Origin of the sequence: Paenibacillus sp. FSL R10-2796 (assembly GCF_037965315.1) — a bacterium.
GTDB classification, from domain to species: Bacteria; Bacillota; Bacilli; order Paenibacillales; family Paenibacillaceae; genus Paenibacillus_AQ; species Paenibacillus_AQ odorifer.
In genome coordinates this window covers 2,360,863-2,591,548 of the sequence record NZ_CP150178.1, presented here as the reverse complement: position 1 = coordinate 2,591,548, position 230,686 = coordinate 2,360,863, and the positions used below count along the sequence as shown (strand labels likewise).

The 230,686-nt window shown below is 43.9% G+C and carries 199 protein-coding genes, 1 tRNA gene, 1 other RNA gene and 1 riboswitch (2 of these 202 running past the window's edge); of the genes, 54 read left to right on the top strand and 147 right to left on the bottom strand.

What is annotated here, in order from left to right; all coding sequences use genetic code 11:
- Positions 1 to 861, bottom strand: the 5' portion of a protein-coding gene (locus NST58_RS11510) for a 2-dehydropantoate 2-reductase N-terminal domain-containing protein (RefSeq protein WP_076218086.1). Its footprint begins 78 nt before the window's first position; 861 of the gene's 939 nt are visible here — the first part of the coding sequence; it begins with the start codon at positions 859 to 861; its stop codon lies beyond the left edge, outside the window.
- Between the two features lie 98 nt (positions 862 to 959).
- Here NST58_RS11510 and NST58_RS11505 point away from each other — a divergent pair, with 98 nt between their 5' ends.
- Positions 960 to 1,595, top strand: a complete 636-nt coding sequence (locus NST58_RS11505; protein ID WP_339247818.1) for a TetR/AcrR family transcriptional regulator — start codon at positions 960 to 962, stop codon at positions 1,593 to 1,595.
- On the opposite strand, the gene NST58_RS11500 is transcribed toward NST58_RS11505, so the two are convergent.
- From NST58_RS11500 to NST58_RS11395, 22 genes are all read right to left on the bottom strand, one after another.
- Positions 1,586 to 2,584 (bottom strand): ATP-binding cassette domain-containing protein, encoded by a 999-nt coding sequence (locus tag NST58_RS11500; protein ID WP_248549246.1) that lies wholly within the window; start codon positions 2,582 to 2,584, stop codon positions 1,586 to 1,588. The genes NST58_RS11505 and NST58_RS11500 overlap by 10 nt on opposite strands.
- Positions 2,585 to 2,618: 34 nt before the next feature.
- Positions 2,619 to 3,401, bottom strand: coding sequence for an ABC-2 family transporter protein (locus NST58_RS11495; RefSeq protein WP_036689373.1), 783 nt, complete (start codon positions 3,399 to 3,401; stop codon positions 2,619 to 2,621).
- On the bottom strand, positions 3,398 to 4,219 hold the full coding sequence (locus tag NST58_RS11490) for an ABC-2 family transporter protein (protein WP_076186659.1): 822 nt from the start codon (positions 4,217 to 4,219) through the stop codon (positions 3,398 to 3,400). Before NST58_RS11490 ends, NST58_RS11495 begins: the two co-directional genes overlap by 4 nt.
- 49 nt (positions 4,220 to 4,268) lie before the next feature.
- A complete protein-coding gene (locus tag NST58_RS11485; protein ID WP_339247814.1) occupies positions 4,269 to 5,441 on the bottom strand; it encodes a serine hydrolase domain-containing protein in 1,173 nt (390 codons plus the stop codon).
- A gap of 143 nt (positions 5,442 to 5,584) precedes the next feature.
- Positions 5,585 to 5,983, bottom strand: coding sequence for a hypothetical protein (locus NST58_RS11480; RefSeq protein WP_339247811.1), 399 nt, complete (start codon positions 5,981 to 5,983; stop codon positions 5,585 to 5,587).
- A gap of 161 nt (positions 5,984 to 6,144) precedes the next feature.
- Complete coding sequence (locus NST58_RS11475; protein ID WP_339247808.1) at positions 6,145 to 7,701, bottom strand: extracellular solute-binding protein; 1,557 nt, start codon at positions 7,699 to 7,701, stop codon at positions 6,145 to 6,147.
- A 57-nt stretch (positions 7,702 to 7,758) separates the two neighbouring features.
- Positions 7,759 to 10,053, bottom strand: a complete 2,295-nt coding sequence (locus NST58_RS11470) for a DUF4962 domain-containing protein (RefSeq protein WP_339247805.1) — start codon at positions 10,051 to 10,053, stop codon at positions 7,759 to 7,761.
- Between the two features lie 2 nt (positions 10,054 to 10,055).
- Positions 10,056 to 12,134, bottom strand: coding sequence for a heparinase II/III family protein (locus NST58_RS11465; RefSeq protein WP_076218081.1), 2,079 nt, complete (start codon positions 12,132 to 12,134; stop codon positions 10,056 to 10,058).
- Positions 12,131 to 12,892, bottom strand: a complete 762-nt coding sequence (locus tag NST58_RS11460) for a glucose 1-dehydrogenase (RefSeq protein WP_076218080.1) — start codon at positions 12,890 to 12,892, stop codon at positions 12,131 to 12,133. Before NST58_RS11460 ends, NST58_RS11465 begins: the two co-directional genes overlap by 4 nt.
- A 47-nt stretch (positions 12,893 to 12,939) precedes the next feature.
- Positions 12,940 to 14,736 carry a histidine kinase gene (locus tag NST58_RS11455; protein WP_339247801.1) on the bottom strand — a complete coding sequence of 599 codons (1,797 nt, stop codon included), beginning with the start codon at positions 14,734 to 14,736 and terminating at the stop codon, positions 12,940 to 12,942.
- The gene (locus NST58_RS11450) at positions 14,736 to 15,767 is read right to left on the bottom strand and encodes a response regulator (protein ID WP_076186675.1); all 1,032 of its coding nucleotides are present in this window, start codon (positions 15,765 to 15,767) and stop codon (positions 14,736 to 14,738) included. Before NST58_RS11450 ends, NST58_RS11455 begins: the two co-directional genes overlap by 1 nt.
- A 64-nt stretch (positions 15,768 to 15,831) precedes the next feature.
- Positions 15,832 to 16,716 (bottom strand): carbohydrate ABC transporter permease, encoded by an 885-nt coding sequence (locus tag NST58_RS11445; protein WP_139329962.1) that lies wholly within the window; start codon positions 16,714 to 16,716, stop codon positions 15,832 to 15,834.
- A gap of 21 nt (positions 16,717 to 16,737) precedes the next feature.
- Entirely contained in the window at positions 16,738 to 17,694 is a 957-nt protein-coding gene (locus tag NST58_RS11440; protein ID WP_076277941.1) for an ABC transporter permease subunit, read from the bottom strand.
- Complete coding sequence (locus NST58_RS11435) at positions 17,684 to 17,890, bottom strand: tautomerase family protein (protein WP_339247798.1); 207 nt, start codon at positions 17,888 to 17,890, stop codon at positions 17,684 to 17,686. The genes NST58_RS11440 and NST58_RS11435 overlap by 11 nt, the downstream gene beginning before the upstream one ends.
- Before the next feature lie 103 nt (positions 17,891 to 17,993).
- Complete coding sequence (locus NST58_RS11430; protein WP_339247795.1) at positions 17,994 to 22,247, bottom strand: alpha/beta hydrolase fold domain-containing protein; 4,254 nt, start codon at positions 22,245 to 22,247, stop codon at positions 17,994 to 17,996.
- A 74-nt stretch (positions 22,248 to 22,321) separates the two neighbouring features.
- On the bottom strand, positions 22,322 to 23,875 hold the full coding sequence (locus NST58_RS11425) for an extracellular solute-binding protein (protein ID WP_076130127.1): 1,554 nt from the start codon (positions 23,873 to 23,875) through the stop codon (positions 22,322 to 22,324).
- Between the two features lie 16 nt (positions 23,876 to 23,891).
- On the bottom strand, positions 23,892 to 24,956 hold the full coding sequence (locus tag NST58_RS11420; RefSeq protein ID WP_076130126.1) for a GDSL-type esterase/lipase family protein: 1,065 nt from the start codon (positions 24,954 to 24,956) through the stop codon (positions 23,892 to 23,894).
- A 222-nt stretch (positions 24,957 to 25,178) separates the two neighbouring features.
- Positions 25,179 to 26,588, bottom strand: coding sequence for an extracellular solute-binding protein (locus NST58_RS11415; RefSeq protein ID WP_076130125.1), 1,410 nt, complete (start codon positions 26,586 to 26,588; stop codon positions 25,179 to 25,181).
- Positions 26,589 to 26,755: 167 nt separating this feature from the next.
- A complete protein-coding gene (locus tag NST58_RS11410) occupies positions 26,756 to 27,466 on the bottom strand; it encodes a Crp/Fnr family transcriptional regulator (protein WP_076130124.1) in 711 nt (236 codons plus the stop codon).
- Between the two features lie 47 nt (positions 27,467 to 27,513).
- The gene (gene rd / locus NST58_RS11405; RefSeq protein WP_076130123.1) at positions 27,514 to 27,696 is read right to left on the bottom strand and encodes a rubredoxin; all 183 of its coding nucleotides are present in this window, start codon (positions 27,694 to 27,696) and stop codon (positions 27,514 to 27,516) included.
- A gap of 28 nt (positions 27,697 to 27,724) precedes the next feature.
- Positions 27,725 to 28,939 carry an FAD-dependent oxidoreductase gene (locus NST58_RS11400; RefSeq protein WP_036689346.1) on the bottom strand — a complete coding sequence of 405 codons (1,215 nt, stop codon included), beginning with the start codon at positions 28,937 to 28,939 and terminating at the stop codon, positions 27,725 to 27,727.
- 16 nt (positions 28,940 to 28,955) lie between these two features.
- A complete protein-coding gene (locus NST58_RS11395; RefSeq protein ID WP_036689344.1) occupies positions 28,956 to 30,194 on the bottom strand; it encodes an FprA family A-type flavoprotein in 1,239 nt (412 codons plus the stop codon).
- A gap of 269 nt (positions 30,195 to 30,463) precedes the next feature.
- On the opposite strand from NST58_RS11395, the gene NST58_RS11390 reads away from it, so the two are divergent.
- Positions 30,464 to 31,480 (top strand): CapA family protein, encoded by a 1,017-nt coding sequence (locus tag NST58_RS11390; RefSeq protein WP_076130122.1) that lies wholly within the window; start codon positions 30,464 to 30,466, stop codon positions 31,478 to 31,480.
- Positions 31,481 to 31,558: 78 nt separating this feature from the next.
- Here the strand turns inward: NST58_RS11390 and NST58_RS11385 are convergent, their stop codons facing one another.
- Positions 31,559 to 32,662 carry an NADH-dependent flavin oxidoreductase gene (locus NST58_RS11385; protein ID WP_076130152.1) on the bottom strand — a complete coding sequence of 368 codons (1,104 nt, stop codon included), beginning with the start codon at positions 32,660 to 32,662 and terminating at the stop codon, positions 31,559 to 31,561.
- 172 nt (positions 32,663 to 32,834) lie between these two features.
- Positions 32,835 to 33,683 carry a DUF6612 family protein gene (locus tag NST58_RS11380; RefSeq protein WP_076130121.1) on the bottom strand — a complete coding sequence of 283 codons (849 nt, stop codon included), beginning with the start codon at positions 33,681 to 33,683 and terminating at the stop codon, positions 32,835 to 32,837.
- Between the two features lie 117 nt (positions 33,684 to 33,800).
- Positions 33,801 to 33,892, bottom strand: a riboswitch (cyclic di-GMP riboswitch).
- A gap of 203 nt (positions 33,893 to 34,095) precedes the next feature.
- Between NST58_RS11380 and NST58_RS11375 the strand changes: the two genes are divergently transcribed.
- Together NST58_RS11375 and NST58_RS11370 are read left to right on the top strand one after the other, a co-directional pair.
- A complete protein-coding gene (locus NST58_RS11375; RefSeq protein ID WP_076301217.1) occupies positions 34,096 to 34,614 on the top strand; it encodes an RNA polymerase sigma factor in 519 nt (172 codons plus the stop codon).
- Positions 34,598 to 36,211, top strand: coding sequence for a DUF4179 domain-containing protein (locus tag NST58_RS11370; RefSeq protein ID WP_339247786.1), 1,614 nt, complete (start codon positions 34,598 to 34,600; stop codon positions 36,209 to 36,211). Before NST58_RS11375 ends, NST58_RS11370 begins: the two co-directional genes overlap by 17 nt.
- 152 nt (positions 36,212 to 36,363) lie before the next feature.
- Here NST58_RS11370 and NST58_RS11365 read toward each other — a convergent pair whose 3' ends face one another.
- From NST58_RS11365 to NST58_RS11340, 6 genes are all read right to left on the bottom strand, one after another.
- The gene (locus NST58_RS11365; RefSeq protein WP_076280260.1) at positions 36,364 to 37,164 is read right to left on the bottom strand and encodes a Cof-type HAD-IIB family hydrolase; all 801 of its coding nucleotides are present in this window, start codon (positions 37,162 to 37,164) and stop codon (positions 36,364 to 36,366) included.
- A 261-nt stretch (positions 37,165 to 37,425) separates the two neighbouring features.
- On the bottom strand, positions 37,426 to 38,190 hold the full coding sequence (locus NST58_RS11360; RefSeq protein ID WP_076186699.1) for a pseudouridine synthase: 765 nt from the start codon (positions 38,188 to 38,190) through the stop codon (positions 37,426 to 37,428).
- Positions 38,191 to 38,192: 2 nt separating this feature from the next.
- Entirely contained in the window at positions 38,193 to 39,713 is a 1,521-nt protein-coding gene (locus NST58_RS11355; protein WP_076140926.1) for an RsmB/NOP family class I SAM-dependent RNA methyltransferase, read from the bottom strand.
- Positions 39,714 to 39,814: 101 nt separating this feature from the next.
- A complete protein-coding gene (locus NST58_RS11350; RefSeq protein WP_076130116.1) occupies positions 39,815 to 40,267 on the bottom strand; it encodes a DUF309 domain-containing protein in 453 nt (150 codons plus the stop codon).
- The gene (locus tag NST58_RS11345; RefSeq protein WP_036689325.1) at positions 40,257 to 41,069 is read right to left on the bottom strand and encodes a GTP pyrophosphokinase family protein; all 813 of its coding nucleotides are present in this window, start codon (positions 41,067 to 41,069) and stop codon (positions 40,257 to 40,259) included. The genes NST58_RS11350 and NST58_RS11345 overlap by 11 nt, the downstream gene beginning before the upstream one ends.
- Before the next feature lie 34 nt (positions 41,070 to 41,103).
- Positions 41,104 to 42,198 carry a quinone-dependent dihydroorotate dehydrogenase gene (locus NST58_RS11340; protein WP_339247781.1) on the bottom strand — a complete coding sequence of 365 codons (1,095 nt, stop codon included), beginning with the start codon at positions 42,196 to 42,198 and terminating at the stop codon, positions 41,104 to 41,106.
- A 209-nt stretch (positions 42,199 to 42,407) separates the two neighbouring features.
- Here NST58_RS11340 and NST58_RS11335 point away from each other — a divergent pair, with 209 nt between their 5' ends.
- A complete protein-coding gene (locus tag NST58_RS11335; protein WP_167348489.1) occupies positions 42,408 to 42,545 on the top strand; it encodes a hypothetical protein in 138 nt (45 codons plus the stop codon).
- Here NST58_RS11335 and NST58_RS11330 read toward each other — a convergent pair.
- The 3 genes from NST58_RS11330 to NST58_RS11320 all read right to left on the bottom strand — a co-directional run bounded on the left by NST58_RS11330 (position 42,542) and on the right by NST58_RS11320 (position 45,806).
- The gene (locus NST58_RS11330; RefSeq protein ID WP_339247778.1) at positions 42,542 to 43,975 is read right to left on the bottom strand and encodes a L,D-transpeptidase; all 1,434 of its coding nucleotides are present in this window, start codon (positions 43,973 to 43,975) and stop codon (positions 42,542 to 42,544) included. The two genes, NST58_RS11335 and NST58_RS11330, sit on opposite strands and share 4 nt — an antisense overlap.
- Before the next feature lie 134 nt (positions 43,976 to 44,109).
- Complete coding sequence (locus NST58_RS11325) at positions 44,110 to 44,352, bottom strand: ferredoxin (protein WP_036689316.1); 243 nt, start codon at positions 44,350 to 44,352, stop codon at positions 44,110 to 44,112.
- Between the two features lie 161 nt (positions 44,353 to 44,513).
- Positions 44,514 to 45,806: a DNA polymerase IV gene (locus tag NST58_RS11320; RefSeq protein WP_076130151.1), complete on the bottom strand. Its 1,293-nt coding sequence runs from the start codon at positions 45,804 to 45,806 to the stop codon at positions 44,514 to 44,516.
- A gap of 156 nt (positions 45,807 to 45,962) precedes the next feature.
- On the opposite strand from NST58_RS11320, the gene cimA reads away from it, so the two are divergent.
- Positions 45,963 to 47,582 (top strand): citramalate synthase, encoded by a 1,620-nt coding sequence (cimA, locus tag NST58_RS11315; protein WP_076191352.1) that lies wholly within the window; start codon positions 45,963 to 45,965, stop codon positions 47,580 to 47,582.
- Between the two features lie 582 nt (positions 47,583 to 48,164).
- Here the strand turns inward: cimA and NST58_RS11310 are convergent.
- Complete coding sequence (locus NST58_RS11310; protein ID WP_076191350.1) at positions 48,165 to 48,728, bottom strand: TlpA disulfide reductase family protein; 564 nt, start codon at positions 48,726 to 48,728, stop codon at positions 48,165 to 48,167.
- A 160-nt stretch (positions 48,729 to 48,888) separates the two neighbouring features.
- Here NST58_RS11310 and NST58_RS11305 point away from each other — a divergent pair, with 160 nt between their 5' ends.
- The gene (locus NST58_RS11305) at positions 48,889 to 49,368 is read left to right on the top strand and encodes a M67 family metallopeptidase (RefSeq protein WP_339190458.1); all 480 of its coding nucleotides are present in this window, start codon (positions 48,889 to 48,891) and stop codon (positions 49,366 to 49,368) included.
- Here the strand turns inward: NST58_RS11305 and NST58_RS11300 are convergent.
- Genes NST58_RS11300 through NST58_RS11290 form a run of 3 tightly spaced genes read right to left on the bottom strand, consistent with a single transcriptional unit; the run spans position 49,350 to position 52,603 of the window.
- A complete protein-coding gene (locus tag NST58_RS11300) occupies positions 49,350 to 50,099 on the bottom strand; it encodes an exonuclease domain-containing protein (RefSeq protein ID WP_038569828.1) in 750 nt (249 codons plus the stop codon). The two genes, NST58_RS11305 and NST58_RS11300, sit on opposite strands and share 19 nt — an antisense overlap.
- A complete protein-coding gene (locus NST58_RS11295; protein WP_076184365.1) occupies positions 50,096 to 51,169 on the bottom strand; it encodes a DUF294 nucleotidyltransferase-like domain-containing protein in 1,074 nt (357 codons plus the stop codon). Before NST58_RS11295 ends, NST58_RS11300 begins: the two co-directional genes overlap by 4 nt.
- Positions 51,170 to 51,208: 39 nt before the next feature.
- On the bottom strand, positions 51,209 to 52,603 hold the full coding sequence (locus NST58_RS11290; protein WP_036689307.1) for an ammonium transporter: 1,395 nt from the start codon (positions 52,601 to 52,603) through the stop codon (positions 51,209 to 51,211).
- A gap of 548 nt (positions 52,604 to 53,151) precedes the next feature.
- On the opposite strand from NST58_RS11290, the gene NST58_RS11285 reads away from it, so the two are divergent.
- Both NST58_RS11285 and NST58_RS11280 read left to right on the top strand, forming a co-directional pair.
- Positions 53,152 to 53,583 (top strand): MerR family transcriptional regulator, encoded by a 432-nt coding sequence (locus NST58_RS11285; protein WP_036689305.1) that lies wholly within the window; start codon positions 53,152 to 53,154, stop codon positions 53,581 to 53,583.
- Between the two features lie 35 nt (positions 53,584 to 53,618).
- Entirely contained in the window at positions 53,619 to 54,290 is a 672-nt protein-coding gene (locus NST58_RS11280; RefSeq protein ID WP_076125126.1) for a zinc metallopeptidase, read from the top strand.
- Positions 54,291 to 54,326: 36 nt separating this feature from the next.
- Here the strand turns inward: NST58_RS11280 and NST58_RS11275 are convergent, their stop codons facing one another.
- Both NST58_RS11275 and NST58_RS11270 read right to left on the bottom strand, forming a co-directional pair.
- Positions 54,327 to 55,241 (bottom strand): LysR family transcriptional regulator, encoded by a 915-nt coding sequence (locus tag NST58_RS11275; protein ID WP_076125124.1) that lies wholly within the window; start codon positions 55,239 to 55,241, stop codon positions 54,327 to 54,329.
- Positions 55,242 to 55,245: 4 nt separating this feature from the next.
- The gene (locus NST58_RS11270) at positions 55,246 to 55,881 is read right to left on the bottom strand and encodes a rhomboid family intramembrane serine protease (RefSeq protein ID WP_076125160.1); all 636 of its coding nucleotides are present in this window, start codon (positions 55,879 to 55,881) and stop codon (positions 55,246 to 55,248) included.
- A gap of 117 nt (positions 55,882 to 55,998) precedes the next feature.
- On the opposite strand from NST58_RS11270, the gene tpx reads away from it, so the two are divergent.
- Positions 55,999 to 56,517 carry a thiol peroxidase gene (gene tpx, locus NST58_RS11265; RefSeq protein WP_076125122.1) on the top strand — a complete coding sequence of 173 codons (519 nt, stop codon included), beginning with the start codon at positions 55,999 to 56,001 and terminating at the stop codon, positions 56,515 to 56,517.
- A gap of 189 nt (positions 56,518 to 56,706) precedes the next feature.
- Here tpx and NST58_RS11260 read toward each other — a convergent pair whose 3' ends face one another.
- The 3 genes from NST58_RS11260 to NST58_RS11250 all read right to left on the bottom strand — a co-directional run bounded on the left by NST58_RS11260 (position 56,707) and on the right by NST58_RS11250 (position 58,388).
- Positions 56,707 to 57,096: a DUF1499 domain-containing protein gene (locus NST58_RS11260; protein ID WP_036689295.1), complete on the bottom strand. Its 390-nt coding sequence runs from the start codon at positions 57,094 to 57,096 to the stop codon at positions 56,707 to 56,709.
- Positions 57,097 to 57,255: 159 nt separating this feature from the next.
- Positions 57,256 to 57,447: non-coding RNA, 6S RNA (ssrS, locus tag NST58_RS11255), on the bottom strand.
- Between the two features lie 104 nt (positions 57,448 to 57,551).
- The gene (locus NST58_RS11250) at positions 57,552 to 58,388 is read right to left on the bottom strand and encodes a DUF624 domain-containing protein (RefSeq protein WP_076125120.1); all 837 of its coding nucleotides are present in this window, start codon (positions 58,386 to 58,388) and stop codon (positions 57,552 to 57,554) included.
- A gap of 186 nt (positions 58,389 to 58,574) precedes the next feature.
- On the opposite strand from NST58_RS11250, the gene NST58_RS11245 reads away from it, so the two are divergent.
- Positions 58,575 to 58,673 carry a hypothetical protein gene (locus tag NST58_RS11245; RefSeq protein ID WP_036689290.1) on the top strand — a complete coding sequence of 33 codons (99 nt, stop codon included), beginning with the start codon at positions 58,575 to 58,577 and terminating at the stop codon, positions 58,671 to 58,673.
- A gap of 127 nt (positions 58,674 to 58,800) precedes the next feature.
- Here the strand turns inward: NST58_RS11245 and NST58_RS11240 are convergent, their stop codons facing one another.
- Entirely contained in the window at positions 58,801 to 60,459 is a 1,659-nt protein-coding gene (locus NST58_RS11240; protein WP_339247774.1) for a DEAD/DEAH box helicase, read from the bottom strand.
- A gap of 335 nt (positions 60,460 to 60,794) precedes the next feature.
- Here NST58_RS11240 and NST58_RS11235 point away from each other — a divergent pair, with 335 nt between their 5' ends.
- The 4 genes from NST58_RS11235 (at position 60,795) to NST58_RS11220 (ending at position 64,949) form a co-directional block, all read left to right on the top strand.
- Positions 60,795 to 61,628, top strand: a complete 834-nt coding sequence (locus NST58_RS11235; RefSeq protein ID WP_036689285.1) for a YitT family protein — start codon at positions 60,795 to 60,797, stop codon at positions 61,626 to 61,628.
- A 180-nt stretch (positions 61,629 to 61,808) separates the two neighbouring features.
- Complete coding sequence (locus tag NST58_RS11230; protein WP_036689649.1) at positions 61,809 to 61,997, top strand: hypothetical protein; 189 nt, start codon at positions 61,809 to 61,811, stop codon at positions 61,995 to 61,997.
- Between the two features lie 231 nt (positions 61,998 to 62,228).
- Positions 62,229 to 63,440, top strand: coding sequence for a putative glycoside hydrolase (locus tag NST58_RS11225; protein ID WP_076125118.1), 1,212 nt, complete (start codon positions 62,229 to 62,231; stop codon positions 63,438 to 63,440).
- Positions 63,441 to 63,575: 135 nt separating this feature from the next.
- Positions 63,576 to 64,949 carry an MATE family efflux transporter gene (locus tag NST58_RS11220; RefSeq protein ID WP_076125117.1) on the top strand — a complete coding sequence of 458 codons (1,374 nt, stop codon included), beginning with the start codon at positions 63,576 to 63,578 and terminating at the stop codon, positions 64,947 to 64,949.
- Between the two features lie 71 nt (positions 64,950 to 65,020).
- Here the strand turns inward: NST58_RS11220 and pfkA are convergent, their stop codons facing one another.
- Positions 65,021 to 65,992, bottom strand: coding sequence for a 6-phosphofructokinase (gene pfkA, locus NST58_RS11215; protein ID WP_036689277.1), 972 nt, complete (start codon positions 65,990 to 65,992; stop codon positions 65,021 to 65,023).
- 65 nt (positions 65,993 to 66,057) lie between these two features.
- Positions 66,058 to 67,140, bottom strand: coding sequence for a tetraprenyl-beta-curcumene synthase family protein (locus NST58_RS11210; protein WP_036689648.1), 1,083 nt, complete (start codon positions 67,138 to 67,140; stop codon positions 66,058 to 66,060).
- Between the two features lie 193 nt (positions 67,141 to 67,333).
- Between NST58_RS11210 and NST58_RS11205 the strand changes: the two genes are divergently transcribed.
- Entirely contained in the window at positions 67,334 to 68,584 is a 1,251-nt protein-coding gene (locus NST58_RS11205; protein ID WP_076125115.1) for an MFS transporter, read from the top strand.
- A 214-nt stretch (positions 68,585 to 68,798) separates the two neighbouring features.
- Here NST58_RS11205 and NST58_RS11200 read toward each other — a convergent pair whose 3' ends face one another.
- Positions 68,799 to 68,996, bottom strand: a complete 198-nt coding sequence (locus NST58_RS11200; protein ID WP_036689272.1) for a cold shock domain-containing protein — start codon at positions 68,994 to 68,996, stop codon at positions 68,799 to 68,801.
- Positions 68,997 to 69,169: 173 nt separating this feature from the next.
- On the opposite strand from NST58_RS11200, the gene NST58_RS11195 reads away from it, so the two are divergent.
- From NST58_RS11195 to NST58_RS11170, 6 genes are all read left to right on the top strand, one after another.
- Positions 69,170 to 69,403, top strand: coding sequence for a hypothetical protein (locus NST58_RS11195; RefSeq protein WP_036689271.1), 234 nt, complete (start codon positions 69,170 to 69,172; stop codon positions 69,401 to 69,403).
- Between the two features lie 6 nt (positions 69,404 to 69,409).
- On the top strand, positions 69,410 to 69,580 hold the full coding sequence (locus NST58_RS11190) for a hypothetical protein (RefSeq protein ID WP_036689267.1): 171 nt from the start codon (positions 69,410 to 69,412) through the stop codon (positions 69,578 to 69,580).
- A 212-nt stretch (positions 69,581 to 69,792) separates the two neighbouring features.
- Positions 69,793 to 71,583 carry an oligoendopeptidase F gene (pepF, locus tag NST58_RS11185; RefSeq protein WP_076125113.1) on the top strand — a complete coding sequence of 597 codons (1,791 nt, stop codon included), beginning with the start codon at positions 69,793 to 69,795 and terminating at the stop codon, positions 71,581 to 71,583.
- 88 nt (positions 71,584 to 71,671) lie between these two features.
- Positions 71,672 to 71,983 carry a lipopolysaccharide assembly protein LapA domain-containing protein gene (locus tag NST58_RS11180; RefSeq protein WP_042126298.1) on the top strand — a complete coding sequence of 104 codons (312 nt, stop codon included), beginning with the start codon at positions 71,672 to 71,674 and terminating at the stop codon, positions 71,981 to 71,983.
- 2 nt (positions 71,984 to 71,985) lie between these two features.
- Positions 71,986 to 73,026, top strand: a complete 1,041-nt coding sequence (locus NST58_RS11175) for a M42 family metallopeptidase (RefSeq protein WP_076184364.1) — start codon at positions 71,986 to 71,988, stop codon at positions 73,024 to 73,026.
- 76 nt (positions 73,027 to 73,102) lie between these two features.
- Positions 73,103 to 73,840 carry a hypothetical protein gene (locus tag NST58_RS11170; RefSeq protein ID WP_339247769.1) on the top strand — a complete coding sequence of 246 codons (738 nt, stop codon included), beginning with the start codon at positions 73,103 to 73,105 and terminating at the stop codon, positions 73,838 to 73,840.
- Between the two features lie 352 nt (positions 73,841 to 74,192).
- Here the strand turns inward: NST58_RS11170 and NST58_RS11165 are convergent, their stop codons facing one another.
- The 10 genes from NST58_RS11165 to hemE form a co-directional block, all read right to left on the bottom strand.
- A complete protein-coding gene (locus NST58_RS11165; protein ID WP_339247766.1) occupies positions 74,193 to 74,678 on the bottom strand; it encodes a tetratricopeptide repeat protein in 486 nt (161 codons plus the stop codon).
- Positions 74,679 to 74,720: 42 nt separating this feature from the next.
- The gene (locus NST58_RS11160) at positions 74,721 to 76,655 is read right to left on the bottom strand and encodes an ABC-F family ATP-binding cassette domain-containing protein (RefSeq protein ID WP_339247764.1); all 1,935 of its coding nucleotides are present in this window, start codon (positions 76,653 to 76,655) and stop codon (positions 74,721 to 74,723) included.
- Between the two features lie 87 nt (positions 76,656 to 76,742).
- The gene (locus NST58_RS11155) at positions 76,743 to 77,312 is read right to left on the bottom strand and encodes a TetR/AcrR family transcriptional regulator (RefSeq protein ID WP_036689257.1); all 570 of its coding nucleotides are present in this window, start codon (positions 77,310 to 77,312) and stop codon (positions 76,743 to 76,745) included.
- 44 nt (positions 77,313 to 77,356) lie between these two features.
- Positions 77,357 to 78,160, bottom strand: a complete 804-nt coding sequence (locus NST58_RS11150) for a DUF92 domain-containing protein (RefSeq protein WP_036689254.1) — start codon at positions 78,158 to 78,160, stop codon at positions 77,357 to 77,359.
- A gap of 22 nt (positions 78,161 to 78,182) precedes the next feature.
- A complete protein-coding gene (locus NST58_RS11145; protein ID WP_076301226.1) occupies positions 78,183 to 78,806 on the bottom strand; it encodes a fumarylacetoacetate hydrolase family protein in 624 nt (207 codons plus the stop codon).
- A 36-nt stretch (positions 78,807 to 78,842) separates the two neighbouring features.
- On the bottom strand, positions 78,843 to 79,577 hold the full coding sequence (locus NST58_RS11140; protein WP_235219576.1) for a glycerophosphodiester phosphodiesterase family protein: 735 nt from the start codon (positions 79,575 to 79,577) through the stop codon (positions 78,843 to 78,845).
- An 18-nt stretch (positions 79,578 to 79,595) separates the two neighbouring features.
- Entirely contained in the window at positions 79,596 to 80,993 is a 1,398-nt protein-coding gene (locus NST58_RS11135) for a CapA family protein (RefSeq protein ID WP_076125103.1), read from the bottom strand.
- Positions 80,994 to 81,155: 162 nt separating this feature from the next.
- A complete protein-coding gene (hemG, locus tag NST58_RS11130) occupies positions 81,156 to 82,580 on the bottom strand; it encodes a protoporphyrinogen oxidase (protein ID WP_339247759.1) in 1,425 nt (474 codons plus the stop codon).
- Positions 82,577 to 83,533, bottom strand: a complete 957-nt coding sequence (gene hemH / locus NST58_RS11125) for a ferrochelatase (RefSeq protein ID WP_339247758.1) — start codon at positions 83,531 to 83,533, stop codon at positions 82,577 to 82,579. The genes hemG and hemH overlap by 4 nt, the downstream gene beginning before the upstream one ends.
- A 54-nt stretch (positions 83,534 to 83,587) precedes the next feature.
- Complete coding sequence (hemE, locus tag NST58_RS11120; RefSeq protein ID WP_339247755.1) at positions 83,588 to 84,649, bottom strand: uroporphyrinogen decarboxylase; 1,062 nt, start codon at positions 84,647 to 84,649, stop codon at positions 83,588 to 83,590.
- 231 nt (positions 84,650 to 84,880) lie between these two features.
- Here hemE and NST58_RS11115 point away from each other — a divergent pair, with 231 nt between their 5' ends.
- Positions 84,881 to 86,101: an MFS transporter gene (locus NST58_RS11115; protein ID WP_038569803.1), complete on the top strand. Its 1,221-nt coding sequence runs from the start codon at positions 84,881 to 84,883 to the stop codon at positions 86,099 to 86,101.
- A 4-nt stretch (positions 86,102 to 86,105) separates the two neighbouring features.
- Here NST58_RS11115 and NST58_RS11110 read toward each other — a convergent pair whose 3' ends face one another.
- Complete coding sequence (locus NST58_RS11110; protein ID WP_076191324.1) at positions 86,106 to 86,735, bottom strand: O-methyltransferase; 630 nt, start codon at positions 86,733 to 86,735, stop codon at positions 86,106 to 86,108.
- A 202-nt stretch (positions 86,736 to 86,937) separates the two neighbouring features.
- Between NST58_RS11110 and NST58_RS11105 the strand changes: the two genes are divergently transcribed.
- The 3 genes from NST58_RS11105 (at position 86,938) to NST58_RS11095 (ending at position 90,869) form a co-directional block, all read left to right on the top strand.
- Complete coding sequence (locus NST58_RS11105) at positions 86,938 to 88,077, top strand: class I SAM-dependent RNA methyltransferase (protein ID WP_036689227.1); 1,140 nt, start codon at positions 86,938 to 86,940, stop codon at positions 88,075 to 88,077.
- A gap of 205 nt (positions 88,078 to 88,282) precedes the next feature.
- Positions 88,283 to 90,322, top strand: a complete 2,040-nt coding sequence (locus NST58_RS11100) for an LTA synthase family protein (protein WP_076191321.1) — start codon at positions 88,283 to 88,285, stop codon at positions 90,320 to 90,322.
- Between the two features lie 382 nt (positions 90,323 to 90,704).
- On the top strand, positions 90,705 to 90,869 hold the full coding sequence (locus NST58_RS11095) for a hypothetical protein (RefSeq protein ID WP_175617317.1): 165 nt from the start codon (positions 90,705 to 90,707) through the stop codon (positions 90,867 to 90,869).
- Between the two features lie 13 nt (positions 90,870 to 90,882).
- Here NST58_RS11095 and NST58_RS11090 read toward each other — a convergent pair whose 3' ends face one another.
- The 9 genes from NST58_RS11090 to NST58_RS11050 all read right to left on the bottom strand — a co-directional run bounded on the left by NST58_RS11090 (position 90,883) and on the right by NST58_RS11050 (position 96,769).
- Entirely contained in the window at positions 90,883 to 91,122 is a 240-nt protein-coding gene (locus tag NST58_RS11090) for a DUF1450 domain-containing protein (RefSeq protein WP_036689224.1), read from the bottom strand.
- Between the two features lie 41 nt (positions 91,123 to 91,163).
- Positions 91,164 to 91,466: a heme biosynthesis protein HemY gene (locus tag NST58_RS11085; protein WP_036689223.1), complete on the bottom strand. Its 303-nt coding sequence runs from the start codon at positions 91,464 to 91,466 to the stop codon at positions 91,164 to 91,166.
- 121 nt (positions 91,467 to 91,587) lie between these two features.
- Positions 91,588 to 91,842: a hypothetical protein gene (locus NST58_RS11080; RefSeq protein ID WP_076125091.1), complete on the bottom strand. Its 255-nt coding sequence runs from the start codon at positions 91,840 to 91,842 to the stop codon at positions 91,588 to 91,590.
- A 110-nt stretch (positions 91,843 to 91,952) separates the two neighbouring features.
- Entirely contained in the window at positions 91,953 to 93,161 is a 1,209-nt protein-coding gene (locus NST58_RS11075) for a M14 family metallopeptidase (RefSeq protein WP_339247751.1), read from the bottom strand.
- A gap of 306 nt (positions 93,162 to 93,467) precedes the next feature.
- Positions 93,468 to 94,274: a glutamate racemase gene (racE, locus tag NST58_RS11070; RefSeq protein ID WP_036689641.1), complete on the bottom strand. Its 807-nt coding sequence runs from the start codon at positions 94,272 to 94,274 to the stop codon at positions 93,468 to 93,470.
- A 255-nt stretch (positions 94,275 to 94,529) separates the two neighbouring features.
- A complete protein-coding gene (locus NST58_RS11065; RefSeq protein WP_076125087.1) occupies positions 94,530 to 95,009 on the bottom strand; it encodes a YtxH domain-containing protein in 480 nt (159 codons plus the stop codon).
- A gap of 100 nt (positions 95,010 to 95,109) precedes the next feature.
- The gene (locus NST58_RS11060; RefSeq protein ID WP_076184345.1) at positions 95,110 to 95,775 is read right to left on the bottom strand and encodes a metalloregulator ArsR/SmtB family transcription factor; all 666 of its coding nucleotides are present in this window, start codon (positions 95,773 to 95,775) and stop codon (positions 95,110 to 95,112) included.
- A 58-nt stretch (positions 95,776 to 95,833) separates the two neighbouring features.
- Positions 95,834 to 96,274 carry a HepT-like ribonuclease domain-containing protein gene (locus NST58_RS11055; RefSeq protein WP_076184344.1) on the bottom strand — a complete coding sequence of 147 codons (441 nt, stop codon included), beginning with the start codon at positions 96,272 to 96,274 and terminating at the stop codon, positions 95,834 to 95,836.
- A 207-nt stretch (positions 96,275 to 96,481) separates the two neighbouring features.
- A complete protein-coding gene (locus tag NST58_RS11050) occupies positions 96,482 to 96,769 on the bottom strand; it encodes a Dabb family protein (RefSeq protein WP_036689213.1) in 288 nt (95 codons plus the stop codon).
- A 164-nt stretch (positions 96,770 to 96,933) separates the two neighbouring features.
- On the opposite strand from NST58_RS11050, the gene NST58_RS11045 reads away from it, so the two are divergent.
- Together NST58_RS11045 and NST58_RS11040 are read left to right on the top strand one after the other, a co-directional pair.
- Positions 96,934 to 97,518 carry a helix-turn-helix transcriptional regulator gene (locus tag NST58_RS11045; protein ID WP_036679391.1) on the top strand — a complete coding sequence of 195 codons (585 nt, stop codon included), beginning with the start codon at positions 96,934 to 96,936 and terminating at the stop codon, positions 97,516 to 97,518.
- 151 nt (positions 97,519 to 97,669) lie between these two features.
- The gene (locus NST58_RS11040; protein WP_076184343.1) at positions 97,670 to 98,473 is read left to right on the top strand and encodes an MBL fold metallo-hydrolase; all 804 of its coding nucleotides are present in this window, start codon (positions 97,670 to 97,672) and stop codon (positions 98,471 to 98,473) included.
- Between the two features lie 112 nt (positions 98,474 to 98,585).
- On the opposite strand, the gene NST58_RS11035 is transcribed toward NST58_RS11040, so the two are convergent.
- The 10 genes from NST58_RS11035 to rpmG form a co-directional block, all read right to left on the bottom strand.
- Positions 98,586 to 99,221, bottom strand: coding sequence for a class I SAM-dependent methyltransferase (locus NST58_RS11035; RefSeq protein WP_076125081.1), 636 nt, complete (start codon positions 99,219 to 99,221; stop codon positions 98,586 to 98,588).
- A gap of 3 nt (positions 99,222 to 99,224) precedes the next feature.
- A complete protein-coding gene (locus tag NST58_RS11030) occupies positions 99,225 to 99,590 on the bottom strand; it encodes a hypothetical protein (protein ID WP_076125079.1) in 366 nt (121 codons plus the stop codon).
- Between the two features lie 16 nt (positions 99,591 to 99,606).
- Positions 99,607 to 100,377: a GNAT family N-acetyltransferase gene (locus NST58_RS11025; RefSeq protein WP_081390515.1), complete on the bottom strand. Its 771-nt coding sequence runs from the start codon at positions 100,375 to 100,377 to the stop codon at positions 99,607 to 99,609.
- Complete coding sequence (locus NST58_RS11020; protein ID WP_081383129.1) at positions 100,355 to 100,789, bottom strand: DUF6157 family protein; 435 nt, start codon at positions 100,787 to 100,789, stop codon at positions 100,355 to 100,357. Before NST58_RS11020 ends, NST58_RS11025 begins: the two co-directional genes overlap by 23 nt.
- Positions 100,790 to 100,938: 149 nt before the next feature.
- Complete coding sequence (gene rpsN / locus NST58_RS11015; RefSeq protein WP_038569786.1) at positions 100,939 to 101,208, bottom strand: 30S ribosomal protein S14; 270 nt, start codon at positions 101,206 to 101,208, stop codon at positions 100,939 to 100,941.
- Positions 101,209 to 101,234: 26 nt separating this feature from the next.
- Positions 101,235 to 102,314: a metal ABC transporter substrate-binding protein gene (locus NST58_RS11010; protein WP_339247745.1), complete on the bottom strand. Its 1,080-nt coding sequence runs from the start codon at positions 102,312 to 102,314 to the stop codon at positions 101,235 to 101,237.
- Positions 102,304 to 103,170 (bottom strand): metal ABC transporter permease, encoded by an 867-nt coding sequence (locus NST58_RS11005; RefSeq protein ID WP_339247743.1) that lies wholly within the window; start codon positions 103,168 to 103,170, stop codon positions 102,304 to 102,306. The genes NST58_RS11010 and NST58_RS11005 overlap by 11 nt, the downstream gene beginning before the upstream one ends.
- Positions 103,116 to 103,823, bottom strand: coding sequence for a metal ABC transporter ATP-binding protein (locus tag NST58_RS11000; protein ID WP_076184339.1), 708 nt, complete (start codon positions 103,821 to 103,823; stop codon positions 103,116 to 103,118). The genes NST58_RS11005 and NST58_RS11000 overlap by 55 nt, the downstream gene beginning before the upstream one ends.
- Before the next feature lie 218 nt (positions 103,824 to 104,041).
- Positions 104,042 to 105,250 (bottom strand): GTP-binding protein, encoded by a 1,209-nt coding sequence (locus NST58_RS10995; protein ID WP_076125069.1) that lies wholly within the window; start codon positions 105,248 to 105,250, stop codon positions 104,042 to 104,044.
- 48 nt (positions 105,251 to 105,298) lie between these two features.
- On the bottom strand, positions 105,299 to 105,448 hold the full coding sequence (gene rpmG / locus NST58_RS10990; protein WP_076098468.1) for a 50S ribosomal protein L33: 150 nt from the start codon (positions 105,446 to 105,448) through the stop codon (positions 105,299 to 105,301).
- A 203-nt stretch (positions 105,449 to 105,651) separates the two neighbouring features.
- On the opposite strand from rpmG, the gene NST58_RS10985 reads away from it, so the two are divergent.
- From NST58_RS10985 to NST58_RS10975, 3 genes are read left to right on the top strand one after another with little or no spacing between them, the layout of a single operon-like run.
- Complete coding sequence (locus NST58_RS10985) at positions 105,652 to 106,680, top strand: GTP-binding protein (RefSeq protein WP_036679372.1); 1,029 nt, start codon at positions 105,652 to 105,654, stop codon at positions 106,678 to 106,680.
- On the top strand, positions 106,656 to 107,666 hold the full coding sequence (locus NST58_RS10980; RefSeq protein ID WP_339247740.1) for a permease: 1,011 nt from the start codon (positions 106,656 to 106,658) through the stop codon (positions 107,664 to 107,666). The genes NST58_RS10985 and NST58_RS10980 overlap by 25 nt, the downstream gene beginning before the upstream one ends.
- 50 nt (positions 107,667 to 107,716) lie before the next feature.
- Positions 107,717 to 108,592 carry a TIGR03943 family protein gene (locus NST58_RS10975; RefSeq protein WP_339247738.1) on the top strand — a complete coding sequence of 292 codons (876 nt, stop codon included), beginning with the start codon at positions 107,717 to 107,719 and terminating at the stop codon, positions 108,590 to 108,592.
- On the opposite strand, the gene NST58_RS10970 is transcribed toward NST58_RS10975, so the two are convergent.
- The 8 genes from NST58_RS10970 to NST58_RS10935 form a co-directional block, all read right to left on the bottom strand.
- On the bottom strand, positions 108,585 to 108,980 hold the full coding sequence (locus tag NST58_RS10970) for a NusG domain II-containing protein (RefSeq protein WP_076219890.1): 396 nt from the start codon (positions 108,978 to 108,980) through the stop codon (positions 108,585 to 108,587). The two genes, NST58_RS10975 and NST58_RS10970, sit on opposite strands and share 8 nt — an antisense overlap.
- 86 nt (positions 108,981 to 109,066) lie before the next feature.
- Entirely contained in the window at positions 109,067 to 112,171 is a 3,105-nt protein-coding gene (locus NST58_RS10965; protein WP_339247737.1) for a PAS domain S-box protein, read from the bottom strand.
- A 205-nt stretch (positions 112,172 to 112,376) separates the two neighbouring features.
- Positions 112,377 to 112,934, bottom strand: coding sequence for a DUF2812 domain-containing protein (locus NST58_RS10960; RefSeq protein WP_076280981.1), 558 nt, complete (start codon positions 112,932 to 112,934; stop codon positions 112,377 to 112,379).
- On the bottom strand, positions 112,931 to 113,260 hold the full coding sequence (locus NST58_RS10955) for a helix-turn-helix transcriptional regulator (protein WP_076133666.1): 330 nt from the start codon (positions 113,258 to 113,260) through the stop codon (positions 112,931 to 112,933). Before NST58_RS10955 ends, NST58_RS10960 begins: the two co-directional genes overlap by 4 nt.
- 531 nt (positions 113,261 to 113,791) lie before the next feature.
- Positions 113,792 to 114,205 (bottom strand): MarR family transcriptional regulator, encoded by a 414-nt coding sequence (locus NST58_RS10950; protein ID WP_256716516.1) that lies wholly within the window; start codon positions 114,203 to 114,205, stop codon positions 113,792 to 113,794.
- Positions 114,206 to 114,391: 186 nt separating this feature from the next.
- Positions 114,392 to 116,080, bottom strand: coding sequence for a dihydrolipoyl dehydrogenase (gene lpdA / locus NST58_RS10945; RefSeq protein ID WP_339247733.1), 1,689 nt, complete (start codon positions 116,078 to 116,080; stop codon positions 114,392 to 114,394).
- A gap of 57 nt (positions 116,081 to 116,137) precedes the next feature.
- Complete coding sequence (locus NST58_RS10940; RefSeq protein WP_076125055.1) at positions 116,138 to 116,578, bottom strand: OsmC family protein; 441 nt, start codon at positions 116,576 to 116,578, stop codon at positions 116,138 to 116,140.
- Between the two features lie 172 nt (positions 116,579 to 116,750).
- Positions 116,751 to 116,834 (bottom strand) — tRNA-Leu (locus NST58_RS10935).
- Positions 116,835 to 117,071: 237 nt separating this feature from the next.
- On the opposite strand from NST58_RS10935, the gene NST58_RS10930 reads away from it, so the two are divergent.
- Positions 117,072 to 117,833 carry a methyltransferase domain-containing protein gene (locus NST58_RS10930; protein ID WP_076276366.1) on the top strand — a complete coding sequence of 254 codons (762 nt, stop codon included), beginning with the start codon at positions 117,072 to 117,074 and terminating at the stop codon, positions 117,831 to 117,833.
- Positions 117,834 to 117,924: 91 nt separating this feature from the next.
- On the opposite strand, the gene NST58_RS10925 is transcribed toward NST58_RS10930, so the two are convergent.
- Positions 117,925 to 119,103 (bottom strand): MFS transporter, encoded by a 1,179-nt coding sequence (locus NST58_RS10925; protein ID WP_248549329.1) that lies wholly within the window; start codon positions 119,101 to 119,103, stop codon positions 117,925 to 117,927.
- Positions 119,104 to 119,389: 286 nt separating this feature from the next.
- On the opposite strand from NST58_RS10925, the gene NST58_RS10920 reads away from it, so the two are divergent.
- Positions 119,390 to 121,105, top strand: coding sequence for an ABC transporter ATP-binding protein (locus NST58_RS10920; protein ID WP_076125049.1), 1,716 nt, complete (start codon positions 119,390 to 119,392; stop codon positions 121,103 to 121,105).
- Between the two features lie 338 nt (positions 121,106 to 121,443).
- Here NST58_RS10920 and NST58_RS10915 read toward each other — a convergent pair whose 3' ends face one another.
- On the bottom strand, positions 121,444 to 123,759 hold the full coding sequence (locus NST58_RS10915; protein WP_339247729.1) for an endo-1,4-beta-xylanase: 2,316 nt from the start codon (positions 123,757 to 123,759) through the stop codon (positions 121,444 to 121,446).
- 332 nt (positions 123,760 to 124,091) lie between these two features.
- Between NST58_RS10915 and NST58_RS10910 the strand changes: the two genes are divergently transcribed.
- A complete protein-coding gene (locus NST58_RS10910; protein ID WP_339247727.1) occupies positions 124,092 to 124,520 on the top strand; it encodes a hypothetical protein in 429 nt (142 codons plus the stop codon).
- Here NST58_RS10910 and NST58_RS10905 read toward each other — a convergent pair.
- The 3 genes from NST58_RS10905 to NST58_RS10895 all read right to left on the bottom strand — a co-directional run bounded on the left by NST58_RS10905 (position 124,506) and on the right by NST58_RS10895 (position 127,331).
- On the bottom strand, positions 124,506 to 124,964 hold the full coding sequence (locus tag NST58_RS10905; protein WP_339247724.1) for a hypothetical protein: 459 nt from the start codon (positions 124,962 to 124,964) through the stop codon (positions 124,506 to 124,508). The genes NST58_RS10910 and NST58_RS10905 overlap by 15 nt on opposite strands.
- 181 nt (positions 124,965 to 125,145) lie before the next feature.
- The gene (locus NST58_RS10900) at positions 125,146 to 126,591 is read right to left on the bottom strand and encodes a DEAD/DEAH box helicase (protein WP_339247721.1); all 1,446 of its coding nucleotides are present in this window, start codon (positions 126,589 to 126,591) and stop codon (positions 125,146 to 125,148) included.
- Between the two features lie 86 nt (positions 126,592 to 126,677).
- Positions 126,678 to 127,331 (bottom strand): HD domain-containing protein, encoded by a 654-nt coding sequence (locus tag NST58_RS10895; RefSeq protein WP_076184328.1) that lies wholly within the window; start codon positions 127,329 to 127,331, stop codon positions 126,678 to 126,680.
- 354 nt (positions 127,332 to 127,685) lie between these two features.
- Between NST58_RS10895 and NST58_RS10890 the strand changes: the two genes are divergently transcribed.
- Positions 127,686 to 128,963 (top strand): histidine--tRNA ligase, encoded by a 1,278-nt coding sequence (locus NST58_RS10890; protein ID WP_339247717.1) that lies wholly within the window; start codon positions 127,686 to 127,688, stop codon positions 128,961 to 128,963.
- A gap of 165 nt (positions 128,964 to 129,128) precedes the next feature.
- Here the strand turns inward: NST58_RS10890 and NST58_RS10885 are convergent, their stop codons facing one another.
- The 3 genes from NST58_RS10885 to NST58_RS10875 all read right to left on the bottom strand — a co-directional run bounded on the left by NST58_RS10885 (position 129,129) and on the right by NST58_RS10875 (position 133,480).
- The gene (locus NST58_RS10885; RefSeq protein WP_076219368.1) at positions 129,129 to 131,162 is read right to left on the bottom strand and encodes a methyl-accepting chemotaxis protein; all 2,034 of its coding nucleotides are present in this window, start codon (positions 131,160 to 131,162) and stop codon (positions 129,129 to 129,131) included.
- A gap of 196 nt (positions 131,163 to 131,358) precedes the next feature.
- Positions 131,359 to 132,405, bottom strand: coding sequence for a bile acid:sodium symporter family protein (locus tag NST58_RS10880; RefSeq protein ID WP_076276373.1), 1,047 nt, complete (start codon positions 132,403 to 132,405; stop codon positions 131,359 to 131,361).
- 121 nt (positions 132,406 to 132,526) lie between these two features.
- On the bottom strand, positions 132,527 to 133,480 hold the full coding sequence (locus NST58_RS10875) for a radical SAM protein (RefSeq protein WP_038569765.1): 954 nt from the start codon (positions 133,478 to 133,480) through the stop codon (positions 132,527 to 132,529).
- Positions 133,481 to 133,882: 402 nt separating this feature from the next.
- Here NST58_RS10875 and NST58_RS10870 point away from each other — a divergent pair, with 402 nt between their 5' ends.
- A complete protein-coding gene (locus NST58_RS10870; protein ID WP_339247713.1) occupies positions 133,883 to 134,875 on the top strand; it encodes a hypothetical protein in 993 nt (330 codons plus the stop codon).
- A gap of 82 nt (positions 134,876 to 134,957) precedes the next feature.
- Positions 134,958 to 135,512 (top strand): hypothetical protein, encoded by a 555-nt coding sequence (locus tag NST58_RS10865; protein WP_076276375.1) that lies wholly within the window; start codon positions 134,958 to 134,960, stop codon positions 135,510 to 135,512.
- Between the two features lie 581 nt (positions 135,513 to 136,093).
- Here NST58_RS10865 and NST58_RS10860 read toward each other — a convergent pair.
- The 12 genes from NST58_RS10860 to NST58_RS10805 form a co-directional block, all read right to left on the bottom strand.
- Positions 136,094 to 137,311, bottom strand: coding sequence for a stalk domain-containing protein (locus tag NST58_RS10860; protein WP_256718966.1), 1,218 nt, complete (start codon positions 137,309 to 137,311; stop codon positions 136,094 to 136,096).
- A gap of 189 nt (positions 137,312 to 137,500) precedes the next feature.
- Positions 137,501 to 138,451 carry a nucleoside hydrolase gene (locus NST58_RS10855; RefSeq protein ID WP_076276377.1) on the bottom strand — a complete coding sequence of 317 codons (951 nt, stop codon included), beginning with the start codon at positions 138,449 to 138,451 and terminating at the stop codon, positions 137,501 to 137,503.
- A 62-nt stretch (positions 138,452 to 138,513) separates the two neighbouring features.
- On the bottom strand, positions 138,514 to 138,804 hold the full coding sequence (locus NST58_RS10850) for a hypothetical protein (RefSeq protein ID WP_076276378.1): 291 nt from the start codon (positions 138,802 to 138,804) through the stop codon (positions 138,514 to 138,516).
- 117 nt (positions 138,805 to 138,921) lie between these two features.
- Positions 138,922 to 140,103 (bottom strand): MalY/PatB family protein, encoded by a 1,182-nt coding sequence (locus NST58_RS10845; RefSeq protein ID WP_076125027.1) that lies wholly within the window; start codon positions 140,101 to 140,103, stop codon positions 138,922 to 138,924.
- A 310-nt stretch (positions 140,104 to 140,413) separates the two neighbouring features.
- Positions 140,414 to 141,688, bottom strand: coding sequence for a collagen-like protein (locus NST58_RS10840; protein WP_339248762.1), 1,275 nt, complete (start codon positions 141,686 to 141,688; stop codon positions 140,414 to 140,416).
- Positions 141,689 to 141,970: 282 nt separating this feature from the next.
- On the bottom strand, positions 141,971 to 142,624 hold the full coding sequence (locus NST58_RS10835) for a deoxynucleoside kinase (protein WP_076125023.1): 654 nt from the start codon (positions 142,622 to 142,624) through the stop codon (positions 141,971 to 141,973).
- Complete coding sequence (locus NST58_RS10830; RefSeq protein WP_076191271.1) at positions 142,621 to 143,244, bottom strand: deoxynucleoside kinase; 624 nt, start codon at positions 143,242 to 143,244, stop codon at positions 142,621 to 142,623. The genes NST58_RS10835 and NST58_RS10830 overlap by 4 nt, the downstream gene beginning before the upstream one ends.
- A gap of 499 nt (positions 143,245 to 143,743) precedes the next feature.
- Complete coding sequence (nspC, locus tag NST58_RS10825) at positions 143,744 to 144,880, bottom strand: carboxynorspermidine decarboxylase (RefSeq protein WP_076125019.1); 1,137 nt, start codon at positions 144,878 to 144,880, stop codon at positions 143,744 to 143,746.
- A 10-nt stretch (positions 144,881 to 144,890) separates the two neighbouring features.
- A complete protein-coding gene (locus NST58_RS10820; RefSeq protein WP_076191269.1) occupies positions 144,891 to 146,090 on the bottom strand; it encodes a saccharopine dehydrogenase family protein in 1,200 nt (399 codons plus the stop codon).
- 659 nt (positions 146,091 to 146,749) lie between these two features.
- The gene (locus NST58_RS10815; RefSeq protein WP_339247705.1) at positions 146,750 to 147,127 is read right to left on the bottom strand and encodes a copper amine oxidase N-terminal domain-containing protein; all 378 of its coding nucleotides are present in this window, start codon (positions 147,125 to 147,127) and stop codon (positions 146,750 to 146,752) included.
- The gene (locus NST58_RS10810) at positions 147,124 to 148,239 is read right to left on the bottom strand and encodes a hypothetical protein (RefSeq protein ID WP_339247703.1); all 1,116 of its coding nucleotides are present in this window, start codon (positions 148,237 to 148,239) and stop codon (positions 147,124 to 147,126) included. The genes NST58_RS10815 and NST58_RS10810 overlap by 4 nt, the downstream gene beginning before the upstream one ends.
- Before the next feature lie 41 nt (positions 148,240 to 148,280).
- Positions 148,281 to 149,282, bottom strand: a complete 1,002-nt coding sequence (locus NST58_RS10805; protein WP_076191265.1) for a DUF4830 domain-containing protein — start codon at positions 149,280 to 149,282, stop codon at positions 148,281 to 148,283.
- A 304-nt stretch (positions 149,283 to 149,586) separates the two neighbouring features.
- On the opposite strand from NST58_RS10805, the gene NST58_RS10800 reads away from it, so the two are divergent.
- Positions 149,587 to 151,464 (top strand): LTA synthase family protein, encoded by a 1,878-nt coding sequence (locus NST58_RS10800; RefSeq protein ID WP_076191263.1) that lies wholly within the window; start codon positions 149,587 to 149,589, stop codon positions 151,462 to 151,464.
- Positions 151,465 to 151,531: 67 nt separating this feature from the next.
- Here NST58_RS10800 and NST58_RS10795 read toward each other — a convergent pair whose 3' ends face one another.
- Both NST58_RS10795 and NST58_RS10790 read right to left on the bottom strand, forming a co-directional pair.
- Positions 151,532 to 155,134, bottom strand: a complete 3,603-nt coding sequence (locus NST58_RS10795; protein WP_076191261.1) for an S-layer homology domain-containing protein — start codon at positions 155,132 to 155,134, stop codon at positions 151,532 to 151,534.
- A 239-nt stretch (positions 155,135 to 155,373) separates the two neighbouring features.
- A complete protein-coding gene (locus NST58_RS10790; protein ID WP_081387808.1) occupies positions 155,374 to 157,122 on the bottom strand; it encodes an alpha-glucosidase in 1,749 nt (582 codons plus the stop codon).
- A gap of 274 nt (positions 157,123 to 157,396) precedes the next feature.
- Between NST58_RS10790 and NST58_RS10785 the strand changes: the two genes are divergently transcribed.
- Positions 157,397 to 158,392: a LacI family DNA-binding transcriptional regulator gene (locus NST58_RS10785; protein WP_256717185.1), complete on the top strand. Its 996-nt coding sequence runs from the start codon at positions 157,397 to 157,399 to the stop codon at positions 158,390 to 158,392.
- Between the two features lie 48 nt (positions 158,393 to 158,440).
- On the opposite strand, the gene NST58_RS10780 is transcribed toward NST58_RS10785, so the two are convergent.
- Positions 158,441 to 158,647: a hypothetical protein gene (locus tag NST58_RS10780; protein ID WP_076125006.1), complete on the bottom strand. Its 207-nt coding sequence runs from the start codon at positions 158,645 to 158,647 to the stop codon at positions 158,441 to 158,443.
- 21 nt (positions 158,648 to 158,668) lie between these two features.
- Complete coding sequence (gene clpP / locus NST58_RS10775; RefSeq protein ID WP_036679301.1) at positions 158,669 to 159,250, bottom strand: ATP-dependent Clp endopeptidase proteolytic subunit ClpP; 582 nt, start codon at positions 159,248 to 159,250, stop codon at positions 158,669 to 158,671.
- Positions 159,251 to 159,433: 183 nt separating this feature from the next.
- On the opposite strand from clpP, the gene NST58_RS10770 reads away from it, so the two are divergent.
- A complete protein-coding gene (locus tag NST58_RS10770) occupies positions 159,434 to 160,450 on the top strand; it encodes an RNA polymerase sigma factor (RefSeq protein WP_339247697.1) in 1,017 nt (338 codons plus the stop codon).
- 472 nt (positions 160,451 to 160,922) lie between these two features.
- Positions 160,923 to 161,810, top strand: a complete 888-nt coding sequence (locus NST58_RS10765) for an NAD-dependent epimerase/dehydratase family protein (RefSeq protein ID WP_076191254.1) — start codon at positions 160,923 to 160,925, stop codon at positions 161,808 to 161,810.
- A gap of 558 nt (positions 161,811 to 162,368) precedes the next feature.
- Here NST58_RS10765 and NST58_RS10760 read toward each other — a convergent pair.
- On the bottom strand, positions 162,369 to 164,177 hold the full coding sequence (locus NST58_RS10760; RefSeq protein WP_179086276.1) for a methyl-accepting chemotaxis protein: 1,809 nt from the start codon (positions 164,175 to 164,177) through the stop codon (positions 162,369 to 162,371).
- Positions 164,178 to 164,522: 345 nt separating this feature from the next.
- On the opposite strand from NST58_RS10760, the gene NST58_RS10755 reads away from it, so the two are divergent.
- Positions 164,523 to 165,464, top strand: a complete 942-nt coding sequence (locus tag NST58_RS10755; protein ID WP_076191251.1) for a MerR family transcriptional regulator — start codon at positions 164,523 to 164,525, stop codon at positions 165,462 to 165,464.
- 114 nt (positions 165,465 to 165,578) lie between these two features.
- On the opposite strand, the gene NST58_RS10750 is transcribed toward NST58_RS10755, so the two are convergent.
- The gene (locus NST58_RS10750) at positions 165,579 to 166,040 is read right to left on the bottom strand and encodes a DUF2798 domain-containing protein (protein WP_076191248.1); all 462 of its coding nucleotides are present in this window, start codon (positions 166,038 to 166,040) and stop codon (positions 165,579 to 165,581) included.
- Between the two features lie 135 nt (positions 166,041 to 166,175).
- Here NST58_RS10750 and NST58_RS10745 point away from each other — a divergent pair, with 135 nt between their 5' ends.
- The gene (locus NST58_RS10745) at positions 166,176 to 166,592 is read left to right on the top strand and encodes a helix-turn-helix domain-containing protein (RefSeq protein ID WP_038569750.1); all 417 of its coding nucleotides are present in this window, start codon (positions 166,176 to 166,178) and stop codon (positions 166,590 to 166,592) included.
- Positions 166,593 to 166,669: 77 nt separating this feature from the next.
- On the opposite strand, the gene NST58_RS10740 is transcribed toward NST58_RS10745, so the two are convergent.
- From NST58_RS10740 to NST58_RS10720, 5 genes are all read right to left on the bottom strand, one after another.
- Complete coding sequence (locus NST58_RS10740) at positions 166,670 to 168,607, bottom strand: FAD-dependent oxidoreductase (protein WP_076191245.1); 1,938 nt, start codon at positions 168,605 to 168,607, stop codon at positions 166,670 to 166,672.
- A gap of 200 nt (positions 168,608 to 168,807) precedes the next feature.
- Positions 168,808 to 169,617 carry a MerR family transcriptional regulator gene (locus NST58_RS10735; RefSeq protein ID WP_076124994.1) on the bottom strand — a complete coding sequence of 270 codons (810 nt, stop codon included), beginning with the start codon at positions 169,615 to 169,617 and terminating at the stop codon, positions 168,808 to 168,810.
- A 110-nt stretch (positions 169,618 to 169,727) separates the two neighbouring features.
- Positions 169,728 to 170,771, bottom strand: a complete 1,044-nt coding sequence (locus NST58_RS10730; protein ID WP_076184311.1) for a YeiH family protein — start codon at positions 170,769 to 170,771, stop codon at positions 169,728 to 169,730.
- Positions 170,772 to 170,989: 218 nt separating this feature from the next.
- Positions 170,990 to 172,969, bottom strand: a complete 1,980-nt coding sequence (locus NST58_RS10725; RefSeq protein ID WP_076184363.1) for an ATP-dependent DNA helicase — start codon at positions 172,967 to 172,969, stop codon at positions 170,990 to 170,992.
- Positions 172,970 to 173,068: 99 nt separating this feature from the next.
- Positions 173,069 to 173,920 (bottom strand): SDR family NAD(P)-dependent oxidoreductase, encoded by an 852-nt coding sequence (locus tag NST58_RS10720; RefSeq protein WP_076124990.1) that lies wholly within the window; start codon positions 173,918 to 173,920, stop codon positions 173,069 to 173,071.
- Between the two features lie 176 nt (positions 173,921 to 174,096).
- On the opposite strand from NST58_RS10720, the gene NST58_RS10715 reads away from it, so the two are divergent.
- Positions 174,097 to 174,561, top strand: coding sequence for a MerR family transcriptional regulator (locus NST58_RS10715; protein WP_076124989.1), 465 nt, complete (start codon positions 174,097 to 174,099; stop codon positions 174,559 to 174,561).
- An 18-nt stretch (positions 174,562 to 174,579) separates the two neighbouring features.
- The gene (locus NST58_RS10710) at positions 174,580 to 175,578 is read left to right on the top strand and encodes an NADP-dependent oxidoreductase (protein WP_076124987.1); all 999 of its coding nucleotides are present in this window, start codon (positions 174,580 to 174,582) and stop codon (positions 175,576 to 175,578) included.
- 88 nt (positions 175,579 to 175,666) lie between these two features.
- Here the strand turns inward: NST58_RS10710 and NST58_RS10705 are convergent, their stop codons facing one another.
- The 8 genes from NST58_RS10705 to NST58_RS10670 form a co-directional block, all read right to left on the bottom strand.
- Positions 175,667 to 176,623, bottom strand: a complete 957-nt coding sequence (locus NST58_RS10705; RefSeq protein ID WP_339247692.1) for a pectinesterase family protein — start codon at positions 176,621 to 176,623, stop codon at positions 175,667 to 175,669.
- A 39-nt stretch (positions 176,624 to 176,662) separates the two neighbouring features.
- Entirely contained in the window at positions 176,663 to 178,024 is a 1,362-nt protein-coding gene (locus tag NST58_RS10700) for a glycoside hydrolase family 28 protein (protein WP_339247690.1), read from the bottom strand.
- A 22-nt stretch (positions 178,025 to 178,046) separates the two neighbouring features.
- Positions 178,047 to 179,168: a glycoside hydrolase family 88 protein gene (locus NST58_RS10695; RefSeq protein ID WP_339247689.1), complete on the bottom strand. Its 1,122-nt coding sequence runs from the start codon at positions 179,166 to 179,168 to the stop codon at positions 178,047 to 178,049.
- A 150-nt stretch (positions 179,169 to 179,318) separates the two neighbouring features.
- Positions 179,319 to 180,422 carry a glycoside hydrolase family 88 protein gene (locus NST58_RS10690; protein ID WP_076124980.1) on the bottom strand — a complete coding sequence of 368 codons (1,104 nt, stop codon included), beginning with the start codon at positions 180,420 to 180,422 and terminating at the stop codon, positions 179,319 to 179,321.
- A gap of 40 nt (positions 180,423 to 180,462) precedes the next feature.
- On the bottom strand, positions 180,463 to 181,338 hold the full coding sequence (locus NST58_RS10685; protein WP_036679255.1) for a carbohydrate ABC transporter permease: 876 nt from the start codon (positions 181,336 to 181,338) through the stop codon (positions 180,463 to 180,465).
- A gap of 21 nt (positions 181,339 to 181,359) precedes the next feature.
- Positions 181,360 to 182,334: a sugar ABC transporter permease gene (locus NST58_RS10680; RefSeq protein ID WP_036679252.1), complete on the bottom strand. Its 975-nt coding sequence runs from the start codon at positions 182,332 to 182,334 to the stop codon at positions 181,360 to 181,362.
- Between the two features lie 133 nt (positions 182,335 to 182,467).
- Positions 182,468 to 184,024, bottom strand: coding sequence for an extracellular solute-binding protein (locus NST58_RS10675; RefSeq protein WP_076191234.1), 1,557 nt, complete (start codon positions 184,022 to 184,024; stop codon positions 182,468 to 182,470).
- A 189-nt stretch (positions 184,025 to 184,213) separates the two neighbouring features.
- A complete protein-coding gene (locus NST58_RS10670; RefSeq protein WP_339247686.1) occupies positions 184,214 to 185,731 on the bottom strand; it encodes an extracellular solute-binding protein in 1,518 nt (505 codons plus the stop codon).
- 180 nt (positions 185,732 to 185,911) lie between these two features.
- Here NST58_RS10670 and NST58_RS10665 point away from each other — a divergent pair, with 180 nt between their 5' ends.
- The 5 genes from NST58_RS10665 (at position 185,912) to NST58_RS10645 (ending at position 193,111) form a co-directional block, all read left to right on the top strand.
- Positions 185,912 to 188,257 carry an AraC family transcriptional regulator gene (locus NST58_RS10665; protein ID WP_339247684.1) on the top strand — a complete coding sequence of 782 codons (2,346 nt, stop codon included), beginning with the start codon at positions 185,912 to 185,914 and terminating at the stop codon, positions 188,255 to 188,257.
- Positions 188,258 to 188,369: 112 nt separating this feature from the next.
- Positions 188,370 to 189,824 carry a GDSL-type esterase/lipase family protein gene (locus tag NST58_RS10660; RefSeq protein WP_339247682.1) on the top strand — a complete coding sequence of 485 codons (1,455 nt, stop codon included), beginning with the start codon at positions 188,370 to 188,372 and terminating at the stop codon, positions 189,822 to 189,824.
- A gap of 13 nt (positions 189,825 to 189,837) precedes the next feature.
- Positions 189,838 to 190,938 carry a mandelate racemase/muconate lactonizing enzyme family protein gene (locus NST58_RS10655; RefSeq protein ID WP_339247680.1) on the top strand — a complete coding sequence of 367 codons (1,101 nt, stop codon included), beginning with the start codon at positions 189,838 to 189,840 and terminating at the stop codon, positions 190,936 to 190,938.
- Positions 190,939 to 190,955: 17 nt separating this feature from the next.
- Positions 190,956 to 191,798: a sugar phosphate isomerase/epimerase gene (locus tag NST58_RS10650; RefSeq protein ID WP_339247677.1), complete on the top strand. Its 843-nt coding sequence runs from the start codon at positions 190,956 to 190,958 to the stop codon at positions 191,796 to 191,798.
- A 152-nt stretch (positions 191,799 to 191,950) separates the two neighbouring features.
- On the top strand, positions 191,951 to 193,111 hold the full coding sequence (locus NST58_RS10645) for a glycosyltransferase family 1 protein (protein ID WP_076304401.1): 1,161 nt from the start codon (positions 191,951 to 191,953) through the stop codon (positions 193,109 to 193,111).
- Here NST58_RS10645 and NST58_RS10640 read toward each other — a convergent pair.
- The 6 genes from NST58_RS10640 to NST58_RS10615 form a co-directional block, all read right to left on the bottom strand.
- A complete protein-coding gene (locus NST58_RS10640) occupies positions 193,083 to 193,547 on the bottom strand; it encodes a DUF2269 family protein (protein ID WP_232061246.1) in 465 nt (154 codons plus the stop codon). The two genes, NST58_RS10645 and NST58_RS10640, sit on opposite strands and share 29 nt — an antisense overlap.
- 149 nt (positions 193,548 to 193,696) lie before the next feature.
- Positions 193,697 to 199,885 carry an SGNH/GDSL hydrolase family protein gene (locus NST58_RS10635; RefSeq protein WP_339247675.1) on the bottom strand — a complete coding sequence of 2,063 codons (6,189 nt, stop codon included), beginning with the start codon at positions 199,883 to 199,885 and terminating at the stop codon, positions 193,697 to 193,699.
- 360 nt (positions 199,886 to 200,245) lie between these two features.
- Positions 200,246 to 200,794 (bottom strand): GNAT family protein, encoded by a 549-nt coding sequence (locus NST58_RS10630; protein WP_175618910.1) that lies wholly within the window; start codon positions 200,792 to 200,794, stop codon positions 200,246 to 200,248.
- Between the two features lie 148 nt (positions 200,795 to 200,942).
- Entirely contained in the window at positions 200,943 to 202,778 is a 1,836-nt protein-coding gene (locus NST58_RS10625; RefSeq protein WP_076191224.1) for a UbiD family decarboxylase, read from the bottom strand.
- Positions 202,779 to 202,893: 115 nt separating this feature from the next.
- A complete protein-coding gene (locus tag NST58_RS10620; protein WP_036679239.1) occupies positions 202,894 to 203,415 on the bottom strand; it encodes a serine acetyltransferase in 522 nt (173 codons plus the stop codon).
- A 260-nt stretch (positions 203,416 to 203,675) separates the two neighbouring features.
- Positions 203,676 to 207,434 (bottom strand): alpha-L-arabinofuranosidase C-terminal domain-containing protein, encoded by a 3,759-nt coding sequence (locus NST58_RS10615; protein ID WP_339247671.1) that lies wholly within the window; start codon positions 207,432 to 207,434, stop codon positions 203,676 to 203,678.
- Between the two features lie 224 nt (positions 207,435 to 207,658).
- Here NST58_RS10615 and NST58_RS10610 point away from each other — a divergent pair, with 224 nt between their 5' ends.
- On the top strand, positions 207,659 to 208,246 hold the full coding sequence (locus tag NST58_RS10610; protein ID WP_256716512.1) for a GNAT family N-acetyltransferase: 588 nt from the start codon (positions 207,659 to 207,661) through the stop codon (positions 208,244 to 208,246).
- A 100-nt stretch (positions 208,247 to 208,346) separates the two neighbouring features.
- On the opposite strand, the gene NST58_RS10605 is transcribed toward NST58_RS10610, so the two are convergent.
- Together NST58_RS10605 and NST58_RS10600 are read right to left on the bottom strand one after the other, a co-directional pair.
- Positions 208,347 to 208,784, bottom strand: a complete 438-nt coding sequence (locus NST58_RS10605; RefSeq protein ID WP_081386204.1) for a helix-turn-helix domain-containing protein — start codon at positions 208,782 to 208,784, stop codon at positions 208,347 to 208,349.
- A 209-nt stretch (positions 208,785 to 208,993) separates the two neighbouring features.
- Entirely contained in the window at positions 208,994 to 210,031 is a 1,038-nt protein-coding gene (locus NST58_RS10600) for an NADH:flavin oxidoreductase/NADH oxidase (protein ID WP_076124961.1), read from the bottom strand.
- Positions 210,032 to 210,278: 247 nt separating this feature from the next.
- Between NST58_RS10600 and NST58_RS10595 the strand changes: the two genes are divergently transcribed.
- Positions 210,279 to 210,659 carry a VOC family protein gene (locus NST58_RS10595; RefSeq protein WP_076191215.1) on the top strand — a complete coding sequence of 127 codons (381 nt, stop codon included), beginning with the start codon at positions 210,279 to 210,281 and terminating at the stop codon, positions 210,657 to 210,659.
- A 31-nt stretch (positions 210,660 to 210,690) separates the two neighbouring features.
- On the opposite strand, the gene NST58_RS10590 is transcribed toward NST58_RS10595, so the two are convergent.
- Both NST58_RS10590 and NST58_RS10585 read right to left on the bottom strand, forming a co-directional pair.
- Positions 210,691 to 211,341 carry a suppressor of fused domain protein gene (locus NST58_RS10590; RefSeq protein ID WP_076124958.1) on the bottom strand — a complete coding sequence of 217 codons (651 nt, stop codon included), beginning with the start codon at positions 211,339 to 211,341 and terminating at the stop codon, positions 210,691 to 210,693.
- A 60-nt stretch (positions 211,342 to 211,401) separates the two neighbouring features.
- Positions 211,402 to 212,493 carry a hypothetical protein gene (locus NST58_RS10585; protein ID WP_312148630.1) on the bottom strand — a complete coding sequence of 364 codons (1,092 nt, stop codon included), beginning with the start codon at positions 212,491 to 212,493 and terminating at the stop codon, positions 211,402 to 211,404.
- A 180-nt stretch (positions 212,494 to 212,673) separates the two neighbouring features.
- Between NST58_RS10585 and coaA the strand changes: the two genes are divergently transcribed.
- Together coaA and NST58_RS10575 are read left to right on the top strand one after the other, a co-directional pair.
- Positions 212,674 to 213,609, top strand: coding sequence for a type I pantothenate kinase (gene coaA / locus NST58_RS10580; protein ID WP_076124954.1), 936 nt, complete (start codon positions 212,674 to 212,676; stop codon positions 213,607 to 213,609).
- Between the two features lie 165 nt (positions 213,610 to 213,774).
- Positions 213,775 to 214,728, top strand: coding sequence for a glycosyltransferase family 8 protein (locus NST58_RS10575; RefSeq protein ID WP_076124952.1), 954 nt, complete (start codon positions 213,775 to 213,777; stop codon positions 214,726 to 214,728).
- A 17-nt stretch (positions 214,729 to 214,745) separates the two neighbouring features.
- Here NST58_RS10575 and NST58_RS10570 read toward each other — a convergent pair whose 3' ends face one another.
- From NST58_RS10570 to NST58_RS10510, 13 genes are all read right to left on the bottom strand, one after another.
- Positions 214,746 to 215,984 carry an RICIN domain-containing protein gene (locus NST58_RS10570; RefSeq protein ID WP_036679228.1) on the bottom strand — a complete coding sequence of 413 codons (1,239 nt, stop codon included), beginning with the start codon at positions 215,982 to 215,984 and terminating at the stop codon, positions 214,746 to 214,748.
- Positions 215,985 to 216,161: 177 nt separating this feature from the next.
- The gene (locus NST58_RS10565) at positions 216,162 to 216,860 is read right to left on the bottom strand and encodes a hypothetical protein (RefSeq protein WP_076124951.1); all 699 of its coding nucleotides are present in this window, start codon (positions 216,858 to 216,860) and stop codon (positions 216,162 to 216,164) included.
- 489 nt (positions 216,861 to 217,349) lie between these two features.
- Positions 217,350 to 217,994, bottom strand: coding sequence for a hypothetical protein (locus NST58_RS10560; protein ID WP_076107537.1), 645 nt, complete (start codon positions 217,992 to 217,994; stop codon positions 217,350 to 217,352).
- A gap of 144 nt (positions 217,995 to 218,138) precedes the next feature.
- A complete protein-coding gene (locus NST58_RS10555) occupies positions 218,139 to 218,660 on the bottom strand; it encodes a hypothetical protein (protein WP_339247665.1) in 522 nt (173 codons plus the stop codon).
- A 21-nt stretch (positions 218,661 to 218,681) separates the two neighbouring features.
- Positions 218,682 to 219,143 (bottom strand): FMN-binding protein, encoded by a 462-nt coding sequence (locus NST58_RS10550; RefSeq protein ID WP_076133981.1) that lies wholly within the window; start codon positions 219,141 to 219,143, stop codon positions 218,682 to 218,684.
- Between the two features lie 89 nt (positions 219,144 to 219,232).
- Positions 219,233 to 219,811, bottom strand: a complete 579-nt coding sequence (locus NST58_RS10545; RefSeq protein ID WP_076124944.1) for a TetR/AcrR family transcriptional regulator — start codon at positions 219,809 to 219,811, stop codon at positions 219,233 to 219,235.
- A gap of 66 nt (positions 219,812 to 219,877) precedes the next feature.
- Positions 219,878 to 221,959, bottom strand: a complete 2,082-nt coding sequence (locus NST58_RS10540; protein ID WP_339247661.1) for an alpha/beta hydrolase fold domain-containing protein — start codon at positions 221,957 to 221,959, stop codon at positions 219,878 to 219,880.
- Positions 221,960 to 222,166: 207 nt separating this feature from the next.
- Entirely contained in the window at positions 222,167 to 223,723 is a 1,557-nt protein-coding gene (locus NST58_RS10535) for a glycoside hydrolase family 32 protein (protein ID WP_339247658.1), read from the bottom strand.
- 87 nt (positions 223,724 to 223,810) lie between these two features.
- A complete protein-coding gene (locus NST58_RS10530) occupies positions 223,811 to 225,295 on the bottom strand; it encodes a glycoside hydrolase family 68 protein (protein WP_339248761.1) in 1,485 nt (494 codons plus the stop codon).
- 138 nt (positions 225,296 to 225,433) lie between these two features.
- Positions 225,434 to 226,711, bottom strand: coding sequence for an ABC transporter substrate-binding protein (locus tag NST58_RS10525; RefSeq protein WP_312148634.1), 1,278 nt, complete (start codon positions 226,709 to 226,711; stop codon positions 225,434 to 225,436).
- 29 nt (positions 226,712 to 226,740) lie between these two features.
- A complete protein-coding gene (locus NST58_RS10520) occupies positions 226,741 to 227,937 on the bottom strand; it encodes a helix-turn-helix domain-containing protein (RefSeq protein WP_339247652.1) in 1,197 nt (398 codons plus the stop codon).
- A 5-nt stretch (positions 227,938 to 227,942) separates the two neighbouring features.
- Positions 227,943 to 229,739, bottom strand: a complete 1,797-nt coding sequence (locus NST58_RS10515; RefSeq protein WP_339247650.1) for a histidine kinase — start codon at positions 229,737 to 229,739, stop codon at positions 227,943 to 227,945.
- Positions 229,740 to 229,846: 107 nt separating this feature from the next.
- Positions 229,847 to 230,686 carry the 3' portion of a transposase gene (locus NST58_RS10510; RefSeq protein ID WP_339244447.1) on the bottom strand. It continues 354 nt past the right edge of the window, so 840 of the gene's 1,194 nt are visible here — the last part of the coding sequence; the start codon falls outside the window, past its right edge; it ends in the stop codon at positions 229,847 to 229,849.

Genomic DNA, 230,686 nt, shown 5'->3' with positions numbered 1-230,686 from the left:
CTTCAAAATATCAAATGAATCAAACAAAGCTGCTATTTCGCTGAAAGAACCGTCCACTAATTTCATAAACGGTAATTTATGAATTATTGTCAGACCATAATATACAGCCTGCTTGTGCTTTCGAACAAAGTTAACTTGCCCTGCTGGAGTGACAGTATAACCTAATTGCTCCATGATTTGAAACCCCTCATCCATTACTGAAATGGCTTGTTTTAATAGCTTCTTATCTTTGGATACCTTTTTCAAATCCCCGTCATGCAGATAACTAAGGGAGTTCAAAGCCACTATAGGCACGATATGACTTTTGAGCCAAGCATCCATATCCTCATGATAAGTTAGCTTATACTTAACATTTTTAAACGCATCATCCAGTACAGGCTTTATTGGAATCTCACCGTCTAAACTGCCAAGTACCATTTGCCCTCCTGCGTGTATTTTGATAACGCGACCGCTCGTTTCCCGAATTCCTGCACTAAGCTGAAATCCGAAGAGTATATTTTTCCTCACATTGCTCATTTCCTGTAGATCCTTTTGCATGCCAGGAGCATCGCCATTGTTCCCCACAAGAATTATATTCTGACTCTGATTCTCAGCTAGAATAGGTAACACAGATGGAAAATCATTATATTTCATAACAACAAAAATAAGATCATAGAGATCATCGGATCGAAGCGTAGAGATGACCTTTACTGTATCCACAGTGTTTTTAATTTGAAAATAATGGCGAAGCACAAGTCCGTCTTTCGTCAATTGCTCTGCTCGCTTTCCTCTGGCAAGCATGGTGACATCATTTCCCCCACGCACTAGAACATGTGCAAGATAGCTGCCTAATACTCCCGCTCCAAAAACTAAAACTCTCATATTTAACTCCTCTATCCCTTTTTAGACATTTGTTGAATTTTGATCAACTGTTCGATAAAATCAGATTATCACATCTCCGGTAGGGTTCAATCGTTAGTTTGATCGATTTTGTTGATTTTTCAACAGAATACAATACATTGTTTAATAAAAAGGGAGTCTTACCATGGACAGAAGAATTAAAAAAAAACCAAACAGCCATCATGAATGCATTAATTCAACTGATGGCTGAAAAAGATTTTGAAAAAATAACGATCAACGAAATCGCAGAGCGCGCTGATGTAAACCGCGGAACGATTTATTCCCATTATGCGGATAAATACGATCTGATGGATAAATGTCTGGAGGCTCAGCTCCGGCAACTAATCGAAAGCTGCTCCGCAGTGGAGGATGAAACCGAACCTAATCCCTCGAAGGCGTCATTGCTCCGCACGCTGGAACAATTGGAGGAGAATGCTCTCTTTTATAAGACTTTATTAAGAAACAAAGCTTTACTCTCCTTTAGAAACCAATTACAAGAAATGATAAATGAGCAGATTAAGGTACAATTTTTAGAAAACAATTTTAACCTGGATGAGCTGAGTAAAGATATATCTGTGCAATTTTTGAGTTCGGCGACTGTCGGAGTAATTGAATGGTGGTTTACTCATAGTAATCCTTGCTCTGCAAAAGAGATCACTGAAAAGTTATGGTCCATGCTCGATCTAAATCTGCAGATGATCCGTTCTCAAGCTTGAATATGCTCTCCCGTATCCATCTCATAAATGGAGCTGATGATTTTTTCAATGGGAATCTCCTTAATAGATATATCAAGGATCTCTACCTTTTCGCTAAGAATATGCAGAAACTCGCCCATTTTACATTGCTCGGTATCGATCAGCAGCTCCACTTCGTAATCCGATATTCTTTCCGATATCAGAGTCCCAGGCAGATCAATATCTCCAATAGTTGTGGCGGCTGAAAGCCTAACTACTTTTTTGGCGCCCAGATGCAGTCGAAGTTCAGAAAACTTGTCGTCATATACTTTTTTCCCTTGATGAATTATAAGTACTCTTTGAACCAAACGCTCTACATCTTCCAAGTCATGTGTTGTCAGAATAAATGTGGTGCCTTCCTGATTCATTTGCTTAATGAATTCTCTGATTCTTTGTTTAGCTATCACATCCAGCCCGATCGTCGGCTCATCCAAAAAAACCACAGGTGGTGAATGAAGCATCGCCATAATAAACTCGCATTTCATTCGTTCTCCCAGGGAAAGGGTGCGTGTGGGTTTAGTGATAATATCGCCAATCTCAAACATGTTTACAAATCGGTCTAGTCTTGTACGAAAGTCGTTCGTAGGAATATCATAGATTTCCTTGTTCATATAAAAGCTATCCAAAGGGGGTATGTCCCATATTAACTGCGATTTCTGTCCGAACAATACCCCTATTTGTTTTACATATTGATTTTTCTGCTTATGAGGGTTGTACCCTAGAACATTTATTTCGCCCGAGGTAGGATAAAGGACGCCTGTCAGCATTTTAATAGTCGTAGATTTCCCCGCACCGTTTGGACCCAGAATGCCAATGATTTCTCCTTTTCCAACACTGAACGAAAGATCTTCTACAGAGGTAATGATCGATTTTTCACGGTGAAACAGACTTTTAAATACACTTTTTGCATCTTGTCCACGGTGATAGGTTTCATATTGCTTGGTTAAGTTCTTGACGGTAATAATGTCCAAGTGAAATTCTCCTTCTTAGAGCTAAACTAATCTTTTATCCTCCGGCGCTTTTGTAACTGCGAAGCATGTATGTATAGAGCCAAATTCCGAAGGCAGCAAATAACACACAAGGGATAATCGCTATAAAAAAATAGGGTTCCCATCGGCCAATCAGTGTAGATGCTGGAAAGTAAGCAATCATGGAAACCGGAAACAGAAAAGAACTCACGGCTACGACTGCTTTAGGAAAAATCGTCCCTGGATAACGTCCAAAAGACTTAATGCTCTCAAACATCTCCGGCAAGCGGGAATTCGCTACCCATTTGAAGGAAATCGCTGCCACAATAAGCGCCACGCCGAACATAACAAGCAGCCCTGCGCCAAACAACAACAGGAACAATAACCAAGAGCCGATGGTCATCCCATCGATTCCGCTAAGTGCGTATACGAACATGATTACTCCTCCGCCTAAAAGCCCGATACTTTCGAACTCAAAAGATCTGGCCAACAGCAGAAAAAGGCTCGAGGTCGGTTTAATTAATACCACTTCCAAAGTCCCTTCTACAACATGAGACATCGTATTCCACATAATTCCGTTAAAAAAAATCCCGGCACAAGCCGTAGACAGAATAAAAACGGATTGAATCAACAGCGCCTCTTTAAAGGTCCAACCTGCAAATGAAGCATTCGAATTATAAATGAATACCGTTACTAGAGGAAACAGCACATTCCCTATGAGCATGATAAGACTATTAAGAATAAAATTAACACGATAAGTGATAGCAGAAGCAATATTCGCCTTCATGCAGGTTTTATATATTTGATACATACGTTTCATGCGCCCACCCCCGTAAAATGCTTAAGCGACACCGCATACAGCACCCGGCAGATAACTCCGGCAATAATTACCGCTATGAGCTGCAGCAATAACACTTGAGGAATAGGTAAGGTTATATCCGCTAAAGTATAGCTACCTGTATAGACCATTGCGGGAAGAAAGGCCGTGTATTGAAAGGGTAAGAAAAAGGACGCCATTTGTAAGGATTTTGGGAAAAATACTAATGGAATCAGCGATCCTGAAAATATCCCTTCGCAAAGATTAAAAAAATTACGAATACTAGAGGATTGCACCATCCAAAAAGCGACCATTCCAATACTATAATGAATGAAAAAATTCATCATAAACGCCATAGCTATCGAAAGAATCGCGTATAGTAAATTTGCAGGTAAGACATCAATATGAAAAATAAAGAAAAAGATCATAAAGCAGGGTAAAAATTCAAATAAAAGCCCAAGTACCCTATGCCCTGCCTTCTGAGACAAAGCAAAGAACATATGATTTAGCGGTCTTAACGAAAACGTAATGAATTTCCCGGTACGAATAAGCATTTGTAAATTCCAATCGGCAAAATCCATCGTCAAATAGTTGATCAACATCGTAGCACAAAAATAGGAAAGCATTTGGGAGAGTGACATCCCGTTGATATAAGATTCCCCGCTATAAACAGCGCTCCATATATAATACTGCACTAAAAAGTACACTGGGCCTACAAAAATAGAAACCATCGAATGCGTCCTGTACGCACTCCATTCCTTATAAGTAACAAAAGCAACCGCCCTCATAATGCGAAAGCGGTGCTTTATCATCTCAAACATAAGTCACATCCTGCCTATCTATAGATATCACATAAAAAAAGTCTTTTTCTTATTCGAGTCCGGACCAGATCACATTGTGGGTGCCAAATACCGCTCTACCGTCCCATACCCCTTTGTGAAAAGGAAGATACCAAACGGCAATCAGCTTTTCAACCGGGTCAACGAATAAGGCACAGGCCCCAGCCCCTTCGTGAAAAAAAGTGCCTTCAGAGTAAGAAGTACTCACATTATAGCGAAGGTCTGGTCCCAGTCCGTATGGTCGATCCGCTCCTGCATCTCCCCATGCGTAGTTTGGAATTTTCTCAGAATTAAACCGCTTGGTCATTCTTTGTACAGCCATTCGGCTTAAGATATGACTCCCTTCGTATTGCCCTTGATTAAGCAGCATAATTCCGAACTTTTGCAGATCAGCAACTGTGGAATATAACCCACCACCAGTTTCCGGAACGTTGATTTCTTCCTCAGACCTTTGTCCCGCATCCGTAATTTCCCCGTTTTGCAGCTTCTGAAGATATTCCTTAGCCCTTTCCGAACGAATGGCGATCCTACCAGCTTTTTCTGCTGGTATATCAAAGAAGGTATCTTTCATGCCTAACGGTTTTACAATGTGGTCCATTATGTATTTTTCTGCAAAAGCACCTGTTATTTTCTCGATAATTGCGCCCAAAATCGCGTATCCAAACGATGAATACATCCATTGAGTCCCTACCGGAAAATGAATCCCTTTAGATAGACCGGCTTTAATCCAGTTTTCTTTTCCAAGCTCTGATTCAAAAATATACCACCATGCACTTTTATAGTAAGTATCACTTATAGTGCCAGGATCGGGAGCGATGCCAGAGGTATGAGTCAGTAAATGTGCAATGGTAATCGGCTTAAAAGGGTCGGCATCAAACTCTGGAAGAATAGAACTCACAGGCTGCCCCATAAAAATCTTACCATCATCCGCAAGCTGCCAAATCGCTGTCGCCGTAAATAGCTTCGTAATTGAAGCAACACGAAAAATTGTATCCGTTTTCATTTCCTGGGTGCTTTCTTCTTCGTAACTGAAACGACCTCCGGCAGCACTAGCAAAGATTTTCCCGTAACGACTAAGAGAATAAATATAACCATCGACTACTTTTTTATCACAGAGATCCTCATAAAAATGATTAACTACCTCTAAACGGTCCTCCCTGTAATTCACTTCGTTCAGCTTGCTAAGCTCTGTGGATGATAACATTATTCGCACTCCCCCTTATTATTCAATAAAATACATGATGCATAAATATCTTGCAATAAAACGCAAATAATTGAAAGGGTGATTTTACATATAACTATTTTATACTGCTCCAATAATTCTGTAACAGCAATGCTGTAATCTCGTTAACGGTTTGTCGTTAGAGATTTAACTAGTGCCATTCCACTAACCAGACCAAATACTATTCCATCATGTATGGTTGCGAATTTGAATATCTCCATATTCGAAATGTTAAAATACATTACTAAAGTTGGATACATAAGCAGAAGAAAACTTGGAAGAAACACAATAAACAACAGAAGCCAATTAACAACAAAAGCTTTAGGTAATCCTTCTAATAACGCCAGATAGATTCCATAGACAAACGGGACAATAGCCGTGATCCATACAGTATTTTCTAATTGATAGTTCTTTTGTGCCTCTTCAGTGTAATGGCTAATTAGCGAGTTTCCATAATGTAATAAGAGCGCCCCCACTATGATCCAGACAAGATAATATAAAAGTTTTGAATTCCGCATCTTCATGAAATCACTCCATTTCTTTTTATATAGTTCATTAGAATGTCTCCATTTAACTTACCATATAATCCATACTTTGGATATTACATTAAAGTAAACTGGCCCTAACTAAAAAGGCTACCTCTCGGCAGCCCTTAATTGAATTCCAACTCCCCTGGAGGATAAGTTTATCTGCGAGGCATGGTGACGCCAGCTTTGTTATTATATTTTTCCGTAGCTTCCTTAATGACGTCGTTGCCGCCCTTAGAAAGCCACTCTTCCACAACCTTCGGCCAGTCGCTGATAGGTTCCTTGCCATATACCATCTTTACCATGTGCGTCAGCAGTACCGGAGGAGCCGTGTCCGAGTTAGGTGCAATGTCTGGATTCTTCACCAAGGCATCTAGCCGAGGGTCGAACTGAATTCCGTCACGGCCTTCGTTAGCCAGAATAGTATCGTATACATTGATCAAGCCTCTACCTTCTTCTGTCATGTTAAGGACACCCTTATTATAAGTAGTATCCTGCACCATCCAGAGGAATGACTGGCGGTAGCGCTCCTCATCTATAGCGGCGGAATCCGCAGGAGGAGTGTATACGATTTTGCCGTTCTCTTCCTTATAGGTTTCGTCCTTAATCCCAAAGGTAAAGAAGGTTTCTGCCTCTTCGCTCAGCATCCAGTCAAAAAATTTCACGATATCCGCAGCATTCTTCGTACCTTCCTTAATAAAGTAGGTGCGCGTGGCGGAGCCGTACAAGTAGGAGCCTCCTTTTCCATCAGGTCCCACTGGCGAAGGAATAATCTCCAGCTTGGCGGATGGCGTCGTAGCCTTCAGTTGCTGCTCCCACTGCAGAAGCTCGTTGGCATTCATCGTCCACATGCCCGCTTTGCCTGAGAGAATCGCATTTTTGTAGTTGGTCGGGTTAATGGTGGCAAATTCCTTGTTGATCAAACCCTCTGTATACATGGTGTTGTAGGTTTGCAACGCCTTCATCATATTTTCGCTATCCATAAACTTCGGCTGAACCTGGCCGTTTACTTCCTCGAACATAGTCAGATACGGAAAAACATCATAAGCGCCAAAGAAAGCATCCGCATATTTGAAGTCTTGGCGGCCCATGTACGGGTTCTCTATCCCCAGCTTTTTGAAGGCACGCAACACAGTCAAGTACTCATCGACCGTTTTTGGAACCTGCAAGCCGGTTTGTTCCAGCAGGTCCTTGCGAATCCAAGTCGCCCGGCGGGAGGGATTGGACAGAAACTCCGGTATTGCATAAATTTTTCCTTGATAGGTGACGTTCTCCCAAGCTTCCTTCGGGATTACTTTCAAAAGGTTCTGGCCGTTTTGCTGCAGCAGATCATCCAAGGGCATGAACACACCAGCTTCAACAGAACCAGCCATCTCCTTGCCATTTACGCCGCCCGAACCTTGAACGACATCCGGTATATCATTAGTAGCGAACATCTGCACCATTTTCTGCTCGAACTCTTTATGAGGAACCAACACAATATCCAAGTCTGTGTTTGTCATCTCCTCCAGCTTTTTCACCCATTTGTCCTTATTCAAGTCGGGTGATTTCTCAACATAGTTAAAAGCCAGCGTCCGCATCGAGATCGAGAATTCAGTTTTCTGCGGCGTATTTGATGCGCCTCCGGCAGTCTCTTCTTTGTCCTTGCTCGAGCAACCTGCAATAACGGTAGCACCCATTACGATAGCCAGACAGATGCCAATCCATTTTTTCATAATATAACCCTCTCCTTGTACAATGGGGTGTATACGTAAAATGAAGATATCTTAAGACTAATAAGCTTTTGGGATCTCAACCCGGTGGGTAATTCCCTGATTCGTAAAGTAGACATGAACCCCATGGTCCTGATCGTCCATAAAGTACGATACGTAATCCCGGCTTCCTGCTTTTTGGGGAATCAGAAGAGTGACGATCCGATGGCTTACAGCCTCTTGAGTAGAGGCAGTCAAATGCCAATGCTCGGGCAGCCCTTCCCATTCTTTCGGATCTACATCTGTAAATTGATTGCTTTGGCTAAGTGTCATTTCTCCCGAGGAACTATAGACAAATCTGCCCTCCAACTGAGCTTTTTTACCATGTACTTTAAAAGATTGATCCTTCAGCTTCATGGGATACAGCGTATGAAACAGCCAATCCAATTTTCCCGGACGTTCCAGCTCGACACTGTCTGTGATAACGAAGTAAGCGCTATCAAAGAAAAATATTTCCCGCACATACCGCTTGATATAGGGTACATTCTCGCGGTAGGCTTCGGTGGCATCCATTTGCGTGTAGTTGATTCCGGGCGTACTATACGCCTTCAACACCTTGCCGTAGGCTGCCATGTTCTTCGACTTGTCCGTGCCAGCATATTGGCCTTTGCCGTCAATAAGAATTGCGTTCTTGGAGCGGGTCTGCCTGCGCCACTGCATATGCATCGTACTGTTGAATGCAACGTAATAGCCGCTTTCAATAGCCAAGGGCTCGCCGAAGGCATGCAGCAGGAAGGCGTTTTGATCCCCATGGCTATGGCTCACAGAGCCGTAACGGCTGCTCTTGGTCAACAGCATGATATGTTCCTGCGGATCCTCCATCCGATGATGCATGGCCACCCATCCCACATCCTGAAACCACTTCAAAGGTTCTGCAGCCACCGGTGGCTCTGAAGAAATCTGCGGATAATCTGTGCGATAAACCATCTCATCGAACCGGAAATCCCACCAGCCGTAGTTATAGAAGATCATCTGGGTGTCAGGGTTCAGTTCCTTAGTTTGCTCAAAATACCATTGGTACTGGCCATTCCCGGTTAAACCCGCGAATTGACGGATATTGAAGCCCGTTTTGAGATTGACCGGATCTCCCAGTGACGATTGATCGCCGAAGCTGGCCCTCATGGTATCCGGACTGAAGCAATAGAGCGGGAAGTCACCTGTTTTGCGAAAGAAAGGACGGTCATAGAAATTGATTGCCATGTATTTGCGAATTAGATTGAGCGCCTCCGTAACGAATGCCATCTGAGTGGTCCAATACATCGGACCTTCGGCCCACCCGCCGTCTTTGCCACCCCATGGGGTATACATGGCGGAGAAGTACTCCAGCGTATAATCAAGCCATTCCTGCGCCTTCTCCTCCTCACCCAACATGGAAATACAACAGGGTACGAGAACAGAGGATAAAGAGCGGATCGCATGGCTGTCATAAGGAACTTGATGGATGCGGGAGCGTTCGATGACATGGAATGCGATCTGCCCGGTTCTTAGCAGTAGCGCCTGCCTTACCTTAAGGCGTTCTTCTTCCGTCAGAGAGCCGTGAAGCCAATCATAGCCCCATGCCAACGCTCCGGCTATGCGAAAGGAGCATTCATCGTTGTAATCCCGGCTGGTGGTACCATCTGTGTTCCAGCTTGCAGCATGAAGCAGCCACTCTTTAGCTTTGGCGATAAGCGCCTCGTCCTCCAACACAACTCCAGCTATAGCAAGATGCCGGATAGCATAGAAGACTTCCTGGCAGTCCATATACATCTGCCGCCAAAGTGTGGCGACACGCTTATTATCTGGATACGGTGCAGGCTCGGGAATAAGCTCGCGCTTTGTCCAGGGTAGAACGGAATGCTTCAGGAAGTCTTCCCAGCCAGTTGAAATCGGGTCTTGGCGGACAACTTCCCGGTAAGACGGTAGCTGTTCCGCTTGAAGCCAAAGCCGCGGATGGTTGGCGGATGCAGCTGAATATCGTTCTGTACGGGAAGGCAGTGGCGTTAGCGGCAATTCATCCTCCACCACAAAAGCTCTTACTTTACTCCACTCGGAACGGATATCATTCTCCCCGATAAGACTGTATCGCCAATAATACGAGCCGGGCGCCAACGGCTTATCCGGGGTAAACAAATTATAGGGAATTCTACTGTAGGTCAACGTATCTTCAGACTCAAATTCAGCTTTTGAGGAGATCTGCAGCTCATACATGCTCTCTTCCAGACAAGCAGGCATCCAAGTAAACCGCGGAGGATTCTCTCCAACATCTATATGTTCATCTGGCCCATACGACAGGTCGAGTACGCCGCTGGTAGGTTGAAATAAAGGTTCTAACATCTCTACTCCTCCGTATTCCGGGACTTTTCCTGAATCAGTCCCGCTTTAGGGTCAAGGCAATACACCACTGCTTGCCCAGTTGTTGCTATTTGGATTTGGGGCGGTTCGCCCACCTGACTCACTAGCTTCAGTACAGCAGGTTCGTGACCGTCCCGATAAACCGTAATAAAATCAACCGACGGGCCTTTGTGCCGAAGCATAATGCCTCGTAGCAATCTACTCGGGTCTTCGGCATTACCCGGTGTGCGGATTTCATACATAGTGGAGCCGGGCGCCAGTAGAGTACTCGTGGATACTTCATACTCCCTGCAGGTGCTCACTCCATCATAACGGATATTCCACTCCGTATTTAACGGACAGTCCGTCTCATTTTTCATTGCGGACAGTACTTCTACTGAGCCATAACCCGCTTCCAGTCCAAGGACTGCCGGAGAATCCTTCTGGACACGGTGAGGGTCGAACGGTAACAGCAAATGTCCCGTCGGATGAAACCATAAGTCTACTTCCTGACTCCGCTCCGTTACTTGCTCAACATGAAACCAATCCAGCAGCCAACCGTCGGCCAATACAAGATGCCGCTCTAGAACAGCTCCTTCATAGGCGCCGTCTGAACGAATCCATAAGTACGTAGCGTTGCCTTCCTGGCGAAATTGACAGCAGCTTCCGGTATGTGGAGCTTGGGAACGACCTCCGATGGTGACCGTGTTATGGCTCGCAGTTTCGGAATACCATTCCTTGCGCAAAACAGATCCATAAGGAACCATACCCAGCTCGGGAGCAACCTCTCCCCATCGGTGCATAATCGTGATATGAAGCTTGTCGAAATGTCCATGTGATCCGCCATGCTCTCCGAAATCCGCCAGCACGGACAGCGGATTGCCCGGATGGCGGAGCACGGCGAATCCGGAATCCGGCAGTAGGACAGAGTCTCTCACCCTGTAACTGGTCTGAAGTTCCTTACTCTCACCTGCTCCATACAGCACTGCCTCCAGACCAGTCCTTAATTCCTGCCCGTATAGATATCTATAAGCATTCGCCAGTATTGGCTGGAGACTCGGGTCTTTGTAAACCGCAATACCTATTTCAAATACTTCAGCAATTTCTCGGGCGAAAGGAACGCGCGCATAAGGACCATCATGCACGGCTGGAAGCTCCCCGTTATCGCCGCTAAGCTCTGCCAGCAACTGAAACATGCCACGGATGGATTGTCCCTGTTCTCCTTTGGCATCATAGAGGTCAACCCCGAAGCGCCCGTACATCTCGGCTGCTATGAGATAAGCCCGCAATACAAAAATATGGTAGTACGTGCTGCCTTCAAATTCAAAACCATCTGGCTTCACGCCAATGGACAGATGATGATAGAATCCGCCTTCTCCCTCCAGCAAAGAAGCAAGCTTTTCTCTGGTACCTTTGGCGGCATATACACAAGCCAGGCTGGCATTCAGCCATGCGGTATAGTTGTTCTCTGCATTCTTCTTCTCGTAAATGAGGATGTGGCGGTATTGCTCCATACTCTCCTCCAGCATCGTGAAGAACACTTGCAGCTTTACCTCTTCCTCCCCAGTGAACGTTACTCCATGATCCACAAGCAGCAGATAGGCCCGAATAAGCGTAGTGGACCAGATAGCCTCTGTCAGCGCCTGATGAAAAGCACGGCCACTAAGCATCCAGGGTTGAGCATCGGGATGAACCGGATACAAAGGAAACTGCTCCGCATAACCGACAAGAATCTTCCGGGCTAAGCTGCTGTAGAATTCTTCTCCGTCTGCGGCGAATACCACGGCAGATTGCAGGGCGTATCGCGCCATTGCCTGATGCCGGTATACCAGCCATGCTCCCCGGTAGGGTTCACCTTCCAGCTTGCAGCCCTTCGGGCAAGAAAAGACAACCGCATCTTGCTCCATAACATCGAAGATTAGCTCAGTATGATGCTGGGGACATACATATTGGTGCCACCAGCCACCAGGTTCTGTCGGGAGCAGAATCTCTTCTCTCCGGAAGGGATCCAGCTCCATTTTCAATTTATCCACCTCAAGACCAACCCAGGAAAAAGTATCTGCTTTCTCCTTAAGGTTCATCATCGCATGAACAAGCCTCCGTTAATTTCAATAATTTCGCCTGTCAGATAATCCGACAGCTCTGAAGCAAGGAAGAGTGCCACATTGCTCACATCCTGTGGAGCACCTTCCCGGCCCAGCGGAATCTTCGCAATCGTTGCCTGTCTTGCCGCATCCGCAGTAAAGGTAGCATGGAAAGCGGTCTGACCGATAAATCCGGGAGAGATAGCGTTTACATTAATCCCGTAAGGACTCAGCTCTTTGGCAAGTCCCTTGGTATAAGACCATACCGCAGCTTTGCCCGCTGCATAAATGGAAGCCCCCGGTCCGCCGCCGTCATGGGCCGCAAGGGAAGATACATTGATGATTTTACCGCTTTTCTTGGCAATCATCCCTGCGGATACGGCTTTGCAGGCAAACACGCATGATTTAAAATTGACGTCCATCACCTTGTTGTAATGCTCTTCGTTCATTTCAGTATTGGGAACCCGATTGATCATGCCGCCTGCATTGTTGACGAGAATATCGATGGTTCCGCCGAAATGCTCCTCTATTTCCTTCACCATATTGTCCAGTTGACCAGGACTTGTTGCGTCTGCCTGAAAAGCATAAGCTTCTCCTCCGGCCTGACGGATCGCGTCCACCGTCTCCTCCGCAGAACCGAACAAATAGTTTACCGCCACTTTGGCGCCGGAAGCAGCCAAAGTCTCCAAGATTTGTCGGCCTATCCCTGCATTAGACCCTGTAACAAGCGCAATTTTACCAGTCAAATCAATTTTCATTGCCTATTTCCTCCTAATAGTAATTATTTCTGAAAACATCTTTTTCCTCACTCCGCAGGCATGGATAAGATCAACCGGGTTCCCTCATTCTCCACGCTTTCGACACTTAATCCGTATTGTTCACCGAACACCATTTGAATTCTCCGGTGCACGTTCATGAGCCCGATTCCACCTCTATGATAGAGGGAGTCTCCTTCCGTATCCGCCAGCTGATTCAGATTCAGCTTCTCACGAAGCTTATCAAGCCGTTCGCGGGACATCCCTGCGCCGTTATCCTCTACAAGAACTAGAAAACGATCTCCCTCTTTTCTGGCGTCGATTCTAATATAGTGCTTGTCTTCAATTCCCTCGGGAAACGCATGCTGAAAAATATTTTCGATCAAGGGCTGAAGTGTCAGCCTGACCATCTTAGCCAGTAGCAGCGTCGGCGGAATCACTACGTCAATTTCGAACTCTCTGCCGATCCGGTGCTTGAGAATCGTCATGTAGCTCAGTACATGATTAAGCTCATTGGCAATCGTAATTTCCTCCAGATTAGTTTGGATAGAGTAGCGAAGCATGAATGCCATGGCCTCCACTATTTCTGTGATTTCATCCGAATCCTGAACGACCGCATAACATTTGATAGTCTCTAATGTGTTATATAGATAGTGCGGATTAATCTGCAGCTGGAGTGCCTGGAATTCAGCTTGATGACGCTCCAGAGCCTCCTTCTGGGTGGTAAGCTCCGCTTCGTATACCCGCTCAATCATTTCGGACAGCCGGGTCACCATGAGATTGTAGCTGCGCATCAATCCCCCCAGTTCATCCTGACGGCCGTTCATCTCAAGCCTGCGCCACTTGCCTTTTTCCGTCTCCCTCATGCCCTCCTTAAGAGTCAGGATGGGCTTCGTGATGGATCGTCCGAACCAGGCTGCAAGGAGCAGTGTGCCGACAAGCGTGAGAACTCCCACCACCAGCGTGGTCGTACGAATGGTAGAAATAGGCTTGCGCAGCTCACCAACGGGTATGGATACTACAAGCTGCCATTTGGAATATTCGGATTTTCTCGACACGAACAAATACTCTTTCCCGTCTACTTTTTCCACCACAGAGTCATTTGGGTGTTGAAATACGTTCTGAATGTGCTCAGCAGATAAACCAGGGTGATTATTATTCCCTTCCGCCCGGTAAAGGAGCTTGCCGAATTCGTCCATGATAAAATAGGACCCGCCCTGTCCCAGATCAAGAGGTTCCCATATACGGGCCAGATCCTCAGCCTTAAATTCAATGGCGACTATACCTTTGGGACGATAGGAAGAGACCCCTCTGATTCGGCGGACCATCGTAATAATGTTCTTATCCCCTTCATTCATCACATTCGTGTTGAGAATGGTGATGCGGCCGCTCTCCGGCGTATGTTCGCTTAAGAAACGGTAGCGTTCCTGAGGATGAAACTGCAGGCTATGTGCCTGATAGGAGTTATCATCGCTAATGGCCTTGCCGTGTTCACCGATGACGTACATCAGATTAATCTGGGGATACAGAATAAACAAAGAACGAAACAAATACTTCTGAATGTCATTCGTATATTGATAGTAGGAGAAGCTATCCTCCGGGTCCATATCCAAGAACTCCTTGACTTGATTGTAGGACAGGATGGAATCGCTAGCCTTTTCATAATTTTGCAAATACAGATCCGTTTGATAAGACGCACTTCTGATGACTTGAGCAATGGACTTCTCAGAAGACTTATCCAGCTCAGCCGAAGCCTGAAAATAAGAGATAAATCCAACCATGGACAAGGATAGAAGAATGACGGTCAGAAAGGAGGCAAACAGCTTGTTCGACAGACTCTTTCTCATCAATCGATCCCCAGCTGGTTGCGGTACTCAGAAGGAGCCAGCCCGGTGAACTTTTTGAACGTCTTCGTAAAATGAGGATGGTCTGCATACCCGACTTCATAGGAAATATCGGTGATCCGATAGCTTGCATCGGCAAGTAATCTTTTGGCCTTCTCCATCCTGCGTTTTATGCGGTAATGTACAAAGGTCTCTCCTGTTGAGTGCTTAAACATCTGGCTGAAATAAGAGGCATTTAGCCCAAGCACTTCCGCCACTTCTTCCAGCGATACTTCCTGGGCGAGATGCTTTTCAATAAATGCTTTAGCTTCCTCTATCGGATCCTTCGCTTTACCCTTGCGCTTTCTACGAAGCTCTTCCAATATAGCTGCTGACGCTTCTGCGAAGCAGTGAAATAACTGCTCAGGTCCAGCTGCTGCGGACAAGTCTAACACGCTTTTACCGGGTGTAACTGAATTGACAAGCAGCTTCTTCACGAGTAAAGCATAGCCCTCTTCCAGAAGCTCTTTTTGCTGAATCCGGCTCATCTTACGCTGGAGGAAGTCAGTTTCCCATTCCTTCAGTACAAGGTACAGCCTTTCTTTATCCAAGGTCCAGATGGCATCATCCATACGCACGACCCATTCATCGAGCTTAGCGACAGAGACAAAACTCTCTAACTTCTCTCTATGCGCTTCCAGTTTGGCGATCACATTTTGAAGGTTCCCTTTGCTCACGGGTTTCAGGAGATATTCTTTCACTCCATAGGACACGCATTGGCGGGCGTATTCAAAATCCCCATAACCCGAGATGACAACAGTCTGAATATCCGTCTCCATCTCCGACAGCCGCCGGCACAGCTCCAGTCCGTCTACCTTGGGCATACGGATATCTGTAAAAAGAAAATCCGGCTGCTCCTCCATAATGAGCTGGATGGCCTCCTCGCCATTCTGGGCCAGCTTAATGTTATACGGATGCTCGCCGCATTGCTGGATCATGATAGAAAGTCCCTTTCGAATCATGGGCTCGTCGTCTACGATTAATACACATCTCATCCATGGATACCACCTTCCGATTCGTCTCGCTTAACGCGTTCCTATTCTACCACACTATGATAGATCAGGATTTGACGGATCCGACCATCATTCCTTTAACGAAATGGCGTTGAAGAAACGGATAAATCATGATAATCGGAATAGTAGCGACAATGATAACAGCCATTTTGATGCCCTCAGGTGAGGTGTGGGCCAAAGAGCTATAAACTGAGGAAGCCGGATCAATACTGATATCGTCCGTCTCGAAGAGCTTCTTCAACATCACCTGCAGAGGCCATAATGACGGCTTGTTGATATAATACAGAGCGCTCATGTACGTATTCCAGTGCCCGACGGCGTAAAAAATCCCCAATGAGGCCATTACCGGTTTGGACAACGGCAGTACCATATTGACTATGATCCGCAGCTCGCCACACCCATCGATTCTGGAGGAATCTATCAGCTCCTGAGGCAGCTGCATAAAGAAGCTTCTCATCACGAAAAAGTTAAATGCGCTGATAGCCCCCGGAATCATAAGTGCCCATAAGGAGTTCATAAGCCCCAAATTTTTGATCAGGATAAAGTTTGGAATAAGAGGGGCACTGAATACCATAGTGAACAATACCATCATCACGATGTATTTACGTCCTACGAATTCCGGCCGCGACACCGGATAAGCGAGAGAAGCTGTCGCAATCAGATTAATGGCGGTGCCCAGTACCGTAATATAGACGGAAACACCGAACGCCCGCCAAATGGAATGATCGCTGAAAACGTACTGATAATTGATCGCGGTAAATTCCTTTGGCAGCAAGCCTACCCTGCCATTAATAATTGCTTCAGAGCTGCTAAAGGACTGGGCAATCACATTCAGAAACGGCAGAAACATAGCCAAAGCGAGAGCGGTCAGAAACAAAAGATTGAACACATTAAATAGATTCTGGCCGCGAGTATAGCGTACTCTCATCATCCCTACCTCCATAAAGAGCGATTAATACAGCGATTCACCGGTTGTTTTTTTGCTCAAAATGTTGCCGATGAGCACCAGAATGAGTCCAACTACCGACTTGAATAGCCCCACTGCTGTTGTATAGCTGTATTGCTGAGACAGCAGCCCCGCCTTATAGATATAAGTGTCCAGAATCTCCCCGTTCCCGGTATTAAGCGCGTTCAGGAATACCCATACCCGCTCGAAGCCAAGATCAAGAAATCTCCCGATATGGAGAAGGAACAAAATCATAATCGTCGGTATAAGAGACGGCAGTGTAATGGCTAAGGTTTGTTTCCAGCGCCCGGCTCCGTCTACTTCAGCAGCCTCATAAAGATCTGGGTTTATTCCTGCCAACGCGGCCAGATAAATGATCGTACCGTACCCGGAATCCCTCCAGATACCGGAACTGATCAAAATCGTGCGAATGTATGAATTTTCACCAAGAAAATAAATCGGTTCAAAGCCGAAAGCTTGTAAAGCCTGATTCACAATCCCTGTTCCTGGGGAGAGGATACCCAAGGCGATACCGCTGACAATTACCCAAGATAGGAAATGGGGCATATAAACCACCGTTTGCAAAAACCGTTTGTAAAACACAAGCCGAATTTCATTCAGCAGAAGCGCAAGCAATATTGGAGCCGGAAAGGCGAATATAAGATCATACAAGCCTAGCAGAATTGTATTGCTCAAGATTCTTCCGAAATCCTGGTATTGGAACATCGTCCTAAAGTGCTCAAGTCCCACCCATTCACTGCCTGTAAAGCCTTTAAAAATATTGTAGTTCTGAAACGCAATAACTGAACCAGCCAACGGCAAGTACTTGAAAATAATAAAATACAAGATCCCGGGAATCGCAATCACATAGAGTGCTCTGAATTTCCACATGTTTAAAAGCAAGGACCTTTTCGTGTCGGCTTTGTAGTTAATAAGGTCAACCCCAGTTACCTTAGCTTTCATAACCGTTTCCTATAGGTCCTTTTTTCAGCAGGTTCGCCGGAGCATTCTCATCCAGGGGAATTTCTTGAAATTCGACGGTAATAAATCGTTCCTCCCGTTCAATAATTCGGGATAACTCCCGCGTGAATACGGTGACTATCTCCTCCTTCTGCTCACTCGTTCGGCCTTCGTACATCCTAATCTCAATATGTGGCATCGGCTTTCCTCCATTTCCTTAAATAGTGAATGAATCTAACCTCATTCTACCTACAATAAAGCGCTTGCAATATGGAGTTTCTATGAGTGAGCTTGTGTTTTCTTTAGGGTATAATCGGTGACGGCCAACCCTCTACTACTACATGATCATTTTTGAAATAATTGCAACTTATACTGTTAATAAGATTCCCCTGCAGGATGATCCCTTTTCCAGCAAGAAGTCGAATACCGTTCGTATTGCCAATCAGCGAATTTGCGATCAATTGAACGTCCTGCGGGTCGCCCGCTCCGATATCATTTGCTTTGCTGTCGCCGGGATCATGCTCAAGGGATACAGCCCAATAATTCGACGCGGTGTTGTTGCGAATGATATTCTCCTTAATGATAGTACCTGGCCCGTTCAAAATCTGAATGCCCTTGGCGTTCTCTATATGCGTTGTATTCTCAATCACATTTCGCTCAATGACTGTATCCGGGGTGCCCATAGTTACATTGATTCCTTCTCTTGTATTACGAATCGTATTGTCATGGATATAGTTACGCGGTCCTGACTTACTGTGATTGCTGGGTGCTGTACCCCCGGTGTTTCCCAGTCCGATCGCCGCGCCGTAGGGAATATCGCTAATCACATTGCCGTATATCTCGTTCAAATATTCGAGTTCTCCGTGCAGATCGATGGCATCCAGCTTTGTATTCATAAACTGATTGTTTCGCAGGACATTGTTATGGGCAACAAATTGGATCAGCGCCCCATGCCGCAAATAAGGGCCTTCGAAATGGGAGTCCTCCACAACATTCCAAACCGTGTCGTTCTCATACCCGTTGCGATCCTGCTTGGCCATGCCTTGAATCGACACACCATAGCCAGCACCGCCCGGACCTACATCTGTCGCATTTCGGAACGTGCTGCGGCGTACGACGATATCACGGCTGTTGTCGATACGCACACCCATACGTGAATACTTCTCTACAGTAACTCCATCAACCGTGACGTTGTATGACGGAACTTCACCAAAATTTGCGATGGTAATCATGCTGTCGGGACCACCGGCGTCCGGGTTGTTCACTTTGTGATCCGTCGTGTAGACACCGTTCCATGTAGAAGTCAATGTGAGATTAGTTATGGACAGATCATGCTGTCCGGATACTTTCATCAGGGCGCTGTTTTTTACCTTATTGAGAGATGTCTTGAGGATGGTTGTTGATTGATCCTCACCGCGAAGGTTTACTCCTGACTTGAGCTTCAAATTGACAAGAGTATCCAATGTTGAGTTCAAATTATAAACCCCAGACGGCAAATAGACCTCATCGCCGGACTCAGCACTGTTTATGGCAGCTTGAATAGCAATACCGTCATCTGTGTCGTTATCGGCGAGATCAGCATTATAGTCCACCACGTTTAAGATGCGCCCAGTGGTTGTAGGTGAGGAATGAACCGGATGCACCGTACCCTCAGGTTCGGTTAACCCGGGAGCTGTGAATGGGATCGGTTCCCGGGGGGGATTAGGTGTGTAGTTCGGGATGCTGGCTACAGGTGTATCGCCATTTGCGAACGGCGCATAGATGTTTACCTCCGATAAACTTGTAAACGCGCTGCCATCAGAATTTCCAAAACCCACGATCCGCACATATCTGGCTTCTGTGTCAGGAAAATCAAAAGGTTGCATCTCTATGGTCCTGAACATACTTGCACCAGTCCATATCGTAGTCCAAGCCAAACCGTCATTTGAAGTTTCGATACTCAATTGAGCCGTACGCGTGTCACCTTTATAAACGGCAATACCTAAATAACTGATCTGCTTCCGTTCGCCTAAATCGTATTGGACCCACGGGCTGTTACCTGCGGCGGACCAACGGGTGAACAAGTTATTATCGATGGTATTCGTTGCGATATTGCCATCGCTGTCGCTGGCTGTCACGTTTGCAATCGCGTAAGGAATGATGGGTTCTGTAAGCGTTGATCGGGTAAAAGAAAGCGGTACGGATGTATTGCCCGACTGATCCACCGCTTCAACCTTAAAGCTGTACGCCGTGCTAGGGCTAAGCCCAACGGCTGTATACGTTGCACCGGTAACATTGGATAACAGGGTGTTATCCCGGTATACGCGATAGGAGCCGATACCTTGATTATCGCTGGCGGCCGGCCATGAAAGTTGAATGAACTCTGTACCTATATTGACAGCTTTCAGAGAACTTCCATCCGGCCAGGAAGGTTTCTCATGGTCGCTTGAAGGTGCAACCGCTTCTTGAACAACAAGCTGTGGACGGGGGTTGCTGTTGCCATTAGCTTCTTTCGAATAGACATTGAGGGAAATTCCAGTGCTTGCCGCATCACCAAGCAGAAAAGCGATATTACCGCCCGATGCGGACAATCTTTCTCTGACAAACTCGGACACATCGATGCTGTAAACCTGTGGAGCTCTTGATTTGTCTGCCGTTACGGTAAATTTCCCACTTAACGAAGCAATGGTCAGATCCGTGACAGGCGCATTGCTCCAAGTCAGCTCCGATTCAGTCCAATTTGTATCCTTTAGGCCGAATAACGAAAGTTCGAGGTCCGCATTGGATGAACCCTTTTTGGCAGCAACATTAAAAATGTACCTGTTTGCAGGATTGCTATATGAAGAGACATCAAATTTAAAATACACATATTTCTTGTTCTCGGCGCCAGAAGAAATACTGAACAATCCATTGCTGCTGCTCGTCGCGCTATTGAAGTTTACAGTGGGCTTGCTGCTGTCGATGACTGCATCGTCGCTCGGTGCCAGACTGGCTAGATCGCGGTATACAACCTCATCATCAGGTGTTGTTGCCATTCGATTCTTTACATATTGATCCATAAAAGCCCAAGCCTCGGCGCTTGCTTGCTCAGCCGCTTCGCCTATAAAACCGTGACCTTGTTTAGGTACAATTTTGACATCGACCACTTTCACGCCTGCATCCTTCAATTGATTGGAGAACGTAATGCTGTCCGTGTATGGGATCGTTGCATCCACATCCCCATGGCGGATGAAAAAAGGCGGATCGTCCGGTGACGCATAAGTGCCAGGCATGGCCAACCTTGCCTGGTCTGGCACAGAGAACGCGTCGTTCCCGCCTAAAAGCGCTTTCACAGATTTATAGCTATTAGCGAAGTTTGTTGTAAAATCCGCTGGACCGTAGAGATCGACAACGGCTTGCACTTGATCAGAATATTGCTGCCAACCGCCATTCCCAGCCAAATCCGGAACATTTACGGTATGTCCTGTATCCAATGTGATTGTCTCGCCTGACTTAATGTTCCCAGTCGTACCGAGCAGTGAGACCAGATGCCCCCCTGACGACGAACCCCATACACCGATCCGACTCGGGTCCAGATGGTATTCTGCCGCATGCGCGCGCAAGTAACGAATAGCAAGCTTCACATCCTGAATTTGCGCCGGGAATGGCGCTTCCGGGGTTAAGCGGTAATCCAGCGATACTCCGATATATCCTCGCTTGGTTACATAGTTGCAGATACTGGCAAGGGCTTGCTTCCGGTCTCCGTGATTCCAACCTCCGCCATGAATGTATACCATCACTGGCACGGGTGCTTGAGGCAGGATCTTGGGTACGGCAATCGAAGTATAAATCGGCCGCGTTCCAGCATTCCCAATCCGCACATCTTCATACAGCTTAACGCCTTCAGGAACCACAAACGGCTTAGGTTCAGCCGGTGTAGGGATTGGCACCGGTGTCTCTGCGGGTGGTATTCCGGGAATCGTTTGAGCTTTGAGGGCGACACTATCGATGTACATATTCGCGTTCATAAGCTCCCCCACACGAACCCGGATTTTGACGTTCGGGTTGTTGTCAGCTCCGCTGCCCAAGTTTTGGACTTTGAGTTGGTTCGGCTCACTGTTCTTTTGTTCCAGCGTTCCTGGGGGCAGCTTAAATTCCTCCAACGTTGTCCAATTTATCCCTCCGTCACTTGACCATTCTACGATGACGCTTCCTCCGATGTAGGAGGATGCCCGTGTATAATAACTCAATTGAAGATTGCGGTACCCCGTCGAATTCACTGGCAGCGCCAATGCATCCTTGCCATCGATTTTCACCAGATTCGGTACGGACGGGGCCGTGGACGAAACCGAAGTTTTCGCCATACTGTTTCCTTCGCCTTCCTGCAGCCAAGGCCCCGGAATGGCAATACCACCGGTAGATCCAAAATTGTCAGGGTCATCGAAGTTTTCCTCGTAGAGCGTAACATAGTCATCGGTTATTCCGTCTGCATAAACTTCAGTAAGCGCTTGCATTTCCAAAGGCGAATATAACAAAGCCAAAGCCAACAGTACTCTAATGCCCACTCGAAAAGCTTTCCTATATAGTCCGTTTCTCAAATGAATTCCTCCCTGTCATGGTATAGGTAATCACAAGCATTATGGAGTTCAAACCTCTTTTGAGGTGCAGCTTATTAATGTCGGGACAAAATCACACCGTCGTTATTGTTATAACGTTCTGTTGCTTCCTTGACGACATCACTTCCCCCTTTCTGCAGCCATTCCTCCACCACCTTCGGATAGTCGGAGATCGGCTTTTTGCCGTATACCATATTGATCACATGCGTCAATATAACAGGCGGCAATTTATCTCCACCTGGAGTGATGTCCGGGTTTTTCTGATAGCCTTTTACTTGCGGTTCAAATTGAATCCCGTCGCGTCCCTCATTCGCAAGTACTGTGTCGTAGAGCTTCATCAAATCTTTTCCTTCGGGTGTGAGACTAAGCGCACCTTTATTGTAGGTAGTATCCTGTACGAACCACAGCAGGATTTGACGGAACGTTTCTTCATCAACTTCATCAGCTGTTTTCGGTCTGTTATAGTTAATATTTCCGTTCTCTACAGTGTAGTTTTCCCCTTCAATTCCGAAGGTAAAAAACTTCTCCGCTTCGTCACTAACCATCCAGTTGAAAAACTTGACGATCCCGGCAGGGTCTTTCGCATTCTTGTTAATTAAATACGCTCGCGGCACCGTACCGACAAGACGAAGTCCCCCCTTACCGTCTGGCCCTGTGGGCGAGGCGATCAGCTTCATTTTACCAGTAGGCACCTGTTCTCTTAGCTGCTGATCCCATTGGATCAACAGGTTCGCATTCATGTTCCAGATGCCCGCCTTACCTGCAAGAATATCGTTCTTAAATTTCGTGGGATTAATTGTGACGAATTCCTTGTTGATCAGTCCTTCGTCGAACATTGTCTTGTACGTTTGGATCGTCTTTTGCATATTTTCGATATTCATAAATTTCGGGACAATTTGATCCCCTTGTTTCATAAAGAAATTAGCAAAGGTATCGTAAGATCCGAAGAACATATCCGAATATACAAAGTCCTCCCGGCCCATATAAGGATTCTCCACACCCAGCTTCTTAAAAGCACGCATGACATTCAGGAAGTCATCTACTGTTTTAGGCTCTGGCAGCCCTGTTTGTTCCAAAAGATCCGCACGAATCCAAGTTGCCCGGCGTGACGGATTGGACAGCCATTCCGGAATCGCATAGATATTACCTTTCGCATCGGTCTCCTTCTCCCATGCCTCCTTCGGAACTTTCTTGAGAAGATCCTGCCCATACTGCTCAAGCAATTCATTTAGGGGCATGAATACTCCGGCTTCCACGGAACCTGCCAACTGAGGGTTCGTCAGCCCAGAGCTTGCTTGCACGACATCCGGAATGTCGTTGATCGCGAACATTTGAATCATTTGCGAATCAAAATTTTTCTGCTGCATCAAACGGATGTTAAGATCTGTATTTGTAAGTTCCTCCAGCTTTTTGACCCATTTGTCATCATTAATATTCGGATGATTGTCTGCATACGAAATGTTTCCGCTCCGGAACGATATGGAGAAAGCAGTGGTTTTTTCCGGACTCTCCCCTGCTTGTTCTTCTCCCCCCTTATTAGAAGAGGAACATCCATTCATAGAGACGGCTAATAATGAAACTCCCACCATGGTAAGCATCCAACGCTTCATTTCCATCAACTCCCTATTATAAAATTGGGGACACTTCAGTAGAATGACTAGAAGTTCGGAGGGGTTCGATCATGGGCCGCAACAGCTTGGCTAAATGCTCGCTCATTAGCGTGTGTCCATAATCGGAAGGATGAATCAGATCGGAGGTCAGCGAGGTAAGATCGCGCATGACTGATGCGCCATCCAGCAGATGTAGTTGTGGATGTTTATTGCTTTCACAGTAACGAAGCAGCACTTCGTTAAAAACCGCCTCTTGGACATGAAGAAGATGGCCTGTATCAAGAAAATACGTTGCACGATTCGGATAAATCGTAGTAACGAACACAGGTTTGTCAGGATGATTTTTGATAACCCGGTCCAGCATGTAAGACACTCTACGCTTGAATTCCTCGGGAGACACTACAGCACGCATATTGACACCAAGTTCCAGAAACAGAAAATTCCAATCCTCACGTTCAGCCAGATGATCGGCAACTACGTCCTCGCAATAACAAGATCCGCTAAGCGCAAGATTTAGCACATCCACACCAAGTCTGCGCGCTGTCTGCTGTAAGTAACCATTGAAATGATGCGTGGATCCCGCGCTCTGGCTGATGGAAGATCCATAGGCGAGCATCGTAAGCTTCGGTACCTCTTCCGGTCTAGGCGCACGTACTTCACAACCAAAAGCATCCACATCGTAGTAAACAGCTCCGAAACGATCAAAATGCAAACGCCATACGTTAGAGGAAAATCCAGACTGATTCAGCCGCTTACTTGATACCTCTGTAAAACGTTCCGGCTCCTCCAAGTGCAGAGTGGTTACCGTACCCGCCTGCAGAAAATGCTGAGAATGAAAAAAATCCCCTCTGCATACCACAACGCGGCCGTTACTATCATTCGATCCGACAGTGACCCTAACATGCTTGGATTCGGTGACAAACCGCAATTCACAGCCGTTCGATTGTATAGCTTTGGTTCTTCCTTTCTCTGACAAGCCATTGCGCACATGCTGCGGAAAACGCTGGAGATGCAATCCAGATTGATAGGGTTTATGAACCAGCTCCGAAACATTGTGAAAATAAACGCCTTCCTTTTCCATCTTTGCAGCTACACCACCTTAATAAAATCGAGTTCGTGTTAACTCATATCTGACTTCTATTGCATCATATAATAACAACAAAAGCATAGTCAACAAGTTTTTATGTTTATTATGAGTCATATATGAGTCAATTCTTGTGCAACAAACAAATACTTCAACATAACAAAAAGCACAGATTCAGAATTGAACCTGTGCCGGGATTTTCACATGAACTTTCAGTCCTCAAGAGTGCTGAGTCTCCTGATTTACCGCATTCAATATTTCCTCAAGTCTGCGGCATAACTCGTCGTTGTCCAGTAGACCTGAAACAAACATCATGATATCACGTTGAATCTCTTTCAACTGGAGGTTGCTTAAACCCAGCTCTGTAACCAGACGATAGGTAGGGAAGATCTCACGATAAAGCTGAAAACGGGCCGGACGATAACCCACTTCCTCACCTTCCCAATCCATCACCAAACGGTTGGCTGCAATATTCAGCGTCTTGCGCCTAATGATCAGTTGTGCCTCGTGTGAGGTGAGAAAATCGACGAGTAGCATGGATGCATCCTTGTTCTGTGATTTGCTGTTAACCGCCAGTCCATTTATAATCAGCAGCGTATCAGCATTTTGCAGCCGCGGCAATGGAGCAATATCGAATGCCAAATCGGATTGACGCAATTGATTCAAGAAGTAATAGGTCGTCATTATCATGGACACTTTGCCTTGCAAGAACAAGGCTTCCGCATCCGCATCGCTCTCGGACAATACGGCTGGAAATACATCTTTCATGCCTATCAGCTTTCGGATGGTTCCTAAACTGTCGAGTAGCTTTGAGCCGCTGAACCGGTATTTCCCTTCGTCATCCTGTTCTGCCGCAAACGTTGTGCCGCTTTGAAGCAGGAACAACGGCCACCGGTTACGAGAAGGCAAATAAAAATAAAAACCGTACCAGTCATGACCTTCTGCTACCTTTCGACCATTAGCGAACAAATCGTCCCAGGTCCAGCTACTGTCGGGTGGTGATACGCCGGCTTCCTTAAAATGCTGTTTATTATAACAAAGCACGACTGGAGAATAAATGAAGGGGCGAACGCGATTACGGTCACCATACCGGAACGGGTCGGAAAGAAAACGATACGTGTCCGGCTGTTCCTCCATCGGCTCCAGCAGCTCCGTACAGCCTTGCTCCAAAAAATCCTGATAATTGTTATTATTCATCAGTACGACATCCATGATTTCCGACTGCAAATATTCCTTCAAAGATGTCGAGTAGTTTCCTGAAGACAACTCGAGCGGCTGAACGTCGATATGCGGATAGCGTTTGCCGAACTCATTCAGTAGCTCTTGCATCTCTACAAGCTTGGGAATGTTGTTCACATATCCGAACTTGATCGTCGTTCTGCCTTCCTCTACCGGAGGAATTACCCGATTGCCAACACGCGGAATTTTCTCAATTAATCCTTCATCCACCAGCACCTTAAGCCCGTTGCGCACAGAAGCGTTACTAAGTCCGAAGCGCACCTCTAAGTCACTTTCTGAAGGAAGATAACTGCCGATCGCTATACTTCCCGAATGAATTTCATGTCGCAAGGTTTGAATCATTTCCTCTAGCCTGATACGGAAAAATTTTCTGCTATTCCTTTTCTGCATTGGGTTTCCTCGCCATCTTCCGATTAATCGAGCCCATAGGGACAAGTTTATATAGTATTCATCATACTGAAATCCTTTGGGAACGACAAGTATCGGAGTCTGGCCCCATATAGCGTATGTTCTGCACCCACGGTGTCATACAGAGCGGTCAATACACCGTAATCCTCTTAATACCCCATATAACTCTCCAAACCGGCTGGATCTATAATGAGCATTTGCTTGTTTCCGATTAGCTCAATAAGACCTGAATCTTCAAACCTTGAGAATTTTCTGCTAATAGTTTCGCGGGTGACCCCAACATAACTGGCCAGCTCTTCACGAGACAACGGAAGGTCAATATGAATATGAGCGCCACGCTGCTTACCATATTTGTCGCTGAGTTCCATGATCATATAAGCAATTCGTATTTCGGGATCTTTGGTCGCCAGGCTTTGCGCCAGATTTTCCGTATGGGCTAGTCTTTTGGTCACACTCTTCAGTAGTCTAAGCGAAATATCCGGATTATCCCTCATCAGCTGCTCCATATCCGTTCGAGTCAGCATGCAAATGTTAGTGTCTTTCAGAGCATAAGCACTGAAGTTACTCAGCTCATCGCTGTTAAAAATGCTCAGTTCCCCGAAAAAGTCTCCATTCGTCAAGATGTGCAAAATTTGTTCCTTGCCCTCAGGAGTTGTTTTGGATAATTTAACATGCCCTCGCTGAATAATGTACAGCGTATCTGACGGCGCCCCTTCCAGAATTAAAGGTTGACCTTTAGTAAACTTACGATGCTTGATCATAGCGCTGATCCGGGAGAGATCGTCATCGCTTAACGCAGCAAAAATAGGCACCTTGCGGGTACAAGGTTCAGCAGCGTATTGGCAAGAATACTCCTTCATAACTGTCCCCCCTGTTGTTCATTTTTTTGTACAACTCCTACTTTCCTTTAGGATACAGAAGTTTTTTTATCTTCAACCGGCGCAAAATGACTGGTATCTTCACCGCATACCGGACAGACCCAATCTTCAGGCAAATCTTCAAATGCAGTGCCTGCAACAACATCCTCATCGGGATCGCCTAATGCCGGATCATAGATATAACCACAGGGTAGACAAATGTATTTTTTCATCTTTATCATCTCCTAAAAAGTTAATAGTTTAGTTCAACCTGGTTTGTACTTCAGCCATAATCTCCTCGATGCTACTCCCGTTAACATCGATCCCCTCAAGGGAGATGCCATACTCTACAGCGGTTTTATACCCCAGAGAAGCAGCTGCACCTTGCCAGGATATCGCACCGATCATTGTGTTATCTTTCACATAGATACGCGTATACGCCCCATTGTCATCTCCGCTTACCGCCGTATCGCAACACTGTTCATCCACGTTGCCTATCGAAAATAAAGAGATACCAAAGGCGGTAAACAAGGTAACCGGAACAGCTCTACGATACGCCGTCAGATTGGCGACCATATTACTGCCGGCAATCCTGCCCTGCTCAATCGCTCCGCCCCACAGTCCTTCCACATGCCCGTTAATTTCAGCCACATCTCCGGCTGCATACACATGCGGATCATTTGTTTGCATTTGTTCATTTACGATAATGCCCTGCCGGACTTGAATATTCGAGCCACTTACCAGTTTCGTATTCGGTACAATACCAATAGAGTAGACTACATGGTCACAGGAAAAATGAGATTGGTCGTGCAGCGTAATTCCGGTAACATACTCAGTTCCTGTTATAGACGCTACATCAGCTCGAAGAATAACCTTCACACCTGCTTGTTCAAGGTTCTCTTTAAGAAGCTGTGAGGATTTCTCATCAAGCTGTCTGCCCATCAACCGGTGAAAAGCTTCGATCACCGTTACCTGATATCCAGCTTCATGCAGCGCCCAAGCGGTTTCGATTCCCTGCACTCCCCCACCGATTACGGCTACATGGCTGCCATCCTGCAGGTTTTCTTTCAATCTGTCCGCGTCGTTCATATCCCGGAGGGTATGAACATTGTTCAGGGCGAAGCCCTCAAGGGAGAGTGCACGATTCTTCGCTCCCATACACAATAAAAGCTTATGATAAGAAACACTCTGCCCATCTTCTGTCACAACTATTTGCCGGTCCGGGTGGACAGAACGGATTCGGGTCGAGGTTTTTACGGAGATACGGTTATCGCGGTACCATTTTTCCTTTTTAATCAGCACCTTCTCACTGTGCAGGTCGGTAAACAGCCCTTTGGTCAGCTTAATCCGGTTATAGGGCAGTAGACTTTCCTCCCCGAGGATCGAAATTTCCGATTCTGCGTCTTGATCACGGATGGCTTTGGCGGCATGGACGGCGGCTACTCCTCCGCCAACAATAACGTAATGTTTTGTCATCCTATGTTCCTCCTCCCTAAAATGAACTCAGCAGCAAATCCGAAACAAATTCAGCCGCATTTTTAATTTTTTGAACTTTCTCAGGCTCTTTCGGGGAAAATCTGATTCGTACAGGGAACTCTACATGTGTCATCCCCGTGGTTTTAATAACCTCAGATGTGCTTTGCACCGTCATGTTTGTTCCATTCAGATAATCCTGAATGACTTCAATGGCTTCACCACTCCAGCCGTAGGAGCCAAAGGCTGCAGCAAGTTTACCTTCCAGATTCATATTGTGCAATTCTTTCAGAATGTTCTCCAGGTTCCCAATCATGTCCGCGTATTTAGTGGAGCTGCCAATAAAGACCGCGTCCGCTGACGTTATGCTGTTCAGAATATCAGTGGCACTACTTTTATCTGCATCCCAGACCTCTGTCTCTATATTATTTTCCTGCAAGCAATCCTGTATGATTTTGGCCATCTTCTTGGTACTGTTTTTGATGGTGGTATATACGATGGTTGCCTTTTTTCCTTGCGTTGTTTCACGGCTCAATGTGGCGTACATCCCGATATATTTACGTATGTCCTTCCGGATCACAAATCCATGGGAAGGAGCGATCATCCGGATCTCAAGATCCTTAACAGCCTCTAACAGGGTTCTTACATATCTTCTGTGAGGATGAATAATTGCTGCGTAATAGCCCTCGAAATCTTCCGTAATATCAAACCCGGCTTCATCGCTGAATAGATTCTCCACCGCAACATGCGTGCTGAAAATATCACAAGGAAATAAGATTTGATCTTCGATACAATAGGTGATCATCGTTTCTGCGGTATGGAGATACGGTGTTTCTTTAAACAGCAGCGTTTTCCCGCCAATATCCAGCTTATCTCCGTCTTTAACCACCAGGAAGTTCCGGCTATGAAGCTTGTACATTTCCTGCAATTCGGGAACAGCAATCTCGGTGCATACGATCGTGGCATTTGCAGCCTTGGCAGCGAGAGCTGCCAGTCCACCAGAGTGATCAGGCTCTGTATGATTAATTACAATGTAATGGATATCTAGAAGATCAATCATTTCACCCAGACACTCGGCATATTCACGTCCGAATTCCATATCTACGGTATCAATGACAGTTGGCTTACCTGTTTTTAATAAATAAGAATTATAGGTAGTTCCTTTTGCCAGAATCAGGCGGTGAAATGGAACCTGGCGGTTATCGATTTTGCCTATCCAGTAAGTATCCTCGGCGATTTTTTTGAATTGTGTACTCATTTCTTTAACCTCCAATGTTTGATTGATAATGTTTATCAACAACCTTATTTTATTATGGCTGCCAAACAAAAAAGAGGATTTGAATCAAATTATAAAAGTTTGAAAAAAATGAATACCTTAAATTTAGACGATCTAAATAAAGTGATTATGCGTTGAGTCACATTTTAAATAAAAAGCCACACAAATGTTTGCACTTCGCCTTAAAGAAAGAATAACCCCTAACAACTTTATGCCATATCCTAATGAAAATAATAAAAAGGTGGATATCCATGACTGAAATACAAATAGCTGCTGTGGGAGATCTAATGGTCAAACGTTATATTATTTCGGATGCTAAACAGCCTGACGGAACCTATTCGTTCAGCCCCCTGTTTGCAAAAGTAGCTCCTTATCTGAAACAGGCTGATTTGACGATTGGCAATCTCGAAACCACCTTTGCTGGAAGCGGCCCCGAATGCCGGAAAAGCCCCCGATCAGGCGGTCCGATATTCAAATGTCCAGACGAACTGGCCCCTGCACTTAAGGAAGCCGGATTCGACGTATTAGTAACGGCCAACAATCATTGCATGGATTATGGTGCCCCGGGTCTGGTTCGGACGTTACGAGTTCTGGACCGTAATGGAATCGACCACACGGGAACAGCTAAATCATTAGAAGAATCCAAGAGAACGCTTATTAAAAACGTCAAAGGAATTACGATTGGCATCCTCTCCTACACAGCAGGAACCAACCGAATTCCTGTACCAGTGAGTAAGCCATGGCTGGTTAACCGGATATCTACGCCCAAGATCATTCGGGAGATTCGAGATTTAAAAAAGAAAGTCGATCTAGTCTTGCTTTATCTGCATTTCGGAAGCGAATATCGTTACACTCCAAACAAGAGGCAAAAAGAGCTGGTCAATCTCTTCTTTAAAAATGGCGCCGACATCATACTGGGGTCTCACCCACATGTTCTTCAACCGTTAGCGCTTCGTGGAAAAAAACAATTCGTTATTTACTCATTGGGGAATTTTGTTTCGACTAAACTAATGAATATTCCTTATACACAAAGCGGTATCATTCTTACGCTTAAAATAAAGAAGGATGAAAAAGGACACACGAGTATAACTAACGTAGGTTACATCCCGACTTGTGTAGATCGAAGAATAAAAAGCGGCAGGAAAATTACAGAGATCATCCCCATCCGCGACGCATTAAAGAGAAGCGACACCGACATAAAAACAGAACGGCGAAATCTCATGAATCGAATGTTGAAACATACGACAACAATCTTAAAGAGGGAATAGAGTCGTTACAGAAAAATAACGTTCCGCGGAATTTACCGCGGAACGTTATAGATTTAGACCTCAAAACTGTGTTTGGGTTTAGCGTAAACGATCAGGCATCATTAATTTAAGGAATTCTAGAATACCATTCTCTACTACGAGTTCTTCTCTATCTTGATCAGCAAGTACTCTTCTGATGATATCTTCTTTACCCTCCAGCACTTTACTTGTCCAATGAGGATCAATGATAAGAGATCGTCCTACTGCTACTAATTCAGCATTTGTCAACGTGTCCTCTGCGTCCTGTTTGGTACGGATATCTCCTACCCCAATTAAAGGTACACGGCCATTGATTTTCTCATGTACATATTGCAGGATTGATTTTTCTTTAAAATCTTCTGATGCAGATACTTTCTTAAAATCCCCTAATGAAATATGCAGATAATCCAGCTTTTTATCAGCTAATTTATCAATAAGATAAAAGGTATCGGTGATTTTAATTCCAGGCTCTTCATATTCTTCTGGAGAAAAACGATACCCGACAATAAAATCCTTAACCTTTGAATTGTCAACGACAGCAATAACTGCATCCACTAATTGGTTAATGAAATTAAATCTTTTCTCTAAGCTTCCGCCCCATTGATCTTCACGACGGTTGGAGTGTGGAGAGAAGAATTGTTGGATTAAATATGTGTTTGCTCCATGAATTTCTACCCCGTCAAATCCAGCTTGAATAGCACGTTGAGTCGCTTTTTTAAAATCCTCAATTACACCGAAAATTTCATCTTCTGTTAATGCTCTTGGAATTTCTGCATTCGGGCGTTCGGCAGCAATGGCGCTGGAGGAAACGGGTTGTACGCCACGCAATATTTTTGAATCTGTCATTCTTCCTGCATGGAATAGCTGTAAAATAGCCTTTGTTCCATTTCGTTTAATAGTAGATGCTAATCGGCTGAGGCTAGGAATAAATTCATCGGAGGAAACACTAAGTTCACCTTCCCATCCTTTTCCACCCTCTTGTACATTTGCTGCCGCAGTGATGACCGCACCTACTTCGCCCGTTCTTAGCGAATAGTATTTCAATTCATCTTGTGTTACTACACCGTCATAAAAGCTCATTCGCGTGGTCATTGGAGCCATAAACACTCGGTTTTTTAATGTCAGCCCTCTGCGAAAAGTTAATGCTGTGTCTAGTGCTATCATCTTTTTCCCAACTTTCATTAAATTATATTTAGATAAATTATTATATACATGCGCATACATATAAATTACAGCAATGATTTATTCTTGTCAACTAATAAAGAACTGCTGTTGGATACAACAAAAAGCGCTGTTCCGCTGAACAGCGCTTTTCGCTCGTTATGAATCGTCCTTATTATTCTAGTTCGGCCGGTTTTACAATGGCTGCACCTTTATTATTTTTGGAATATTTAGCTTCGATTTTCGTGGTGTATGTATCTTTGGCTCCATCACTTACCAGCACATAACTCAGATCGACTGTCAGCTTTTCCGTTTGCCAGGTCTTAGTATTGACGAATAATTTCCACGTTACGCTTTTGGGTTGAACTGTCTCTCCATCCCAGAGGTTCTCCTGGTCATAGAGTTTGATTATCCCCTTAGCTGCTGTCGGATCGGTTACCGTGAATTGTAAGACTGTTTGTGCGCCAGCAGTGCTGACTTTCATGGATTTTTTATAACTTTTGACCGAATCAAGCATGGAAACAGGATCGTATTGGCCTTTAGAGTAAAAGGCATCCCATTCCGTTTTCTCCAGTCCAAGCCAATATTGTGCATCAGGATCGATTGGCTCCCCGTCATCGTCGTAACCTTCATCTTCAGATTCATCGATCAGTTCACTTCCGTCTACAAGATAGTAAAACTCCTTGTCATTGGCATATAGACTGTACGATGTTTCTAAAAGACTACTAGCGACAGTGCCTGCTGCGGCAAAATTCGGCAGACGGTTGATATCCAGCTTCAGAGTGTTGGTGTTGCTGATACGCACCCCGCTTCTTTGAATATCCTGTTTTTTGGTCACATCCAGATGGAAATTCTTTATTGCTTTGGAGGCTGCCGTTACTTTGCTGATCATCTGATCCGCGGTTACTACTGTTGAGGTAGCTGCTGACACTACTCCTGGATTAGACATCCATCCGATCGTTCCGGACAGCAATAAAGCACCTACTGCCAAACTAGTACCTATTGTTTTGAAAAAACTGTTCATGTACTTCCCCTTTCGGCCCCTTGCGATAATGTAACGCCGTATAGGTCGAAATAATAAAAGAGCTCAAAATAGACTACATATTCTTAGAGCTATCCTTTATGCTTCATAAGACATCCCTATGGCGGCCTGGCGATCATTTCCTTCTGTCGAAAGGTTTTAGACCCATGGCTTTGTGTCATCATCTTTCGATGATTTTACCTTTAACGCGGACATTCAATTAGTTTTAATAGATTACGGACGCATGTCCCACCGCTAATTTTATCATGGTTATAATTACCTGTAAACGACTTATCTTCCATTCGAATTCGCTATGATACTCAGAAGAAATACTACAATCAAAATGAAAAATGAACGATTACATACGCTTATAAGTCTTATTAATGAGAACAGCAAAGACAGGGGGTGCAGCAAAATGAGTGACCGGGAAATTTTCGAGCTCTATAAAGAACAAGTATATTATTTTTGTTACTACTTAATGAAAAATCAGGCAGATGCGGAGGATATTTCCCAAGAGGTATTTGTAAAAGTTATCTTAGCGGATAAGTCGAAGGTAAGAAACTTGAAAGCTTGGATTTTACGAATTGCTTCGAATGAGTGCAACAGTGTGATCAAAAGGCGTAAGACGGGGTGGATGAAAGAAGTACGTAATTATTTACTATCCAGGTCTGAGGAATCAAACCCTGTAGAAAAACGTTTGGATCGACAGGAAACTAAAAAAGAATTACAAGGGTTATACAGTCAGCTTCCTGACAAAATCAGAATGGTAGTAGTCCTTCGTTTTATAAACGAATTGACTGTACCCGAGATCTCTAAAGTTATGAGCATACCCGAAGGAACTGTAAAATCCAGACTGAACAAGGGACTTAAAATACTAAATAGAATGGGTGGAACCCAACTAAAGGAGCTGAATAGTAATGAGTCTGTATATTGAAAAAGATAAACATATTCCCCGACCGGATTATGATTTGATGTGGACTGCCATAAAACAAGAAGCTTATACACGTCAAAGAAATCTGCATGCCTCCCAGAATACTCCTAGGTCTAATAAAAAGGTTATTCCTATCAGTATTGTCTTCTCTTGCCTCTTACTTGTAGCCATTCCTGTATTCGCTAGTATGACGATTAATTGGGATAAAATTGGTGGTCGAAGTGTGAGCAATGCATTAAATAACGGCATCGGTCAACAGTATAATCTTCAAACTTCCAGTTCAGGAGTAACAATGAATTTGAACGGTGTTGTAACTGATGGAGAAAAAATGAAAATGCTGTTATCACTTGATACTAAATCTGATCTATCCAAATATACTGGATTTGCTACAGAGGAAAACATCATGACTAGTGAATCCGGTGCCAAGGCAAAGGTATACGGTTATTTAGAATACGATCCTGAAAACCAGAAACTCATTGGAGTATATGAGACACCTGATACATTAAAGAATGATAAAAAGGACTACAGGTTTGAAGCACGGAATCTCATTTTTTACAGTGATCGGAATATTCCCTTACAATCTAATCATCAAGCAGGGGATACTATCAATACTGGAGTTAAGCAATATCCAAGCATTCAAATCGAATCCGTTCGACATGTTTCCAATCAAACCATTATCCGTTACAAAGTCGCTGCATCACCATCTGACTTAGGACGGGGTAATCCACATTTGGTAGTTAGTACTGGTGGTCAAAAGAATGAAGCAATTCCAACCATCATGCCTAACGAAGGATCGGATTTATTTATTGAACAGGTTTTCAATATAACTGAATCAGATTGGAAGGAAGCTAGTCTTCATTTTAGTTACATTGAAGAAGCGAAACGATTTTCAGGTACGTGGAAGTTCGATTTTAAAGCAGATGGACAAAAAGCAAGTGAGGCGATTTACACTAAGAAACTGTATAACAGTCCTGAATTTCAAGAAAAGACCGGCATAACCTTAGATCAGCTAGTGGTTACCCCTTTGGATATCCAAATTCTAATAGATGAAAATGATTCGCTTAAAAAAGGAATTGTCCACTATAATACCGCTCAGTTGGTTATAGGTGATCAAACAATCACTGGGGGTTGGAATTTGAAAGGAGATCATTCCGAAAGCTACCAGCATTTATTTCAATTCGAATCTCCGGAATGGTATAACGACTGGTCCGATGTTCCAATGAAACTTATATTAAAGGATGCTGTCATTGAGAAACGTGATACTACTAAGAATTGGATCACTATAAACAAACCTAAAGAAGAAAAGCAGTTCACTTCACTTGATGTCGATGGGTTAAAAATTGAATTCACTTACTATACTGAGGGCGAAAATTTGATTGTCGAATCAACATCCAAATCTTCTGGCTTCAAAAGCGTTAACCAAACTACGTTACGGATTAATGGCAAAGAAGTGGTGCCTGAAATTACACCTAAGGGCATGATATCTACAGGAACTAATATTGATAGCTACAAAGATATCCCTTTCGACGAAAAAATCGAACTGAACCCTGGAATCTATAAATATAGCGATCCTAGCCGGAACGAGGAAATTAAACTTTAATGCAGGAAGTTAATCTATGTCCCGCCCTTTCTAGTTAATCCTAAGGGCGGGTTATTTATGGATAAAATCATTTCTGTTTATGTTTCTCTTTTATTTCCTTTACAACAAAAAAAGCATAGAACGGACTCAAGTCCGCTTTATGCTTTCCATTATTAAGATAAACAATATTTAACCAGCGCATCTCGCACACCATGCTCGTTGTTAGACCCCGTGACAGCATTCGCTGCCGCTTTGACCTCAACCGGAGAATTATCCATCGCAACGCCCATACCCGCGTATGTAAGCATAGAAATATCATTAAAATAATTACCGATCGAAAGAACTTCCTCTTGCGGAATTCCCAGCTTCACAGCCAGATTCTTTAAGGCGTTGCCCTTGGAGGCTTCCGGATGCATCAAGTCAACGAAAAATTCACCACTGCGCAAAATATTGTACTCATGGGTCCAAGTACGCCATTCACGTTCAGCTTCGTCAAGGATTTCTGGTTGTGTAAATACAGTAAACTTAACAACCGGTTCACGGAAATCTTCCCATGCTGGCAGTGTAGCCGGCATGATACGGAAGTGTTCATACATATAATTGGCTTCTTTGGTCAGGTTTTCTACATTATCTACATACATATCAAAAGCCGTATTCACATCATAATGAATATCATGCTTTCTACAATAATCAATATAAGGGTCAAGACCACGAGCATCCATACCGTATTGATGCAGCACTTCCCGATCTTTCACACGAACCGTAGCAGCTCCATTATGACCCAGCACATAACCAGACAGCCCCATTTCCTCCATAAAAGGAATCGAGTTCTGCGGACTGCGGCCGGTACATAACACGATCTGCCCGCCAAGACGCGTAACCTCAGCAATGGCTTCTTTATTCTCAGTGCTCAAGTGGTGATCATCATTCAACAGTGTACCATCTACATCTAGTGCAATCAGTTTGTATCTCATACTCCCACCATCCTTGTCTTTCTTTTTCTATATATATTGAACCTGGCTATTTGAGTTAAGTTTCAGTCGCAACTGCGGTTAATATTTGGACTTCCAGCCGCTGTTGTTTCCAGATTTCTTGATTTATACCGTTTACTAGTGGTTGAAATCCGGAAACAAAGGCGGTCGCTATCGCTTTTACAGTTCCAAATTTCCCCTCCGCCACTTCATTCCCTAATCCCAAGTTTCCAAATTCAATTTACATACCATTTTTTCTCTATATTATTGTTCTAATGCTTCTGTACTTAAGAGTGCCAGTTCCTCTAGCGTAAGTTCACGACTAGCTCCCAGTGGCAGGCTTTCGTCCAGCTTCAATTCTCCCATAGATACTCGTTTCAGAAAAGTGACTTTTTTGCCGACAGCTTGGAACATTCGCTTAACCTGGTGAAACTTTCCTTCTGTGATGATCAGCGAAATATGTGAGATTACTTTACTGCCGCGTTCTCTTCCCAATATAGTTAGCTGTGCAGGTAAAGTAACATATCCATCTTCCAGCTCGACACCTGCCGCAAAAGCCGCTACATCGTCTGCATCTACGTCTCCCTCAACTGTAGCTTCATACGTCTTAGGGACATGCTTGCGTGGCGATAGTAGCTCGTGAGCAAGCTTTCCATCATTGGTGAGCAGAAGCAGCCCTACTGTGTCCTTATCTAACCTTCCTACAGGAAAAGGTTCAAACTGTACATATTCCTGCTTTAAAAGATCCAGAACGGTCCGATCCCGCTTGTCCTCTGTTGCCGACAGGACTCCCGGTGGCTTATTCATCATAAGATAAATAAATTCACGATAGGTAACAAGCTCGCCGCCAACCACAATTTTATCGTGATAAGGGTCTACATGAAATCCACTATCCTTGACGACTGCACCATTCACGGTAATTAAACCTTGCTTGGCTTGTTTACGAATATCGCTACGTGATCCTACCCCCATATGGGACAATACTTTATCTAAACGCTGCTTTTTTGCAGTTTTCCCTGATAGGCTCATTCTTACATCCACCTCCAGCCTGCGGGATATTCATTCTTGAGCACACCGTCCTGCCACTTCCCCCAGCCTGCACTATAACCATCTATGCAGACCAGTACGTATCCTTTTTGGGTAGTTCCTATTTTAATAGAGAGACGTTCTTGACTAATCAACAATGTCTCTCCTTTAAGATAGGAAATAGCTTCATTACTCGTACTGGAAAGTGAGACACTTCGGCAGCTCTCTTCAGGGTGTAACGCGGTAGCCATTGGATGTCCTGGGATAAATCTGCCGTTACGGACATGTCCTACATACCATCCTGGACGAATCGCCTTTAATCCATTTAATCTTTCCTTAGGTAGTGGGGAGATGTACAGATGATCACCGAAGAAAATCGGATACCCTTTTGGCTCCCAGCCAAGCTGGTCTTTTATAAAATCTCCATATGCAGCCAAGGCTTGCTCTTCTCCTGAACCTTGACGGCCACGTTCAGCGCCAGCAGCAGATTTATTAGAGAACTTACCTTCTTTCCCTCGTCTGGCTTCTGGTTTGTTTGCGGATTTAATATGAGCAGTGCCTTTTTTATTCGTATTCCGTGTAACTGCACTCAACTTAACTTCGGCTTGATCACGTTCCTCTGCAGATACCTTTGGCCCCACATGCTGCAGCACAGCCATGAAATGTCCTTCACCTTTTACTTTATGCGGCCATAGTCTTGCTGTCCCTGATAGTTCTCCAAAACCAGGAGCAAATGAGCCAGTGCCTCCAACTGTAATCACCGAAAACTGTGGATGTTCAGAAATAAACTCCGCTATAATTTCTTCATTTTCTTCTGTAGCAAATGTACAGGTTGAATAGACAAGTGTACCTCCCGGTGCCAACGCTGTTGCAGCAGAACGTAAAATATCCCGCTGCATGGCAGCATATTTGGCAGGTGTACCTGAATCCCACTGCTTCACCATGTCTTCATCTTTACGGAACATCCCTTCACCTGAGCAAGGAGCATCAATCAAGATTTTGTCAAAATAAAGCGGGAATGCCGCTGCAATATGATCTGGACTTTCGTTTAGTACGATACCGTTGCGCACCCCATATAGCTCTAGATTTTTGGCTAAGGCTTTCGTGCGTTCTGGATGAAGATCATTGGTAACCAACAAGCCTTCTCCTGAGAGCTTGGCAGAAATCTGTGTGGATTTGCCCCCAGGTGCAGCGCATAAATCAAGAACACGATCTCCTGGCTGTACATCAAGCAGTTCCACAGGTGCCATAGCGCTTGGCTCTTGAATGTAATACAATCCCGCGTGATAATGTGGATGTTTACCTGGTCTGGCCCCATCCTCTGTATAGAATCCGGTTGGACACCACGGAATGGGTTCCAGCTCTAAAGTGGAAAGAGCTTGCAATTTCTCCACTGAAATTTTCAAGGTATTAACACGAACGCCTCCGTTAGGGGTCTCCTTGTACGAATCCGCAAATTGATTATAATCCGTTCCCAGCAAGTCCATCATACGCTCGCTGAAAGAACTGGGCAGTTGTGCCGCCATGATGCCGTCCTCCTGATAGTACTGCTAAAATTTAGGTGTTTAAAGATTCAAGGAACACCCTTACGGGTGTTCCTTTGGCAATACTCATTTATAGAGGATCATTATTTACGATGAGAAGAGGTCGGTCTTTGAGGACCTCGTCGTTGAGGATTATTCGGTGTGATCACCTCAGCCGCAGAGTTCACTTCATCCGCTAGACCTTGATCAATGATTTCTATAGTCAGATCATAATAAGAAAATGGCTGCTGCTCACACGACTCCATGCGGCGAACATAATCCTTCACTTCCACCACCAGCTTAGCCAAATTAATGCCGAGTGTCACTGCTGAATATTCTTCCAGCTTGGCAGCAGCCCCGCTTAGCATAATCGTTGCACCACGCATATTATTATTGCGGCAATGGTACAACCCAACAGCTACTTGGAGAAGTGCTTTGTACAATGGGTCGCGTTGCTTGGCAAGCCATAGCTCCTCGAGCACCTCGTGACATTCGAAATAATCCCGGTCACGATTAAAGTACACTAGATAAGCCAAGTACAAAGGATCATAAGCCATCCGGCAAACTATCCTTTTTAGCTGCGGAGAGAAGTCCCCGTACATGATCCAGAAGCTCCTTCATCGCTTCCATGTCCTGAGCCTGCCATATTTCGTTAAATCGAGCCTGAGTATCTATAGCCTCATTCACCAAATGATAAAAATACAATTGATGAATAGATTTGAGAATTTGAGTCGTCATATTCGAGTTTTCCTCGAAGGTCTTTTGCGCTTCCAGGATTTCATCACGAATACTGGACATTTCGCTGTCCAAGATGGAGGCTGCTTCAGCTGCGGTTTTCAGGCGCACTCGCATTTCATCCGGCAAGCTTTCCCGATATTTATAATTCAGAGAGTGCTCTATGGTTGCCCAGAAATTCATAGCTAGTGTACGAATTTGGATCTCTGCGAGCACTATTTTTTGTCCCAGAGCTGTCTGCACAGGATATTTAATAATCATATGAAAGCTGCGATACCCGCTCTCTTTATAATTGGTGATGTAATCCTTCTCATACAGGACTTCAAGATCCTTACGAGCCCGGATATATTCGGCCACTCTGCGGATATCCTCCACAAACTGGCACATAATCCGGATCCCGGCTATATCTTCAATGCCTGTCTCCAGATCCTCCATCTTCACATTCAGGCGCTTAGCCTTCTCCAAAATGCTTGACAGCCGCTTTACACGACCAGTTACGAATTCAATCGGCGTGTATTCCTCTCTTTTCTTCAACTCCGAACGCATTGTTTTGAATTTAACTTTCAATTCTTCCACAGTCTGTTCATATGGAAGCAAAAAAGTTCCCCAGTCCCTGCCGTCCATCGCCTTCGTCCTCCTGTCCTTTCGACTCCTTCAATCAGTGATGATCAGCACCCACTGCTTCAGAGATATGACTGAATCCGTCCCGCCGTAAGAGCTGCCGTAATCCGGCATGCAGCCTGCGGTTAACCTCAGGTCCTTCGTAGATGAGTGCTGTATAAATTTCGACCAGACTTGCGCCTGCTCTTATCTTGTCATACGCATCCTGACTGGTGAATATGCCCCCTGAACCTATGATCGGCATCTTCCCTTCAGTCTGGCGATAAATCCTACGAATGATTTCCGTTGACCGGTCACGAAGTGGCTTACCGCTTAATCCACCTGTCTCATTAGCCTTTTCATGACTAAGTCCATCCCGGTTCAATGTAGTATTCGTAGCAATAATACCATCCATACCAGCTTCTGTCAGTGATTGAACCATATACTCCAACTCAGAGTCACTTACATCTGGAGCAATCTTAACCAACAAGCTCTTATTCAGGCCTGTGGCTTTACGCTGAATCTCCATTTCTTCCTTTACTTGTGCCAGCAGGAACGCTAATTCGCTGCCATGCTGGAGACTGCGCAGCCCCGGTGTATTTGGTGAGCTGATATTGACCACAAAAAAATCACCGTACGGATAAAGCGTACGGATACACTGACGATAATCTTCATGAGCCGCTTCATTACTAGTTATTTTATTCCGTCCAATATTTACTGCTATTGGAACTCTGCGATTTTTTAATTTTTTTAGACGCTCTGCCATAGCGTCAGCCCCTTCGTTATTGAAGCCCATACGATTGATCAGAGCTTCATCAGAGGGAAGACGGAACAAACGCGGGCTATCATTTCCCGGTTGACCCTTAGGGGTAACCGTCCCCACTTCCATAAATCCGAATCCGATCGAAGAGAATCCAGTAACGGCCTCGGCATTCTTATCCAAGCCTGCTGCCAGTCCAACTGGAGTCGGAAAATGTATGCCAAACAGATCAACTGCTAAATCTGCCGTTTCAGGAACGCCATACATTAAACGCAATGCCGCGCTTCCCCCTGGAACTGATGATGATTTATCCAATCCACCTATGACGAGATGGTGAGCCTTCTCAGGGTCCAGCTTAAAGAAAATTGGTTTACCAAAATTACGATACAACACCGTTCTCGCTCCTTAAGGGGTACTTCACTAATCCACGTGTCTACCCGATTCTGTAGGTTTCTTCTTAATTTTAGCCTTTTCTTGAACAAAAGAAAAGCATTTTACCCTGTAAGTGTGCAGAGAGCTTAACCCAAAGTATAGTAATTTTCTTGTAAACGCATTACAATATAGGGGTAATCAGCGATTAAGAGAGAAAGAAGGTATGCTGGATGTCAACTAAACGTAAACCACCAACTTTGCAGCAAAAGAAAGAAGAAGTTAATCGTAAAGCGCTAATGTGGATCGGCGTAAGTTTAACTTTACTAATTCTTCTCATCATCGTTCTGTTTATAGTTGCCGGGAACTAATTCAGCCAGTGGTATACTTTGTGGGGGTTGGTCTGATCATATGGAGCAGCAGGGTTGAAGCGTTTCGCCGGCAGCAGCTGCTTGTCAGGCAGAACCCCTTTACTAATCACCACTTTTGTTCCTTTTGGAATCATAGCGAATAGTTCTTCCACATCTTCTCGACTCATCCGAATACAGCCAAGGGATTCATCCTTGCCGACACTTTCTGGCTCATTGGTGCCATGAATAGCATAATTACTATCTGAAAGTTGTAGTCCGCGGCTTCCGAACTCCCCATTATCATGACCGTTTGGATTGACCACTTTATCTGTAATGATGAAATTGCCTTCCGGAGTCTTGTCTCCCCCAAGCCCTACCTCATAATTTCGTAGAATAACAGAGCCGCTGACTACTGCCAAGCGGTGTTTTTGTTTATCCACAATCACTCTAAGCGGCTGGTCAAAAAAAGGAACGCCCTTTCCACTACTTCCACTCTCGCTTAACGCCGTCGGTATGCCCATTCCCGCCTCAGCAATTGAGCTTGGAGGCTCACCCGCAACTTCCGGTGTACCCAGTGCCTTAGCAGTTGCTATTTCCTTAAGAGATTTGAACTCACGCTTCATAACTGGTGTCGTCCCGCCAATCCAATTTTCCGGAAAAGATCTGGTCAATTCCGCCAAAGAAGCCGGAAGCTTGCCTTTATGATTCTGATAAGACCTCATTGCACTCCATAATGTAGCTAGCTCCTCTTGATCCCCCTGCCACTTAGCTGCATCCACCGCAAGTTCCCCTTGCTCTGGCGGTTCGCATGCACATGCCGCTGGATCATAGGATTGGTATACCAACCGTCCGTTCCCATTCTTCTGCAGTGTGGAATTAAGCGGAAGCTTCTCTTTCCACAGCAGCCACTTCCCTTCCCGCTCCATGCCCAAAATAGCAGCTTGAAACGGTTCCTCACGCATTAGCATAGTTGCCATCAGCTTCCCTGACGAAGCCGAAGCTCCACTCTCTTGCGCTGTATACATCATTTTTCGTGCCTCTAGAACGGGTTCCTTCTCAACATCTTTTTGATCAAGCGGATCTTTAACTTCAGAAGTAACCGTGTCTTGGACCATTTCCTGATCTTCCGCAATATCTAGACCCGGAGCCACAGCCGATGGCACCATAACCAGTAATAGAAGCATCAGCCCAAGCATAATGTAGCGGAATCTTTGCTGCCTTCGGTCCCGCTGGCGGCTTGCCTGAAGCAGCCCTTCCTCATATTCCCGTAGCGTTTCCGCAGGCACCTTACTATGCTCGAAAGCTTCATATACTTCTCCAGCCTGATTGAAGCAATAGTTAGCTTTCCCCTGTTGACCGTTCTTATAGTATTCCTTACCCAGCAAGTACCATGCCATCTTATTGTCTGGATGCATCTGTACATATGCTTTGAGGTGCTGAGAATTTTTCATCGGAACCTCCGAAATTTTATAATTCCTTCCTACATTAATATCGGTCAGACATCGCAAAAAAGACATCCCTAGCTGAACAAAAGTTCGCGAGAGATGTCTTTATGTTGTGCTAGAAGTTACAAAATCCCGGCTAATTAGCCCTCTTTGTTAAAAGGCTCATCCGCAATTTTAATAGAGTCGGTTGGGCATCCATCACAAGAATCCTGGAGATCATCAAACAAATCATCCGGAATCGCTGTGATGCCGTGGTTTCCGTCATTTTCATAAATAACTTCTGCCAAACCTTCGTCATCGTAATCAAAAATATCAGGAGCCGTTGCGCCACATGCACCGCAAGCGATACAAGTGTCTTTTTCGACCCAAGTGTACTTAGCCATTTTATCTCTGCCTCCCGTTGAACAATACAGCGCTGTTGTACCAGCGTCTTATATTTTCTCATATTAATATAAAAAGAATACAATTTCAATCGATTTTCAATACGTTTGCATTTCTGACGCATTCTACGGCATCTATTTTGACATGTCATAGAATGTTCTTGTTACTCTTTATCAGACTCGACAGATAGAAGATTATCCTTTTGCAACGAAGTGCCACGTTCTTTATGATTGCGGAGCCTTGCAGAGTGAGAATCGCTTAACATCCCGGCGGTCAACACTGCATTTTCACCGAATTTATTACGTAGCATGTCCATAGTCTTGTTAAGAGACTCTTTCTTAGGCTGACGTTCGTAATCGAACAAATCAAGCTGAATGGCAGAATCCTCTTTAGCAATCAAGCCCTGCAGGGTCACACCCAGCAGCCGCACAGGCTTCTCCCCATTCCAATGACGAACATATAGATCGCAAACGGACTTGTAGATATCCTCCCCACTCTCCGAAGGAGCCTCTAGCTGACGCGAACGGGTTATGGTCTTCATATCGGGTGTCCGAATGGTCAGCTGCACCCCTGAGGCAACAAGTCCTTGCTTACGCAAGCGCCGGGCTACCTGATCACTTAAATTCAACAAAATCGGTCGTACCTCAGCAAGACCTATGACATCCCGCGGCAATGTTGTGGTGTGTCCAATCGACTTACTCTGCTCCCGCTCAGGATTAACGATCCCATGATCAATACCGTTGCCAGCACGCTTTAGCCATGAGCCCATAACTCCGAAATTCTCAACCAGCATATTTTCATCAGCCGCTGCTAATTGACCAATACTGTAAATGCCCAGTTTGCGGAGCTTTTCTGCTGTTTTTCCACCAATGCCGAACATTTCGTTACAAGGCTTGTCCCATAAAATCTTAGGCACATCCCGCAGTCGCAGCACTGAAATACCGTTTGGCTTTTTTAAATCGGAAGCCATCTTCGCAAGCAGCTTATTGGGAGCGATCCCCACTGAGCATGGCAAGCCCAATTCTTCCATTATACGGCGCTGAATCGTCTCCGCTATTTCCATGGGTGTACCGAATTGTCTGGAGCCAGTTATATCAAGGTAACATTCATCGATGGACACTGCTTCCAGTAACGGAGTATAGCTATATGCAATCTGCATAAAAGCATTAGAATATTTGCGGTATAAATGGAAGTCCGGTTTAATAACGATAAGCGATGGACAAATACGAAGCGCCTTCTGAACCTGCATTCCCGTCGAAATCCCCATTCTGCGGGCGACGTAGGAACAAGTCACTATGATCCCTTTCCGCAATTCAACACTACCCGCAACCGCAGTAGCTTTGCCTCTATATTGGTCAGGGTCCTCTGCCTCATGCACAGAGCAGTAAAAAGCATTCATATCAACATGCAGGATAACCCTGCCACTCGTTGGATAATACTGATCAACATTCTGCACAATATCTACCTTCTTATCCTCAGGTTTTCTATTGTCCAATTTAGAATAACTCTCCGCTGCGGTTAGGTCAACTTAAGAGGCTGTAAAGTTCTTTGTTACATTCCCGCGTAAAAATGCTATAATATATAAATTCATTTCCCTATAAGGAGGACTCTCATGTCTAAGTCCATCTCCATCTTCGATACTACATTACGCGACGGCACCCAAGGTGAAGGCATCAGTCTGTCGGCTGACGACAAGCTGAAGATTGCCAAGAAACTCGATGATCTGGGTGTGCACTATATTGAAGGTGGCATCCCGGGAAGCAACAATAAAGACATTGAATTTTTCAAAAGAGTCAAGGAGCTTCATCTGAACGCCAAAATTACAGCGTTCGGCAGCACTCGGCGGAAGAATTCCTTGGCCGAAAACGATGACAATTTAAAACGTATGATTGACGCAGGGGTTCCTGCTGCTACACTCGTCGGAAAATCTTGGGATTTTCATGTACACACTGCATTACAGACTACGCTTGAGGAGAATCTCGCCATGATCGGCGACTCCATATCCTACTTGAAACGCCAAGGCCTTGAAGTGATTTTTGATGCCGAGCATTTCTTCGACGGATACAAGAATAATCCTGAATATGCAGCAGCTGTTCTGTCCAAAGCCCGGGAAGCCGGAGCAGATTGGCTTGTAATGTGCGATACCAACGGTGGGACCTTACCTTACGAAATTCATGAGATTGTTACCGCTCTAAATCAACAATTGCCCGGAGCCAATCTCGGAATTCACACTCACAATGACTGTGAGCTAGCGGTTGCCAATGCACTTAGCGCCATCGGAGCTGGAGCACGGCAAGTACAAGGTACCATTAATGGTTACGGTGAACGGTGTGGCAACGCCAACCTATGTTCTATTATTCCTACACTACAGATCAAAATGGGTTATCACTGTATTCCAGGCGATTCATTGTCACAGCTTACCAACACTGCCCGCTACATTAGTGAAGTTGCCAATGTTAATCTGCCGGTAAATCAGCCTTATGTCGGAAATGCAGCTTTCGCACACAAAGGTGGAATCCATGTCTCCGCCATCATGCGTGATTCACGGACCTATGAGCATATCGCTCCTGAGCTTGTCGGGAACAAGCAGCGGGTGCTGGTCTCCGAACTTGCTGGACAGAGCAATGTACTTTCCAAAGCGCAGGACATGGGTTTAAATCTGGATCCAAGCAGCGAGCAGGCTCGCCGGGTGATCGAGAAAATCAAAACGATGGAACATCAAGGCTATCAGTTTGAAGGTGCCGATGCCTCACTGGAGCTACTCCTTCGGGAAGCTACTGGCGAGATGAATGAAACCTTTACCTTTGAATCCTTCAAGATGTTAGTTGAGAAAACCGCAGAACATCCAGTAGTATCTGAAGCGTTCGTGAAGCTGAAAGTTGGCAGTGAGAATCTTTATACCGCTGCTGAAGGTAACGGTCCAGTCAACGCACTCGATAACGCGCTTCGTAAAGCATTACAGACCTATTTCCCACAATTAAAGGAAATGCATCTATCCGACTATAAAGTCCGTGTAATAGATGAACAGGATCAGACTGCAGCGAAGGTAAGGGTATTGATTGAATCCAAGAACTTCACAGACACCTGGAGTACGGTTGGTGTCTCCAGTAACGTAATTGAAGCCAGCTGGGAGGCACTTGTTGACAGTATGCGCTACGCGCTTCTCAATGAGCTCTCTTTGGAGAATGAGAAGACGACCAGCAGTGAACCTAGAGGCCTGGTCAATCATTAATTGATCACTTATAGAATTTTGTAAGACAAAAAAGAAGCTTCCCATAAGTAGAATTCTACTTTTAGGGCAGCTTCTTTTTATTAAATAGTCTGTGTAACGGACTATTGCTTTAGCCCATAGACTTTGGGTGGTGGGTGGTGAGCAATGGGCAGTGTGCGGTGCGGGATGCGCGGGGGCGAGTGCGGGTGCGGTAGAGTAATTAGGGGAAAACTCCCTGAAAATAGCCGATATTCGCTATAAATGAACAGAACCAGGGAATTCCTCCCTAAAAATCAGGGTGATTTCATTATTTTCCACCAAAACAGCTAGATCAGAGGGATATTTTCCCTAATTATTCGTTGAATGACCCGAGATCTCGAAATAATAGGGAAAAACTCCCCAATTGTACAACGAGGCTTCCTTCGGGGTTCCAGCTATTTCTGCTCCACTGTATAGTGAAATTAATGCTTGGGGTCAACTAAAGCAAATCGTGGCTGACCAAAAACGCAGATCAGCGATCCTCCAAAAAGAAGAATCGCTGATCTGTAGACTTTTGCTGTTTGGAGAAAAAAGCAGATCTGTCTCCACATGGGACAGCCTGCTTCATGATTCGGTAAGCTTGATTATTTTCTCCTCCAACTCTTCAGGACTAAGAATACCTAGAATAATCTCAGAGATCACTCCATTCTTATCAATGAGCACATTGGTGGGAAAAACAGCTCCATTATATTTGCTGTACACCTCATCTTTTACATCAAACATAACCGGAAACACAAGACCGTATTTCTTGATAAAACGTTCAGCATTGGGTTTATAATCCTGACTGCTCACATTAATACCGTAGATATCTAGAACATCCTTATACTTAGTGGCCATGGTATTAAGTTCAGGAGCTTCCTGCTGGCAGGGATCACACCATGAAGCCCAGAAATTAAGGATTACCGCTTTATCTCTGGGGCCATCAACAACATAGGTAGTCCCATCTGTTCCCTGAAGTGAAAACGAAGGTGCACGCAGTCCAGCCTTAGGTCCGCTCTTCATCGGCAGCTCATTTTGTTGCGCAAGCACAGCTTCTGCTTTTGGCTCACGATTATACCACACCGCAAACACAGCAACACATACAACTATGAGTAATACTGTTATATTTAATTTATTACTTGCTTTCATAGTCATCTGTTCCTTTACGATTGGAATAGTTTTCTACTATTGTACCCTCAATAGGTTAAATTTCAAACCATCCATTTTTTACACAATAATATATACTTTTATAATAAAAAAGAGGGTTTCGTCTGCGACGAAACCCTAATGAAGAGAGAGGGGTGAACAAATGGCAGCATTCCAGGGAAATGTCCAGCCTATTAGACTGAAATATTCCGTACAGCAAGCACTGGGGAAGCACCTGCTGTCCTGTTATCCGCATGAAGCATGCGGAGTCCTGCTGGGTGCTGCCGCAGCGGGTGGCATGCTCATAGATACTTACGTACCCTTGCGCAACGTAGCGCCAGACCCGCTGCACACCTTTACTCCCCACCCTGAAGAGTGGATTGATGTTCTTTACAACGAACCGACAATCATCGGCCTATTTCATTCCCACCCACATTCAGCACCTATCCCTTCAGTTGCCGATTATAAAGGATTAACAGCACTAGGACCTGAGTTTGCGCTTTATCTTATAGGTTCTCCCAACACCAAAGATAGCGGCAATCCCATTCTGAACGGATTTTATATTGAGCGTTTGCCTGATAACCGCGGCGGAAATTTGTTCCGCGGTTTATCTCAAGCCCCGCTTCACGTTCTACTTAAATAAGCATAAAGATCACCCAAGGTATCCACTTGGCCGCGCTCCGAAATTTCCCGCAGGTAGATCACCCACAGCTGTGCTGTCATCTTTGCGTCTTCCAAGGCATGATGACGGCCATGAATCGGAATTTCATGCACATATAGCAGCTCATCCAGCGAATAATTACTTCGCTGTGGCTCAAGCCATCGCGCTAACATCATCGTGTCCAGCACACGGTGTGTTAGCTGAACTTTAGAGGTTTTCCATAAAGCAGCATTAAGAAAAGCCTTATCATGTGAGCTTGCATGTGCCACCAGCACATTTTGACCTACAAAGGACATAAAATTATGAAGGCCATCCATTAAGGAGGGAGCGGATTGTGTCATTTCTTCCGTAATCCCAGTCAGCCTCGTAATATCCTCCGGAATAGCCGTCTGACAGTTCACCAGTGTATAAAAGCATTCCTCTTCTTTGATCTGCTCTCCAACAACCTTGACGGCTCCGAAAGACATAATCTCATCCCCATGCTGATGTGAAAAGCCTGTAGTCTCTAGATCAAAGATCACTGTCTCTAATTCAGACAATGGGGTATGCAGCACCTCAGGCCGCCGCTTCTCTCGCATCAAAGATCGAATAAAGGCCATTTGCTGCGCAGTCTGTTGCGCAGTTTCCCCACCTCTCATCGAAGCAATTGCCGAGGGCATTCCACCTTGTCTTAGATTACTCCAGAATCCTCCGCTTTTGTTCGGCTCCCTCATGACCGCCACCTTTCCGCTGAGCGGAGCTGACGCTGCAGCGCCCGATGAAGGCGTCTGACAAGCAGCAGGCTTTCACGCAGCTCAGACAGCAGCTGCTTATTCTTCAATTCACTCTCAGCTACATAATCACTGCTGATTAACAATCCATCCTGAACACTATATGGCGTGTTCACTCGCAACCGCATTGCTAATAAGAAAGCTCTGCGAATATCCTCTAAATGTTGATATTTCCCAAGCCTATCAAGCGCTTCAATCCGCTCTAATGTCGAGCCAGCTCTAATGCCATGTAGTAATGACAACCGTCTAACAATGTTCACTAACGGAATATAGACCCCATACTTAACATCAAATCCGCCTGCATAATCACCAAACCGTTCTGTTAACACCTGTCCCAGTAAATTCAAAGTCGCTTTGTGGCGTACTGTATTGCGAAGAACAGCATTAGACAGCTGCTCATTTTCCGCAAAGCCTTCATAGAAAGCTTCTTGCCACTTCGCTGATAACTTCACGCTTCCTGCCACATGACGCATATCCGAAGAGATAATAAGATACCGGATCGGCTCCCATTCCAACTGAGTTCTCCAGCTATCAAGCTGCTCTATCCATTCAGATAATGTCTTACGCCACATGACTTGGGAGCACATTACCTTCCCCGCACATTTCTCATATCCTACTTCTTCAAGCATATCGGATAACAAAGTTCCGAAAAATTCGAAATAGCGATTTTTTTCCCCATCAGGCTCTCCTTCGACTATCAGGCCATTATCCTGATCGCTCCAAAGCGTTGCCTCCTGCCTCCCACTGCTGCCAAACACAATAAAGGAATAAGCACAGGGAGGCGGGCCATAGCCCGCCTCTTTCATCTGCGCCTCACATATGAGTACTGCGGTTTGGGCAATAAGATCATGCATAGTATTCACACGGAACATCCATTCCTCTATAGGAATAACATTCAACTGTTCGAGAAGTACTTTTTGACAGGCAACACGCCTCTCCCTAAGCTCCTCTGACGAACCGGCCAATACGATGGTCCTAAAGCTTTCTTCATTATACTCATCTGTTAACTCCATCGATGCCACACGGTCCGCCTCCCTGTCCGAGTTGAAATGTTATTGTTTAAGGGTTTTGGATTCCGAATCTGCGATCAATTTCATTTGCTCAGGGTATCCGTAAGTACCATGTTCACTGATATCCAGGCCCATCAATTCTTCTTCTTCTGTAACACGAAGTCCGATAGTTACCTTCATTACATACAAGATGATGAAAGAAAGAACGGCTACGAAAACAAATGTTCCAACCACACCAAGCACTTGAACGCCTAGTTGATGGAAACCACCACCGTAGAACAACCCAGCTTCACCTACCAAGCCGCCTTTAGTGATAAGCTCAGGTACAGCGAACAGACCCGTTGAAACTGCACCCCACATCCCCGCAATACCATGCACCGAGAAAGCATAGATTGGATCATCAAGCCCTGCACGTTCCAGCCATTGGGAAGTCATGAATGTAAAAGCACCGGCTACAAAACCAATAATGATTGCTGCCCATGGATCAACGAAAGCACACGCTCCTGTGATTGCAACCAATGCAGCCAGAACACCATTCAGCATTGCTGGAATATCAGACTTACCAAAGTACAACCAAGAAGCAATCAATGCTGCCAAACCACCTGCTGCTGCTGCGATGTTCGTTGTTAGGGCTACGTGACCGAAGAAACCGCCCATTGGGGACAAAGCACTACCTGGATTGAATCCGAACCAACCAAACCAGAGGATAATAACACCGAGTACAGTAAATACTTGGTTATGACCTGGAATGATCACGGGTTTACCTTCTTTATTAAACTTACCAAGCCGAGGCTTAAGCAATATGGTTGCTACGACTGCTGCCGTTGCACCTGTAAGATGGACAACCGTGGAACCTGCATAATCTTGCATACCCAGCTCAGCCAACCAGCCACCGCCCCATACCCAGTGAGCTACAACTGGATAAATTACGACGGAGAACAAAATTCCGAAAATGATATACACACTTAGCTTCGCACGTTCTGCCATACCACCAGATACGATAGCCAAGGAAACTGCTGCAAAGGCCATTTGGAATAAGAATTTAACATTTAAAGTAACATCAGAAAATGCAAGTGATTCAAAAGAAGCTGCGGTTGAATCTCCTCCGTACAAGAAGCCTGTAGTACCGAAGAAGCCATTGCCGTTACCGAAACCAAGTCCAAAGCCGATAGCCCAGAAGCAAAGACTTGCGATAGCCAGGGTAAGTACTGTCTTACCTGCTACGTGCCCTGCATTCTTCATCCGAACCGAACCCGCTTCGAGCATTGCAAACCCTGCTTGCATAAAGAATACTAAAATGAATGCCAGGAAGGTAAACGCTGTGTCCAATCCGACTTGTAAGTCTACGTTCGTCGGACCGTCCGCTGCAAAAGCACTTACCGGATAAATCATCAGTGTAATCATGGCCAGTAACATCATCAACCATTTCTTTTTCATTTTTACCCCACTCCCCAATGTTATATTTTCTAACAAAGCGTGAAACTCTTAATGTCATTATAATCAGAAGTCAGGTAAATTGACAAGACTATTTTGGGAATGTTTTTATTTTATTTTATTTGAGCACACGAAATTTTCACAGTACTAATGGACTAGAGGTCCTAAAGACCTGATTCTAGCTGCATTTTCATTAAAATAACTACGCGCACAACCTCATATATATTACCTAATACTTGAACGCATCTTTTACCAAAATCACAATATACATAACATTTAATGTTATGTATTGGGGTAACTTATAGTTTTCAACCCCAATCATTCTTCAAATTTGATATCCCTTTAAGTTTGAGTGTATTGTATAGAAACTACAGATCACCGTTCATGAATTAACCCTTCTTTACTGCATATACTTTATGAAAGTATGACGTTTGACTGTATGGTTTCCAGTTTGTTATCATTACAGATAGCATAAGAAACCATCAATTTAGGAGATGACCGCCACTTATGGGCAGTCGTATTCAATTAGTGAGGCGAGATTAAATGGGGATATGATTTTGTATCGAATTGGAGAATTAGCTAAGGCTGCTCACATTAGTGAACGAACTATTGATTATTACACGAAACTGGGATTAATCTCCCCGGAATCTAGAAGCACCAAAAATTATCGGCTATACAGCCATGAAACCTTGGCTGCTTTAGAACGTATTACTCAATTAAAGCATGACAAGTATTCATTGGAAGAAATCAAATCTATGCTAGGCAAATGGAACGAGGCAACACCAGAAACTGACGTCTCTGATAAATTAGTTGAGTTAGAGCAGCAAATGCAGCGGCTAGAACGGGAAGTAAAAGCCCTTGAACCTCTTATTAGTGGTTTGAAGCCAGGACAGGCCAGTCGCGTACTTTCAAATCTGCTCCCTCAGGGATTAGCCTGCATGGAAGCGATCCGGCTATTGCTTACGCAAGGACCGCCAATGTAAATACCATATTTACAATACAGTGGAGGAATGCATCTATGTTTATGTACCTATTAGTAATTATTGCTTTTCTTTTCTCATTGTGGGCACAGTTTAGAGTCAAAGGAACCTTCAGCAAGTGGTCAAAGGTAGCTAATTCGAACGGCCTGACTGGATATGAAGCCGCGAGACGTATGCTCGATGCTAATGGCTTACACGATGTTCCGATTGAACCTGTAAGAGGCACACTCTCAGACCATTATGACCCCATCCACAGAGTTGTACGCTTATCAGAGCCTGTGTATTATGAAAGTTCCATCTCTGCAATTTCTGTCGCTTGTCACGAAGTAGGCCACGCGATTCAGCATAAAGTAAGTTATCCTATGTTGACACTTCGTCACCGGATGTTCCCGGTAGTTAATTTCGCATCAGGCATCGCGCCTTTCATGCTGATGGCAGGTTTCATCTTCGGTTACTTTAATCTTATAGGCTTGGGTATCATTTTCTTCTCAGCAGCTGTTGCATTCCAGCTCGTAACGCTGCCTGTAGAATTCAACGCCAGTAACCGGGCTCGTCAGGTCATGGTAGAACAAGGTTTCATCCGCAACGAAGAAGAACGCGGAGTAGCAAAGGTTCTCAACGCCGCTGCATTAACTTATGTTGCTGCCGCTCTAGTATCCTTGCTTGAATTGCTTCGCTTGATCACCGTCTTTTTAGGCAACCGCGACTAATATCGCATACCTCTAAACAACAAAAACCCCGGAAGGCTAAGAGCCGACCGGGGTATTATTTTGCCTAGCTTTAAAGTAGGAGATTAAAAAAGTCCGAAAGGAACGTGCCACCAGCGGTAATTTACTATCTGTACGGTAGATCAAGCCAACCGTTCTCGTCACCGCAGGCTCCACAACCTTCACCTGGGCTGGTTGGAGAGGATTCGTCTGATAGAACGCCATCTCCGGAAGCAGGCTTACACCCATCCCTGCGGCCACCAAACCACGAATGGTATCGGTCTCTCCGCCTTCAAAAGCAATCTGCGGTTGGAATCCCGCCTGCAAGCAAGCTTGCCAAACGATAGGTCTCAACGAATAGCCTTGGCTGAATAGAACAAACTTCTCTTTTTGCAGCTGTTCCAACCGAATTTCAGATTCTCCTGCCAGCCGGTGATTCTGAGGAAGAATCGCAAACAACTCTTCAGTCATTACAATATCCCCCGAAACATGCTCATCATTCTCCGGAAAAGGCGAAATGAAAGTTAAATCCACTTCTCCAGACAATACGTCTTTTATCAAAGAAGGGTAAGATCCTTGTTTAAAACGAAATTTGACATGAGGATAATACTTACGAAAATCTGCAACGATAGTCGGGATTAGATGTGTGCCAAGGCTATGCGGGAATCCAATCCGAATCTCACCACGCTCGGGATCCAGAAATTCATGCACCTCATTTACTGAATGCTCCAACTCCTTAAGGATACTCTCAACCTTCTTGCAAAAGAGCTGCCCAACAGGGGTAAGCTGCAGATTGCGCCCTTTTTGCATGAATAGATCAACCCCAAGCTCTTGCTCCAGCTGATGAATCTGACGGCTTACCGCAGACTGCGCTACATGAAGCTCTTCTGCCGCTCTTGTTACGTGTTCTTTTTGAGCTACCTTTAAAAAATATTGCAGCTGTCTTAGCTCCACTCCATCATCGCCCCTGTCTTAGGCTTTTTTTGAATATACGAATAATTAGCCCATATACGAAAAAGCCAGAAACCAAACCTCCGAGATGTGCAACCCAATTCACATTCGGTGTAGCAAACGACATAATGATCCCGATCATTAGCAATCCGTATAAAGTCTTACGCGAGCCCTCATCCATCATCGCCCGTTGAATAACGGCAATGTATAAAAATGCACCATAAATGGCGTAGATTGCTCCAGAAGCGCCAACCGAAACCGTACCAACCTCCACAACTGAGCGGGCACTAATCGCAATTGTAAGCAGATTTGCCAGAAAACCACCCGCCACATAGAGCAGCGCATAACGCCACCAGCCCAGCAATCGCTCCAGAGGCGGTGCAAACACCAGGAGAGCGAAGCAATTAAAGAACAGATGGGAAAACCCATTATGTAAAAAAATAGCGGCCAGATAGCGCCACAGTTCCTCTTTGTACGGACTCACATCAACTATAGCACCAAAATCAATAAGCGTTTGAATATTAGTTGATCCTCCGTTAATTACCGTCAGGATAAACATGATCACATTGGCCAATATGAGCAGACAGGTTACCGGATAATACCGGACATAACTTTTCCAATTTTCGTACCGAATAAATATCATAACACCCATCCCTTTACATATATATCTTGTCCGGTTGGACATCTTCCTGCTATTAAGATTATAATTTATTGTGGCAGTAAGAATCCAATATTATAATTCGAGGAGGAAAACAAGGATATGACGCAAGAAAAAACAGGCGTAGCTACTTTTAAAGGCAACCCCATCACTCTCGTAGGACCTAAGCTAACAGCTGGTGATCCTGCACCCGATTTTGTTCTGAGCAAGAATCTTCTAGAAGACGTGTCTCTAAGTGATTATGCCGGTAAAATCAAGCTAATCAGTGTTGTCCCTTCTCTTGATACCGGGGTATGTGACGCACAGACCCGCCGGTTCAACAGTGAAGCCGCAGAGCTTGGTGACGATGTGGTAATTCTCACGGTAAGCACGGACCTGCCGTTTGCCCAAGCTCGCTGGTGCGGTGCTGCCGGCATCGATCGAGTAATTACTCTTTCCGATCACAAAGCAACCTCATTCGGACAAGCCTATGGTGTGCTAATTAAAGAATTCCGCTTAGATATGCGCTCCATCTTTGTTCTGGATAAGAACGACAAGATCGTATATGTTGAATATTTGAGTGAAATGACCGAGCACCCTAACTATGAAGATGCTATTGCTGCCGTGAAGAAGCTGCTCTAATTCTTTAATCAGTAGCGGTTATTCCAACAATACTTAATTATCTCTGTTAAAAAAGCGGCAGAAGGTCCATCCTTCTCCCGCTTTTTTTGTAATAGAAAGATTTATCGATAACACACTGAGCAGCTCACCGTTTACGTAAACGCATTCATACTACCCCTAAGCAAGAAGGGTTTGACGGGCCTCTAAAAATCAGTCTGCTTTGTATTTTCCTAATTTTTTGTCCAAAGATGCATACAAGCGTTGAATCACACGGTAATTCGCCCCGAGATCACCAAGTGAACCTCTAGATGCAGAATACATATCTACACCACAACGAACAGGCGTCGTATTTAGCACCGATACCGTGATGTCCAGCGTACGGCCAAATGCCGTTCTCTTCTCAAGAGTAATCTCACCTACAGACTCCACTTCGTGAAGCACCTTAAATCCAGGAACTTTCTTTAAAGTTGATGAAACTTCTTCCCATGCTTTGTCTTTAGTTAGATTGTAATAACGCGTTTTTAATGTCGGATCTTTGGCGCGGTCGCTTGTTCCATCATGACTGCGGAATAAGCCAACCAAGGTTCTTTTTAACGACAAAATTCTTCCCCCTCTACAAATCCCAAGTTCATTATTCTAAGTGTAACACTCTTGTCTCAGGAACAAAAGGGTATAACTCACTTTCCCTTTATTCCAGACATACAAAAAAGCGCCCGCTCCCATTATTCACGGGAAACAGGGCGCCTTGGCTTAAACAAGAGAAAACCCGCTTATGCCGTCCGGCTACAGTGTCTTCTGAACCTGCTAGAGCAGGTGGGTGATCGCAGAAAACGTTTTTGAATTCCCCAAGTCATATAGACAGGGCGGTTCAGCTGCGCTTCGTGTAGATCTCCCAAGACATTATCATTGGTTCAAAACAACGAGTAACCGTAACGTACATCGCAGGATTTGTTATTATTATATTGCGTTTTAACGAAAAAGTAAACCTGTATGCGCTTTATTTTTACACAGGAATTAATTACCTGGAAATATCCAACGCTTAATCCAGCATTTTGTTAAATGCGTTTGGTGTCCTTTTCATCAATTTCATCCTCGTAGTCATCATCATCGTCATCGTCGTCGTATTCATCCGCCCGATTGTTCAATGCTGCTGCTTCTGCTTCTTCCTGCTCTTTTAGTTTCTTCTTTTCTACTTGCAGCTGTAGCTTATTATAAGTAGCGTAGAAGTTAAAGAAGGCCGCCATTGCAATCAACGTTGGAATACAAATGAAATACAGAGCCGGATATCTAAGACCGATATAAACAAGAACCGCGGCTGCAATCAATGTAGAGAACACACGAATTGGGCGTGCTATAGTCAGCAATATAGAATTGGTCATCACTTGCTTGAAGCCCATTTGGTAATGAACCACAATGGAAAAGAAGTTAAACATGGATACCGACAAAAGTATCATCAGCACCAACATCAAAATACCAACAATTCTGAAGTTAGGCATTTGTGTCATGTAAACTGTTACATCAACGTACATAACAACGAACATCAATGTATAGATAACTCCTCCGAGCATACTTTTTACATAGTTCTCTTTATACCCCTGAAAAAATGTACGAAAAGTTCCTACATCCGTATTCCCCATTACCCACTTACGTACTACAGTAAATAAAGCGGCTGAAGCTGGAAACACCGTAAAGGGCGCTAGAATCCCCATTGCCCAGTTCAATGTAATTTGCTCGTTCGCTCCACCTGCGCCTGTCCCTAACATAATCATCTTTAAAACACCAAAAAACAAAAACGGGGCGGAACATAGTGCCCATAAGATATTACTTCCTGCGATACGTGAAATCCATTCTGTGACGCGGTATAAGCCGCCCATTGCTCCTTTAAACTCCAATTCCCTTCCTCCTCTGTCTCTTACATACTACATATCTTAACTATACCTCATTTGACCTCCTCATTTCCATAGCCCAACTTTCTGAATTATAGACTATCGTCTATACGTAAAGCCTTTATAGTCCATATATTAGGATTGTAACCATAAGAAATACCAAAATCCCCACATTCTAAAGGAGGTTATCTCATGTCTACACCTGTTGGCTTCGGCGGTTGGACTTCTACAGGCACGATCCTCGTATTGTTTATCTTGCTCGTTATCATCACTCGTACATTCGGATACTAATATCTCACAAAACAAATTCGCGCCCTACTAAGGACACAACAATTCACCAAACATCCTTATATTTCAGCAAAAAGAAGACGAGAACCGCAATGCGGCATCTCGTCTTCTTTGGTATCTTGACGAAGTATTAATTATCGAAATCTTCACGTTTTGCAGGACGAGTGCTCGTGCTGCTTGGACGAGTGTATGGTTTACGCTCTGCGCTGCGGTTTGCACCACCGTCACGAGCTGGTGCGCCATCACGGTTGCCTTTATAGCCACCGCCATAGCCGCCACTGCCGCTACCGTAGTTGCTGCCACCGCTGCTATAGCCACCACGACTACCGCCACCGTTATTATCACGGTTACCACGGTATCCGCCACCGCTACCGCTACCGCTGCCACCGGAAGTACCACGGTTTCCGCCATAACCACCATTAGGTTTACGGCCACTGCGGATATCGTTTTTGCCACCACGACGTTTAGCACGAATTGGATCTTCAGGAGTCAATTCAATTGCGGAATCCTTCTTGTCGCCAGTGAGAAGCTTCATAGCTGCGGACAACAATTGTACGGAATCATATTGCTCAAGCAATTGAATAGAAATTCCTTTGTACTCGTTCAATTCTCCGCTTTCTACCACTTCAAGCAAACGCTCAGCAGTAACGCGTTGTTTACCTTCAATAGCTTCAGCCATTGTTGGCAAAGGTTTACGAGTAATCCGGTGACGAGTAACACGTTCGATCAAATGCAGGTGATCGATTTCGCGTGGAGTAACGAATGACCAAGCCGTACCTTCTTTACCTGCGCGTCCTGTACGACCAATACGGTGTACATAGCTTTCAGGATCTTGTGGCAAGTCAAAGTTAATTACGTGAGTTACGCCGGATACGTCCAGACCACGTGCCGCTACGTCAGTAGCTACCAGCACGTCAATGCTGCCATCACGGAATTTACGCATTACAGCATCACGTTGGTTCTGTGACAAGTCACCATGCAATCCATCAGCAGAATATCCGCGTTTTTGCAAAGCTTCAGCAAGCTCATCAACCCGGCGCTTAGTACGTCCGAATACGATAGCTAATTCAGGTGATTCCATATCAATCAAACGACTAAGAGCTTCAAACTTTTGACGCTCAGGCACTTCCACATAAGCTTGATCAATCAGTGGGGCACTGATTTGTTTCGGAATAACGGAGACATGTTGCGGGTTGTTAAGAAATTGTTGAGCTAGGCGTTGAATGTTTGGTGGCATTGTAGCAGAGAACAACATGGTTTGACGTTCTACAGGAACGAGCTTCAAGATCGTCTGAATATCTTCCATAAAGCCCATATCCAGCATTTCATCTGCTTCATCCAATACAACGGTTTGAACATCATCCAAACGGATCGTTTTACGGTTGATGTGATCGAGCAAACGACCAGGTGTACCAATAATGATTTGTGGTTTCTTTTTCAATCCACGGATTTGACGTCCAATATCCTGTCCGCCATAAATCGCCAACGAGCGAAGGCCTTTGAAACGGCTTAGCTTGCCAATTTCTTCTGACACTTGGATGGCCAACTCACGAGTTGGTGCCATAATAAGGGCCAAGATTTTTTCGTCTTCACGGTTAATCTTCGAAATGAGGGGGATACCAAAAGCAGCAGTCTTACCTGTACCAGTCTGAGCTTGACCGATCAGATCCGACCCAGTCAATGCTAATGGGATCGACTGTTCCTGTATCGGTGTTGCCTCCTCAAATCCTAACTCTGTGATTGCTTGTAGCACTTTTGGCTCCAAGCCAAATTCTGCGAATGTTTTCAAATTATTCATGCTCCTTCTATACAGTGGACATTCCACATGCTTGTCTGTATTCTTAAGTAGCGGTAAACACATTTATAGGCTGTCCAATCATGCTCTATTTTCTGCATGATATAGCGCTTTTGGGACGAAAAGCCTCCCTAATCATCAGGTACCTTGTTGTACCTGAGCAACTGTAGCTTTACATCCGATGCAATGCAAAAATACCATTGTAACGTTCTACTCAAGAATATCCTATACATTATATCACAAACACATGTGAGAATACCAGTGGGTTCCTTTCTTTTCATTGCTTTCATGTTTTATTTTTTTAAATATATATATAAGGGTGGATTTACTTGTTAAGACAGATTTTGAATTGTTTGGTTGTTTTTTTAGGGGCAGCACTGATCGCCAGTGGATTTAATCTATTTTTAATTCCACACCGTTTACTAAGTGGTGGCGTATCTGGGCTTTCCATGTTAGTGGGTTATTTCACTCCATTAAACATAAGCCTCCTATACTTGCTCTTTAATATTCCTCTGCTGGCTGCTGGCTGGTTCCAGTTAGGCCGGAGATTTATTATTATGAGCATGTTGTCCGTTGTGTTTACAACCTGGTTCTTAACGGTGATTCCTGAGCATCTGGTGGCTACAGATATGCTGCTGTCCTCTGTATTTGGCGGAGTTCTCGTTGGGATTGGCTGCGGTATCTCTTTCCGTGCAGGAGGTTCTTCCGGAGGTTTTGACATCTTGGGTTCAATCATCACTAAATACCGTGATTTCCCGGTCGGTAATGTAGTGGTAAGTTTAAATGGACTAGTTATCCTGGCGGCCGCTTATCTTGACCAGAACTGGAATTTAGCACTTTCATCAATGGTATCTATATATGTAACAGGTAAAGTGTTGGATATGATTCATATCAGCCACTTAAAGGTAACCGTATATATTGTAACAAACCGTACAGATGAATTACTGCAACATCTAATAGGCCTTCAACGAGGTGTCACAAAGATTAAAACAGAAGGCGCTTATTCTCACGTTGAAAAGGACATGCTAATGACGGTAACAACCCGCTACGAACTTGCAGAGCTGCAACGTATCATCCGCACGACAGATCCTCAAGCTTTTGTAAATATTGTTGAAACAGTGGGTGTCATGGGCTCCTTCCGGAAAGACAAAATGAGGAAATAAAAATTCCTAGTATTGGAAAATGCACCAAACTCAGAATTATGATATATTATACACACGCAGAACCCTAACAATTTCATAAAGATTGAGATTTACCCCTCTTTTTTCCAAAGCACTTCGTTTTCCGATGAACACTGAATCTATTCAGAACTATCGAAAAAGGAAAGGGTGATTTTTGTGGAAATGGAAACGGTAAAACTGTCAGCAATCGTCATGAGGTGGTATCCTGATATGATGCCGTTTCTCAAACAGGACGAATTAAATTCAGTAATCGTTCTGCGAGACGGGCTAAGTATTCTGGAACCTGCAGATGCCATGGATATTATCCATTACAGCATCTGTGAACATCAGAATTCTGCGTATCTTCAATGAGCAAGCCGCAAGAGAAGTCTTGATAGTTGCCGCCTTGGGTTCGGCCCTGTTGCCGATTTAAGGCGGCATTTACTTTTTTCATACCGTTTCGAATCCATACATCTCGTTTATAAACAACAAAGGCGGTTTTTTATTCCCAATCTGAGCTAATATTGTTACAACACTGTTCTTTTTGGGAGCAACCGTTCCTATATAATTTAGGGGAAAGTACATAAAGGGAGAGAAAAACGAATGAACATCACCTGGGCTCTACTGATGATGGCCTTGGGAAGCGTAGGCGTACAACAGAACCAACATGACGCTGAAGTGGCGATCGCTTTGAAGTCCGCCATGAATCCCCCCATCATTGCACAACAAAACAACAATTCGAATGTAGCAACTCCAGCTCCAAGCGCTTCACCTGAAGCAACAAACTCAGAAAGTATGTTACACACCGATCCACAGCCAGACGCACCCAAAGTAAAAGGCATTTATGTTACCGCCTACAGTGCTGGTGGGGAACGAATGGAAAAGCTGCTTACATTGCTTGACCAAACCGAACTTAACTCAATGGTTATAGACATTAAGGACGATGCGGGTTATATCACGTATAAGACCGATAATGCCGACCTTCAGAAGCTTGGTAACCCTCAGCCTTTTATTGGAGATATCAGCAAGTTAATGGAACGTTTGAAGAAACATGATGTTTATCCTATCGCCCGGATTGTTGTTTTTAAAGATTCCATTCTTGCCAAGAAGAACCCGCAGATGTCTTTTGTTAATTCTGATGGCACTGTATGGAAGAATAAAGGCGGCGACAGCTTTGTTAATCCTTATAATGAAGATGTTTGGAAATACAATGTGGATATCGCCAAGGAAGCTGTCAAGCTCGGCTTCAAAGAAATTCAGTTCGACTATGTTCGTTTTCCGGAAGGATTCGAAAAACGTGCTGAAACCCTTAAATACACTAAAACCAGTGATTCACGCGTAGAAATTGTATCTAATTTTGTTAAATATGCCAAAGCAGAGCTAGCTCCACTTGGTGTCCGTGTGTCCGTAGATATTTTTGGATATGCCGCATCTGCCCCTGCTGAGGGTATCGGCCAAGACTTTGTTAAAATATCCAAGAATGTGGATGTTATCAGTCCAATGGTTTATCCAAGTCACTATTCAACGGGATGGTTTGGCGTGAAAGAGCCCGACTTAGATCCTTACGCTACAATCAAAGGCTCCATGGTTGATACACATAAGAAGCTTGATCCACTGGGCAGCTACAAACCCGTTATTCGGCCTTGGATTCAAGACTTTACAGCAAGCTGGCTCGGAAGTGGTCATTATGTGAAATATGGTAAAAAACAGGTGGAAGATCAAATCCGCGCTTTAAAAGATGAGAACGTGGATGAGTTCCTTCTCTGGAACGCCAACAATCGCTATACAGCCGATGTTGATTACGAAAAACAATGAATACAGCCCTTATTATTTATAGCTGATCTGATATACGTATGCTAAAGACCCGGCGTCTGCCGGGTCTTTTAACGGAAACTTATTGAACTATTTAACCTATTCCATGAAAAATCATAAAGAATGAGGCACAGAATTATGATACAGACCACCTCTTTAAAACAAAAGGCAGGACAATTTTTTCATATTTTATTCCCAATCCTTGTTACACAAATTGCTTTATCCGCGATCACCTTCTTTGATACTAATATGTCCGGTAAATTCGGAACCGTCGATCTGGCAGGAGTTGCGATAGGAACTAGTCTTTGGATTCCAATCCAAACCGGTCTCAGCGGTATTCTTATGGGGATCACACCTATTGTTTCACAGCTCATCGGGAGCAAAAAAGATAAGGATGTTGCCTTTCAAGTCACACAAGGTATTTGGCTGTCACTGATTGTTTCGATCATCGTCTTGCTGATTGGCAGCTTTGCCTTGTCACCTATTCTTAATTTTATGAACTTGGAGCCTGGTGTAAGAGATGTTGCTTTCCGCTTCCTCAGTGCTATTTCGTTCGGAATTATCCCCCTGTTTGGATATACGGTACTTCGTAGCTGTATAGACGCTTTAGGGCAAACACGCGTATCCATGTGTATTACACTAATAGCTTTGCCTGTAAATGTAGGTTTGAACTATTTGCTCATCTTCGGGAACTTCGGATTCCCTCGTCTCGGGGGTGTTGGTGCAGGGGTAGCTTCAGCCATTACCTATTGGGTTATATTTGCCGTTGCTCTACTGTTCATATATCGTTCTCAGGCCTTTGTAAATCTCAGATTATTCCGTAATTTCTACTTCATATCGTTAAACAGCATTAAAGATTTGCTTAAAATCGGAGTACCCATCGGTTTCTCGATTTTTTTCGAAACGGCTGTCTTTTCCGCTGTAACCTTGTTAATGAGCCGATTTGATACCGTAACAATTGCCGCGCATCAGGCAGCAATCAATTTTGCAACAACACTCTATATGATTCCGCTCAGTATTTGCATCAGCCTTACCATCCTCGTCGGCTTCGAGACCGGGTCTGGCAGACAAAAGGATGCACGCCAATATGCCATAATGGGTATCGGGCTGGCGGCAATCCTTTCGCTGGCCACAGCTTTATTACTCTTGTTTGCCGGAAATCATGTAGCTGGTCTATATTCAGATGAACCCGATGTCATCTCGTTGATTCAGCATTTCCTGATCTATGCAATCTTTTTTCAAATCTCAGATGCAATTGCTACACCTACTCAAGGGGCGCTTCGCGGATATAAGGATGTTAACCCAGCCTTTATCATTTGTTTTATTGCCTATTGGGTAATTGGCTTACCTACAGGTTATGTACTTGCAACTTATACAGATCTAGGAGCATTCGGCTACTGGATTGGTCTTATTACCGGTCTTGCCATCGGTGCGACCCTGCTATTGTCTCGGCTTATCAAAGTTCAACGGCGTTATGCCGCACAATACACACAGGAACAACCACAGAGTTAACGATCCATATTACACAAAAAAGGAACAGTGCGCATCTCGCAGCTGTTCCTTTTTATATATAGCGTCGCTAATTATTGGGAAAGACGGGAAGCCAGCTCGTACAGCTCCAGGTCAAAGCCCTTTTTCGTATTTACAACGAGATCAATATCTGTAAGAGTTAATTCACCTTTGATGATACCACAAGCCTTGTCGGATTCACCTTCGATTAGCTTACGTACGGCAAAATCGCCAAGACGGCTAGCCAAATTCCGGTCTCCAGGAGTTGGTGTTCCACCACGTTGGATATGTCCGAGTACAGTAACACGTGCGTCCAGAGAAGCATGACGGTCTTTCAGAGCTTGAGCCACATCTTCACCTTTGCCAACGCCTTCGGCAACAATTACGATACTGTGACGTTTACCTCTGATAAAGTTATCGCGCATCCGGTCAGCAACTTCATTCAAATCATACGGCATTTCCGGCACAAGAATTGTTTCTGCTCCGGAAGCCAGTCCAGCATGCAGCGCGATATCGCCACAGTGGCGTCCCATAACCTCTACAATGGAAGAACGTTCATGAGAGGACATAGTGTCACGCAACTTGTTAATAGCGTCTACAACAACGCCAACCGCTGTATCAAAACCGATAGTGTAGTCTGTGAAGGAGATATCGTTATCAATCGTACCTGGCAAAGCCATAGTCTTGATACCGAGTTTACTTAATTTGTTAGCTCCTTTATAAGAACCATCTCCACCGATAACTACTAGACCATCGATACCCAGTTCATTAAGGATATCCGCGCCTTTTTGTTGTCCTTCCGGTTTCGTGAACTCCAGACATCTTGCAGACTGCAGAACAGTACCGCCACGTTGAATAATATCTCCTACACTGCGAAGATCCATTGGGAAGATATCGCGATTCAGCAGACCTTGATAACCACGTTGCACCCCAAATACCTCAATACCGAAATAAAGTGCGCTTCTTACAACCGCACGAACAGCGGCGTTCATTCCCTGTGAATCTCCACCACTAGTCAATACTGCGATTTTTTGAATTTTAGACATTCTGTTGTTCCTCCTTAAAATTGTGCGAAGCCTGATACTTCTTATAAAAATAACTTCGCGCATGGTTACAAAAAGCGTTTGCGTATCCAACGGCTGTTAGCGAAGAAGAACAGTCTTGTAAGCGGACTGCCTTTCATCAGGCTTTTAGATACAGAGCGAACTTCCCGCTGTTCGCTAACTTTCGGATCAGATAAATAAAGTGCCAGCAATCCCTCAATCACCATACGATGCATCGAAGACTCTGGAAGATTACGAACATCCTTACGGGCCCACTCAACCATTGCAGCGATCCGACTCAGCATGGTATCCGTGTCATCATAATAATTGCAGAAATTAAGATCACCGCCTGCTCGGTCCTCTTCCTGATCAATCAGATAATCCAGCATAATGTGCAGACCACATACATGCGGAAAATACGCGGCTCGAATCGAAGCCGCAGAAGCTTGGTTCAGCTTCGGATCACATGCGGATAGAAATAACATAAATACACCTAGCGTTGATCCCGTTGCAGCCGAAAACTCATTCCATTGCAGATGTGGCGCTCGACTGCCCTGTTCCTCCCACCACTCCTTCAGGGCTGTTTCCCTGAGTTCCGGGCGGATGTGCTTATACACTTGTAAATCTGTATAGAGCACAGCCAGTTCTCGAATCTCCGCTGCAGCAGCGGAATAACCTGGCAACAAAGAAATCATTTCTTGGCATTTACGAACCAGCCTGTACAAATATCCGCCGTCATTCTGTTCACTTCGAAGCGCATAATAATTACCTGGCTCAGCATTTGGATCAATAGCATCCAGCATAGATTGATGCAGCAGCCTGAAATCTGCAGGATCAAGCGAAGTACTGCGATCACATAAGTTGTCCAGATAATCACTGATAGTTTGATAAGCAACAATTAGCGGAATCAGTATATGTTTCATCGATAAATTGCCGGCGGCATAAATACCACCGCCTATGCAATGAAACTCTTTAGTTTCAATGCTGGCAAGTGCTTGCTTCCGGAGCTCGGGATCGGGAATCCCGTTCGCATCTTGGCGCCAGAAATGGAGACATTCTCTCACTTCCGGCAGCACGTACTTATAGACCCTGTTCATAAGTCCCAGTGGACCACGCGGGCTAAGGTAACGGCCTTGCTCTAATTCACTCAATGACAGTGCCTCCACATTGTTGTCTCCTTATCCAAATCACCACTTATTATAATATGATCAGGCGTATTTGTACAAACAACAAAATCACTTTCGTAAAATCATGAAAGATTCAGAAATACAGCAGTTTTTAAAAACATCTCCCCATTGCTTTATGCTATACTAGGCATATTTCAATTTCGGAGGAGTGCAATCCATGTTTTCAAAACGGACCGGCAGCCTTTACAGTGATCAAAACTGGCTGCGTTCCTTTCTCTTTACCATATATGGTACCAGCGTCCTTGTAGTATCCTACTTTCCTTTATTCTACACACATTTAGGGTTTAGCAGTTCTCAGATAGGCTACTTGTATTCCCTCGGTCCCCTTATCTCCATCCTATCCAATCTATTCTGGAGTATGATAAGCGATAAGTTAGGCACCGTTCGAAAGATCATGTTCATACTACTTGCGGGTCAATTAGTAACTGGTCTTCTATTAGCCAGAGCGGCCGAATTTTCATCTGTCATGCTTATTTTGTCCTTCTTCTACTTCTTCTATTACCCAGTTTTTCCGCTTGCCGATACAATGGCTATCAAAGTTGCCGAAAGACACGGACGGAACTTCATTACCATTCGCGTTTTTGGCTCCTTAGGCTATTCTTTCTTTGCTCTAACCGTTGGCTATGCATTAAGAGCATTGGGCTCTACTTGGAGCTTGACCCTATGTATCATCATCATTATTGCTGCACTTTTAATTACCCTAGGTCTTAAGGATGTTAAGAGACCTGCTGTTATAGAAACAACGAATCAAGATAAGGACACAGCTGAAGCTGATAATAGCAAAAATGGACTTAAAGATATATTGTTGCAAAAAGAGGTGTTGTGGTTCTTCGGCTGTGTGTTTGTACTCGCGTTGGGCCATAGAATGAACGAAGCCTTTCTGACGATCAGTCTAAAACAACTAGGCGCAGGTGAGGAAATCATTGGCTGGGCATTGCTCGCGTCAGCTCTTAGTGAGATCCCTGTATTATTTATCCTCAGCAGATACGGCGACAAATTCAAAGAATTGCCCTTGCTGGCCTTGGGGAGTCTGATGTATGCTCTGCGTTTTCTTTTGATGTCCCTGGCGGATCATCCAGGCTCAATGATTGCCATTCAAGCCATGCACAGTATATCATTTGGTGTTTTTTATGTAACATCTGTCCGTTATATCACCCGGATTATCCCGGATCGCCTTCGGGCAACAGGTCTTGCCATTTTCACCGTCGTTTGGTCAAGTGCCTCTGGGCTGCTTAGCGGTACCTTTGGCGGCATTATTTATCAAGAGGCGGGGCGTTATATTTTTTATATAGTGGCTACAGGTTTCAGCTTGCTTGCTTTTGCAGGGTTTCTGGGACAGCATTTATTGAAATCCAACCTGGAGCCGATCAATTATTTCAGAAAAAAGAACAAAAAAGCCTCCCTATAATTAGGGTTGGTATTATTCCATAATACAAAGAGGTCGTTGCACTCCCCTTCAATGGAGTGCAACGACCTTTTTCATTTAGGAGAACATCTATAGTGGGCGTAAAAAAACACAGTTCCCGAAAGAACTGTGTTCTGTAAGTTGGTAACCACTCTTGCAAGGGCTTGCCAAGTAAATTATATATTTGTAGCAGACAGCTTAACTGTCCTGCTGTTTCTTATAATTTTACTACGTTTTCAGCTTGCGGTCCGCGACTACCATCAGTGATGTCGAATTCTACTTCTTGACCTTCGTCCAAAGTCTTGAATCCTTCACCTTGAATTGCTGAGAAGTGTACGAATACATCTTCGCCGCCTTCTACTTGAAGAAAACCATAACCTTTTTCTGCGTTAAACCATTTTACTGTACCTTTCAATTGAACAACCTCCTAAAAATAACCGCCATATATGGCGTATAACTATAGTATACTGCAATCTTCTGTTCAAATCAATCAAACCCAACCCTTAATATATGATTTAATTTGCTTTTCCCTTCTCCAGTGCGTTATCATTGAGCCAAAAGCCAAAAATCGCCAGGGTGGTAATGATAATGATCAAAAAACATGAAATATACAAAACAGACAAATGGAATATGATGACGGTAGAAGTTCAAGGCCGCTACATTGTACTCCGCGAAATTTCCGATCAATGGGGAGAAGAAACACATACCTTCCTGAGTCGTCCAGCGATGATGCAATGGGTGAATAACCGCTTCAACAAAGAATCTTATAAAGACAATGAAGAAGAGTACAAAAACATCATTGCAGCTTTCAAACAGGTATAACAGGAAATGAATAACGAAAATCTCACGATTTATGTTGTCCTAGTCCTCTGTCTAGGCGCAGTATTAATTATGACCAAGGATCGTGTCCCGCCGAAACTAAAGCGGGGCATGGCCATGGCTGCGGTCGTAATGATTCTGTTTGCTTTCATCTTTGTTATTTATAGCTTGTTGGCATAACTACCATATAAAGAAGACTAAATATTAATAATCAGGACTTAGCAGGACATAATAAGCTGACTCTACTTTTCAAAGAGGAGGACGTCATGCCTATTACACTCAAGTCCATCCCTCTTCTACTTGTGCTCAGCTTGCTACCGGGTGAAATATCATCCACAGTATTGCCGAGGGAGATTATGCCTACTACATCTCATCATTCTAGGAGGGTTTCTATGGAACAATTATTGAAGAGAAGTGAAGTACCTGCTGAGAATCGTTGGAAGCTTGAAGATATATTTGCCTCTCAGAAGGATTGGGATGCAGAATATGCTGAAGCTAAATCACTGATCAAAAAAGCTGCTGATTTCCAAGGTAAACTTGATTCCGCAGAAGCTGTGAAACAATGTTTTGAGCTGGATGACAAGCTGTCCGTCTCCACTGAGCGACTCTTTGTCTATGCTCATATGCGTCAGGATGAAGACACTGCTAATCCTGAATATCAAGCTTTGTCCTCCAAAGCGAAGAAGCTTGGGATCGAAGCAGGCGAAGCCTTTTCTTTTGTAACCCCAGAAATCTTGGCACTGCCTATTGAGAAGTTGGATCAATTTATTGCTGATCCTGAACTGTCCGCTTACACCTTCACTTTAAAAGAGATGAAACGTGAGAAAGCGCATGTATTGTCCAAGGCTGAGGAAGCTCTGCTTGCCCAAGTTGGAAACCTAGCACAAGCGCCTCAGAATATTTTTAGTATGCTGAACAACGCAGATCTGAAATTCCCTAAGATTAAAGATGAAGATGGCAAAGAGGTCGAGCTGACTCACGGCAACTATATCAAGTTCTTGGAAAGCTCCGATCGCGAGGTTCGCCGAAATGCTTTTAAAGCAGTCTATGACACCTATCGTAAGCAAAAAAACACCATCGCAGCAACGCTTAGCGCCAATGTGAACAAAAACGTCTTTTTCTCACACGTCCGCAAGTATCCATCTGTAATGGAAATGTCTCTTTACGGTGATAACATTCCAAAAGAGGTATACACCAACCTGATCGATACGATTCATGAGAGTCTTCCTTTAATGCACCGTTACATGAAGTTGCGTCAAAAGCTGCTTGGTGTGGATGAGTTACATATGTATGACCTATTTGCACCACTAGTAGATGAATATAAGCTGGATATCACGTACGAAGAAGCGAAGAAAATTACCAAAGAAGGCCTCAAACCGCTGGGTGAAGATTATCTGAATGTGCTGCAAAAAGGCTACGACAATGGCTGGATTGATGTCTATGAGAACGAGAATAAACGCTCTGGAGCTTACAGCTGGGGCCCTTATGGCACACACCCATACGTCCTGCTGAACCATAACGATAATCTGAACAGTATGTTTACTCTGGCACATGAGATGGGTCATGCTCTACACTCTTATTTTTCAGACAACGCTCTGAACTATCGGGATGCACAGTATACCATTTTCCTTGCAGAGGTTGCTTCAACTACCAATGAAGCTTTGCTTATGGATTATCTACTCAAAAAGTCTACAGATCCTAAGGAAAAAATGTATCTGCTCACTTACTATGCCGATCAGTTCCGGACAACGATTTTCCGGCAAACAATGTTCGCAGAATTCGAAAAGATCATTCATCAGCGTGTTGAAGAGGGCGATTCGCTTACCCCTCAAGATCTTTCAAGTATCTACTACGACCTGAATGTCAAATACTACGGCAAAGAAATGGTTGTAGATCAGGATATCGAGATGGAATGGGCACGAATTCCGCATTTCTATAACAGCTTCTATGTTTACAAATATGCAACAGGCTTCTCGGCAGCGACTAGCTTTGCCAAACAAATCCTTGAAGAAGGTAAACCGGCGGTAGATCGTTACCTCGGCTTCCTGAAGAGCGGTGGCAGTGATTACTCCATCAATATTTTGTCAAAAGCAGGCGTTGACATGTCGTCTCCTGAGCCGATTCGCGAAGCGATGAGTGTGTTCGAAAGTGTTATCGAGCAAATGGAACAGTTGACCAAATAAGGCAGAGAGCTTAGTATTACATTAATCCCTTGCCCTATCTGGGCAGGGGATTTTATATTGTTATATCCCCCTGAGGAGGAAGAATTCAATGAGAATTCAATGGTCACTAATTGCGGGTCTAATCTTCGCGCTGCTAACCGCCATATTCGCAGTCATCAACGTTGATCCCGTTCAAGTCAATTTCGGTTTTGATGTGGTTAATATACCACTTATACTCGTTATTCTTGGCTGCGCGTTAATTGGCGGAATCATCGTGGGCTCTTACGGCATTTTTCGTCAATACAAACTACAAAAGCAAATTAAAAGCTTAACTGCTGAGCTTACCAAGCTTCGTGATGCCGACACTTCACTGGATTCTTTTAACACAGACAATGATGGCTTAACAGGAGGGCTTAACTAATGATTACCATTCAACCTAATGAAGACTACATACTTTCCATCCTAAAAAAATTACTCGACACCCCCAGCCCAAGCGGTTTCACCGCACAGGTAATGACACTAGTTGCTGAAGAAGCAGCTGCGCTGAACGTACCTTTAAGCTGGAATGAAAAAGGCGGCGTAATTCTTAACGTCCCTGGCTTAGATCCCTCTCGTACTATTGGCATCAGCGCTCACGTGGATACACTTGGTGCCATGGTCCGCTCGATTAAAGCTAATGGCACACTGCGTCTGACCTCTGTGGGTGGCTTCGCCATGCACAGCATTGAGAATGAATACTGCACGATCCATACCCGTAGCGGCAAAACTTATACAGGAACCATCTTAACCAGCCATCCATCTGTACACGTATATCCAGACGCCCGTGACTTCAAACGATCAGAGGAGAACATGGAAGTACGTATTGATGAGCTGGTATCTTCTAAAGAAGACGTACTCAAGCTTGGCATTTCCGTCGGAGATTTCATTTCTTTCGATGCACGTGCAGTGATTACGCCTAGCGGCTACATTAAATCCCGTCATTTAGATGACAAAGCAAGCGTGGCTGCCCTTCTCGGATTGCTGGAAAGTATTAAACGTGAAGGCTGGAAACCTCTCCACAACCTTTCTTTCCTCATCTCTAACTACGAGGAAGTGGGACATGGTACAGCTTGGATTCCTGGTGAAATCAATGAAATGATTGCCGTCGATATGGGCGCCATGGGTGATGATCTCAGCTGTAAAGAAACCGATGTATCCATCTGTGCTAAAGACTCTTCCGGCCCTTACGATTATGTTATGACAGGTCGTTTGATTGAACTGGCAGAAGCACTAGCAATTCCTTATGCCGTTGATATTTATCCTATGTACGGCTCCGATGCTTCCGCAGCGCTCAGAGGCGGAAACAATATCCGTGCAGCATTGATTGGCCCAGGTGTACATGCCTCTCACTCCATGGAACGTACGCATAAGCAAGCTGTAGTGAACACTGCTAAGCTTCTCGCTGCTTATGTGGGGACAAACTGAGGGTAGCTCTGGCAAGCTGAACCAGCTCTGGAGGCGCAGACAGGGACTTATCGTCTCACTTCTGGTGTTATTGATAGTGGGGTTAGCGGTATCGTTGTTTCTGGTATTTAGAAATCATAAGGAAGATCCCTTTAAAGGTCTTCCTCACGCCTATAGCTTTTTGGAAACAGTGAGTACAGATAACGTGCAGCTCTATATGATGTCACTTTCACCTGAGGATATTAAGCTCAGGGCCGCGGGTGTCCCTTTACGGCAAGTTAATGCATATGGGATTAACGGTGGTTTTTTCTATCAAGATGCGCTTTTATCCATGGCTATCATGAATGATACTCCAGTCAACGGAGCCCAGAAGGGTTATGGGTCTGGCTGGTTCAATGCTAAATACGCACGTGGAACCCTTGTCTGGGATGGTGCCAGCCGTAGCTTCTCCGTACAGGTTGTCTCTTCTGGAGAAGAATTGAAGATTACTGATCGCCAGCATTATTTTGCGCAAGGTGGCATTAGTATGAATCTGGGACACGAAGACTTATGGGAAGCGGCAGTAGCTGAAGAGCATCTTCCTTACGCTGATGAGAAACGCCTGCGCTCAGGCATGGTGTATGACAACACAGGAAAGCTCTGGCTGATTGTTACCCCAACGCTCTCAACAGCGGCAGAGTTCCGCTCAGCGATCCTCCAGACAGTTCCTGCTAAGGGTCTGGAGGGCATCTTCTTGGACGGAGATGGCTCTTCCCAGATGAATGCGAAGGAAATCATTGTACCCGGCGATTCTCGGCCTGTAGTACAAATGATTGCTGTGGACGGAACGAAATAAATAAGTAGAAAAATAAAAGAGTAGAATTCTCCAATTAGTGGAGGACCCTACTCTTTTTTTTTATTGGTGGTTCGCTTGTTCTTCAACAGACACTGCCGGACTTTCCGGTGGTCATCACTTACGGCTGGTGCTTACGGTCCCAGATGGCGTTATTCGCAAATTATTAGCCTTTGGAGCATTGTTTCGGACCCAAGCGACGTTATTCATGCTAAAAAGGAACGTATTGGGTGCTTTTAGTGTCAATAGCGACTGTGGTGTCCGTTAACATTCCAAATGTGCAATAATGCTGCGTTTAAGGTCAGTGGTGTCCGGATAGTACTTCGTAAGTATTAATGTGATCTAAAAACAAGCATCAATCCCAGACTTGCTCCAGCTTATCTGAATAATAAGAAATGGCCTTACTATAACTTCTTATCCCTTCATCCGCAGAGGTTTCTGCCAACAGCTTAAGCAGCAGCTCCATCGCTTGACTATGCTCTCCAAGATTGTGCAAGGTCATGGCTAGGAACGCCGGAAATTCCTTATTCTCCGGGTACTCCTGAACAGCCAGCATCAGAAGACCTTTTGACTTCTCGTATTCTCCGAGTGTCCGGTAGGTGCTGCCCAGTCCCAATAGAGCGCCAACTCTCTGCTCAGAAGGTAATCCTAACGCCAAGCTTTTCTCATAAAAGGGTACTGCCGCCCGCTCCAAACCCAGCACATCATGCGTCCAGGCCAATTGATATTGAAGTTCAGCGTCCCCAGCATTCTGCTCATATAGCTCAAACAGCATCATTTTGGCTTCTTCCGCTTTACCAGCGTTGCGTAGGGCTACGGCAGCTTTAAGTTTATCTTCCACACAGAGCCCTCCCCTATTTTCATTCAAAGCCATCCAACGGGTTTAAGCCTTACCAGCGATTTTCTCCGCAAGCTCGTTCAGATAGGTCCAGCGTTCCATAAGACGCTCCAGCTCTGCTTCGGCTAGGCGTTGCTCCTCTACTAGCTCCTGCAGCCTTCCAGAGTCAGCAAAAGCCGCCTCCATCTGTACACTAATATCCGTCAAACGTTGCTCTGCAAGCTCAATTTGCTCATCAATGCCCTCATATTCACGCTGTTCCTTGAAGCTGAATTTGAGTTTTGTTTTGGGAGTCGTTGAAGCTGCAGGGTTGCTGGCAGTGTCCGCGGCCTCTTTTTGCTTTGAGCTTCCTTCTTTGTTCGGTTCTCCATTGCGTGACGGTACATTTTTGGCCAGCCATTCTTCATATTCCGTATAATCGCCAACGTGAATCCGGATATCGCCATTTTCAAAAGCAATCAGCTTATCTATCGTGCGGTCCAAGAAATAGCGGTCATGGGATACGGTAAAGACGACACCCGGAAATTCATCCAGATAATCTTCCAAAACAGCCAATGTGCCGATATCCAAATCGTTCGTAGGTTCATCCAAAAGCAATACGTTAGGCGCTCCCATCAATACACGAAGCAGATACAAGCGTCTTTTTTCGCCCCCGGACAGCTTGGAGATCGGTGTCCATTGCATCGCAGGAGGGAACAAGAAGCGTTCCAGCATTTGACCAGCCGTAATCACACTGCCGTCTGCTGTCCGTATCACTTCTGCTTCTTCCTTCACGTATTCAATGGCACGCATACTGTCATCCATATCCTGATGCTCTTGTGTAAAGTAACCAAGCTTAACCGTAGCGCCAAGCTGAACTTCACCTTTATCGGGTTGCAGCTGACCTGCAATCATATTTAAGAGTGTTGATTTGCCGCTGCCGTTCGGGCCGACGATGCCCACTCTATCCTGGGGTACAGCGATATAGCTGAGATCTTTGATTAGCTGACGACCATCCAACGCTTTCGACAGGTCATTAATTTCAATGATCTTGCGACCTAAACGTGTAGAAGCCACAGAGATATCCAATGAACCGTTCGAGCTGCTTCCCGTACTCTCTTTCAGCTTCTCGAAGCGGTCGATTCTTGCCTTCTGTTTTGTTGAACGGGCTTTGGCACCGCGACGAATCCAAGCCAGCTCTGTACGCAACAGATTCTTACGCTTCTGTTCGGCAGAGGCTTCTCGTTCTTCTCGATCGGCTTTAAGCTCTAGAAACCGTGAATAGTTAGCTTCATAACGATAAAGCTGGCCACCATCCAGCTCTAGCATGACACTAGCCACACGCTCCAGGAAGTAACGATCATGCGTCACCATCAAAAGAGCGCCGCGCCGTTTCTGCAAATATTGCTCCAACCAAGCCACGGAATCCGTATCAATATGGTTGGTAGGCTCATCAAGAATCAGCAGTTCAGAGGGGGTAATCAGTGCAGCTGCCAGAGCCACACGTTTACGTTGTCCACCAGAAAGTGTGTCCATTAACGCATCAAACTTTAAGATGCCTAGCTTGGTAAGCACGCTTTTGGCTTCACTCTCCAAATGCCATGTTCCCGCAGCGTCGATCGCCTGCCCAATCTTTACTAGTTTTCCCTCCAGTTCAGCATTACCAGGCTGCTGTTCAAGCTGGGACATAGTCTCCATATACTCACGCATGGTAGCAAGGTCTGGATCATCCCCGGCGAACACTTGCTGCAAAACTGTATTCATAGGATCATAAGGAGGATTCTGCGCCAAATATTGTACTCTTACATTATTCCCGATGGCAATTTGTCCACCATCCGGAGTATCCAGACCGGCAATAATCCGTAAAAAGGTTGATTTACCCGTTCCATTCACACCGATCAAGCCAATTTTATCCCGATCGTCCATACCAAATGAAGCGTCGCTAAAGAGTACTTTCTCGCCATAACTCTTGGAAAGATGTTCCACGGTCATAATATTCATGCTATTTCCTCGCTTGCCTTATATTTTCATAAAACCGGCCCGCATCTAACCAATGCTATTTATCCGGTCTATCATCCTATCCAAAATTCAGGTGATCATGGCCCCTCTAATAAAAAGACCAGCAGCGAAATCAGCGCGTTTATACGCGTCCTCCTCCGTAAAAGACGGATCAAATAAAATATCCATCTTCAAACGATCCAGCATCCCTATGTAGGACTGTGCCATAAGCTCAGGCTCGGATGCTCCACCTTCTAATAATACCTTGACCACATCTTGCATGTACTGCTCCATAAATTGAGTCATATACGCCACTAATTCAGGATTATTGTTAGGGGCACGGAAAAAGAGCTTCGTATGCCGCTTGCGTTCATAATAATAATTCAGGTGATGTTTAGCAATGATCGACAGTTTACCGGCCAAAGTATCACTAGCCTTCAGCCTTTCCTGTAATTGCAGGAGAAATCCCTCACAATCGCGGCGAGTCACTGCCATGAATAATTCTTCCTTGCTCTTGAAGTATAAATAAACGGTGCCCTTTGCTATCCCGGCTTGCTCCGCCACTTCCGACATCTTCGTTTCGTAAAATCCACCTGAACCGAAGAGCTCGTATGCGGCATCCAGAATAGCAGTATGTTTTTGATTGGATGTGCTACTCATCGGTCCCTCCCTAAACTGTGCCGTTCAAAGCTTAAATTCAAATGCTAAATGATCATGCTCAGCAGTAAGGCTGCCGCACCTCCTAGGATAGAGCTGATGGCATTGACTGCGTCATTGCTCATCCACTTCCAGCCTCTTGCGTGTACAGCTGGAGCCCCACAATGCTGTGAGCCTTCCACTTCGCGGCCGCATACAGTACAGCGGTTCATCTGCTGCACGGTTGCACCAAGGATAGAGTCGGCAAAGGCGCCGACTAATCCTCCGGCAAGTCCTGCTAGGGTAAGCAGCACGAAAGAGTGATCCGGCATGCCGGATATCATACGCAGCAGCCAAGCTGACGCACCGATGAGTGCGCCTCCTGCTGCCGCCGCCAGCGTACCCAAGCTGGATACACCACCCGAAGCTCCGGCAGGAAGAACTTTACCCGTAAGGACAGAACGAGGCGGTTTCTTGCTCAGTGTTCCGATCTCCGTAGCCCATGTATCCGAGGTTACTGTAGCCATTACACCAATAAATAGGAACCCCCACAGCTCATGCGGGAAGATCGCATTCAGAAGAACCAGAACCATGCCAAGTCCACCGTTAGCAAAGACCTGCCCGGCATCGCGGCGGCCCGTCTTAGCATACGTCAGCTCTAATTCTGCTTTATTATCATGATGAAGTTTGGACAGCAGGCTTGAAGTGATGAAGAAGATCAGCAATATCCCAAACCAAAAAGCATTTCCGGCACCAAAATAAATAGTGCCCATCACTACCGCGGCAATCATGCCAGAGAGACTTAAAGACTGCTTCCAATATGCCGCTCCCGCAACAATCAAAGCGCCTAAAGCGCCAATAACCCACTGCATAGATTCATCTCCAACAGATCTATTAACCGATCAGGCAAGTCCCCATCAGCTTGTCGCCCCAGTACAGCTCGAAAGCGTCGCCAGCTACAGTAGGACCCACGCCTGCCGGAGTACCTGTAAATATCACATCGTCTTTCCCTAACCCGTAGCGCTCCGCGATAAAATCAACAATTTTTTGAAGTGAAAAAATCATGTTTTTAACATTGCCGCGTTGTACTTCCACCCCATTTTTCACCACTGTAAAATCAGTTCCCTCCAGCTCTTCCTTATCTGGAAACGCTATGTAAGGGGTGAGTGGTGCGGCATTTTTAAAGCCTTTAGCTGGCGTCCACGGCAAACCTTTCTTCTGCAGATCATTATGCACATCACGCAGCGTGAAATCCAGTCCCAGTGCCATAACATCTACCAGATCCTCCACGCTCATGCCTGGTGTATAATCACGTGCAATACGCAGTACAAGTTCACCTTCATAATGAATCTGACCCGCATCCTTTGGCAGCTTAATTACTGTTTTATCGAGGGAAACAGCCGCATGTGAGGGCTTCATGAAGATGAGCGGCTCCACGGGCACATTGTTACCCAATTCCTCCGCGTGTAGCTTGTAGTTGCGTCCAACACAATATAGATTATTAACAGCAGCGCACATAAACAGTCAGCTCTCTTTCCCATCGATTTGGATTATTTATACCTTCAGAAAGGTGTCGCCCCATATATCCGGGCGGTTTGTACAGATCATTATATCAGAATGCATGTCGGCTAAGCGACGCATCTCTTTCGCTTTGTTCACAGTCCAAGCCATAATTTCCACCCCACGCTCGGACAAAAGCTTAGCCAGTCTAGGATTCAGACGCGAGAAGCTAATCGAAAGTAAAGAGCAATCCAGTTCATGCAGCCTGCGTGCAGGATTGCCAAATCTGGAATCAAAGATCAATCCGGTACGAAAACGGGGATCAATTTCCTTGACTTTTTTTAATGCTCCAGTATCAAAAGAGGTCAAGATCACGTCGTCCCGCATACCTTTTGCAGAAATAAGATCCGTCACCGTCTTCTCAATGCCAGGATACATATCTCCCACTGTTTTCAGTTCAATATTCAGACGCAATCTTCCAGAGGCTAGTGACAGCACCTCTTCCAAAGAAGGCACCCGCTCGCCCTGAAAAACACGCCCTTTCCAGCTTCCCGCATCCAGACGCCGGATATATTCCCAGTCCATGTTCTTTACCTTGCCATGACCATTGGTCGTCCGGTCCAACGTATAATCATGAATGACAACAGGAACGCCGTCTTTGGAGAGCTGGACATCAATTTCCATCCAGTGCACATAGGGCATGGCAATCGCCATCCGAATGGCTGCCAATGTATTCTCTGGAGCTTTACCGGAAAACCCTCGATGGGCTACACACAAATTGTTCATCATAAGGACCTCCCAGGAACCCTATTTGGTAACTTGAGTGACTTTACCGTCGCTGCCGATCTTTACCCGTCCTGCGGATAGAGCTTCTACTCTTTTTAACAAAAGCTTTCCATCCACTTCGTTCATTGGCACAGGCTGTGCTAGCTCGGCTTTCATAGGCTTCAGCTTTAAGGAGCATTGACCTTTTACACTACATTCCGCCTGAAAAACCGCAGTTTCCCAAGTGGCAGGCACTGTAGATCTCGTAAAAATAAAATTCCCGGTGCTGTAGGCAATCCATTTGCCCTTGTATGGCTCCACGCCTTGCAACACATGTGGATGGCCGCCAATGACAAGATCGGCTCCTGCATCGATAAAGCTATGGCCCAGCGACTGTTGCGTTTTATCATATTGTTCTACCCGTTCTTTACCCCAATGGACCACTACGACCACCAAATCGGCTTTCTTTTTGGCTGCAGCAATAGCCTTCAGTCCTTCTGCACTATCATATACGGAGGCAAGTCCCGGCTTATTTTTCCCTGCCATCCAATCCGACGCAGGAATCACCCGGGTGAATCCCAGCAAAGCGATCTTAATGCCCTTACGTTCAAAATATTGCGCCGAATATGCTTCTTTACTGTTAAGCCCCGCACCCACATAAGGAATTCCTCTTTCAGCAAGGTGGTTAAGGGTATCCCGCAAGCCTTGCTCTCCTTGATCAAGCGTGTGATTATTCGCCATATTTACTGCGTCCACACCCGCTGACTTAAGCGCATCCAGAGCGAGTGGTGATCCTTTGAATACAAATTGCTTATTAGTGGCACTTACGCCACCTGTGGTCACTGGAGTTTCCAGATTCAAGATCGTAAGATCATCTTTCTTGAACAGACCCTCCAATGCGGCATACGAATAATCATAACCTTTCTTCTCCAGCAGTTCTCCAGCTTTCCCGGAAAATATAACATCTCCACCAAAATTCAAAGTTACCGTCTTACCAGACGCGTTATCATCTGACGGCAGACCAGACACTGCATCATTATTTGCTGCTTCCGAGCTGTCCTCATCCTTCGCAGGGGTCGCTGTCGCTTCAGGAGCTTGTGTTTCAATGATCTCTTCGGGCTCCTCCTGCGGTGTAGGCGTTGGCTCTGGAGTTGCCGTAGGAGAAGGGCTTGGCGTCTCTGTAGCTTCAGGCGTTGCAACTGCAACCACCGGAGGTGCTGTCTGAGGCTGATCACTACTCTCTGGTATAGGCGTAGCTGTCGCTTCTGCTACCGGAGGCGGTGAGGCGCTTTTCTTGTCAGGGTCATTCGTAAAGCTATAAGTCAATAACACGGTAATCATCAAAAGAAGACCTGCATTGATCCAAGCCCAGGCCGTTCTGCGCTTGCGTTTGCTCTTATGTTTGTTCTTTTGTCTAGAACGCGATCGCGGCGGATACATGGTTTCTGTGATCTCCTCTACTCTCAAATTGTTTTTATTATAGCATATCTATCACAGCACCCTACAAATAAGAGAGTCGATAGAAATAGAAAATTTTACTAACTAAAGAAAAACAGTGAAGCGCCTCATGCTTCGCTTCACTGTTTTATTTAGTCATCGTACTCACATTTCATTCATTAGCTGTTTAGCAACGCTTTCCGCAATAAGCTTGGACTGCTTGATGCAATCCGGCATTGCTATGCCATTAAATCCGGCGCCAATGACATACACACCAGGAAGCGAAGCCGCTAATTCTTTGCGGAATTCGGTAATATTATCAAGATGTCCTATAGGATACTGCGGCATGGAATGCTCTAAGCGGGTGATTTCCGTAAATATTGGTTTCGCAGTAATGCCCATGATCTCTCGTAAATCTTTAAGCACAAGCTCCGTCAAAGCCTCATCAGGCAGCTGAACATTCTGTTCATCACCAGAACGACCCACATAACAGCGCAAAAGCACCTTATCATCAGGAGCCGTATGCGGCCATTTCGTAGATGTCCATGTGCAGGCAGTAATATTTCGCCCTTCTTTACGAGGCACAAAAAAACCTGATCCATCATATTCGTTAACAATATCCTTTTTGTTAAAAGCCATGACTAGATTCGCTACTGAAACATAATCCACCGCTTCCAGCGCCGTAACCTCCATATGGGGACGAAGTAAGTCAGCAGCCGAAAAATTAGGCGTAGTGATATATACATCATCCGCAAGCAACCGTTCGCCATTCTCCAGCTCTACCTCATAAATAGAAGGACTCCCAACAGCCTGAATAGAAACTACGTTAGATTCCGTCCGTTGTTCAACATCATGCAGCTCATAAATCAGACTATGCACGAGACTTTGCAGCCCTTTGCGGAACGTCAAGAAGGTACTCTGTGTAGTACCTTCCTGTGCCTTTTTATTCTTTCGCCCTGTGCGCATTCCACGAATAAGGCTGCCATACTGTTGTTCTAATTGTCCAAATTGCGGAAAAGTAGCATGCAGGCTAATTTTTTGTATATCTCCGGCGTACATGCCAGAGAGGAGTGGCTCGGTTAAGTTCTCCAGCACTTCAGACCCTAGACGGCGCTCAATAAGCTCACCAAGCGATTCGTCTTCATCATTACGCCGCGGAGGAAGAATAAAATCCATCATCGCACGTATTTTGCCCCCAAACGAAACTAACCCACTTGATAAAAAAGGTTTCAGTTCGGTAGGGATACCGAGTACAAGACCGTTTGGCAAAGGATTAAGCTTGTCCCGCTGCAAGATATATCGCTTCTTAGCAAGAGGGTTGGAGGATACCAGCTCGTGATCCAATTCCAATTCCTTAGCCAGCTCGCACATCTCCGCCCTTTCCGCCAGAAATGAATCCGGTCCCTTTTCAATCACAAAACCATCGCGATGTAAGGTTTCAATCTTTCCACCGAGGTTTTTCTCTTTCTCAAGTAAGACAATATCAGGCTTAATACCCGCTTCTTTATAAAATTTACGAATATAAAAGGCGGCGCTGAGTCCGCTCAGCCCTCCGCCTATGATAACAATTTTTCTTGTGGGGCCAATCATGATTGAGCGGCCTTCATCTGCTCCAGTCGTTTACGAATTACATCGCTCAATACAGACATATATGCGGGATCACTATTCAGTGAGTCAATCCGCATAAGACGCATATCAAGCTCTGCAGCTACGGCTGTTGCCTCAATATCGAGATCGTACAGTACCTCTAAATGATCGGATACGAATCCGATAGGGGCCACCAATACGTATTCCACCTGTTCTTTACTAAGCTGTTGCAGCGTGTCCAGAATATCTGGACCAAGCCACGGTTCAGCTGTGCGGCCAGCACTTTGCCAAGTAAACTGCCAGTTGGTTACGCCTGCTTGAGCTGCAATTGCCTGCGAAGTTTCCAGCAGCTGATCCCGATATGGATCACCCATAGCCAGAATACGTTCTGGAAGACTATGAGCGCTGAATAATACGCGAATCTCATCACGGGTCGCACCTGCTTCAATATATTGATCCAGCTTCGCCGACACTCTTTGGCTTAACACATCGATCAATTCAGGATGCATATGGTAACTCTCCACAAAACCCATGTCAATCTTGCATGCATCAGCCTTTTCCTGCGCACGCTTGATGTAGCTCCCTACACTCATACTGGAATAGTGTGGCGCCAAAACAATACCCACTGCTTGAGTAATGCCATCCTTCGCCATAGCCTCCACGCCGTCCTCAATAAAGGGACTGGCATGCTTCAAGCCTTGATAGCAGACAAATTCAACATCTGCTCCCGCTTTATCCGCATTTAATGCTGCTTGTAAAGCTTCTACTTGCCGGTCTGTATTCTCCCGCAGTGGGAATACCCCCCCGACGATTGCTTCATAACGGTCGGTTAACTCTTTAAGCTGCTCCGCTGTTGGCGGATTCCCCCGTCTAATATGCGTGTAATAAGCTTTAACATCTACTAGGCTCTTAGGAGTGCCATACGACATGACGAGAACACCTATTTTTACTGTCACGGATTCCGTCCCCTTTACAATTTAATAGCGTGGAACATATAAATTCTTATATTTTTACGAACGTTGCTTAGCCGTTTCTTGTAATACTTCCTGAGAATAAGCGTGAATATACTCCGTCAATTCTCTAAGTTTGTCTAATGAGGCCTCCGGGAATAATCCATGGCCCAGATTGAAGATATAACCTGGCTCAAGCACCCCTTCATCGATCAGTGCTTTCGCGCGTTCTTTCAAGAGGTCCATCGGAGCTGTAAGCAAATATGGATCAAGATTTCCTTGAATCGCAAATTTATTGCCTATTCTGCGTCGGCCTTCAGTCAAGCTAACTCGCCAATCCAGCCCGATTACGTCTGCTTGAAGCTTCGTAAGGCTTGGCAGCAATTCTCCAGAGCTTACGCCAGGAAAGTATATTTTAGGTACATCAAGATCAGATAATTCGGAAAAAATACGAGAAACCGTCGGCAGCACGTACGTTTCAAAATCGCGTGGAGCAAGCGCACCAACCCAACTGTCGAACAATTGGAAGGCTTTGCCTCCACTCCGCACATGACTTCGGAGGTAAGTGATAATCATATCGCCCAGCTTGTCCATCAGCATTTCCCAGACACGGGGTTCACTGTACATTAGCTCTTTCGTACGGATATATCCTTTGGAAGGTCTACCTTCGATCAAATAGCTGGCAATTGTAAACGGCGCGCCTGCAAAAGTGATCAAAGGAATGTCCAGTTCCTTATCCAGAATAGCAATCGTTTCCAAAATGTGGCTCAGATCACCCTCCACATCAATGGGTTTTAGTCTCTCCACATCAGCTGCACTACGGATCGGATTCTCAATCACTGGACCGATATCCTTAACGATATCGAATTTCACTCCGATTGAAGCAACTGGATTCATAATGTCGGAATACAAAATGGCCGCATCCACACCCAGCTTGCGAACGGGCATCATGGTTACTTCTGCCGCCAGCTCAGGCTGCTTGCAGATTTCAAGCAACGAATACTTTTCCTTAATTTTACGGTACTCGGGATCATAACGGCCGGCCTGCCGCATGTACCATACGGGAACGTGCTCCGTGTCCTGCTTTCTGCAGGCGCGGATAAAAGTGTCATTGTAGGTCATGATAAGATCTCCATTATATTTTATTAGATTTTTTTAATCGGCATATCTACTATTATGCCCTTTTTAAAAGCTTGTAACAACTAATACGAAGAGTTTGGAATGACAATCCTATGACATTACTATGACATGTGTTGCACACATGAAGCTGCAAAAAATGATATACTGATAAAATGGCATTTTTTCCGTGAATCATATATTCTCTGAAATTCTTTGAAAGGATGTGAAAGCACTATGAAGAAATGGGAGACCTGGAAGGTCAACCTCTTAGTGCTTTGGTTCGGGCAATTTTTGGTGAATGCTGGAATGACAATGATTACACCCTTCCTGACCTTGTACCTTGCGAAGGATCTTGGTGTCCAGGGTGAACATGAAATTGGAATCTGGGCGGGACTTATTTTTGCCGCAAACTTCTTAACCTCTTTCATATTCCAGCCATTATGGGGCAAGCTTGCAGACAAATATGGACGTAAAATCATGTTGCTGCGTTCCAGCTTTGGCATGGCTATTGTCATGGTATTAATGGGCTTCGCACAATCCCCTTTACAGCTGCTCCTGCTCCGTCTCTTAAACGGTACAATCTCTGGCTTCAATCCCGCCTCCATCGCACTGGTGTCAGGTACTACCCCCAAAGAACGTATGGGCTTCTCCATGGGATTGATGCAATCAGGATCTGTAGCAGGGACAATTCTAGGGCCACTGATTGGTGGCTTACTTGCCGATTTAATCGGATTTCGGCCGATTTTTTATGTCGTTGGAGCCTTGCTCTTTATCGCCTCTCTGCTGGCATTATTTCTTGTTAAAGAAAAATTCGACCGCGCCGAAGCCGCACAAGAGCCACAGGTTTCTGTACTCGCAGGCTTGAAGGAATTAATCAAAATCCCTCAGCTTCCAGCTCTATTCGGTGTAACCTTTCTGCTGCAATTTGCAATGATTAGTCCTATGGCCTTGTTGCCACTTTATGTAGAAAAATTAAATGGACCCGCTGAGAATATAGCTTTCTTGGCCGGGATGGTCAGTGCCGTTACAGGGATCTCCAATATGCTGGCTTCTCCCTTGCTTGGGAAGCTAAGTGACAAAGTCGGCGCACATCGTATTCTGACCTATGCGTTAATTGGCGCTTCACTCTTCCTAATTCCGCAGGCATTCGTAACTAGTGTCTGGCAGCTGATTATAGTCCGTTTCCTAATGGGAGTCTTCATGGGCGGACTGTTGCCCAGCGTTAATGCGCTTATCCGCTCCTATACCCCTGACGGAAAAGAAAGCCGCGCATTCGGCTTCAACAGCAGTACATTGGCGCTAGGCAATATGCTGGGAGCTATCTTGGGCGGCTTTCTATCAGGTTACATCGGAATTGAGGGGCTTTTCATTATATCCGGCTGCTTGCTGCTGGTTAATACGATTTGGGTTCGATTGAAGCTGTACAAAGTAACAACACCGCGGTTATTTCGCTAATCAGCTATTTGACCATCGCTAGTGCCAGTCCATCATAGGCAGGCAGACATGTACTGATAAGACGTTCATCCGTAGCGATCATCTCATTGAAGTGGCGCACAGCCAGGATGGCAGGACCATTTCTATCTGTATTTAAGGTCCGTCCACGGAGAAAAATATTATCACCCGCAATGATCGCTCCTGGATTGGCCAGCTTGATGGCATATTCCAAGTAGTTAGTGTAGTTCAACTTATCTGCGTCAATGAAAAAGAAATCGAACCTAGCGCCCTCTGCTTCCAGTGCCTTCAGGCTGTCCATTGCGGGTCCTATTCTATACTCCGTAGTATCCCCGAAGCCTGCCAGCTCTAAATTACGGCGGGCAAGCTCGGCATAGTCGGCTCTCAGCTCTAGCGAAGTCAGTGTGCCACTTTCAGAGAAACCGCGGGACAAGCAAATTCCGCTGTAACCGCCAAGTGCGCCAATTTCCAAAATACGCTTAGAGCGAGACAGTCTAACTAGCATGGTGAGCAGTCTTCCGTACCCCGGCTCGACAGACACCGGCGGCATGCCTGCTTGAACGATTGCTTCTTTTACTCGAAGCAGAATTTCGTCCTCTGTATAAAGTTGTTCACTGTATTCTTCTTGCGTAAGCATAAAGATTCTCCTTTGAGGATCCCCCGTTTGCTCATAGTAAGGGATGACGGGGAACATTTTATGATTTATGGAATGCCGGGCATTGTGAAGTGTCCCACATTCCCCTATACTTGTATGGATGCTTTAAAGGACGACAATGTCGTCTCTTCTTATTGTACTGGCTTTTTGTATTTATCTACAAGTTAAACGGAGTTGAGAGTATTTGAGCAAATTACAATTAATCGCTACTGCCCCTATGGGTTTAGAAGCTGTGGTAGCGCGCGAATTAAACGAACTGGGTTATGAGACCAAGGTCGAGAACGGACGAGTATTATTCAGCGGTGATTACATCGATATCTGTCGCTGTAACTTGTGGCTGCGTACATCTGACCGCGTATTGGTTAAAATGGGCCAATTCCCTGCTAAAACCTTTGACGAGTTATTCGAAGGGGTTAAAGCCTTGCCTTGGGAAGATTGGATTCCAGAGAATGGAGAATTCCCGGTTGAAGGACGGTCCCATAAATCACAACTAACGAGTGTACCCGCTTGCCAAGGGATTGTCAAAAAAGCTATTGTTGAGAAGCTGAAGCTTTCGTATCATACAGACTGGTTCCCGGAGAACGGTCCTCGATATGTGATCGAAGTGATTTTATTAAATGACATCGCTTTGATCACATTAGATACCACAGGACCCGCGCTTCACAAACGGGGTTACCGCAGACATGCAACAGAGGCTCCACTGAAGGAAACAATGGCTGCTGCACTAATCCAGCTTAGCCGCTGGAATGGCCATCGGCCCCTGTTCGATCCATGTTGTGGTTCGGGAACACTGTTAATTGAAGCTGCCATGATCGCTTGGAATATTGCTCCAGGACTACGCCGCTCATTTCCATCTGAACATTGGCCAGTCATCCCCAAACATCTTTGGGAAGAGGCGCGCGAAGAAGCTTTCGATGCGGTGCGCGATGATTATCCTTTGCAATTAACAGGTACGGACATTGATCCAGAAGCGATTGAAATTGCTGAAGCTGCCGCCAAGAGTGCTGGACTGTCCGGAGAAATTACCTTCAAAGTGATGGCTGCCGCCAAAGCAAGACCTGAAGGAGAATATGGTTGTATCATTACTAACCCTCCATATGGGGAACGGATCAGTAATGACAAAGAAGTGGAAAAGCTGACCCGCCAGTTTGGTGAAATGATGATATATCTGCCAACATGGTCATTTTTTGCGATCAGCCCTTACAAGGAATTCGAACAATTTTACGGTCGTAAGGCAGACAAACGCCGCAAACTGTATAACGGACGTATCGAGTGTCAATATTATCAATACTTGGGTCCACTTCCACCTAGAAATCCGAAATAATTAGGATCACCATTGTTTTGAATGCAGAACGGACATCTACCTCGTATGAGGAGGATGTCCGTTTTTCTCCGAGTATAAGACTGTTTTAGTTTAGCGCCTATAACTTTACGCTCATATATTTCTTCGAGAAACGTTTATCATCTAAAAAAGACAACAACATTGTTTATTCTGGTTTTATTTATTTTCTGTGTTAGGAGGTTTTATAATGTCTGACTTTCCATCAATTCGGAGCAACAGAACCGTAACAAGTACAATAGCTGCTGTGATTCGCTCCCGATATATCGGTTATCTCCTTTTTCTTGGCATCATGCTGGCCAAGTTATTATTTCTGCATAGTGGGCTGCATGCTCCCAATATAGATATGAACCGGCAGGACAAATGGATTGCTGTAGGTTCAGTCATGTTATTGTCTTTTTGGACCCTGTGGCTTCCCCGCCGGGGACAGACGATAGCGTTGTTAAGTATAAACTTGCTTCTGACACTGCTTATTTATTCGGATATCGTCTACTATCGTTATTTTCAGGATTTTATCACGGTACCCGTATTGTTTCAGGCTGGACAGATGGATGCGCTTGGTGGAAGTATCTTCGCCCTACTGCGTCCTTCCGATCTTTATTTGTTCGCTGACTGGCTTCTGCTTATTGCCTATGGAATCGGAATAGGGTTCTACCACCGGAAAACCCATACATACTTGTCTAATGCCGCCCCTCGCCGTTATGGGCAATCTCACTCTTATTCTCAAACCGGTTATTCCCGCCGCTCTTCACGCCTGAGCAGGATGCTAAAAAGAAGCGTGAATGGCATCGTTGCTCTGGCGCTAGGTTGCGTGCTAACCTTTGGACCTATACACACCTACGCTACTACCTGGGCTAAAGATCTATTCACTGGCAACTGGTGGAGTCTGGCGATGTATAACGTAACCGGACTAATCGGTTTTCACGGTTATGATATTTACTTATATGCTAAAGATCATCTAGGTCCGCAGCCCGAGCTTTCGCAAGAAGAAGCCACCTCAATGCAGCTCTGGTTCAATAAACAAAACACTGAGCAAAATGCCAATAATGACAGCTTTGGAAAATACAGCGGAAGCAACATCGTTGTTATTCAAGCTGAAGCTTTTATGAACTTTGTAGTTGGACGCTCAATATCCGGCCAGGAGATCACGCCTAATCTGAACGCTCTAATCAAAGAAAACACCTATTTCAGCAATTACTACCATCAGACCTCACAAGGACGAACTTCCGATGCGGATTTCACGTCCAACGCTTCCCTGTACCCGCTGGTCTCCGGCTCGGTATTTGTCCGTTACCCGGATCATCAGTTTGACACGCTGCCTGCTATTTTGAAATCAAAGGGCTACAGTACCAATGCTTTTCATGCGTACGAAGGCAGCTTCTGGAATCGGCAGATTATGTATAACGCGATGGGTTATGACCATTTTTATAACAAAAAAGACTATACAATAGACGAACCTCTAGGCTGGTCTCTGGGTGACAAATCCTTTTTGCGGCAATCCCTCGATATTATGGACACTTCAGAAACGATAAAGCAGCCTTTTTATTCATTTTTGACTACACTATCCAGCCATCATCCTTATTCTCTCCCTGCAGATAAACAAGGGCTTGATACTGGAGAGTTCAAGGGCACGATCTTCGGAGATTATTTGCAGGCTGTTCACTATACGGATGAAGCTTTAGGGGAAATGGTCAAAGAGATGAAGCAGCGTGGGCTGTGGGATAATACCATTGTTGCATTCTATGGAGATCATGATAATTCGATTCAGGAGACCTCTTATTACGAACAATTTCTCGGCAAAAGCCTTAGCGCACTCGATATGCAGCAAATAATGCATCAGGTTCCCTTGCTCATTCATCTGCCAGGCTCTAACGCCTCTGTCCTTGATTCAGCTCCAGCTGGTCAGTTGGATCTTACACCTTCCTTGCTCCATTTGCTGGGGATCTCACGTGATCCTTATTATCTCATGGGCAATAATCTGTTTAGCGGGCATGAGCGTCTTGTAACGCTGCGATCCGGCGCCTATGCCGATGCAAAGCTTTCTTATCTCCCCAGCGAAAATGGGCAATTTGCCAGCGGAACCTGTTATAGTCTCGAAAGCCGCGAAGCCGTTGACGTAGGGGAGTGCAGCATCGGGTATGAGACCAGTAAGCTCCGCCTACAGATCTCCGACGATATCATGAAATATGATGGAATCAAGAAGCTCAAGAACACACAATCTGCACCTTAAGCTTACATCCGGGTAAACGAAGAGACTATCCAAAAAAACTATCGAAAACGGCTGCTGCGATATCCTCTCTATGTTGGACATTTACCACTTGATCGTTGTTGGAAGCACGTTTGGTTTTCCGACTTAAATACGTAAAGTATCTCACTAACGGACACAGCTGACCCTAAACGCAGCATTATCCGAGATTTGGAATGCTAACGGACTCCAGAGCAGCTATTAGCCTAGAAAACGCCGATATGAGCCTCTTTTTAAGGAATAGCGTCACTGGTGCTTTAAAGGCTAAAAACAGGCAAATAACGTCATCTGAGTCCGTAACCCCTGTGAGATGGTGGAATGATAGGATGGTGGGCTCGATGAGACGGTGAGATGGTGGGACGATGAGATGATGAGACGGAGAAATGATGGGATGATGGGCACGATTGAAGTAAGCCGTCAATGGCCAGAAAACGCAGAGCAGCGATCCTCCAAATTAACAGGAGAATCGCTGCTCTGTTTACTTTTACTTATTCTGAGAATGAAGAGGGATCGACCCTATTATCTTAGTTGATAAGAACTCAGTATTATTTCTGAACGGAGGGCTGTTTGATAAAAGCTTCCGCTTTCTTCAACACTTCATCCTCCGTTGGAGCACTCACATAACGACCATTCACATAAACAAAAGCCCGTTTGCCACATGGACCGCAGTACGACTTGCAGCCGACCTTGATCTCGGCATCAGGTGCCATTTTTTGCAGCTTTGGGATAATACTTTTCAACTTCATGAAATTACATTCATCGCACACTTGTATTTCGTTAGCCATGGAGCAACCCTTCTTTGTGTTCGAAATTTACAGGCGAGTGTTTAGTGATCGCCGTGATTACCTTTAGAGGGATTCGTAATGACAAAACCTTCTTGTGGAAGATACAAATAATCAACGACCACGCCATCAAGGAGTGGTTGGCTCGGATCAAGAATAACATCGATTTCCTTATCTGTCGATACTACAACATCGTTCTCTTTAGGCGTGTCCAAGTCCAGTCCGTAGTGAGCATGATCACCGTGTGCATGTGTAATTGCTACGCGCAGCTTCAACTCACTGTTTCCTTCCAGCTCCATTTGTTTCTTTATCACTTTAGCCGCATTACGGGTAATTTTGACCTTCATCTATATTCCATCTCCTAGTCCGAAAATTAAATACTCAATTACTTATTTTAAAGGTAAATGACATCTAAAAGCAACTATATTGGCTAATTAGCTCTGAAGTTCTTGTCGAAAATGTGCGGTGCTATCCTTCACCCTGCTGAAGGGTAGGATATTTCCGGCCCATTCGTGACACGAACCAGCCCATTAGCAGCATGGTCACTCCAATATCATCGATCGGAATAAATGGCATGAAGTCCGGCAAGACCCAATAGAGCAATACTGGAATTGTAAATAACAGCTTGTCCCCCATTGCTACTTTAGGGGAGCGGATGTATTGCCAGGAGCTACTGAAGATATGGGACCATTGTTTTAGTGACAGTATTTTTTTCAGTTTCATGGTGACCCTCCTCCCAAGTAAAAAGGATACAGCCGCGGATAACGTGTAGTGACGACAGCGGCCATACCCTATGGTTTATTTTACGCAAGTTTACTGCAAATGTTTCATAATTATTTCACATTGGAAAGGAGCGTTGCTAATATAAGTCCTGTTTCCAGGGCCATATCTTCAAAATCTGCTAGTGGCAGCGGATTTTTGCCAATCCCAAGCTCCACAGTAAATCCAGGTTTGCGGAAGGTCTGAATAAACCAATCCTTATATCCGGCATCACTTCCCGTCAGCTCCACTGCCCGGTAACTGCTCGCAACTGCCAGCTGCGCGGCTAATTCACGGCTCTCGGGAGGCTCATACCCGCGGTAGTTCCAATAAATCTCTCCTCCTTGGCTATGCAGAGACACTGCAGCTTCGCCAGGCGCTTCCTCAGCCAGGGCTGCCAGAGCAGCTGCTTCAGGCTCACTCAGCGGCTCAGGGCCGCTGTAATCCCGATGTGAGGGCTGCCTTACTCCCCGACGTTCCCGCTCCTCTTCCCAATGAGCGGGAAATTGATCCCCAAGATCCACACCGCGGATGTTAGCTTTCCAATGCCGGAAGCTGCTTCGTCCACCATTCCATCTCATGAGGTCATCATAAAATGGATGGTCAGGCAAAACCCCTTCCTGAACCAGCTCCACACCATCTGGATTAGCCATAGGCACGACCCATAATGTCCAGTTTTGGAACCAAACCTCAGGGTTATGTCCATTCCATTCCAAGCCTTCAGCATAAGCTGCCGCATACTCCTCTATGAAGGACATCAAGCATGGCGAAGTCAGCCATTCATTGGCATGCAAAGCGGCGTTAACATGCAGATGACGAGTGCCGTTCCCTATCTTGAGTACATGGAGTGGCTTGCCGAGTACGCTCGTGCCTATTGTGGCTGCTTGTATAAACGGGTATTGGACAAGCAAGCTGTCAATGTCACTCTCAACATCAGCCGGACCGTACTCCCCGCGCAGAAACACTACGCGGTCTGGAATCGGGGGTGGAATGACAAGTATTTTTCCAGGTGTACAGCAGCGCCCTGAGGTCACACCAGGATTAAGCTTCTCCAAATCCTCTAAATTCACTTTAAATAATGAGGTTATGCGTTCTGGAGTGTCCCCTTCCTGCACAGCATACCTTTTACGCGGCGAAGATGGCAGAAATAAAACCTGGCCTGGGTATAAATAAGACTGCCTCCCAACCCATGGATTACCTTGAATAACATGCTCAGGAGTTAATCCATGTAGAGCGGCAATTCTGCTTACGGTATCTCCCCTGTTTGCAATATATTGTCGCATTAGGTCTCATCCTCTCGGCCTTAAATTGCTGATACAGCAATACAAAAACAGCGGCATACAGCACTTAACTCTATTGTATGCAAGCGCCACTACCCGGCATGAAGGAGAAATGAATCACAAGAAAAAACAACGTCATCGCCCTTTATAGATGGCAACCATTTCTCATGAAAATAAGGATATTACAGATCCGCAGCGTATAAATGCTTATATTTCAAAAAAACAGACTGGGAAATGTGCTTTCCCAGTCTGTTTTTCTTTTTACACTCCCATGGAGTTTGTCCCTATTCAATTCAACATTGCTCCTGCTTATAACGTGGATACTTGCCACACTACTGGAGTACGTCTAATTTGTTCTCCAAGCCAGTCTCGCGCGATGCTTTGAAACATCTCAGCATCACCGCTGCAGAAGAACTGATGAATTGGACTTTCATCGCCGATGGACAGCTTGCCTTTGTCATATAAAATTGTGCTGATCTCACGAGCGGTCTCATCTGCAGAACTGATCAGCTTGACTCCTGATCCCATAGTCTCACCAATGGGTTCTACAAGAAATGGATAATGAGTGCATCCTAAAATTAAAGTATCGATGTTAGTGTCTTTAATGCCTTCGAGTGCCTCTTCTACGATATCGTAACTTTTCTCTGAGCGGAACTTGCCTTGCTCGACAAGTGGGACAAGCGCTGGACAGGCTTGACTTACAACCTCAACAAAAGGGGACAACTGCTTTAATGCGTTAGTATAAGCTCCGCTGTTGATGGTTCCTACCGTACCGATCACGCCGACATGTCCGCTTTTGGTTGCGCTAATTGCTGCGCGGGCTCCGGGATGAATCACCCCAATTACAGGGATAGAGACCTTGGCTGAGATATAATCGAGTGCCGCAGCTGTTGCGGTATTACAAGCGATAACGATCATTTTAGGATTAAACTGGATCAAATAATCTACAATTTGTTCAGTAAACAGTTGTACTTCCTCGGTCGAACGGGGTCCGTACGGAGCTCGGGCAGTATCTCCGAAATAAATGATCTTCTCCCGCGGGAGTTGCCTCATCACTTCTTTGACAACTGTTAACCCTCCCACACCTGAGTCTAATATTGCTATAGCTTGCTGCACGAACACACCGCTTCCTTCTACTTGTTTTGTGTAGCTTATGTAAGGTGAAAACAAAATGTACCTGGCTTTCAGCCCCAATTGCAGATATTACTCCTTTTGCCCTCTTAGTTCAAGACTAGTCTTCTTCCATCATTTAACAAGCGGGTGCAAACTAATTAAAAAAGCCACCCTCCGCCCAATGCGAAAAAGCGGCTCTATTATAAGAGAATGAGTACTCTTTTACCACTGAAACAGAGGATTTAAACCACGGTCCCATTATAGAATTTCTTTATCAACCTTGTCATCTTGAACGACTTCTTCCAGGCTAACTTCTTCGCTTACATCTTCACTTATAGTGGCCTCAACCCACTCAGTTTCCATTTCCAAAGTGGCAGCAGCCTCTTCAACAGCTTCTACAGCGTCAACTGCTTCTACAGCATCTTCTGTAGCAATACCGCTTACAGTTACTGTGATTTTTTCTTCTTCATCAACAGCATTCGCACATGATTTGCTCCATTCCCGAACTTCATGCACTACATGCCCAATCGAATCTTTTGCTTTGTCATAAATTTCAATGCTCTTGTCTCCGGCTTGAACAGCAATTTCTTGAACCTTCTCAATACCAGCGGCAGTTCCTTCCGCAATATCCTTGCGCAGCTCTTTACCTGGTTTAGGTGCGAACAGCAATGCTGTCACCGATCCAACCACACTGCCGACTAAAGCGCCCCATAATAAGCCTTTGGTGTCCTTTTTCATCGTTTCATCTCTCCTTTAAATTCATTGCTCCCCGCTCTACCGGGCTAATGCCTATATCTGCTATATCATAAGCAGCAGGGGATTGTCTTGTGACTAATTATTATAACTTTTCAGAAGTTTTGTCTGTAACATTTTTGGGTACGATAGCGTAGCGGCAGCAATGGCCGCCCTCTGCCATACATTCATTACGTGTTACCTTAGCATCCAGCAGTTCTTCGAAAAGACTATGCTCACATTGGCAAGCCTTACGATACTGGGTAGCCACTTGGCGAATCGGGCAATTGTACTCCTTTATGACATATGAGCCATCCTCTTCGCGGTTCCATTCTGCCATATATCCACCGGCATTTTGGATGGAAGATAATTCGGCGACGCGTTCTTCCAAATTCCGCCGTTCCATCATCGGAGCATACTGAGCGAGCATTCGGCGGCGGCGTCCTTCAAATAATGTATTAACAGCATCCAGTCCACTGCCGTAATCCAATTCACGCAGAAGCTCCAAAGCCAAGTTGTGATAACTTTTTGGGAAATATTCTTCGGCTCTCTCCGTTAATGAGTACATATGTAAAGGCCGCCCCATCGCTTGCCGGACCACTTTTGTCTTTGCAAGCCCTTCTTGCTCCAGCTGAAGCACATGACGACGGACACCCATCTCTGTAATTCCCAATTCTTCTGCCAGCGCGCCGATGGTCAGTGTTCCTTTCGTCTTCAGGAGCGTCATAATCATTTGTCTTGTCGATCCGTTTTCCTGCCCCATCTTCATCATAAAGGAACCCCTCTCTTTCACGGCTATCGCCTATTCTATGTGATTCTATCCTATGCTATTATAGCGGTACGCTGGCTCCAAGCTCCTGGTCCAAATATTTCCGTACCTCAACGGCAAACTGCTCAAGTACTTCCGAAAGAATGGGGGTAAGTGGATGCAGATCACCTCTCTCCCAGGCATAATAATCCTGAACGAGTGGCTTACGCAGAGCAACTAATTCTATCAATCTCTCATAAATTTCACTTTGACCTAGCACTTTCTCTTCATGAATAATAGAAATTATATCCTCATAACTTCCAGCATCACGCATAATAAACCCGTCAATGAGACAGCTACCAACGTCTGTTACAACCTCTATTGCCAGATGGAGACAGCGTTCCTGTATTAGTCCAGTTAATGTTGTACCATCCCAGGAAGCTGCTACAGTCCGAAGACCAGCGGTAATATCAGGGATTTGAGCAAGAATGGTTTCGATTTGATTGCGGTTGACATAATACACAGCAATACCCCCATGTCGATAATTGTTAGAGAATCGTCCTAATCTCTACTTACCGCGTTTGCCACGGCGTTTCAGCCAGAAGAACATTACGAAACATGCTCCGAGAAAAACGACTAAATAAGTTAACGCTTCCATTGGATACTCAAGCTCACGCATTCCTGTCACCGCTTCCGGTATAAAATGATGATACTATATTCAAGCAGCTGCTTAAATTTCGTAATCTACAGCAATCGAGAGCTCTTTGACTTCATTAATGTGAGCAATAACTTCTTTATGCGCCGGATGAACCTGATACGCCTGTAAATCCTCTAGAGAAGCCACTTCTGTGACTAGAGCAATATCAAAGGAACGATCGGAATGAATGATGTCAGCACCCACCTCGATGGAGAGAAGCTGCGGGATCTTACCTTCCATATTACGCAGTACCGCTACCGTTGCCGCTACGCTTTCTTCGGACCGATCTTTTAATTTGAAAAACACAATATGTTTGATCATTCTATATCGCTCCCTAATGTAATATTGTAATTAGATATTAAAAATATATCATAAGCGTAGCTGTTCTGAAAGAAACTTAAACGGTGTTGTCAGAAATAGCAGCATTAACCATTGCCGATATACCAGAAAGTGTTGTAGTATATTTTTAAAAAATCGGAGGAATTATGCCTAATAACCAACAAGAAACTCATAATATCCAGGCGTGGTCTCTGATCAATCGCAAATACCTTGGACAAGGCGTTCGAGTCAAAAGATTTCGCCGTCCAAAGCGCAGCCAGATTAGAAACCGTGTGCTGCTTGCTGTATTGATGGCTAAGGATATCAAGCTGTCACGACTCGCAGAAGAGCTTGGTATATCCTCACGCAGTGTAAGCGCTTGGGTATACGAAGGTCGTATCCCTTCCAACAATAACATTGACAAGACCTGCCGCCTATTGGGGTACCCACCCCACATTCTGTTCAATGAAGCGTTGATTCGTCAAAGCCCCATTGTATGTCAGCCTACACCTTCACGTTTTATGAAAAGAAGTATTACCAGTTCACCGCGCAGCAATGTTATCCTGACCGGACTTTGTATGGTTTACGATTTCTCAGTAACGGATGTAAGTATCTGGATAGGCGTCCATCCTGGAACATTTCGAAAATGGCTCCACAACAGCCATCTGCCGACCCCTGCTCTGCAGGAAAAAGCCGAGGCTTTCTTTCGGATTCCACGCCATATTCTATTTGCAGACTGCGGAACGCTCTAATACAATCCTCTCACAAAACACGTCTAACACAGCCCTTCTTCAAGAAATCATGAGAAGGGTTATTTGCCATACCTTTTTTTCTTAAAAAGAGGTCATACTACTGTGTGTAAATATATTGTCTAGTACTAAAGAACGGGTCAGGAGGCGCAAGATGAAACTTAACGGAATTCTGTCAAAGGGCTATACCGATACTTGGAAAGTGGCCCCTGGTGTCATTGGACTTCGCACTATGTTTGTAAATGTCGCATTAATTGGCCAGCCCTCTTCGGATTGGGTTCTTGTAGATACTGGTCTTAGCTCATATACAGGCAATATTATTGATTTTGCTACGGAGCATTATGATAAACCTCCGGTGGCAATTATCCTGACGCATGGGCATTTTGACCATATTGGGGGTGTAAAAAGGCTTGTTGAGGAATGGAATGTGCCTGTATATGCTCATCCGCTAGAACTACCTTTTCTGACAGGTAAAGAAGACTACCCTCCAGCCGATCCGGCCGTAGGCGGCGGGCTTATGAGCATGATTTCCCCTTTATTTTCACATCATGGCATTGACCTTGGTTCAGCCGTTCATCCCTTGCCGGAAGACAGGACTGTTCCTGGTGCGAAGGGCTGGGAATGGATCCATACCCCTGGACATAGTCCCGGACATATCTCCCTGTTCAGGCCTGAGGATAGAGTTCTGATCGCAGGTGATACGTTCCTTACGGTCAAACAGGAATCCGTATTTGCAGTGGCTACGCAGCATCAGGTGGTGCATGGCCCACCCTCTTATTTCACGACAGACTGGGAAGCTGCTGAGAAATCGGTCCGTACCCTTGCCTTGCTGAATCCACATCTTGTTCTTTCGGGACATGGAGTACCCATGGAAGGTGAGGAGCTGTCTACTCAGCTTGCTCATTTGTGCAAAAATTTCAAAAAAATGGCGCTACCGGGTCAAGGTAAATTTGTGTAAAAAAGGTACTCCTGATCAGCGCACAGAGGTCTAGGGAAAAAGTCCCTATAATTCATTTGATATAGCCGATTCTACGGATATTCAACGAAATTATAGGGAGTTCCTCCCTAAATTACTTGCTTAGTGCAGATTTACGTGCGACGATATATCTCAGTATGTATTGATGTTTTTTTCCAAGCGGCCCACATAAAGTCTCCACACATGAGCCGGTCGTAATTATTTTCGTACCTGCAAAATGTTGTCTTAAATCTTCTTCACTAAAAAAATGGGCGTATTTTCCCTCTTTGTATTCGTAGGTTCCCGGTTCCAAAAGTGTTCCACAGCCGTTGTTCGCATCCTCATCGGAAAAACTGGTAAAATAGAGCAAGCCATCCGGCCGCAGCTGTTCCAGACAATTAGCTACGAGCCTGCGGCGATCCTCTTCGAGAAATAAATGCAATACGTCATAGCAGTAGACAGCATCAACCTGTACTTCAGAAATAGGATCTAATACGGAACCTGAGATAAAATGGCTCTTGGGATCCCATTCTGCCGCCATCTTTAACGCGTCCTCGCTCAACTCAATGCCTAAGGTCTTAAACTCATCTGAGAACACCTTCGTATTTCTTCCGTATCCCGCACCCGGGACTAAAACTGATTTCACGTTATGTTGCCGGAATATATCCCTTGCTGCCTGAGCTGTAGGACTAGGTTCACTCCCCCAGATCATTCCTTCCTGAGCAAATCTTCGACTCCAGTATTCGGACATAGATTAGACCTTCTTTTTAAATTTATTCGCTAATTTCATCGCAAGGAACTGAGGGATCAGGTTTAGCATACTAAAAAATATAAACGATCCTGTAGGTCCAAGTGGTTTGAAAAACGTCCCGTCCCAACCGCCTTCCCCTGACAAGTTGCTAATAAAATAATAAGAGACAAATGCAGAAGCGATATTCCCAATGACTATAGCAATTATATTATTAGACCATTTTCCCAAAAAAGCTATTAGTGATGTTATGACGATCATCATTAAATAACCAACCATTGAACCATTATTGAAATCTTTATCCATCGCGAAATATACAAATGGAAAACAGTACACAATAATGATCAGGAGATTCAATCCTAATTTTCTCACCGCATCCCCTCCTCAGCTAGTTTTTCACTCTATACCAATACTGATAGATCTCCTTAAAACCCAGCTTGTCATACAAGGCTGAAGCCCCCGTATTCGCTTGCACAACTTGCAGAAAGGAAGTTGTTGCTCCCTTTGCTCTCCCCCAATTAAGCAACGCTAGCAGCAGCTGTTCCGCCATTCCCTTTCTACGATGAGCAGGGGAAGTGACAATATCATACAGACCCAAGTACCCGTTCTGAATCACACCAAGACCGCAGGTGACAGGAACACCATGATTAAACAACAGGACATAACCCTGCTGCAAATGTGATGCAGACAACATTCTAGTTAAGGTTTCCCGGTTCTTATCAGACAAGCCGGTAAGCTCACTGAAGGTGTGCAGCCACTCTTCAGTCAAGCTCTCCTGTATCTGAACCGTATAACGCAGATCGGGGCTCGCTAAGTCCCCCAGATCAAGAAGCCTTACAGATGAAGGCTCGGCAATTGTATAGCCACGCTCTGCAAGAATCTCATCAAGCTTTGGCGGCTGGATGTAGGGGGTTATTTTGAACACGGACTGTAGTCCAGCATGCTCATAATAACGCTCCGCAAGCTTGATTTGTTCTGTGAGTTCAACCTGAGAGCTGTCAGCCCCGTATAATGGATTGACCGAATTGGCCCTTTTTGTATAACCAGCTGCCGAACGTAGAATCCAGCCCTGCAGGAGAACGCTTTGCTCCGCCGGCCAAGTATTAAGTGTGATTTCTTCTATGAATTTATACAGCTTAATCCGCTCCTTTTGAAGCACGTTTGTTACGCATCGCAGGCAGTAATTTCACAGCTCCCTCCCCTTGGGAGGTGAAATAGTCATATTCGGGAGACTCTTTGCCATAGAGAGCTATTTTCCCCTCACCGTTATAATGAACACCCCAACCAAAACGCTTCGGCAACAGTGAAGCCCTTAGACAAGGATGATTTTTGGAAAATAGTTCGTTCCATATTTCTTCCTTACGGGCCAAACGTTCTTCCTGTGGAATTTGTTTATGGCGCACATGAACCTCGTACAGAAGTTCTTCATGATTGTATTTGTAGGGCTCATTGATTAACAGTTCATATTGAATCACATGTGCAGGCGGGAGCGTTCGGCAAGACATCGGAGGAACTCCTATTTCCTCAGGACAGTCCTCTGCTACACGAATAAAAGTATCGGTATAGCTCATTTGCATCACCTCCATCTTAAATAGAAATATATTCCTTCTATGATAAATCATTTTCCTATTCTAAGCATAGCCGAATTTTCTAAAGCCCATGATGGATGAACAGCAAAAACGGCCAATCCTCTAAACTACGGAGGATTAGCCGTTCTCATTTACCAACTCGACTTGGTAATGCCCGGAATCTGACCTTTATGCGCCAATTCGCGGAATACAATTCGGGAAACATTAAATTTCCGCAAATAGCCTCGAGGTCTGCCAGACACTTGGCATCTATTTTTTTGACGAGTTGCGGAGGAATCACGTGGCAGCTTTTGCAAAGCCATATAGTCCCCCTGTTCCTTTAGTTCTTTTCTTTTAACAGCGTATTTGGCGACTAGTGCTTGTCTCTTCAATTCTTTCACAACTTTAGATTTCTTGGCCATGTTCGTTCTCCTTCCATCCTTTAAATCTACTCGTTCAATGCACTCTTCAAGGCTTCCAGGTTCTGACGCATGATTCCTAAATAATCCAGGTTTTGACTGCGATCTTCCTCTGTTAATCCTTCAATTGGGTTTAGAACGGCTGCTTTGGCACCAATCTCTTTTGCTATTGTGTCTGCCACACTGGAGGATACAAGTGTCTCGAAGAAAATCGTCTTCACTTTATGCTCTTTCGCAAACTCCACAATCTTACTCATATTTGCGGCAGAAGGCTCCTGCTCCGGAGATAGTCCGGCAATCGGGACCTGAGTTAATCCATACTGCTTGGCAAGGTATCCGAAAGCCGCATGCTGAGTAATAAAATCCTTGCGTTTAGTATCCTTAAGACCGTCCTTAAATTCTTGATCCAGTTGCTCCAGCTTAACTACATAAGCATCTGCATTTGTCTTAAAATCCTCGGCATGTTCAGGTGCGGCAGCAGCTAAAGCTGCTTCAATGTTATGCACTTCTTGAATGGCTAATGTAGGATTGAGCCACACATGCGGATCTAATCCACCGTGATCATGCGAATGCTCTTCAAGAGCATGTTCTCCTTCTTCATGAGCATGCTCCCCTTCTTCATGAGCATGCTCTCCTTCTTCATGAGCATGCTCTCCTTCTTCATGGTGGTGGTCAGCCTCTTCCTCTTCCGTGCCTTCCATGATGTCCAGACCCTTGCTCGCTTCTACAGTAATTAACGGAGTGCCAGATACACTTTCCAGCACCTGATCTACCCAACCTTCCATTCCTGCGCCATTATAGATCAGCATATCCGCATCTGAGATTTCTGCCATATCTTTTGCTGTCGGTTCCCAATCATGGGGTTCGATTCCTGCTGGTATGAGTGCTTCCACGTCCGCCAGATCTCCTGCCACATTTTTGGTAAACTCGTAAATAGGATAGAAACTGACTTTAATATTTAATTTAGATGACTCCGGAAGGGCTGTAGCTTCTGCGGCTCCAGAAGCATTCGTAGTAGTAGAAGAATTAACAGCATTATTACCGCAACCGGCGGCAATAAGTAACGCGGACAGGGACAAAATGGCTAAATGATGGATTCTAAATTTCATTGAGAGGTGTAACTCCTTTACTGGAAATAGTTTTATGAATTCGCCGACGATTTCTTAGTCGGATCAGCTTCTGTACCAAAATTGCGATTAATAAGAACGATAGCAGTATAAGAGCAATCGTCCCACCAGGCGGTGTATTGATGTAATACGAGGCACTTAGGCCACTAAAAACGCCGAGTAATCCTACGCCGATTGAGATCAATATAGCTGTCGTAAAACCAGACGCTATACGCAAAGCAATCGAAGCTGGCAAAACAATAAGCGCTGAGACTAACAGCACTCCAACAACTGGCATCGCAGCAGCGACTGTCATTCCAGTTAGTACAGCAAACGAAAATGATAACCAGCCCACATGAACTCCACTGATACTAGCGGTCTCTTCATCAAAGGTCAGATTATATAAGGATCTGCGTAACACAATAAAATAGATCAGACCGATTACAGCAACCACAGCGATAATCTTTAGTTGAGTGAAGCTGACCGCAACGATGGAACCAAACAGATAGGAACTGAAGCTTTTACTTAAATTCTGCTTTAAGCTCATAAGTACAACTGCCAATGCTAATCCAGAGGTCATAATAATCGCTACCGGAAGCTCGCTATATGTACGATAAGAACGTCGAAGCTGTTCGATGACAATACCACCGAGAATCGCTACCATGAAGCCACTTAGTGCCGGATTAAGCTGTAGTATTGAGCCTAGTGCTACTCCTGCAAGCGAAACATGAGAGAGGGTATCCGCCATTAGGACCTGACGGCGAAGCATGAGATATACCCCGAGTAGCGGACCGATAATGCCAATTAATCCACCGGCCCAAAATGCACGTTGCATGAATTCGTAACTAAACATTGCCAACCCTCATTCTCCTTTCGTTCCAGGCTGATCAACGTATCCAGATAGGAGCTGGTCTCTTCCAGGCCATGCGTCACCATGATTACGGTCCGGCCGTGTTCACTGACATCATGGCGCATCAGCTTATAGAACCCAATACGACTGTCCAGATCCATCCCCGTAGTAGGTTCATCGAGAACCAATATCTGCGGCTGTTGTGCCAATGCTCGAGCGATGCAAATCCGCTGCTTCTGGCCGCCTGACAGTTCTCCTATCTTCCGGTCTCGCAAATGCCACATCTCCACCTGCTTTAAACTTCGCTCAACGATCTCGTCCTGCTCAGGTGTAAAGCGTCTAAATAATCCAAGCCTTGGATAACAACCCGAGCGAACCAGTTCGATCACCTTACTTGGGAACCCTGCGTTAAAAGAAGCTACCTGCTGTGGAACGTAGCCGATAACCATCTTTCCGTTATCTGATAACTCTTTATTCAACTGAACCGTTCCACTCCATGGACGAAGCAGGCCGAGCATTAGCTTCAGCAGGGTGGTTTTAGCAGCACCATTGGGTCCCGTTATACCAATAAACTGTCCGATATGAATATCTAATGAGATATCATCAAGAACAGGTTCATCCCCATACCCGAACACTACATTCCGCATGGATGATAGGATCATCATGCCTCGCCTCCCTTCTGACTGATATTATGTCCAACCCAGATTAAATCGTAAGTTTTACGATTTAACAAATTTGATAATATCGTAATCATTACGATTTGTAAACCCAAAACTGAAAATTAATCGTAATAATAACTATTAGTCCTTTTTCGAATACAACAAAAATCCGGAATCCCACCTTCTGGATTCCGGATTTCCACCGTTAATTTACTAAGTATCTATTCCTCAGCAGCCGCAAGGAGTTCTTCAACAGGCCACGGAAGTGGATTGTTGAACTTTGTCCAATCCTGCTTCAGCTCCTCCGCTGTCAGCAGACATCTGTCCAATCTGGCTTCGAGTTGTGCCTGATCTATATTTACACCGATAAATACGATTTCATTTATTCTATCGCCCCACTGCTCGTCCCATTTTGCCCGCAGCTCAGGTTCGCTTTCCAGCACCTCCAACTGCTGATCCTTAGGCATTGTAGCCAACCAGTAACCAGCAGGTCCGAACTGAATGGAAGGTCCTGCCTGACTTACAGTAGCTGCAAGATCACCTTTTGCCGCTACCCATGCCACCCCTTTTGCCCGAACGACCTCTTCCGGCCAGTTGCTAAAGAAAAAACTTAATCTTTGCGGGTGGAACGGTGTTCTCCGGCGATAGACGAAAGAAGAAATCCCGTATTCCTCCGTCTCAGGGGTATGGGTCTCTTTATTCAGCTCCGCGATCCAACCAGAGGATAAGCTTGTTTTCTCAAAATCAAACAATCCGGTATTTAGAATTTCCTTTGGATCTACTACGCCGTTAATTGTACGGATCAGCTTAGCAGACGGCTGAAGCTTACGCAGCACAGCTTCAAGCTTATTGAGTTCATCTTCTTTCAACAGATCGCACTTATTAAGCAGCAAGACATCACAAGTTTCGATCTGATCAATAAGCAGATCCACAATATCGCGGAAATCCCCTTCTCCAGCCGTTTGGTTGCGGTCCATCAGACTATCACCTGAGGAGAAGTCATGCCAGAAACGCCCAGCATCCACAACAGTCACCATCGTGTCTAATTGAGCAAGCGAAGTCAGATCAATATCCAACTCGGGATTGGCATAGGTAAAGGTCTGTGCTACTGGTACAGGTTCGCTAATGCCTGAGGATTCAATCAGGATGTAATCAAATCGCCCTTCCGCAGCCAGTTTTTGTACTTCGACAATCAAATCATCACGAAGTGTACAACAGATGCAACCATTGGACATCTCAACCAATTTCTCTTCAGTCCTGGAAAGCGTATTTCCGGACTTCACCAGATTCGCATCCACATTCACTTCACTCATGTCATTTACAATAACAGCTACTTTAAGACCGTCACGGTTGTGCAGAATATGATTCAACAATGTTGTTTTCCCAGAGCCCAAATATCCACTGAGCACGGTAACAGGGAGCTTTTTCAACTATACCACTCCTATCGTTTATAAAATCAAGATTAAAAACATCCGCCCTTAACGGGTTTCGCGATGTAAGGTTACTCTCTTTAGGCGTGGACAATATTTTTTCATTTCCATACGCCCTGGATGATTTCGTTTATTCTTGGTAGTGGTATAGTTGCGATCTCCTGTCTCCGTACATGCCAAAGTAATGATTACTCTCATCGTTTCCATCTCCTTTTTATTAAATCGTAATAATTACGATTAACACATCGTACACGGTTTATTCACAATCTGTCAACTATGATCTTGTAAAAATTTCAACTCTCTTAATTTTGTGGTCTTTCTGGTGGACAAATTACGTATAGATGGAATTATAAAAAATATGATTCTTGTAATTCCTAGAGAATCAGGCAGGAGTGGAGATCATGAAGATACCAGTAATTATTTTGAGCGGGTTTCTGGGGAGCGGGAAGACAACTCTGCTGTTGTCCCTGCTGAAAGAGAGCAAGGTAAGAGGGCTGAATCCAGGAGTAGTAATGAATGAACTGGGCAAACGAGATGTGGACGGGTATATTTTGCAGGAGCATACCGGTACAGCTGTAACTAAACTGCTGGACGGATGCGTATGTTGTAGCCGTAAAGAGGATTTGGCAGATAGCCTGATGGTGCTGCTGAGAGGACGTCCAGATGCCATTTATATGGAGTTGACCGGCGTCGCCGATCCTGAAGAAATCGCCAAAACGTTGCAGGAAACTCCTCTACAGGATCTGGTGGAGCTGCACTATACCATCACTCTGTTAGATGCGGAAAATGCTCTAGAATATAACAGCAGACTCTCCTCTGACAAACAGCTCGTTCGGACCCTGCGTAAGCAGCTTTCCACAGCTGATCTTATTGTCGTTAATAAAAGTGATCTCGTAGAACCGGAAACCTTATGGCGAATTGAAAAGGGAGTTCGTAAACAAAATACGGAGGCTGAAATTGTGTACACCCATTACAGTGAAATCAACCTGTCTCCGATATTGTCAGGAATTATCCCACGTAAAATCATAGCTCCGGCTCCGCAGCGAGCGCCTCAAACCTTCAAAGGAGCATCACTGAAACAAATGCATTCAGAGCATGGGGGAACCGCTGTAAAAGAGCTGCATGAGGAGCAGCATGCTTCTTTCTCGCAGGTAACAGCCATCACGTTAACCATTCCGCAGGTAAGGACAACTATGCCTTCTAAAGAACGCCTAGAGGCCTTCTTCCAAGAATGGGGTGACAACCTATTACGTGCCAAGGGGCATATTCTTTTGTCCGAACAGGAGCCGGTTCAGCTTGTTCAATATGCGGGGATGCGTACTACCTGGGAAGCCTCTCGTTATCCTGGTATGCCTTATGTAGTGTTCATCGGGATGAATATAGATGAAGAACAGCTGGCAGATCGGTGGTCCGCCTTATTCGAGTTTTGACTACCTTTTTACCATTAAAAATACTGCCGTTGCTCCTCCCGATCTCGTTCCTGATTATCATTGGTTTTGTATGGCTGCCGTATCATCTGGAACTGTTGGATAATGCGTACATCGACACCTTCAAAACCGCTTTTATCGGCATATTGCTGGAAGCCTTGCCGTTTGTATTAGCAGGAGCATTGTTATCTTCACTGCTTCGCGTCTTTATCCCGGATGAAATGATTTCTCGGTGGATTCCGCGGCGACCTCTTCCGGCCATTCTGTTCGCATGTCTGCTCGGAATTATTTTCCCGGTCTGCGAATGTGGAATGATCCCACTCGTCCGCCGGCTTATCCATAAAGGTATGCCTGTTTACGTGGCTATCGTCTTTATTTTGTCCGGACCGATCCTAAATCCTGTCGTCTATGGGGCGACCATGACAGCATTTCGCAGCCACTCGGAGCTGGCCTATGCCCGTATGGGTCTGGCGTTTGTTGTAGCCTGTCTCATAGGCTTGATAATCTACGCAACGGTCAAAAAATCTCCCATCCGCCTAAATGTTCAGCGTGAAACGGGGGAAGCTCATCAGAATAATTCTCGCGGGGGAAAAATAGCCGCTGTCTTCGTCCATACCTCAGATGAGTTTTTTGAGATGGGGAAATATTTAATTATCGGCTGCTTGTTAACCGCTGGTATTCAGACATTTATGGTTCAAGACAGTCTGGCCGCGATCGGAGCTAAGCCGCTGGGGTCATATTTCTTCATGATGGGACTGGCATTTGTGCTCTCGCTCTGCTCCACCTCAGATGCCTTTGTAGCTTCCACCTTCGTACATTCTTTTCCATCTGGGGCTCTGCTCGCTTTTATGGTATTCGGACCCATGCTGGATTTCAAAAATTCATTGATGTTGCTCTCGCTGTTTAAGACCAAATTCGCTCTTTATTTGTTCTTTCTGATCTTCGCAAGCGTGTTTGTTGGGGCGGTATTCATGTCCTTGTGGCTGTAATTCATAGAGGTGGTAAGCTGTTGCTTACAACATGGGTAGGAGGATAGAGCATGAATGACTCTCGTAGCATCCGGTTTCACTATTTCTTAAGGGCGGTCATTCTGCTCGCTTTCGCCCTCTATATCGGGCATCTGGTACAGCAGGACGCTTTGCATTATTATGTAGCTCCTAAACTGGCACGCTGGGTTCAATTATGCCCAATCCCGCTGACACTTATGGCGCTCAGTCTGACCATACAGGCTTTATTTGGCAAAGGTAGTGTTCTCTGTGACTGCGAGCATCGGCTCCCACATTCTTTTTTCAAAAGTACAGCGCTATATGGATTATTCCTTTTTCCACTGCTGCTCGGATTTCTTCTTCCTGATCGCGCATTGGGAAGTATGGCTGCTGCTAAAAAAGGAATCTCCCTATCCTCCTTGCCCACTGAAGCTAAAAATTCCGCGAGATTCGAGTCCATTGATCCTTACCATGAAGAGCTTACCGAGCTGGCCAAGATCCTTTATGCACAACCTGTGGTCCCAGTTTATTCGGCGATTTTCTCCGAAACTTTAGGTGCGCTTGAGCTGTACAAACAACAATTTGCAGGCAAAGAAATTACTATTACCGGCTTTTTATATCGTGATCAAGGTGAACATTCAGAGAATTCTTTTGCCATAGGTAGATTTCTGGTCCAATGCTGTACTGCCGATGCTACACCTTTTGGGATATTAGTGGATTCCGGCAAGCTAAAAAGCCTGCCTACCGATACCTGGATAGAGGTCCGGGGCAAGCTTCAAGTTGTTCCCTATAAAGGTCAAGAAATTATGCAAATTAGTGCAGAGTCTATTACACCTATCAAACAACCCGTAACACCTTACATCTACACCAGTCCTGACTCTATCACCGCATGGAAGGGGCTAGAAGGCTCAACTAAGATTACTAAATAATCGCATCTAGCTCATCCTCATCATTCTCAGACTTATTAGGATTAAATACTTCTACCATAATACGAGCTGGAATACAGATAATTTGCTGTTTGGGTCTTGAGATGAACCCCATTTCCAAAGCAATTCTTAAGGGAGCATCAGAATAGGTCATTTGGATTCCATAATCAAACACCTTTAGCGTATTGTGACCGAATTTCGTTTGAATATCTATAATTTGTTCTTCTTTAGTCAAAGAAACGGTTTTGTACTCTTGACCGTCCACCGTAATTATAGCTTTCAAATCCCCTTGCTGATACTGCTCATTGCTGCTGTCCCACCACTTCATGCCATAAATCAAGCCCGCAGCTAACAAGGCTATCACAATAATTAAAATATCCCCGCGCTTCATTGTTAGCAAGATAAGAATCCTTTCATGACAAATAATATACGTAATGATTACGATTAATATCAATATATTAATCATAACCTTATTTGTCAATGATGCTCACCTAAACGAATTTGGGCAGACCACTCTCTTAATACCCGGTCGAGCTCTTTTATCGAGATGGGTTTAGAAATGAAATCCTGCATTCCAGCACTAAGACACATCATCTTATCTTCATCTCTGGCAAAGGCTGTAGCCGCAATGATGATTGGATTCAGCCCAAGCTTCTCACGTATGATTCCTGTTGCTTCTATTCCATCCATAATAGGCATCTGAATATCCATAAATACCAGATCATAATGATTGGAAAGCACAGCCCGAACTGCTTCCTCACCATTTAAGGCGATGTCTGGAACATATCCCCTCTTTTTCAGATACGCCTGCATAAGCTGCTGATTCACAGGATGATCTTCAGCAATAAGAATGGACATCGGTCCATATTCACCGGTAGTTAACTCTTTAACAGTGGATTTATCATTTCTGACCAAATCCGTTGAGGCGTTGACGGTCAATTTCTGATCCCATTCCTCTTTGGGTAGAGAAACCTCCACTGTAAAATAAAACTCCGAGCCTTCATCCTCACAGCTATTGACACCGATAGATCCGCCAAGAAGCTCGGCCAGCTTTTTACTAATGGCAAGTCCAAGCCCTGTTCCGCCATATTTACGATTGATCGACGGATGCAATTGCGAGAAGGATTGAAATAATAGACCTTGGCTGGAAACTGGAATCCCCAACCCAGTATCTTTTACGACAAATTTCACGATAAGATTTCCGGATGCCTCTGAGGCTTCTAGCATAACAGAGATACTGATTTCACCTGTCTCCGTAAATTTCACTGCGTTCCCAACCAGATTTACGAGAATTTGACGCAATCTCGCCCCATCAGTCATGATGACGGCTGGAAGCTCAGGAGATAACTCGCTAGTAAGTAAAAGCCCTTTTTCCTTAACCTTCGGATAAAACAGTTCACAAACGTTCTGTATCACTTCATGCAAATCCACCATTTGCAGTTCAAGCGTCATCATGCCTGCTTCAATTTTGCTGAAATCCAGCACTTCATTCAGAATATGAAGCAATGCCTCTCCGCTTTTGTTAATGATCTGCGTGTAGTAGCTTTGCTCTTCATCCAGCTCCGTCCCCGATAAAAGATCAGCCATCCCAATAATACCGTTCATAGGCGTACGCAGCTCATGGCTCATGATCGCTAGGAACTCCGATTTTGCCCGGTCCGCTTCCTCGGCAGACTCCTTCGCCCGCACAATCTCCTTCTCCTCCGTGATATCACGAAAGACGACAACCGCCCCAATCCGTTCATCACCATCAAACAGTGGGGTCATTCGATATCTGACTAAAAAGCTTGAACCATCCTGCCTCCAAAACACACCCTCCCTATCTTCAATAGTGAGATTATTGGAGCGCGAAGGAAGCAGCGTCTTCTGAATTCCTGTAAAAGACTCGTTATCCAGCCAGGTTTGGTGAATCGCATGAAATTTGCTGTTTCCCCACTCAGTAGGATCGAAACCCAACATAGTAATGGCTGCTGGATTAATGAACATCGTGTTGCCTTCAAGGTTCATCCCAAATATGCCCTCAGAGACCGAATTCAAGATCAGCGCATACTCGTTACTTAATTTCTGTATTTCTTCAAAATGACGCGTACGTTCCCCAATGTCGCGGGTTACACAGACAAGCTCTTGATTCCCGCAGGTCTCAGAGTAAATATACCGCAGTGTCGTTTCTGTCCAAATACAGGTTCCGTCTTTGCAAATAAACCGGAGAATAACAGGCTCAAGCTTCTTCCCCTCCATACAATTGCTGAGATATGAAGTTAATTTGATTCTGTCCTCCGGATGTATGTAATCAATCCCTCTAGTTCCGCACATTTCTTCTGGTGCATAGCCAAACATAGTCTGGCAGATGGGTGAGGCATACAGATAGGTAAAGCTCCCGTCCGCTGCATTACGTGAAATGAAGTCCATAGAATTTTCTGAGATCAGACGATAGTTCTGCTCACTTTCCCGCAGTTGTTCTTCCATTCGTTGACGTTCGGTGACATCCTGGGCTATCCCGCTGATCTGCAGCAGTCTTCCTTCTTCATCCGTAATCACTTCCCAGTGCGCATCCAGAAATTTCAGTTCTCCATCCGCACTATGAATACGGACCGTTACTTCGCCATTAGTCCCATTCTCCATGGATTGATGTACTAACCGTTCAAGTCTGATGAAATCGTCAGGATCAATGCAAGCAAAAACACGTCTGTAATCAAAATAAGAATGATTGCTCTCATCTTCCAAAAAGCCAAAAATATTACGCATCTCTCTGGAAACCGTCAGCCGTGATTTTGTCATGTCCCATTCCCAGGATCCCATCTTCGCAAGGTGTTGCGCTTTAGCCAGCATATCCTCGTATTTCTTGCGCTGAGTAATATCGCGACCAATGGTTAATATTTGTTTAACGTTCCCCTGCTCATCACGTACCACTTGGGAAGAACTCTCTATCCACAAATAATGTCCATCTTTATGACGGGCTCTACGAGTAAATACGTCCGTATCGGAATATATCTTACCTTGTTCAATCATCTCTAGAGCATCATCTACGTGATAATACTCGGGTCTTTTGGTACCTATCATTTCTTGTGCAGAATAACCTAATAGCAGCTCCACTGAGGGAGATACGTAGTGCAGTGTCCCGTCAGGATCGCCAAAAGAAATCATATCCGGTGTGTTTTTCGTAATCAAATTATATAACTGCTCATCTTCATGAATCTTTTGTTCAGCAAGTTTTCGGTCAGTGATATCCGTTAACTCAGAAATCAGGACATAGGGTTCACTGGAATTCTCCTGATAGATTAAAAATATATGTTGGGCTACCCAGATGATTTCTCCATCCTTACGCAAGAACCGCCGTTCTTTCTCCAATACAGTCCCAGGCTCAGCTAGCAAATCGTTCAGGATAACGGAATGATCGTTATTAGTTTTATCTTCCGGATACACAAGATCCAGATAATTTATATTCAAAAGATCTTCTTCTGCATAACCAAACATTTGGCATAGCGCAGGATTCGATTGTAATAACGTCCCGTCCTTCGGAGAGACTACCGCAATCCCGATAGAAGACCGTAAGTATAGCTGTTTAAAAAGAAAATCAGACACCTGTAAGCCTCCTCTTTTGAAAATGGGGGACTATATTAACAAACTTGTAATAATTTCAGTATACCTTTTTTTCGGTAAATAAGCTTGATAGTTGAGTCCTAAATGATAGACTGGTAACTTTCGCAGTAAAACTCCGCAAAAATAAACAGCAAGTCTCCCTCTGAAAAGGAAACTTGCCGTGTGTGCATGTTACAACTCTAAAGTCCTATTCTATTATCAAATTTTCCAGCTGAAGCTTCTTAATTTTCTTCCGGATAGGTGCACCAATAATTAAAAAAACAAGACCTAACAAAATCAACATTCCGCCCATTATTACGTTTACCATGCTGAGATTCTGTGATGAAAAAGAATAATTTATTACACCAATCATCACATTAAATAGGCCTAAAATCAACTCTAGCCACATTACAGATTTCCATAACCTGTTGATTCGCTTATAGTGTTTTATTCTGGATTCCAGATCTGTGTAAATATCAAACGGACCTTCCACTGACTTCTTTCTAAGGTAAACCCAGCGCATGTAAGTACTTACACAATCTATACCGTTTTCCTCTAAAAACTTGATATATTTGATGCTATCCGGATGATCCGGCAAGTTATCTAAAAGCTCAATTCTATACGTGTACTCATTATTGGGGGTCTCTGTAAACACATATTTGCACCAAGATAATTCTGATAGAGCCATCCCCTTCGCAGACATTTCATTAAGCCACTTTTCTTCCTTCTCATAATCCCAAATTAGCTTGCGAACCACATGTTTCATTTGGACTCACCTCCAGCTATTCTCTTCCCATTCGCTATCAATTCTTCCAGACGGATGATCTCTCCCTGAATCACTGACTTTCCTAAGCCGGTAATTTCGTATTCTTTTCTACGGGAACCTTGCTCCCCTTCCACTGCTTTTATCCAGCCTTTTTCCAGTAAAGTGTTAAGTGCTCCGTATAAAGTGCCCGCGCCCAGATCAACCCGACCGTTACTTAAGTCCTTCACATTCTGCATAATTGCGTATCCGTGCATTGCTGTATATAGAGACAATAAGATATAAAATACAGCTTCAGTTAATGCGCCTCTTTCTGTGCTTTCAGGCATCATTTCATCCCCATTCTATTACTGTTGTCGATATATCGGCTTCCGTAATATCATTATTACGGAAGCCGATATAATTGTCAATACAAAAACACCCATTTTTTTTCATCGCAGCGATCATGAACGCAACAAAAAAACGCCTAGCACTTAGCTAGGACGGATTTGTTGGGGGGCTACTCAACAGCTAGATACTCCCACCGTGGCACCTATTCCTTTCTCATTATGAAGTATCGGACTGAGATGCCGCTATTTCCGAAAAATAGCGTGTTTCAGCTTACATTCGGACTCAGATGCAGCTATTCGTCTCCAAACACTCGCTTTTCACACGATTCCTTAGCAATAAGCGCTATGCAGTCCGAAACCTCTGTAAAATGTGCCAAAAATCAATAATAGCGGCCATACGGTCCGTTAGCTGACACTGTTCGTACAGATTCTAAAACTACAAAAGTCTATACAAAAAATAGGCCAGATAAGATATGTAAAAAAGGAACATACCCAACCTGACCTATTCTTTATTTTGTTCTGCATAGTTTTTTATGGTCTCTCTTTTGAGGCATTTTGAACCATGACACCTAATACATTTTTAAACGTTTGAAGATCCTGTTCGGAAATATTGGTGATCGTATCATCTTTAAACTTTTCGGCAACCGGCAGTAAATCGAGATAGATCTGTACTCCCTTATCTGACAATTCCAACTGCTTGACTCGCTTATCCGCATGGGTACCAGAGCGATGCAAGAACCCCTCAGATTCTAATTTTTGAAGCAGCCTGACTACGCTGGGCTCTTTTATAGACATTTTATCTGCTAGTTCTCTCTGGGTAATGGATTCACTGGTATAGATGTAATACATCGCAATCCATTGGCTCCGGGTCATATTATACGGCCGAAATTCCTTTTCCAAGGCTTCCGCGAATATTTTTGCACTACGGTTTGCAATAAAGGCCATACAGTCATCTAAATTAAACAATGTTTACACCAACCAATCCCAACTGTTTTATCTTAAAATAATCAACTCTTTTCTAATTTATTATAGCAAAATATATTAAGGAAGCTGAACATACTTTTCAAGTGATCACATAGTTCATTTATTTAGGCTGCAGCAGGATCCGTCTCCCGAGATACTTAGAACAACTTATCCTTGATGCAACGCCCCAATTCCTAAACCGAATGCAGCTTCATGAATTACTTCCCCAGTAGTTGGATGGGCAAAGATTGTCTGTGTAATCTGTTGTTCCGTAAGCCCATTGGCAATCGCAAGTGTAAGACTACTAATCAGAGAAGACGCATCGGGACCAATGATAGACCCTCCCACAATCTGTCCGGAGCCATTATCTTTGATTAATTTGATAAAACCTTCCGGTTCATTCATTGTCAATGCTTTTCCGTTACTTGCAAAAGATACCTTACTCACACGATAGTCCAGCCCATTCTCCTTACATTCATCTTCCAACAGCCCGACGCTGGCAATCTCTGGAGAGGTGAAAATTACATTCGGTACCGCGGAATAATGCATATCTTGGGATTCACCGAGTAAGGTGTTTACAGCCGTAATGCCCTGATGTGAAGCAACATGAGCAAGCTGAATAATGTTAGTTACATCGCCAATCGCATACACATTTTCTACATTTGTACGCATTTGTTTATCAACGGCAATACCTTTACCACGTTCATTTAGTTGAATACCTGCTTTTTCGATATCCAGACCCTCTAGGTTAGGCTCGCGTCCAATAGCGACCAATACTTTTTCACTAACTAGCAAATGCTCACCCTCACTATTCTCATAGGTTACAATCGCCTGACCATCATCCGCACGTTGGATTTTGGAAACTTTGGAGTTGGTATGAATATGAATCCCAGCCCGCTGAGCTAAACACATAATTTCTACCGAAATATCACTGTCCAGCATCGTTAGCAGACGGTCCATAAATTCTACAACATGAACTTCAACTCCTAGGTTACGGTAAATGAAGGCGAATTCCATGCCGATAACCCCGCCACCGATGATAGTTATTACCTTTGGTAACTCTTCGCAGGCGAGCGCTTCAGTACTGTTCATTACAAATGGCAGATCAATTCCTGGGATATTCACCTTGGAAATCCTCGAGCCTGTTGCCACAATGATATTTTTTGCTGAAATACGGTAACTATTTTCGCCGGTTACCTTCACTTCATGCGCCGATAGGAACGAAGCGTGGCCGCGAACAACCTGAACACCGTTTTTTTCCATTAAATAACCAACGCCGGAGACCAATTTCTCTTTGACTTCATTTTTACGACGAATAACCTGCTTCATATCCACTTGAAGATCAGATCCTGTTGTTATACCAAACAAAGAGGAGTTTTTTATTTCATGACAGATTTCAGATGATTTGACTAAAGATTTTGTAGGGATACAGCCAACATTTAAGCAGGTACCTCCTAATTCTTCTTTCTCAATCATCGCTACCTGAAGTCCTTTTTTTGCTGCATAAATAGCGGCAACGTAACCTCCTGGTCCTGCTCCAATGATAAGCAAGTCAGGGTTTATAGCATGAGTTTGTTGCACGGCGACTGCAGGTTGTGGGACAGATAATTGGACCGGAGCCTCCACCTGGATTGGATTTACTTCAAATAAGACTTGATTTGAGGCAATCTCGCCCCCCTCTTCAAATAATATATTGATAATAATACCCTCTTCTGCCGCTTCAATCGATCTGTTGCCTTTTCCAGTTTCAATCTGTACCAAGGTATCTCCTGCAGATATCTTGTCTCCGATATTTACATTTATCTTGCCTGCTTTCCCCTTTTTGCCACCTGGAATCATAGACATTTTTATTTCCATCGTTATGCTCCTCATATCCTTGAGGGGACTCATAAAGAGCCCCCTCAAGCGAATGTATTAGTGAATGACTACGCCTGCTTTTACCAGCTTCACACCGTTAGCAAGACAATCTCCAACAGGACATGTCTTTTCGATAAAGTCTGCAAAAGCATCTGCCTTTTCTTGGCTTTCGTTGGTTTTAAAATGCATAACAAAACGAATTTCTTGGAAACCATTTCTCACATCTGCAAGACCCATGAAACCATCCGGATCTAAGTCTCCTTCAAGTTCAACATAAAATTCTTCGAAGCTAAAATCGTTAGCGTCTGCAAAGGCACTAGCGACAATGGACTGACATGCACCAAAGGCACACAATAACGCCTCGACGGGATTCAAACCAACATCGGTCCCCCCCAAATCCTCTGGTTCGTCCATAATAATCTTAAAACCTCTAGAATTGGTTTCAACTTGCATTCCATTAGGCAGTTTTTTAGCTGTCGCTTTAAAAGTAGTTAACATATGTATTACCTCCTCCTTAAGATTGTGAAAATAATAACATAGTAATCGATGAATATCAATACTTAGCTAAGTAAGTATTTTTTCGAAGAAGAACTCGAACCTGATTCAATAAAAAAACAGGTTTCCAATCTACCTGAATAGGTAAATCAGAAACCTGTTTTTGTTGGTAGGATGCGGTCAAGAGGACTCGAACCTCCACGATATTGCTACCACTGGCACCTGAAGCCAGCGCGTCTGCCAATTCCGCCATGACCGCATATTATGTAACTGGCGACCAAAACCGCCTGTACATAATACTATACTCCCTCTGCATTTAAAACGCAAGGTTTTTGTGTTATTGAAATAGGCTTCATATAGACTCATAGGCACAACCAATCAATATTATTCAGTTTATATATTTCTATTATAAAGCCTCCTATGGTACAACATAGATAAAGTAAGGCGCTATGACGGAGATGTCGGAATAATCGATCAATAGAAAGGATGAATACTTATGAACCAGCAGTGGAATACCCAAACCTATGATACTGATATGGCCTTTGTGTCTCAGTTTGGAGAATCATTAATTGAGCTGCTTCACCCACAGCCAGGCGAACAGATTATCGATTGGGGCTGTGGAACCGGGGATTTGGCGGCAGCCATTGCTGCTAGGGGCGCCACTGTGACAGGTATTGATGCCTCTGCCGAAATGATTCAGACAGCCCGTGACAAACATCCCCATCTAAGCTTTGTCTTAGCTGATGGGCAAACTTATGTCGCGGAACAGCCAGTCGATGCTGTGTTCAGCAACGCTGCCCTTCACTGGCTAACAGACGCAAACGGAGCGGCGGCGTCCATCGTGGCCAGCCTGCGGGTAGGCGGCCGTTTCGTGGCCGAGTTCGGTGGACTGGGTAATATTGCTTCCATCGTCGCTGGCCTTCCACAAGCTTTTGCAGCCATTGGCTGTAGTCATAAGCTGCATTTGCCCTGGTACTTTCCAAGCGTTGGCGAGTATGCAACTCTACTAGAGAAGCACGGACTGACCGTGGACCTCGCTCTTTGTTTTGACCGGCCAACACCACTGGAAGGCTTGGAGCAAGGATTTCAGCGGTGGCTGAATACTTTTGCCGATGGAATCTTAAGCGTGCTCACACCCACCGAACGCGCAGAAGTTCTCTCTTCTATGGAACAGAAATTGAAATCCAAGCTATATCAGGACGGCCGCTGGGTAATGGATTATCGCAGAATCCGGATTGTTGCTTACAAACGAAGCTAGAATAGATAAGAAATACTTCTCATGTTCAATAGCCAAAAAAAGAGTGCACTGGCGCTTAACACGCGCTAGCACACTCTTTTTACACGGGATCCTATTTTCTATCTCCAACGTACCGATCACTGCCAGCGCCAAGTCCCACAACCATCAAGAGCACACTTGCACCCAGCAGTAAAATCAATGGCACCGTCCAGCTGTTCGTTACATCATGCAGCCAGCCGAATAATGCCGGTCCCATTGCTGCCAGTACATAACCCACAGATTGGGCCATTCCTGACAGCTCCGCCGCTTCTTGCGTGCTTCTTGTTCTTAGACTGAAGAACATCATCGCAAGACCGAAGGCAAATCCTCCGGCAATACCAAAGCATACCGCCCAGACAGCCATTAAAGCGCCGCTGCCTTGCCAGATGCCACCTAATGCGATGAAATAAAGAACAGCAGTGATTATAACTAGAATACGTTGGTTCTTCATCCGGCCTGCCCACAGCGGTACGAAGAAAGTAAAGGGTAGCTGTGCCAATTGCATGAGCGAGAGAAACCAACCCGCATTACTCGACGACATTCCCCGTTCACCGAGAAGAACCGAAAACCAGGCAATAAAGACGTAATAAAGCAGTGACTGTAAGCCCATAAAGATCGTGACTTTCCAAGCAAGAGATGAACGCCACATATTTTTGCTTGAGGCTGCACTCTTAGAGCCGGTTCCTTGATTAAGCTTACGCATTTGCGGAATCCAGAACACTGTTGCTAGAGCTGCGATCATAAACCAGATGGCCAAGGTCCCTCTCCAACCGAATCCAGCATTCGTTGCCAGCGGTACACTAATTCCTGAGGCAATAGCTGCGCATAAATTCATAGAAACCGTGTAGATACCTGTCATTAGCCCGATTTTGTGAGGAAACTTCCCCTTAATAAGACCTGGAAGCAGTACATTACACACGGCAATGGATAATCCAAGTATAGCAGTACCTGTGAACAACAGACCTGCTCCAGATCCCGAGCGAATTAGAATTCCCATAGCCAGCATGACCATGGCAACTAATAACACATTAGCTAAACCAAAACGGCGGGCCAGCTTTGGAGCAAACGGGGACAAGATGGCAAAAGCCAATAATGGTAAAGTAGTAATAGCTCCTGCTAGAGTATTGGATAAGCCGAGGTCATCCTGAATCAATTGTATTAATGGACCCACAGAAGTAAATGGAGCCCGCAGCGCTGCAGCGATAAAAATAATTCCCAGCACAAGCAGCCAGCGATCATACTTGCTGTCCATTAAGCTATTATTCTGAATGTGTCCTTCGCTTTGTGAAGCTTTCATCGTGTATCCTCCTAAATTACAAACAAATAACCCCGCCAAGCACAGAGCTTGTCAAGGATTTGAAATATTTTAAACACTATGAACCATCATCTACTATTCTATTAGAAGTTACAACCCTTAAGTAATTTTATACCCGAATTATTGACAAAACCGCTGACCATCTTTAGTATCCATATCATCGGGTAGTTGAGAATCAATTTCATTTGAACTCATATTTAAACCACAGAAAAGAGTGAACAGAATGCTTCGAAGGTTTTTTTCCTACTATCGTCCGTATAGAAAACTATTTATATTGGATTTCTCCTGCGCTGTTTTTGCGGGACTGCTAGAACTGGCTTTTCCGGTAGCCGTCAATAAATTTATTGATGATTTGCTTCCTGGTCAAGATTGGCCGCTTATTCTTATCGCTTGTGTTGCGCTGCTGGCGATTTACGCCTTAAATACGGTGATGCAGTATATTGTCACTTACTGGGGTCATATGCTGGGCATAAATATCGAAACTGATATGCGCAAAAAAATGTTTGACCATATTCAGAAACTCTCGTTCCGATTCTTTGATAATAATAAAACAGGCCATCTAATCGGAAGAATCACCAATGACTTAAATGATATCGGCGAAGTGGCGCATCACGGTCCTGAGGATGTATTTATTGCAATCATGACCCTTGTCGGAGCCTTTCTCCTAATGGCTGATATTAATCTTAAGCTGGCGATTATTACTTTTATTATCGTTCCAATTATGGCTTGGGTAATCATCTACTTCGGCCGCAATATGACTTCAACTTATCGCCAGCTATTTGGAAATGTAGGCAGTTTCAATGCCCGTATCGAAGACAATGTCGGCGGGATTCGGGTCGTGCAATCTTTTGCCAATGAGCAGCATGAACAAGAGCTATTCGCAGTAGATAATCAAATGTTCCGCAAAACAAAACTTATGGCTTATAAAATCATGGCTAGAAGCTTGTCCGTCAGCTATATGATGACCCGCCTCATTACCATCCTGGTGATGATCTGCGGCGCATGGTTCTTCATCAATGGTGAGCTGCAAATCGGTGAATTTGTGGCGTTTATCTTGTTGTCGAATATCTTCTTCCGTCCTATCGAGAAAATCAATGCCGTGATCGAAAGTTATCCTAAAGGAATTGCCGGCTTCAGACGTTATCTGGAGATCATTGACACGGAACCTGACATCAGTGACAAACCGGATGCCGTGGAGATCAACGCTTTGCGCGGTGATATTACATTCCAGGATGTATCTTTTGGATACGAAGAGAATCGTCCGGTTCTGCAAAATATAAGCCTTAACGTAAAGGCTGGCGAAACCATTGCCTTTGTTGGGCCGTCCGGCGCAGGCAAAACAACAATCTGCAGCCTGCTTCCGCGCTTCTATGATGTCACAGCCGGGGCCATCACGATTGATGGCATCGATATCCGTGACATGAAGCTGGAATCGCTGCGCAAACAAATCGGGATCGTGCAGCAGGATGTTTTCCTGTTCTCCGGGACAATTCGCGAGAATATCGCCTATGGGAAACTGGATGCAAAGCTGCCTGAAATATGGGAAGCTGCGCGACGTGCTCATCTGGAGGAGCTCATTCAGAATCTGCCAGATGGAATGGAGACAGTCATCGGGGAGCGCGGTGTGAAATTGTCCGGTGGACAAAAGCAGCGCCTGGCTATCGCTCGCATGTTCCTCAAGAATCCGCCGATTCTGATTCTGGATGAAGCTACTTCCGCGCTGGACACAGAGACCGAAGCCGCGATTCAGCAATCCCTGGCTGATCTGTCCGTAGGCAGAACCACACTCGTCATCGCTCACCGTTTGACGACAATCAAAAATGCCGACCGGATTATGGTCGTGAATGAAGAAGGAATCGCTGAACAAGGCAGACATGAAGAACTAGTCCATGCTGGGGGAATTTACAGCCGTCTGCATCAGGCACAATATAACTTTTAAAAAGTAATTTGCCACAGCTGGGCAAAAATGAAGCAAGCCTAGTCACCATGTTTTTGGCGACTAGGCTTGCTTTTTCACGTAACTCCTCTATTTGCAGCAAACGTGATGCTTGATTAAGGAATTCCTCCCTGATTTTCTTTGGTTTATTGCTCTAACCCCTGCAATCAGGGAAAACCTCCCGCAATTCACCCCAATTTACTCATAATAGTGGAATTCAGGCGATATTTAGGGAGGATTTCTCTGAAAAGCTAAGTAACCAGCATAAATCAACTATTCTCAGGGAGGTTTTCCCTAAAAATTAAAAACGGCACAATTAAAGCTCAGTTCCCCTAGTTTCGCTATTGCGGCTCTGTTCCCCATACCAGCACTCCGTTCCGATAAAGGGTCACCTTGTTCCAATCCGCATAAGCGGTCTGAAGTGAATTAAACGAATAATCATTGGCCTCGTTAAAATTGCTCCAATCTGTCTTGTGTATCCGGGTCTGAATATCCCCGGAAGTTCCTCCAGCGGCAAGCATGCCCGCACCTGCGTTGAATTTCACTTCCAAATAGTAATCTGCTCCCGTTCGAGGCGTGTCCAGCTTTACAAAGCTGCCTGCTACCTTGCTGTTGCCGATCTGGGCATAATCACAGAAAAAGGATTGCGGCTTGTCTCCATCGATCGTATACCAGTAACGGATGCTCAGCTCGCTAAGATCGACTGCAGTTGTGCCGTTATTTTTAATATTAAAATAGGGCTTCATCTGGTTGTCATTTGGGTTAGTATCCGCTGTCCGATACGCCACTGCAAGCCCGGTGACCGGTTCGACAGGCCCCGAGCCTTGCGGTGTAGCCATCGCTTGTACAGAATTGCTGCTCGTACCCGCACTATTGACAGCATTCACAACATAATAATAAGTCGTTCCGTTGCTAACCGCCGCATCGCTATAGCTCGTCCCGGTAGCCGTAGTCAGAGTGGTATAAGGGCCACCACTCGTAAGTGACCGTTTCACCGTATAGGAAGTCGCGCCCGCCGAGGTGCTCCAGCTAAGATTCACGAGCCCATTGCCTACAGCTGCATTCAAGTTAGCAGGAGCTGCTGGAACTACGGGAGCTGCCACTGTCTCCAATACAGACCAGTAGGCCGGCTTAGATTGAAGGCGCTCATCGAACAATAAAGGCCAATTGTTACGGGCTACCGGATAAGTGCGCAACCAAGTATTACTGTCATCCTTCCCCCAGAGAGTGACATTCGTGACCGTATCCGTGTGCCGCAGGAAGATCTCAAATAATGATTTGTATAAAGCCGCTTGGCGCTGCTTCAAATTATCAGGGAAGATCTCATAGGCTTGAGAATTATCAGAATACACACTAATATCCAGCTCAGTAATATGAGTTTCCAGCCCTAAAGCCTTGAATTTGATAATCGAATTCTCGATTTCAGAGAGCGAAGGATAATACAAGCTGATGTGCGTTTGATGCCCTACTCCGTCAATAGGAACCCCTTTGGCCTGAAGTCGTACAATCAGATTGTATAGCGCCTGGCTTTTGGCTGGCTCATGCGTATTGTAGTCATTGATGAACAGTTTTGCATTAGGATCAGCTTCATGAGCGAACTGGAACGCCTTCTCAATATACTCTTCACCCGCGATCTGGTACCACAGGCTGCGGCGCATGCCATCCGATTGTGAAGTGTCAATCACTTCGTTGACGACATCCCAAGCATAGATTTCACCTTTATAACGTTCCATAACGGTCTTAATATGACTCTTCATCCGCTCATATAACACCGTTTTGGAGACCAAATTACCGCTGGCGTCACGGAACACCCAATCCGGTGTCTGCGAATGCCAGACCAGGGTATGTCCACGTACCTGCTGCCCATTTGCGGTAGCAAAAGCTACTGCCGTGTCAGCTTCAGCGAAATTAAACACACCTTCCTGCGGCTCCGTGCTATCCCATTTCAGAACATTTCCTGGCGTTACACTATCAAAATGCTTGTCCAACAATTGCCGATCCGGAGCTGTCAGCAGCTCACTATTCGTAAACGCCGAGCCGATCAGAAATTTGTTTGCAAACACATCCTTCAGCGAAGGAATTGCATCCTCGATGACAATTGGACCGAGATCCAGTAGCTTTTCCAATCGAAAATCATCCAAATAAAAAGAAGTTGTCGCGCTACCCGGCACTTCAAAATAAATAGAAAGTTGATCTGCCGGCTCCAATAGCTTGTACTGCGCCTGAAGCTTCACCCAACCGTTCGCTGTCACTGCTCCAAAGGTCAAATTGTCATAATGAATGGTAGCAGGTAATGTCCGCTGCAGTGACATATAGATATTCGCGTTAGATGATCCGGCAGGCAGCTTCACCCATCCAATAAACACATAAGTTTGTCCCACTTCCAGCTGGCTAGTCACATCCAGTGAAGGTCCATGCCACGTTTTTGTTCGGCCGCTTACCCCCAGGCCATATGTGCCGCTGCGTGCCGCATCTGTTTTGGCTGTAAGCACCTCAACTTCCCCACGTCCACTCCAACCCTGAACAGTGCCATCTTCAAAATCGCTTTGCTGAATAAGCGTGTTCTCCGCATGTGCGGGTGCAGCCCAATACGCAGGTACAAGCAAACATAAAACCAAAACAAAATTAAGCGCTTTCAAAAAAGTTCCTTTTTTCATCGCTTCGATTCTCCCTTCTGAGTTAGGTTCGAACCTTATGGCTTCGTTTCTTCCTGTCCCCGATACCGCTCGGGCCACACCACCTTCCTCATAAAAAAATCAGAGCCTATCCTCAGGAGGAACCAAGCTAGGCAGGTCATCCGTGAAGTATGGGCTCTATATCGCCATAATATCACATTTGTTTCCATTTATGGAACTAAAATTAATTATTTTCGATCTTATCTTACTTAAGCTGAACGGATCTGCGTTATCAGATCCGTTTAGCGTCGAAAAAACCCAAGAGACGACACCATTATGGTGTTGTCTCTTGGGTTACATAACATGCTGACTGAATGTACGGGATTTTTCCCGTACAATTCGGTATTTCCAGCTGGTTCAACGCATTGTACGGGATTTCTACCGTACATTTCGGCGTTTCCAGCAGGATCAGCGCATTGTACGGGAGTTCTACCGTTCATTTCGCCACTTCCAGCTGGATCAGCGCATTGTACGGGATTTATACCGTTCATTTGGACGTTTCCAGCAGGATCAGCACATTGTACGGGAGTTCTACCGTACATTTCGCCACTTCCAGCTGGATCAACGCATTGTACGGGAATTATACCATTCATTTGGACGTTTCCAGCGGGATCAGCGCATTGTACGGGATTTTTACCGTTCATTTCGGCGTTTCCAGCAGGATCAGCGCATTGTACGGGATTTTTACCGTTCATTTCGGCATTCCTGGTATGTACAAGAACATTATGCTAGTCAGCTATTGATTCTTCTTTCGTTACTATCATGATCAGTAGTAAAAAAATCAAAACTAGTTGAATACCTAAATATATTATAGGAAAAAAATAGATAAGACTTATCTGATCAAAGTCAGGCTTAATATCAAAAAAACTTAAACCAACAACCCCTGAACCACTTGACTCTTTTCCTTGTAATTCTTTTAAATAAAATAGAATTCTCATGCTAGGAACAATACTAATAACTAACCAAGAAATGTTGTACCTAAGCTTTTCCGTCTTTAAAGCTATCTTGCAAGACACATTCAGGAGAATTATTGGGGCTGCATACATTATAAACATTTGTTTTACTACTTCTACTTCCAACTTCCCCGTTTTCATTCCCAAAAGGTAGATAATAATTAAATGCAAGAAAACAACAATGGTGACTTGTAGGAGTACTTTCATCCTTGTGCTTCTTAATTCACCTTTCAATCTATCACCTCTCACAAGTTATATTCTATTTTCTATAATTTTACAATGAAAAAATGGAGATACTGAGATACAACAACAAATAAAAAGAGAGCCGTGTGGTGAACACGACTCCCTCTTCATATAAACCGCATCAGTAGCGGCATATTTGCAAGGAGCTTAGCAATAAGCTGTCATCCTTGACTTATTTTTTCGCAATATGAACCTTCAGCTGCTTGCCCTTCACGGTGGTCTCTCTCATCGCTTGCAGCACCATTGCGCCTTTACCGTTCAAAATATCCACATAGGTCACATTGTCCTGAATCGAGATAATCCCGATATCTTCGGCGGAAATACCTTCAAGCTTTGCTATTGTGCCGACAAAATCGACGGCTCTTAGCTTCTTTTTCTTGCCGCCGTTGAAGTATAGCTTCATAATCTCTTTGTTTAAGCTTTCGCTTTTGTCCTTCTTGCGGACAGGCTGCTTATTGATCTTCTGCTCGAACGCTTCCTTTGCGTAGGCCACTGCGTCGTCCGAAGGAGCTTTCATATGCGGAATGCTGAAGCCAATATAGCTTTCGATTTCAGTTACCCACTTCTGCTCATTCGGAGTGACAAAAGTGATCGCTTTACCTGTCTTGCCTGCACGCGCGGTTCTGCCTGTACGATGCACGTAGCTTTCTTTTTCCAGTGGTATATCGTAATTAATCACATGGGTGATATTCTCGATATCAATCCCTCTAGCCGCCACATCGGTAGCGATTAAATAGCGGAATTGCCCTCTTTTAAAAGCATTCATGACCTCAAAGCGCTCATCCTGCTCCATACCCCCGTGGATCTTATCACAAGGATATTCCAGATCCGCCAGTCCTCTGAATACAGCATTCACCTGCTCCTGCGTACGGCAAAAAATAATACAGCTATCCGGATTCTCCACCGTTATGATATCGCTTAGCAAAGAGAATTTGGCAGCTTGTCTCACTTCAATCAACGCATGTTCAATCGTAGCCGTCGTAATTCCACTTGCCTGAATCTCGATATCTGTTGGATCGCTCATATATTTTAGGCACAAATTCTTAATGACTTCGGGTAAGGTAGCTGAGAATAACATCGTTACTCGCTCTTTGGGCAGCTGCTTAATGATCTTCTCGATCTGCTCAATAAAGCCCATGCTCAGCATTTCGTCAGCTTCATCGATGATCAAATATTTGATTCGATTTAGCGGAAGTGTGCCTCTTTCAATATGGTCAAATACGCGTCCAGGCGTACCTACGACAACATGTGTTTTTTGCGTAAGCTCTATCTTTTGAGGGGCAAAGGGCTGCTTGCCGAAGAGAGCAACTGCTTTAATCCGTTTAAAACGTCCGATGTTCGTAATATCCTCTTTCACCTGCATCGCAAGCTCCCGAGTTGGCGTAAGAATCAAAGCCTGCGGCTTATTCTCCACCCAATCCACCAGATCGCAAAGCGGAATACCATAAGCTCCCGTCTTGCCACTGCCTGTTTGCGATTTCACAATCAGATCCTTTTGCCGCAAAGCCACAGGAATTACCTTGCTCTGTACCTCCGTAGGTGTCATAAATTTCAGAACATCCAGTGCTTTAATTATCTCTTCGTCTAACTCATAATCTCTAAATTGCAATTCACTCATCGTTCAACCTCTTCTATGCCGATTGTTCTGGTTAAAGCGGAAACTCCGCGATCCTTCCATCTTGTGCATACTTATCATTATAGCAGTTATTGGCGTCCTTGATTCCATTCCTTATAGAACTGGTCCAGAAAATTCAACATGAAATCATGCCGTTCTTCCGCTAACTTGCGTCCATAAGCCGTATTCATTAAGAATTTTAGTTTCAACAGCTTCTCATAAAAATGATTCACAGCCGTCCCTTTGCTATAATCCCTGTATTCCTTCTGCAGCGACTCCTCGCGTGGAGAAACTTCCGGATCATAAGCCGGACGTCCCTTTGCGCCTGAGAAAATAAAGGTTCTGGCAACGCCAATCGCGCCAAGTGCATCTAGTCGATCTGCATCCTGCACCACTTGACCTTCCAGAGTCTGCATAGGTTCTCCTCCACCACCACTAAAAGACATCGTTTCAACGATCAGCATGATATGACGAATTTGCTCCTCCTCTGTAAGGTTTGCCGTAAGCCAAGTGTGGACTTTAAGCAGACCTGCTTCTTTTGACGGATTAAGCTTCTCATCTGCAACATCATGCAGCAAGGCTGCCATCGTACAGATAAAAACATCCGCACGCTCGATCTCAGCAATTTCACATGCCGTGCTGCGGACCCGATGGGTGTGCCACCAGTCATGCCCCGTAGTATCTTGTCCTAGTTGTTCTTTCACAAATTCTTCCGCCCGGGCTATTATTAAAGGTTGATTCATCGTCAACAAGCTCCCCTCACCTATGAAATATCGAAGCCCTATTATAGCTGATTGCCTGTCCATTCGCCTACTAAAAATCTTTGTTATAACAAATTCTTACTTGCACGGCTCCAAATGATCCGCTATAATCGGCAGTAATCAAAATGTCGAAGGGAATTGATTCTGATGAACACCATAACAATCATGCTGAATCAACTTCATTATTATCACAAACAGCGTTAGCAACCCTGAAATTCTCAGGGAGGCTAACGCTACTCGCGTTGGCCTCCCTGCGGCATAGATCACGCGCAGGACCATGAGGTCCTGCGCGTTTTTTTATTTCTAAACTATGCCAATTCAAAGGAGCTACTAACGATGCAAAACATTAAAGGAACTTATGATTACTTCGGAAAAGAGCAGGCGCTCAGAAAGAACATTCAAAATACGCTGCAGGATTTGTTCGAACTCTATGATTTTGAATCCATGGACACCACATTATTAAATGAACTGGAGTTATTAACCTCGAAATATGCAGGTGGGGATGAAATTCTCAAGGAGATGTACCAACTCACCGATCAAGGAAACCGCAAGCTGGGCTTACGATATGATCTGACCATCCCTTTTGCCAAAGTGATCGCCTTAAATCCTGGAATAGTGTTTCCCTTCAAGCGTTATGAGATCGGAAAAGTATTCCGTGATGGTCCCGTGAAACGTGGGCGCCTGCGTGAATTTCTGCAATGCGATGTTGATGTTGTTGGTATTTCAGGACCTGAGGCGGAAGCTGAATTGATGCAGCTGGCCACAGAAGCTTTTCGCAAGCTGGACATCCCGATCATCCTAAAATGGAACAACAGACGTTTTCTCGGTGAGATCCTGGAATCGATTGGTGTACCTGCCGAGGACCAACTGTCCGTTATGCTAACCTTGGATAAATTAGAAAAAATCAACCTCGTCGGCGTGAAAAATGAATTGATCAGCAAGGAAATCGAATCTGCAACCATCGCTGATATTCTAGAGCTTATTGAAATGGACAATCCAAGCTTTGAGCAGTTATGCGAAAAATATAGTCTTACCGGACAACCGGGAGCAATGGAGGTTCTTGTCCTGCAAAAGCTGCTCCAAGACATTCAGCTGCAGCAGACTTGCCGTTTCGATCCCTTCTTATCCCGCGGGCTTTCTTTCTACACTGGAACCGTCTACGAGATCTTTGATGCATCCGGTTCCTTTACCTCAAGCTTGGGTGGTGGAGGCAGATATGACGCTATCATCGGACAGCTAGTGGGCAGAGAGGATATTCAATATCCTACGGTTGGCTTATCTTTTGGTATGGAGTCTATCATGGCGCTCCTTGCAGAACGTCCTATCCAAGAGCGCAAGACAGCAGAGGTTATGGTCATTCCGGTTGGCGAGACGCTCCCACAGGCTTTAATTGCAGCCGCCGAGCTCCGTGCCTGTTCTATCCGGACCAGTCTGGTATCCGGTAAAAGAAAACTTAAAAAGCAACTCGCCACAGCCTCATCCCAAAATATACGTTACGTTATTCTGATCGGCGAGAGTGAATCCAGTGCGGATAAGGTGCGTCTGAAGGATATGAAGGAACAAACAGAGGTTATAGTTCCATTAGATGAAGCTATCTACCTTATTACTAGCTAAACTGCTGCCTGATATCCTCCTAAAAAGATCTGCATAAAAAAAGACCCCGCCGGCGACCGGCGGGGTAAAGTCTATATATAAGGGAGGTTATACATGTACTATAACCCTGCAAGCTTAATATTTTATGAAAAAGAGATAAGGATTCCCTTAATTCATTTCAAACCCCTAGATCTTAAACTTATCTACTAACCCCTGAAGCTCTTTGGCACTTTGAGTATTTTCATCGGCCATAGTAACCTCTAGGAATGTTTTTTCCACGATATCCGCCGTTTTCACCGCGATATCCTGAATCCCTATAGCTCCTTCGTTTACTGTAGCAGCTACCTCATTAACGGCAATATTAATACTCGATATGGCCATACTCAAATGATCGGCTGCGCTCTCGAATTGTTTTAACAGCGTATTTACAGTAGCAGCATCACTGTTGTATTGCTGACTTACCTCAGTTAATCGTTCATAATCTGCTAGGACATTCTGGTCAATAAAAGAAAGTAATGCCTCAGAATTCTCCTTCATGGATTCAACAGAGGAATATACACCTGTTACCACACCTTGAATTCCGGCCGCAATCTTAGACGACTTCTCAGCCAACTTCCGAATCTCACCAGCTACAACCGCAAAACCTTTACCTGCCTCCCCCGCTCTTGCCGCTTCTATAGCTGCATTCAGGGCCAGCAGATTGGTCTGACTGGCAATGGATAGAATCGTATCCGTCAGTACATTAATCTCTGCAATCGCGCTCGACTGCTCAATCGCTTTTTCCATATCGATTCGCACGGATTCATAAATTTGTTTAGCATTCGTCGTAGATTCTGTTGCCTCATCCTGAAGAGTCAGCGCCCGCTCACTAATTTGTCTAGAAACGGCAGCGCCTTCCTTCACATTATTGGTGATCCCGGATACATTGTTATCAATTTCAGTAATTGCTGCTGTCATTTCCTCTGTGGAGGCTGCGGTCTCTTCCATACCTGCCGATAGCTGCTGCGTAGTCGCTGAATTATCGTGGGCATTTTCCCGCACATCTATAGACAGCTTCTCCAGCGTTTCTGCATTTTCAAGCACTTTGGACGAGATCGTAATTAAACTTCCAGCCATCTCACGAAGTGTAGCCCGGGTGCTGAACATCGCTTTGGCGATCGTCCCTGTCTCATCTTTGTTTTTAGTCAAATACTCATACTCTGAGTCATGCGTCAAATTCAATTCTGCCGTTTTATTAATCATGTCCGTTAGTTTAACAATCGGAGAAGAGATTTTTTTAGCAAAATAAAGAGCAATCAGCAAGGCAATAATCAAACTTCCCACACCAAGAAATAAGTTGAAATTTCTCATATCAGTGACAGGTTTCACGATTTCATCGAGGTCTGCGGTTAATACAAGCAACCAGTGCGTCTCAGATAAAACTGTATAGGTTGATTTTTTTTCCACACCATTATATGTATTATTGAGCAGGCCATCCGCTACCTTCTCACCAGATTTCACACGCTCCATAACAGCTGCGATCTGCGTATTCTCAATAGGCTGACCAATTTGTGTTTTATCCGGATAATATAATTTATTGCCGTTCTCATCCAGTAAATAAGCGTAAGAGCTCGTCGTGTTTACCACTTTGGTATCGGCCAAATACTTAATCATACTATCTGCGGAAACAGCTGATGCAATAAATCCAATCATCTTTCCATTACTCTTTACGGGCTGTACAAAAGCCACTACATAAGCTCCTGTAGATTTTGATTTCAGCGTTTCACTGATCACAGGCTCAGCCGTCTCCATTACTCTTTTCGTATAATCTCTTTCACTAAAATCTGTCCCTATAAGCTTAGTATCACTGTCAGCCACACTAATACCTTTCATATCACTGACTAGAATGTGCTCAAGGTTTCCTGCTTCCTCCACAATGCTTTGTAGACTGGCGTTCACCTCATTCTGAAGCTTATCTCCTTTGTTAACTCCACCATTCCCAGCTTGCAGCAGTAGATCAACAATTTCCGAACGGCTCGCAATAAGCTCTGTGCTTCTCCGCTCTTTTGCTATCATGGCTGATATAGTCTGAGCTTTGTTCGTATTGACCTGCTTCATAGAATTCTCAGTAAGATTCACAATCGCCTGAGTTGATTTCAAATACGTAAATATCCCCATTACAGAAATACATAAAAGGGTCACACCTATCATAACAAGTGATAACTTTAGGCGAATCTTCATATTCTTTTCATCCTTCCGACTGCTTGTTCATTTGCGAACAATGAAATTGTAAATAATACAATTACTATCGGGTGGCAAAGTTGAATAGTGAATATAAATCGCGCAAAAATAAGAAATATATCATAAAATGTCGAAAATTTTCATGTAAATGAATAAAATATCACAGCTTTTAGGTCATATATCCTTCACAAGATGGTTAACAAGGCCTGTCATCTGTCCTAGAAGAACTAGGTGGTTCTAGCTGAGAGACCGTATTCGCTTGCATTAATGCACCCTCACTTAACAGTCGTTTAGTTCTACTACGTAAAAATAGACCAGACATCGCAGCGAGTATTTGTTGGAATAACATCCCCGAAATTACTGGAAGCGCAACAGCAGGAGGAAAATATTTCACCGCTAATACAGCTCCTGCACTTAAATTCCGCATACCCGAATTAAACTGCACCGCAACGGAATCTTCATAACTAAAGCGGAAACGGCGTGACACCAAAGCTCCGATCACATAGCCAAGCACAACGGTTATGAAGGTCACTCCAATAATGATCGCTAATTTGCCATCCGGATGTTTCAGATAACGGGCAATGCTGGCCCCATTAATAGAAACAACTACAAACAATCCGACTTTAACAAACGGAGCAAGCGGCGGACCACATACCGTATTTACTTTCCCTTTTGTCCATTGATTCAGCAGCATCCCAACTACAGAAGGAATGACTACCATCCATAGCAGCCCTTTCATCATATCGCCTAGCTGAATTTCAACACTCGCTCCCATCAGCAAATATAAGGTACCCGGGACAACAATGGGCGACAAGAGCGTATCAATCAGAATAAGCGCCAATGTCAGCGCAATATTCCCTCCGTACATCGACACCCATACCACACTTACAACACCTGTAGGAATCGCGAACAACAATACATAACCAGTTACTGTATATGGATCTCCCGGAAAAAAAGCCATGGCTGCAAGCCAGCCGATCAGCGGCATTACAATATGTAAAATTACCATTAGAATAATCAGCTTCTGAGGTTTCAGAAGTACCCCCAACAGATCCTTTAGGTTGGACTTCAAGCTACCGATCAGCGTCATTACAGCAAAAATCCAGGGCACGAGACCTGTGAACGGCAGCAGTCTGCTTTCGTTAAGTACGCCGACCACGATGGCCGTGGGTGTTAATAACGGCATAATCTTTTCTAGAACAACATTAGATTTGATGAGTCCATTTCTTATATTAGCAAACACTTGGCAGTACACCTTATGTATGAAGCTCATACATCCCTTATCTTTGTTTTTTATTAAGTCTACCATAAAAAAATAGGAACCAATTCTTAAATTGGTCCCTCGAATTAATCTATATAGAGTGTTAAACTTCTATGCCTTGTGGAAACAATGCATCCAGTGCTGGGCAGGGTTGCTTATCCAAAAACTGTGCCAATGGCGCTGGCATATTATTGTATAAATCTTTTAGTGAAGTTCCTTGATAAATGTTGCCGATAATCACCGGATGGCAAAGCTCTGAAATCAAAATGTCGCCATTTCCATGCAGATGAAGCTGCTTCTTCCCCTCAATACAGTGAGGAAAATACACACCCGGCTGCTCTTCGAACCCAAGGGCGTCCATAAAGCGGTCCATACAGGTGAAATACAGAATCGTATCTTCTTTCTTCCGTGCGATCAGCTCGCTCACTGCATTCTTTAATTGTTCCCGTGCAGCTATAGACTTCCAACCCGTATGATCCATGATAATACTGTTCTGAATTTCATGTGTGCGCACGCCCATTGCGTAGACATGATCGCTGATCTCCTTCATATTATCCTGGGTTTCACTGAACAGCAGCGTCTCCAGTACGGTATCCACACTTGTTGCAGCGAATAGGGTAATATTTTCTCTTATTTTTTCATAGATGCTTGGATGAATATTATAATATTTTGAGAAAGCTTCCGCAGTAGTAAAATTGAAGGAAATATGTATAGTCGTTAATCCTGCGGAGACCAATTGGCCAATTCGTTCAGCATTTAAAAGACTGCCGTTGGAATTTAACTGTGTCTGAATCCCTCTGGATGCGCAGTAGGTTACAATTTCCACACAGTCATCGAATTTCAGCGTCACTTCTCCACCTGATAAGCGTACTCTTTTAAGGCCTGGAAGTTCGTCCAGAATGCGGATGACCTCTTTTGCTTTGATGCTTTGTCCATCATTTCTATTATATGCACAGCAATAATCGCAGCGGAAATTACAGTTCGAAGTTACCCCTATTTCTAACCCTTCCAGCTCATAAGTAAGCGGTTTGTCGAGCTCTAATGCTTTATATCTCATACTCTAAAGTCCTCCTGAAAAATAATGAATTTAGTTCAAAAGTTCAACCTTAGAGATTATATAGGTTTATGGCTTAGGTTAATGTGAGTTTTATAACATTCGAATTGCCAGCTATAACAGCTAACGATCGTGACTACGGAAATATCCGTTCTTCCAACCGGATTTTTCTCCAGTTTCCTTTGTTATTACCGTATCAATTGGTAATTTTACATTACTTTCACTCTGGATTATATAGACCATTTTAAATTAAAGGAGCTTCTATATGAAGAAAGAACGGTACTCTCGAAGCGCATTCCTGAATCTCTCCTTCATTCGATTATGTTAATCATTGACAGATTTTCATAAGATCTTATATACTAATAAAGAGCCAAAATATAGTATTTTTGGTAAAAAAGGAGGATTATGATGATATTCCGAAAAATTGCCTCATTAGTACTGATTAGTTCTTTACTTCTTGGATCAACAGGTGTTGTAAGCGCTTCAAGTAGCAACAACAACGATGTCGAAGCACAGATTAGTAAGATTTATCAAGAAAGAGCGGATCTACTGGGAGAACATAAGGCTGGCTACGAAATAGAATATGAAAAGCTAGGGAAGGAACTAGAATCTTTGGGGGTAGATTTTTTAACTCCAGAGGAAGCACAAGTTGTAATAGCACAAAAAAAATCCTTAGGAACAGACAGCTCACAAATACAACCATTTGTTGATTTACCGGCGAGCACAAACATTGTTTGGTCTAGTTTCCGGTCTAACTGGGTCAAAAATGGGGTTACATATGAAGTTCAACATGTAACGGCAGAATCTAATGCTCAAAATTCTGCACTCAAAAATACGGGAGTAACGTTTCTTTCAAACTCAAATTCGTTGCAAGCGGGGGTTTCCAATCTTTTGGTGTCAGCTGCGACAACTACTCTTGGTTCATTTAATAGTTATGTAGGTGCTACCATAACTATATATGACGCGGTAAAGAACTTTATTTCTGATTCTAACTTTAGTAAAACAACTACAGTCAAAAATATTTCGGCGAGTTATACTTGGAACTGGTACGAATCAGTAGATTTTATGTTTATAAAAGAAGCTAGCAAGTCTGATTCTTATCAAAGTTTAGCATTAATTACTAGTACAGTTAGCGGCGCTAGTGCATATTCTATTCCTACGTTTAGCTATGCTTCAACAACTGGTGCCACAACAAATGCAACAATAAATCAGGGATCATCGAAACAATTTAGTTATACTGCCCTGTATCATAGAGATTCTTCTGCCGCAATAAATTATTATCTCAGCGGGCCTACTGCAACTTCTTTCATAACAAAAATTACTCTTACCGGGATTGATGGTAAAACCGTTCAAACTATTACCCCTGCTATGCCTATGGGTATGGGTTATTTATTGTAATAGATTTCAATTATTTGAAGTTGAGATTTGCGTCAAAGCGTTTTTGACGTAAATCTCAACTATTTTAATTTGGAGGGGAATTATGAGATTAAAGAAACCTATAACCTTAATTTCAGTTGTACTATTTTTAGTGCTAATAGGTGTTGCTTTGTTTTTATATAACTACAATTTCCCGAAAAAGGTTAACGTAGAACGTACTGCCGTCGTGTTCACCCTTAACAACTCTGCTTCAGCTAAAAGTACCATAATTAAGGTTAATGGGACACTATATAAACCAATATTTGGTCAAAAGAAATTTGTTGGAAATGTCTCAATAGATGCCTATGACTTCACAAAAGATCAAGAGGTCACTGTATATATCACTAAAAGAAATAAAGGCATAAATATGAGTACTCTATTTTATCTAGACTCCTCCGCACCATACGAAATAAATCAATACGCTCTAATGTGGTTTGATGATAAATTTGAAAACATCAATATTTGGCCATCTACTAACTGGATAGATGTTAAAGAGAAGAATTTGGCTTTCATTGCTACGGGTTCTAATTATGAACAAGCATTACAAACTCAAATAATGATGAGAAAGAAATTTGGTGATATGTTTGTTCCTCATGAATATGATTCGTTAGTTAAATGACTTGAGTATTGCGATTAATGGAATTGATCCGATCAATAGAAAAGCCCTCTGCAGATGCAGAGGCCAATGAAGAACTTACAATTTTTCTGTGCTACTGCTTAATGAACGATAAAACACAACACCTGCTCCGAACTTCGGACTGGTTTCGTATTTTTGGTCTCTTTATGCCCTCAGTTGTGTTCACCTCCAACACTCGAAAGATTGGCGTTAAACGCTTATGAAGACAGCAATCGGCTGCCAGTTACGGAGGCTAATTATCCACGCCATCCATTTATCCATTTTTTCTTGAGATTTTGCATGTGCATAGTTATATCGTTGAGTGTAACCTCCGTATCTAAATAACGTTCTTCATACTTTGGTATTAAAAGATACTCGCAAGCAGCGGCATAGCAGTCCAATTGTTCAACACTCTCATCTGATATTCTCTCTAAACAGTTGCATTCTGCCCATAAAAAAACCTTAGGTAGATAAAACACCCACCTTCAATAGTATTTATTCTATAGAGAACAGAAAAAACCTATCGCCTCCAAAGAGGCGATAGGTTTAACCTTCGCGGTACCACTCTTTTTGATCGTTGCTGCTTACTCTACTGACTTCCCCATCTCGTTCCAGACAGGCTGTCCGATCAGACCTAAACGCCAGATTGCAATTCCTTTAAGGCCATAACGTTTAGCAAGTCCTACCTTCGAATTCACTGAAGATTCGTTTTCGCTATACACAGAGATCCCGAGGATCAGCTTATCCTTACTCACTTGCTGAAGCGCAAGCCGGATGCCTTCATCAACTAAACTCATCGGCTCTGGAACTTTTTTCTCTTGTAAATAATCGTACGCCATAATGACCAAATCATCTGCAAGTGTTCCTAAAGTTTTGTAATCATAACCTTTATAAGAACTATTTAATGGATGAAGAATAACGGTAAGTTTAAGTCCTGCTGCATGTGCTTTTTGTGATAGGTTTTTCACAAAAGCATTGTAATCCGCTTGCACCTTCGCCTTATCACCTGTTAGACCTAGGCCCTCCAGATCCAGGGTGATGCCTTGGAATCCTTTTTGCGTTGCAAGATCTACGATTCCAGTAATCGTCTGTTCTTGAAGCTGCTTATCTTCCAGGTTCTTAGTTAATTCTGATGCGGTATCTCCAGAGAAGACCATCAGATAAGGAGCTGTTCCACCTGCCGCTGCATTCGTGACAATTGATTCTGGTGTTACGTCACCAGCCGCCTGAGGCCATTTGAAATCAGTCCCCGTTGTGGTGAATTGCCCGCTTTTATCAATCCCACTCCAACCGAAGGCCACAGCATCAAAATTAGGAAGTAAGGAAATCTCACTATAAGAACTCAGCGCATAGAAACCAAGAGTGTACAGCTCAGTCTTCGGCGAAGTAATAGATACGGTCTTCGTGGATTGATTCCAAGCTACACCCGCACCAAACTGCTGGCCAAAGAAGCTAAGGGGAATCATCGTTGTATCCCGGATCGTTTGCGGAGCAACTCCTAACTTCACAACCGCGCCGTTAACACCTGCATTTTTGCTGCCAAGGGTCAGGGTTACGACTTTGATCCCTGCAGTATCTGTTTTGGTAGCCGTAATTTTCTTCTGCGCTTGATTCCACTCGACATTAATTCCCAAAGCTTCAGATATAGCTCGGAATGGCACCATCGTTGTTCCGCTCATCACAACAGGTTCTACTGGAAAGGGTAGTGGATAACCATCCAGCACAATACTAACTCCACCAGCTGTGGCTGCCTGTGTGGTATTTTGGAATAACGCCGTGGTGCCTCCTAGCGAAATAGCCATACATAATACTAATTTACCGATTCGCTTATTCATGAATGTTAAGTCTCCCTCTTCTATGATATGCAGTCTAATCTTGTAAACTCTTATATGTCCTCTACCATTTTACCAAAGATTATCCAATTGTAAAATTAATAGATTGTCATCTTTGAGCTTCGAAATTATTTGTCATATTAGAAGAGGTCGGCAAAATTACATAAACACGCTCAAAAAGGTTCCCACTGCTCGTTCAACATCTACATCCACTGCAACTTGTATGGGTTTACCCACTTTTGGCTGAGCCCGCAAGTCCGCTACGACCATTCCCGATGTAAACTCACCTTTATGCTCCACACGAACATTCATCTCTTTGTAGGTTACTAGATCTGGTTGCAGCGCAACCATAAGTGCGAGTGGATCATGCAGCGGTGCGCTGTTGATCAAAAAGTTCGCTTCACGATAGAAATTAAAATAATGAGTAAGCGATTGTTCCATAAACGAAATGATCGCTTTATTTTCTTCACGTCCAAAACGGTTTAATAAATCGATATGCTCTTGTGTAATCCGCGTCTTAAGCGTAACGTCTAGACCCACCATCATAACAGGAAGCCCAGATGTAAATACATGATCAGCAGCTTCCGGATCCCCAGCAATATTCGCTTCCGCAACCGGTGTTCTATTGCCGGGATTGAAGATCGTACCGCCCATCACCACTACTTTTTTCAAAGTATTCTTAATACCAGGGTCTATATCAAGCGCCATTGAAAGGTTGGTTAAATGTGCCAGTGTGACTAATACAATCTCTCCGGGATTCTCATTAGCCATCCGAACAATAAACTCAGATGCAGTTTCGCTAATGGGACGCTGGCTGGATGGAGCAATTTCCACATTGCCAATACCGTTCTCACCATGCACATGAGTGGCGTAGCCTGAGTGTTCACGAACAAGTGCCTTGGATGCTCCGATCGCTACAGGAATCTCATAACCGGGCTTAGCAAGCTCAATTAGCCGCAGTGAATTGTCCGCCGCCTTTTCGACCTCAATATTTCCAAAAACGGTTGTAATTCCTTCTACAATTACGTTTGGAGCACGTAAGGCATATAGAATCGCCAGTGCATCGTCAATACCTGTATCTGCATCAATAATAATTCGTGTTTTGCTCATTTATGTTCTCTCCCATTATGTTTTTTCATAAAAACTATCATATCACGGCCAACGAGGATCGCTCAATTTTTATTCAATTCCTGTTCTTTAAAAGCATCAATAAACCGCTCAGGATCACACTCTATCAAATAAGCATACACGCCCTTACTCGTGTGGAGATAGAACATACCACCCATATCCCCCATTGAGCGATAAGACATATCGAAAATATCTTTTAGCGGGAATTCCCGATGACGAGTTACAATTCTATCTTGATACAGATACATTAGCCGATTGGAAGCAACACTTCGTTGTTCTCCATCCCTAATTTCCCGTTGTATCTTATAATACGGAAGCTGAGCTACCCATTTCATTTGCAGTCCTCCTGCATGTCGTAATGGACTCCATTTTATTATTCTTTTTACCCTATTGCAAAATAAAGAAGCTTAACGATCCCATTAGCGGAATCATCAAGCTTCAGTAATCACCGTTTATTTCGTTGTATAAGCTGCGGCTGCCTTACAAAAGCGTTCCAATGCCTCAACTAACGTGGATCTCGGACAAGCCAGATTAATCCGCAGATGGCCTTTGCCTTCTGTTCCGAAAACAGAACCTTCATTAAACGCAACTTTAGCTTCTTTGTACATCAGCTGCTTCAGACCGTCTATTTCCAAGTTCAGTTCGCGGCAATCCACCCAGAGCAGGTAGGTTCCTTGCGGCTGCATCACATGAACCTGTGGTAAATGCTCCGCCAAATAGCTGACCGTATAATCCACATTATCTGATACATATTGTAACAGCTCATCCAGCCATTCTTCTCCGTCATTGTAAGCGGCTTGTACCGCTCCTTGCGCAAAGAAACTAGCCATATGTAAGCTCAAGGCTTTCATTTTTTGATCGAATTTACGTTTCAATTCCGGATTCGAGGACACGATAAAAGAGGATTGAAGTCCCGGAAGATTGAAGGTTTTGGTCGCGGCAAGTGTAGTTAACGTAATATTGGCAATTTCCTCAGACAAGGATGCAAAAGGAATATGCTCATACCCTGGAAGCGCCAAATCACAATGGATCTCATCAGAGATTACTGTCACTCCGTGACGCAAGCACAGTTCACCGAGCTTCAACAGCTCTTCTCTTTCCCATACTCTACCGCCTGGATTATGCGGACTGCATAACAGCAGCAGCTTCGCGCCCCCCAACATCAGCCCTTCTAACTGCTCATAATCCATCTCAAAGCGCCCATTACGGACGATAAGCGGATTTTTGGCAACCTTCCGGTCATTCATCTGAATGACATCATAGAAGGGATAATAAACTGGCGATTGTAAAATAACCTCGTCCCCAGGCTCAGTAAACAGTTCAACAGAGAGACTTAAGGAAGTTACAATTCCGGGAGAATCTGAAATCCACTCCGGTTTGATCTGCCAATCATGCCGTCTTTTAAACCATGACGTGATGGCTTCTTTATAAGTATCACTAGGTACACTATAACCGTAAACTCCTTGTTCTGCGCGGCGCAGAATGGCTTCCTTCACTGCGGGAGGACTTTCAAAATCCATGTCTGCCACCCAAAGCGGCATAATATCCTTCTCACCGAATAACTTCTCGGATTGGTCCCATTTGTAAGAGCTAGTATTACGGCGGTCAATTACGCGATCGAAATCATACTTCAACTAAAGTCACCTCATCCTTATAAACTTATCTTTTATTGTATCATGAGGAAACCGATATAGCATCTTAAGATAGAATCAAAAGAATTCACATAAATAGATGATTAATTTCAAGTCGTTAGGCGATAGAAAAACAATAGAATGTTAGCATCACCTTGATTAAAAAATGAACTTGTTCGATTGCTGCTTTTTTGAAAGCCAGTAAATACTCTGAGTAAAGAGGAAGACCTTCATTCGTCCTCCTCTTTACAATAATCATAAGTAAAATCACCAATATTAAGGTGACCAACTTATCTATACGAAATACACCTTGTTACGCTAATTGTGTAATAACGAGATGTGCTGAAACAGATCTTGTTCCTCCAGCGAGAGGAGTAATAGTAAGTGCAGTAGAGTTACCAGCAGGATTGCGAACGGTCAGGATGGTGTTAATGACCGTTGTTTGCACTATAGCCATTTCTACGATTTGCGATGTACCTGTTGCACGTCCAACAACAGTATAGGCAAGATCCGCACCATTAAGAGTCAAGATGAGTTGTCCCGCTTCGGTTACACTAACCTGAAACAAAACCTGATAAGTCCCTATTGCCGCTAAATTAAACGAACTAGGACCTGTTCGTGCAATTGTCGTCCCGCTAGTAGGTCCGTTTTGAGGAAAACTTACGTCTGTGCCCGGTGCTACAGTTGCTGCATTATCAGGAGGCATTAGGGCAAAAAAATCAGCAAAACCTAATACGCCTCCTGTTGCCCCGGTTGCGCCCGTTGCTCCTGCTGCTCCCGGTGCTCCGGTTGCTCCCGCGGCTCCTGCTGCTCCCGGTGCTCCTGCTGCTCCCGGTGCCCCGGTTGCGCCCGTTGCTCCTGCTGCTCCCGGTGCTCCGGTTGCTCCCGCGGCTCCTGCTGCCCCCGGTGCTCCTGCTGCTCCCGGCGCCCCGGTTGCTCCCGTTGCTCCTGCTGCTCCCGGTGCTCCTGCTGCTCCCGGTGCTCCGGCTGCTCCCGGTGCTCCGGCCGCTCCCGGTGCTCCTGTTGCTCCGGTTGCTCCCGGTGCTCCTGGTGCTCCCGGTGCTCCCGGCGCTCCCGGCGCTCCCGGCGCTCCGGTTGCTCCTACAAAACCTTGTGGTCCTATAGCTCCTGCAGGACCCGGTAAACCTTGCGGTCCCTGAGGACCTACAACTCCTTGGGCACCCGGAACGCCTTGCGCACCCTGAGGACCAACGGGTCCCGCTACACCCTGTGGACCAATCGCTCCCGCTGGCCCGGGTTCACCTTGAGGTCCTTGGGGTCCCGGAGGTCCGCCGGCAGGTCCTTGAGGTCCTTCAGCTCCTTGGAATCCTCGTGCTCCTTGAGCTCCGGGAATGCCTTGGGCCCCTTGTATTCCTTGGAGTCCTTGTGCTCCTTGCGGCCCTTGCGGTCCTGTAGCACCAACAACTGTCGGAGTAGTAACATTCACTTCTGGTGGAGGACAGGTTACTTTTACAATCTTCTTAATAACCTTTCGGCGATGTTCTTTTCTTTTTCTTTTCGAAGGAAATACAGTGGCGACTTTTTTCTTATGACACTTTTTATCGTCTGGACAACTCAATGCGTACACCTCCCTATAAAGATAGTTCAGTGTACGCATCTTATTAATTTTAGACATGGACCAATAACTAGTTTCTATTAGACTGGAACCTATTTTTATAAAAAAGGGCTAATAAAATAGGAGGTGGCCCTTAAGCACATTACAATGTCCACACCATTTTAATTTACTTTTCGTATTTTATGATTAGGACAACTGACACTTCCCTATTAGGCCCAAATCATAGATTTGGGTCTTTTTTTGAGCACATAAAAAAACAACCCCCAAACCACGGGAGCTGCTAATCATCAACTATTATATTGTATCAACAGGCTTACGAATGGTGTTGCCTACCTTCGTAAGAATATCCGCCATTGATGCCGAATCATTCACGTCATAATCATCAATGTTCAGTCGGAGCACTGGGCAAGCTGTAAACTCATTGATCCATTTCGAATATCTGCCATGCATATGTTCCCAGTAGGACACGTCCGTTTGAATTTCCATTTCACGGCCACGTTCATTAATTCGCGCTAAAATAGAAGGAAGACTGCCTTCAATATAAATCAGTACATCAGGGTGCGGGAAATAGGGTGTCATAACCATAGCTTCATACAAGCTTGTATAGGTTTCATAGTCTGTCTTAGACATCGTGCCTTGATCCGCATGCATTTTAGCAAAAATACCAGTGTCCTCATAAATCGAGCGATCTTGAACAAAACCACCGCCCATTTCGAACATTTTCTTCTGTTCTTTAAAACGTTCGGCTAGGAAATAGATCTGTAGATGAAAACTCCATCTCTCAAAATCATGATAGAATTTTTCAAGATAAGGATTATGATCAACTTGCTCCAGCGAGGTTTGAAAATTCAACCTTTTAGCCAAAGCACCTGTTAAAGTGGATTTCCCCACCCCCACGGTTCCTGCCACTGTAATTATGGCGTTATCTGGGATGTTATATGGATTCATTTCATTAGCTCCTTTAGGTGAGAGGCAATTTCGACGAAGTGTTCTGGGTTCTCCACGAAATCGACTGCATTTCCATCTATGGTAATAATAACGGTAGACGGCTCTTGAATCGCTAGAGAGGCCATCGCATCATCATAATCTTCTATCAATTGCTGCAAATACGCAGTATCCATCCCCCCCTCAAAAGGGCGTCCGCGTTTGGCAATTCTTTTTAACAAGGTATCGAGATCCGCTTTTATATAGAGAATAATATTTGGCTTCGGCAGGTCATCCGTCAGCACATGATAGATTTGTCGATACTTTTCTCGTTTCGTTCCCTTCAGCGTTCGTTCCCCAAAGATAAGGTTCTTATAAATATGATAATCCGAGATCACCGGTTTACCTTTATCTATGTATTGAGTTACTGTATCTTCAAGCTGCTTGTACCGATTACAGAGAAAAAACATCTCCAGTTGAAAGCTCCAGTCATCCATGTTCTGATAAAATTTAGCTAGAAACGGATTTTCATCAACAATCTCCTTAATAATCGGTAAGTTTAATTCCTCTGCAAGCATCGAAGCTAATGTTGTTTTTCCAGCCCCGATCGGGCCTTCCACTGCAATAAACGGTGCATGTTTCATTGATGCTGACTTCCTCCTCAGATACGGACCCTTCAATAACTATTTTTAAAAACAGACTAAATTATTGTATCACATGAGACCTTACTTGTGAGCGGCTAATTATGAAGAAACTTTTCCAGTAATACAAGTATCCAACTGTAAGATAAACCCAATAACAAGAGAAGCATCCCTATGAAAAAACGGTTCGATATCTATCTTCTCCCCATCCCCACGAGCATGAAGCGGACCGAGGAGACTCTATTTCCGAAAAATCGGCTGTATCAGCATACAATCGGACTCAGTTGCAGCTATTCTACCAAATGCGCCCTAAAAATAGTCACTATTCGGCCAATAAGAGCTATACTGTCCATAACCTTAGCTAAATAAGCTAATAAATACCAATAGCTGCTATACGGTCCTTAGCATCACTTCTCTTTTTCTAGATGTAATCGCGCATTCAAAGGACTGGAACCATAGCAAAAAAGGTGTCCCTGAAGGGACACCTTTTTAGATCATTCTATTAAGATAAACGTCCGCTGAAATCTTCGAAAGCGAACTGTTTGATTACTTTAATTCCCTCTTCGTCATTGTAGCTGACGATAGCTGGCAGATTCACGCCGTTAAACATATGGTTCTTCACCATAGAATAATGCGCCATATCTAGGAATACGAGTCTATCGCCGTATTTCAAAGGCTCCTTGAAGGAATAATCTCCAATCACATCTCCGGCTAGGCAAGTCATTCCACCTAATCTGTACGTATAAGGATATTCCCCAGGTTGTCCAGCATCGATAATGTTCGGACGGTATGGCATAGCCAGTACATCTGGCATGTGGCATTCAGCCGAAGTATCAAGAATCGCAATGTCCATACCGTTATGCATAACATCCAGAACGGTAGCTACCAAATATCCAGTATTAAGCGCAACGGCCTCACCTGGCTCCAGATAGATTTCCACACCGTAAGTCTCTTTCATATGCAAAATGCAGCGGACAAGGGTCTCCAGATCATAATCGGGACGTGTAATATGATGACCGCCACCAAAATTAAGCCATTTCATCCCTTTGAGATAAGGTCCGAACTTCTCTTCGACTACCTTGAGCGTACGCTCCAGTGTGTCAGAATTTTGTTCGCACATGGTATGGAAGTGTAATCCATCAATCCCCTCAAGCTCTTCAGGTCTAAAGTTAGGGAGAGTTACTCCCATTCTGGAATAATTGTAGCATGGATCATACAGCGGAACTTCGATCTCGGAATACTCCGGATTCACTCGAATGCCGCAGCTGATGTGCTTCGGTGCATTTTTCACACGATCCTTGAATCGATTCCACTGGTCAAAAGAATTGAACACAATGTGATCGGAGTATTCAAGAAGCTCATCGAATTCACTGTCCACATAAGCTGGTGCGTAGACATGAACCTCTTTGCCCATTTTTTCATAGCCAAGTCTGGCTTCGAATAAGGAGCTGGAAGTTACGCCATGCAAGTACTTGCCAACTAGCGGATACAAGGAGTGCATAGAGAAGCCTTTTTGCGCGAGCAAAATCTTAGCTCCTGTACGTTCTTGTACAGAATTCATAATCTCAAGATTGCGGGTAAGCAATCTTTCATCAACAAGGTAACATGGTGACGGGACAACGCTGATATCAATATCCATCAATCGCGCCTTAGTCTAGCAGCGTTGGCGAGAAATCTTCTTGCCAAGGCAGACCATGTTTATTCAAAGCTTCCATGAATGGATCTGGATCGAACTCTTCTACGTTGTGCACGCCTGGTTTCTTCCAGATTCCTTTTATAATTAACATTGCTCCGATCATTGCAGGAACGCCTGTAGTATAGGAAATGGCTTGGGAGCCAACCTCTGCATAACATTCTTCATGATCGCAAACGTTGTATACATAATAAGTTTTTGGCTTACCGTCTTTAGTACCTTGGATGATACATCCAATGTTAGTTTTACCTTTTGTTCTTGGTCCCAGGGAAGCTGGGTCAGGCAGCATTGCCTTCAAGAATTGCAAAGGAACGATCTCTTTACCTTCGTACATGATAGGCTCGATAGAAGTCATACCCACATTCTCAAGCACTTTCAAGTGAGTCAGGTAGTTCTGTGAGAAAGTCATCCAGAAACGGATCTTTTTCACGCCCTTGATGTTAACAGCCAAGGATTCCAGCTCTTCATGGTACAAAAGATAAATATCTTTAGGTCCAATTTCCGGAAGATCGTAAACTTTCTTCTCAGAAAGTGGTGCAGTTTCAATCCACTCGCCATTCTCGAAATAACGGCCATTAGCTGTAATTTCACGAATATTGATTTCAGGATTAAAGTTTGTAGCGAATGGATATCCATGATCGCCAGCGTTGGCGTCTACAATATCAATGGTATGGATCTCGTCAAAATAGTGCTTTTGCGCATAAGCCGTGAATACGCCAGTTACACCTGGGTCAAATCCACTGCCGAGCAAAGCGGTAAGGCCAGCTTTCTCAAATCTTTCTTTGTAAGCCCACTGCCAGGAATATTCGAATTTCGCTGTATCTTGTGGTTCATAATTGGCAGTATCCACATAGTGCACTCCTGTTGCCAGGCACGCATCCATGATCGTCAGGTCCTGATATGGGAGAGCGACATTAATAACGACATCCGGCTCAAAGCTCTTGATCAGTTCAATGACTTCGTCCGTGTTATCTGCATCGAGCTGAGCAGTAGAAATCTTCGTGCGGCCTCCGGCTAATTTATCTTTCAGAGCGTCACATTTCGCGACAGTTCTGCTAGCAATGCAGATCTCTTCAAATACATCCGGGTTCTGGCAGCATTTATGAACAACAACACTTGCTACGCCGCCAGCGCCAATAATTAACGCTTTTCCCAAAATAAAAACCTCCTAAAATTCCATTTGCAAAATCAACAAGGCTGATTATACATAATATTTTTGAATAAATCAATAAAAACCGACAAAAAATGATGTGTTTTGTGTAAAATCTCTAAGAAATCTTGTTAATACTCTTAAATGCTCATATTTCCTCGATTATCCACGTGTATAGATCAAGTGTTTTGCTGGAACAGAGTGGATTTTCAGAAACTAGGGCAACTAGATTATTCTATCACAAGAGGGTTATACTTCATACGATTTATTTTAAAATCAATGAAAAATCTCACCACCCTTTCAACTCCGCCTAAAGAAGTTCGGTTTCCACACATTCCAATCAACAGCACTGCAGCAAATACAAAGAGGCCGTAATATATACTCTTACCCGTTTTTGTCCCAATATTAATCGTTGTTGCTATGCCCATCCGTTTCGCGCCCATAATTGAACGATCATTGGGATAATTATAAGTTGTCCCATTTTTCCAATATTCATCATCATCCGTATAAAGAATCCTCGAAAAGATTCCCGCACACATTCTTCAAAATCGCGTACGCTTTGTTTACGGTCATTGCATATCCCCCTAAATCTTCTGCCTTCCACGCAAAAAAGCTGAGCTCCCCTGAAGGAGAGTTCAGCCTAAAGCTTCTAATATATAGTCAACTTATTTATTGGAATTTATTCGAACGGCATAAGCACCTGCATCCCATTCTACCTGCGCCCCCAACATTTCACTTATCAATCTGAGGGGTACATAAACGCTATCATTAATGAAGACCGGTTTTTGATCTGTTGCGATAATCTTTCCATTAACAGTCGTTTGTCCAGTTACCGAATTCAAGATCAGCGTTGTAGATCCCTTCACAGCAACCACAGCTCTCGATGGAACATCCCAACGAACATTAACTCCCATCTGCTCGAAGACTCCTCTTAAAGGAACATATGTCGAATTATTGATTAGTAACGGCGGCATAGTCAGTTCCATTTCATTCCCATTCAACAACACTTGAATAGATTTTTTCACCAGCTGAGGCGTACTCACCTCGATCTCTCTGACCCCCAGACCGTCTGTCCAAATTCATTTGCCCCCCAGGCAAGGACATGACCATCTTTTAAGAGTACATAATGATTTCTGCTCCCTTTAGAAACGGAAACTGCATTCTGGATGCCTTTAGACTGTGTAACATTAATCTTGTTCTTATCGCCAACCGTCCACTGCCACACGGTCCCATTCGCCTTCACTGCGGAATCTGTTGTCAGCGAAATGACGTCTGTAAGTCCTGGAACCTGAACAGGCTTTAGAGCTTCTCCCAGATATGGATCTATGTAATTATTCCAAATCCATACTGTGCCATCCCATCTCAATGCCGCCCCATAAAGTCCATAGGCTCCATCCATATCAACCGCTCTATATTCTCCGCTTCCTTTAATAAGCGTAGGCTTTAAGATTACGCCCTTCTGAGTTCCCAGCGGTTGCTGTGATCCCCACACCCATACCTCTCCGCCGTTACCAAGAGCCACTGAATTATTCGATCCCGCTGCTATAGACAGGACGGTGGGTAGTCCCTTCACCTGCACCGGGGTTAGCTTGTTTTTCCGCGAATCGTCACCGAGTTCTCCTTGTTCATTGCCTCCCCACGCCCAGACCGTTCCATCTTTAAGAAGAGCTAAGCTAAAGGTGCCCCCCGCAGAAACAGCTTTCACATCTGTTAGCCCTTGCACTTGAACAGGCTCTACAAGAATCTTAGAAGACTGTGTTCCAATGCCAAGTTGTCCATGCTCGTTCCCCCCTACCGCCCACACTGTACCATCGTCCTTCAACATCAAGTTATGGCGATAACCACCTGAGATTTGCTTTACATGATCGATATGCATTTTGACGGGAGTATACGCTGGTGTGGTCGCCCCATTACCAATAGAGCCATACCCACCACCCCACGCCCAGGCTGTTCCATCCGCAGTGACGGCATACGCACTTCTGTCACCAGCGTCCAGTTGGGTGATGCCAGACAATAATTTCTTTTCTTCAAGTGAATTCACATTATCTGCTGCTGCCACTAAAGGTGAGACCATAGTCAGGCAAAGAACAGTCCCGACAACAACTCTACAAATCCGACTTACCTGCACTTTTGACATCAAACTTTGTTTAAACACTTGAGATCACTCCTTTTATTAAAAATAGATAACGCAACAACTCACGGTCCCGTTCCAAAACCTCCAATCTTCCAGCCGTTAGCGTGTTTGGTCAACACTGCGAAGCGAGTCTCCCGGCCATCTGGGGTATTGAAGACGGGATTTAGTGATTTCATATACAGATCGACCACAATATTTAACGTTGTGCGGTCACCGATGTCTTTAATTTCTGAGCCAGTATCATAATCCATCACTTTATAAGAGGTAGGCTTAGCCTCAACAATACTTTCACTGAGAGCATTTTCACCACCAAAATCCGGGTTATAGAGTTGATGCGTTTGACGGTTAACCGTCAATGCAGTGAGTAAGGCATTAGGATTCAAACATGCGCGGGCACGGGTATGATTACCATCCTGAATAGCCTGAAAGAAAGCATCCAGAAGTTCGAAATGGCCTAATGAGGCTAAGTCACCATTCTCACCTTCCTCAGCAAACAAACCTTCTCTCTCCGTCCACTCCTCAAATGTAAGTCCTGTAATGTCAGTCAAGCTACGCTTCTTAATAGACGGGCCGATACTTTGAATATTAAATTCCAGCCACGCACCAACGGTATTCCCTGATTGCACAAGCAAAACGAGGTTGGAGGGATAAGAAAATTCTTTTTGTTCGCCAGAACCAGGTAAACCATCGACTAAGGAATACCGCTGCACCTCTACCGTGGTCCCCTTCAGCAGTGTCAAATCCAATCCTGCATCTTTAGAGAACTCATTCGCTAATTGCCAGTAAAGTCCCACTGGATACTCCCCCAGCTTAACCTCCCAGTTCTGCGGTACCTCAACTGCAAATACCTCCGGATGGCTCTGAACTTTATAATCCAGTGTTTGCAAAAAGTCTTCGGGAATCATAGTTACTTGAGCAGATGTCGACGTTACCTGTGGTACAGACGTTGAAGCTATAGAGGCAGCAGGTTCCACACCTATGGAGTTCTCCCCTTGATTACATCCAGAGTTTAAGAGTACAAAAAAACAAATCGTTACCACCGTTACAAACTGCCGCTTAGTCATCTGATTCCCGCCTCTCTAATCACTCCTCTATATTTAGACTGAGGAATATTATACAAAGTTGCGGGATACTGGAAATTATTAAAATCATTTTATACGCATAGGACCCTGTAGTTTGGGATTGGCGTTGATTTTACCTGCTTATGCGGCATAAATCGCCTGTTGCTTCGCTCTAGGGCTCCCGTCCACCTTTTGACACTTGTTAACTTCGAGAGCATAATAAGCTTCGGCATATTGCAACGGATTTCCATGAAATACAGGTATATGCAGGACCTTGGTGTAATTGCATCAGAGAGGATGATAACGAGTGAAAAAAGATTTTGATATAAAAAATAAACCCTTCCTAATCTTTAGCTTCGTCCTGCTGCTAAAATGCGCAGTGGCCTGGTTCGTAGTTTTTAGCGACGGTCCTAACTGGAGCATGCTGCTGACAGAGATCCCATTTTTCTTTATCGTATTTGGACTCATAGAATGGATGGCTTCCAAACGAAAGTTTCTGTATTACATGATAGCCAACCTATTGATTTCAGTCATATATTTTGCCGTGCTAATGTATTACAAATATTACGGTGTAATTGCTACTTATCATGCCTTAGAACAAGCAGATAAAGTAACTAAGGTGGGAGAAAGCACATACTCATTGCTGGACCCTTACTACTTGTTCATTTTTGTGGATATTGTAGTTTTCATGTTTTTTATGTTCCGTCCGAAATATATTGCGATCTGGAAAGAAAGAGGTATGAACCGCCGCATGAACCGGACTGCTTTGTTTGGAATCATCAGTGTTTCTTTGGCGGTCTGTGTCTTTAATGTTTGGCCAAATCATGCCAGTATGAACGAGAACAAAAAAGCGGAGAGTATGGGGATTCTTAATTACGAGGTCTATACTATTTTTGCCGATACAAGGGAAACAGAAGAAATAATCGACAGCAAAGAAATCACGCAACCATCCATTAACGAGACCAAAGGGATTACAGAACCTGTCTCACCGAAGTACTGGGCGGCAGCTCAAGGTAAGAATCTAATCGTGGTACAAATGGAATCTTTTCAGAACTTTTTGCTGGGCCTGAGCATTGACGGGCAGGAAGTAACACCCAATCTAAATAAGCTTTTGAAAAGCGAACATTATTTCAATAACTTCTATACTAATGCCGGGCAAGGAACAACTTCGGATGCTGAATTTGTAGTGAATACTTCGTTGTACGTTCCTCACCACGAAGTAGCCACTTCATCCAATTATATGGATAAGGCGCTTCCGAGCCTGCCTAAGTTAATGAAAGCTAATGGATATAACACAGCAACCTTTCACACCAATAGCGTAGAATTCTGGAACCGCAAAACCCTATACAAAGTTCTAGACTTTGATAAGTATTATGATCAAGCGTTCTATGGGGATGATGATCATATCGCATTCGGTGCTTCAGATGAGGTACTCTATGCCAAGACTGTTCCAGAATTAGTCAAAATGGATGCTAAAGATGATCCTTTTTACGCGATGGTCATTTCTATGAGTGCTCATCACCCTTATAAAATGCCAGAGTTAAAAAATAAAATGACACTGCCTAAACGGTATGAAGGCACCCTAGTTGGCAACTATATTCTAGCTCAAAATTACGCAGATTATGCAATGGGACAATTCCTGGATCAATTAAAGTCCAGTGGTCTATGGGATGATAGCGTCATTGTCTTTTACGGTGACCATCAGGGTGTATCGCTATATTCCCTTGATGGCAACGAGAAATCGTTAATGGAAGAAATGGTCGGACACGAATATGGTTATACCGATATGTTCAATGTTCCTTTCATCGTTCATGCCCCTGGTGTAGGTGAACCTGCCGTGTACAGCCAAACTGGTGGCCAAATCGACATTATGCCAACTGTAGCTAACCTGTTAGGGATTTCAATGAAAGACCAGCTCCACTTCGGAGAAGACCTGATGAACCAACAGACCAACATGCTGCCTGTCAGACACTTTTTGCCTACCGGCTCTTTCATTAATGACACAAGCATGTATTTAACTGGTGTCGATTACGACGATGGAGACAACTTTAATCTAATCGATGGCTCAGAAACAGAGGGCGGTTCGACAAAAGAACAATTTGACGCCGTTCAGCGGCTTCTAAATATGTCAAACAGCTACATTCAACAACTGCCGGATTTACCCTCTACGGATGATGCAAAGTAACTATAAAAAAATGCCCCTCAGCCAAATAGCTGAGGGGCATTTTTGTTTTTTTATAAGAATCTAAAACTTAATTAAGCTTCAACATCCTATCGATAATCACTGCTGCTTGAGCACGGTTGGCAATTTTTTTAGGACCGAAGGTATCCGCAGTCAGACCTTGCACAATGCCTTCCTGTGTTAGTAATGCCACCGCTTCTTTACCATAAGCAGCGATTGTTGCCTGATCTTTAAAGTTAGCCAGAGCGGCATTTGTATCACTTACCGACTTGCCTTTAAATTTCTTAAATGCATTGGATACAATGATTGCCATTTCCTCACGTGTAATCGCACGGTTAGGATCAAACTTTCCATTGCCTACACCGTTAATCAATCCGTTCTTGACCCCGGATGCAATGTATCCGTAAGACCAGTCAGAAGCTTTCACGTCACTGAAGGCAGCGGATGATTTCACATCAAGCAGATCAAAAGCTCGCACGATCATGGTAATAAACTCGGCACGCGTCACCTCTTTAAGCGGAGCAAAGGTATTATCGCTCACCCCTTGCAGAATCCCTTTTGCCGCCAGCTCTTTAATCGCCGATGCTGCCCACGCCACCTTACCTAGATCCGTGAAGTTAGAACCTATTGGGGCTGGTGTCGCAGACGGCTGCACAGTTGGAGTTGGAGCTGGCGTTGGTGTTGCAGACGGCTGCACGGTCGGTGCAGGTGTTGATGTTACAGATGGCTGCCACGGTGTCGAAGGTGTCGTTGGCTCTTGTTCATTCACCCCGTTATCCATACCATCCTCTTCAGTCGCCGCTGGAGCAGCAGCATAGATTGAATTGGCAAGCAATCTGAATTGATTTTGCGGATGATATTTATTCATCAGATCATTCGCAAATAACGTCACATGAATGTTGTCTGTATTGTAAGTAAGCGCCAATACTTGGTCTTGTGCAGCCTCGTTATTCGGCCACCAGCCTGCTTTGAAAAAGTCAGCGCCTGATCCGTATTTCGCCAAGATCTCTGCGCCTTCAGGCACTTTTGTAATATAAGCCGCGGAAACCGTGTAGAGGTATTCGCTATCGGCATAAGGCGCTGTAATTACATTGTCCTGAGAGACCTCAGCCTTAAATAATCCCTCATGAGCATCTTCTTTGCCATCCTTATTGACCGGAGTTGAATAGTCCAGCCCAGGGAGGACCTTAAGCCCTTTAACAGTTTTCAGCATCGTTCTTCCATAACCGATAAATGGTTTACCTGTAGCAATCAGATTCGTTCCCGAATTGATTAGAACATCTGCTGCCACTGTATCCGTAGTTACGTTAAATCCAAGATCCTTCAGCATAAATGCAGTCGCTCCTGCAATAGCTACCTTAGGAGCCTTAAGCAATTTACCCGTTCTGTTCTCTGAAGCACTAAACGGCACAATATCCAGCAGATATTTAGACGATACCGTTCTAAGGTTGGATCTGGATACAAGGAAACTTCCCTTCTCGTAACCCGTCCCCCCATTCTCCAGCAGTGTCACTGCCTTATGATTGGCTAGCAGCTCATTCACAGCTTTTATCGCATCATTGTTGCTGTTTTTAATCACATAATTTTGCTCGAACGGAGATTGATCCAGATTCGCACTAGGGATCGTTACACTGCTAACCTGTTCTGTTTTCCCAGTGAATGCTCCAACAGAACGGCTAATATATCGGTCAAAACCACGCATAGCCGAGAAATTCTGTACCGTATCTGAATACATCTCATTAAAATCCGAGACATCTAGTCCATCATACAAGACAAGATTCGCATAACCTCTTTTGGCTTGATGCATATTCACCACATAGGTTCCAGCCGGATAGACTACAGAATCTACAGTTACACTGGCTGTTGTCCGTTCTATTTTCACATTGTTACGCAGTAGGTACTGAACCATTTTGTAGGTTTCCAGATCATTTTTTTGCAAATCTTTTGCAACCGGAAGAATGTAATACTCAGGGAAGAAATTCGTATTCTCATCTACCCCTGGACGTCCAATGGACTCATTCTGTGCATTGATTAGATAATCTTTAACAGCAGCATTAGTATTCTCATTTTGGATACCCCGTTTGAAGATTTCCAATTGATTCAGGAACAGTTCCTGCTTGTTGTTGATCACATAATCGGTTGCCCCCAAAGCCGCATAATAAAAGGCATCCAGTGAATCTTCATTCAATTCAGGCACTTCAATCGTATGCCCAAGTGCTCCTTGATGCATGGCATATACAGCTGTGTAGGCTGGTGAAGCATCATCCCAACCTGTTGCATTCGTTCCTTTATAGTTCGGATCCTGTTGTGTTTTTTCGTATTCTTCATAAGGGATATGGTAGGAATCATATTTAGTATTAGCAATTCCCGCCTTCCCCATGGCATTTGCTTGCTCAAGCATACTTGGCATTACAAGATCATATTCAATGTTAGGATCATGAGGTGGTGTGCAAGGCTCAATCAAGAAGCCACTTACAAATCCATGCATGTCCAAAAAGGTAAGCGGCGTCCACTTAGCAATTTGTGCAGTTACCGCTTGTGTCTCAGGCTGGGTCTGGTAAGAGTTGTCCCGATTTGGATCAAGCAGCGTTGAAGTTTGACGCGTGTTTAACGCGCGACCGTCAGGATTCTCTACATAATCAAGCAGGAAAATCACATGGTCAAGCGCTTCGTCGATGTTCAGAACTACCTTTTTCGGATTTCCATTATCATCAGTGGTATCATAGGTGACAATTTGCTGTGTCATCAGCGTATCCAAAAACTTAATGATTACATCGACACCATTGGCTTCATCGGCATGAATGTTGTTCAACCAGATAGGTACCTTATAATCCTGCAGATCCCCGTCGTTAATTTTCTTTTGCAGGGCTTCAGGATCATTCATCATAAGCGGTAAGGTCTCGTTCAAATATTGATCTACTGAGGACTTATCCTTAGCAACAATAGAGAAATGAATGGCACGACCTTGAGTTGAGGTCCCAATTTGCTGATACTCTACATATCGATCATATTTATTATTGCTGTCAGCAGTAATCCTATCGATCGCCGGTTTAATCTCATCATATGTATGATAGGTTTCATATGGATTTAGTTTGACTTGCTGCTCTACCAGCACATCTCCAGCAGGTAATGTCCCGATTAGATTATAAATTCCCACTCGTTTGACGTACTCTGCACGTATACCCGTTAATGAGAGATTCTCTCCGTACAGCAAATCAAAATGAATTAAAGCCTTTACTTTTGAACCTGAGATCGGCTCATAGGTCACTGTTACGAAAGGATTACCTGAATAATCTTTCGCATCTTTATTCCATTTCTTCCACTCTGCCAGCGGCTTCATCTCTTCCGCCGTTCTGCCAAAATTCCAGATGATATCTTGAGGCGATGCCCCATCAGGAAGATCTAAAGTCAATTCTAATGTTCTAGCTTCCGTCATAGAAGCTTTGTATACTTCTGTGGAAACTGTCGCCGCTATTTGTTCATAGACAGCAGTCGCTACCGTAGTTTGTTCTGAAGAAAGCACCGCTGGATCAGCTGTGTTCTCCGTAGAAACCGGAGCAACAACCGCCTGCGGATTAATTTCGGTTGCAACTTCACCTGCATATGCAGCTGGAAGCAGACCCGACATCATAAGTGTAAAAGCTAGTAATAAAGATAGTATTCTCTTGGACATTTTTTACCTCCTATAATTTTGTCTACTTTCACCCCAAATTGAATGAATATACACTTATATGAATCTGTATTCATAACATAATATAGTATTCTATTAATTTTGGGAACAAAAATAATAGAAAAAATAATATTTTTATACGACTCGCCTAAGTAAGCGCATTCATTTTGTGCAAGAGCCCTACACTACCGCAACAAAAAAAGCGCCCGGATAACCGGACGCTTTGAATTACAATGAATATATTAAACGGTTTCTGGAAAAGAAGCTTCACTTAACTCTTGTGCAGGTACAAGTTCACTGCTACCCTCTTGCTCTACAGGTGCGTTAACCAGCATATACACACGGGACTCGTAAGGCCGTAATGCGACTGTCTCAATCGGCTCCGCAGGATCAACCTCATAGTTATGCAAGAGCAATTCACTAGTATCAAATTCCAAATCAAATGGAAGGTCAAACAGCGCTTCCTCTGCTGTCAGGTTAGACATGACCAGCAGTTTTTTATTTCCAAGCGTCCGCGTATAAGCATAAATACGTTCATCTTCAGGCAAAATGAGATCATATGTCCCGTAAACAGTAACGGGATTAGCAGCCCGAAGAGCGATAAGCTTTTTGTAATGATGATAGATGGAATAAGGGTCCTGCTTCGCCCGCTCCACATTGATTTCCGTATAATTCGGATTCACCTTCATCCATGGCTTGCCGCTGCTGAAACCAGCGTTTTCAGAGTCGCTCCATTGCATTGGTGTTCTAGAGTTGTCCCGACCGTTCTTCCAGATTACCTCCATGACTTCCTCATGTGGTTTACCGGCTTCAGTCTCCAAACGATACAAGTTCTTCATCGCCACATCATCGTAATCATCCATTGATTCAAATCTTACATTGGTCATCCCAATTTCTTGACCTTGATAAATAAATGGTGTTCCCTGCATCAGGAAATACATCGTAGCCAACGATTTAGCTGACTCTTTCCAATACTGGCCATCATTTCCCCAAGTAGAAACTGAACGCGGCTGGTCGTGATTTTCGATGAACAATGCGTTCCAGCCTCTGCCCTCAAGACCTTTTTGCCAACGGGAGAGCGCTGATTTTAGCTGCAGAACATCCAATCCACCTGTCACACTCTTATTCCAAAGAGCTAAATGCTCGAATTGAAAAATCATATTAAATTTGCCTTGCTCTTCACCCACCCACGACTCCGCCTGATCAACATTTACACCACTCGCTTCGCCAACCGTCATGATGTCATATCGGTCAAACGTCTCCTGCTTGAGCTCCTGCAAGAAATCGTGAATCCCCTCACGGTTCATGTGCCCATCGCCAGACGGAACATACGGAAGATTCTGTGGATTCGGTAGATCGGGATGTCCGGTGATTTTTTTAATATGTGAAATGGCATCCACCCGGAAGCCGTCGATTCCTTTGTCCAGCCACCAGTTGACCATGCTATACAATTCACGGCGCACCTCAGGATTCTCCCAGTTGAGGTCTGGCTGTCTTTTGGAAAATACATGCATAAAATATTGCTCTGTGGCGGGATCAAGCTCCCAAATCGAACCGCTGAAAATACTCTCCCAGTTATTCGGCTCCTTCCCGTACTTGGGATCACTCCAAATATAATAATCCCGCTTCGGATTATCCTTGCTTGAACGTGCTTCAACAAACCATGGATGTTCGTCCGAAGTATGATTAATCACTAGATCCAGAATCAGCTTCATGCCTCGTGCATGAACCTCGTGCAGCAGCTGATCAAAGTCGGCCATGCTGCCGAACTCCGCCATAATATCCTGATAATCCGAAATATCATAACCATTATCATCATTTGGGGATTTATAAATAGGACAGATCCAAATGACATTGATGCCAAGCTCCTGCAAATAATCAAGTTTAGAAATGACTCCCTGCAGATCGCCTACACCATCACCATTGCTGTCCATAAAGCTCCGTGGGTAAATTTGATACGCTGTGGCTTCTTTCCACCATGTTCTGTTCAATGCATGCAGCTCCTTCGTATTCATATACCCTTCACAGGAAAATATTTTCCCGAAATTCATTAGAATTAATAATTCAGTTATTGTTTTCAGCAAAAATTCAACTTTATCGTGCAAAACAAGCTTTTTTCAAGGAAATAATTTTCCTTCAGCGATCATTATAGGACCTTTTATTTCCTAGGTCAACAACAATCTTTTGGATTCTTGAAGCTATCCGTGATATGCTTGCGAGAGTTGAAACACCAAGTGAATCATATGGAAAGTTATGGTGATCTTCTTGAAGGTAAAGATAAAAGATATAGCCCAATTGGCGAACGTTTCGATCTCTACGGTGTCCAGGGTAATCAATAACAGCAAACCAGTTAACGATGATGTCCGTAAACGAGTACTGGAAGCTATTAAACAAACCAACTACCGTTCGAATGTCATCGGCCTTGAAACGGACAAAGCTAATACACAGCTGATCGGTGTGATCATTCCGCAGAATAGCAACACTGTACTGGATGACTTCAATGTTGGCATTCGCGATCTCGCGGATTTGTATGGATACGACATTATGGTCGGATTAACGGACGGCAGTGCAGAAAGTGAACAACATTATTTGAAGATGTTCCAGCGGATGGGGACAGAAGGAAATATATTTGTGGGTTCTATTCCAAACCATGAACATTTGGAGATCATCCGCAGCTCAAATACACCTTGCGTGCTTGTCGGGCAACAATCGCAGGTGGATACGATTCCTTCCGTTCATCTGGACAATATAACTGCCTCTTATGAAGCTGTTACTTATCTGATTCAAAAAGGTCATCGCAAAATCGCTATGATTCGCGGCTCGGGAGATAATGCGGTGGGTGGGGATCGGTATAAAGGCTATCTACAAGCCCTTATGGATGCAGGCATAACCTTAAGGAAAGAATGGGTAGTAGAAAGTGCGATGGCCGTCGAAGATGGGAGCGACGCCATGCGCCGAATTATGGATAGCGGAGAGTTACCTACTGCGGTGTTTTGCTCTACAGATTGGATGGCAGTTGGAGCCATGAATCATTTAACCGATAACGGTCTACGGGTGCCAGCTGATGTCGCCGTGTTCGGATTTGATAACAGCTTCATTGCCTCTATCGTTCGACCTAAGCTTTCCTCGGTTGAATACTCTGGAACGGAGATTGGGATGACCGCCACTCGAACTTTAATCAAGCTGATTAAAGGGGAGACCGTTGTGCCGCATCATGCAAATGTGGCTCATTATTTGGCTATTCGGGAAAGTACGGGTTAGGAGCTGTGGAGCTCCTAACCCTTTTTTATACAGATGTTGTTGTTGATGTTATTGTGTGAATCCTACTTTGGCTCGTTCACGCGTTTTGGTATCTAGAGAGATAGAACAGATCGAGCTGATTGGAATATAAAACTCTTCAAAATCCGTCCGGTATTTGACGAACTTTTCACTTACCGTTTCCAGCACTCCTTTTGTAGCGTTGGAGCCATCCACAAAATAGATTGTTACCTCTTTTCCCTGCAAAACCTCCAGCATAGCCTTCTTCACTCCTTCGTCTTAGAGATTTGTGATGACCTTATCGATAATTCCGTATTCAACCGCCTCATCGGCTGACATGAAATAATCTCGATCCATATCTTGCAGTACCTTCTCTACCGTCTGCCCAGTTCGGTCCGCTGTAATTTGCACAAGCACTTCCCTTGCCTTCAAAATACGTTTGGCACTGATCGCAATGTCACTAGCTTGCCCCTGCGCCCCACCATGCGGCTGATGAATCATAATCTCGCTATTCGGCAAGGCATAACGTTTCCCTTTGGCCCCAGCCAATAACAACAAAGAACCAAAAGAAGCCGCCATTCCTGTACAAATGGTATTCACCGGCGGCTTAATAAGCTGCATCGTGTCATAAATACTGAAGCCTGCGGTGATAGAGCCACCTGGACAATTAATATACATGTGTATATCTTTATCCGGATCTTCTGCTGATAAAAACAATAACTGGGCAACAATACTGTTAGCCAGCTGATCCTCAATTTCCGCACCTACGAACACTATCCGGTCCTTCAACAGCCGCGAATAAATATCGTAAGATCTTTCACCTTGATTCGTTTGTTCGACTACATAAGGAACGTACGCCATCCGTATTCGACCTCCATCTGTTTTAGAGTTTTGAAATCTACCCTGTAAACGGATTAGTAAGGGGATAGGATACGTTAGGCATGAGAATTTTTATTTTTTAAAATTGCGTATCTTAATTTCCTGCTCATTCGTTTATTATTAGAAGTAATCGAAATCACCTTACTGGAAAAGGAGTTATGCAGAGTGATCATCCTTGAGAAGCTTAGCACCGGAGATGCGCCGGATGAAAGTAACACCAGGTCTTTGCAGAAAGCTCTGAAGCGATATTGTCTTGCATTGACACAATCCCCGTGGGATGCCGATGATTTAGCTCAGGATACATGGGTCAAGGCCCTTGGTTATATGAAGCCATCAAACCCAACGAGCGCAAATAATGGGAACACTCCAATGAGTGAAGTTAAACAAAATAAAGAAACCATTGAAAATGATAAAGCTAATGAAGCTAATGGAGCTAATGGAGCTAATGAAAAACTTGAAACTAATCAAACTAATCAAATGAACTATATGGTTTCTACGGCTGCAACGGCTGCAAAGGCTGTAACGCCATCTAAGACTGCACCGTCTGCAAAATCTGCAATGCATTCTACGATTCCTACAAATTCTACTCATCATACCCGTTCTACAAATCACCCAAATCCTGAGGCATTGCTTTTTCGGATTGCCCGAAACACATGGATTGATATCATGCGGCGAAAAGCCACCTTGTCACGAGTGTTGGAGCTGGATCAGTCCCCCACTGAGGCCTCTGCGGAGTATGGTTCATTTGAGATTGAAGCTGCTTTTCAAGCACTACAGGGTCATTTGTCTCCGCTGCAACAGGCGGTGTTCCTGCTTCGAGATGTATTGGGACACTCTGCAATGGAAGCTGCCGACATTCTCGATACCACAGAAGGGGCAATAAAAGCCGCTCTGCACCGAGCCCGGCAAGCCCTCCCTCTCGTAAGACAAGAGCTGCTTCAGGCCGATGGTCCTTCCTTACCACAGGACACAGCCATGCAGATCGTCTTGAGCCGCCTTGCAGCCGCGTATGAACATGGGGAAATTGACGAGCTGATCGAGCTTGTATTTGCGGACGAAAGCCAGGAACCTGTAATGGCGGTATCGAGCCAAAGCTTGCAAGGCTTCCAGACCTTCCAAGCTGGTGGATTCAGTTCAAACAGCTGGAACTATACCACGCCAGGAATGTGTATGGTGGCGTAGTTTTTCGTTAAGCTGGATCTCGGGCAGCTAAGTGTCTCGTTACGTTAAAAAAGAGTAGATATATTTGCGAGTAGTGCGCTTAATGTGTAATTAGCGTTTGGGCGGTTTGTGGTAACTAGCTACAAACGTTGCATATTGTGCAACAGAATCCGCCGTCCTGGCAGCAAAAATTGAATCTACTGCACTCTCTGCAATAGATTCTAGTGAAAAGTTAGTTTAATGCCACTTGCTCATCCATTGATTGTATAGAGTGCAATAGGATCAAATTTTCTCCACTCTAATACGAATTCTATTGCACGAGGTACAATCAAACTAACTCTTTCCCTTTAGTCCAATTTGTATCACTCAAAACTCAATACATTGCTGCTGATCTGGCTGATCCCGCTGCTTATCTACAATGAGTCAGAAGCTTTATATAAACCAATAAACAGTCGTTTTAATAACCATTAATAGCAATCAAGGAGTGAGGTTGATGAGGAAGATTCTTATTTTAGGCGGCACACGCTTTTTTGGAAAACGTTTGGTCGAGCGTCTGCTTGAGGATTCTAAGAACGAAGTCACCATACTAACGCGCGGGGAAACAAGCGATCCTTTTGGCGATCTCGTTCACCGGATACAGGTAGATCGGTCTCAACCGGAGGCCTTCGCTCAAGCATTAGGTGATACGAGTTGGGATGTAGTTTACGATGATATTTGTTTTTCACCTGATGAAGCGGATCAGGCGCGCCGTATTTTTGACGGCAAAACCACGCGTTACATACTGACTTCAAGTTTATCTGTCTATGATTTCAGTGAGCAAGCGCTGACGGAAGAGATATTCGATCCTGAAACGTACCCAATTCGTTATGGAGGACGAAAGGATTTCACCTATCAGGAGGGGAAAAGACTTGCGGAAGCTGTCCTTATCCAACAAGCTACGTTCCCGGTAGCCGCTGTCCGCTTTCCTATTGTTCTGGGAACTGACGATTATACACGAAGACTCCATTTTCATATTGAACATGTACGTAACGAACTGCCCATCGGGATTCCGATCCCAGATGCAAATATCTGTTTTATCCGTTCGGACGAAGCTGCTGATTTTCTGTATTGGCTCGGCAACTCGACGGTGACGGGTCCTCTCAACGCTTGCTCAGACGGTAAGGTTAGTATTAAAGACCTTATCTCGCTGATTGAAAAAGAGACCGGAAAACAAGCCGTCATTCAAAGCGAAACAGCGGATGCGCATAATTCTCCATTCGGGATCACACAATCCTGGTTTATGGATACAGCTAAAGCTCAATCGGAGGGATACAAGTTTCTCACTCTAAGCGACTGGCTCCCAGAGTTAGTTAGCACCCTAAATCAAACGTACGAGGACTAATTACTAACTATGTTACTACGATAAAAAGCTGGCTTTTCGTGGACAACTCCCACGAATGAGCCAGCTTCTTCATGTAACCAAACACAATTATACGTTGATTTAATTGCACTCTATACAACTATTTTCAGGTATGTGTACTCCCATCTGGTTTTAGTTGTATTTCATGCAATTATATCCCCACTAAACCACCGTTATCGTCATTTCTCCTCGAAATAACTGCACTAAATACAACTAAACCCTAATCAAGCTAAATACAAACTTTTTTAGTTGTATAAAATACACTTAAAATCAAAACGGCAGGTAGAACCTCACTAAGCGCTAAACTTTAGCCTCTCATCTCTAAACTCTATTCTATAAACTCTAATCTCTAGACCCTACTCACTACTCCCTACTCACTACTCTCTGCTCACTACTCCCTACTCACTACTCTCTACTCCCTACTCCCTACTCCCTACTCCCTACTCCCTACTCCCTACTCCCTACTCCCTACTCCCTACTCCCTACTCTTTTCTCTACTCTCTACTCCACCTTACGCTACTAATGCTAATTCCCGCTGAGCTAAGCAGAGATTGTCAGATAAGACCCCTCTTTAGAACCGTCTGCATTTGGTGTACCACCATCATTTGGAGTACCGCCATCATCTGGAGGATCACCAGCACCTAATGTATCATCTCCTAATGCGTCTCCTAATGCGTCTCCTAATGTGTCCCCAGCTTCTGGATTGCCAGCATGCTTTGTATCCCTACCACCTTCATCGCTGACCCCATCGTCCCCATCCGAATTAATCTTAAAAATGTTGATTTCTTTGAATAAATTCTGCGAAATTTCGTTAATCTCAATGGCTTGACGGGCTATATCACGGATAGCATGATCCTGCTGTACGCTGGAGGCGTTCACCTCTTGCACCCCGGCCGCAGTTTCCTCGGCGATGGCCGCGACGGCATGCACAGACTCTGCGAGTCTACGGTTCATAGTCTGAGTCATATCCACTTTGTCGTGAATTTGCCCAATCTGTTTACTAATCTCCACAATAGATTGATCAATCGCTTCAAAAGAGGACAACGTTTCGGCCACTTTATGATCCTGTTCCTCAAGATTTCCTTTGGTCACCAGCATATATTGCTGGAATTCATCCATCCCGGATTGCAGCTCGCTAATAATCTGACTGATATGTACGGAGGACTCTTTGGTCTGCACAGATAATTGTCTTACTTCATCAGCGATGACAGCGAACCCTTTTCCGTAGGCACCTGCCCGGGCTGCTTCAATTGCTGCGTTAAGTGAGAGGATATTGGTCTGATTAGAAATATCTGTTATGGATTTAGTGATGCGCGAGATGTCCTTTGATTGATCACTCAGTTTGGTTAAAGCCAGATATACTTTATTAACAGATTCTCGCGAATGCTCAGACACCTCCCGGAGGGCGATGACGGATTCAGATCCTTTACGAGTATTGTGATTAGCCGTTTGACTGGTAGCCAGCATAACCTCGGTATACTCCGTGATCTCATTCACTTCACGTTCCAGCTCCTGTATCAGGCCAGCGCTCTGCTCAGATTGTCCTGCCTGCTGTTCTGCGCCTACCGAGATTTCCTGTATAGTGCTTACGATATCTTGATTCGTATGCGCCGTTATAGATGAAGATTCTTGAAAAGAATGCGAATAAGTTGCCAGCGAAGAGGCTACTGACTGGGTATGCTGAAGCATTTCCCGGACCCGCTCCACCATATGATCAAAATGATGACTCAAACTGCCCAACTCATCGTTGTAAGGTGAATTAATCTGCTGACGCAAATCTCCTTCGGCAATTTTTCGCAGAGCCACTTGCAGTTTATGAATAGGATTGAGGAAGGAACGTATGAGCATAACCGCAATCACTAATGTGAAAATAAACACTAGCACAGCTGCGTAAGCAACTATAGAGGTGGTCAGATTAAGCAGATCAAAAGAATAATCCTGTGCTTTTTCTGCATTCTCTGCTGCTGCCGTATACAATTGTTCATTAGTCACTAGCATGACTTCACTCAACGCTGTAGCTTTCGTATGTAATTCATCGATTTGTTCCAGCACACTCATGGGATCAAGCTGCTCGTCTTCTATGGTCTTTACCAATTCGTCAAAATATCCCGTATATTCCCCAATCTGACTATGTAATTGTTCTAACTCTTTAAATGCCGGCGAATCTGCCGCAAAATTCACCGTCGCCAACTCTTTAGTCAGCTTTGTTTGCTTGTCCTTAAAAGGTTGGACGAATTCCAAATCACTCGAACCCGCTAACGAAGATTCTACCGCATTCATTTCCTGCAGCAGCTGCATAATTATAGACACGGTAATTCGTTTTTCCATCTCAGCTTTTTGCGTTTCCATAGAAATCTCCACTTGGCTGATTTTATGGTTTTGATAAAACGCTACTCCCAAAAAGAAAAGAACAACGGCGGAAAAACTCAAAATCAACTTCCATTTCATAGTTAGATGCATAGACCTAGCTTTCAACAATATCATCCTCCGTATAAAGCTTCATATTGCAATAGGTACATTCTACCAATATCTTGATTGTAGAAGCTGGACGTTAAATACTGGACAATGTTTTGTATGAGAAATGTAAATTATGTCGAATACCCAATCATTAATTCTCCTTGCAATTGACGTAACGTTAAATGCTAAAATAATCCACATAAGGCGCCTTATCAAACTATGAAATGGGAGTTGTCTATGAGCGGATTTGTTACCATTGATAAGCTTTCTGCGCAATTCGGACTGACGAGTCGGACTCTGCGTCACTGGGAAGCACAAGGATTGTTTGAAAGTAAGCGGGACAGCAGCTCTGGCTGGCGGATTTATGATGAGAAAGCAATACTCGCCATTCGGGTTACCTCATTATTAAGAAAGCTGGATATTAGCATCAAGGATATTGGAACCGTGCTTAAAAATATGTCCGTTCAGTCCATGTACGAAGCGCTCAGCCAGCAAGCGGCTTCTATTCACAATCAAAAAACAGAACTAACAAATAGAGAAGGTGAAATCCATCTCTTTTTACAGTGGATATCCGCCCATCTCGAGGAACCCATTACAAATCAATTATTATCTGAACTAAACGAAAAGTCATGCAGTCCATCGGATGGTATGACTAAAACTGAGGAGGTTATATCTATGCCAACTATTAATCACTCTACCCCTATTCATGTAAGATTCATTACTCTCCCAGCTATGAGATTTGCCTACAATGTTGCGGTTAGTACCTCTCCAGAAGATGAAGCTATGATTCCAGTTAATGATTGGCTGGACGCTAGTCAACTATTAGGCACAGCACGGCTGTTTGGCGGCAATACGAACCCGCATCCAAGTGGTGAGAATAAACCTTACGGATATGGATTCTGTGCCTCAATTCCGGAAAATGTGAAGATACCAGCTCATCTAAAGGAAATGCGGCTCGACGGCGGCCTCTATGCTTTGACAGAAAGCACTGATGATATCTACGGCTCATGGCAAGCCCTAATGGGGTATCTGGATACTCATCCTGATTATCAAGCGGATCACAATTCCAGATTATGTCTGGAGGAGCATATCCGTAACGATAGTCCCAAAGGTAGCGGAAATGAGTATGCCCTAAATCTACTCGAACCTGTAAAAAAGAGAGTTCACGCGCTTGCGTAAACGAGCGAGCCATAGATAAACGTCTCTAATCTTTAAAAAAACAAAACGCTCACTTCTGCTTATTCGGGCAGACGGAGAGCGTTTTGTTGTACATTGCTTCTATTGATTTATTTCCTACGCAGACACAGCTGGAGTAATTTTCACAAAAATAAATCGTGTAAGCGGCCCAACTAAAATGATTTGCAGTGGAAGTGCAAAAATAAAATTTTTACCTATGGCAGACAGATAAGCTCTTGGTAGTTCAGCAGAAAATCCAACATGGAGAACTGCGCCATAGAAGGACATGAACAATACCATTCCGGTCACCATAAAAAAGGATATGAACATGATTTTTTTGATCATCGGATCATTTTCTTTAACCAGCTTATGCGCGATCCCCTTCGCAACCTTGCCTACAACAAACACATCTAGAATGAGTGCAACTATAAATGCAGGCAAGTAGCCGACAATCACATCCTTAACTATCGTGCCTGACCAACCCTCCATTAGTGCTACATTGTAAATACTCATCCCCAGCACCATCAAAAAACACATGATGAACGTAAATAAAAATGCCTCTTTTTTGTTTCTTCCCATCTTCAAGCTCCTTTTATCTCTATATTGTCAACTTGGATTACAATAACACAAATCCTCAAATCAAGTCAACCAAGTTGACAATAATCGCAAATGACTTATACTGGGATAAACGAGCCATCATTTAGGAGTGTTCTAATGAATAAGCAGCTGCAAAAAATGAACCTGATTGATTTACTCAGTGAGAAGCATCTAGCTTTACGTAAAATAGTGACAGACAAAGACCCGGATCAAATCAATAAGACCGAATCCCACATTCTTGCAGTTCTTGAGGCCCGAGAAATGTTATCGATCTCAGAAATCAGTAGAATAATTCATATTTCAAGACAGGGCACGCATAAAAGCATTCAAGGCATGTTATCCCGTGGTTATGTTGAAGCCGTTGAAGTCGAAGGAAATCAGCGTGACAAAAATATTGTCCTCACTCCAAAGGGTATAGAATGCAATAACAGAATGATGATCACCAAAATTGAATTAGAGCAGCAGATCGCTGCCAAGCTGGGAGTAACAAATGTAGAGCTTCTTAAATCTTTGCTAAAAGAAGATTGGCTCTAATCTCCAGCAAAAAAAAGCCGCAGAGTTGTCTACTCTGCGGCTTTAAAAAGATTGAATTATTTTCCGGGAAATTGTCGTTAATTAGCTTTCAAAGCACTGTTTGCCGCGCTCTCTCCACCTAGACGACCTGAGGTAAAGGAATAACCAATTCCGACCCCATTGCCCACATAGGTATCATTGAATAATACGCCTTCCGATTCAAGCCCTACAGCAAACAATCCTTTTACTGGTGTACGTTTATCATTTAGCACTTGGAACTTAGTGTTTACCAGCAAGCCACCTACAGAACCCAAGTTGTTGATTTCAGCGACGATGGCATAATACGGTCCTTCTTCGCCCATTGGCTCTAAATAATCAGCAGCTTTACCAAATTCAGTATCCACACCAGTTTTTGTAGCTTCTTTATAACTATTGTAATTTTCTACAAACACATCTACATCCATACCTGCATTTGTTGCTAATTCTTCGATTGTATTTCCTTTGTAGCCATCTCCGTTTTCTACCATAGAATCAAACACCTTTTCTGCATTTACCCATGGATTCTCTAACGTGAATTGATCTGCAAATTCGGCATAAAATTCTGGTGGCATTCCTGGCAGGCTTGGTGCGTTAACACCTTTCATCCCCTTGGACTGAAGAGCAGCCAATTGAGATTTTGATACGATAACCATATGGTAAGCACCATTAAATGCACTCGTATTAGCTGCTGCGACCGATGTTAATGTAGCTGCTTCATCTCTGAAACGTGCTCCGGAAGAACCGACATTCATGAAGTTAGGCAGATACGTCAACATCAGCGGATAACTTGCTTCAAAAGGCTCATATTGTGCTTTTAGTCCTTGTGTTGCTCTGGCTAATGTTTGGTGCAGCATTTGTCCACCGAAGTTATCAGGAACCTTGGCTCCTGCTTCCCAAGCCATTTTCAGACCTTCCCCAACATTCTGACCTAGTCCTCCGTTAACCCCTTCAAAACCAAAAGCTTCTTTAACCATTTCCGAATTTGCGGCATAACCGCCTGTTGCCATTACGACACTTTTTGCTGTGATTTCAAGAGTAGTCCCGTCCGATTTCTCAGCCACAATACCTGTAACTTCTCCTGCTTCATTGGTAATCAGCTTTTTGGCAGTGGTTTCGGTGATCACTTGTCCACCCTTTTGTTCAACCGATTCAGCCAACATTTTCCGAAGGGTCTCTTCCCGGGTTTCATAAGCTGGCAGCACATGCAGCTGCTCTCCGAAGAAGTTTAGGAAGCTGGTTTTATACCCTTTTTCTGCTAACCAATCATAAGTTTCGCCGGATTTCGTTACGTATTGTCTAATCGCTGCAGCGTCAACTCTCCAGTGATTGTTGACAATCCAATCGGCAATTTCTTTTTCCACATTTACTTTAAGATTATTGTCAGTAGCTGCGGAAGAATTATAGAACTTACCGGCCCAGGATAGATTACTTGCTCCCCCGATAACTCCTGTTTTTTCGATAATAATAACCTTGGCACCTTTATCAGCAGCGGTTACCGCTGCGGACACACCAGATGCACCGGCGCCTACTACCACTACGTCTGATTCAAGCTTTTCCGTTTTACCTTCACCTGCTTTTTGCACGCCACCGGCTTTAAGGACTTCCAGATTTCCTCCACCTTTGGTTACGGCATCTTCAACTGCCGCGAGCATTGCTTCACTGGAAAGACTCGCACCACTAACAGCATCTACTGCCAAGGTTTGTCCTTCCAGAATTTGATCTTTTATTTTTTCAAGTGCATTATCGCCTAGACCACCCGTTTCTGACTGGCTTACGATCTTAATATCTTTAATTTTATCTGGCTCATCCATAGTGACTTCTACTTTAATCACGCCCTCTTTGCCTTCCGCTTCCCCTGCGAATGTACCGGCTTTAAAAGATGATGATGACGAATTTGCCGACTCCCCATTTCCTTTGCATCCGCTCAGCATGGAAACGATCAGCACCATACAAAAAGTTAACATGAGCATTTTCTTGGTGAAATTTCTGTTGCGCATTCTCTTCTCCCCCAGTATCTAATATCTTATAGCTCGCCAAGAACGTGATATTTTTCACATTCATATCTATACATATCTACCGAACGTTGCCAAGCTATATACCGAAGTATAAACATTGGTGCAGCACCAAGGTCAATGTCCAATTCTTGTCCAAAAAGAAAAAACACCCGCTCTTAGAGCAGGTGTTTATAAAAATAAACTTATACAATTGGAATATTCACTTCCAAATATGAGCGGTTATTGCCTTCTATTTTTTCAGTAAGCATTAATTTACCCACCACATCACCCGCTATGGTATAACCATTTGCTTCGATGTAATCTATCATAAACTGCAAAGATTTCTTCGTGATATAATGTCCATCCGTAGATAACATGATAGCAGAGATACAGGTACTCGGGCTAATGTACTCTACATATTCATCGATATCCATTGCAAATTTCTGCACTTCCTCCTCGGGTAAGGTAAGCCCCCAGCTATAGTCAAAGTTATTATCACCGGATAACACCCCCGCGTCCTCAATCTTAAAAGAATAAAACGCATAAGGAAGCCTATCCATCCAAGTGTTGACGAGGCTTTTTACGATATCATTTTTTAATAATGCATTTTTATCCGTTTGCTTAAGCCTGTACATGCCTGGCAGTTGTTTAAGTTTACATATATATAATGAGGACTCTATTTCCTTAAGCTCTTTATGAATTTCATTCATCTTGTTTAGCAGCATCGTCTTTTGCTTAATCTCTTCTTCTAAACTCTGCTGAGACTGCTGCATCAATCCCATAACTTGCTCAATAGAGGAATCCTTCATCAGAAGTGCCACTTCGGGCAATGGAATTTCCATACTGCGATACCATCTGCTCATTAACAGATCCCTTGCATCTAAATCATTAAAATATCTATAATTATTGCTGTTATCTTTTGTAGGCCTAACAATATCATGTTTCTCGTATAATCTCAGCGTATCCGCAGTTACCCCGAGAATGGAAGCAAATTCACCTATGCAATACTTCACTTGAAGTCCCTCCATTCATTTCATGCATATCCTACCACACTAAATGATAAAGAGAAGGATGCTGTTTGGATATGAAGTAACTCATTTCATACTCAGGGTGTACATGCTAACTACGCTAGCGCAAGTAAGTGAACTAACATAAATCCAACTAAAGATAACATGACCGAACCTATAAGTCCCGCTGCAAAAGACTTCATTCCAAGCCGTCTAAATGCCGCCAAATCAACGTTTAATCCAAGCCCTGCCATCGCCATAGCGATTAACATATAAGCAATCGTAACGATCCCATTGGCTACTGATGCGGAGACGATTCCTAACGAATTCACACCACTGACAACTAGAAATCCTAGAATAAACCAAGGGATTGGAATGCTTTTCCACGAAGCTTTTGCCGCTCCACCTTGCACTTTTCTTTCTTCACGATTGGACCAAATCCCAATTAAAATAGCCACCGGCACAAGTAAAGCCACCCGGGTTAATTTAACGATGACCGCCATATCAACGGCAGCATTTCCACCAGCATCCGCAGCCGCGATAACGTGAGCAATTTCATGTAAAGTCGCTCCTGAGAATACCCCATAACCTAAATCTGATAAGCCGAGAAAAGGATATAAAAATGTGTACAGCAGTGTAAATATTGTGCCTAATATAGCTACTATAGCTGCACCAATAGCAGTTTCGTCATCTTTGGCTTTTATCTGTGGAGCGATGGCAACCACCGCTGCCGCACCGCAAATCGCAGTTCCGCAGGCAGTTAAGATACTGAGGCGCTTATCTACTTTGAACAGTCGAGCCAGTCCGTATACAACGGAGATCGCAAATATAATGACGATGACTGCCAAAAGAAATACCCGGGGTCCTGCCGCAACGATATCCTTTAGATTAAGCCGCATACCGAGCAAGATAATCCCAAGACGAAGCAGTTTTTTACTGGAAAAATCGGTGCCATGTGTGATGCTATTTGGCACTCCTATCGTAGCTCGCCAAATAATCCCGATTAAGATGGCAATGACCAATTGCCCCATAATAGATAGGAATGGAAAACCCGCTAAAAATTTCGCCAATAATGCGATAACTAAGGTTAGCCCTATCCCTAATGCAAACCCAACCTTTTTGTTGTGATCTGGTTGATACAAACCTTCTGATTGACCCATGTCGTATACACTCCTTGATGAATCTCTAGATGATGCTGTATAAATACATCCCATGACTCAACAATAATACGACACCGCCCGGAAGTTAAATACCAATATCCTATCCGTAAGATTAGGAATACTTATGCTTAATTTTAGACAAAAAAGCTCCTTCGAGTGAAACATAAATGCCGTAGCATCTGCCTCACCAAAGGAGCAATTATAATCGTTAGTGATATTTAAGCTTCCAGCTTCTGTAGTCGAGTCCCTTTTGGAAGTACAGAAGTTATATATTCGTGTACCGGATGTTGCCCTTCCTCTTCCGCAAGTACAGTTACAATTCCTTGATCTGTACCGGTTCGAATCAGCCGCCCCATCCCTTGTTTGAGTCTTAACAGCATGTAAGGCAAATCCACATCTTCAAAGGGAGTGGAGGTTTCCGCCCGTTTTGCCATAAACACTGGATCAAGCGGAGGATACGGCAGCGACCATATGATCACATTAGATAATGAAGGTCCAGGAATGTCCAGCCCTTCCCATAAGGTGACCGCACATAACACGCTATGCTCATCCCGTTGGAACGCCGAAATTAAATAGCTGATTTCTTGATCCCCTTCATATAAAAATGAATATGAACTGCTTTCCGGTCTTAACGAGTTAAGCTGCTTGAACTGCAGAAGCTCTTCACGAGTACGGAACAGTAGCAGTGCTCTACCTTCAGTCCGCTGAATAAGCTTCAGGGAAATTTCCATTTTCTCAGCAAAATCCCCACTCTGAAGCTCTGGCACATAGACATTCATCTGGTGCTCATAGTCATAAGGTGAGTCTACAGAGAAGGATAAAAAATCTTGTATCCCAAGACTGTCCTTCAAGTATTGGAATGATTTATCCACAGACAATGTAGCCGATGAGAATACGATTGGCATTTTTTGCGTGAACAGGCTGTCTTGAAGTACCTCTTTGACATTTCGTGGCATGACCGACAGCGTTAGACCATCACTTTCTTCTGTCGCCCAGCAGATTAGAGCTCCCGAATCCTCAAACAATCGCAAAGCGATCTCTATGGTCTCCAAACGTTCCTCCACAATTCGCAGTTGGTATTCATCAATCGTGTAGAGTCCGCTCTCGAATACTAATTCTTCTTCGATAGCAGCAATTACACTCCGCATCCGGTGTACCTCACGAATCAATGAAGCATTCAGCGCAATGCTTTTCCGATCTGATCCCGGTATGTTTCGGCATTGACGGCGAATCGCTTTGAACATTTGCTCACTTTGCATGATCGCTTCATCAATCAGAACCGCCAGCGTTTCACGGATTTCATTCTGTAGCAGGCGAGAAATCAATTCTTCAAAGACGACATGCTTCATCTTATAGCCAAGCGCCTTCATGGCCGCTGATTCTAATAAATGTCCTTCATCGAATACAACCGCACAGTGATCCGGAAGCAAAGGGATTTGCCCTTCCCGCTTACGCGCTTCATAGGTCCAAATATGCTCCATGTAATAATCGTGGGAACAAATGATCAGATCACTTGATTTCCGGTAATGATCACGGGACAAGGTCTGCCCGCAGCGGTGACGCATATCGCAAGTAAAGCAGTCCTGAAACGTATCCCAGTTAATCTTGTTCCATTGTTCGTCATTCAGATCAGGGTAATCTCTGCGGTCTCCATAAGCATGGAATTGCTGCATCGGTGCATGTGAATGTACAAAATCAGGTAATGTACTGTACAAGCTCTCCAGTGGTAAGCTTTCATCATCATGGTTCCGAGCCTGATCCAGCTTTTTCAGACACATATATTTATCCGGAGATTTCGCTAGTCTGGCATCAATATTCATGTTCAGATGCTTCGCAAGCTTGGCGATATCGCCTTCCGGTTTCACAAGCTGCTCAATCAAGGACTCGTCCGCACATGCAATAATCGCAGGTTTGCCCATATAACGCGCATAACAAATGCTATACAACAAATACACTAATGTCTTGCCTGTTCCGACCCCTGCTTCAGCAAAAATCGTCTTTTTCTCGGCAAAAGCCCGCTCTACCTGAAAGGCCATATATATCTGTTCATCACGTACTTCAAATCCAGCCTCAGGAAGAATTTCATAGAATACATCTCCGACCCATTCCCCTACTTGCTCCATAAAAGGTTTGGTCCGATCATATTCAAAAGGATACTGTTTCGCCAACAAGCCTACCTCCAATATTTGATCAGGCATCTCTACCATGCCATGAAAAATAGAATCAACGGAAAAACTCTATTATCTCATACGTTTGGAGGAATTACAAAAAATAATTAGAGACAACTAAAGATCTGATTAATAACGAAGATACTCATTTTCGTAAATATCACTAATCCTTTCCAAAACATTCCGGGCTTGATCCTTAAATTTCAAATCCGCAACCTGGCCTTTCCAAAGAAACACCCCCGTCTCCCCACGGTGTTCTCCCAGAGCACCCTCATACAATTGGTCGGCGCCGTGGGTAGGCGGAGAGAAAAACAGCTTCATCAACGGTTTAACTATTAGAGGCAGTCCAGAATTTTTTCCTTTTCGCAGCGTGTTATTGCTACCCGGATCAACACTGCGAATCATGATGCCCTCGTTAGCAAGCTGCGGCGCAGCGGCCTGTGTCCATAACGATAATGCCAGCTTTGAGGTGGCGTAAGGACCAAGCAGCTTGCGGAAGGTGGTGGGACGCTCCAGGATTTCAATCGTAAACTCTTTCGTAAACTTAAGCGCTGAGGATGAGGTGTTGATCACCGTTTTTAAGCGTCCTTTTTGTAGGATATCCTTCAATTCCATTAAAATAATATACGGCACAACGGTCATCAACTCATAGTGCTTTTCGCGCCCCTGTGTCGAATAGCTCAGTTCAGGGAAGCTCCCGCCGGCATTGTTGAACAAAATATCGATCCGCTGCTCCTTGCCTTTGATCTCTTCCAGTGTCCCTCTCAAGCTGGCAAAATCCGCGAGATCGGTTGTTTTATAAATACGAAGCCAGCCGTTTTTGATGGATTTTTGGATGTTCACATCATCGGCTGGAAAACCGGAACGGTTCAAAGCAACCACCTGCCAATCCTCCGCTAGCAATTTTCGAGTTAATTCCAATCCAATCCCGGCGTTAGCGCCTGTAATCAATGCGATATTTTCACGTTGCTGTGTACTCATTGTAAATCTCCTCCTGAATTCGGGATATCTTCTTCTTATAACGCACATTTTATTAATTGGAGTCGACTCCAAGTCAAGGCGTAATAAAAAGATTTTGTCCCAGAGATAAGGTCTTGACTTGGAGTCAGCTCCAAGTTGTATAATGCACACACAAAGCAATCTCCTGGAGGTACAGTATGAAGGCAGAGCAAACGTTTACGATAAAAGAAACCGCCGTGCAAACCGGAATATCCGAGGATACGATCCGCTATTACGAAAAGATCGCGCTGCTTCCCCGGGCGGACCGGAAGGACAACGGGCATCGCGTTTACCGGCAGGAAGATATAGATACAATCCTGCTGCTATCCTGCCTCAAAAAAACAGGCATGCCCTTGCAGGAAATGCAGCCATTTTTGGCGGTCTCCGCTGACGCTGATCCCGCAGATTATCCTGAACTGGTGGAGCATTTAAGGAACCATCGAGAAAACATCGTCAGCCAAATCTCGTCGCTGCAGCAGGTTGTCGATTTTATTGATATGAAGCTGGAACAAGGGAAATATCGCCGAGACTGCTCAGATAAAAGCGAGGACAAATCGAAATCAAAAAACATCTCCCCTGTTGAGATGAGTTATTTTTCTGGATCAGCAAAAATGAATAATTAATGGATTGGAGTTTTTAGGATGAAAGCAATGATCATAAAAAAATACGGGAATTCTCCTCTTCAACTAGCCGACATCCCAACACCCGCAGTGGGTGATTACGATGTATTGGCAGAGATCCACGCAGCAAGTATTAATCCTATCGATTTCAAAGTGCGGGATGGCAAAGTACGTACGCTGTTGAAATACAACATGCCCCTAGTTTTAGGAAATGATTTTTCAGGGATTGTCATCCAAGTAGGAAAGAATGTTAAAAAATTCAAGATAGGTGATGAGATTTACGGACGGCCCAGAAAAGATAGAATCGGAACCTTCGCAGAATATATCTCCGTACATGAAGAGGATATAGCGCTCAAACCTCACAATCTTTCCTTTGAGGAAGCTGCATCCATCCCATTAGTCGGGCTTACTTCTTATCAAGCATTACATGATATATTACAGCTAACGGCAGGACAAAAGGTATTGATTCAAGCGGGAGCGGGCGGTGTTGGCACCTTTGCTATCCAACTTGCCAAAGCGATGGGGATATACGTGGCTACTACTACAAGCGATGCTGGAGCAGAATTGGTCAAGTCACTTGGAGCCGATCAAATTATCAATTATAAAACCGAAGCATTTGATAAGATTTTACAAAATTATGATGGAGTATTCGATACCATTGGCGGTGAAACATTAGAAAAAGCTTTTAAAACAGTCAAACAAGGAGGACAAATTGTATCGGTTTCAGGGTTGCCTAATGCACGCTTCGGAAAAGAGTATGGAGCTGGGTTCATAAAAACTAATATTTTTCGCTTGATTACCCGGAAGCTGAGCAAATTAGAGGCAAAACACAAGGTCAAATACAGCTTTCTGTTCATGAAACCAAGTGGCAGTCAATTAGAAATCATTTCAGAGCTTATTGAATCCGGACAAATAAAACCTGTTATTGATCAAGTGTTTCCTTTTGTAGAGGCGCAGAAAGCGATGGAGTATTCCGAATCGGGCAGAGCTAAAGGAAAGATCATATTAAAAATAAAGTGATACAACATTTAAATAAAACGGCAGTCTAAGACTTTATGCTTCTGTCTAGACTACCGTTTTTTACTTGTGTACGCATTAATTAAAGTATCTATTTCCAAAAATCCGTTCCAGCAAAAATAAACTCTTTATCCAGCGTCTCGTCTCCATCTTCAAAGCAATCTGCCCAAGACACACGTTGCTTACTCAAGAGAATTGCATCCTTCACGCCATATTCCTGATAACTAACGGTTTGTTCATTAGCGGTGTTGTCCCAGTTATCCCAGCCAAGTGGATGAATATGTGCACCCAACTGGCAATCTACAAATACGGTTTTAGCATACTCACGCCATGGACGGCCCAGAAACACCGGAGCAATATCAGGAGCTGCTGTTAAAAAGCAATTTTTAAAAATATAACCATACGATTGTCCCTCAGGTGTGGAGGCAGCCGTAATATAACCTGCTTGATTCTCACTATGACACAAGCTGCGAATTTCACATCTGTCAAAATATGCTGTAGCCCCACCAAATATAAAGTCCACTGTTCCCTCTATATAGCAATGCTGATACAACTGCCGATATTGGGCATGGTGTTCTCTCAGTGGTATACCTCCAAACGTAGATCGCTCTTTGGGTGCAGGTGGCAAAGGTCCCGTGAATAACGTATCCTGATGCCCTTTTAAGGTGCAATTTCTAAATACGGTTTGATCACAATTAGCATACACGGCTACCGCCTGCCCGATATTTTCACCCTGCCCTGCATTATTGGTAATCACCAGATTTTCCAAGACCAGATGGCTCCCGCCCAGAAATAACGTTGGTGTAGAGAATGTATTGATTTCTTCGCCCGCTTCATCACGCTCTTTCGCGTAACGATTCATAACAATCTCCACGTAGCCAATCCCTATGATCGTAAGATTAGAACGATAAAGCCGCACTGCCTCTTTATAGACCCCTGACAAAATATAAAGCGTATCCGCTTGACCGGATGGCCCCTGCTCTAGTGAATCTATCGCCTCTTGAATCGTGTGATAAGCGCAAAAGGATTCTTTTCCTACAACAAGCATAGTGGATTCTTTTCCTCTCAATAAATTGATGACTCTCTCTTATGGACTGACATTCTGTTCTTCAGGTGACACTGTAGCTTGTTCTACTAATTTTTCCGGCTTCTTCGTGTTTTTTGATCGACAATTTATGATCTCTACAGCTTCTCCATTTTCAATGTAAAAAGCAGGCCCTTCATGGTTCTCAATCGTCACCTGATGAAATTGAATATCTCTTGCATTCCCGAGGAAAAATCCGCGATTATTCATGTTTTCGATCCCTGTCATCATGTCTGGATGGCCGGGAATTGCATTCTTCGCCATGGAGATGTCCACATTGGTAAACGTAATCTCGGATACATACTGCTCGGCAAGCCCGTATAAGAAACCCGCTGCGGCATGAACATTACGTGCGGTAATATTGGCAAAATGAATGCGTCTAAAACACGGCGTTTCCTCTGTAATCGGATAAGGATTTTTATCCCACACATATTTTTCTTTCCCGCGTGGTCCACAGAAATAATATAGATTTAGAGTAAACGGACAAATAACATCCTCCATTACAATATTGCTGATCCGAATATCTTCAATCGTTCCCCCGCGTCCCCGTCTTGATTTCATCCGGATTCCACGATCGGTTTGTTTAAACACACAATTACTAATCGTGACATTACGAATATCTCCACTCATTTCACTACCGAGTACGACACCCCCGTGTCCATGTACCATAGTGCAGTTGGTGATCGTGATATTCTCACAAGGAACTCGTTCTTTGGTGTCCTCAGTTCCTGCCTTGATCGCAATGCAGTCATCACCGACATCAATATTGCAATTGCTAATTCGCACATTGGTGCAAGACTCTGGATTAATGCCATCTGTATTCGGAGAGTCCGCCGGGTTCAGAATGGAAATATTATCAATAGTCACATTGTAACAGCCTATCGGATTAACGGTCCAGCTTGGAGAATTGACCAGCGCGATATCTTTAAGGGTTACCCGCTGACAGCTGTCCCAGCCGATTAGAGTCGGCCGGGGATACTGAAGCTCTTCCCGGCGGTTCCGAAACTTATCCCACCAGAGTTCACCATTTCCGTTAATCATTCCGCTGCCAGTGATCGATACATTAACTAACTCTCTTCCATAAATACAAGGTGAATGAACCTGCTGCTTCACCCCTTCCCATCTGCATTCCACTGCAGGGTAATCCTCCGGGTTCGTACTGAATGAAAGAATGGCACCAGGATTTAAATTCAATTCGATATTGCTTTTCATATGAATTGCACCGGTTAAGAACGTCCCAGCCGGTACATAAACGGTTCCTCCACCGGCTTTATTTGCCGCTTCAATCGCACGCGTTATCGCTTCAGTCGCTAACTTTTTACTATTCTTAAGCGCTCCAAAATCCTCAATATTGTAGATCAACATTCATAAGCCCCCCTGTTCTATATCAGATCCAGCCTCTTAATTGTTCATATTCCACACAAGCCTGTAGGAAAGCACCCACACCTTTTTGGTCGTTAGTGACAATAGGCTCGCTAATGTAATAAGCGAAAGTACCGTCACGTTGGTCCACTCCACCTAATCCGGCTACTTGGCAATTCTTATTTAAATTGACCCATTCTTCTTTGGTTTCTAGTACAAACTCCGAGATAAGTCCTTGTTGAGCAAGATCTAATGTTTCGTACCATCCAGCGTTTAACACGCCTAATCGGATACCTTTAGCCATGGCATACACGATCATACTTGAAGCAGAGGCCTCAAGATAATTTCCTTTGCGTTCCCCTAGATTCATCACTTGATACCAGACCCCGGATTCCTTATCCTGATATTTCTTCACCGCAGTTAAGGTATCATTTAGTATTCGTACCAGCTCTGGATAATCTGAGTGCTCACTAGGCAGCAATCCCAGAACATCAACTAAAGCCATGAGATACCAGCCAAGTGAACGGGCCCAAAAGTTAGGCGAAAGTCCTGTTTCAGGGTCGCACCAAGGTTGAATACGCTGTTCATCCCATGCATGATATAGCAGACCTGTTACCGGATCTTTCGTATGCTTCTCACACAAGATAAATTGTTTGGTTACATCCTCAAGTCCCCGCCCTTCTTCAAAAGCTAGCAAGTAGGCTAAATAAAAAGGAGCGCCCATATAAAGTCCATCTAACCAAATCTGATAGGGATATATATTTTTATGCCAAAAAGCACCTTCCGAGGTTCGCGGATGGGTCTCAAGTTGCTTTCTAAGTAAAGCAGCCGCTTTTTTGTATTTTTCCTGCTTCGTTTCTTTATATAGAGTCAATAATAATTTTCCGTTGTTAATATGATCGATATTATACTCCTCTAGGTGGTAGCCCTTGACACTGCCATCTTCCTGAATAAAGTAGTCCATATTATCTTGAATGAACTGCAGATACTTCGAATCACCGGTCTGCTTCCAAAGCCATTCAAAACCGTTCAATACCACGCCATAATCGTAGGTCCAGCTTCCTTTGTAGCCTTTATCTTCATAAAGCTTCGGTGTCCGCGCCATAATAGAGTCTGCCGTTTGAATTGCCCACTGTGATTTCTTCATCCCAACCCCCAAAATATTTATAAATTTAAGAGCTCAAAAACTAAAAATAGGTTCAGCCGATTTAAGGATTCTTTGCACATAAAATAATACGACTTGATTCTCCGAAATCTCAGAGAATCAAGTCATTGTTTAGTAAGGATACGGAGCGATTCACTCTTGAAGCATTGACTGTATTTCAACACAAGCCATCACCAATGCGCCCACACCATGCAGATCATTTTTAACCTTAGGCCGAGTCACGTAACTCTCGTAATCTCCAGCTGAGGTACCGATACAAATGTCCGGCAGAACTAATCGGTTATGCTCATCCCACTGGATTACTTTGGTTAACCCTTCATATCCTTTTTTAGCGGCAGCTGTAGCGATAGTCACATCACTTACAACGCCATGCTTCACGGCTTTGGCAATCGTATAGACGAACAAACATGACCCTGAAGTCTCCAGCCAATTATCTGGCTCATGCCCCTTATCTACGACTTGATACCAAAGTCCACTTTTTTGATCTTGGTAACGAATAAGTGCATCCACAAAATCTCTCAGCGTAGTAGAAAGCTCTGTCCGGGCTGAATCATGGGAAGGTAACAGATCCAGAAATTGCGATAAGGCGAGACCATACCATCCTAATGATCGGCTCCAGAACTCCGGTGAACAACCCGTCTCCGGATTCGACCAAGGCATCCGCCGGCTCTCATCCCAGGCATGGTATAACAAACCCGTTGTCTCATCCTTCATATGCTTGCGCATTAACATTTCCTGATGAAGGACCGTTTCACGCAAGCTTGGTTCATCGTAGACATTCGCATATTTCAAGGAGAATACGCCTGCCATATAAAGTCCATCCAACCACATTTGGTTGGCGTACTTATCCTTGTGCCAATACCCGCCCTCAGAGGTTTTATTTAGTGTGAGCAGTAAATTCCTTAGCTTCTCTGCTGCAATACGATACTTTAGTTTGCCTGTCCGTTCATAAAGAGTGAATAGTAGCTGTCCTGCTTGAACCGCATCCAGCTCATCACGTGCAAAATAAAAGTTCCCGTATTCATCCACCAAATCATCTACATATTCCTGAATATAGTTGATATAACGGTCTTCTTGATAAGCATTCCACAAAAGCTCCATGCCACACAGAAATACACCCTGATGATAGTGCCATCGATGCGCGGGGGGAAGCTCTCCCGCCCTGTAAGTATCCATTAGTGAATCGCAAGCTTTTTTTGCCCACTCTATCGGCGTTGTAGGTATCTGTACAGTCATCTCGAAGCTCCTCCCCTAAGTATAGTCTCTCTCTTTCTTGCTAGCCCTTCATAGAACCCAACATGGCACCTTTGGCAAAATGCTTTTGCAGGAACGGATACACACAAACTATTGGTAAGGTAGCTACAACGATAACAGCCATTTTAATTGATTGATCTGGCGGTGGAACAGCAGCATCCAGTGTAGCGCTGTGATCCATACCGCTGGCAAGGACGACAATTTGTCTGAGCAGAACCTGTATTGGCCATTTCGCACTATCATTCAAATACAGAATCGCATTCATGTAGGTATTCCAATACGTTACCGCATAGAACAATCCGATAGTCGCTAACGCAGGTAAGGATAGTGGCAATACAATCCGAAATAATATTCCAAAATCATTACAACCATCAATTTTGGCCGATTCCTCCAAACCTTCAGGTATATTTTGGAAAAAGTTTCTCAAAATGATCATATTAAAGGCACTAATCGCTGACGGTAGAATCAGTGAGGCGTACGTGTCAATTAGTCCTAATTCCTTCACCACGAGGAACGTTGGAATCATCCCACCATGAAAAAGCATGGTGAACACAACCATGAAGTTAACCACTTTACGACCATCCAGATCTTTTCTGGTAAGAGCGTAGGCCATCAAAGAAGTTATAAACAAACTAAAAATAGAACCAATTGCCGTGACACCAATGGAAACACCCATGGCTTTAAATATTGTATTCGTCGAAAAGATGAACTTGTACGCTTCCAGACTCCATACCTTTGGAATCAGTACAAATTTGCTAGAAGCTAGTTCTGCACTCGTTGTGAAAGAGCCTGCTACAACGTGAACAAGGGGAAGCACAGTAATTAAAGCAATGATCGCAAGCAGCGTAAAGTTTATAGCAGAAAAGATTCTACCACTGATTGTTTTATCTTCTACCATTTCGATTCCTCCCACAAAATATCAATAAACGCCTTCTTCTCCCATTTTCTTGGATAATTTATTCACCATCATCACCATTACAAAGCCTACAATCGATTTAAAGAATCCAATAGCTGTACTGTAACTAAACTGCCCCTGTCTCAAACCAGCAGTATATACATACGTATCGATAATTTCCGCAACTTCTCGATTCATGGAGTTAAGTAGCAGATATACATGTTCAAATCCAAGATCAAGAACGGAACCAATTTTCAGAATAAATAATGTAATAATTACACCTCTAATCGCTGGAAGAGTGATATGCCAGACTTGTCTAAGTCTTCCAGCTCCGTCCATACGCGATGCTTCATAAAGCCCTGGGTCAATCGCAGCTATGGAAGCTAGATAAATAATCGTTCCCCAACCTGCTTCTCTCCAAATCACCTGAATAATATACATGGGCCTGAACCACCCTGGATTAAGCAGGAAATTGATTGGTTCAAAGCCAAAATAGACAAGCAGCTCGTTGATAATCCCTCCATCCATCGTGACCATTACATAAGAAATGGAGACGATGATAACCAATGACAGAAAATGGGGCAAATAGAAGATCGTCTGAAAGGTTCTTTTGAAAAAGCTGCCTTGAAGTTCATTTAACATCAGGGCAAGAATAATCGGCATCGGGAAATAGATAAGAATATTTAATCCGAAAAGAATAAGTGTGTTCACTAATATATTTAAGAAATCCGGCTCTGTGAACAACCTGCTGAAATGCTTCATCCCTACCCAGTCACTACCGTTGATCCCTTGATAGGGTTTGTAATCCTGAAATGAGATAATTAATCCGTACATTGGAAGATATTTAAAAATCAAAAAATACAGTACTCCCGGAGTTAGCATGACGTAGAGCCATTTATTTCTCCACAGCCGCTTTTTCAGTTCGCTGCTGCTTTTATAAATTTCAGGCTTAGGATTCATTTGAGGAGCTGAGCTGGGCTGTGCGGTGACTTCCTGCATGATATTCTTCCTTTCTCCTTCTTTATTCAAACACGATATTTCTGAACCCAGTGAGGAATAGAAAAGGTTGTTGAAACAAGATCAACAACCTTTTCAGCTACAATTTGTCGCTTAACTATTCGAGTACGGGTTACTATTTTTTGTATAACGCGTTGTATTCTTCAATAATCTTATCTCCACCACGGCTCTTCCAGTTCTCTACTTCCTTCTCAAATCCAGCCTTGTCAATCTGACCATAAATATATTTATAGGTTGCATCTGTAATAATCTGTTGAAGCTCTACGCCTTTTTCTGTATAGGTAGCCGAATCCATAGCAGCTGTTGGATCCGCTACACCAACTTTGACATTCTCAAGAACCAATTGATCTGCATGAATTCTTCCTGGCAGCGTGTTATAGTTCTCGTACATTCCATTGGTTTCAGCTTCGCCGATAACGCTGTCCTTATATCCCTTTACTTCACGTTCAATCAATTCTTTGTCGTCAGTAGCTTTTGCTTTACCATCTTCAACGGTATAGTGAGTACCTTCAATTCCCCAATACATCAAATTAGCTACTTCTGGGGTCATCATTTGATCAAAGAAAGCAAGAATCTTCTTCAGCTCTGCCTCATCCTTGACAGCAGATTTCGGGAACAAGACAACATTGTTATAGCCTGGAATCATCCATTGAGCATATTTTCCATCTGGACTTGCAACCATACTATGCGCATCCAAAACAGCGTCAGGGTTATTCTTAATAGTATCTTTATTGAGGGAATCAATATCTTGCATGGAGCCCCCAATATAGAGTCCACCCTTTCCAGCCTTAAACATATTTACTGCATCCGTTTTACTGGTGGCAGCGAAATCTTGATTAATGTATCCGCCATCACGAGCTTTTTTGAAAAAATCCATTGTGTCGAAATATTCATCGAAGGTAAATTCAGGCGCTAATTTGCCATCCTTCTCACCCCAGGTATTCGGTGTTCCGAACCAAGACGAAACAGTTTTGAAAGCTCCATAGGTCAACTCATTACGGTCAATAATACCGGTAGTATCTTTCTTTCCATTACCGTCTGGATCTTGTTCTGTGAAGGCTTTAGCCATTTCAAATAATTCATCTACATTAGCTGGTGCAGCAAGTCCTAATTTATCTGCCCAGTCTTTGCGGTAAATGATCCCTTGGCGTGCAAGTGGACGCCCGATATATAGGGTATAAAGCTTGTCATCTACTTTCGTGTTATTAAGAATTTCTGGTTTCAATTTGCTCAAATTCGGAAATTCGCTTAATAGTGGACCGATTTCCCAGAATTGTCCGTCTTTTATCGCTTCTTTCATCTGAATGAAGGTTGTCTGATTCTTCAAATATGTTACTTGCGGCAATGAACCCGTTGCAAAAGATGAATTCAGTTTTTCTTCATAAGTATCAGCCGGAAAAAATTGATAAGTCAGCTTCGTGTTGGTCAATTTCTCAAGTTCATTCTTAATCGTATCAGGCGGAGTCTCTGATGTATTCAATGGAAGCATGATTTTGATTTCTGTAGGTTCCTCTTTAGGTGCTTCAGTCTCTTCCACCTTCGTAGTGTTCTCTGCACTTGTAGTTGGGGCTGCTGCTTCTTCTTTGTTATTGTTGTTACCACCGCATCCAGCTAACAATGTGCTGAATGTTAACAGTGCTGTTAACAACATGGTGAAGGATTTCTTCTTCATACCATTTTGACCTCCATAATTTGTATTGGTTACGAGTTCCACGTTACATCGTCGGCAAGGTTACGAAAACAATCATTTCCCCATAACGGCGCGTTCTGAAAGGGATCTGAGCAAATGATTATCGGGATATCGCAGCACAAAAAAAATCCACCGCATTATCCGCAGTGGATCAAAACCTTTTTAACCTATTTACTTTTCTGTCCCAAACTCAGCCTCAGCATATTCCTTAATAATAAGATTGCCTCCACGAGCTCTCCATTTCTCAACCTCTTGCTGGAATCCCTCGACGGTAATGTTACCTAATATATAGTTATATGTAGCATCCACAATGATTGTAGATAACTCCATATTCTTCTCATCAAAAGTAGATGAGCTCAGAGAAACTGTCGGGTCATCGACCAGAAAAGATTCATTATCTTTACTCAGCTGATCTGCTAGAGAGGTTAATTGCTCCTTCTGAGCCACTTCCATAATGTTTTTATTACTAATGTCCGCAATCATTAAAGCATATAGCGGATTCACTTCCTGTACCCGCAGTTGTGAGGTTTCCTCGGGAAGGATAATCTTGCCGCCTTCAAGCTTATAATGCCGCCCCTCAAAGCCATACATCATTATATTGGCTACATCTTTATCCATGGTCCGATCAAAAAATCCAAGCACCTGCCGAAGCTCCTCCTCTGTGGCAATGGACTTTTTGGAAAAGAGATACAGTCCGTTGTAATTGGGGATAGACCACACTTTATATCCATCAGACCCCTCGATACGATTGATCAGCGTAAGTTCAGCCTTTGGATTGTATGCTTGAGCTTCAATTGACAACCGCTGCACATCAGTCATGCTGCCAATAAACACACCAGCGATACCGTTAATGAATTTATCACGTTGAACCTCTTTACTGGTAAGAGCAAAGTCCTGATTTATGATTTTTTCATCATATAATTTCTTCATAAAATTCATTGTGTTCATATACTCCGCTGTTACGAATTCCGGAACAAATTGATGATTCTCTAGCTTCCAATTATTTGGTGTGCCAAAATAAGAGCTTAGTGTCTTAAATACACCATAAACAAGATCATTACGATCGACTAATCCAAGGGTATCTTGTTTGCCATTCTGATCCGGATCGTTATATGTAAATTGCCTCATTACTTCATATAGGTCATCTAAGGTCTGTGGATTGCTCAAATGAAGATTGTCCAGCCAATCCTTACGTATTATGACACCCTGTCTGGAGGAAGGGCGTTCTGTATACAGGCCGTAGATCTTACCATCAACAGCGGTCTGCTTAAGAATAGCGGGGTCCAGTGCTTTAAGATTGGGGAACTCCTGAAGATATGGGCCGATCTCCCAAAATGCTTCAGAACGGATGGCGTTTTTCACCAGATTATAGTCTGAGAACTTCACAAAGGTGACTTTTCTCAAGGAATTAGTGGTCAAAGCTGTGTTCATTTTATCGGTATAAACACCCTCAGGCACCCACGTGATATCAAGCTCCACCCCTGTTAATCTTTCGATCTCAGCTATAATCTTTTTTGAAGGCTGCTGTGGAAAATGAAGGGGTGCCAAGATGGAGATGCTCGGGCGAGCTTCTTGCAGTACAGAACCAGCTGACTTTCCATCACTGCAAGCGCTTAACATAGGGAAAACAAGCATGAAAAATAAGCAGCAACAAAACGTTGCCCTTCTACACATAAATTGTCTAAACATTTCTACAGCCTCCTAAGGTATTGTAAGGATTTTCACCCTACAGCTTGAAGATTTTCCATTTTGTAGTCATAATTAGGGTTAATGATTATTGCAGAACGAGATGATTATTGTTATTTTCCACCAGGTTTCATACACTAAGAACAAGTGTCTACTTCTACATAAGTAAAGGTGCTGAGTCCCGTGAGACCATTAAGCTTTTTAAGTAAATTAACGATTTTTGCCTTTGTAATTAGCACGTTGCCGGTGATATTCATCGGTTCTTTTTCCTATTTCACATCATCTAATGAGATCCAAAAGAACGTAAACAACAATAAAATGGAACTTATATTACAAATCACCTCAAATGTAGAACATAAGTTAACAACTGTCAATCAAACATTAAACCAAGTGATCAACTCTAGTGTATTAAAAAAAGCACTAAATAACCCTTTAAGTGAAACCGATTTCATTTTATATAATGATTTAAGAAACGAAATCCGTAATATGCAATCCTTCGATACGAAACTTGAGGATGTCATCCTGCTCAATCAGCAGCAGAACTGGATGATCAAAAATTCAGGCGTCTATCGTCTGGATGAATACAAAAACCATGCGCAACTCTCTAATCTAATGAATATAGCTGACGATACTTCATGGATTTTGAACCCATCGTCCTTATTTTATAGCGAGGAGAGCATTAACGTCACTGGCTGCAATTACAGCATCAGTCTTATCAAAAAGCTTCCCACCAATAAGCTGCAAAAATATGGGCTTGCCCTAGCTAATATTCCGGTCTGCAGTCTTCAGGATTTCATTAATTCAGATGTGCAGCCACTCGATGACATTATCGTTCTGGATCAAGCTGGCCGCTTCCTGCTCCATCCGGATACCAGCTTAATCGGAAAACCTAAAGAGCAAGGCGGATTTAAAGAAGTCCCTTTAATCTCTGATCCTTCTAAACAATCCGGACAGTTCAAGACTGTGATCAACAAAAAGAATTACTCCGTCACTTTCATGCGTTCTCAGTTAAATGGCTGGGTTTATCTATCGGTTACTTCCATGGAAAGCTTGACGAAGGAGTCCAATAAAATCGGTATGTTTACGATAATCGTGTGTACCATTATGCTCTTGTTCTCCATTCTTCTGGCCTGGATCGGCACCAGGCGTATGTACACCCCTATCGAAAGACTGCTTAATCAGATGGGCCAACGCAAACCGGATATTAAATCGAGACATCGCAATGAATTTCAGATTATAGGAGAACAAGTTCATTCTTTGTTCCAATCCAAATCACAGCTGGAAAAAGAAGTCCGACAACACTTTCAGCAGGTTCGTACGTTTTTTCTGATCAATGCCTTCCACGGCAATGTTAAGAAACGTGATTTGCTCGAAGAATTAGGGCAATTCGGCTACCAAACCCAGCTTGAAGAATGGAAAACCATGGCAGTAATTACGTTGTCTATTGATTATGCCGAGGATTCCAGCTATGAGAAAAAAGATCTCAGCCTCTTATTGTTCGCTGCCCACAATATGATCGAAGAATTAATCTGTCCTGAACAACGGCTGGCTCCAGTGATCATGGACCATGCGGTAGTCGTATTATTGGGCAGTCCAGACCGCGATACCCAGTCTTTTCATAAGACACTGTATTCGTTAACGGAGAAGCTGCAGCAAGAAATAAATAATTATCTAAAGGTGCAGGTGAGTATTGGGCTGAGCCTGCCCTTCAACGCCTTCGATAAACTAGCCATCGCCTACAGAGAAGGTCTTGAAGCACTGAAACATCGCATTAAGCTTGGCAAAGGCGTTATTATTCAATATGAGAACATTAACTCCGGCAAACATTATCTGAACTTGAACTACCCTACGCATAAAGAAAACGATCTAATGGATGCTATCAAGCTGGCTGAAACGGATAAAGCCAAGGAACTGATTCATTTGCTTTTTAAATCTATCTTTGCCCTAGAGCTTTCACCACAGGAATATCAAATCCCGTTGACCCGCTTACTCAATAACTTGCTCATTATGATGCAGGAATCGGGCATTAGCTTAAATCAGATCTATCATGCTAATGGCTCTATTTTTGAGGAATTACATGACCTTCATACCGTGGCTGAGATTGAGGATTGGTTCTGGAGCATGGTCATTTACCCGATGATCAAAATTTTTATCAGCAGGCAAAATGCCCAATACCAAAACATCTCTGAGAAAATCATTGATCTGATCCAACATGAATATGATACGGATCTAACCTTGGAAGAATGCGCTTCACGGCTGCATTACAACGCCAACTATATCAGCAGTGTCTTCCGTAAGGAGACCCAATACTATTTCAGCGAATATTTAACGATGTACCGATTTAAAATGGCAAAAAAATGGCTACAGGAAACCGATATGCCGATCAAAGATATTGCAGCCAAATTAAGATACAACAATTCTCAGAATTTCATTCGATCTTTCCGTAAACAGGAAGGGATGACCCCTGGACAGTACCGGGATAACAATACAGGCACTAAATCCAAACCAACATTTGACGAATCTATGTAAAAATCACAAAAAAATCGTTCAAGGCCGAATCTAAAAAAAAAAAGAGTCTCTCTTTTTTTCGGAAAATATGTTAACGTGTGCATATAACCATTTAGGGAGGAATTTGAACGCAATGTTGAACTTTCGTCTAAATACTAACCGTGTAGAACAAGATGCGATTTCTCAGGAAACCTCACTACTCACCCTCTATCCGCTCGAGACGGATCACCCCCGTCCTTTTATATTGGTATTACCTGGTGGAGGTTATCAGCACTTAGCCAAACATGAAGGAGAACCTGTGGCTCAATGGCTAAACAGTCTAGGTATTCATGCAGGTGTGCTAGATTATCAGGTCGGAGATTTCAACGTCACTTCTTTGTTAAATGATGTTGAGGAAGCTCTCAAATGGATTAGGGAAGCACCCAAAGCTTGGAATGTGATCTCAGACAAAGTAGGGATGATTGGATTCTCGGCAGGAGGACACTTAGCTTCTATCTTTTCTACCACTAGAGCAGAGAAACCAAACCTTCTTCTATTAGGTTACCCTGTAATCACTTTCCAAGAGCCCCATTCGCACAAGGGAAGCCGGCTACATTTTCTTGGAGACGACCCATCACAAGCGGAGCTTGACTCCTTTTCCTCAGAAGCCCAGGTGGATTCACTCACACCTCCAACCTTTATCTGGACAACAGCGAACGATGCCAGCGTTCCCGTGGAGAATAGTCTGTTGTTCGCCTCTGCCCTGTCTAATCAGGGAATTCCTTTTGAATTACATATCTTTGAAGAAGGGCGGCATGGTTTAGGGCTTGCAAAAGAACACCCTCATTGCCAGCAATGGCTTTCCCTTGCTGAGAATTGGTTAAGGGAACGCCAATACGTTAAAGGAGAAGAAGACCTTATGAGACAACAACTATTTATTGCAGGCGATTCCACTGCGGCCATTAAAGGCGCTGGAGAAAAACCTATGACCGGCTGGGGAGAATACCTGCAAAGTTATTTTCGGACTTCTATTCAAATCCAGAATCGTGCAATTAATGGTCGAAGCACCAAATCGTTCATAACAGACGGCCGCCTCGATGCTATCAGAAAAGACTTCCAACCCGGCGACTACCTGTTTATTCAATTTGGACATAACGATGAGAAAAAAGAGGATCCATTACGTTACACCGATCCTGAAACCGAATATCGCCATAATCTCATTCAATATATAGATGCTGCTAGGCAGCTAGGGGGGACTCCGGTTCTGTTAACCTCTGTAAGTCGCCGCCGCTTTAACGCCGATGGAGAGCTGGACCCGTTTGCTGTAGGTGCTTATCCCGAGGTAATGAGACAAGTGGCTGAAGAAACGCACACTCCGCTACTTGATATTTTCCCAGCCTCGCAAGCGCTCTATCGTTCATTAGGCGAAGAGGAATCCAAGAAGTTATTCATGCATTTGCCAGCGAAAACACATCCCAATTACCCAAATGGGGTTACGGATGATACTCATTTCTCAGATGAAGGTGCCCGGGAAATTGCTAAACTTGTGGTTCAAGCTCTTAAACAAAATACAGCCTCATCTCTATCAAACTTACAACAACTTTTATAAGGAGTGATCCAAGATGTCTCTAATTAAAGAAGTTATTACGGAGTACTATCGTATCCCTTTGCCAGAAATCATGGAGGATGCTAAACATGGCTTGCATACTCATTTTGAAGTTCCCATTGTCAAAATTAGAACGGATGACGGTCGTGAAGGTGTAGGTTATACCTATACTGGCGGATTTGGCGGCAAAGCGATCTGCTCACTAATTGCTAATGAATTAACACATATCTTAGTTGGCAAAGACGCCAGCTGTGTGGAAAGTATCTGGGAGCAGATGAACTGGGGAATACATTATGTTGCTCGCGGGGGCTTGGCTAGCTTCGCCATTGCGGCATGTGACATTGCGTTATGGGATTTACGTGCAAAGAAAGCAGATGAACCTCTCTACAAACTTCTGGGTGGCGCAAGCAATGAGGTCAAATGTTATGGTGGAGCGATTGATTTAAACTTCCCATTAGAAAAGCTCCTGCGCAACAATCAAAAATACTTAGATATGGGCCTCCAGGCGGTCAAAATTAAACTAGGCCAAAAAACATTAGCTGAAGATGTGGAACGAGTGGCTGCGGTACGCCAATTGGTCGGCCCGGATGTAGCCTTTATGGTCGATGCCAATATGAGCTGGAGTGTGGAAAAAGCGATAAAAGCCGCACGTGAATTTTTGAAATACGACATTCTCTTCCTAGAAGAACCAACGATTCCGGAGGATTATGCCGGCTATGCACGGATTGCTGAAGAAACAGGAATGGCCGTTGCAGGCGGAGAGAACTTGCGCACATTAACCGAATTCCATCACATGCTGCAATATGGTCATGTTGATTTTCCTCAACCTGATGCTTCCAATATAGGCGGAATTACGGGCTGGTTAAAGGTAGCTCACTTAACACAAGCCTATAACCTTTCCATTTCCACACATGGAATGCAGGAATTGCACGTTAGTTTGTTAGCAGCTATGCCAAATGCAGGTTATCTCGAAATGCATAGCTTCCCTATCGATCAATACACTACACGTCCGCTAGTGATTAATAAAGACAATGGGATGGCAGTTGCGCCAGAAGTAACGGGCACTGGTGTTACCTTTGACTGGGACAAATTAGCACCTCACAAACAACAATACTAATAGGAGCGATCGATCATATGAGCATTCCCCTTCAACTAGGTGTTCGAGCACATGATTTCACACAAGTTCCATTGCAAGAGTTAATTGAGAAGATTAAGTCCTATCATTTCACTCATATCCAGTTCGCACTTAAGAAATCTTTTCCTGATAGTGCCCCTAGCCTGACGGCTATAAGCCCTGGAACAGCCAGCTATTATGGCAATGCCTTTAGACAAACAGGTATTCAGATTGCGGTTCTGGGCTGCTATGTAAATATTGTAGACACCGATCCTCACAAACGGGCGCAAGCGTTAGCCGCGTTTAATACCCATCTGCGCTTGGCCAGAGATTTCGGCGCTAGTCTGGTAGGTACGGAAACCGGAAGTGTGGGACTTGGGTATACCATAGATAATTTTACAGAAGAAGCCTTCCAAGAGGTGGTGGGATCAGTTAAGGCCATGGTGGCGGAGGCCGAACGTTTTGGTGTGACGGTAGGAATCGAAGCAGGACTTCATCATCCGCTGTACACCGCGCCCTTAACCCGCCGACTTCTGGATGAAGTCCCTTCTAACAATCTTCAGGTCATATTGGATTGCGCAAATCTAATGTCGCCTACAAATTACTTGCATCAAGAAGCTATTATTACGGAGGCTTTGAAGCTTCTAGGAAATCGAATTGCTGTCATTCATTTAAAAGACTTTATCGTCCAAGAAGGAGCCATAAAAATAGTCCCTGTAGGTCAAGGGTGGCTAGAGTTTGAGCCGATCCTTCGTTATATGAAATATGAACGTCCTCATATTCAAGGAATCCTGGAAAGCACTCCTGAGTCACATTTAGGAGAAAGCATTACCTTTTTGCAACAGATATACGAATCCTTGTAGGGCTTCATCCCATTAAAACTAATAAATCCACTGCACACCTCTTTATCTTACCTGGTGCAGTGGATTTTTATATTCTGTTTAACATCCGTTTGACCTCCATCAAATAATCGCCTGTTATGATCAGGGCATCAAGAGTACCTGGGAGGGGTTCCATGCGTCTTGCTTTATTCACGGACACATTTCTTCCGCAAACCAACGGAGTTTCACGTACGCTTCAACGATTAACCACCCATTTGAAAGAGCGCGGTATTGAACATCTGCTTTTCTCACCAAAATCTGCTCCTGAAGACAGTTATGCCGATCCCATACGTCCCATTACCAGCATCCCCTTTTTCTTATACCCTGAATGTAGACTCGCACTGCCCAATATGTCCTCTATCCAATCAGAGCTGAAAGCTTTTCGTCCCGATCTGCTTCATATGGCAACTCCGTTCAATATCGGTCTCTGCGGCCTTCGTTATGCGCGCAAACATGATCTGCCCCATGTCGCCTCCTATCATACCCATTTTGACCGCTATCTTGAATATTACCGGATGAAAAAAATCGCTCCGCTCTATTGGAAATACATGAAGTGGTTTCACCGCTCCTGTGATGCCACCTTTGCACCATCCTACGAAACCCTCGATTCCCTCCAAGCTCAAGGCTTTCATCGCCTGAAGCTATGGTCCAGAGGCATCGACTGCCAGCAGTATACCCCCAAAAAACGCAGCCATGAGGTCCGTGAGCGCTACGGAATTACCGCACCGTTACTGCTTCTATATGTGGGAAGAATCGCCCCTGAAAAAGATATACAGACGCTTGCTCTCGCCATGCAGCAATTGCCCGAATCTACGCAATCTCAGGTTCATTGGCTGGTCGTTGGAGACGGTCCCCTTCTGCCGGAAATGCGGGCACAGGCGCCGCATAATGTCACGTTTACAGGCTATAAACATGGTGACGAGCTTGCCCAATTATATGCCTCCGCAGATCTGTTCATCTTCCCTTCCAGTACAGAAACCTTCGGTAATGTTGTCTTAGAGGCTATGGCCTCAGGACTGCCTGTCCTCGCAGTAAATGAAGGTGGGGTGAAGGATCTGGTCACACCCGGCCGCACAGGAATGATTGTCGAGCCCCGCTGCCCGGATGCTTTTATTCGTGAGATTTGTGCATATGTAGAGCACCCTCAAAAGCTAGCTGCTATGGGGCATGAAGGTCGACAGCTGGCACTCGGCCGCTCTTGGGAGAATATTTTTGATGGACTCATCCGCGATTATGAAGAGATCATTGAGAATAGGCGTTATGATCTTATACCGGCTTTACTACCATTAATATAATAATGACGATAGTAAGTACATGAACCGCCGCTTCTAGCGGAGCGATCTTGTTCATAGCGGTAGTATAACCATCAGGAATTTCTTCCCCTTCGCTGGTCATTACGAGCTGGGTTAGCTTTTTCAATCGGGGCTCAACCATTCCAATAATAATCACTTCGATCACGATAAAAAATAATAACGACAGATTTAACCACAACACCGACAAGCCCATTTTATCTATGATCATTAACAAAATACCTGTAACGATCAGGGTGATCCCACCTGTCTTAGGGAATCTGTTTATTTTCTTCATAAGACCAAATACAAAACGAAGCTGACTACCTGTCTTGGCTGAGCTTGTCAGTATTGGCAGCACAAAAGCTGGTCCAATTCCCACTATGGATGCTATAACATGTATAACTACCACAAGCTTTGAGATCATATGCGTCAAATCCATATTTACAATCCCCCCTATCATTCGTTGTTTAGATTCATATGAGGCTGTTAGGAGAATTAGTCTTGCAGAATCCTTTAAATCTTAGATAATCTAAAAAAAGCGCCTAGCCGGATATTACCGACTTAGGCGCTTTTTTAACAAATATTCAGTTATTTTACCGTAACTTTCATGATCGCACTCTCATTTACCCCTTGATCATTCAACAGCTCAGCCCGGTATTCATAGACGCCTGGAGAACGGTTAGTGATAGAAGTAGAAGCCGTTTGTGCGTTTGGGGTGCCCGCTGTTAAAGTCTGAGTATCGATCAGTATTCCGTTCTCATACAAGCGATACTCTTTGCCGTTCATCCCCCACCATAAATTCATAGTCACTTTATACTCTCCATCACCATCCCAGTTGTCATTGGACAACACCGGCTTAGCTGGTGCAGCATCCTTCACGATAACCACATGAGCAGCAGACACCGTTGTGCCAAAAGAATTGGTCAGCTCAGCCGTATAGGTGTAGGTTCCGTTTTCTTTTCCGGTAATATTAGTCACTGCAGTCTGTGCAGCTGGGGAATCATCACGTAAGGTTTGCGTGTCGATTAAGGCACCGTTCTCATATAGCTTGTAGACCGTACCATTATTGCCCCACCACATATTCATTGTGATTTGGTAATCCCCGTCCAAAAGTCCTGTATCCTGCCCATTATTATTGGATAGAACCCATTGCCCCGGAACACCTGTAGCCTTCTGAGGTCCACTTACGAACACAATCACTTGTTCTGTCGTCGAAAGTCCAGCGTTATTAATGGCTGTTGCGATGAACGTATGCGCTCCCGCAAGCCCTGTGAGTGGAATCTCATCTCCATAAACGACAGGTTTACCATCAAAGGTAATATCCAGACTGCGAATGCCAGACTCTGGATCTTCCGCTACGACCTGCACCTTCAATACATCCGTTTCACTCATTTGAGCAGAAGGTAAACCAGAAATCGTAGGTGGTGTAGTATCTTCAGTTTCTCCCGGTGAGCCTACATATTGAATTTTTGGAGCCGCTGGTTGTTCCATCCCTTCACCAAGAAAGAATCCAGGGTGCGGAGGTTGATTATAGCCTACATTTTGCCAAGCTACTGCCAGGCGGTAGATCGGATCATGCATCAATGTGCGAATACGATAATCTGTCATATCCGTTGTTGTGTAGATCCGTAGTTCAGAACTGTCCGTTGCCCGCCAGATCACTTCTTCACGCCAATCCCCGAACAGATCTGCCTGCAAGCTTGGATTCGCCTTGGTGCCATTATTTGAAGAAGCACCTACATCCGTCAATAAGTTAACCGTTGTCTGGTTGGTATAGTCCCACTTATCCACTCGATTCGCATCCAGTAATTCACGTAAAAGATCACCATCCCACCAAATACCAAAATTCGTGGAGGAAGGCAGTTTTTTAGTAATTAGTTCCCCTTGCGCACTGTATAGGCCCGTAACAGGTATATGCTCCTCGTTGGTGATCGTTGCAGCCCATACCTCTTCGCCAGCATATCGCGGATCAATATCTGCTGACATTCCCCGTCCAGTATCAATCCCCGTGAATACACCCCATAATATTTCTCCTGTAGCTGCATCACGCATTTCAATCCCATACTTCGAATCGGTATGCTCATGAACATCAAAGACTTCCAGCCCGGGTCTGGTAGGATCAAGGTCCCCGAAATGAATTGCATCACCATGGCCAAGCTTTGTATTATACAGCGGCAATCCGTCATCGTCGATTGCCATCGCGCCGAAGGTTATTTCGTCCTTGCCGTCGCCGTCCACATCGCCTACAGAAAGATTGTGGTTTCCTTGACCAACATAGTCTCCATATCCTTCATCATTAGAATCGAAACGCCATACTTTCTCGAGCTTGCCCTCGCGATAATTGTAAGCTGCAAGTACGGTTCTAGTATAATAACCGCGGCTAAAAATAACGCTTGGCTGCTCGCCGTCTAAATAAGCTACAGCTGCCAAAAAGCGGTCTACACGGTTACCATAGGTATCCCCCCAAGCGCCAACATCTCCACGTGGCGGATCATAATCAACGGTATCCAATGCCCGGCCTGTTGCCCCTTCGAACACCGTTAAATATTCATTGCCCAGCAGCACATAACCCGAACTGTTACGATAGTCTGCACTGGCATTGCCGATGACTTTTCCTTGACCGTCCACTGTGCCATCTGCCGTCTTGATCATAATTTCGGCACGTCCATCACTATCCAGATCATATACCAGGAATGGAGAATAGTGTGCGCCGGCACGAATATTAGGCCCTAAATTAATCCGCCATAAGCGAGTTCCATCTAATTTATAAGCGTCCATATAGACAAGTCCAGTATACCCAGCTTGAGAGTTATCCTTGCTGTTCGAAGGTGACCACAACATGATGATTTCATATACACCATCACCGTCCAAATCACCTACACTTGCATCTCCCGCACTATACGTATACGGTTGACCATCCTTGGTGTAATCATCTGCTGGCTTTTGCAAAGGGATCGATAGATATTGCTTCTGCCATACGCTGAATGGTTCCGAAGCAGATTTCTCGACTCCATTGATTACTGATGTGATTCTATATTTGGCATCCTCCGTGCCTTTAGTATCGAGATAGTTCGTGTTTTGAGTAATCAACGAATCATTAAGTTTCTTATCGCCACGATACAGATTGAATCCTATCGTTTCCGGATCCAGACCTAACATCCGCCAGCTGATATAAACACCCTCATCTGTCTTAACCGCTACAGGCGCACGATCCAGCGCCTCCATCTTCCGGTATAAAGTTGTCACCGCTGAGGTTTCCAACGTAGCGGATAGATCAGAGATGCCGCCTGCATTTACCGAGGCTACTTTGTAATAGTAAGGAATGGTAGTCAGAACGGTCGTGTCTGTGTACGAAGCTTCGAATGATTTGCCGATCAGGATGAACTCACTGTCTGCGGATTTCGCACGATAAATGTTGAACATCCGTGCATCCGGTACCTCATTCCAAGTAAAGGTCACATCATTTTTGTTCGTAGATTGTACAGCTAGACCACTAGGTACGGCTGCTTTTGCTACGGAGGGGTCAATCATAGACACTTTTAGCGCATTGGAGCCTACAGATTCCAGTCCCGTGCTGTCGACCGAAGTTACCGTATAGATATATTCCATACCAATATCCGCAGTGGTATCTGTGTAGAGCGGCTCTGTTGTCTCGCCCAGCAGCTCTGCACTATTCGCAACCGTAGCCTGACGATATACACGGTATTTCAGCGCACCCTCCATACTATCCCAAGAAAGATTAGCAGTGATAGGCTCACTGTTTAAATCCAGGCTACCCAGTTTCAGATTCGTTGGGGCTAATAATAACGGTGTGATCTCCAGCCCATTGAGATGAGCGGTTGTGCCACTAAAGACAAGATTCATCTGCCCGTCTTTGACAGCAATCTGGTTATACAGCTTCTCAGCAATATTTTCCTTACCTGAGGAGACTGTTCCGTAATCTTTGCCTTCAATGGCTACATTCGTCTTGGCAGATCCAATCCAATCTCCTGTATAGGTCTTAACAGAGTAATAACCATTGGGTAAATCAACTTTGAATTCATACGATCCTCCAAAATAAATCACAAAATCTCTGCGCAGATCGTCCGTCGCATTTCCCCGATCCCGATCAATCATCCCTGCACTCGAGGTCAAACCATATCCACGTTCTGGGGTATACAGGACATTCACATTCACTTCCGTATAACCCGCAGCAACGGGTGAACCAACAGGTCCAAAATCATAACGATACTGAGCGGATTTCGTAGTCAGCTTCACTTCATCTGAAGGCTCAGACTCTCCTAGCCCGTTCACTGCAGTCACTCTTACCGAGTAGCTTTGACCTTCAACCAACCCGCTTAATGTCAATGAAGGGACAGTTGAAGTTCCCGCTAATGTATAAGCAGATTCGGCTTCTGCCGCTAGCTTACGATAGATTTTATAGATATCTGTACCTTCTACTTTATTCCATTTCAGTACTGCACCTGCATTACTGATACTCCCAGCTACAAGACCTTCAGGCTTCACAGGCACCGTTTCCGGCTGTTTGATGTCCTGCACAAAGCTGGAGAGTGGAATATTTAATTCCCCTATTCCTTTGGCCAGCAGACGGGCCATTTGAATGGCTCCGTACTCTTGAAAGTGAGTATCGTCTGTCGAGCCATTTGGGAAAGCACCATATATCCCTGCATCGAGGTGAAGGAATACAGAGCGTGTAGCTGCAAAACCGATAGAATTGTAAAAAGCTACACTGAGTGCGCTAAGATCGACCAAATCAACATCAAGTTCACTTGCTACCTCTTTCATAGCCTGCACATATTCTGGAAAGCTCACATTGAATTTTTCGCTCGCAGCATTATAATCTCTGCGCCCCATGGGGGTCACCAGAATCGGAGTTGCTCCTCTTTGCCTAGCTCCATTGACATATGTTTTTAAATAAACTTTGTAATCGGCTGGAGAAGCATATCGGTCTGGAACGCTAATCGTTGCGTCATTATGACCAAACTGGATCAGGAAATAATCACCCGGTTGGATCTTACGCAGCACTTCATCCAGCCTTCCCTCGACAATAAATGACTTAGAACTGCGGCCTCCGATAGCGTGATTCTTAAACGTTACTTCCTCACTAAAGAAATCAGGAATCATTTGTCCCCAGCCTGCTTGTGGTATCCAATAAGGATCATAAGTCTGCACGGTTGAATCACCCGCAATATAAACCGTTGGCAATTCATTAGCAGGACGGTCTGGCTGCTTAGTAATCACCAGTGCATTGATATTTGGCTTAGTGCCAGAGAACACCAAGTTCATTTGTCCATCCACCAAAGCAATGTCAAAGCTCATTTCCAAATACTGGCCTGCTGTTTTGCTCGTCTGTTGAACTTTTTGAATGGATTCGACTTTGATGCCAATCTCTGTATCTCCGGCGCTGTCACCAGCGATAAGTGACACTGTATAATCGCCATTCGGTAAATCTACATTAAAAGTTGCATCCTTAGGGACCACAAAATCTGATCGCAAAGGATCTGAGGTTCCTCGGTCTACCCCAGTTACTCTCGATATATCTGTAAATCCATATTTAACCTCAGAGGAATAAGATACCCCTGCATCTACCTTAAGATAACCTTCAGCCACAGCACCCGGACCAAAATCAAAGGAATAAACATCCCCTTCTGGCAAAGTTCCAGGAGGCGTATACACGGCGCTTTCCACCTTGTTAGATAGCTCTGATTCGCCTTGGTCATTGGCTGCCTTCACCACATAATATTGCTGTTTTGAGGTGTCCGCTGAGGCATCCGTAAATGTCGTCTTCTCTGACTGACCAATCTCATGGAATGTTCCATCTGCTGAATCAGACCTTAAGATCGTATAGCGGCTAGCTCCAGCCACACTGTTCCAATTCAGTTGAACAGAACTTACACCGACACTGACAATTGAAAGACCGGTTGGTGCTGCGGGAACCTCTACCCCCGGAATTTTGTCTACGGTCACAGATGCGCTCAAAGCAGACTCCTCACCCTTTCCATTTACTGCTGACACATTGTAAATGTAACCACTGCCTTCATTTACATCTGAATCCACGTAGCTGTTAGCAGCAGCTTGACCTATGGCTTGAAGGCTTCCACTAGGAAGAACCGTTCGATAAATATTGTAATAGACTGCTTCGGTCACGCTGCTCCACCCTAGAGATACCTCAGTGGGAGTGATATTATGAACCACTAATCCCTCAGGGGCTTTCAATGGACCTGGTACAATCTGCTGAATAATTAGTCCATTTAAATATCCGCCAACCCCTGTACCCGTAATGCCGACGGTCAGTTGACCATCTTGAACAGTCGTCCGGTAGGTAGCTTGATTTACAGCTTGCTTGCTGCTTATCGACCCAGCCGTGCTACCTTCCAAAGTAATCGTAGTTTTGGTTGTACTTGTACCCGCTAGTAAATCTCCTGAGTATACAGTCACATCGTAATCCCCATTAGGAAGATCCACCAAAAAAGAATAGGACAGTCCCAATACAAAATCGTTGGTCATATCGTCTCCACCCGAGCGATTCCTCGAAGCAACCGCCTGATCTAAACCATACCCTAGCTCATTCGTATATAATTCAGATTCATGCACGCCTGTATAACCACTCATAACAGGACTTGTTGCTGTTCCAAAATCATATTGCAAGGTTATTGGGCCTGAAGCTGCACTGGCCTGTTGCCCCCCAAATGTTGTAGATGGAAGTATTGATGAACAAATGAAGATCCACGACAATAACACCATAAATATTTTATTTCCAAGTTTATTCCTCTTCATCTTCCGTGCTTCACCCGCTTTCTTATGATTGAAAGAACTTAGTACGCATCTAGCCCCGTTGTAGTAAACGCTTACAATAAGCTTCGTTGTCATTCGTTCTTCAAATATAAGTTCACTTCGTGCGCGTATCCCCTCCTCTTTGCTCAGGAAGCTGGATGGTAGATGATTCCAGTTTCACTCATATCCAACACGATACTACCACCTAAGTGTCACTCTGAACATTTAAAAAACAGATTTTATCATACACTAAACCGTTCAATTTCTTCGCCTATAGTTATAAAAACCTACGATTTGGGAAGAAGTTAGGACAGAAGAATCAGTGAGGGGACACCCGCTTTTGAGATTACGACAACAGTTTTGCTATTCCTTCATCCTTAACCATTCGCTTCTGAGCAATCCATAGGAATAAGTATCATGCCAGATTGGCTCTCCATTACTATCGTATTTAAAATAACCTGTCTGCAAAAAATGTCCTTCTCGACGAAGCTTCAATCGTTCAAGCAGTTTCCATGAGCGTGTATTTTCGGGATCACAGTTCGCAATCACACGTCTCATTTTCAGATTATCAAAGCCATAGTTTAACAATTGATTACAAGCCTCTGTAGCATACCCGCTTCCCTGAAAATCAGGGTTAAAAACATATCCAAATTCCCAAACGCCAAAAACCTTTGGTTCGCTCGCTTGAAAATATAAGTTGCCGATCATTTTTGTCGTAGATTTAAGACAGACTGCCCAAAAAGCACGGTCCGATGACCGTCTGAGCGCCTCAGTGCGAGATTCATCTGCATTAAAAACGGAATAGGGCTCATATTTCACAACACTTTCTTGCGACAAATATTCATGAAGGTCTTTCCAATCCTCTGCTGAGAACCTTCTAATCCATAAACGTTCGGTTTCCATAATTTCCATCAGAACAACACTTCCCCAATATCAATAGTAAATATATGCCACATACCCCATAATACCCCTATTCCTTTTTTATTTCATATGAGCAAAATCATTTCACAAACAGCAAATAGGCCTCCTTGGATTCCCAAGAAGGCCGATGAATGTTTCTCTATATCTTAACTCTGCTTAAACTGCCACCTGACGCAAATAATCGTTCGATATGCTTCTGAACGGTTGGGTCTGGGATCAGTGGCGGGGCTTGATGGGGTTTTACCCGAGCATCAATAATCACGTTATCACAGGACCAATGTTTATACTCAGTAGAACTGTTCACTCCATAGATATCATGAGATGGATTACTGCGGGTGAACGTCGCCCATAGGAAATTGTCGATCTTTTCACTCAAAAACTCGCTATCATCACACAAAATAATCATTGGGCAAGAAGGAAGTGACCCTTGCTCCTGAATAGCTTCACTAAGCTTGTTCATTTCCAGTGCTGCTTCAGCGTAGCTTGTGAATTTAGCGCCTTGAAGGGCAACAAGACCAGGCATCACCATTCGTGCATGTTCAAATCCCTGTAATTCTTTCAGCAGGCCTGGCACCTCTGTACATAGCTCTCTTTTCTTATCCCCTACTGCTGCGAAGATCACTTTACTTCCGCTGTTTAATCCTGTGCCGGAATAATCAAGTGTATCAATCGTGGTATTGGTATAGAAATGAATATCTCTATGAAGATTAATCCGCTCTAAGATATACGTCAAGAAATCCTCGATATTATGTGTGCTGATAGGCTGATTCTCTTCTGCTGTAATAAACAAAAACTTAGCTAAACTAAGCTGACCCGTCCCTAAAATCCGGTTAGCAATGGTCAGAATTTCCGCTGGCTGCTTTACTTGCTGATAAGGCGTATAACGTTCACTGCCAATGGCGAACAGCAGGGGATGAACACCCGCAGCATCGACTGCATGAACTTCTTTGACGCCCGGAATTTCTTGGCGGATAGCCCCACCTGTCAGCTCGTGAATTAACTCACCAAACGCGGTATCCTCTTGTGGCGGCCGGCCGACAACCGTAAATGGAAAGATTGCATTTTTTCTGGCGTACACTTTATGTACTCTCATTACTGGGAAAGGGTGAACCAAGCTATAATAGCCTAAATGGTCGCCAAAAGGCCCCTCCGGCTTCGTCTCACCAGGGTGAATTTCACCTGTTATTACAAAGTCCGCATCATTGCTGATACAATAACCATCCACATAGCTATAGCTGAAATGGCGTCCTGAAAGTAATCCTGCAACGATCATCTCACTCATTCCCTCAGGCAAAGGCATAACCGCCGATAAAGAGTGAGCGGGTGGTCCACCGATAAAACAACTTACTTTAAGCGGTTGTCCTTGGCGGTTCGCTTTTTCCTGATGTACGCCAATGCCGCGATGAATTTGATAATGAATGCCCACTTCTTTATTTAATTCATACTCATTTCCAGTCAGCTGCACACGGTACATTCCCAGATTGGAGTTCATAATGCCCGGCTTGTCCGGATCTTCTGAATACACCTGCGGCAAGGTTACAAAAGCACCACCATCTCCCGGCCAATGTGTGATTAGCGGAAGATCAGAGATACTAATTTCCTGAAAACCGCTTGGCAGACCCCCTGGCTTTTTAATAGGCAATGCTTTTCTCGCGGATAATCCGGTACCAACATATTTAAATGGATTTTTGAGTGCTTTTACGGGATCGTTGCGAAGGGCAATTACGTTATGTGTGGAGTCCCAAGTACGCCGAAAGATAAACTTACTGCGCTCTAACGTTCCAAAAAGGTTAGATACGGCCCGAAACTTCGAGCCTTTTACATTTTCAAATAATAATGCAGGTCCGCCAGCCTCATAAACCTTTAGGTGAATCGCCGCCATCTCTAGATAAGGGTCCACTTCTTCATGAATACGAACTAAATGTCCGTGTTTCTCTAAATCATTAACACACTCTTCTAAATTGCTATATTTCATTTCATTACTCCGATCTCTAGAAGGTTATTACAAGATTACTTGGATGCTTTAATTATACCCTGTAAGATATTAAAATAAAGCGCACGCGTACCCTATGTACTAGAACCTAACGTCTTTATCTTGTATTCTCTGGTTTCGGTTCACTCCGCAATATATTTTTAGCAGGAATACCTACAGCCGAAGCGTTATCCGGCACATCCTTTACCACGACAGACATGGCCCCGATATTAACATCGTTACCAATGACAACCGGTCCAAGAATCTTGGAGCCTACTCCAATAAAAGCTCTGTCTCCAATCACTGGCTCTCCTAAGTTATTTCTCCCGCCAATAGTCACTTGATGAAAAATAGTAGCATGGCTTCCAAGCACCGCTTTAGGACTAATGATAATCCCATTTAAACCATGCGGTAAATGAAGCGCGTCACCAATTTGAGCTTGAGCGTGAAGCTCGCCATTCGCAAGAATACGGACAAAAAGCACATCCATTATTCGATACAAAAGCCACAAAGGTTTTCGCACGATGCCATTCTTCACTCGATAATACACCCAATTTCCATAACGATAAGTAAACAAGGCCATAATCGTTTGAGGATTTTTCAGATTTGCTTTCCAGTCCGTTTTGAATGATTTCATCATTTTATCGTTCTCCTTTTTAGGGGCTAGGGTATGCACTGTATTCTGGAGTAATGAAGGCAACTGTGGATAAAACATCTGGGAGGATCGCGGGCTGGAGGGTCAGTCGGTGATTGTACTTTCACCAGTGTAAGATAGATTCTGAGATTCATCAAGCAAGTGGGCAGTTCTCTCTATATAATCATCAACCGATTTAGAGGCTTGTTAAACAACAACACGCGCCGAACAAAAAGATCGGCGCGTGTTGAACAGCATATTTTCTATTAAATCAGATCCAGAACAATCACATTCACGGAATTGGCAGCTAGCTTCACAATTGCCGTGTCTTTATCAATTACGATTTCCGTTTCAACTGGTGTAACCTTCTCATCATTTTTTCTGTTCACATTAGGTGTGTGAACCAGCGAGGCGTCTCCGGTTAAGGTAATCCGTTTACCAGTAGCAGCTACTTTTAAGCCTTTTAGATCAAGCTTCGTTGCTTTTTCTACACCATCCGCATTTACAAGCTTCACATAAAGATGCTTATCATCTTTAGTTACGGAATTGTATACCTCTCTGTTATAAGCCTCAAGCTTATAATCCAGTACTTTGCTTGTTACCTTGCCATCTGTATAAGAGCAAATCAAATGTTTGCCATCTGCTCCGCCATAATTAACGGTGATGGTATATTCCGTATGATCCGCAAGCTCTTCATAGCAACTGGCTCTAAGGTTACCAGCAGCGGTACTAGAGGAATAATCGCCGAGAGTATAAGCCTCAATCCCTTGCTTGTACACCTTGACTCCTGTGGCATCGCCATTGTAGCCAATCGCATATTCGATAACATCTTTATTTTCCGGTGAGATTTCTGTCAGACCTGCGCCTACATAGAAGCCATCTTCGCCAGAAGCTTTTTCAGCTACAACCTCTACTTTATAATTAGTCCACGCGTCATTAAGGATATACAATCCATTCAATCCGCCATTCTGCGCTTTCAATACCAGACCTTTGGAAGGATCAATCGTATATCCGGCAGAGCCAGGAATCACTTTCCAAGCTTCATCCAGCGGCTGCGTGAAATCTTGATCCAACCATACACTGCCATCTACATTCGAAGTCACTTTCACCCGTTTCACGATCACAGATGATTTCCCCGCAGCCACTTCAATTCCTCCATGAGGAATGAGGTCTACCTTCTCCCCGTTGCGATAAGTCGAAAATGAGGTGCCAACCACTTTGGTTCCCAGGTATTTAGCATACAGCTGCTGAACATAATAGTTCGGTGTGTACCATACGGTTTCATCATCGAACCAGATGCAATCCGGTGTCCATCTATAGGTGCCATCTGTCAGAACCTTGTTGAACAACGGTGCCGTTGCCGCCAATCTAATCACATCAGAGTTATTCTCGAAGCTGGACATAATCGCCGCCTCAGCAACAGCTCCTGCCAATGTGTTTTTATCTGTGGAAGCATATTCACCCACAAAAACCTTTGAAGTTTCAGCCTCATCCAAGCTGCCGTCTTCCTTATAGGCTCTGTAATAGTAGTTGTAACGATCAGCATTCTCTAACAAATATTCATTGGAACGGTAGTAATGCTCATCCGCAATGGTATTCATGTAGTTCTTTTGTTTTTCGTACCAGGTAACAGTCTCTTCGATGCTCGATGTACCATCCGTAAAGCTGATTTTTTCCGAGCCCTGTAAATTTCCGCTTAGGAATTTCCAACCTTGCTGGTAAGCATCATCATCTGCCTGTGCACCCACGGTAGAGAGAATAGTCAATTCATGATCAGGATAGTTCTTTACCATATACTCATCAATCACTGTTTTAAAATATTCGAAGTTGGCGAAAAACTCTGTACCCCAGTTTTCATTCCCCACACCCAAATAACGCAGATCAAACGCTGCTTCATGGCCCATCTTTTTACGCAATGCAGCCCACTCATTATTGTCAAAATCCATGCTAATCGCAAAATCAATCAGATCCGTAAAGTTCTTCACATAATAATCTCTTAACGCACCGCCAGCTGGATTCGCATAATCCGAACGAGCTTGACAGAGTACGCCGCAGGCCATAACCGGAAGTGGTGTTGCGTTCAAATCCTCGGCTAATTGGAAATACTCCATATATCCAAGACCCATGGTCATCATGTAGCCCCATACGTTATAGTTCTCTTTGCGCAATTCGATATCGTTGACGGACTCTTTCCAATCGTACACGTTCTCCCAAATGTGAGAACCTTCAGAAATACAACCCCCAGGGAAACGCAGGAAGGTAGGATGAAGATCAACGAGTGCATTCACTAAGTCTTTTCGCAATCTATAGTTTGAATTTCCTTTATAGTTAGCATGAGCTGTAGCAGAACGTTCCTCTTCACCAGCGCCCCAAACGTCATCAGGAATTAAGGAAACCATATCAATGGAGATCTCACCGTTAAAGGTTAAAGCCAGCTGACCAAGCACAGTTTCAGATCCTGTTAATACAAGCTTTGAATCGACACCATACTTCTTCCAGCTGCCGTCACCGTTTACTTCAACAACTGCAGTATCGCTGATGGCTTTACCGTCTTTGTCGAGCAATTGCAAGGTAATTGTGCCCGCTGCTTCTGCCTTCGCCCAAATCGTGAAGTTGTACTTGGCATCTTCCTGAATAAACATCGAGCAGTGCTGATTGGAATCGGCAAAACCTCTATTATTAATCGTCGCGCCATCCGCTACCGTCACATAATGCGCATTCATATCTTTATCATCGATGCCGAAGAAATCGTTTAATCCGCCTGTATTATGGACAGTCATTTGGTCTGTATCCCCAGACCATGCGTGAAGAGGTGTATAATTTCTTCCGGTGGAAGCACCATGTACACCACATACATGCGAATAGCTGTCAAAAGCAAAAGATTCGAAGGAGCGATTCTGCACTAGCTCTGCATAGATCCCACCGTCTGCTGCATTGTTAATGTCCTCATAGAATAAACCATATAGAATTTGGCTAACATCCAAAATCTCCTGATTGCCGTCAATCGTTAAAGTGTAAGGTGGCAAATCTTCCGGAAGCACAGACACCGTGAAGCTCTTTTCTACTGTACTAGCTCCCTTTTTCAAATGTGCTGTAAGCGTTACACCTTGAGCAGATTGAACTCCTTTATTCACAACGCCTTCATTAGAAATGACTTTGGAATCGCTGGATATCCAAGATACGTCAACTTTTCCGCCCATCAGCGAAGCTGGCAATTCGATATCTTTGGTAATAATCGAGCTTGGGAAGGTTAAGTATTTATCTTTTGCAAGCTTAACGATATCTTCATCCGTCAAAGATTCGCACATAATTTCAATCACTTCATCTTGAGTTAAGCCTGCTTTATATACACGGAAGTCCGAAATATAGCCGCCAAAATCAACATCTGCCGCGTACTGGGATTTCCCGATTGTATTATTGCTATAATTCAGTTGGTCTTCAAAAGTAGCAAACCATGTGCGCAGCTTAGCATATGTGCCACTCGAGGTTTGGCTGATCATTCCATCCGCAACTACTTCACCATTTACATACATCACAGGACCTGCACTGCTTAGTGTTCCACCTTTTGTGCCTGTAACTGCAAAGGAAACGTGTACCCATTCATCAGTCGCAAAGGATTTCCCTGGATCTGCAATTAAATCTTCCCCTGCAAAACAAGTGCCCCGCAAATTACGGGTTACAAAAAGATAAGGTCCTGTTTCACCTTTACCAAAATCAAAAATTCTTTCCCATAAGCTTGAAGCTTTGCTTACATACATCCAGGTCGAAATCGTAATTCCTGTATGGTCACTGACCTCTTTAAGCAGATCGTTAGGTAATGAAATATAAGATGTGCCATGTTCTCCCCCAGCAAGCGCAACAGCTTGTCTACCTGCTACGGATTTAATAGTCGGCAGCTGCGTACCTGAAGCGGTTCCATCATTGCCGTTCCCCGAGAAATCTTGACCTACATCCTCTGGATTATCAAACTTATAATGCGCAATTAGACTACCATTAATAAATTTGTTACCGTTGTCATTTTTCATAGAAGATCACCTGTTATCTTTATAGTAGAAATCTTAAAAACCTAACCAAATTAGTTCATTGCCGTTTATACGAAACATAATAACATATTTTATAGTCAATTAATATATTAACCAATTAATATTTATGTGAAATAAAAGAAAACAATTTTTATAATCAAATATTACCAAATCAATCATTTGTTTCATGGTAAAATATCTGTTAGTTAATAAAGGAGTGGTACAAGTTGAGCGAGGTTGTGAATGAAGAGGCCAATTCTAGTGATTTATTTACGATTGATTGTAAAGATATTTTTCTGCGGGAGTATAGCGTGGAGGATTTAGAGGAGTTTCATGCGCTTACTCTACAGCCTGAAATTATTGAATTCTTGCCAGATTGGAATGTTCCTAAAGAACAACGGTTGGACTGGTTAATAAACTATGAAATAAAAGAGAACCAGCAGTTTCTTCAAGCGATCTCAGCGGGCGGAGATATCGGAGAGCTTCGTCTTCGTTTAGGCATTATTTTAAAAGAGTCCGGTGAGTTTATTGGTTGGTGTTGTACAGGAATTAAGGATGAATTGCCCGTTCCTAACAGAGAGATTATGTATGCCATATCCAAGGATCATCGCGGTAAAGGCTACACTACTCAAGCTGCCAAGGGATTAATTAAGTATTTGTTTGATAATAGCTCTACCGATGTATTAAACGCCATTGCTCTGAAACACAATATCCCGTCTAATAGAGTCATTCAAAAATGTGGTTTCGAGCTTCTTGACGAGATTACAATTGAACATGAAGACTATAATTATTACCGGCTTTCCCAGCAACAGTAGAATGAACAGGTAGGATGTAAATAGCGCCCCACACTAAAAAACCTCTGTATGGGAAATGGAGATTCGGTCCATTTACCAAAACAGAGGTTTTATTGTGAATTCATGACTGTTGCTTCATGCGAAGCATTTGATCCAAAAGCTCTTTCACATCTTTTTCTGGAAAAGCTGCAAGCAGGGTCTCTTGAAAGGTATCTTGTGCACGAAGGAGCTTGTCTTCGCCAATGGCAGTCAAGGCAGTATAGATACTTCTGCGATCAGCATCACACGCTTTTCTTTCTAAAGCGCCACAGCCTTTGGCCTCAAACCGACTAACCAGTCGGGAAACTGCACTCTGGCTTAAACCCACCATAGCTTCGAGTTTCTGCAATTTCAGTTTCTTCTCCGGCGCTTCCGACAAAAATAACAGCAAATAAAATTCTTTCAAGGATAAGCCATGTTTGGCTTGTAGATTAGCTTCCAATTCATTCGTCACATTCATTTGTATATGCGTTAACGTCAACCAACTCGTTATAAGTTCATTGTTAAGAATGTCGCCCATTTTATTATTCATCTCCCGGGTGTATGGCTTTTCATGATCTTTTCCTTCTATATAATAGTACTACAATCCACAACCATACATAAAGTATAGGTTCGATACTTATACTTTATTTTATTTTAAAAAAAGAGGAGAGACCGTTTCTCCAAGAAGCCGGCCCCTCCACACTTTACAATTATTTTGTTTAGACTTCACACCATTTAAATTAATCTTTATCCATTAATTCTTGGAAACCCGAAAGAATATTGTCTGGGAATACCAGCATCTTTCTGAAGCTCGACCCCTGCTTCCAGCGTCCAGTATGGATTTCTCAACATGCCCCGGCCCACGGCAACAAGATCAGCTTCCTCATTCCCAATCACGGCATTAGCAAGTACAGGCTCATCCAATCTGCCAACCGCAATAACCGGAACATTCAAGCCATATTTGATTTCTCTAGCCAAAGGGACCTGATAAGCTGCATGCGTCCCTGGTTTCCCGGCAGCTGCGATAGGACCTTCACCACCTGCACTGATATGAAAAATATCTGCGCCTGCTTCTTTGTAAGCTTTACTAAATTCCAAGCTTTCTTTGATACCGTACCCGCCCTCAACATATTCTTGAGCCGAGATACGCATAATCAATGGCATTCCTTCCGGCATTTCACTTTTTGCTGCGCGAATGACTTCTGTACCAAACAGTGTTAAATCCTTGCCATATTCATCTGTTCTTTGATTGGTTAGAGGGGAATGGAACTGATGAATAAGGTAACCATGCGCTCCATGAAGCTCGATAACATCAAATCCCGCTTGAATCGCCCGCTTCACGCCCAACCGGAATTTCTCAACCATAGCTTTCACTTCTTCAGTTGTTAAGGCACGTGGTGTTTTGGAGTCAGCGTCAAAAGGAACGTTAGAGGAGGATACAGGAACTGCTGCGTCTTCTGCTTTACGTCCGGCGTGTGCAATCTGAATACCCACTTTAGCACCATATGAATGACAAGCTTCAACGATTCTGGCCAGTGCAGGAATTTGCTCATCAGACCAAATGCCAAGATCAAAATCAGTAATCCGGCCATCAGGCTCCACGTCCGTCATTTCAATAATAATTAATCCGGTTCCGCCAACAGCGCGGCTTACGTAATGATTATAATGCCAATCCGTAGCAATTCCGTCTTTGTTAGACACTGAATACTGACACATTGGAGGCATAACCACGCGGTTCTTCAGCTTCAAATCCTTCAATTCATACGGGGTGAACAAGTCCTTCATGATATCTCTCCTCTTTATAAAAAACTAAGTATAGTATGATCAATGCTTCCAGTGAACATGAGTTTCTAAGTTCATCTTATATAAAATATTTATAAATGCATGCTCATGCATGTATATTATTATAGAATAGCGATGATGTCAACCGTGAATAATCTTCTGCTAAATGGAAACTCCGTGTATTGTTGAAACTTCTATCTTAAGGTAATATATGGATATCTATTTTTTCTTTGAAAGGATGACCTCACTCGTGGACAAAAAGCTCTTACAATCACATAGTATTTTCCCTACGTTGAATATTGAGCAAACCGCTGCCTTCTACAGCCAGTACTTAGGTTTTAAAGCTGTGCCCTATTTAGATACACAAGAACCACATCTTTGTTTGTATCGTGACGATACAGAGATTATCCTTACGCAATCCCATGGACAAAAGGTCATTCCCAATCGAGAGTTGTACGGTTATGGATACGATGCCTATTTTATTACGAAGCAGCAACAAGAGTTGGAGAAGGAGTTCGAAGCCGCCGGTGTTCATATTGTTCGTTCTTTATCAAACACCGATTATAATAACAAGGAATTTGTGATCGAAGATGTGGATGGTCGCTGGATTGCTTTTGGAATCAAAAAATAAAAAAACGGCTCTCAGCCGTTTTTTCTTGTATTTAAAAGAGTCCCCATAACTTCTTACAACTATTTTTACGGGAAGGATCCAAAACATCCGTAACCCCAATCTTATTTAACTTGTGTAGTAACTCTTCCTCGCTATGCTTGATTTTATAATCTAACTCCTCCCCATAGAGCGGAATTAACGTATAAAAGTGCACCACTTTCTCATGGCTCATTTCTAAATTAAAGAAACCGGCTTTATCTTTTACATCTGGAACCCAAACGAACATCCCTTGAAATCCTGTATCCTCACTATAAGGCTGGGCGGGATTACCGTTCACAAGCGTATGCCCCATATAAAGCCATGTATTATATTCATGCGGAAACCTAGCCATTGTTTTCAGGGCTCGAATCGGCCAATAATTCCGTTCATCCTTAAAAGCCTCATCCGACAGCTTCCAGGTAGGAGGGAGACAAATCATTAGTTCAGCATATTGATATTCTTCTGCACCTTCTGGCACCGTCATCGGTAATTCGCTCATTCCAGAGGTAATTAAAGTATAGAAGTTCCGCTCAGGCGTCGGATCAAGAATTAGAATATCTATCGACAGAACACCTGAAATAATTTCTTTAAAAACATTATCAATAACACCTATGTATTTTTCAATATGATTACATATTTTCTCATTAGACTGAGCAGAATGCATTCATAATTCCCTCCCTTATATATGTTTATCGGTATAAACAAAGGAGAGTTTATTGCTAATTTACAGAATTTCTTCTCCACTACCATGGATCTCGCAAAAATCTTTATGAACCCTACTAATTAATACCGAATAACCTTGCCCCTGATCTAAAAGATGCTCCAAAAGGAACTTACTTATAAGCTCATTTAGGCAAGTATGAATTTCACAGGTTCTTTGTTTTAAAGTCTCTCCTTCCTCATAAAGGGGCAGATCGCTAAATGACATATGTGTAGCCTTTCGTATTTTTAGAAAAGATTTATGTCCCTTCCAATTCTGAAAAAGCGCCTCTTGTCCTTTGATGAAATCATTTGCCAGTTCCTCCTGTAATATATTACTTAAGGATTTTAAGGTCGAGGCCTTTTGCCTTAATACAAGAAGCGGCACAGTATTGTTCTTCTCTTCATTCTCAATATATAAGTGCATGCTTGCATCTAATAAAATAGCAGCTTTAATTCTATCGTCTTCCATAGTTAAATCTAATGCAGTAGCACCGCCGATGGAATGGCCGATAATACCAATCTTATTCATATCAAATAAGCCCTTCACATCTTTATCCATAGAATTAAGCGTGGACAGGTGATCCAGAACGTATTGGATATCTTTTTTTCGAATGGAAATTAAGTTATGTAAATCGGTATAATCCGCAGCTTTTATTTGCCTCATAGCTTCGGATTGATTAATAAATTCTCCACTAGGGCAAACAGTAAACATAGCTTCGTACGCAGCACTGACCGTTACCACTATGAAACCTTGCTTGGCCAGCGCTTCTATATTATAAATATACATATCTCTATCTAAACCTAATGCAGGTGAGTAGATGATGACTGGATAGGAGCGTTTGGATTTGCTTTGAAAGGTCCGATCGCTGATTGAGGTAGATAATGTATTTATGATTTCCATGTTCATGCCAATATCTTGTAGAAGCTCTCTCGCCTGTTGTTGACAGGGCCCGAAAAGCTCCATATATTTCATTGCAGATGCGTTTTTATTTAATACACCCTCTGTATCCGGATAATAAATACTTATAACTATTTTCCTTCCCTCTGACTCTTCTTGGAACGTTTCCGTGCGTGTGTAATCCTTCAATAATTCAACTTTTCGAAAAACTCCCATTGCCCCACCCCATTTTTCCTAATATTCTATATTTTAATTGATTTTCCCATTTACTGAAATGCAATCTCCTTAATGTCCATAATAATGTCGATTACAATGAATGGAATGAAGCTGTATGAACGGTTATAATACCTAAGTGCATAAGAAATCTCTAAAAACTTCAGGGATGTGGAAAATTTAATGGTGAATAATTCAGCATATACACTTTATTTACGTGAGGATTGGAAAAAACTAAGCGATTTCACCGCTATCCAATTATCAGAAGAAGAACTTATGGAAGTCCAAAGTATTAATGAAAAAATCTCCAGCGAGGATGTTAACGAGGTCTATCTTCCTCTGTCCAATTTGCTAAATCTGCAACTTCTATCTGCTCATAAATTTAATGAATCTATAAATCACTTTCTGAATAATGATCTAAAAAAAGGTCCATTTATCATAGGTATCGCGGGAAGTGTCGCTGTTGGTAAAAGCACTACGGCCAGACTCCTACAAAAACTCCTCTCACAATTACCTTCCCATCCAAAGGTGGATTTAGTTACGACTGATGGTTTTCTACATCCCAACGCAGAGCTGGAAAAGCGCGGTATAATGACGAAAAAGGGCTTTCCTGAAAGCTACGACACGCGTAGTTTAATTTCTTTTTTAACGGATGTGAAGTCTGGGGTGCCGCGGGTCCAAAGCCCTGTATACTCTCACTTAACTTATGATATTGTGCCAGATGAATATATTACGATTGAGAATCCGGATATTCTAATTGTTGAGGGCTTAAATGTTCTTCAGACTGCGATTACAAATAATCATAATATGCCTAACTATTTTGTATCTGATTTCTTTGATTTTTCTATTTATGTGGATGCCGATGTGAACGATATCGAGACATGGTACATTGATCGGTTTATTAAACTCAGAGATACTGCCTTCCAAGATGAACAATCTTATTTCAAAAAATATGCACAGCTGTCTCTAGAGGAATCTATTGAAATCTCAAAGCGGATCTGGAAAGAAATAAACTACGTTAATTTGCAGCAAAATATTCTGCCCACCCGAAATCGTGCGGATCTTATAATGCATAAGGACAACAATCATCACGTAGATCAAATTAAGCTGCGAAAATAAAGATTGAAGTCCTTAGCCGACCAAGTTGCTGAGATTCAGCACTTGGTTTTTTGGTGTTCACATCAAATTGGGTGAATATTCTGGGTTTAATGTCTCTGTCCTCTGATCAAGGCGAACGTATACTGTGGTACATTCGTACACAAACGTGAAGAGAGGATAAATCAAATGATCGATATCGCCTTGGCTTTTCAAGATAAGGATGGGAAATATGCTGAACATGCCGGAGTCGTTCTAGCGTCAATTTTTCATCATACGAGTTCCCCAATTCATATTCATATTTTACATGATGTTTCTTTAAGTGAAACTAATAAGCGCAGGCTTAGCGCATTAACTACAAAACATAATCATACCCTTAGCTTTTATTCAATCACTATGCCCGATGATCTAACTCAGGTGCTAGCCAATGTTAACTCCATTAATGTATGGACGCAGGCATGTATGTATCGATTGCTTCTTCCTGCACTAATACCCGTGGACAAAATCATCTATCTGGACTGCGATGTATTAGTAAATATGGACATTACTGAATTATGGCAGGTTGAACTGAATGACAAGTATTTGGCCGCAATTTGGGACCAGGGAATTAGAGAGGTTGCTCATATTGTGAGCGCTAAGGGATTAAATCCTGATCTTTATTTTAATTCCGGAGTGATTTTATTTTCTTTGCATAATATCCGCCAGAATACCAACTGGTACGAAGAAATGCTAACCTTCCTACGTACCTTTCCTGATGTCACCATGCCAGATCAGGATGTTCTGAATGCGGTTTTTGGTGGGAATTACCTCCCCCTCGATATCCGTTTTAATTCGTTCAACACAAACATTCCGGACCATGATTTCACTAACAAAATCATCCATTTTGCCGGAGATGATAAATGCTGGAATAAAGATTCCGCGGGTTCATCCCTATATCAGCAATTCCTAAAGCTAACCCCTTGGAGAATCACCAGAGCCAAAATCAGACGAAGAAAACGGAAAAGCAGCCCTTTAAAACCACACCTCACCCGAAAAAGAAACAAGCAGAAAATAAAAATTGTTCAGTTGAACTTAACCCCTATTCTTTTAGCCGATTTAAAACAAATTAGACCGATTAGACCGATTAGAAAAAGCCCCATTTGATATGGGGCGGCATTTCTTTAGTTCACTTTCGTAAAAAACCATTTCTGAGCATCACTCCCGTTATCCGTCCACTGCTGAACTGCTGCACCATCGGCTGTTGATGCTCCGGATACATCCATGGCTAATCCGCTCACTTTTGAAATAAGCTTATAATAGCCCCCTCCAACATCAATAATGCTCCATCGCTGAGCGTTGGTACCATTGTCATCCCATTGCTGCAGCTGTACACCGCTCGCGGTTGATGAGTTCGGCACATCCAACACTTTTCCACTATGCACTGCCGTAAGCTTGTAATAACCGTCGCCTGTACTCTCCACTTTAAATTTCTGATTATTGGCAGTGTAATTGGTCCATTGCTGCATTTTCGCCCCGCTTGCTGTGGATACATCCACTACGTCCAGAACCTTGCCACTAGCCTTGTCAGCTAAAGTGTAAATCCCACCACTAACGATGCTTGAGGTAGGCGCAGCCTGATACACACGTACGTAATCAACCAGCATTTGAGCTGGGAAAGCAGTTGAAGCATTTGGACTTCCCGGCCAATTTCCACCCACGGCAAGGTTTAGCAGGATGAAGAAAGGTTTCTGGAACTCCTCCGTATTTCCGGTTCCGTTCTCAATATAAAAAGCATTAAATGGGTTGCCGTCTACAAACCATCTTATATAATTCGCATCCCATTCCACGCTGTACACATGGTACTGTGAGAAATCGAGGTTACCAGACACCTGACCGTACTCGGCATGCCCATTGGCATCCCAATGTACCGTCCCGTTAACAAAAGCATTATTGTTCACACGCTCCATAATGTCCGTTTCCCCAGATTTCGGCCAACCCACTGAATCAATATTCGCCCCAAGCATCCAAAATGCTGGCCAGAGTCCCTGTCCTGAAGGCAATTTGATTCTAGCTTCGATTTTTCCGTAGGTGAAGCTTTTGAGTCCCTGTGTTTTGATCCGTGCAGAGGTATAATTCATCCCCCCGTACGACTCCTTTTGTGCAGTAATCACTAAATTCCCACCCGTTACCTGCAGGTTCTGCGGACGACTGGTATAATACTGAAGCTCATTGTTTCCCCAACCCCCGCTACCCGTACCTATTTCCGCCGACCAATTATTAGTATTCAGAGAATTCCCATCAAATTCATCGCTCCATGCCAGATTCCAGCTTGATGCCGCGCTTGAACTCCCTGTAGGTACCCAAGCAATTAAGAGGGTGAACAGCAGAAATAGACTTAACATTTTTCCTTTTCGTAACATCGTCTTTTCCTCCTACTGATTTCATTGCGCGGCGCGCTCGCACATTTGAAACCGGTTTCGAATAATGGATAAAACAAAACGTTATCCCATAAACAGCTATAACAGCCAGAGTCAGGTTAACGCCTCGCTTCATTTGATGTGTACGTCTTTTCTAAACGCAATATGCCAACATTTCGATTAAAGGGACCATTTTCCATAGTTCTGCATGCTTAATGTCCAGGTTTTCTCTGCGTATTTTACCGTCGCCATACTCTCTGAGAGCGTCCATGCGATACCAGCATACTGATCCTTATGATGGTCAAGGAATGATTTCCAATGTTGTCCCCCGTCTATCGTTATATATAACAATGTATGTTCATTTTCAGCAGGCCGAGTAATTAAGATTCCTTGATCCTTCGTAAGAAAGAGGGGAGGATAAGCATAGATTTGCGAGTTTACTAACTCATCCGGCACTGTGACAGTCTGTTCACTCCATGTAACTCCACCATCCATTGTTTTATATAAACCAACCTTTCCCTGCCAAGGCGCATTCGTTGTAATCCAGCCTTCTTTTTCGTTAACAAAAGTAATTCCCGATTTCACCCCGCTAGGAAGAGTACTTCCTGCTTGTAAGCTATCCCCAATCTCCTTCCAAGTCTCTCCCCCATCACTAGTTGTATAAAGCTCCATATCTTCACGTGACATTCCTTGAAAAGGATAGACTGCTTTCCAACCTATATTTTTGTTGAGGAACACAGTATCTTCTCTGCGGTTATCTGAAGGATCAGGAGAAGGAGAAGTTTCCTGATTAGAGGTTGGATGAGGAATTGGAGTGGAATTGGAACAACCAGATGCTATCACTGCAGCAATTAGTAGTATTGAAACTAGATATTTCATCTTGTTACCACGCCTTCGTTTATTTTTCTAAAAAAGTATAGTGGTGCTGTACATATAGCTTGGTCCGCAAACGTATTCAGTAACTATCTGAAAAGTATTTACAGTTTCTTTATATAATCCAGGAACACCAAGGCCTATCGGACCGAGGAGACGTTATTGGTTCATTTTCAAGAGAATTCTTCTGTTAACGGACTGAGATGCAACTATTTGGCTAATCCTCCTACTTTTATAGGCAATAAACAGACAATAAGGGCTATACGGTCCGCGAGTTCGGTAAATGGAGCTAAAAAGCAAAGATAAGCGCTATACAGTCCGTAGATGATGTGAACGAAACCTTCAAGCAGCAGGTTATCAGCTTAAAGCTATCAGCTCAAAGTAGATATGAATGAATTCATCAAGCAAGGATCTACTCTTTGAATGTCAAAAGAAAAAGAAACGGCATTTCTGCCGTTTCTTTGGGTTATGGATGGTCAGGGCTCAGAGCCTGTTTTACTCCAATCCATGTTCTTTGCGGATGTTATACATGCCTTGAACAAGCAGTTCGGATGGATCCCGGTTCAATTGCAAATGAGTCAGCAACAGATGAAGCGGGAATGCGCATACGTTATTCCCATCGGTGATCGCTGGAAATCCAGCCTCGAAGACTGGTCCCAATTTCTCGTTCCAAGCTAGCCCGACATGCACTTTTTCTGGAGCAAATTCTTGGGTAATTTCCTCAATACAAAGCGGAACTAACACATTATCAATAATCCCTTTTGCTTCTTCTTCACTTGCTGGTGGTTTTGGAAGTGTTTTGCCTCCCTCAATTTTCATCAGCTCAACGAAGAATGAGGCCATCCATGCTGCCGGATCCTTACCCGACTGGAATCTTGCAATTAACTCGCGCAGAAAAAATCCGCAGGAATACACCTGATCTAATTCAGTTTTCACGTGAAAAACAAAAACAGGGCCGTAGGCTTCCATGTTCAATACTTGTCCTTCAACATCTTTAAAGTGTACTCTCAACGCTACAAGGCCGTTATGGTGAACAGCCTTTAGCAGCTGCGCCATATCCTCTTCAGACATTTCTGTATTATCATTTACTTCCTCATTCTCATTTGTTATTTCATTTTCATTAGTCGTCTCATTGTTCATTTTATAATTCCCTCCCATACCTATCATACCATCTAGCGAATTGAAGGAACACTTTATAATAGAACAATTTCTACCAGATTGCAGAGAAAACAAAAAAAACGGCAGCTTTGCCGTTTCTCTGTTCGTCTCGCTGGAGCTTAAAAGCTAGGTCATATCCCTTACTTTCTTCACTATTTTTCCAGTTAATTGATTAATATCGCCCTCATTTAACTTATAAGCTGAGGTATCTTTACGTGCAGGTTTGTGATCTGCTGATATCAGATCTGCGATATGCTGCTCGATGAATACAACAGGGTCTGCTCCAGTTCTTTTTCTAAGCTCCCCTGGCACCTTCGGATTTGGACCGTCAGCTCCACCATTGATTGAAAGATAACCATACTTTTGCGGATTTTTCTTCAAGTACTTTAAATAGGCACGGAGCGGTGTGGCCACTTTCCCCATCCAAACCGGTCCAAAAAATAGGATAATATCATATTTTCCTATTTGCTCAGGCTTCGGTTGAACCAACGGTATCCTGTCAAAAATCATATCAAAGGTAATCCTACCGAGTGTTCGGGGTTTAGCTTCCGAGATTCGTATATATTCAGCCGACAATGCTTTCGCCACACTCCTTGCTAATGCTTCATTATTACCTGTGAATGAATACGAAATGACTGCAATGTTCATATAAATTCTCCTTAAAATGAATTATTTCGTCTCCGCTTGCAGTAGGGCATTTTCGAGTGCCTTAAGATGTGTTTTAGAGGTAAGCGTTGCCCCGCTGATAACGTCCACCTGAAGAGACTGCGATTCAATCACATGACCAAACAAATCACCAATGCTTAGCCCACCCTTCAGTTCAGCAGGGTTCCCTGTTTTGTCCAAGGCACCTTTGAGTATTTTGATATCTGACAGCCGTCCAGCAGATATTGTGGCCTTCACCTTGGTATCTCTGGAATGATCTTTGATGCCAATGTATTCCCCCACATAGCTGCCCTCCCGCAGTTTCTGTATATCTATGGCGTTGATAGTAAGCTGCTGAACTTCATGCCTTCCCGGAGCAGATAAGAGAATACCACCTATCCAACCTATGACTGTAATCCCGCATAGAATGCTGAGAACAATAATCCATTTATTGAATTTTCGCTTTTTTCCTCTTCTCTTACTCACCTGCTTGCCTCCTTCCTTTTGCTTTAAAATTTGAATGAATATTTAATAATTCATTCATTTCACTAAAAAAAAACTGCACCATAAGTGTATTAGGGGCAGTCTGTCAAACCCTTCATAATTAGTTCCAGCATATTGTCCAAAAGTTGTGGAAAATACTCCAGCCCGATTTCTTCCTTGTGGGTTTCCACATTAATCATTGCGCCGAAGATCATCATAATCATTTTACTATCCATATCGCTGCGCATTTTACCATCGGCTTGCCACTGCTTAATGATTTCATGGAAGCTATCATACAAGAAGTCGTTTACCTGAATGTTGGTTTCTTCCCGGTACAGCTGTTCGATTTTTGCGAAAACACTTTTGTTATACCATTCCTTAAGAATGGGGTTGGCTATCATACCTTCCAAATTAAGCACCATCATCTGCCGTATTAGTGCTAATGGGCTTTGGCTCATATCGAGCGATTGCATACAGCTTTTTTTGAGCTTTTCGTTTTCCTCTAAAAAAATATCCATAAAAAGCTTTTCCTTGGAGGGATAATAGTTGTAAAAACTTCCTACAGCTATTCCAGCCATTGTGGTAATGCCAGAAACATTCGTGTCTTTAAAGCCTTTATTGCTAAATAGCTCTTTCGCACATTCGTATATCTTTGTTTTTTTGTCTTCCACTTTTCGTCTCTCCGTGAATGAATAATTATTTTTTCATTCATATCATAGTGTTAACAGCATAATATGTCAATGCACAAATAGATCACCAAAAGCATCAACATCCTTAGCCGAACCAATGCCGCTGTTATATTCCACCCAGCCCTTACGCCCCTCATCATCATTGTCATTGACCAATGACGAAAATTTCAGCTTCATTCCTGGCTTCACCTGTACATCGTCGGATTTTAGTTCACGCCAGGGAATGGCTAGTTCGTAGCTGGTTTTTGAATCTTTACGTTCCACGGCATACTGTAATTCTATAGCATCACCCAAATTAAACCCCTTTGGTGCCAACCAGCACCATTTGAGTAATTCGCCCGTATCTCCGCGAGCCACACCGAGTTCATGGTACTCAGAAGGCACCGTTCCATCCCCGTTGGCAATGCCAATTCCAATCTGGATGCTGTCCCCACTCCAGATGGCATCTCCTGATGCTGACTGTGCATGATAATCATCGATAACTTCTACCCCAAGGTAAAGATTGTCGGCATCCCATGCTAAGGAACCCTTGGCGCTGAGATCCTGCTCTCCTTGCCAGCCCATGATTTTGACATCCTTCACATCAAAGGGAGCTTGATTCCCCCAGTCCGACAAGTTGCCATCGATTTGGACAGGCGGACTGAGTTTCGGCAACAGAAGCACGTTAAAAGAATCAACTGTCGATTGCAATAAGGTACCTATATCATTAAAAACTTTAAGCGACCGCTGGCCTTTTGCCAGCTCAGGAATCTCAAGACGAACGCTCTTACCCGGCTCCAGATTTTCCACAGTCGAAGCATAAGTACCTCGGGTAGATCGTTCCGTCTCATAATCAGCTTCCACTGAACCGCTGAAATTGCTTGTAGACTGATTAGTAACATCCATGTAGGTTTTTATCTCCTTAGTAGACTCCTCATAAAAAGTCTCGTAATACACTGCCAGCGGATCGATTACGTTGATATTCATAGTGAAGCTTGATGCCACTGTAGGATCTGCACCCCGAGAGACGAACAGCGAATCGTTTCCGCGCACCAAGCTTTCCGGAACCTGTATCCGCAGCGAACCTTCGTCTTCTCCACTAAGCAGCCATCCCTCTGGCAAATCGATATTAACCGGCTCCTTCGATGCGCTGCGATAAGCTTCAGGCAGCTTAATATCAAAAGCAGAACCAGAAGCAACCGTGATCCCCGAATTTTCCGGAAGACTCGCAAGGTCCGAACTGTTCATGACATTCCACAGAAAATGTGCTGTCGTCTCCATAATTTCATCGATGTATTTTTCATTTTTATAATCATGTCCGACTCCCTCCATCGTGAGCAGATTATGATAAATACCTTTCTCTTTCAATTGAGCGGCTAGGTCAACACTTTGCTGGTACGGCACCATTTTATCTATCGTTCCATGAATAATTAGGACAGGCGGCAGCTTGCTGTCAGCACTTCTTGTCAGTTCACCACCATAAATATCTATAATGGAAAATACAGACTTAACTAGGGAGGGATCTTTTGCTAAGGATAGATTCACAAAGTTCATGGCCAGATGACCTCCTGCTGAATCTCCGCCAATAACTATACGTTCCTTGTTCAATCCATAAGTCTCCGCATGCTCATTAATCCATTTGATCACATCGTTTATATCCTCATTCGCATCGTTAAGTGTGCGAGTGAAATTGAAAAACGGATCTTTTTTTAGCCTATAATCAATAGTGAGAACAGCATACCCCCGTTTCGCCAGGCCTTCGGAAAAATCTGCTGCATCAGACTTATCCCCTCCGGTATAACCTCCGCCATGAATAAAAATAAATACTGGCCTCTGCTTGGTTTCATCTCCAATGGGCTGGTACAAATCGAGCTTCAGCGGTTCTTCAGCATCCGTCTCGTTTTTCTTACTTGCATACAAAATATCGTGTTTCACTGTAACTTTATATGCGGGATCCAAGTACTGCACCGGAGTTTCTCTGTTATTTACAGTAACGTTAGCCATTGTTGTGTTAGTATCAACAGTACTCGTAGGCAGCACTTCCTGCACTTGCTTCTCCGAGGCGCTGTTATTTTCCCGGTGATTCAGCAGCAACCATGAACCTAATACAATAAACAGAATAAGAACAACATAAATAGGCCTTCGCTTCATTAGGACAACCTCCCAGAATGATTTTGAAACCAAAAAAGTAACATGATGCCAATAACATCATTCTAGAATTCAAGATAGCGTTTAACAATTATGTATTCCTTCGTGAATTAGGTTTAATATTACGAACTTATAATAAAAAAAGAGGACATCCATAGGTTGGAGTGCCCTCTTATTGCGCAAGAATTAGAAAAATTCTGTCTATTCATTCTAATCTTTGCCAAAATGCTTAATTACAACATTATTAAAAATCGCGGTGCCACCTTCAGAAAACAAGGTAATGCCTTGATCCTTTATTTCCGGGAAGATTTCATTAGAAAATACAATTTCACCATCATCTATAAAAACTTCAATACTTGTTCTATCCACAAGGATCTTCAGATGCACTTTTTTCTTGTTCACATCAAAGGGGGCCTTGCTTTCAAGATATCTGTCACTCTCATCAGGTTGTCCAGTGAAGGCTCTATTAACATAAGAATATTGTCCTTCAACAAACACTCCTACGTCCACGTGGCGCGTCTTATCTGCGGATTCACGAAGTCTTAAGCCTACATTGGTACTCTCTGACCAAGATAGATCTGCATCGAGCTGGTAATTTTCGCCTGTGATATCAAGTGTTGACGAGCCGTTCACTTTTATTTGTTGCAAGGAATCCGTTGAAGTTACCATTTGATCTAATGCTTCGATGGGCTGAGATACTAACTGATACGACTGCTCTTCATCTCGTGTTAATTTTATCTGACGCACGATTGAATCCATTCCGTTAAAACCTTCGTTAAGATTGGGGGTAACATGAGGGTAATCCCAATTATTCATCCAGGCCAAAGCATATCGATGATTGTATTGATCCTTGTCCTTTCCTTCTTCAAAAGTTACAGCACCATACCAATCAAATCCATAATCTAGCCACTGTGGTTCATGATAATCCGCGATAAATTCATTCTCATTAAAATCTCCAGTCCAGTAGGCATACGTGTTAGGTTTACCTATCGACTTACCATTTGCACTGACCCCAAGAACCCATTTATAAGTGCCATCATTTGCCCGCATCATATAGAAGTCAGGACACTCTACAATTCCGATATTTTCTGTTTCGAAGCCGCTTGTGTAGTGCCAATCTTTTAAATTGTCAGACTCGTAAAAGCCCACTTTCGTACCTTCGGCTAGCGTCATCACCCATTTATGAGAATGTTGATCCCATATTACCTTCGGGTCTCTGAAATCTTCTGTGCCCGGATTTGGCAAAATAGGATCATCACTATAAGATTTAAACGTCAGCCCACGATCCGTACTGAACCATAAATATTGTTCTTGCTTCCCCGTCTCTGCAGAGGGCTGTGTTAAAATCGCCACAATAGCCCCTTCGCCAAAACCTGCTGTATTGCTATCGTCAACAACAACAGATCCTGACCAGGGATCGCCATTGGGTGTTGTATATTTTGGAATCGCAACGCCTTCATCTGTCCAGCTCACCAAATCCGTTGATGTGGCATGTCTCCATTCTGTACCATTTCCATCCGGGTAATCAGCATTATAGAGATAATAGTAATGATATTTACCATCAAAATAAATGGGTTTCTGCGGATCGTTTTTCCAATGCTCAGGTACAGTGAAATGATAGCTAGCCCGAGTGGTAGGTTTATGATCAGGAACGTCGGTCCCCGGCTTCTTCTTCTCTCCAGCGTCATAAGTTACTAATACTATCGTCACAAAACAAATTAAACAAAGGATTAATATAGTGATTCCTATCATTTTTTTCTTATTCAAAATATACCTCGCTTTTTTACATTGCTAATCTCAGCTTATAAAAAGAAAAGTAAACGCCAACTACATTGGCATTTACTTTGTAAATGATTAATACGGTTTGTTACCTTTAAGCGTCAATTGCCCTTGTTCCAAAATGCTGTTCGGTACAACTGAAGTCTTGGAGCCTTTAATATTCAGCACAAAGCTTGGGGCAAAAGTGGAATGATGATCCCCAAAGTAACCTCTATTCGTCATGTAACTTGTGATGACTACATTATTCCCTTTCACTTGCGGAATCGCAAAGTGAGCATAAGTCCAGGTAATATCATAAGGATTAAGATCTTGATGGAGGACAAGTCCTGTACCATTTAATGGTTTATAGGGTCCGGTTAAAGAATTAGATACGTACCCGAGCATGTAGATGTCTTCATCATCAATGCCATCAATGAACATTTTAGAACCTCTTGAGCTTGTGAACAGATACCACTTGCCATTCAATTTAAATATGTTCGCACGTTCAATTTCATCTGTCACGGTATTGGAGGCAAGTAGCGGCTTCATTTCTTTTTTGAATGTATAATCATTATTTAATTCAATGATACCGAGCGCACCATTCGCGGTTTCCGCAGATGTTTTGTCAGCACTGCTTAGTAGTTTCTTTTTCTCCGCTTGGAAGAAGGCATTGCTATTACCATAATAAGCTTTGTTAAAAAGAGATTCTTCACCCTGGTAACCCGTATTTGTCCCTGTATTTGCTTCAAATACAAGATACTTGTGGCCTTTATCCTCCACATAGTGAGGATCTCTTAAGGTATGATTATCGTCGTAATCGCCTTTGCTAAAACCGGTGATATCAACACTTTGATAAATCTCACCTTGATTACCGTCATAGATGGATTTCATATCTTCTACGCCATCAATCTTAAGGGTATCCCCATCCGGGGCAGAGACATTAATTTGAGCTGTAGTTAAAGTTTGTTTCCCGTAAAATCCGCGATCTGGATCCCAAGGATGACGATTAGTGTAAAACAAGCGAACTTTGCCATCAGATGTCATGGTTGCTGAACCGGACCATTCTTCGGCTTGATTGTTTAAAACATAATCATCAGGAACAAGTTTGTCACTATCCTTAAACACTCTGCCGGCATTCTTCCAGCTGCTGATAGAGTTGTCTCCTTCTTTCTTATAGAACAAATAAATAAATGTGTCTGATCCATTATTAGGGTCGCCCGCCAGACCAAAAACAATTTGATACCCCTTATAACTGGCTACAGTTCCATCTGCATTTTGCAGCGGCCAAGTATCCCAAACATCCATTTCAATTTTGTTTCCATTCTCATCGAACTTAATGGCTGCAGGAATGTTCTCAATCGTTGAAGCATCAAATTTTGGGACTTGGAATTGTTTACTATTTTGTTGTTTGGGTAATTTCAACATGTCAGCGCGAGTGATATGAGAGAAACCATAGTCATTGTACTCCGGCTTGTTCGGCTTGTTATTTCCTTTCGCAAAGGTTTGAGTAGCTCCACCTAACATTAAAGCAGCTGTAAAGGTTAGGATTGTTGTTTGTTTAATCATTTTCTTGAAATTCATCATCTAACTCCTCTTATACTTTAAATTTGGGTTTCGATCTTCCTTTGTGCTGTTCCCCTTTTAAATTCTAATGAAGAGTAGACGTTATGAGTATGTCGTAAATTGATGCATTTACAGGGTTATATTGATTTGGTTTTATTACTTCACATGGGTATCCCACGATTTTTGAAGCTCTTGAAGCAATTGATCCCGATTAATTTGCTCTCCTACATAAGCTTGCATAAGATAGCCAAACTCCTCTCTTGCTCTGGGAGGGAATTTGAACCAATTCCAAGATAAAGTTTTCTGTTCATCGACGTATCGCATAAGATCTTTTACAAGCGCTCCCGAACGGTCCGTCTCTATATTTTTAAAAGCTGAAATAAAATGAAAGCGATCCTTCATGAACTTTTTCCCTGTTTCCGAGGAAACCATCCAGTTCAAAAACTTTTTGGCTTCCTTCTTCTTTTCTGGCGAAGATTCTTTATTAACAGCCCAATTATTAGATACCCCTACTGGCAACGCATTGTTTTCGGCACTATCATTAATAGGCATGGGTAAAAAACCGATATTCATATTCGGCGATATTTGATCAATTTTAGACTGAACCCAATTCCCTTGTTTTAGAATCGCCGTTCTCCCTGTTGCAAATAACTCAACTTCCGAATTATAATCTGTTGTCAAAAAATTTTCGTTACCATATTGTACGGTCAAATCCAGCATCCGAATGACATCTTTAACTTCCTTATTCTCTCGAAAAGATTGTGTTCCGTTGTTTAACCCTTGAATAAAAGCATCCGGGTCCTCCTGTTGTGCAATAGCAATATTCAACAGGAGTACAAAAAACCAATGATCGGAATACCCAACAGAAAAAGGAGTCACACCTATAGCCTTCAGCTTTTTCGCCGCCACTTTTAATTCCGTAAACGTTGTTGGGAGAGGAGTAATCCCAGCCTTTGCGAATAAATCCTTATTATAAATAAAACCGTAGCCTTCAAAATTGATTGGCATCCCGTATATTTTCCCGTCCATCTTCATCGGTTCTAGCGCCTCGTCATAAGCCTGTTCCACCCAAGGTTGATCTGATAAATCCTCAAGATATCTACTCCATGCCTTCGCTTCTTCATAACCGCCATTTGGAAAAATATCCGGACCAACATTGGCCGCAAACCTCGCCTTTAGCTCATCAAGGTAGTTAGCTCCCCCGCCAAAGGTTAGAATTTCTACGTTAATATTCGGGTTTTCCTTTTCATATTCCTTAACCATCTGCTCGAATTCTATAGAGATTTCCACTTTAGGATTCAGTACCTCCAAAGTGACTGCCTTATCCGCTACCTTCAAATCTGCTTCCTTCAGTGGACGTGTATGCGCACCACATGAAGAAAGCGTTAGCGTAATCAACCCCACGATAATCATTTGAACCCTTTTTATTTTCATAATTCCCCCAGATGCATTCAACAATGAACTTATGTACTGGCTATCCTGACTTCCGCGTCTATTTCTCTTGCTCCCTGTGAATTACGATATTCAGCAGGCGTCATACCGACGTTTTTTTTGAACAGCTTAGAGAAATAAATCTCATCTTGATACCCTAGCTTTAAGGCAATCGAGTACATCTTTTCATCCGATTCTAGTAACCACTGTTTCGCTTGATTTATTCGTAAATGAATGACGTAGTTCGTAAGAGTCATCCCTACTTCTTGCTTAAATCTCCGCGAGATATGTTCTCGGCTCAGAAAAAAACGGGTGGATAATTTGTCCAAACTTAGCTCTTCCATATAATGCTCATCAACAAATGCGACAATATCATTCATACGCCTAACATCATCTAAATCCGCCAAACGATGGATTGCTCTAAAATTTTGTTCAGCCATAGACCTTTGTGCAGATTGAAAAGATAACGATATCTCTGCGAGCGATTGGATGGAGGGGCCACTAACCAAACGAACAGGTATATCAAAATGCTGGGTAATCCATTCCTCTATCGGGAAAAACTGTCCATGAAGGGACAGAATCACACAGACATTAGGATCATTTTGAAGTGTAAATGCATTTCCCCACTCCCGTGTAGCCAGTTCTTCGGTCAAAAGCTGAATGTATGGCTCCGAATAATGAGATTGGTAAAAATACATCATGGTGAAGTCGTATACGTCTGCCTGTGGGAGAGCCGAGGCAATTTCGCCTGCATCAAAAGCTTCACCGTTACAAGCAGCAGTAATCTCCCTGTTTAAGCGAAACATTTTTACCTCTTCATAAAATCCGGACTCCATATTGCGACGTTCTCCCTCTTCTTTTTCCCAGGCTCTCAACGCCCCTTCTAAAGTTTCATTCAGCATTTTCTCTTCAATTGGCTTCATCAAATAATCAAAGCATCCCAGCTTAAACGCTTTACGCATAAAACAATAATCGTCAAACCCTGAAATCATAATCACTTTTCCCGGGTAGTCTTTAGCAGCCAACCACTCGATTAACTCCATCCCGCTATTTTTGGGCATTTTGACATCTGTCATTATGATCTCTGGAGATTTCTGCTCAATTAACGCCTTAGCCTCGAGACCATTTCTGGCTTCCAGCACTTCGGTAATCCCGTATTGTTCCCACCGTCCCAAAAAACGGATGATTTTTCTAACATTAGACTCATCATCTACAATAAGAGCTTTCATAAACGTTACTTCTCCTTTAGGTAGAGTGGAATTACTAGCCGTACAGTGAACCCTTGTCCCTGCATCGAATCTAGTTTGATTCCCGCTGTCTGATCGAAATGAAGAACCAAGCGATCATGAATGTTTTTTAACCCGATATGTGCAAAAGAAGGATTGCCTTCGTTAACCGATGTGTAGAGATTATTTTTTAATGCCTCAAGTTCATCATCCGTCACGCTGTTTCCGTTATTTTCTACGACTAGATTCAAATATTCACCTTGTATTTCACCATAAATATGGATGTAAGCTTGTTCATAGCCCTCGTCATAACAGTGCTTAAAAAAGTTCTCAACGAGCGGCTGCAAGATCATACTAGGAACCGGAATATCAAGAATATCTTTAGGTACATCAATGGAATAGCTAAAATCAGTCTGAAAACGTTCCGCTTGAAGATTCAAATAAGCCTGGACATAATCCACTTCGCTTTGAACCGTCGCCTTCTGATCCACACGAATCGAGTACCGCATCATTTTGGATAAAGAGGTAATCAGTTGATATACTTTTGGAGATTCAGAGAGTAGGGCAACAGCAGCAATGGATTGTAAAGAATTAAATAAAAAGTGCGGATTGATTTGCGACTTTAGCGCCCTATGCTGATTTTTCCTGTTCTCTATCTCAAGCTTATACTCCCGGTCAATATGACGGTTGATCCGATTCATCATCTCCTTGATGTGTCTTTCTAGAATACCGATTTCGTCCTCCCGCATATCGTCGAATGGGGCATTCATATTCTTTCCCTCGATACGCTGGACTTTTTGACTAAGCAGTTTTATCGGCCGTGTAAATCCATATGAAATGATTGTTATCATTATCAAGCCCAGTCCACCTACAACCACACCTACGATGATGTTTGTATAGGCAGTTTTCCTTACATCTTCAAATAAAAAAGAGCTCGGGGTTACCTTAGCAAAATGCCACGCTTTTATCGGTTCCTGCAATGTTCTAGTAAACACAATATCTCCTTCTGGAGATTTAGTATCTGCCTGTATCGGACTTATTTTCCTTTGCAGTTCATCGGGAACGGTTTTGCCTATCCATGTTTCATCACTTGCGTAAATGACATGATTCTCCGCATCGGAAAGCCATACGCTCTCTTTATTTTTCTGTAGAAAATGATTAGCGATATGAGCAATCTTGTCCAAATCAATATCTATAGTGATGACGCCCAGAAATTCCTGTGTTAGGACATCCACAATTTTGTGATGAACCGTCAAGACCATCGTTTTATCCGAAGGAGGCATAATGGAGGTATCGTTATAGTTCTCAATCGGATGCGGAGCTTCAATAAGATCATTGCTATTAGAGCTCATCAGCTTCTGAATGGAAGCTTGCTGTAATAAATCCGGATTCCTTTTACGGGAACTTAACATGGCATTATAAACTGTAAATGAGCTTTTCCCTTCATTTATGAATAAACGGATCTGACGAATTTCACTCCTCATGAGATAGAAGTTAGTCATACCCTTATTAATTTCAAGCTGCTTGTAATAAAAATCTTCTTCTAACCCTTCTTCAAACACCCTGAATAAGTCTGGATTTCGGTATAAAATATATGGAAGATTAATGATTTCATCAAAATATTGCTCTAGATCGGCTGACGCCTGCTGAATTTGCTCTTGGCTGTTCTCAAGTTCATGTCGTTCCACATTCTCTTTCGTCTGCCGATAGATCAACAACACGGATAAAAAATACGGTAGAATTATAAACACAAGCAGCAAGAATAATAAGCGCTTATGAATGCTTTTCAAATGAGCATTTTGCATAATTCAATTTTCGATTCTAAGGTCGTAGTCTAACCACTTCCAAAGCCCCGTTTTGTGATTTCGGTTATAAATGGTCAGACGGGCAGAATTTCGGAGAATCATAAATTTTAAGCGGCGTTTTGGACTCGTTGCTTCGCAATGGCAAGTGCAGCAGCAAGTAACACAATCGCATTTAAATATTGGTGGGTTGTTACCTTTTGAATCCCCCAGACATGGAGCTGGTCTGCGGTTAAATAGGTCTTCATTCGAGAATTACAGCGTTCTACACTGGTCCGTTTATTGTAAAGCTCCTTCCAGCCTCGGCTTTCTCGATGCGGTAGAGCGTAACGTCTAAGATCCGTTTGGCTGTCAACTTTGACCACCATTCCATAATTAGAGGACGAACAAGCGGCCATGCCTAAAGGACAATTCACATGTCCTGTCGCATGTGGACAACGGAATTTCAAAGATGTCTTCTCTTGCCCCCAATACGTCATGGGAAAGCCCATCGAACAACAGGGCGTACCTTTGCGCGTAATTCCTGCTGGCGGTTCCTTTTCATTCCGTGGATTCAGCGGAATAATGGCTTGTGCCTTGACGTTCCGGGCTCCCTCGTAGTTTTTCATTTGGTCGTAGCCCGCATCCATCATGAAGAATTTCACTTTGGATTTTGCAGCAGCCAGCGTCGTGAGTGCAGGCCCTTCGTCTCCGTCGTTCACATGGGCAGGGGTTACCTTCAGTGCCATCGGAAGTTCACTTTTGGCATCGACGGCCAGATGCAGCTTATAGCCAAACCACTTGATTTTATTGCCGAAGGTGTCAAACTTTGCACCCCAGTTGGCATTGCCAGTGAGCTCGCTTTTTCGCTTGGGTTCTTTTTTCTCGTAAGCGTGAATGGATGCGCTGTCGATGGCGACATGAGTGCCGTCGATGATTCCAGCTTCTTGGCACTGAGTCACAAGATCCTC

Excerpts from the sequence above, each read along its gene's own strand:
- NST58_RS10675 (WP_076191234.1), bottom strand. The coding sequence starts at position 184,024 with ATGAAGAAGAAATCCTTCACCATGTTGTTAACAGCACTGTTAACATTC.
- NST58_RS10975 (WP_339247738.1), top strand. The coding sequence starts at position 107,717 with ATGAATGACTCTCGTAGCATCCGGTTTCACTATTTCTTAAGGGCGGTC.
- hemE (WP_339247755.1), bottom strand. The coding sequence starts at position 84,649 with ATGACCTACAATGACACTTTTATCCGCGCCTGCAGAAAGCAGGACACG.
- NST58_RS11115 (WP_038569803.1), top strand. The coding sequence starts at position 84,881 with ATGAAGAAATGGGAGACCTGGAAGGTCAACCTCTTAGTGCTTTGGTTC.
- NST58_RS11085 (WP_036689223.1), bottom strand. The coding sequence starts at position 91,466 with ATGAAGGTCAAAATTACCCGTAATGCGGCTAAAGTGATAAAGAAACAA.
- NST58_RS10605 (WP_081386204.1), bottom strand. The coding sequence starts at position 208,784 with ATGGGCGACATTCTTAACAATGAACTTATAACGAGTTGGTTGACGTTA.
- tpx (WP_076125122.1), top strand. The coding sequence starts at position 55,999 with ATGACGCAAGAAAAAACAGGCGTAGCTACTTTTAAAGGCAACCCCATC.
- pfkA (WP_036689277.1), bottom strand. The coding sequence starts at position 65,992 with ATGTCTAAAATTCAAAAAATCGCAGTATTGACTAGTGGTGGAGATTCA.
- NST58_RS10575 (WP_076124952.1), top strand. The coding sequence starts at position 213,775 with ATGATCGATATCGCCTTGGCTTTTCAAGATAAGGATGGGAAATATGCT.
- NST58_RS11375 (WP_076301217.1), top strand. The coding sequence starts at position 34,096 with ATGAGTGACCGGGAAATTTTCGAGCTCTATAAAGAACAAGTATATTAT.
- NST58_RS10560 (WP_076107537.1), bottom strand. The coding sequence starts at position 217,994 with ATGAACAATGAGACGACTAATGAAAATGAAATAACAAATGAGAATGAG.
- NST58_RS11410 (WP_076130124.1), bottom strand. The coding sequence starts at position 27,466 with ATGAAGGAGTATTCTTGCCAATACGCTGCTGAACCTTGTACCCGCAAG.
- NST58_RS11330 (WP_339247778.1), bottom strand. The coding sequence starts at position 43,975 with ATGAAAAATTCTCAGCACCTCAAAGCATATGTACAGATGCATCCAGAC.
- NST58_RS11150 (WP_036689254.1), bottom strand. The coding sequence starts at position 78,160 with ATGCAGTGGGTTATTGGCGCTTTAGGCGCTTTGATTGTTGCGGGAGCG.
- NST58_RS10765 (WP_076191254.1), top strand. The coding sequence starts at position 160,923 with ATGAGGAAGATTCTTATTTTAGGCGGCACACGCTTTTTTGGAAAACGT.
- NST58_RS10910 (WP_339247727.1), top strand. The coding sequence starts at position 124,092 with ATGTACGGGATTTTTCCCGTACAATTCGGTATTTCCAGCTGGTTCAAC.
- NST58_RS11450 (WP_076186675.1), bottom strand. The coding sequence starts at position 15,767 with ATGAGATGTGTATTAATCGTAGACGACGAGCCCATGATTCGAAAGGGA.
- NST58_RS11395 (WP_036689344.1), bottom strand. The coding sequence starts at position 30,194 with ATGAGTACACAATTCAAAAAAATCGCCGAGGATACTTACTGGATAGGC.
- NST58_RS10635 (WP_339247675.1), bottom strand. The coding sequence starts at position 199,885 with ATGAAGAGGAATAAACTTGGAAATAAAATATTTATGGTGTTATTGTCG.
- NST58_RS10710 (WP_076124987.1), top strand. The coding sequence starts at position 174,580 with ATGAAAGCAATGATCATAAAAAAATACGGGAATTCTCCTCTTCAACTA.
- lpdA (WP_339247733.1), bottom strand. The coding sequence starts at position 116,080 with ATGGAAATAAAAATGTCTATGATTCCAGGTGGCAAAAAGGGGAAAGCA.
- NST58_RS11135 (WP_076125103.1), bottom strand. The coding sequence starts at position 80,993 with ATGTATCCGCCGCGATCGCGTTCTAGACAAAAGAACAAACATAAGAGC.
- NST58_RS11100 (WP_076191321.1), top strand. The coding sequence starts at position 88,283 with ATGTCTGACTTTCCATCAATTCGGAGCAACAGAACCGTAACAAGTACA.
- NST58_RS11350 (WP_076130116.1), bottom strand. The coding sequence starts at position 40,267 with ATGGCTTATGATCCTTTGTACTTGGCTTATCTAGTGTACTTTAATCGT.
- NST58_RS11065 (WP_076125087.1), bottom strand. The coding sequence starts at position 95,009 with ATGAAAAAGGACACCAAAGGCTTATTATGGGGCGCTTTAGTCGGCAGT.
- NST58_RS11270 (WP_076125160.1), bottom strand. The coding sequence starts at position 55,881 with ATGATATTTATTCGGTACGAAAATTGGAAAAGTTATGTCCGGTATTAT.
- NST58_RS10760 (WP_179086276.1), bottom strand. The coding sequence starts at position 164,177 with ATGGAAACGCAAAAAGCTGAGATGGAAAAACGAATTACCGTGTCTATA.
- NST58_RS11480 (WP_339247811.1), bottom strand. The coding sequence starts at position 5,983 with ATGAAGATGCGGAATTCAAAACTTTTATATTATCTTGTCTGGATCATA.
- NST58_RS11380 (WP_076130121.1), bottom strand. The coding sequence starts at position 33,683 with ATGAACAGTTTTTTCAAAACAATAGGTACTAGTTTGGCAGTAGGTGCT.
- NST58_RS10930 (WP_076276366.1), top strand. The coding sequence starts at position 117,072 with ATGAACCAGCAGTGGAATACCCAAACCTATGATACTGATATGGCCTTT.
- NST58_RS10555 (WP_339247665.1), bottom strand. The coding sequence starts at position 218,660 with ATGAACATTGCAGTCATTTCGTATTCATTCACAGGTAATAATGAAGCA.
- NST58_RS10950 (WP_256716516.1), bottom strand. The coding sequence starts at position 114,205 with ATGGCCTTTATTGCAAACCGTAGTGCAAAAATATTCGCGGAAGCCTTG.
- NST58_RS11190 (WP_036689267.1), top strand. The coding sequence starts at position 69,410 with ATGAATAACGAAAATCTCACGATTTATGTTGTCCTAGTCCTCTGTCTA.
- NST58_RS11355 (WP_076140926.1), bottom strand. The coding sequence starts at position 39,713 with ATGGCGGCACAACTGCCCAGTTCTTTCAGCGAGCGTATGATGGACTTG.
- NST58_RS11365 (WP_076280260.1), bottom strand. The coding sequence starts at position 37,164 with ATGAGATACAAACTGATTGCACTAGATGTAGATGGTACACTGTTGAAT.
- NST58_RS10730 (WP_076184311.1), bottom strand. The coding sequence starts at position 170,771 with ATGGGTCAATCAGAAGGTTTGTATCAACCAGATCACAACAAAAAGGTT.
- NST58_RS10625 (WP_076191224.1), bottom strand. The coding sequence starts at position 202,778 with ATGAAATATAGCAATTTAGAAGAGTGTGTTAATGATTTAGAGAAACAC.
- NST58_RS11440 (WP_076277941.1), bottom strand. The coding sequence starts at position 17,694 with ATGAAAGCTAAGGTAACTGGGGTTGACCTTATTAACTACAAAGCCGAC.
- NST58_RS10660 (WP_339247682.1), top strand. The coding sequence starts at position 188,370 with ATGTTGAACTTTCGTCTAAATACTAACCGTGTAGAACAAGATGCGATT.
- NST58_RS10630 (WP_175618910.1), bottom strand. The coding sequence starts at position 200,794 with ATGGAAATTATGGAAACCGAACGTTTATGGATTAGAAGGTTCTCAGCA.
- NST58_RS11445 (WP_139329962.1), bottom strand. The coding sequence starts at position 16,716 with ATGATGAGAGTACGCTATACTCGCGGCCAGAATCTATTTAATGTGTTC.
- cimA (WP_076191352.1), top strand. The coding sequence starts at position 45,963 with ATGTCTAAGTCCATCTCCATCTTCGATACTACATTACGCGACGGCACC.
- NST58_RS10865 (WP_076276375.1), top strand. The coding sequence starts at position 134,958 with ATGAGATTAAAGAAACCTATAACCTTAATTTCAGTTGTACTATTTTTA.
- NST58_RS10860 (WP_256718966.1), bottom strand. The coding sequence starts at position 137,311 with ATGGCTATTTCGCTAGGAGGCACCACGGCGTTATTCCAAAATACCACA.
- NST58_RS10670 (WP_339247686.1), bottom strand. The coding sequence starts at position 185,731 with ATGTTTAGACAATTTATGTGTAGAAGGGCAACGTTTTGTTGCTGCTTA.
- NST58_RS10830 (WP_076191271.1), bottom strand. The coding sequence starts at position 143,244 with ATGAAACATGCACCGTTTATTGCAGTGGAAGGCCCGATCGGGGCTGGA.
- NST58_RS11140 (WP_235219576.1), bottom strand. The coding sequence starts at position 79,577 with ATGATGAACAATTTGTGTGTAGCCCATCGAGGGTTTTCCGGTAAAGCT.
- NST58_RS11400 (WP_036689346.1), bottom strand. The coding sequence starts at position 28,939 with ATGACAAAACATTACGTTATTGTTGGCGGAGGAGTAGCCGCCGTCCAT.
- NST58_RS11420 (WP_076130126.1), bottom strand. The coding sequence starts at position 24,956 with ATGGAAAAGGAAGGCGTTTATTTTCACAATGTTTCGGAGCTGGTTCAT.
- NST58_RS10970 (WP_076219890.1), bottom strand. The coding sequence starts at position 108,980 with ATGAAGCGCGGGGATATTTTAATTATTGTGATAGCCTTGTTAGCTGCG.
- NST58_RS11050 (WP_036689213.1), bottom strand. The coding sequence starts at position 96,769 with ATGATCAAACATATTGTGTTTTTCAAATTAAAAGATCGGTCCGAAGAA.
- NST58_RS10615 (WP_339247671.1), bottom strand. The coding sequence starts at position 207,434 with ATGAAAAATGACAACGGTAACAAATTTATTAATGGTAGTCTAATTGCG.
- nspC (WP_076125019.1), bottom strand. The coding sequence starts at position 144,880 with ATGGATATTGATATCAGCGTTGTCCCGTCACCATGTTACCTTGTTGAT.
- NST58_RS10985 (WP_036679372.1), top strand. The coding sequence starts at position 105,652 with ATGAAGATACCAGTAATTATTTTGAGCGGGTTTCTGGGGAGCGGGAAG.
- NST58_RS10850 (WP_076276378.1), bottom strand. The coding sequence starts at position 138,804 with ATGAAATGGGTAGCTCAGCTTCCGTATTATAAGATACAACGGGAAATT.
- NST58_RS11310 (WP_076191350.1), bottom strand. The coding sequence starts at position 48,728 with ATGAAAGCAAGTAATAAATTAAATATAACAGTATTACTCATAGTTGTA.
- NST58_RS10900 (WP_339247721.1), bottom strand. The coding sequence starts at position 126,591 with ATGAGTGAATTGCAATTTAGAGATTATGAGTTAGACGAAGAGATAATT.
- NST58_RS11345 (WP_036689325.1), bottom strand. The coding sequence starts at position 41,069 with ATGGACGGCAGGGACTGGGGAACTTTTTTGCTTCCATATGAACAGACT.
- NST58_RS10895 (WP_076184328.1), bottom strand. The coding sequence starts at position 127,331 with ATGAATCAACCTTTAATAATAGCCCGGGCGGAAGAATTTGTGAAAGAA.
- NST58_RS11020 (WP_081383129.1), bottom strand. The coding sequence starts at position 100,789 with ATGAGCTATACCGATACTTTTATTCGTGTAGCAGAGGACTGTCCTGAG.
- NST58_RS11335 (WP_167348489.1), top strand. The coding sequence starts at position 42,408 with ATGTCAACTAAACGTAAACCACCAACTTTGCAGCAAAAGAAAGAAGAA.
- NST58_RS10690 (WP_076124980.1), bottom strand. The coding sequence starts at position 180,422 with ATGACTGTACAGATACCTACAACGCCGATAGAGTGGGCAAAAAAAGCT.
- NST58_RS10680 (WP_036679252.1), bottom strand. The coding sequence starts at position 182,334 with ATGCAGGAAGTCACCGCACAGCCCAGCTCAGCTCCTCAAATGAATCCT.
- NST58_RS10655 (WP_339247680.1), top strand. The coding sequence starts at position 189,838 with ATGTCTCTAATTAAAGAAGTTATTACGGAGTACTATCGTATCCCTTTG.
- NST58_RS11360 (WP_076186699.1), bottom strand. The coding sequence starts at position 38,190 with ATGAGCCTATCAGGGAAAACTGCAAAAAAGCAGCGTTTAGATAAAGTA.
- NST58_RS10915 (WP_339247729.1), bottom strand. The coding sequence starts at position 123,759 with ATGAAAAAAGGAACTTTTTTGAAAGCGCTTAATTTTGTTTTGGTTTTA.
- NST58_RS11435 (WP_339247798.1), bottom strand. The coding sequence starts at position 17,890 with ATGCCACATATTGAGATTAGGATGTACGAAGGCCGAACGAGTGAGCAG.
- NST58_RS10585 (WP_312148630.1), bottom strand. The coding sequence starts at position 212,493 with ATGGGAGTTTTTCGAAAAGTTGAATTATTGAAGGATTACACACGCACG.
- NST58_RS10715 (WP_076124989.1), top strand. The coding sequence starts at position 174,097 with ATGAAGGCAGAGCAAACGTTTACGATAAAAGAAACCGCCGTGCAAACC.
- NST58_RS11160 (WP_339247764.1), bottom strand. The coding sequence starts at position 76,655 with ATGAATATTATGACCGTGGAACATCTTTCCAAGAGTTATGGCGAGAAA.
- NST58_RS10920 (WP_076125049.1), top strand. The coding sequence starts at position 119,390 with ATGCTTCGAAGGTTTTTTTCCTACTATCGTCCGTATAGAAAACTATTT.
- NST58_RS10520 (WP_339247652.1), bottom strand. The coding sequence starts at position 227,937 with ATGAAAGCTCTTATTGTAGATGATGAGTCTAATGTTAGAAAAATCATC.
- NST58_RS10530 (WP_339248761.1), bottom strand. The coding sequence starts at position 225,295 with ATGAATTTCAAGAAAATGATTAAACAAACAACAATCCTAACCTTTACA.
- NST58_RS11180 (WP_042126298.1), top strand. The coding sequence starts at position 71,672 with ATGAGAATTCAATGGTCACTAATTGCGGGTCTAATCTTCGCGCTGCTA.
- NST58_RS10805 (WP_076191265.1), bottom strand. The coding sequence starts at position 149,282 with ATGACTAAGCGGCAGTTTGTAACGGTGGTAACGATTTGTTTTTTTGTA.
- NST58_RS10755 (WP_076191251.1), top strand. The coding sequence starts at position 164,523 with ATGAGCGGATTTGTTACCATTGATAAGCTTTCTGCGCAATTCGGACTG.
- NST58_RS10685 (WP_036679255.1), bottom strand. The coding sequence starts at position 181,338 with ATGGTAGAAGATAAAACAATCAGTGGTAGAATCTTTTCTGCTATAAAC.
- NST58_RS10620 (WP_036679239.1), bottom strand. The coding sequence starts at position 203,415 with ATGATGAAATCATTCAAAACGGACTGGAAAGCAAATCTGAAAAATCCT.
- NST58_RS10855 (WP_076276377.1), bottom strand. The coding sequence starts at position 138,451 with ATGAGCAAAACACGAATTATTATTGATGCAGATACAGGTATTGACGAT.
- NST58_RS11470 (WP_339247805.1), bottom strand. The coding sequence starts at position 10,053 with ATGTTAGAACCTTTATTTCAACCTACCAGCGGCGTACTCGACCTGTCG.
- rpsN (WP_038569786.1), bottom strand. The coding sequence starts at position 101,208 with ATGGCCAAGAAATCTAAAGTTGTGAAAGAATTGAAGAGACAAGCACTA.
- NST58_RS11090 (WP_036689224.1), bottom strand. The coding sequence starts at position 91,122 with ATGGCTAACGAAATACAAGTGTGCGATGAATGTAATTTCATGAAGTTG.
- rpmG (WP_076098468.1), bottom strand. The coding sequence starts at position 105,448 with ATGAGAGTAATCATTACTTTGGCATGTACGGAGACAGGAGATCGCAAC.
- NST58_RS10640 (WP_232061246.1), bottom strand. The coding sequence starts at position 193,547 with ATGGATTTGACGCATATGATCTCAAAGCTTGTGGTAGTTATACATGTT.
- NST58_RS10565 (WP_076124951.1), bottom strand. The coding sequence starts at position 216,860 with ATGAAATATCTAGTTTCAATACTACTAATTGCTGCAGTGATAGCATCT.
- NST58_RS11035 (WP_076125081.1), bottom strand. The coding sequence starts at position 99,221 with ATGTCCGAATACTGGAGTCGAAGATTTGCTCAGGAAGGAATGATCTGG.
- NST58_RS11110 (WP_076191324.1), bottom strand. The coding sequence starts at position 86,735 with ATGCTTACGCAAGAAGAATACAGTGAACAACTTTATACAGAGGACGAA.
- NST58_RS11010 (WP_339247745.1), bottom strand. The coding sequence starts at position 102,314 with ATGAAATTTAGAATCCATCATTTAGCCATTTTGTCCCTGTCCGCGTTA.
- NST58_RS11145 (WP_076301226.1), bottom strand. The coding sequence starts at position 78,806 with ATGTGCGCTGCTGTTAATAATCTATATTGTGTTGGACGCAACTACAAG.
- NST58_RS11495 (WP_036689373.1), bottom strand. The coding sequence starts at position 3,401 with ATGAAACGTATGTATCAAATATATAAAACCTGCATGAAGGCGAATATT.
- NST58_RS11155 (WP_036689257.1), bottom strand. The coding sequence starts at position 77,312 with ATGAGTAGCACATCCAATCAAAAACATACTGCTATTCTGGATGCCGCA.
- NST58_RS10705 (WP_339247692.1), bottom strand. The coding sequence starts at position 176,623 with ATGCTTGTTGTAGGAAAAGAATCCTTTTGCGCTTATCACACGATTCAA.
- NST58_RS11205 (WP_076125115.1), top strand. The coding sequence starts at position 67,334 with ATGTTTTCAAAACGGACCGGCAGCCTTTACAGTGATCAAAACTGGCTG.
- NST58_RS10960 (WP_076280981.1), bottom strand. The coding sequence starts at position 112,934 with ATGAAACATGTGGTTCGCAAGCTAATTTGGGATTATGAGAAGGAAGAA.
- NST58_RS11080 (WP_076125091.1), bottom strand. The coding sequence starts at position 91,842 with ATGAAACTGAAAAAAATACTGTCACTAAAACAATGGTCCCATATCTTC.
- NST58_RS11485 (WP_339247814.1), bottom strand. The coding sequence starts at position 5,441 with ATGTTATCATCCACAGAGCTTAGCAAGCTGAACGAAGTGAATTACAGG.
- NST58_RS10875 (WP_038569765.1), bottom strand. The coding sequence starts at position 133,480 with ATGAGATATAAAGCATTAGAGCTCGACAAACCGCTTACTTATGAGCTG.
- clpP (WP_036679301.1), bottom strand. The coding sequence starts at position 159,250 with ATGGCGTACGTTCCTTATGTAGTCGAACAAACGAATCAAGGTGAAAGA.
- NST58_RS10700 (WP_339247690.1), bottom strand. The coding sequence starts at position 178,024 with ATGTTGATCTACAATATTGAGGATTTTGGAGCGCTTAAGAATAGTAAA.
- NST58_RS10540 (WP_339247661.1), bottom strand. The coding sequence starts at position 221,959 with ATGAAGCGAAGGCCTATTTATGTTGTTCTTATTCTGTTTATTGTATTA.
- pepF (WP_076125113.1), top strand. The coding sequence starts at position 69,793 with ATGGAACAATTATTGAAGAGAAGTGAAGTACCTGCTGAGAATCGTTGG.
- NST58_RS11465 (WP_076218081.1), bottom strand. The coding sequence starts at position 12,134 with ATGATGAACCTTAAGGAGAAAGCAGATACTTTTTCCTGGGTTGGTCTT.
- NST58_RS11415 (WP_076130125.1), bottom strand. The coding sequence starts at position 26,588 with ATGCAGAAAAGGAATAGCAGAAAATTTTTCCGTATCAGGCTAGAGGAA.
- NST58_RS10695 (WP_339247689.1), bottom strand. The coding sequence starts at position 179,168 with ATGAAGAAATCACAGTGGGCAATTCAAACGGCAGACTCTATTATGGCG.
- NST58_RS10870 (WP_339247713.1), top strand. The coding sequence starts at position 133,883 with ATGATGATATTCCGAAAAATTGCCTCATTAGTACTGATTAGTTCTTTA.
- NST58_RS10890 (WP_339247717.1), top strand. The coding sequence starts at position 127,686 with ATGCAAAACATTAAAGGAACTTATGATTACTTCGGAAAAGAGCAGGCG.
- NST58_RS10795 (WP_076191261.1), bottom strand. The coding sequence starts at position 155,134 with ATGTCCAAGAGAATACTATCTTTATTACTAGCTTTTACACTTATGATG.
- NST58_RS10590 (WP_076124958.1), bottom strand. The coding sequence starts at position 211,341 with ATGCATTCTGCTCAGTCTAATGAGAAAATATGTAATCATATTGAAAAA.
- NST58_RS11290 (WP_036689307.1), bottom strand. The coding sequence starts at position 52,603 with ATGAAAAAGAAATGGTTGATGATGTTACTGGCCATGATTACACTGATG.
- NST58_RS11060 (WP_076184345.1), bottom strand. The coding sequence starts at position 95,775 with ATGATGAAGATGGGGCAGGAAAACGGATCGACAAGACAAATGATTATG.
- NST58_RS11475 (WP_339247808.1), bottom strand. The coding sequence starts at position 7,701 with ATGAAAAAATGGATTGGCATCTGTCTGGCTATCGTAATGGGTGCTACC.
- NST58_RS11305 (WP_339190458.1), top strand. The coding sequence starts at position 48,889 with ATGGCAGCATTCCAGGGAAATGTCCAGCCTATTAGACTGAAATATTCC.
- NST58_RS10925 (WP_248549329.1), bottom strand. The coding sequence starts at position 119,103 with ATGGACAGCAAGTATGATCGCTGGCTGCTTGTGCTGGGAATTATTTTT.
- NST58_RS11285 (WP_036689305.1), top strand. The coding sequence starts at position 53,152 with ATGATTTTGTATCGAATTGGAGAATTAGCTAAGGCTGCTCACATTAGT.
- NST58_RS11040 (WP_076184343.1), top strand. The coding sequence starts at position 97,670 with ATGAAACTTAACGGAATTCTGTCAAAGGGCTATACCGATACTTGGAAA.
- NST58_RS11075 (WP_339247751.1), bottom strand. The coding sequence starts at position 93,161 with ATGCGACAATATATTGCAAACAGGGGAGATACCGTAAGCAGAATTGCC.
- NST58_RS11460 (WP_076218080.1), bottom strand. The coding sequence starts at position 12,892 with ATGAAAATTGATTTGACTGGTAAAATTGCGCTTGTTACAGGGTCTAAT.
- NST58_RS11225 (WP_076125118.1), top strand. The coding sequence starts at position 62,229 with ATGAACATCACCTGGGCTCTACTGATGATGGCCTTGGGAAGCGTAGGC.
- rd (WP_076130123.1), bottom strand. The coding sequence starts at position 27,696 with ATGAAAAAATACATTTGTCTACCCTGTGGTTATATCTATGATCCGGCA.
- NST58_RS10885 (WP_076219368.1), bottom strand. The coding sequence starts at position 131,162 with ATGAAGATTCGCCTAAAGTTATCACTTGTTATGATAGGTGTGACCCTT.
- NST58_RS10745 (WP_038569750.1), top strand. The coding sequence starts at position 166,176 with ATGAATAAGCAGCTGCAAAAAATGAACCTGATTGATTTACTCAGTGAG.
- NST58_RS11390 (WP_076130122.1), top strand. The coding sequence starts at position 30,464 with ATGACTGAAATACAAATAGCTGCTGTGGGAGATCTAATGGTCAAACGT.
- NST58_RS11045 (WP_036679391.1), top strand. The coding sequence starts at position 96,934 with ATGCCTAATAACCAACAAGAAACTCATAATATCCAGGCGTGGTCTCTG.
- NST58_RS11385 (WP_076130152.1), bottom strand. The coding sequence starts at position 32,662 with ATGATAGCACTAGACACAGCATTAACTTTTCGCAGAGGGCTGACATTA.
- NST58_RS10515 (WP_339247650.1), bottom strand. The coding sequence starts at position 229,739 with ATGCAAAATGCTCATTTGAAAAGCATTCATAAGCGCTTATTATTCTTG.
- NST58_RS11490 (WP_076186659.1), bottom strand. The coding sequence starts at position 4,219 with ATGTTTGAGATGATAAAGCACCGCTTTCGCATTATGAGGGCGGTTGCT.
- coaA (WP_076124954.1), top strand. The coding sequence starts at position 212,674 with ATGGTGAATAATTCAGCATATACACTTTATTTACGTGAGGATTGGAAA.
- NST58_RS10570 (WP_036679228.1), bottom strand. The coding sequence starts at position 215,984 with ATGTTACGAAAAGGAAAAATGTTAAGTCTATTTCTGCTGTTCACCCTC.
- NST58_RS10650 (WP_339247677.1), top strand. The coding sequence starts at position 190,956 with ATGAGCATTCCCCTTCAACTAGGTGTTCGAGCACATGATTTCACACAA.
- NST58_RS10835 (WP_076125023.1), bottom strand. The coding sequence starts at position 142,624 with ATGAATCCATATAACATCCCAGATAACGCCATAATTACAGTGGCAGGA.
- NST58_RS10645 (WP_076304401.1), top strand. The coding sequence starts at position 191,951 with ATGCGTCTTGCTTTATTCACGGACACATTTCTTCCGCAAACCAACGGA.
- NST58_RS11425 (WP_076130127.1), bottom strand. The coding sequence starts at position 23,875 with ATGAAGCGTTGGATGCTTACCATGGTGGGAGTTTCATTATTAGCCGTC.
- NST58_RS10750 (WP_076191248.1), bottom strand. The coding sequence starts at position 166,040 with ATGGGAAGAAACAAAAAAGAGGCATTTTTATTTACGTTCATCATGTGT.
- NST58_RS11245 (WP_036689290.1), top strand. The coding sequence starts at position 58,575 with ATGTCTACACCTGTTGGCTTCGGCGGTTGGACTTCTACAGGCACGATC.
- NST58_RS11000 (WP_076184339.1), bottom strand. The coding sequence starts at position 103,823 with ATGATCCTATCATCCATGCGGAATGTAGTGTTCGGGTATGGGGATGAA.
- NST58_RS10780 (WP_076125006.1), bottom strand. The coding sequence starts at position 158,647 with ATGCTGGAGGTTTTGCAGGGAAAAGAGGTAACAATCTATTTTGTGGAT.
- NST58_RS11325 (WP_036689316.1), bottom strand. The coding sequence starts at position 44,352 with ATGGCTAAGTACACTTGGGTCGAAAAAGACACTTGTATCGCTTGCGGT.
- NST58_RS10525 (WP_312148634.1), bottom strand. The coding sequence starts at position 226,711 with ATGAAAATAAAAAGGGTTCAAATGATTATCGTGGGGTTGATTACGCTA.
- NST58_RS10725 (WP_076184363.1), bottom strand. The coding sequence starts at position 172,969 with ATGCCTGATCAAATATTGGAGGTAGGCTTGTTGGCGAAACAGTATCCT.
- NST58_RS11455 (WP_339247801.1), bottom strand. The coding sequence starts at position 14,736 with ATGAGAAAGAGTCTGTCGAACAAGCTGTTTGCCTCCTTTCTGACCGTC.
- NST58_RS11295 (WP_076184365.1), bottom strand. The coding sequence starts at position 51,169 with ATGGAGTTAACAGATGAGTATAATGAAGAAAGCTTTAGGACCATCGTA.
- hemG (WP_339247759.1), bottom strand. The coding sequence starts at position 82,580 with ATGATTGGCCCCACAAGAAAAATTGTTATCATAGGCGGAGGGCTGAGC.
- NST58_RS10955 (WP_076133666.1), bottom strand. The coding sequence starts at position 113,260 with ATGCCTGAAAGCACAGAAAGAGGCGCATTAACTGAAGCTGTATTTTAT.
- NST58_RS10600 (WP_076124961.1), bottom strand. The coding sequence starts at position 210,031 with ATGAAGGACTTGTTCACCCCGTATGAATTGAAGGATTTGAAGCTGAAG.
- NST58_RS11300 (WP_038569828.1), bottom strand. The coding sequence starts at position 50,099 with ATGAGGGAGCCGAACAAAAGCGGAGGATTCTGGAGTAATCTAAGACAA.
- NST58_RS11280 (WP_076125126.1), top strand. The coding sequence starts at position 53,619 with ATGTTTATGTACCTATTAGTAATTATTGCTTTTCTTTTCTCATTGTGG.
- NST58_RS11370 (WP_339247786.1), top strand. The coding sequence starts at position 34,598 with ATGAGTCTGTATATTGAAAAAGATAAACATATTCCCCGACCGGATTAT.
- NST58_RS10720 (WP_076124990.1), bottom strand. The coding sequence starts at position 173,920 with ATGAGTACACAGCAACGTGAAAATATCGCATTGATTACAGGCGCTAAC.
- NST58_RS11220 (WP_076125117.1), top strand. The coding sequence starts at position 63,576 with ATGATACAGACCACCTCTTTAAAACAAAAGGCAGGACAATTTTTTCAT.
- NST58_RS11095 (WP_175617317.1), top strand. The coding sequence starts at position 90,705 with ATGATGAGACGGAGAAATGATGGGATGATGGGCACGATTGAAGTAAGC.
- NST58_RS10940 (WP_076125055.1), bottom strand. The coding sequence starts at position 116,578 with ATGTTAACTACTTTTAAAGCGACAGCTAAAAAACTGCCTAATGGAATG.
- NST58_RS11230 (WP_036689649.1), top strand. The coding sequence starts at position 61,809 with ATGGAAACGGTAAAACTGTCAGCAATCGTCATGAGGTGGTATCCTGAT.
- NST58_RS11195 (WP_036689271.1), top strand. The coding sequence starts at position 69,170 with ATGATCAAAAAACATGAAATATACAAAACAGACAAATGGAATATGATG.
- NST58_RS10740 (WP_076191245.1), bottom strand. The coding sequence starts at position 168,607 with ATGCGCAACAGAAATTTCACCAAGAAAATGCTCATGTTAACTTTTTGT.